This window comes from Enterobacter sp. BIDMC93 (assembly GCF_001037805.1).
GTDB lineage: Bacteria > Pseudomonadota > Gammaproteobacteria > Enterobacterales > Enterobacteriaceae > Enterobacter > Enterobacter hormaechei_C.
Genome location: NZ_KQ089962.1, coordinates 224,852 through 455,028 on the forward strand (window position 1 = coordinate 224,852; position 230,177 = coordinate 455,028).

The window sequence follows — 230,177 nt, forward strand, 5'->3', positions numbered from 1 at the left end:
AGCGCCACCCGGCAACAGCGGCTCAAACCGTAGGCCGGATAAGCGTTAGCGCCACCCGGCAACAGCGGCTCGGACCGTAGGCCGGGTAAGCGATAGCGCCACCCGGCGAAAAGCCTCAGGAAAAATACTGCTGCAACAGCGGCGCAGTTTCCTGGTTAGCGGGCGCCGCCGGGGTAATCGCCTGCGTACGGAACGGGATCACCTGCGCTCGCCCATCCACATTCACAATCTGGTAGAACTGCGGCAGGTTGAAGTTGATAAAGCTTGAGCCGTAGGTAAAGCGATCGTGCGAGGACGAATAGAAGCGGCTGACGTCGCGCACCAGCTCCTCTTTGCTGCCTTCGCAGTGGTGATACACCTCGGCACGGTTGGTTTCATCCAGAATGTAGATGTTAAACCCGGCGTTATCGCCCGACTCTTCGAAGAAGAACTGAATAATCCCTTCACTCGCAAAGCCATCCACCACCTGCGGCAGCTTAACGTGATTGGTTTCCACCTGGACCGACAGGCCATGCAGTTTGTTGTGTGAAATCGCGCCGTAGAATTCAATGGCGTTTTCCAGCTTCTGCACCGACACGTTCAGGCGCTCAAAGAACAGCCCCCAGGTCTGGCCGGAGACGCGCAAGGCTTTAAAGCGCCCGGTTTCCTGTCGGGTGCTGGAGAGACGCAGTTCGATGCACTCAGACACCAGCTGCTGAACGCGGGTACGAATCAGGCCGCGCAGGTGCTGGCTGTAGCAGAACACCTCCACGCTGTCCGGCGGCGCGGCGTCCTGGTGCATCTTGCCGAGGATCGTTTTCAGCGCCTCGATCATCGCCTGCTCGCCGTTAAAGTGCAGGGTACGCACTTCGTTCCACGAGTTGCGGTACAGCAGATCCACGCTGCCCACCAGGCAGTTTTGCTGCTCGCCAAAGCTAAAGACGTCCAGCTTGCGGAAGTCAAAGTGAACCACCTGATTGCGGAAGGCCGCCGTCGGGTCGTATTCCAGGTTGACGATGATCGCCAGATGGCGAATCTCACACGGGCTGTAGAGCGCTTTTGGCGTCGGCGCAGGCAGACGCAGCGGGAAGTGGTGCGAGACATCCGCCACCATCTCCTGCAACTTGGCTAAATCGACCACCTCGTTGCCTTTGATAAACAACCGGGTACGTGAAGTGAGAAGGCCGTTAAACCAGGCCCAGGCCACCAGCTTGTTCAGGTAGCGGTTATACTCCAGCGGCTGATGGCTGATGATCGAATCCATGCTTGGCGCACGGTTGTACAGATACCACCCGGTGCGGTTCGCGCGGCCCGGCGGTACGTAGATAAAGGTCAGATTCGGTTCAGACAGGTCAGGCGAAATCTGTGGGTTAACCAGCGTTACCTTGCCCGGCAACGCTTCAAACGCGGCGTACAGTTTGCGGGTCAGCACCCCGATATCCTGTGGGCTGGCAGAAACGCTAAGGTTGTTACGGCGGGCAAAGCGGATCAGGTTGCGGTAGCTCTGCATCATCGCATCAAGCAGTTCGTTGTGCGCCTCACGCACCTGATCGATCTTCCAGTTGGCGCGGTTGTCGAGCATGGCGAGACGCTCTTCGTCCCATCCCCACTCTTTGACTAACTGGCTGACGACTTCACGACGCCAGCCCACGCAGGCGCGTTCGCGGCTCAGTTTTTCACAGACTTTGAGATAGAAACATCGACGCACCAGGTCAAGACGCGTGGCGTCCTCAATGGCTGTCAGGTATTCGGTGACGCGTTCCAGCATCATGCAGTAGGCATCAAGCCCGTAGGAGACGATCTCCCCGTCGTGCAGACGCTGTTTAATATCTTTCGCCAGCAGGCGCGGCGTGGGGTATTCCCAGGAGTAGGCTTCCAGCAGCAGGGTTTTCAGCACCGCTTTGTACGGTGAATCAATGCTCTTATAAAGCTGCCAGAGGCTTGCGCCAAAGTACTCTTCGGCGGACAGGGAGCTCAGGCCGCCCAGATCCAGCCACTCGTTTGGCGTCAGAACGCCCTGCGAGTAAAGCGACATGACGTAGTCGTCATAATTCTCTTCTTCATCGCACGGCACCATATTCCACAGAATACGTTTCCCGGCCAGGCGAACGGCAGTACGGTAAAACTCATCCAGCAACAGGATGTGCTGAGTCGAGCCGCAGTCTTCACCACCCAGACTGCCGCTTTCGTTATGGCGGAAACGATTTTCATCAATCAGGAAGAAGCTCACTTCCACGCCGAGCGACGCCGCCCAGCTCTCCAGCAGGCTGCATTTACGCTGCAACAGCTGGCGCTCTTCATTGTCGAGCCAGGACTGATGGCAGACCCAGATATCCAGGTCAGAAGAGCAACTTTGCCCAACCGATGACGTGCTGCCCATGGAGTAAACCCCGGTAATCGGCAGCTCGCCTTTCGGCGAATCCTGCGGCGGCATACCACGGTAGAGTTCAAGTTCAGTCAGGTAATGCTGTTGGGTTTCATCAGGCGTGAAGAGGCAAATGCCCTGGGGAACGTTACCATCAAGGTAACCCGGCATCAGCGGATGGTGATAGTGCAACAATGTTGGCAGTAGACTGTATACCTGCTGGAAAGCAGGGCCCATGGCAGCAAGCGCGCGATCCACACGCAATTGATTGATGGCATCCAGTCTCTGTTTCAGAGTCTCAATATAGAGGTACAAGACGTATCGCCTGATGTTTCCGGGTGTCGCACGCCAGTCAGAACACAAAAAGCAGCGGACCCGCAGTATTTCAAAAAATAACCGTTACCCTTTTTTCGCCTTTTGCTTTTCTGGTGGTACAGACGAAAAAATGGTCTAAAACGTGATCAATTTAACACCTTGCCGGTTGACCGTAAAGAAAGATGCGCTACATACAAGTGTAGCACCGTTCTTGACGTGTAAATTCCTGAATACGGCGATGGCTGACGAGTACGCCGCCCTGTCCCTCTCACTCTTCATCAACCGTAAAACTGCCATCCGAGTGTCAACAATGTTAGGATGGTTAGCGATTGATAATGACGGTAACAAGCATGTTAGACAATGTTTTGAGAATTGCCACACGCCAAAGTCCTCTTGCACTCTGGCAGGCACATTATGTTAAGCAGCGCCTGGAAGCCTGCCACACCGGATTACGCGTTGAGCTGGTGCCAATGGTCACGCGTGGCGATGTCATTCTGGATACGCCGCTGGCCAAAGTGGGCGGAAAGGGTCTGTTTGTCAAAGAGCTGGAGCTGGCATTGCTTGAGAACCGCGCCGATATCGCCGTGCATTCGATGAAGGATGTGCCCGTTGAGTTCCCGGAAGGGCTGGGGCTGGTGACCATCTGCGAGCGCGAGGATCCGCGCGATGCGTTTGTCTCTAATCGCTATGACTCGCTCGATGCGTTGCCGGCAGGCAGCGTGGTCGGCACGTCAAGTTTACGCCGCCAGTGTCAGCTGGCTGAACGTCGCCCGGATCTGGTGATCCGTTCGCTGCGCGGGAACGTCGGCACACGCCTTGGCAAGCTGGATAACGGCGACTACGATGCCATTATTCTTGCGGTTGCGGGCCTGAAACGCCTGGGGCTGGAAGAACGCATTCGCGTCGCGTTGCCGCCGGAGCTGTCGCTGCCCGCCGTCGGCCAGGGTGCCGTCGGCATTGAGTGTCGTCTGGTTGATGCGCGCACTCAGGCACTGCTCGCGCCGCTGAATCATGACGATACCGCAGTTCGCGTAAAAGCCGAGCGCGCGATGAATACTCGCCTCGAAGGAGGCTGTCAGGTGCCAATTGGCAGCTATGCTGAATTAACTGACGGTGAGCTGTGGTTGCGTGCGCTGGTTGGCGCGCCGGACGGCTCACAGATGGTTCGCGGTGAACGTCGCGGCAAGCCGCAAGATGCCGAGGCGCTTGGCGTATCGCTGGCGGAAGAGCTGCTGAATAACGGCGCGCGTGAAATTCTGGCTGAGGTCTATAACGGAGAGCCCCCTGCATGAGCATACTTGTCACCCGCCCTTCTCCCGCAGGAGAGCAGTTAGTGAGCCGTCTGCGCGCACTGGGGCAGGTGGCCTGGAGTTTTCCGCTGATTGAGTTCTCCCCCGGTCGCGAGCTGCCTGAGCTCGCTGACCAGATGCGTCTCTTGCAGGAAGGCGATCTGCTCTTTGCGCTGTCGCAGCATGCCGTGGAGTTTGCCCATGCGCAGCTGCAACAGCATGCCGTTTGCTGGCCTCACGCCCCCCGCTATTTCGCCATCGGGCGCACCACGGCGCTGGCCTTACATACCGCGAGCGGAATCGATGTTCGTTACCCGTTAGATCGGGAAATCAGCGAAGTCTTGCTACAATTACCTGAATTACAAACCATTGCCGGAAAGCGCGCGCTCATTTTGCGCGGCAACGGTGGCCGCGAACTGCTGGGCGAAACGCTGCGCGAACGCGGCGCAGACGTGACGTTTGTGGAGTGCTATCAGCGCTGTGCGAAACACTATGATGGCGCGGAAGAAGCAATGCGCTGGCACGCCCGCGGTATTAATACGCTGGTGGTCACCAGCGGTGAAATGTTACAACAGCTTTGGTCGCTGATTCCGCTTTGGTATCGCGAAAACTGGTTACTCCGCTGTCGGCTTCTGGTCGTCAGTGAGCGTCTGGCGAACCACGCCCGGGAACTGGGCTGGCAGGATATTCGGATCGCTGAAAACGCCGACAACGATGCGCTGCTGCGCGCATTACAATAACTCTCAAATGGGAAGCCATAATGACGGAACACGAAAAATCCTCCGCCGTGGTTGAAGAGACCAGGGAGACTGTGGACACCACGTCACAGCCAGAGACGACAGACACAACCGTTGAGAAGAAAAACGGCAGCAACAAAACCAGCCTCACGCTGAGCGTGATTGCCATCGCGATTGCGCTGGCCGCAGGCGTGGGACTCTACGGACTGGTGAAGAAACAAGGCACCAACCAGACGGCCACCAGCGACGCGCTGGTTAACCAAATCACTGCCCTACAGAAAGCGCAGGAGACGCAAAAAGCTGAGCTGGAAGGTGTGATCAAACAGCAGGCTGCCGCCCTCGCCGACGCGAACAGCAAACGTGAAGAGTTGACCAAACAGCTGAGCGAAGTGCAGGAAAAAGTCGCCACAATTTCGGGAACCGATGCCAAAACCTGGCTACTTTCACAGGCCGATTTTCTGGTGAAACTGGCCGGGCGCAAGCTCTGGAGCGATCAGGATGTCACCACCGCCGCCGCGCTGCTGAAAAGCGCCGACGCAAGCCTGGCGGACATGAACGATCCGAGCCTCATCAACGCTCGCCGCGCTATTACGGAAGATATCGCCAGCCTGTCCGCGGTTTCTCAGGTCGATTACGATGGTATCATCCTTAAGGTAAATCAGCTCTCCAACCAGATTGATAACCTTCAGCTGGCCGATAACAACGACGATGACTCCCCGATGGATTCTGACGGCACCGAGCTGTCCAGCTCCCTGAGCGAATGGCGTATCAACCTGCAAAAGAGCTGGCAGAACTTTATGGACAGCTTTATTACCATTCGCCGCCGTGATGAAACTGCCGTGCCGCTGCTGGCGCCGAACCAGGACGTCTATCTGCGTGAAAACATCCGCTCCCGCCTGCTGGTGGCTGCCCAGGCCGTACCGCGTCACCAGGAAGAGACCTACAAACAGGCGCTGGATAACGTTTCAACCTGGGTACGTGCTTACTACGATACCAATGACGCAACCACGACCGCGTTCCTTGAGGATATCGACAAGCTGAGCCAGCAAAACATCACCATGAACGTGCCGGACAAGCTGGAAAGCCAGCCGATTCTGGAGAAGCTCATGCAGACGCGCGTGCGTAACCTGCTGGCCCAGCCGGGCGTTCCGGCAGAGCGTCCGGCTGAAGCACCTGCCGCCGCGCCAGCGCCTGAAAGCGCGCCGCAAGGAGAGTAATGATGCTAAAAGTCTTCTTACTCTTCATCCTGCTGATCGCCGGGATTGTACTGGGGCCGATGCTCGCGGGTCACCAGGGTTATGTATTGATCCAGACCGATAACTACAATATCGAAACCAGCGTAACAGGGCTGGTAATTATTCTGATCCTGGGTGTGGTCGTTCTGCTGGCAGTGGAGTGGCTCCTGCGTCGTATTTTCCGTACCGGCGTACATACGCGCGGCTGGTTCGTTGGCCGTAAGCGCCGTCGCGCCCGCAAGCAGACCGAGCAAGCGTTGCTGAAGCTGGCCGAAGGCGACTATCAGCAGGTTGAAAAGCTGATGTCGAAAAATGCCGACCATGCAGAACAGCCGGTTGTTAACTATCTGCTGGCCGCTGAGGCGGCGCAACAGCGAGGCGATGAGGCCCGCGCCAATCAGCATCTTGAACGCGCGTCTGAGCTCTCTACTAAAGATCCGATTCCGGTTGAGATCACCCGCGTTCGTCTGCAACTGGCGCGCAATGAAAACCATGCCGCCCGTCACGGCGTTGACCGTCTGCTGGAAATTACCCCTCGTCACCCGGAAGTGCTGCGTCTGGCTGAGCAGGCATATATTCGGACCGGTGCCTGGGGCTCGCTGCTGGACATTATCCCTTCCATGGCGAAAGCCGACGTGGGCGATGATGAACATCGTGATGAACTTCAGCGTCTGGCCTGGATTGGCCTGATGGATCAGGCGCGCGCCGATCTCGGCAGCGACGGCCTGAAAACCTGGTGGAAAAACCAGAGCCGCAAAACGCGCCAGCAGGTTCCTCTTCAGGTGGCGATGGCAGAACATCTGATTGAGTGTGACGACCATGACACCGCGCAGGAGATCCTCCTCGACGGTCTCAAGCGACAGTATGATGACCGCCTGGTGATGGTCATCCCGCGTCTGAAAACCAACAATCCGGAACAAATTGAAAAAGCACTGCGCCAGCAGATCAAAACCGTGGGCGATCGTCCGCTGCTGTGGAGTACGCTGGGCCAGTCTCTGATGAAACACGGCGAGTGGCAGGAGGCGAGCCTCGCCTTCCGCGCCGCGCTGAAGCAACGTCCGGACGCATTTGATTACGCCTGGCTTGCTGATTCGCTGGACAAGCAGCATAAGCCGGAAGAGGCCGCAGCTATGCGCCGTGATGGGCTGTTATTGACGTTGCAAAATAACGGAACGCAGCAGTAATTAACAGGAGGCCAGATGGCCTCCTTTTTTACGCCCATAAAAAAACGCCTGCTATAAAAGCAGGCGTTAAAACAGGTCTGTAAGACAACATATTTGGTGCTTCACTCAACGTTGTGTCCATGGTGTCTGATGAGGCCGAAGCGACATCTGTCAGTGGACGATAAGCACCGTAAACGGCTCTGCGTCATTCCTGAGTTTATGAGGCCTTAAGGCGAACATAAGAGATGGAATGAGCATCTACACGCATATTATTGCATGTAATGTGCCAGGTTTACACGCAGAACTTTTACATCGCGCAACATTTTAAGATAAAAGGAAATTATGCTGTTAAGAACCGCCTGAAGCCATACAACATCGCGCTGAAGGCGGCGATATGTCGTCACCAGGAGACAGGTTAAGAAGTAAAATAATAAATTCTTTAATATTAACGGGTTATATGTCGTTGAATCGCGACAAGGATATAGAGTGTTGTCGGGGAAAGGCTACAGGATAAAAAACGCAGAAAACAAAAAACCCCGCCGAAGCGGGGTTCAAAATTGGTCGGCGAGAGAGGATTCGAACCTCCGACCCACTGGTCCCAAACCAGTTGCGCTACCAAGCTGCGCTACTCGCCGATGTACTGCTTTTTTGAATTTTTAGTTCAACTCATTAAAAGTCGTGGTGCGAGGGGGGGGACTTGAACCCCCACGTCCGTAAGAACACTAACACCTGAAGCTAGCGCGTCTACCAATTCCGCCACCTTCGCAATTCACAACTCTTTCAATAATGGGGTGGCTAATGGGATTCGAACCCACGACAACTGGAATCACAATCCAGGGCTCTACCAACTGAGCTATAGCCACCACTGTATTCTTTCACGCGGTTCTGACTACTTCTCAGACCACCGCAGCTCTAGCGCCGGGACTAAAATGGCGCGCCCGACAGGATTCGAACCTGAGACCTCTGCCTCCGGAGGGCAGCGCTCTATCCAGCTGAGCTACGGGCGCTTAGCGCCGTTGCGGGGCTGGATATTACGTACCTCCGTCCCCGCTGTCTAGTGCTTTTTTGAAAAAAATGCGCGTTTGGTTATGGTTTGCACATTTTGCCGCTTATTCCTCCACTTTATGGGCGGAGCCACTGCGGCCTAGGCCAAAAAGTTTATATGCAGCTGTGACGGCAGCCAGGAAGATCATCCCGACAAACAGCGACATGCGGGTATCTTCATTAAAGTACATTCCAATTAATACGCAAATCAGGAACGCCATCGTCAAATAGTTCGCATACGGGAACAGAATGGAGCGGAACGGATGGCTGGCGATCGCTTTTTTGTGCGCCTGTCGGAAACGCAGCTGGCTAATCAAAATGACAAACCACGGTACCATTCCCGGCAGCACGCTGGCGCTATAGACATAAACAAACACGCGCTGCGGATTCGGGATGATGTAGTTCAGGCAAGAGCCAATCAGCAGAATCACAATCGACACCGCTACGCCCGCCACCGGTACACCCACGCGGGAGACTTTACCCATCACCGCCGGCAGCTGTTTGTTTTGCGAGAGCGCGTAAAGCATACGCCCGCAGCTGTACATCCCGCTGTTACAGCCGGAGAGCGCCGCCGTCAGCACCACAAAGTTGATAATGGCGGCCGCCGCCGTGATGCCAATCTTAGCGAAGGTTAAGACAAACGGGCTGCCGGTGGTGCCGATCTCGTTCCATGGGAAAATGGTCACGATAACGAAGATCGCGCCCACATAGAAAATCAGGATACGCCACAGCACCTTGCCTACCGCGCTACGCAGCGTGACCTGCGGGTTTTTCGCCTCACCTGCGGTAATGCCGATCAGCTCAACGCCCTGATAAGAGGCGACAACGATACAGAGTGCGGTCAGGAAGCCTTTCCAGCCGCCGGCAAAGAAGCCGCCGTGTCCGGTCAGGTTACCGAAACCAATCGCGTGCCCGCCGTTACCGAAACCAAAGAAGATGACACCCAGACCCACAACAATCATCACGATAATGGTGGTGACTTTGATCATCGCAAACCAGAACTCGATTTCACCGTAAAGGCGAACGGCGGCAAGGTTCGCCAGCGCCACAAGCCCTACGGCGATGAGCGCGGGTATCCACTGGGCCATCTCCGGGAACCAGAACTGCACGTAGACCCCGATGGCGGTGATCTCCGAAATCCCGACGGCCATCCACATAAACCAGTACGACCAGGCCGTGAGATAGCCAAAGAACGGGCTCATATAACGGTGGGCGTAAACGGCGAAAGAGCCCGTTACCGGCTCCAGAAACAACATTTCGCCCATTGAGCGCATGATGAAGAAGACGAACAGCCCGGCAATAATATACGCCAGCAGGACGGAAGGCCCCGCCCATTTCAGCGTGCTTGCCGAGCCCATAAACAGGCCAACGCCGATAGTCCCGCCCAGCGCGATCAATTCAATATGTCGAGCTTCCAGCCCACGCTGAAGCTCCGGTTTTTTCTCTGCCATAAATCCTCGGTTGTGTTTGCTGTTTCCCGACTTATTGCCGGGTATTGTTTTGAGGGGTACTGAAATACGGAGCGAATGGTTTCTTAAATTCTGGCAAATGGCAAACAATGCATTAAAAAAATGAATGCATTGTACAGAAATCCAGCAGTTTTACAGGGGGGGTTGCAGCGCGAACAGCAGATCGCGCTGCATATTGATTACATTTTCCCGGTGTAGTGCCAGGCGAGGTAGCGCAGCAGACGAATCTGTCGTTTGATACGCGTCGGTTGAGAGAGCAGGCGGTAGAGCCACTCCAGCCCCAGGTTTTGCCAGACTTTGGGCGCCCGCTTAACGTGGCCGGTAAAGACGTCGTAGGTGCCGCCAACGCCCATATAGAGCACATCCGGGCTGACCAGACGGCAATCGCGCATCAGAATTTCCTGCCGCGGCGACCCCATGGCGACAGTGACAATTTTCGCCCCGCTGTCGCGCACGCGCTCATATAACGCCTGGCGATCTTCCGGCCTGAAATAGCCATCCTGGCTGCCCACGATGTTAACATTCCACTGGCTACGCAGCTTTTGTTCGGTCTGCGCCAGCACCTCTGGTTTGCCGCCAATCAAAAATACCGGCGTGCCTTCAGCGCCTGCGCGTTCCATAAGTCGCTCCCAAAGGTCAGCACCCGCCACGCGAGACACATTAGCGTCAGGAAACTTTTTACGAATTGAACGCACCACGCTAATACCGTCCGCGTATTTAAACTCCGCGGCTTCAATCAGGCTTTTCACTTCCGCATTATCTTCAACCGCCAGCATCTTTTCTGCGTTGATGGCCACCAGCGTGCCCGATTTCATCTGCCCGTCCGCGAACAGGAAATCCAGCGCGTGTTGCATGTCACGCCAGCCAATAAGCTGTAGCCCACGCAGCGCATAACGCGGGGCTGAAGTTGTATCCGTCATGATAATCCCTACTCAGACTTGCGACAGCGTTGTGCTGCCCTGTGGCTCACGTCTGTGCACAAGCCCTGCACTGTCAAACAACCAGTACAGCAGTTTTGCCAGCAGCAGACAGAGACCGAAAACGACCATAAAAAACACCACGCGTGAGACGAACGAATCCAGCCCCTCGCGCGCCAGAACGATCATATTGAAAATGGCACCGAAACAGAAACTGTGCAAAACAGCGGCTTTGTAGCGGTTGGTCTCTTCATTACCCAGCGTATATAGCCAGTCGAACCATTTTATTATCAGCCCGACCGCGATCGCGCCCGGCAGGATAAACCACGTTCCGCCCATCACTACCAGCGAGCCAATCAGGGTTGGGGAAATCGCCAGGCCCGAATGGTTGTTCAGCACTTCCCAGGTAAAGTAGTTCGCCGTGTTCAGGACAATACCGGGACGGTCAGGCCACAGCCACGTCGGTATAAAGACATAGAAATCGCGAACAATCGGCGCCAGCCCCTGGAATTCGATTTTGTCGTAGTTTTGCAGCAGTAAAGCCAGGTTTTCCCACGGCGAGAAGGTGTCGCGCGTCAGATACAGGAAGGTATAAAACGCTTCGTCGCCCGCCACGTTCAGTCCGTAGCGCTTCAGCGCCAGCCAGAACATCCCCACAATGCCAAAGACGCCTGCCGCCGCCAGCATCCACAGCGAGATCCAGCCGCGAATAATGCCGATAAACAGGAAAATCGCGAAGGCGATAATGATGTTGGCGCGGGTGCCGCCGACGATCATGTAGGTCAGAATGCCAAATGCGACGGTGCTGACCAGGAAGAACAGCCAGGCTTTACTGTCCTGACGCAGGAAAAAGACCACCAGCATCGCCGGAATGAAGAAATAGAAGAAACGCTTGAGCGCGACGCCGGAGACTTCGGCGGAGAAAATCTGGCTATAGGACTGCAACTTAAACAGTAAAAAGCCGTTATGCATGAAGAAAATCGCCACGCTGACGAGGGCGATGGTCATCAGCATAACCCACGTCAGATGGGTTTCTACCCGGTTCATGGTAAACAGCGGACGACGGGGTGTGGTGTCTTTCGCCGCGCGCAGCCGCGTTTTATAGGTGACGTAATACACCGCGTAGAAGCAGGTCGCAGAGAGCAGCGCCTGCAACAAGATTTCCGGCGGAGCGACGCCAACATCAAAGCGGAACACGAGGATGCTGGTCAGCGGGAAGCCAAAGAAAAAGGTCAGCAAAAACAGCAGCGAGAAGAATACGTTGAAGTTAAAACGTACGCGCCGGAACTCAAACCAGGTGAGCGTGGCGATAAACAGCGTGCTCAGCAGCCAGACCACCAGCAAGCCGCTAAATTGCAACTGGCTCATGCGTTGTCTCCTGAAGCAATACGCAGCGCGCGGTGCCACGGCGTGAGATAGTTCGGGCTGAAAAAGTCGATGCTATTTTTATCCACCAGCGTGAGCTGACGCTGCGCTTCCCGTACCACCTCGACATTAAGCGTGTCAGAGGTAAACAGCACCGGAATATGCTGTTCGGCCATGTCCTGCCAGAACGGGTTTTCGCGGTTGAGCACGCACGGTACGCCCGCCTGAATCAGCAGACACAGCGTACCAATCCCCTGCTGACGGGCAAAGATGAAATAGCCCAGATCGCATTTTCGCAGCAGCGCGAGATAGTCATCAAATTCCAGCTTATCGCTGAGAATGTGCAGATTTTCCGCGCTAAACAGCGCAAGCCCCTGCTGGCGAACTTCATCGATGTAGGCGTCGTTATTGGCGGGATAGCCCATCGGCACCACCACGTTCACCGTATCGCCAAACTGCTGATGCACCGCCCGCAGCGCCGCGACATGCTCGTTACTGCGATCGCCGGAATTTCCCACCAGGATAGTCAGTTTACCCTCACGAACCGCGTCATTCGCCATGGTATTCAGTGCCGGATCCATACGGGTCGGAAAATAGAGCAGTTCCCCGCGAACCTTCGGGTGCTGTTTAGCAAAATAGTTGAGGTCGCCACGGGTAGCAAAAACGCAGCCCACGCGCGCCTGCGCCAGACGACGCAGCGGATAGAAAAGACGGAACTTCCAGCCGTGGGAGACTTCGTAGAGATCCGCTCCCCAGATATGCCAGCTGAACTGGGAAGGTTTTATCCCGCCGCTTAACAGCGCCAGCCACAGCCCGGTATTGAATTGTCCGTGGAAGAAGAAACGCTGGCTTCGGTCCGCTTTGGCTTTCGCGACAACGGCTTTGGTCAGGGCCGCTTTGTCTGGCCAGAAGGTGATGTGCAATGCCGGACACGCCGCGCTCAGGCCGTTATCGCGTCCAACGACCATAAACTCGCGCGCATCGGGCGTGCCGGATGCCAGTTCATCGTTGAAGAACCGCAGAACGGTCTGGTTATGATGCGGGATATCCGATCCCAGTATGTGTATCAGTGCAGTCATGCGCGTTTACGCCAAAGTAAAAATACGCCGCAACAGGCAGCGAAATAAACGATATAAGTTGCCATATAGGCCTGAGCCGCCCCCAGCGCACCGTGGGTGGGGATCAGCCAGTGAGAAAATGCCGTCAGCAGCGCAAACTGGCCGATCTCTGCCAGGATATACAACCGCAGCGAAGCCTTCGCAATCACCAGATAGCCGAAAACGTATGCCCCCACTTTCAGCACATCGCCGACCAGTTGCCAGGCAAACAGATCGCGCATGGCGGTAAACTTCGCCGAAAACAGCAGCCAGATGGCGAAATCACGCAGTAACCAGACGGTAAAGCTGGCGATCGCAACCGCCGGCAATACAAAACGCAGGGAGCGAAAAATCTCGCGGGTAATATCCTGCCTGGAAGTCAGGCGCGATAAGGTTGGCAGTAAATAGACGCTAAAGGAAGCCGTAATAAATTGGAGGTAAGCATCTGAAATGCTGCTCACGCCCTGCCAGATCCCCACTTCATCCCAGCTGTAATGCGCTGCCAGCAGGTTTCGCATCATCACGTAGGCAACGGGAAGCGTTACCGAAGTGATGAGCGCCATCAGGGTAAACTTTCCTAGCTGCCCCGCCAGCATCTTGTCCCACTGCGGTTTCAGGTAATTCAGCGGGACATTACCTCTGCGCATCAGCATAAACGCTGCCGGAATGACAACGAGCGCAGGCACCAGCGCCAGCCCCAGCAGCGCGCCTTCATAGCCGCCCAGCCGATAGCAAAAGTAGTAGGCGATAACGCCGATGATGCTGCCGAGGATCAGCGCCAGCGCATTCCCGGCGGCATCACGGAAGCCTTTCATCAGCGCCAGCAGCAGGTTTGCCCAGGCGATCCCCATCTGAACGAGCGCCACCAGGCGCACCAGCCCCTGATAGTGTGTGTGTCCGAACAGTCCCTGGCTGATGGGTGCCGCCGCCAGCAAAAAGACGACGGCCAGCAACGTAGAGAAGCCCAGCACCATAGCAGAGGAGGTGCCCACCACCGTGCGGAGCTTTTCGGCATCGTCATGATGCTGCGCGACGTATTTGGTGACGCCATTGAATATCCCGGCACCCGCCAGCACGCCAAGCACCGTGACCAGCTGGCGGAAATTCCCTGCCAGCCCAACGCCTGACGGACCAAATGAGACGGCCAGCAGCTTGACGACCAGTAACCCGGCGCCAATTTTTACAAGCGTGGACGCTGCCGTCCACACCGACGCTTTTGCCAGAGACATATCAGGCGAAATAACTCAGAAGCGAATTGATCACCGTACGCTGGTTCACCGGCGCGAGGTTGTAGAACAGGGGCAGGCGGAGCAGACGTTCGCTCTCTTTGGTGGTGTAGCGGTCTTCACCGGCAAACATCCCGAAGGCTTCGCCAGCCGGGCTGGAGTGCAGCGGAATATAGTGGAATACCGCCATAATTTCCGCCTCTTTCAGCCAGGCAATCAGCTTGCTGCGATCGTCGTTATCGCGCAGCTTGATGTAGAACATGTGAGCGTTGTGGATGCAGTCTGCCGGAATAGTCGGCAGTTCAATACGTCCGGCTTTTGCCAGCGGCTCCAGCGCGTCGTAGTAGGTTTGCCACAGGGAGAGGCGTTGCAGATTGATTCGCTCTGCCGCTTCCAGCTGCGCCCAGAGATACGCGGCCTGCAAATCCGCCATCAGGTAGCTTGAGCCGATATCGCGCCAGGTGTACTTATCCACCTGACCGCGGAAGAACTGGCTGCGGTTGGTCCCTTTTTCACGGATCACTTCCGCACGCTCCACCAGGGCACGATCGTTAATCAGCGTCGCGCCGCCTTCGCCGCCTGCGGTGTAGTTTTTGGTTTCGTGGAAGCTAAAGCAGCCGATATGACCAATGGTGCCCAGCGCGCGCCCTTTGTAGGTGGACATCACGCCCTGCGCGGCGTCTTCCACCACAAACAGGTTGTGCTTTTTAGCGATGGCCATGATGGAGTCCATCTCACAGGCCACGCCTGCGTAATGCACCGGCACAATCGCCCGCGTTTTATCGGTGACCGCCGCTTCAATCAGCGTTTCGTCGATGTTCATAGTATCCGGACGGATATCCACAAACACGATTTTCGCCCCGCGCAGGACAAACGCGTTCGCCGTGGAGACGAAGGTGTAGCTCGGCATGATCACTTCATCGCCGGGCTGGATATCCAGCAACAGCGCCGCCATCTCAAGCGATGCGGTACAGGACGGCGTCAGCAGTACCTTGGCACTGTGAAAACGTTGCTCCATCCACTGCTGGCAGCGGCGGGTAAAACCGCCGTCACCACAGAGCTTGCCGCTGCCCATAGCAGACTGCATGTAATCAAGTTCAGTGCCCACAACGGGAGGCGCGTTAAATGGAATCATCTTGTCACCTGTATAACCAGTAGGCGGTGGCGTCGATGCTGGCACCACTCGCAATATAACGTTTAAGCGCAGCGGTGTTGCCCATCTGGGTTGCGACCCGCAGCGTCGATACCTGTTGTTGCTCCGCCCAGTGCAGCGCCGCCTGCATGAGTTTCTCGCCCATGCCGCGCCCGGCTAACAATCCGATGCGCGCCTCGTGCTCGTTGAGCCTGCGAAGCGAAACAAAACCCTGAATCTGCCCCCCGGCAGTACGGAACACCAGACAGACGTGGTCAAACGTGCCTTTGACCGCATTCTCTATCCACTGGGCATAAAAGCGGCCGCTGTCATCGGGCGCATACCAGGGCGCCCGGAAACGGCTCTGAGCGAAGGCCAGCGCCGCCATCTTGCGCAGCGCGGGGATATCCTGCTCCGTTGCAATTTCCGCGCCCGGTGAGGCGTGGAGAGCCACGGTAACAGAGAGATCAACCTCACCCTCGACCAGCCGGAATCCGTGCTGCTGGAGGGCGTCCAGCAGATCGGCGCGGTCCGCCGGGATCTTAGCCTGTACGCGCTGCCAGGCGCTGAAGTCTGCTTCCTGCAACGCAGGGGCATTGTCGCGCAGACGCACTATCGCTGAGGGACGCGCAAAGAATGCGCTTTCCCACTCAAGGGACTCCAGCACGCCGTTGAGGATACTCAACGCCACACTCCTTTGGTATCAACAACATACTGCTGACGTACGGCATCACCGGAAACCGCTTTGAACGCATTGTGATCCACCAGCAGCACCAGCACATCCGCCGTCGCCAGCGCGTCATCCAGGGCGGTAAGGGTGCAGTGACCGGCAAGTTTTGCCGGCAGCGCATGAATATTCGGCTCAACCACCAGCGTTTCACCGCTGTGCCAGGCAGCGATCATTTCGGCAATTTCCATCGCCGGGCTTTCGCGCAGATCGTCAATATTCGGTTTGAATGCCAGACCAAAGCAGGCAATTTTCAGCTCACTGGCGCGTTTGCCGCTGTCGGTCAGGCAATCCGCGACCGTGGCTTTGACCTGGTTGATGACCCAGTGCGGTTTGTGGTCGTTTACTTCGCGTGCGGTGCGAATCAGGCGTGCCTGTTCCGGGTTCTGCGCCACGATAAACCACGGATCGACCGCGATGCAGTGCCCACCCACGCCCGGCCCCGGCTGAAGGATGTTCACGCGGGGGTGACGGTTGGCAAGGCGAATAAGTTCCCAGACGTTAATCCCCTGATCGGCGCAAATCAACGACAGTTCATTCGCAAACGCGATATTAACGTCGCGGAAGCTGTTTTCGGTCAGTTTGCACATCTCGGCGGTGCGGCAGTTGGTCACCACACATTCGCCTTCAAGGAAAATTTTATACAGCTCGCTGGCGCGCGCGGAGCAGACTGGCGTCATGCCGCCAATCACGCGGTCATTTTTAATCAGTTCCACCATCACCTGGCCGGGCAGTACGCGCTCAGGACAGTAGGCGATATTGATATCGGCCTCGTCGCCCGCCTGCTGCGGGAAGCTGAGATCGGGACGCGCCTCGGCCAGCCACTGCGCCATCTGCTCGGTAGCCCCAACAGGTGAAGTGGACTCAAGAATAACCAGCGCCCCTTTCTTCAGCACAGGCGCAATGGATTTTGCCGCCGCCTCGACGTAAACCATGTCAGGCTCATGATCGCCTTTAAAGGGCGTTGGAACCGCAATCAGGTACGCATCGGCTTCTACCGGCGTGGTGCTGGCGCGCAGGAAGCCACCGTCCACCGCCTTTTTCACCACACGATCGAGATCGGGCTCCACGATATGAATTTCGCCACGGTTGATGGTTTCCACCGCGTGCGCGTTGATATCTACGCCAACGACCTGCTTTTGACGAGAGGCAAAGGCCGCCGCAGTAGGCAGCCCGATATAGCCAAGACCAACAACAGAGATGGTAGAAAAACTCATAGTGTTACCCGATTGTGTTTAAGTGCGTGCAAAATACGACCACAAGCCTGCCCGTCACCGTACGGATTGTGGGCCCGGCTCATCGCCTGATACTCTTCATCGTCATGCAGTAAGCGCGTGACCTCTTCGACAATACGACGCGGATCCGTTCCCACCAGACGCACGGTACCGGCAGTAACCGCTTCCGGGCGTTCGGTGGTTTCACGCATCACCAGTACCGGCTTACCGAGGGAGGGCGCCTCTTCCTGAATGCCGCCAGAATCGGTCAGGATCAGCCAGGCGTGGTTCATCAGCCAGACAAATGGCAAATAGTCCTGCGGCTCGATCAGGAGCACGTTTTCCACGTGGCCCAGGATACGGTTGACCGGTTCGCTGACGTTCGGGTTGAGGTGCACCGGATAGACAATCTGCACATCCTCGTTCTGCGCGGCGATTTCAGCCAGCGCGTGGCAAATTTGCTCAAAGCCACGGCCAAAGCTTTCGCGGCGGTGGCCCGTCACCAGAATCGTTTTCTTGCCGTTGTTCAGGAACGGATAGCGCGCAGCAAGTTCTGCCTGAAGCTCGCTGTTAGCCAGCACGCGGTCACGCACCCAAATCAGCGCATCAATGACCGTATTGCCGGTGACAAAGATCTTGCTGTCGCTGATATTTTCGCGCAGCAGGTTTTGGCGTGAGTTCTCGGTTGGCGCAAAATGGTACATCGCCAGGTGACCGGTGAGCGTACGGTTGGCCTCTTCCGGCCACGGGGAATAGAGATTGCCGGTACGCAGACCCGCTTCAATATGACCAACGGGGATACGCTGATAGAACGCGGCCAGGCTGGTCGCCACGGTGGTGGTGGTGTCGCCGTGCACCAGCACCACATCCGGCTTGAACGACTCCAGAATAGGCTTTAATTCTTGCAGAATACGGCAGGTGATTTCCGTCAGTCCCTGTCCCGGTTTCATTATATTGAGATCGTAATCCGGGACGATAGAAAAGAGGGTTAAGACCTGATCGAGCATCTCACGGTGCTGGGCAGTCACGCACACTTTCGCTTCAATATCAGGATCTCTGGCCAGCGCATGAACCAGAGGCGCCATCTTGATGGCCTCCGGCCTGGTGCCAAATACGGTTAGTACTTTCACATCGATTCTCTTCGATTAGACGATGAAGGACGCAGCCTTCATCGTAGACGGCGTTCTTAGTTTGTGCGGCGACGCAATAACGCTACACCAGCACCAGTCAGTGCGCCCACAATCCCCCACATGATCATCAGGAATGCGCGACGCGGACTATCGCGTTTTACAGGCTCTTCAGGCGTTCTTAAATAACGATAGGTCTGAAAACGCGGGTCCAGCGTTGGACCGACGTTGAGCGTATTGAGCATGGCGCGGTTTTGGTCGTAATCAAGGTCAAAGTCAGGGCCAACGGCCTGGATATTTTCCAGACGTGCCTGAAGCATTGGGCGACCAAGAAGGAACATTTCTGAATCCGGGAGTTCGTCAGCCGGAACATCCGTTTCGCTACGGGAAATATTGTGCTGTTCCGCAATCTTCAGCGCCTGCTCAATATTATGTACGCGACGGGCGAAGATAGCCTTAGCGACCTCTTCCTGACGTTTGACCTGCGCTTTCATCTGAATAGTACGCGCAGCCCAGGCGCCTTTCAGCTCGTCATTCAGATGACTGGCCGCGCGCTGGCTGGCAAAAGCAACGTACTGACGCAACAGGTTATTGGCGTCCGGCGCCGTTTCCGCAATCAGCTTCACGCTGTCGCTAACGTTACGGAGTACATCGCCAGGCATAAACTGAATGTTATTAATCAGGTCATCCAGCAGCGCGGCATCCGCTTTGCTGTTACCGACCATACGCTGCTTGTAGTAGTCCGTCTGGGACCAGAAATCGCGACGTGTATCCCACGACGCCAGCTGCATCACAAACTCTTTGTAGGATTCATCCATCACCGAGGCCTGATCCGGGGTCGCCAGATTGGCCTTGATATCAAGATTACGCAGGAATTGCTGCTGGGAGTAGTAGCCTCCAAGCATATTCACCGTTGGTCGGTCTGTGATCGCCGTGGCGCTCCACTCTTGTTTTGCAAAGAAGGTGTAGGCAAGCGCTAACAGCGCGAACCCCAGGGCAATCCCCACAATCCACAGTTTGCCCTGCCATAACACGCGAAACAAACCACGAATATCCAGCTCGTTCTCAGTGCCCACTGATTTCGCTCCCGCCAACGGTTGAGTCATCATAGTCCCGGTTTTACTTAGTTAATGTTGTGTTTTTGCCACTGTTCCGACGCATCCTGCGTTTTAAACGTTTAATAAAACGCGCGACTTTCCATGCACGCTTGATGCAGTAACCGTACATGAAAAATGCTAGCAAGAATAATACCAACATTACCCATTCAGGAATGAAATGTGCGTATTCCGCGGCAACGCCAATCGCAGCCAGAATAGCAGCCGCAAGCGTAATCAACACAAATGCCTGACGAGACGTGAAGCCGGCGCGCATAATCAGGTGATGAATATGCTGCCGATCGGGAGAAAACGGGCTCATCCCTTTACGCAGACGGCGGTACATAATAGCGACCATGTCCATCAGCGGGATGGCGATAATCCAGAGAGCCGTTACCGGGCTGATAGGGTGCGTTTTACCCTGCGTGGTCTCCAGCAAGACCCAGATAACCGTAAAGCCAATCAGGGTACTGCCCGCATCGCCCATAAAGACTTTATAGCGACGCCCTAACACACCCAGATTCAGGCAGATGTAAGGCAGGATGGCGGCAATCATGGCAAAGCACCACATTGACAGGCTGTACTGGCCGTCAAACCATAAGATGATGCCGATAGCGCCAAACGAAACAGAGGACAGCCCACCGAGCAGACCGTCTATACCGTCAACCATGTTAAAGGCGTTGATAGCCGCCCACACGGCAAACAGCGTCAGGAAGAAGCCGAATGGCCCAAGCACCAGCTCCCAGGGACCAAACACGTAGCCCAGGCTTCTTAGATAGAGGCCGCCTACCACCATCATAATGATGCCAATGGCCGCCTGTACCGTCGCGCGGAACTTCACGCTGATATCAAAACGATCATCAAGGGCGCCGACCAGTACCAGCACACCGGCACATGCCAGGTAGAGTGCGGCATGGGGGATATAGTAATCCGCGATCCCGAATGTGAAACAGATGCCTGCGTATACCGAAATGCCGCCCACCAGTGGAATAAGCCCCTGATGACGTTTACGGAAGTTCGGTTTGTCCACTAACCCAATTCTTTTTGCTACCTTGCGCGCAATGAACAAAAAACAGGTTGTGAATAAAAAAATACTGATCAGCTCAGTTACAGCAGTGAGTAGATTCACAATGGATTGCTCTCAACAAATGTTAGTCCCGGAAGTATAACCATGAAGCCTCTGCCTCAGAAGGATTAAAGATGGCTCATCACAACTCCCTTTGTATGTTTTTCAATCAATTATTTCTTTGACTGTGCAAACCTTCTTATTGTCGCACCGACAGGTCTAAATTGGGAGTGTGTGGTAATAGCGTATAGTCCATAAATAAAAAACGCCACGTAAAAACGTGGCGTTTACTGGGATTATTTGCGTTACGAGCGTTTCATCATGTCGAAGAAATCGTCGTTCGTTTTGGTCATCGCCAGTTTGTTAATGAGGAATTCCATTGCGTCGATTTCGCCCATTGGATGGATGATTTTACGCAGGATCCACATTTTCTGAAGCTCTTCCTGAGTGGTAAGCAGCTCTTCTTTACGGGTACCGGAACGGTTGTAGTCGATCGCCGGGAAGACGCGTTTTTCTGCGATTTTACGAGAAAGGTGCAGTTCCATGTTGCCTGTACCTTTGAACTCTTCGTAGATAACCTCGTCCATTTTGGAGCCGGTATCGATCAGCGCCGTCGCGATAATGGTCAGGCTACCGCCCTCTTCCACGTTACGCGCCGCACCGAAGAAACGCTTCGGACGATGCAGGGCGTTAGCATCCACACCACCGGTCAGTACTTTACCGGAAGCCGGCACCACGGTGTTGTAGGCACGCGCCAGACGGGTAATGGAGTCGAGCAGGATGATCACGTCTTTCTTGTGCTCAACCAGGCGTTTCGCCTTCTCGATAACCATTTCCGCAACCTGAACGTGGCGAGAAGCAGGCTCGTCGAAGGTAGACGCAACCACTTCCCCTTTCACCAGACGCTGCATCTCGGTCACTTCTTCCGGACGTTCGTCAATCAGCAGCACCATCAGCACACAGTCTGGATGGTTGTAAGCAATGCTCTGCGCGATGTTTTGCAGCAGCATGGTTTTACCGGCTTTTGGCGGCGCCACAATCAGACCACGCTGGCCACGACCAATTGGCGATGCCAGATCCAGCACACGAGCGGTTAAGTCTTCAGTAGACCCGTTACCACGCTCCATGCGCAGACGAGAGTTAGCGTGCAGCGGCGTTAAGTTCTCGAACAGGATCTTATTGCGGGAGTTTTCCGGTTTGTCGTAGTTAACTTCGTTAACCTTCAACAGCGCAAAGTAGCGTTCACCCTCTTTTGGAGGACGAATCTTACCTGAAATGGTGTCACCAGTGCGGAGGTTGAAACGGCGGATTTGGCTAGGGGATACGTAGATGTCGTCAGGGCCGGCGAGGTAGGAGCTGTCTGCGGAGCGGAGGAAACCAAATCCGTCTTGCAGTATCTCCAGCACACCGTCGCCAAAGATATCTTCGCCACTCTTAGCGTGCTGCTTCAGGATGGCGAAAATGATGTCCTGCTTGCGCATACGAGCCTGGTTTTCCAGTCCCATATTTTCGCCGAGAGTGATCAGCTCAGAAACCGGCGTATTCTTTAATTCGGTAAGATTCATAATGGTGTGGGTTCTTAAACTCGGGGTGATTCTCGAACTTAATGTTGTGAATGGTATGGCAGGGTCATCCATGCCTGTTTAGCGGCCATCACCTCATGTCTGTTCGCTGTCTGGTCACAGGGAAAGAACGCAGAACTGAAACGACAAGACGGATTGAGTGACAAGCCCGGAATCTAGCAACTTCACGCACTGTTTAAGTTAACAACGGGAAGTATCGGGTAAAACAAGATTCAAACAACAAGATATGTTTAAAACGTAGTCATAGCTAACTTAGCACGACTAAAGCCGGGCGTCCAGAGCTCGCCGTTAATTAGGCGTTCTGGACGCTCAGCTGAGAAACCTTACGCCAGGTTAGCGTCCAGGAACTCTTTCAGTTGACCTTTGGACAGTGCGCCCACTTTGGTCGCCGCCACGTCACCGTTCTTGAACAGCAGCAGGGTCGGGATGCCACGGATACCGTATTTTGGCGCGGTGCCCGGGTTCTGGTCGATGTTCAGCTTGGCAACGGTCAGTTTGCCCTGATATTCGTCAGCGATTTCATCCAGAATCGGAGCGATCATTTTGCAAGGACCACACCATTCAGCCCAGAAATCAACGAGGATCAGCCCGTCAGCTTTAAGTACGTCCGTGTCAAAACTGTCGTCAGTCAGGTGAATAATTTTATCGCTCATATATAACTCCACAGGAATAAGCCTGGTACGTTGGTTTTGTCTCCACCAACGACGTGTTGATGTCGCATTAACCAACTAAAGGTTGACTTTATTTCACCGGATACGCTTTCGTAAAGCAATAGTAAGCTGATATTCTACCACACTATGAGCAAAACACATTTAACAGAACAGAAGTTTTCCGACTTCGCCCTGCACCCAAAGGTGATCGAAGCCCTTGAAACTAAAGGGTTTCATAACTGCACGCCCATTCAGGCTCTCGCCCTGCCGCTGACGCTGGCCGGTCGCGATGTTGCAGGGCAGGCGCAAACCGGTACTGGCAAAACGATGGCGTTTTTAACGTCAACGTTTCATTATTTACTTTCTCACCCGGCGATTGCAGACCGCAAAGTTAACCAGCCGCGCGCGCTAATTATGGCCCCGACGCGAGAACTGGCGGTACAGATCCACGCAGACGCTGAGCCCCTGGCGCAAGCCACCGGCCTGAAACTTGGCCTGGCCTATGGCGGCGACGGCTACGATAAACAGCTGAAAGTGCTGGAAAGCGGCGTCGATATCCTGATTGGGACCACCGGCCGTCTTATCGACTACGCCAAACAGAACCATATCAACCTCGGCGCAATCCAGGTCGTGGTGCTGGATGAAGCAGACCGCATGTACGATCTGGGCTTCATTAAAGACATCCGCTGGCTGTTCCGCCGTATGCCTGCGGCAAACCAGCGTCTGAACATGCTGTTCTCCGCAACCCTGTCATACCGCGTACGTGAACTCGCATTCGAGCAGATGAACAATGCCGAATATGTTGAAGTGGAACCGGAGCAGAAAACCGGGCACCGCATTAAAGAAGAGCTCTTCTATCCTTCTAATGAAGAGAAAATGCGCCTGCTGCAAACCCTGATCGAAGAAGAGTGGCCGGATCGCGCGATTATCTTCGCGAACACCAAACACCGCTGTGAAGATATCTGGGGTCACCTGGCGGCAGATGGGCACCGTGTGGGCCTGCTGACCGGCGACGTGGCGCAGAAAAAACGCCTGCGCATTCTCGACGAATTTACTCGTGGCGACCTTGATATTCTGGTCGCGACCGACGTGGCGGCCCGTGGCCTGCACATTCCAGCCGTGACGCACGTCTTTAACTATGACCTGCCAGATGACTGTGAAGACTATGTACACCGTATCGGTCGTACCGGTCGTGCCGGCGCAAGCGGTCACTCCATCAGCCTTGCGTGTGAAGAGTATGCGCTGAATCTTCCGGCCATTGAGACCTACATCGGTCACTCTATTCCACAGAGCAAATACAATCCGGACGCGCTGTTGAGCGAACTGCCGCCACCTAAGCGCCTTACCCGTCCACGCTCCGGCAATGGTCCGCGTCGTTCCGGCGGTGCACCGCGTAATCGTCGTCGTTCAGGTTAAAAAATATGCTCAGCTCCACCTCGCTTTATGCGGCAATTGATCTCGGTTCGAATAGTTTTCATATGCTGGTTGTGCGCGAGGTGGCGGGAAGCATACAAACGCTGACGCGCATTAAGCGCAAGGTCCGCCTCGCGGCGGGCCTGAGCAGCGATAATCACCTCTCCCCGGAAGCCATGGAACGTGGCTGGCAGTGTCTGCGTCTGTTTGCAGAACGTTTGCAGGATATCCCGCTCAGTCAAATTCGCGTTGTTGCCACGGCGACTCTTCGTCTGGCGGTTAACGCTGGCGATTTCATTGCCAGAGCACAGGAAATTCTGGGCTGCCCGGTGCAGGTCATCAGCGGTGAAGAAGAAGCGCGTCTGATTTATCAGGGTGTGGCGCATACGACCGGCGGCGACGATCGTCGTCTGGTGGTCGATATCGGTGGCGCCAGTACCGAACTGGTCACGGGCACAGGCGCGCAGGCGACGTCACTGTTCAGCCTGTCGATGGGCTGTGTGACCTGGCTGGAACGCTACTTTACCGATCGAAACCTTGCCAAAGAGAATTTTGACGAGGCGGAAAACGCGGCGCGTGCGGTCCTGCGCCCGGTCATGGACGAACTGCGCTATCACGGCTGGAAAGTGTGTGTCGGCGCGTCCGGAACCGTTCAGGCGTTGCAGGAAATCATGATGGCACAGGGAATGGACGAGCGGATCACGCTTGCCAAACTCCAGCAGCTTAAACAGCGCGCCATCCAGTGTGGTCGTCTGGAAGAGCTTGAAATAGAAGGGCTGACGCTCGAACGCGCGCTGGTTTTCCCCAGTGGGCTCGCCATTCTGATCGCCATTTTTACTGAACTCAATATCCAGTGTATGACCCTGGCAGGCGGTGCGCTGCGCGAAGGTCTGGTCTACGGAATGCTGCACCAGTCGGTCGATCAGGACATCCGTAGCCGTACGCTGCGTAACGTTCAGCGCCGCTTTATTGTGGATATCGACCAGGCACACAGAGTGAGTCAACTGGCGTCACTGTTTGCCGATCAGGTGAAAAAAAGCTGGGATATTGAACCGTTAAGCCGCGATCTGCTGCTAAGCGCCTGTGCGCTACATGAAATTGGTCTCAGCGTGGAGTACAAGCAGGCACCGCTGCACGCGGCCTGGCTGGTGCGTAATCTCGATTTACCGGGCTATACGCCCGCCCAGAAGAAGCTGCTGGCCACCCTGCTGCTAAATCAGACTAACGCCGTCGATCTCTCTTCCCTTCACCAGCAGAACGCTGTGCCGCCGCGCGTGGCGGAGCATCTGTGTCGTCTGCTTCGCCTGGCGATCCTGTTTGCCAGCCGGCGTCGTGATGATTTGCTGCCAGCCATTACGCTGGCGGCAGACGATGAGAAACTGACGCTGACGCTACCGGAAAACTGGCTTGAGGATCATCCGCTTGGGGCGGAACTGATTGAGCAGGAGTACCAGTGGCAGAGCTATGTGCACTGGGCGCTTGATGTGAAGTGACCCTTTGAAGCGTGCCGGGTGGCGGCTTCGCCTTACCCGGCCTGCAAATAGTTATCCCTTCTCTTTGGCTTTTGCCAGCATCGCGCGAATGTTTGCCACGTTTGCCTGCCCTTTGTGCATACGCTCTTCAGCGGTAATGACTTTACGCTCCTGCTCCCAGATAAGATCGTCCTGAGGCAACTCCAGCAGAAAACGGCTCGGCTCCGGGCGCACCAGCTCACCATACTGACGGCGCTCTTTGCACAGCGTAAACGTCAGCTCCTTCTGCGCACGAGTGATCCCCACGTAGGCCAGACGGCGCTCTTCGTCGACGTTATCTTCATCAATGCTGCTCTGGTGCGGCAATAAGCCCTCTTCCATCCCCACCAGATAGACATACGGGAACTCCAGCCCTTTCGAGGCATGTAACGTCATTAGCTGAACCTGATCGGCCTCTTCTTCGCTTTCGCCGCGCTCCATCATATCGCGCAGCGTGAAGCGGGTGACCACCTGCGTCAGGGTCATGGGCTCGTCAATCTCAGATCCTTCAAGCATTTCGGTCATCCAGCTGAAGAGCTGGTTAACGTTTTTCATCCGCATCTCGGCTGCTTTCGGGCTGGCGGAGGTTTCATACAACCAGGATTCGTAATCAATGCCGTGGATCAGATCGCGAACTGCCGCCACAGGCTCGCGCTCAGCCAGACGCTGCACCTCACCCAGCCAGTGGGTAAAGCGGGTTAAGGCGTCATAGCCGCGCCCGGTCAGGGTCTGGCTCAACCCCATATCGAAGCTGGCGGTGAACAGACTTTTGTTGCGGGTCATCGCCCATTCACCCAGCTTTTGCAGCGTCGCAGAGCCAATCTCGCGTTTCGGCGTATTCACGATGCGCAGGAAAGCGCTGTCGTCATCCGGGTTGGTCAGCACGCGCAAATAGGCCAGCAGATCCTTGATTTCCGGACGCGAAAAGAACGACGTACCGCCGGAGATTTTGTAGGGAATGCGGTTCTGCATCAGCATCTTTTCAAAGACGCGCGACTGGTGGTTTCCGCGATAGAGGATCGCGTAATCCTTGTATTCCGTTTTGTTGACGAAGTGATGGGCAATCAGCTCGCCCGTTACGCGCTCCGCTTCGTGCTCTTCGTTGTTGGCGCTGAGCACTTTCAGCTCGGTGCCGTAACCCAGTTCGGAGAACAGGCGCTTCTCAAAGACGTGTGGGTTATTGGCAATCAGGATGTTCGCCGCCTTCAGGATACGCCCGGAGGAACGGTAGTTCTGCTCCAGTTTAATCACCTGCAACGCCGGGAAGTCTTTGCTCAGTAGCACCAGGTTTTGCGGACGCGCGCCGCGCCAGGAGTAAATCGACTGATCGTCATCGCCTACGACGGTAAAGCGCGCACGCTGCCCTACCAGCAGCTTCACCAGCTCGTACTGGCTGGTGTTGGTATCCTGGTATTCATCCACCAGCAGGTAACGGATTTTGTTCTGCCAGCGCTCGCGCACCTCTTCATTCCGCTGAAGCAGCAGCGTCGGCAACAGGATCAGATCGTCGAAATCCAGGACGTTACAGGCTTTCATATGCGCGTCGTACAGACCGTAGCAGTGGGCAAAGATGCGGTCGCGCTCGCCTTTGGCGCTTGCCGCTGCCTGGGCCGGCGTCATCAGATCGTTTTTCCAGTTCGAGATCGTCGAGATCAGCTGTTGCAACAGCACTTTGTCATCTTCGATCAGCCCTTCCGTCAGCTCTTTAAGCAGCGCCACCTGGTCGGTGTCATCGAAGAGAGAAAAGTTGGACTTCATGCCCAGCGCCGCGTATTCGCGCTTGATAATATCCAGACCCAGCGTGTGGAAGGTGGAGATCATCAGCCCGCGCGCCTCTTTACGGCCCAGCGTCTGGCCGACGCGCTCTTTCATCTCACGCGCCGCTTTGTTGGTAAAGGTGACCGCCGCGATATGGCGCGCCTGGTATCCACAACCCCGAATTAAGTGGGCGATTTTGTTGGTGATCACGCGTGTTTTACCGGATCCCGCTCCCGCCAGCACCAGGCAGGGTCCGGTGACGAATTCGACAGCTTGTTGTTGTCCGGGGTTTAAACGCATAAATGATCACTCAATGAAAGTCGGGAGAGGAGGAAAAACGCGTGGTAGTATACCGATCGTAAACTAGTCGACTCAAGGCACGATCATGGCAAAAACAGCAGCAGCACTGCATATCCTTGTTAAAGAAGAGAAACTGGCACAGGATCTGCTCGAACAGATTAAAAACGGCGCCGACTTCGGCAAAATGGCGAAGAAACACTCGATTTGCCCGTCAGGCAAACGCGGTGGTGACTTAGGCGAGTTCCGCCAGGGCCAGATGGTTCCGGCGTTTGATAAAGTGGTCTTCTCCTGCCCGGTGCTGGAGCCAACCGGCCCACTGCATACGCAGTTCGGCTATCACATTATCAAAGTGTTATACCGCAACTAATCAAAAGCCCGGTGCATTGACTCACCGGGCTTTTTTATTTGGCTGTTCCGGGGTTCAGATGCCGTCGCCGTATTCGAAGGTGTGATGAATACCGTTGAAGTGCTGATCCATATCCATCGACGGCTTATCGCTGTCTGGCTTACCGACGATGCGCGCCGGGACGCCAGCGGCGGTGGTGTGCGGCGGTACAGGCTGGAGCACAACCGACCCCGCGCCAATCTTCGCGCCGCGTCCGACTTCAATATTGCCGAGGATTTTAGCGCCCGCGCCAATCATCACCCCTTCACGAATTTTCGGATGGCGATCGCCGCTGGTTTTACCGGTACCGCCCAGCGTAACGGATTGCAGGATCGACACGTCATCTTCGATCACCGCCGTTTCACCAACAACAATGCCGGTGGCGTGATCGAGCATGATCCCGCGGCCAATTTTCGCCGCCGGGTGAATATCGACCTGGAAGGTCACGGAAACCTGGTTTTGCAGGAAGATGGCCAGCGCGCGGCGTCCCTCATTCCATAACCAGTGGCCGATGCGGTACGCCTGTAAGGCATGGAAGCCTTTGAGATACAGCAGCGGCGTGGAGTATTTATCCACCGCCGGGTCTCGCGTGCGCACAGCCTGGATGTCGCAGGCGGCAGAAGCAATCATCTCCGGATCTGCGGCGTAGGCCTCTTCCACCACTTCGCGAATCGCGATAGCAGGCATGATAGGGGAAGCCAATTTATTGGCGAGCATATAGCTCAGGGCGCTGCCGAGATTTTCGTGCTTAAGTAGCGTCGCGTGATAGAAACTGGCCAGCATGGGCTCACAGTCGGCCAACGCTCGGGCTTCGGCTTTAATATTATTCCAGACGATATCCAGTTCTTCACACGGCATTGCTTGCTCCAGACGATAGTTAATGACCAGCCAGTTCTGCGCTGGCTGGGTCATTCAGGTGACGATACTTCCCGGCTAATTGCTGCTGCGCTCGTCCTTGCGCGCACGACCTAATAAGGTCAATGCTGCCTCGCGCGCATTTTTTCCGCAATACAATACCTGATAAATTTCCTCGGTTATTGGCATTTCGACACCGAAACGGTGCGCCAGTTCGCGAACTTCTTTGGTATTGCGATAGCCTTCAACCACCTGACCAATCTTCTCCTGCGCGCTTTTTACATCGCTGCCCTGTCCGAGCATCATGCCAAAGCGGCGGTTACGCGACTGGTTATCGGTGCAGGTCAGCACCAGGTCGCCCAGCCCTGCCATTCCCATAAAGGTGGCCGGATCGGCACCCAGCGCTTCGCCCAGGCGGGACATTTCGGTCAGGCCACGGGTGATCAGCGCAGTACGCGCATTCGCGCCGAAACCGATGCCGTCAGACATCCCGGCCCCGATGGCAATGACGTTCTTCACCGCGCCGCCCAGCTGCACGCCGATAAAATCGGGGTTGCTGTACACGCGGAAGCTTTTGCCGCAGTGCAGCAGTTGCTGAAGATCGTCGGAAAATGCCTGGTCGGTGGACGCCAGCGAAATCGCCGTCGGCAAGCCCGCAGCCAGCTCTTTGGCAAACGTCGGCCCGGAGATCACCGCCAGCGGGATCGCTGTTCCCAGCGCTTCGCGGGCAACGTCCTGCAACAGACGTCCGGTTTCCGCTTCCAGCCCCTTCGTCGCCCACACAATACGCGCATCCGCACGCATCAGCGGCTTAATCTGACGCAGGACTTCGCCAAACACATGGCTTGGCACCACAATCAAAATATTGCGGCTGGCCGCCAGCGCGGTCGCGAGGTCGCTTTCCAGATACAGGGAGTCAGGGAACGGAACGTCCGGGAGAAACGCCACATTGCAGCGGTCGTGTTGCAACGTCGCGATATGTTTTGGATCGTGGCCCCACAGGACCACGTCGTGACCATTTCTTGCCAGGGTGATGGCAAGAGCGGTGCCGTAAGAGCCGGCACCGATCACAGTCATTGACGCATTAACAGTGCTCATCAGGCATCCTGATGTTGTTCGGTACCTTCGCCAGCCTGCTGCTGTAGATAGTTCATGAACAGCGCATCAAAGTTTACTGGCGCAAGGTTCAGTTGCGGGAATGTACCGCGAGAAACCAGGCTGGTGATGCATTCACGGGCATACGGGAACAGGATGTTCGGGCAGTATGCACCCAGGCAATGCGCCATCTGGTTGCCTTCGATGCCGCCGATGGAGAAGATACCGCCCTGCTGAACTTCGCACAGGAATGCGGTTTCTTCGCCCAGAGAGGCGGTCACGGTGACACGCAGTACGACTTCATACACATCATCCGCCAGCTGGGTGGATGCGGTATCCAGATCAAGTTTAACCTCTGGCTGCCAGTCTTTCTGGAAAACGTGCGGCGCATTTGGCGCTTCGAAAGAGACATCCTTGGTGTAGATGCGCTGGATCTGGAAAGTCATCTCGGTGTTGTTTTGTTCTGACATGGAAAAACCCTTTTTAATTGTCCTAAAGTCTCTAGCTCAGCAGCGGATCGAGTCCACCACGGGCGTCGAGCGCATACAAGTCATCACAGCCGCCAATGTGCTGCGCATCAATAAAAATCTGTGGAACCGTTGTGCGACCACTGCGTTGGATCATCTCTTCGCGTTTAATCGCGTCACCATCGATCGGCAGTTCCTTGAACGTTACGCCTTTGCTGGACAGCAGCGCTTTCGCTCGGTGGCAGAACGGGCACGTTGCTTTGGTGTAGATCTCAATATTGGCCATCACTTAACTCCTTATTTACCGCGCACTAAAGGAAGATTCTCCCCGCTCCAGCCGGAGATGCCTTCTTTCAGCACCGTTACGTTTTCAAAGCCTGCTTTATGCAGTGCGCTGGCAGATTCCTGCGCCTGCATGCCAGTGCCGTCAACAACAATAATCGGCTGGGCTTTATGCTTCTCCAGCTCACCAATGTTGTTCGCTTTAATTTCCGCGGGCAGCAGGTTGATAGCACCTGCGATGTGGCCCTTGCGGAAATCGTCGCGCTGACGCAGATCGACAACCACGGCGTCCTCTTTGTTGATCAGACGTGTCGCTTCACCGCGGGTGATCACCTTAATTTTAGACGTCAGTCCCTTAAATGTGGTGAACAGTACAGCGACCAGCAGGCCAATCCACGCGATGCTCAGAACCGGGTGGCGGCTAACGAATTGCATAATTTCTTGCATGGGGGGTAACAACTCCCGACTAAGTGATTAAAAAAACCAGGACAGGAGTATACCTGTGCGCTGTGGCAAATACAGCCAGCGACATAAAGCTAATCTATTTTCTGCGGCATGCCACGTAAAAAAAGCCTCAAAATGGCCTGAGAACAGCCTTGCCCCCGCGCTTTCTTTGATCTTCTGCGGCTATTTTATCGATTCAGCTGTAGTAAAATTACGCAAATTTTTTGTCTCTTGAGCATGAGGTTGTCGCAATGTCGGTTTCTAAAAAACCTATGGTACTGGTGATTCTGGATGGCTATGGCTACCGTGAAGATCAACAGGATAACGCCATTTTCAACGCCAAAACCCCGGTTATGGATGCGCTATGGGCAAAACGTCCCCACACCCTGATTGATGCGTCTGGCCTGGAAGTGGGTCTGCCGGATCGTCAGATGGGCAACTCTGAAGTGGGTCACGTTAACCTGGGTGCGGGCCGTATCGTTTATCAGGACCTGACGCGCCTGGACGTTGAAATCAAAGAACGTACATTCTTTGCCAACCCAACGCTCACCGGAGCGGTTGATAAAGCCGTTGCCGCAGGCAAGGCCGTTCACATTATGGGTCTGCTCTCTGCGGGCGGCGTTCACAGCCACGAAGATCACATCATGGCGATGGTAGAACTGGCCGCCGAGCGCGGTGCGGAAAAAATCTATCTGCACGCCTTCCTGGATGGTCGCGATACGCCGCCACGCAGCGCAAAAGGTTCTCTTAAAGCGTTTGAAAATAAATTTGCCGCACTGGGCAAAGGCCGCGTGGCGTCCATCGTTGGCCGTTACTATGCCATGGACCGTGACAACCGCTGGGACCGCGTTGAGCAAGCCTATGATCTGCTGACCCTGGCAAAAGGTGAGTTCCAGTTCCCGACCGCCGTTGAAGGCCTGGAAGCGGCTTACGCGCGTGATGAAAACGACGAATTTGTGAAGGCAACCGTGATCCGCGCTGAAGGCCAGGCCGATGCCGCCATGGAAGATGGCGATGCGCTGATCTTCATGAACTTCCGTGCTGACCGCGCGCGCGAAATCACCCGCGCCTTCGTCAACAGCGATTTCGACGGTTTCGCCCGTAAGAAAGTGGCGAAGATCGATTTCATCCAGTTGACTGAGTATGCAGCGGATATCAAAGCCCCATGCGCGTATCCACCCGCTTCCCTGGAAAATACCTTCGGCGAGTGGATGGCGAAAAACGATAAAACGCAGTTGCGCATCTCCGAAACTGAGAAGTATGCGCACGTGACCTTCTTCTTTAACGGCGGCGTAGAAGAGCCGTTTAAAGGCGAAGACCGCATCCTGATTAACTCGCCGAAAGTCGCCACTTACGATCTCCAGCCAGAAATGAGCTCTGCGGAGCTGACCGAAAAACTGGTGGCCGCGATCGAAAGCGGTAAATACGACACCATCATCTGTAACTATCCGAATGGCGACATGGTGGGCCACACCGGCGTGATGGAAGCAGCCGTTAAAGCTGTTGAAGCGCTGGACCACTGCGTTGAGCAGGTCGCAAAAGCGGTTGAATCCGTGGGCGGCCAGCTGCTGATCACCGCTGACCACGGTAACGCAGAACAGATGCGTGATCCGGCAACCGGTCAGGCGCATACCGCCCATACCAACCTGCCTGTTCCACTGATTTATGTAGGTGATAAATCAGTGAAAGCTGTGGAAGGCGGCAAGCTTTCCGACATCGCGCCAACCATGTTGTCGCTGATGGGTATGGAAATCCCTGAAGAGATGACTGGCAAGCCGCTGTTCATCGTGGAATAATCGCTCCCCATGAGGGGAAAGGCGATTTTTTCAATCACATGGGTCGTGAAGCCGCTTCGGTTATCAGTCAGACCTCTGCTTTGCGCCAGCGCACTCAGCGCTGGCGTATTGCTGTGCGCCGCATCCGCCCACGCGGATGACCGCGATCAGCTTAAATCCATTCAGGCCGATATCGCCGCCAAAGAGCGTGCGGTACGTCAGCAGCAACAGCAGCGCGCCACCCTGCTCGCCCAGCTTAAAAAGCAGGAAGAGGCCATTTCCGCCGCCGCGCGTAAGCTGCGTGAAACACAAAACACCCTTGCCCAGCTCAATAAGCAAATCGATGAAATGAACGCGTCGATTGCGAAACTGGAGCGTCAGCGCGATGCCCAGGAGCGGAACCTTGCTGCACAGCTTGATGCTGCTTTCCGTCAGGGTGAGCACACAGGCCTTCAGCTGATCCTCAGCGGTGAAGAGAGCCAGCGTGGTCAGCGTTTACAGGCCTATTTCGGCTATCTAAACCAGGCGCGTCAGGAGACCATTGCGCAGCTGAAACAGACGCGCGAAGAAGTCACCACGCAAAAAGCCGAGCTGGAAGAGAAGCAGAGCCAGCAGCAAACGCTGCTCTACGATCAGCAGGCGCAGCAGGAGAAGCTTGAGCAGGCGCGCAATGAGCGTAAGAAGACGCTCGCCGGGCTGGAGTCCTCTATCCAGGCAGGACAAAGCCAGCTGAGCGAAATGCGCGCCAACGAATCCAGACTGCGTAACAGCATTGCCCGGGCAGAAGCCGCGGCCAAAGCGCGCGCCGAAAAAGAAGCGCGTGAAGCGCAGGCGGTGCGTAATAAGCAGCAGGAAGCCTCCCGGAAAGGCACCACCTACAAACCGACTGAAAATGAACGTTCCCTGATGTCGCGTACCGGCGGCCTCGGCTCCCCGCGTGGTCAGGCTTACTGGCCCGTTCGCGGTACGATCCTGCATCGCTATGGCGAACAGTTGCAGGGTGAGCTACGTTGGAAGGGGATCGTTATCGGTGCGTCTGAAGGTAGCGAAGTGAAAGCCATCGCCGATGGCCGCGTGATCCTGGCCGACTGGCTACAGGGTTATGGGCTCGTGGTGGTGGTTGAACACGGTAAAGGCGATATGAGTCTTTACGGCTACAACCAGAGCGCGCTGGTCAGCGTTGGCACTCAGGTGCGCGCGGGTCAACCCATTGCCCTTGTGGGCAGCAGTGGCGGTCAGGGCCGCCCGTCACTCTATTTCGAAATTCGTCGTCAGGGTCAGGCGGTCAATCCACAGCCGTGGTTGGGAAGATAGGTTTTGCTTCAATTTCGTCGAATTGTTGTTTCCGTAGTCAGCGCACTGGCGCTGGCTGCACCGGTTTATGCAGGCAAACTCGCGATTGTGATTGATGACTTCGGTTATCGACCACACTATGAAAATCAGGTGCTGGCGATGCCGCCAGCCATCTCTGTCGCCGTCCTGCCTAATGCGCCTCACGCGCATGAAATGGCGACCAAAGCGCACAATGGCGGCCATCAGGTCCTCATCCATCTGCCGATGGCCCCCCTCAGCAAGCAGCCGTTGGAAAAAGATACCCTGCGCCCGGACATGAGCAGCGACGAGATCGATCGCATCATCCGCGATGCGTACAATAAAGTGCCGTATGCCGTGGGTCTGAATAACCATATGGGCAGCGCGATGACCTCCAGCCTGTACGGTATGCTGAAAGTGATGCAGGCGCTGGAGCGTTACAATCTCTATTTCCTCGACAGCATGACCATCGGCAACAGCCAGGCGATGCGTGCCGCTCAGGGGACGGGTGTAAAAGTCATCAAGCGCAAAGTATTCCTGGACGACTCCCAGAACGAAGCGGATATCCGCGTGCAGTTCAACCGCGCGGTACAGCTGGCGCGCCGTAACGGTTCGGCGATTGCCATTGGGCATCCGCATCCGTCTACCGTTCGCGTTTTGCAGCAAATGTTGTCGGGCTTACCCGCCGATATTACGCTGGTGCGTCCGAGCGATCTGCTCAATGAACCTCAGGTGGATACTTCTCGTCCGGGTAGCACGCAACCATCCGCAACGCAGCCGCGTAATCCATTCCGCGGCGTGAAGAACTGCACGCTGAAACAGCCGCCTGAACCGGTCTATGCAACCCGCTTCTTCTCGGTGATTGGCGAAAGCATCAGCAGCAGTACACTGGTTAAATACGTCCAGCAACAGTGGCAGGGTTGGGGAAAAAAAGCCTGATCGGCTAACGCCTATTCTGCCAGATAAGAGTCCGACTGCTCTTTTGCAACGGACTCTCTCTTTTCCCGATCCTGATACCAGGCCTTGAAATACTTCAAAAAACTGTACGCCGTGGCATAAACCCCTGTCACCACACCTACTTTGCCCTGACGCCAGGCACCGCTAAACAGATACCATTTGAAAAATGCGCCGATAGCGCTGATCGCGCCGCGACCAAGAGAGGGACGTATCGTCTGATATTGAACCAGGCGAGTGGTATATCCGTTTAATTTATTAAAAAGTTCATGCAGCGAATGAAACGTCTCATGTCTGACATAACCTGGAATACGTTCAGAACGGAGAAAACCTTCAACCTGATCGTCTACTGGCCGGTTATTAAATCGCGACTGCGTACGGTTAAAAAGACGCACCGGATAATCCGGTGATGAGACGGGATAAATCGTTCGGACATTTTCTCCCAAAACAAACCAGTGACGACATATCCGCCACGCCATATCCAGTTCGGGTTCATCGCCCATTTTTAATTCTAAAATAGCATCAACGGTTTCTTGATCGAGTATTTCGTCACTGTCCATGCACAGCACCCAGTCGTTATGCGCATGGGATACGGCATGGTTCATCTGCTCGCCGTGCCAGCTATATTTTTTGAATATGGGCGACAATCCATAACTCTGGCAAATATATATCGTCGAGTCTGTACTTCCGGAATCCACTATAACGAATTCATCTGCTATTTTTAAAAGAGGAGGAATAACATCGTGCAACGTTCTTTCGGAGTTAAACGTTAATAAGCAGACCGTTATTTTAAACATATTTTCACTCTCTCAATAACGACATAAAATTTTTCACTCATACTATCGAATTGAGAAGAGGCGATTAAAGTCTTAAATCGCACTTTTAAAATAAGCGCGTTTAAAATGTTTTCTTGTAAAAAGACAAAGAAATACAAAAAATCTATTTTATTTCAGTAAATTCTTTATAATGCGGTCAGATGAAGGGTAGCATACGGATTCAGACATGCCGCAAAAACGTAAAATCCTCCTCCTGGACACGGGCAAAGAATGGGGGGGAGGTACCAACAGTATGCTTGAGCTTCTGAAGCGAATCAACCGCGACAAATTCGACATTACTTGTTGTTTTTACAGTGATTATAGTCGTGCTGAAGGTCAAACGATTGGCCAGGTGCTCAATAGCATTGGGATCCCGCTACTCGTTATCCCTCAACGTAAGCAACCGGCATGGGCAAAACTACTGAAAGAAGCGGGACGTGGTCTGCTGTTTTTTTCGCGTTCAGCGCGCAAAGCATTTACGCGGCATATCGATACCCTGTGGCGCATTCGCCCCAACGTCAGCAAGATCGAGACCATTTTCAGGGAAGGTGGATTCGATACGCTGTATATGAACAACCAGCCAGGCTCTAACGAAGAAGGGTATCTGGCGGGCGCAAACCTGCATGCGCGGATAATCCAGCACTGCCGGATTGAACCGGTGCTGACCCCGCCGCTGGTGAAGTTGGTCAATGCCCATGCCACAAAAATCATCGCCGTCTCGCACGGCGTTGAACGCGTGTTGCTTCAGCATGGCGTCCGGCCAGCGCTGTGTACCACGGTCAACAATGCTATCGACATCCACCAGCCTTTGCCCGACCGACGCGCGATGCGCCAGCGCCTGAACATTGATGACGACACGTTTGTGTTCGGCAGCATTGGCTCGCTAATCCCTCGCAAAGCCAACCACCATACGCTGGAGGCGCTGGCACAGTTCAGCCAGAGGCACCCGCAGGCAAAATGGAAGATGGTGCTGGTCGGTGAAGGGGCGGAGCGCGGCGCACTGGCGGCACAGGCTGACGCGCTGGGTATTGCTGAGCACGTCATTTTTACCGGTTTCCAGAACACGCCTTTTGACTATCTCGCCACCTTTGACGCATTTATTCTGGCCTCGAAGAGCGAAGGCCTGCCGCGCGTCGTGCTGGAGGCAATGCTGCTGAATATTCCCGTGATTGGTTCAAAGGTGACCGGCACGGCAGAATTGATCGATCATGAGTCGACCGGCCTGCTGTTTCCCTGGAGCGACGTGTCGCAACTTGCTCAACATCTGGATAATATCTGGCAGGATCCTGCTCTGCGCGCCCGGCTCGCCGCTGCCGCACACCAGAATGTCTGCAACATGTATGCCATTGAAAGCTATGTTAACGGTGTCGAGGCCGTTCTTGGCGCGCAATAACCAAACGAGAAGAACATGTTTAAATTCCTGAATGCTCGCTACCGCCACATTACCGGGCGTCATAACATTCCTTACGCTTCCCTTCCGGTCACGCGCGATCTCGTTGCGGTGGATTCCATTGTGATCCCGTGTACGGGCGCGGATTTCGTCGAAGAGGCGTTATTGTCAGCGACCTTTGCAGAGCGTTATGCCACCGACGTCAGCGAGATTGTTATCGTCAGCGATCAGCCTGAATCCGCTTTCGGCGAGCTGCCGCCAAAAACCCGCGTTGTTACCCTCACGCTTCCAAAACGTGAAGAAGGTTACCGCTATAAGCAGATCTACCTCAGTCGTCTGGTGAAGCTTAACGCTCCGTTGCAGGCGCGCGGTGAAGGTGTGCTGATGATCGACTCCGATCTCAACCTGCTTAAAATGCCAGAGATCAACATGGCGGATATGCACATCTACTCCAGCTTCCGTCAGGGCAAAATGATTGCCAAGCTGGACGGCGCGCCAGCGGAGAAAGTGCCGGCATATTACAAAGAAACGGTGCGTCCGTATCTGGTCGATCACGTTAACGGCGCGTTTCTTGCCGCCACCAAAAAGACCTGGCGCCGTATCTGCCCGCTGTGGCTGACGCTGTTCCAGGATACCTGGGAGCTGATGGACGACACGCAGCCGCCGACCGATCAGCTGCCGCTCGCTGCGCTGCTGGACATGCTGGATGTAAAAACGGTTAACCTCGGTGACTGGATGAACTGGCCGGTCTCCAAGAAGATCGGCGGTCAGGAAGCCGTTGTGCCGAAAGAGGTGATTGGCGCGCACGGTGGTTTCCCGCTTTCCGAATGGCAGAAGTATCTGGAATCGCCGGATAACAAACTGCTGTTCAAAGGCCAGGATTACACCCGCAAAGTGCGTTACCTGACGGACGAAGAGAAAAAGAATCAGTAAAAAAAGGGGCCGCTGGCCCCTTTTTAATTACTTATCCCAGCTCAGGATCACTTTCCCTGACTGGCCGGACCGCATTGCGTCAAAGCCCTGCTGGAACTCATCGATGGAGAAACGGTGAGTGATAATCGGGGACAGATCCAGACCGGACTGGATCAGCGCGGCCATCTTGTACCAGGTTTCGAACATCTCACGGCCATAGATGCCCTTAATGAACAGCCCCTTGAAGATGACTTTGTTCCAGTCAATGGACATATCTGACGGCGGAATACCCAGCATCGCGATACGGCCACCGTGGTTCATGGTGTCGAGCATGGTGCGGAACGCCGGTGGCGCGCCGGACATCTCCAGACCCACGTCAAAGCCTTCGGTCATGCCCAGCTCTTCCATCACATCGGTCAGGCTCTCTTTCGAGACATCCACCGCGCGGGTGACGCCCATTTTGCGCGCCAGCGACAGGCGGTATTCGTTCACGTCGGTGATCACCACGTTGCGCGCACCCACGTGCTTCGCCACGGCTGCCGCCATAATGCCGATGGGGCCCGCGCCGGAAACCAGCACGTCTTCACCCACCAGGTCGAAGGAGAGCGCCGTGTGTACCGCGTTGCCGAACGGATCGAAGATGGAGGCCAGATCGTCAGAGATATTGTCCGGGATTTTGAAGGCGTTAAACGCCGGGATCACCAGGTATTCCGCGAAGCAGCCCGGACGGTTCACGCCCACGCCGACGGTGTTGCGGCACAGGTGGGTACGCCCACCGCGACAGTTACGGCAGTGACCGCAGGTAATGTGGCCTTCACCGGAGACGCGATCGCCAATGTTGAAGCCTTTTACTTCCTGGCCGATACCCACCACTTCGCCGACATATTCGTGACCGACAACCATCGGTACCGGAATGGTTTTCTGTGACCACTGGTCCCAGTTGTAGATGTGAACGTCAGTACCGCAGATGGCGGTTTTACGAATTTTGATCAGCAGATCGTTATGACCGACTTCCGGCTCCGGCACGTCGGTCATCCAAATCCCTTCTTCCGCTTTCAGTTTGGATAACGCTTTCATCATACGTCCTCAGGCAATGACGCCCAGCTGTTTGCCGATGCGGGTAAAGGCTTCCACCGCACGTTCAATTTGTTCAGGCGAGTGCGCCGCAGACATCTGGGTGCGGATACGCGCCTGACCTTTTGGTACCACCGGGAAGAAGAACCCGGTCACGTAAATCCCTTCTTTCTGAAGCTCACGAGCAAATTTCTGCGCGACAACCGCGTCGCCCAGCATCACCGGAATGATCGCGTGATCGGCACCGGCCAGGGTGAATCCTGCGGCACTCATTTTTTCACGGAACAGGCGGGCGTTAGCCCACAGGCGGTCGCGCAGCTCAGCCCCGGATTCCACCATCTCCAGCACTTTAATGGAGGCAGCCACAATCGCCGGCGCCAGGGAGTTGGAGAACAAATACGGGCGGGAGCGCTGGCGCAGCCACTCGACCACCTCTTTACGCGCGGCAGTGTAGCCGCCAGACGCGCCGCCGAGCGCTTTGCCCAGCGTACCGGTGATGATATCCACGCGGCCCATTACGTCGCAGTATTCGTGGGAGCCACGACCGTTTTCGCCGACAAAACCGACCGCGTGAGAGTCATCCACCATCACCAGCGCGTCGTATTTATCCGCCAGATCGCACACGCCCTTCAGGTTGGCGATCACACCGTCCATGGAGAACACGCCGTCGGTGGCGATCAGGACGTGGCGAGCCCCTGCTTCACGAGCCTCTTTCAGGCGCGCTTCCAGCTCCACCATGTCGTTGTTGGCGTAGCGGAAACGCTTCGCTTTGCACAGGCGTACGCCGTCGATGATGGAGGCGTGGTTCAGGGCGTCGGAGATAATCGCGTCTTCTGCGCCGAGCAGGGTCTCAAACAGACCGCCGTTGGCGTCGAAGCAGGAGGAGTACAGAATCGCGTCTTCCATTCCGAGGAAGTTCGCCAGCTTTTGCTCAAGCTGCTTGTGGCTGTCCTGCGTACCGCAGATAAAGCGAACGGAGGCCATACCGAAACCGTGGGTGTCCATGCCGTTTTTCGCCGCGGCAATTAGCTCAGGGTGATTCGCAAGACCTAAGTAGTTGTTCGCGCAAAAGTTGATCACATGGCTGCCGTCGGCAACGGTGATGTCCGCCTGCTGGGCAGACGTGATAATACGCTCTTCTTTGAACAACCCTTCCGCACGTGCGGTGTCGAGGTCGCTGTTTAACTGTTTGTAAAAATCACCACGCATTGCAATTCTCCAGACTCGGCAAATTTTGGCACATATTACCCAAACCAATAGTTCATGACGAGATGACGCAGTATCTCTTCTCGTTTTTGCAGCATAAATCACGCGTACCCCTGCTGCATATCGGTGAATGGCTGAAGCCTGAGCATTGTGATGATATGATAAAGAGATTAGCGTTCGGGATATTCCCCGACTCATACTTTAAAGGTTACAGTTATGATCATCGTTACTGGCGGCGCGGGCTTTATCGGCAGCAATATTGTTAAGGCCCTCAATGACAAAGGCATCACCGACATTCTGGTGGTGGACAACCTGAAAGACGGCACCAAGTTCGTGAACCTGGTGGATCTGAACATCGCTGACTACATGGATAAAGAAGACTTCCTTATCCAGATTATGGCGGGTGAAGAGTTCGGCGAGATCGAAGCCATCTTCCACGAAGGTGCGTGCTCCTCCACCACCGAGTGGGACGGCAAATACATGATGGATAACAACTATCAGTACTCCAAAGAGCTCCTGCACTACTGCCTGGAGCGTGAAATTCCGTTCCTGTACGCCTCTTCCGCGGCAACTTACGGTGGGCGCACTTCAGATTTCATCGAATCCCGCGAATATGAGCAGCCGCTGAACGTTTACGGTTACTCCAAGTTCCTGTTTGATGAGTACGTACGTCAGATCCTGCCAGAAGCGAACTCGCAGATTGTCGGCTTCCGCTACTTCAACGTCTACGGGCCGCGCGAAGGCCACAAAGGCAGCATGGCGAGCGTGGCGTTCCACCTGAACACCCAATTAAATAACGGCGAAAGCCCGAAACTGTTCGAAGGCAGCGACGGCTTCAAGCGTGACTTCGTCTACGTGGGCGATGTGGCGGCAGTAAACCTGTGGTTCCTGGAAAATGGCGTGTCCGGCATTTTCAACCTGGGCACTGGCCGCGCGGAATCCTTCCAGGCGGTGGCAGACGCGACGCTGGCGTACCATAAGAAAGGCAGCATCGAGTACATTCCGTTCCCGGATAAGCTGAAAGGCCGCTACCAGGCATTCACCCAGGCGGACCTGACTAACCTGCGCGCCGCAGGCTACGACAAGCCGTTCAAGACCGTTGCCGAAGGCGTAACGGAATATATGGCCTGGCTGAACCGCGACGCATAAGCATGAAAATTCTGGTGATCGGCCCGTCATGGGTGGGCGACATGATGATGTCGCAAAGTCTCTATCGCACGCTCAAGGCGCGTTATCCCCAGGCGATAATCGACGTGATGGCACCCGCATGGTGCCGTCCGCTGTTATCGCGTATGCCGGAAGTGAACGAGGCGATCCCGATGCCGCTCGGACACGGGGCGCTGGAAATCGGTGAACGCCGCAAACTCGGCCACAGTCTGCGCGAGAAACGCTATGACCGCGCGTACGTGCTGCCTAACTCCTTCAAATCCGCCCTTGTGCCCTTCTTTGCGGGCATCCCGCACCGTACCGGCTGGCGCGGTGAAATGCGCTACGGCCTGCTGAACGACGCCCGGGTGCTGGATAAAGAGGCCTGGCCGCTGATGGTGGAGCGCTACGTGGCGCTGGCCTACGACAAAGGCGTAATGCGCAGCGCGAAAGATCTGCCGCAGCCGCTGCTGTGGCCGCAGCTCCAGGTAAGCGATGGGGAGAAATCCCACACCTGCAACGCATTTGGCATTTCGTCCGAACGCCCGATGATTGGGTTTTGCCCTGGCGCAGAATTCGGTCCGGCAAAACGCTGGCCGCACTATCACTATGCAGAGCTGGCGAAACAGCTTATCGATGAAGGCTATCAGATTGTGCTGTTTGGCTCGGCGAAAGATCATGAGGCGGGCAATGAAATTCTCGCCACGCTGAGCACCGAGCAACAGGCATGGTGCCGCAACCTGGCCGGGGAAACGCAACTCGAGCAGGCGGTTATCCTCATTGCCGCCTGTAAGGCCGTGGTCAGTAACGACTCTGGCCTGATGCACGTCGCCGCCGCGCTGGACCGCCCGCTGGTCGCGCTGTATGGCCCAAGCAGCCCGGACTTCACGCCGCCGCTGTCGCACAAGGCGCGCGTGATCCGTTTGATCACCGGCTACCACAAGGTGCGCAAAGGCGATGCCGCAGAAGGTTACCATCAGAGCCTGATCGACATTACCCCGCAGCGTGTTCTCGAAGAACTCAACGCACTGCTGTTGAGCGAAGAAGGATAACGGATGCGGGTATTGATCGTTAAAACCTCCTCAATGGGTGATGTTCTGCATACGCTGCCGTCGCTGACGGACGCCATGCGGGCCATTCCCGGCATCCGTTTTGACTGGGTGGTGGAAGAAGGCTTCGCGCAGATCCCCACCTGGCATGAAGCGGTTGATCGCGTGATCCCGGTGGCCATTCGCCGCTGGCGCAAAGCGTGGTTCTCCGCACCGATTAAAGCCGAACGCAAAGCCTTCCGCGAAGCGGTGCAGGCCCGGCGTTACGACGCGATCGTCGACGCCCAGGGGCTAGTGAAAAGCGCCGCGCTGGTCACGCGTCTGGCGCACGGCGTAAAGCACGGCATGGACTGGCAAACCGCCCGCGAACCGCTGGCGAGCCTGTTCTATAATCGTCGCCACCATATTGCGAAGCAGCAGCACGCCGTGGAACGTACCCGCGAGCTGTTCGCTAAGAGTCTCGGCTATGCAAAACCCGACCTCCAGGGTGACTACGCCATCGCACAGCATTTTCTGCGCGAAACGGACAAGGATATCGCGCCCTATCTGGTCTTCCTGCATGCCACAACGCGCGACGATAAGCACTGGCCGGAAACGCACTGGAGAAGGCTGATTGAACTAATGCAACCTTGCGGTATCCATATTAAACTCCCGTGGGGCGCTGAACATGAGCGGCAGCGAGCGGAACGTCTGGCAGCAGGTTTTTCCCACGTCGAGGTGTTACCCAAACTCACGCTGGCGCAGGTTGCCGCACAGCTGGCGGGCGCTAACGCCGTCGTTTCTGTGGATACAGGGTTAAGCCATTTAACCGCCGCACTGGATCGTCCTAATATCACGATTTTCGGCCCGACCGATCCGGGGTTGATCGGGGGTTACGGTAAAAACCAGCATCAGATGGTCAGCCCTACGCAACAAACGAAGGATATTAGCGCAGATGCTATTTTTTCATTTTTACAGGGCAGCCATCGGCTTTCCAACAGGGATATTTAACCCATGAGTTATGTATTTCTGCTGATTTTACTCTTTCCGGTGAAACTCATCCGGAAGCTGTTTCGAAAGGACACGGGCAAGAACCTTGTCATTCAGACAGCCAAAATCGGTGACTTTATTAATGCGACGCCTCTTCTGGCATATCTGCAAAAAAGCGATGTGTTGATCAGTCGCAGCGTTGGCGCGCTGGCGAAGCATGATGAGACTATTGAGCAGATCTATTTTATTGAGCAGCATAAGCGCAACCTGTGGCGTAAACTGTGCTTCGCGTGCAGGATCATGAACCGCTACGACAACGTCTACCTGCTACAGCCCAACAGCGTGAACCTCTTTTTTGCCGCCGTCTGCAATGCCAAAAACAAACAATTTTTAAGCATTTACACGCGCAGGTGGTATCACGGGATTTTCTATCTCGCGGCCGACGGTACCGTTGAGCATGGCAAAAAAACGCTTTCGGTGACGAACTACCTGAAACTGGCCGACCGCTCGCTCACGTGGCAAGACTCTCCCAAGCACGCCACAAAGCCACTCTTCAAGCCGACGACCTGGCCGGCCATACTTGATAAACCTGGCGTTATCCGCATCGGCATCAGTATTGCGGCGGGCAATAAAGCCAAAACCGTCCCTCCGGTTATCTGGAAGCGGATTGTTGATCAACTTGCTGATTTACCCTGCGAGTTTTATGTCTTCGGCGCGCCAAACGAACAGTCGTGGATGGACGATATCACCCGTCTTTACGGTGACATCCCCAATTTTATCAATCTTATTGGCAAAATTTCGCTGGAAGAGCTTCCCTGGGCCATTTCTAAGATGGACTGCTATATCGCGTCTGACTCGGGGAATGTCTACATCGCAGACGCCGTCGGCGTGCCGGTGGTCCTGCTGTTTGGACCGTGTTGTCACTATGAACAGCGTCCGCTTGGCAATGTGATGCTGATCGGGAATGACGATAACATTTGTTCTTATGTGTTTGAAACGCGCTATTACTTCCCGCAAGAACGGGAAGCGCTATTCTCTGTCACTGACTCCGCGTTACACGATCTTCAGCAGTTTATCCGTACATTACCAAAAGCCCGCTCACTGGCTAGCGCTACCGACGCTCAAGGAAACTAATTTTTATGGCTTTTTTAAGCGTCATTATTGCTGCGCATAACGCTGAAGCTACGCTGCACGCCACGCTTTCAAGCCTTCTGGCAGCAACCGATCAGGACACTGAAATTATTATTTTCAATGACAGTTCTGAGGATGCCACGCAGGCAATAATTGAAGAGTGGTCGCCGAAATTTCCTCAGATCATAACGCGCACCGTGAACTTTCGTAACGTAGGCCGGGTAAGAAACAGCGCTGTCGCGCTGGCATCGGGTGAGTATATTACGATGCTCGACAGTGATGATTGCTTAAAGCCGGGCAGCCTCAGGGACGCAATAGCCTTCCTGAAAGCGCAACGTCCGGACATGTTACTGACTCGTTTGCTTGAGATTCGCGATCCCCGGAAAATGACTTCAGACTGGCAGGGATTTAATCCTGTGCCATTGTCACAACATGAAGCAATTGCTCGTTTCTTACGTCATAAAGACTTTCAGGCACATCTCATTGGCCAGTTTATTCATCGTAGCCTTTACGAGAAAAATCCCATACCTCCGATGTTATGTTATGAGGATTTCGCTGTCTTCCCGGGAATGTTGATGCAATCGAGCAAAATAGCCTATCAACGCCAGGGGCATTATTATTACATCAAGCGTCGCGACAGTTTGTCGAGCAGTCTGGACGCCAGCAAAATTTCAACGCTTGTCGAATGCACGTTACAGATGGAAAGAACATTTCCGTCACGCTACAAACATCTCGTCAATTGCCACTGGTTTGATATTTACAGCAACCATCGGTCCTGTCTTACAGACCAACAATTGCAGCTCGTGAAACAACGCGTAAAGACCATGTATACATTGTCTTTTTTCCTGTCCACCGATGTTCGTTTTAGCTACAAAAAAAGGGTTATTGAGGCGTTATGGAAAAAATAAAACCACGGCTATATCAACTGACGATCGCTTTAAGCCTCATCTCCTTGATACTGGCTTTAGTCAGTTCTGGGAAGCAAAGAGAGTTTTTCTATATCGCTATTTACGTCAGTATTATTGGCCTGGCTTTCGAATATAAAAAAATCACTTTGCGACCTTTTACTATAGCGCTGCCCATTCTGCTGATTGGGTTACTTAACCTCGGCTGGTACTTACTCTATGAGTATCATAACGAGGGCCTCAACCTTTACAGCGACTACCTCGGTGCCAGCAAAAAGTTAATTTTAGCGAGTGTCCTGATTTTCTATATCGACCGCTTTAAGTTTTATATCGATAAGGATACCTTCAGGAAATTCTTCTTCTTCGCAACGGCCCTGGGGTTTGTGCTCGCCACAGGGTATGGCTTGTGGCAGGCCTCGCAAGGTATGACTCGCGTTGAGATGGCAATTAACCGTGCCACCGTTTCAGCTTATGTTTATTCTGTCCTGTCACTGGCTTTCGTATACAGTCTTTACCTTCAACAGAACGTGAAGCTGTATGTTGTTGCGGGCTTCACTATATTAATCTCTTACTTCGTCATACTGTTGACGGGGACCCGCGCTGCGATGGGTTTATATCTGCTTCTGGCGATTGTGCTCACGCTTTATCATTTCAGAAAGATTCATCTTAAATCAGCCCTCATCTTTTTATGCATTGTTGCAGGCGTTGTAATCGTTAGCTACAAGCCATTGATTTCGCCAAAAATACAACAAACCCAACGTGAGGTTGAACGTTATCAACAAGGTTTTGACCGCACCTCACTCGGCGCACGTTTTTCGATGTGGACTATCGGGATCGAGAATGGTCTTGCCCATCCGTTAGGGCAATCGCTGGAAGAGCGTGAAGCGTGGACCCGACACTACATTAAAGACGGCCATCCTCACCTTGGCAGTGCACTCGAATACATCAAAGTCCACCTGCATAATGAATTTATTGAGAAATACTCTTTGCAGGGGATCCCCGGCGTAGCGGTAATGCTCTTTTTCTTCGTTTCGATGATTGTGTATGCCCTACGAAACAGAAACGCACTGCTGCTGACGTCGATGCTTCTTTTGCTTTTGTATGGACTGACAGATGTCATACTGCTCAGTTCAGAAGCCTTAATCTTCTTTATGATTTTGTTTGCGCTAAGTACACCTTTCTCACAAACAAAACAGCAATAACAAATATGCCCGCCTGGCGGGCATAACTATTTTTTGTACTGGTAAAACTCCGCCAGCGTCATCCCCACGGTCTTATCTGATAACCAAGTAAAGAGCTGCTCCAGATCCTGATACAGCCCCTCAATCGCGGCCTCGTCTTTAAAAGTAGGGCTCCCGCCAGGCATAAATTCCGACGAATGCAGCATGAATTCCACGTAGTCATTCCCCTGAGCCAGGCACTGCTGCGCAACCTTAATCATCTCCGCCGCATTTCCTCCGGACGGACGTAACCAGTTAACTGACGGAGAACGGTATTTACCGCGCAGACGATCATAACCCTGCTTCAGGGAATTCAGCCATGCCGGGTGTTTATACTGGATGCTCATCGGCACTTCGAGGAGAGGGCTGTTTCCCGGCCGGGAAATGTCGTCTACGTCCAAAAAGTAGGCACGATCGGGAAAATGCTGGTAATTCGTTCCGCCATTACCCTGCGGGGCACCTTTCGCGTTGCGCCAGTTCACGCGCGGCGTAACGGAACAATCTACCTGATACCCCAGCTCAATCAGCAACTGGGCGTAACGGCTGTCGAATGCCCAGCGCCCGGCGCGATGGCTGAGCATTTTTGTCTGGAAAGTCTCTTCCAGTAAGCGGGTCATGAAGAGCACTTTCTCACGCATGACCTCGTCTGAAAACTCAATCAGATAAGGCTGCCAGCGCCAGTCATCACCGGTCAGATCGTGTTCCGGAGGGCTATTCCAGGCATGGAGATGCATTCCCACCTCACCCTGGCCGCGGGCTATGACCTCTTTCGCGAACTCAATGAATACCGGTTCGACTGCCATCTCGTAGTTGGTCAGCCAGACGGGCTTAAAGCCGAAACGTTCACAAAGCGCCTGAAACCGCGCCAGGTAGCGCGCGTTTTCCGTTTTGATCACCCGGTGGTTCTGCCAGAGATTATCCCCTTCGGTATCGATCGTGATGATAAACGCTGGTTTTTTCATAATGAGCCCGCAAGACAAAGTAGTTAGCGCTATGTTACGCACGCCCGAAAGCAGGAGTAAACCCTTCCAGGGAAATTCCTGACATTATGGAGAAAGAGTGCAAGTCGTTACCAGGTCTATTAGAATTGCCAATAGTACAACGCCGATAAGATGATGATGAATAACTTACCTGACACGCCTGATTTGCGCATTTTACTGATCAAACTTCGCCATCATGGTGACATGTTACTCACCACCCCCGTCATCAATTCATTACGCCAGAAATGGCCTGACGCCCAAATCGACGTGCTTCTCTATGAAGAGACGCGAGACATGCTCGCCGCGCATCCGGCAATCGGGACGATCTATGGTATCGATCGTAAATGGAAGCAGCTGGGGACGCTGAAGCACCTGCAAAAAGAGTGGCAGTTGCTTCGTGCTTTACGCGCTCAGCATTATCATCTGGTGATCAATCTTGCCGATCAGTGGCGCAGCGCGATTGTTACCCGCTTCACCGGTGCACCGGTTCGGCTCGGGTTCGCTTTTAACAAGCGCAATAATGCCTTCTGGCGTTTTTGTCACAGTGAACTGGTCTCGGTCGCCAGCCATCAGTCGTTGCACACCGTTGAACAAAATCTCTCCATACTGTCAGCGCTGCCGGTAATGGCCAACCCTACCGTGACCATGGCTTACAGCGCGGATGACTGGCGCCATGCTCACCAAAAGCTGTCGCAAAAGGGCGTGGGAGACCGCTACATCGTTATTCAACCCACTTCACGCTGGTTCTTTAAGTGCTGGGACGAAGGCAAAATGGCGCAAACTATCGCCGCGTTGCAGCAGGACGGCCACACTATCGTCCTTACGGCGGGACCGGACAAGAAAGAGCTGGCGATGATTGACCGCATTCTTGCAGCCTCCCCGCAGACGGGTGTTGTATCGCTGGCAGGGCAGTTAACCCTGCGCCAGCTGGCCTCGCTAATCGATCACGCGATCCTGTTCATTGGCGTTGACTCCGTACCCATGCACATGGCCGCCGCCCTTCAGACGCCCTGCGTGGCGCTGTTTGGCCCGTCAAAATTGACGTTCTGGTCGCCATGGCAGGTTAACGGAGAGGTCATCTGGGCAGGTAACTACGGCCCGCTTCCCAACCCTGACGCCATTGATACAAAAACGACGGAACGTTATCTCGACGCCATCCCCGTTGATGCTGTCGTCTCCGCCGCAAGGAGATACCTGCAATGAAGCTTCATCGTCTGGCCATTGCGCGCCAAAAATATCGTCCGGATGGAGGAGCAGAACGTTTTGTCTCCAGGGCACTTACCGCGCTGAGCAATCAAAATCTTGAGCTCAACGTCATCACCCGCGAGTGGCAGGGCGAAAAGCAGGACGACTGGCATATTCATATTTGCGATCCACGAAAGTGGGGCCGCATCAGCCGTGAGCGCGGCTTTGCACACGCCGCGCGCGCGCTGTGGCAGCAACAGCAGTTTGATATTGTCCAGAGCCACGAACGTATTCCGGGCTGCGATATTTACCGCGCCGGGGATGGTGTACATCGACGCTGGCTGCTACAGCGTACGCGTATTCTCCCCGCCTGGCGCGCGAAGCTGCTTATGCACGATCGCTATCACCGCTACGTGATGCACGCAGAACGTGAAATGTACCAGGCTCCCGAGTTGAAAGCCGTTATCTGTAATGCGGAGATGATCAAGCGCGAAATCGTCGAAGACTTTGATATTGACGCAAAAAAGATACATGTGATTTATAATTCAATAGATTCCAGCCGCTTCGTTCCGGCAGAAGAGAGGCAACGCGCTGTACTGCGTCAGCAATTTGGCTTACCCGCTGATGCCGTCATTTTCTGCTTCGTGGGTTCAGGGTTTGAACGCAAGGGGCTGGCAAGCGCTATTCGGGCTATAGCAGGAACCTCGGCGTGGCTGGTTGTGGTCGGTCAGGATAAAGCGGAAAGCCGTTATCGCGACCTCGCCCGTTCATTAGGCTGTGAGGGGCAAATCCGTTTCCTGGGGATGCAAAAAGAGACGCTGCCGTTTTATCAGCTTTCTGATGGTTTACTGCTGCCGACGCTGTATGATCCTTTCCCTAACGTCATACTTGAAGCAATGGCCTGTGGATTGCCCGTCATTACGTCAGAGAGTTGCGGTGGTTCAGAATTTATTGAGCAAGGCCAGAACGGGTTTTACTGTGATGCACTTGATATCCACACATTGAAGGAGGCCGTCATGTCCATCCCTTCACTGGAAAAAAATAACAATATGGGGCTTGCGGCGCGTGAACGCGTCAGAGAAGCAACCCCTGAAAAACTATCAAGTCAGCTTATTTCGCTTTATCAAAAATTACTGGATTAATAATGCGCATCCTAATGATTATTGATGGTTTACCCGGTGGAGGAGCCGAAAAAACGGTTCTCACCCTCTCCAGCGGACTGACAGAACTGGGGCATCAGGTCACCCTTTTCTCCTTACGGAAGGTGTGCGACTACGCCATTCCGGAAGGCATCGATTTTCAGGTTGTGCAGGATACCTGTAAAAAACCCTGGCGGAAGCTGACCGAGATCCCGCGTCGCGCCCGTTTGCTGGATCGCGCCATCGAGCAGGCAGAACGCAGCGGTAAATTTGACGTCGTGTTCTCACATCTGCATAAAACCGACCGTATCGTGGCGCACAGCCGCGTGCTGGATCGGGATAAGGTCTGGTTCTGCGTACACGGGATGTTCTCCTTCTCCTATTTGCGCCATCGCAGCGGGCTTTCTCGCTGGTTTAAGCATTATAAAATCCGTCATACCTATGAAAACCGCAACGTGGTGGCGGTATCCGGCGCCGTGCTGCACGATCTGTCTGAAGTACTCGCGATCCCCCTGCGGCGCAAAGCAGTTATCCATAACCCCTTTGATATCCCTGAAATTCAGCGTCTGGCGGAAGCGTCCTTTGAGATGCAGGGGCAGGATTACATTATCCACGTTGGCCGTTTTCATGAACACAAACGTCACGACAGGCTGCTGCGGGCGTTCGCGCTGAGCAAGATCGACGCATCGCTGGTGTTGATGGGCAAAGGTTCTGACGCGAAAATAAATCAGCTCAAACAGCTTGCCGCTAAGCTGGGAATTGAAAACAAGATCGTCTTCCGCCCGTTCGAAACCAACCCCTACCCGTGGATCAAAGGGGCACGCCTTTTAGTGTTAAGTTCCGACTGCGAAGGTTTTGGTAATGTACTGGTAGAGTCCATTATCTGTCAGACCCCACCGGTGAGTACAAACTGCCCTGGCGGCCCTGCTGAGATCCTTACTGGCCCCCTGGCGCGTGGTCTGACAGCGTTAACCGACGAATCACTGGCGAAAACACTGGCAGAACTGTATGCCTCTCCGCCGGTTGTTGATCGCGAAACGATCGCATCGTTCGGTATCAACGCCATTTGCCAGCAATACATTGCTTTGGTCGACAACCAAAAATAATCAGGTTTCATATGCAAAATTCAGCGCCTTTATTAAGCGTGGTGGTGGCCGTTTATAACGGTGAAGCTTTTCTCGATCAGTTCTTTACCTGCCTTGTAAATCAACACATCGACAGTATGGAAGTCATCATCGTGAATGACGGTTCCACTGACCGCTCGATGCAGATTGTCGAAAAATGGCGCGAAAAGCTGCCACAGATGCAGGTTATTGAACAACCTAATCAGGGCGTGTCCATCGCGCGTAATACTGGCCTGGCCGTTGCGACCGGGCAGTATCTCTCTTTCCCGGATATTGATGATGTCTTCAAACCCGGCATGTACCAGCGTCTGCTGGATATGGCCGTCACGCAGAACCTGGATGTCGCCACCTGCAATGGCAACTACGTCTGGGAAAATAACAAAAAACCGTCTCGCCCTATCTTCCCTGAAGATAAGCTCGCCTCAACGGGCGTCATGAATGGCGCGGCATGGTTAAAAAAGGCGCTGGATTCACGTAAGTTCCTGCATGTGACCTGGCTGAATATCTATCGTCACGATTTTATTCGTCAGCACGGCTTTCGTTTCGAGCCAGGCCTGCGCCATCAGGATATCCCGTGGACGACTGAGGTACTGCTTGCCGCGGAACGCGTTCAGTACACCAGCGAACGCTTTTACGACTACTACATTCACTCCGCCTCGGTATCGCACACCCCGGATAATGACGACACGCTGATTCGCTCTGCGCGCCATTATATGAAGATCCTGAAGATGCTTGATGCCATTAACCAGCGCTACCCGGATAAAGTGAAAAATATCCCGGCCTGTTACTGGCAAATCGCTAAAGAGGGTCTGGGAATTATTCATACCTTCGACAACATGAAGGATGAGGCGAAGAAATCAATGATAATCAAAGAGTTCTTCGACACCGGTGTCTGGAAGCTCATCTGGAAAAGTGCCAAAAGCCCGCGTTTGCGCTGGCGCCTGGGCCGGCGCTACTTCCGTTTAAAACGGTATCTGGCATAAGAGATAGCTTTAGCACGCTTAAATGCTTAGAATTTCCCGGCCGAAACTAAAAAAACGGATAATCGCTTGGAATTGTTGTATACCGCCCTGCTCTACATCATTCAGCCACTGGTGTGGCTGCGACTGTTGCTTCGTAGCCGTAAAGCGCCTGCGTACCGTAAACGCTGGGCCGAACGTTATGGCTACTGCCGCAATAAAGTGGCGCCGGACGGTATTCTGCTGCATTCCGTGTCAGTCGGGGAAACGCTGGCCGCCATTCCACTGGTGCGTGCCCTGCGCCACCGTTATCCGTCACTGCCCATCACCGTCACCACGATGACGCCAACCGGCTCAGAGCGCGTGATGTCTGCCTTCGGTAAAGACGTGCATCACGTCTACCTGCCGTACGATCTCCCCTGCGCCATGAACCGTTTCCTGAATACCGTGCGCCCTAAACTGGTGATCGTCATGGAAACCGAACTCTGGCCGAATATGATTTCCGCCCTGCATGCCCGTAAAATTCCTTTGGTTATCGCCAACGCGCGTCTGTCGGAACGCTCGGCGAAAGGGTACGGCAAGCTGGGTAAATTTATGCGTCGCCTGCTCAGCAAAATCACGCTGATCGCCGCGCAGAACGAAGAAGATGCCGCGCGCTTTATCGCCCTCGGCCTGAAGCGCAACCAGCTTGCGGTCACGGGTAGCCTGAAGTTCGATATTTCCGTCACCCCTGAACTCGCCGCCCGTGCGGTAACACTGCGTCGTCAGTGGGCGCCGCGTCGCCAGGTCTGGATTGCCACCAGCACCCATGATGGCGAAGAAGCCATTATTCTTCAGGCTCACCGCCAGCTGCTGGAAAAATTCCCTGATTTACTGCTGATTCTGGTTCCTCGCCATCCTGAGCGTTTTAAAGATGCCCGCGAGATGGTGCAAAAAGGCGGTTTCAGCTTCACCCTGCGCAGCAGCGGCGAAATCCCCTCTGGCAGCACGCAGGTGGTGATTGGCGATACGATGGGCGAACTGATGCTGCTGTACGGGATCGCCGATCTTGCTTTCGTTGGCGGAAGCCTGGTGGAGCGCGGTGGTCATAACCCGCTGGAGCCAGCAGCCCACGCCATCCCCGTACTGATGGGGCCACACACGTTTAACTTCAAAGATATCTGCGCGAAATTGCAGCAAGCCGATGGCTTAATCACCGTGACCGACGCGGATTCGGTGGTCAAAGAGGTCTCAACCCTTCTGACTGACGAAGATTACCGCCTGTGGTACGGTCGTCACGCCGTTGAAGTCCTGCATCAGAACCAGGGCGCACTGACCCGTCTGCTGCAACTTCTGCAACCTTACCTGCCGCAGCGGAGCCACTAATGTCAACGCGTCTGTCGGTCGTGATGATCGCCAAAAACGCCGCCGACCTGCTTCCGGATTGCCTGGCCTCTGTTGCCTGGGCTGACGAAATCGTCATTCTCGACTCCGGAAGTACGGACAATACGGCGGACGTTGCCCGTGCAGCCGAGGCAAAAGTCTTTACCGACACCGACTGGCAGGGCTACGGTATTCAGCGCCAGCGTGCGCAGGGTTACGCCACGGGTGATTACGTGTTGATGATCGATACCGATGAGCGCGTCACCCCGGAACTCCGACAGGCCATTCAAACGGTGCTTGCCGCGCCACAGCCCGGCGCGGTCTACAGTATCGCGCGTCGTAACTATTTCCTGGGCCGCTTTATGCGCCACAGCGGCTGGTACCCCGACCGCGTGATGCGCCTCTATGCGCGCGAGCGTTATCAGTACAACGACAACCTGGTCCATGAATCTCTGGCCTGCGATAGCGCTCAGGTCATCCCTCTGACGGGCGATCTGCTTCATCTGACCTGCCGCGATTTCGCCAGCTTCCAGCGGAAACAGCTGAACTATGCCACCGCCTGGGCACAGGAGCGGCATACGCGCGGCAAGAAGGCCACGCTGACCGGCATCTTCACCCACACGCTGGGCGCGTTTCTGAAAACGCTGCTGCTGCGTGGCGGCGTGCTGGACGGCAAACAGGGCTGGTTACTGGCCGTAGTGAATGCCCAGTATACTTTCAACAAATACACCGAGCTGTGGGCGCTGAACCGCGGCTACTCAGAGAAAACGTGAGCCATGAGCACAAAAGCGATTTATCCGGGTACCTTCGATCCGATCACTAACGGTCATCTTGATATCATCACCCGTGCGGCGTGTATGTTCGACAAGGTGATTCTGGCCATTGCCGCCAGCCCGAGCAAAAAGCCGATGTTCGACCTGAACGAACGCGTGCAGCTTGCCACCGATGCGATTTCGCATCTGTCGAATGTTGAGGTCGTCGGATTCAGCGACTTGATGGCAAACTTTGCCCGTGACCGGCAGGCCAATATCCTGATCCGCGGTCTTCGCGCGGTAGCAGACTTCGAATATGAGATGCAGCTGGCACACATGAACCGCCATCTGATGCCGGAGCTGGAGAGCGTATTCCTGATGCCCTCCAAAGAGTGGTCCTTCATCTCTTCCTCACTGGTGAAAGAGGTGGCGCGCCATCACGGGGACGTTACCCACTTCCTGCCGGTTAACGTCCACCAGGCGTTGATGGAAAAGCTAAAGTAACCCTACTTCTGGCACTGACGGCAGTAAAACGTGGCGCGCTGAGCGTGCTTCGTGGCAATAATCGGCGTCCCGCAGGCTCTGCACGGCTCACCCTTACGGCCATAAACCTGCAACTCCTGCGCAAAATAGCCCGGCTTCCCGTCGCTTTGCAGGAAATCCTTCAGCGTCGTCCCGCCCTGCTCAATTGAGCGCAGCAGTACCGCTTTAATTACTCTGACCAGCAGCTCGCACTCCTGCGCCGACAGCGAGGAGGCCAGCCGATCGGGATGGATCCCGGCGGCAAACAACGATTCGCTGGCATAGATATTTCCCACGCCCACCACCAGCTTGTTATCCATCAGCCAGGGTTTAATCGGGGTTTTCTTTTTCGCGCACTTCTCTTTGAGATAATCCGCGTTAAACGCCTCTGACAGCGGCTCAGGTCCGAGATGCGCCAGCACGTTGTGTCCTTCCAGCTCTTTGGTCCACAGCCATGCGCCAAAGCGACGCGGGTCGGTGTAACGCAGTACTTTGCCGTTACTCATCACCAGATCAACGTGGTCGTGCTTTTCCGCAGGCAACTCTTCGGTGAGGATGCGCAGGCTTCCCGACATGCCCAGATGGATAATGATCCAGCCGTCAGGCAGCTCCAGCAGCAGGTATTTCGCGCGGCGCTGCACGCTCAGGACGGGTTTGTCGCTTAACGCGTGGATCTCATCGGACACCGGCCAGCGCAGACGCCCGTTGCGAACGACAGCATGAAGAATAGTCGCGCCAACCAGATGGGGCTCAATGCCGCGGCGGCTGGTCTCTACCTCTGGTAATTCAGGCATGGTTCCTCCGTTGAGATGCAGAATGCAAAAAACCCCGCAGTTGCGGGGTTTTTCAATACAAGGAGACTAAAATTATTTGATTTTAGCTTCTTTGTACAGTACGTGCTGGCGTACAACTGGATCGAATTTTTTCAGTTCCAGTTTTTCCGGCTTAGTACGTTTGTTCTTCGTGGTGGTGTAGAAGTGACCTGTACCAGCAGAAGAAACCAGCTTGATTTTCTCGCGAATACCTTTAGCCATGATTTATTTCCTCTTTAAGTACTTAGTACTTTTCGCCACGGGCACGCAGTTCGGACAGAACTGTATCGATGCCTTTCTTATCGATTACACGCATACCTTTAGCAGATACGCGCAGGGTGACAAAACGCTTCTCGCTCTCAACCCAGAAACGGTGAGAGTGCAGGTTCGGCAGGAAACGGCGTTTAGTCGCGTTCAGTGCGTGGGAACGGTTGTTACCGGTCACCGGACGCTTGCCAGTAACTTGGCAGACTCGGGACATGTCTATTCTCCAAAAATCAAATTAGCTCGAGCTTCGTATGGGGTATCGGCGCCTCGTCAGGCTTTACAGCCCGGTCATCGCATAGTTCTATTGAACTCTCGATTGCCAGGCCCAAATGCCAAACCCGAGATTCTCAAAGGTGGCGTAGTATACGCTGACTCGGCGGTGTGCTCAAGTCCCGAACAGACAAAGATCCCGATGGATCGCGAGAAAAGGCCTAAATCCAGCCACGTTCGGCAAAAGAAATGTACTCTCCGCGGCCAATTATCAGATGGTCCAGCACACGAATGTCCATGAATTGACAGCATTTGATAATACGTTCGGTAATTGCTTTGTCAGCTCTGCTTGGTTCTGCACAGCCAGAGGGGTGATTATGCGCGAGGATCACGCCGGCTGCATTCACTTTTATCGCTTCCCGCACAATTTCACGCGGATGCACCTCAACATGGCTCAATGTTCCCGAAAAAAGGCGGGTATGTTTCAGTACCCGGTTTTTGTTATCGAGAAAGATCACCATAAAGATCTCCCGCTCCAGATCGGAGAGCTGGCTTTGCAGAAATTCGCGGGTCATATCGGGGGTGAGGATCGGGTCTTCTTCCTCCATACGCACGTTGTAAAATCGCCGGGCCAGCTCGGCAATGCCCCGTAACTGGGCATATTTCGCCACGCCAATGCCCTCAACGTGCGTAAACGCCTCCAGCTCAGCGGTCAGCAATCCATACAGTGAACCGAAATGGTCTATCAGTTCTTTCGCCAGCGTAAATACCGTTTTCCCCGGCGTGCCTGTGCGTAAAAAGAGCGCCAGCAGCTCGTCGTCCTTTAACAACGTGACGCCATGACGCAGCATTTTTTCACGCGGTAGCAGCAGTTCAGTCTCTTCCATGCCCGGCCTCCTTCTGTTTGCCATTATGCTGCCACAGGCAAATTCGGGGTTCGACGCTGGCATTTCGTTCTTGCGTAACGCCTCGCAAAGTGAATTAAGGACATCATCACCCCGTTTTAGGGATTGTGATAAAATGCCCGCTCTCTGGTGAAACCCAACAGGAAAGAATCATGATGAGCCTGGCCGGTAAAAAAATCGTTCTTGGCGTCAGCGGCGGTATTGCTGCCTATAAAACGCCAGACCTGGTGCGCCGTTTGCGCGAGCGCGGGGCCGACGTACGGGTCGCGATCACCGAAGGCGGCAAAGCCTTTATCACCCCCCTGAGCCTGCAAGCCGTCTCGGGATACCCGGTATCCGACAGCCTGCTCGACCCGGCGGCCGAAGCCGCAATGGGCCACATTGAGCTGGGGAAATGGGCCGATCTGGTTATCCTTGCCCCCGCCACGGCAGATTTAATTGCCCGCGTGGCAGCCGGTATGGCGAACGATCTGGTAACGACCATTTGCCTCGCCACGCCTGCGCCCGTCGCGGTTGTGCCCGCAATGAACCAGCAGATGTACCGCAACGCCGCTACCCAGCATAATCTGGACACGCTGGCCTCGCGCGGCCTGCTGATTTGGGGACCGGACAGTGGCAGCCAGGCCTGCGGCGACGTTGGGCCAGGGCGTATGCTCGACCCATTGACGATTGTTGATATGGCCGCCGCCCATTTCTCGCCTGTCAACGATCTGCAACATCTCAACATCATGATTACCGCGGGCCCCACGCGCGAGCCGCTGGATCCGGTGCGTTACATCACCAACCACAGCTCCGGCAAAATGGGCTTTGCGATTGCTGCCGCGGCAGCCAAACGCGGCGCGAACGTCACGCTAGTGAGCGGCCCGGTGTCGCTTACCACCCCTGCGTTTGTGCAGCGTATTGATGTAACGACCGCGCTGGAAATGGAAGCCGCCGTACAGGCACATGCTCAACAGCAGCATATTTTTATCGGCTGTGCGGCCGTCGCTGATTACCGCGCCGAAACCATTGCCGACGCTAAAATTAAAAAGCAAGGTGATGAATTAACAATAAAAATGGTGAAGAACCCGGATATCGTTGCCGGTGTCGCCGCATTGAAAACTCATCGACCTTACGTTGTTGGGTTTGCCGCAGAAACGAATAATGTGGAAGAATATGCCCGGCAAAAACGTACCCGCAAAAACCTCGATTTGATTTGCGCGAACGACGTATCGCTGTCCACGCAAGGATTTAACAGCGACAGCAACGCATTGCACCTTTTCTGGCAGGATGGAGATAAAGTCTTACCGCTTGAGCGCAAAGAACTCCTGGGCCAACACTTACTGGACGAGATCGTTACCCGTTATGATGAAAAAAATCGACGTTAAGATTCTGGACCCGCGCGTTGGCGAGCAATTTCCGCTGCCAACGTATGCCACCTCCGGCTCTGCCGGTCTTGACCTGCGCGCCTGTCTTGATGACGCCGTAGAACTGGCGCCAGGTGCAACGACCCTTATCCCGACCGGGCTGGCGATTCACATTGCTGACCCGTCACTGGCAGCGGTGATCCTGCCGCGCTCTGGCCTGGGCCACAAGCATGGCGTCGTGCTGGGTAATCTGGTCGGCCTGATCGATTCTGACTATCAGGGTCAGCTGATGGTATCCGTCTGGAACCGTGGCCAGGACAGCTTCACCATTGAGCCGGGCGAGCGTATCGCGCAGATGGTGTTTGTACCGGTGGTGCAGGCAGAATTTAACCTGGTGGCAGACTTCGACGCTACCGACCGTGGCGAAGGCGGCTTCGGCCATTCCGGGCGCAAATAACCGCCCGACAAACACGCATCTCACAGCGCCATAATGCAATAACAAACCGCAAACGTCAGTTTGCGGGTCGCTGTGTGGTTGCCAGCCTGACAAGTGCTTATTTTCAGGGGTATTTTGTAACATGGCAGAAAAACAAACCGCGAAAAGGAATCGTCGCGAAGAAATACTTCAATCTCTGGCTCTGATGCTTGAATCCAGCGACGGCAGTCAACGCATCACCACCGCAAAACTGGCGGCCTCTGTGGGCGTGTCAGAGGCGGCGCTGTATCGTCATTTCCCGAGCAAAACCCGGATGTTTGACAGCCTGATCGAGTTTATCGAAGACAGCCTGATCACGCGCATCAACCTGATTCTGAAGGATGAAAAAGACACCAGCACGCGTCTGCGTCTGATTGTGCTGCTGATTCTGGGCTTTGGTGAACGTAACCCGGGTCTGACCCGTATTCTGACCGGCCACGCGCTGATGTTTGAACAGGATCGTCTGCAAGGCCGTATAAACCAGCTTTTTGAGCGTATCGAAGCCCAGCTTCGTCAGGTTCTGCGCGAGAAGAAAATGCGGGAGGGCGAGGGATATAATACGGATGAAACCCTGCTGGCAAGCCAGATCCTGGCATTTTGCGAAGGGATGCTCTCCCGGTTTGTGCGCAGCGAGTTTAAATATCGACCAACGGACGATTTTGACGCCCGCTGGCCGTTAGTGGCTGCTCAGTTACAGTAACGCCATCGCCGGATGGCGGCTTTGCCTTATCCGGCCTACGAACGGGTAGGCCCGGTAAGCGTAGCGCCACCGGGCAATTGAATTATACGCCAAACTCTTCGCGGTATTGACGCACCGCCGCCAGATGATCAGCCATCTCAGGCTTCTCTTCCAGATACGCAATCAGGTCTTTCAGAGTGATAATCGACGTGACCTTGCAGCCATAATCGCGCTCCACTTCCTGAATAGCAGAGATGTCGCCGCGCCCGCGCTCCTGACGATCGAGCGAAATCAGCACACCCGCAAGCGTTGCGCCGTTAGCCTGGATAATCTCCATCGATTCACGGATCGCGGTACCTGCGGTGATCACGTCATCCACCAGCATCACACGCCCCTGCAACGCACTGCCTACCAGATTGCCGCCTTCACCGTGGGTTTTGGCCTCTTTACGGTTAAAGCAGTACGGTACGTCGCGGTCATGGTGTTCCGCCAGCGCCACCGCCGTGGTGGTTGCGATTGGAATGCCTTTGTACGCGGGGCCAAACAGCAGGTCAAAATCAATCCCGGAATCCACCAGCGCTTCGGCATAGAAGCGGCCTAACAGTGCCAGGTCGCGCCCGGTATTAAACAGCCCGGCGTTGAAGAAATACGGGCTTTTACGCCCGGATTTCAGCGTGAACTCGCCAAACTTAAGTACCTGCTTGTTAAGCGCAAACTCAATAAACTGGCGCTGATACGATTTCATGGATTTGCTCCTTTGTCTTTTCAGTCTTACAGGCAAAAAAAAGGCGACTCATTGGTCGCCTTAAAATCAATTTTCTAACGCCGCTTTCTGCGTCGCTACAATAGATTCGATTCCCCCTCGGGCCAACGCCAGCAAGGTGAGCAGTTCTTCGTGAGTGAATGGCTCGCCTTCTGCCGTACCCTGCACTTCAATGATGCGACCATCTTCGGTCATCACCACGTTCATGTCGGTTTCTGCGGCAGAATCTTCAACGTATTCCAGATCGCAAAGCGCCTCGCCGTTAACGATACCAACGGAGACAGCAGCAACCATCCCTTTCATTGGGTTGGTTTTCAGCTTACCGGCGGCAACCAGCTTGTTCAGGGCATCTGCCAGCGCCACACAGGCACCGGTAATAGAGGCCGTACGCGTGCCACCATCGGCCTGGATCACGTCGCAGTCCAGCGTGATGGTGAACTCACCCAGCGTTTTCAGGTCAACCGCGGCGCGGAGCGCACGCGCGATCAGGCGCTGGATCTCCATAGTACGACCGCCCTGCTTACCTTTTGCCGCTTCACGGGCATTACGGGTATGGGTTGCGCGCGGCAACATACCGTATTCGGCGGTGATCCACCCCTGGCCCTGACCTTTCAGGAAGCGAGGCACGCCCTCTTCAATGGACGCGGTGCAAAGCACCTTGGTGTCACCAAACTCAACCAGCACGGAGCCTTCAGCGTGTTTTGTATAGTTACGGGTCAGGGTGACGGGACGCACCTGGTTGGCGCTACGACCTGCTGGACGCATGATGGATTCTCCGGCTTGAAACGAATGTGGCTGCGCATTATACGGATAAAGGACGCTTATTCCTATCCTGAGAAGCCCCTGAAAGCTATAATCCCCCCATCTCTCCTTTAAAAACGGGAATGTCTATGATCCGCAGTATGACCGCCTACGCCCGGCGTGAAATCAAGGGTAGCTGGGGTAGCGCTACCTGGGAAATGCGCTCGGTAAACCAGCGCTATCTGGAAACGTATTTCCGTATGCCGGAACAGTTCCGCAACCTGGAGCCTGTGGTGCGTGAGCGTATCCGTACGCGTCTGACCCGCGGGAAAGTGGAATGTAATTTGCGTTTTGAGCCCGATGCCAGTGCACAGGGCGAACTGATCCTGAACGAAAAGCTGGCAAAACAGCTGGTTAATGCGGCGAACTGGGTCAAAATGCAGAGCGATGAAGGCGAGATCAACCCGGTTGATATTCTGCGCTGGCCTGGCGTGATGGCCGCCGGAGAGCAGGATCTGGACGCGATTACCGCTGAAATCCTGGCTGCACTCGACGGCACGCTGGACGACTTTATCGTTGCCCGCGAAACCGAAGGCCAGGCGCTGAAAGCGATGATTGAGCAACGCCTTGAAGGCGTGAGCGCCGAAGTCGCTAAAGTGCGCGCTCATATGCCAGAAGTGCTGCAATGGCAGCGTGAGCGTCTTGTCGCCAAACTGGAAGAGGCGGAAGTTCAGCTGGAAAACAACCGTCTGGAACAAGAGCTGGTGCTGATGGCGCAGCGTGTGGACGTGGCTGAAGAGCTGGATCGTCTGGAAGCGCACGTTAAAGAGACCTACAACATTCTGAAGAAGAAAGAAGCGGTAGGCCGCCGTCTCGACTTTATGATGCAGGAGTTCAACCGCGAGTCGAACACGCTGGCGTCTAAGTCTATCAATGCAGAGGTAACCAATTCAGCGATTGAGCTGAAGGTCCTGATTGAGCAGATGCGCGAGCAGATCCAGAATATCGAGTAATTCCTTTCAGGGTGGTGTTGCCTCGCACACCACCCATTACTTTTTCTAATCCTTATTTAGCCTTACTTTCTTTTCCTCCCGCCTTATCACAAGCCCGCCAGGCATGCGTTGATAAATTTCTGTAGGGCAAACCCCCTCGCCTTAGAAAATCTCAATCGTGATCTTCCGCACAAATCGCTAATCTCCTCCTCTTCATTCCGGAGGGTTTATGCTGCTTCACATTCTCTATCTTATTGGCATTACCGCAGAAGCCATGACCGGCGCGCTCGCTGCCGGACGTCGCCGTATGGACACCTTCGGCGTGATTATTATTGCCACGGCCACCGCGCTCGGCGGCGGGTCCGTGCGCGATATCCTGCTTGGCCATTATCCGCTCGGCTGGGTCAAAAACCCTGAGTACGTCATTATCGTGGCAACGGCAGCCGTGCTAACCACGATTGTGGCCCCGGTGATGCCTCATCTGCGCCGCGTGTTCCTGGTGCTGGATGCGCTTGGGCTGATTGTTTTTTCCATCATTGGCGCACAAATCGCTCTCGATATGGGTGAAGGCCCGGTTATCGCCACCATTGCTGCCGTGATCACGGGCGTGTTTGGCGGGGTGCTGCGGGATATGTTCTGCAAGCGTATCCCGCTGGTTTTCCAGAAGGAACTGTATGCCGGCATCTCCTTTGCCGCGGCAGTGCTTTATGTCGCCTTGCAGCACTATGTCACCAGCCACGATGTGGTGGTTATCTCCACCCTGCTGTTTGGCTTCACCGCGCGTATGCTGGCATTGCGCCTTAAGCTGGGCCTGCCCGTTTTTCATTACAAACACAATGCGCATTAATGTCAGAACGGGCAGGCGCCGGATAATCAATTACTCGAATAGTTGTAACCGTAGTGATGATAGCCGTAGCCGTAAGCGTTGCTTGCCCGCTTAACGACGCCGTTGAGAATCACCCCTTTGGTATTGACGCCACTCTGCTCCAGACGCTGTACACAGACCAGCATCTCCTTCACGCTGTTCATCCCGAAGCGGGCGACCAGCAGCGTGGTGCCTGCGCGACGGCCGACAACAGCCGCGTCGGTGACCGCCAGGATCGGTGGCGTATCGATAATCACCAGATCGTAGCGTTCATTCGCCCAGTCCAGCAGCTGCTGGAAACGCGTATGCATCAGAAGCTCCGCCGGATTAGGGGGGATCTGCCCGCGCACGATGGTATCGAACCCGCCTTTATCGAAGGTCTGAACGCCCTGGGTATACTCCGCCTTACCGGACAACATCTCCGATAAGCCGCAGGTATTGTCGAGCTTAAACAGATCATGGGCATACCCGCGACGCATATCCGCATCAATATAGAGCACTTTCTGGCCCGCCTGCGCCACGACGGCCGCCAGGGTACTGCTGACAAAGGTTTTACCGCTGTCAGGCGTGGCGCCAGAGATCATCAGTATATTGTTCGCTGACTCCATCATCGCGAAATGCAGACTGGTGCGCAGGCCGCGAATCGCCTCCACGGAGAGATCGACCGGGTTATCCGCCGCCAGGAAGGGGATATGTTTGGTCTTATGGCGCAGCCCTGAGGACATAAAGTCTTTTTTGCGCAAACGCATCTTTTTAGCCAGCCATTCCGACAGCGGTACGGTGGCATAGACGTTAATCCCGTGCTCCTCCAGCTGCTCCGGCGTTTCAATGCCCATACGCAGCATACTGCGCGCCAGGATCCAGCCCGCAGAGACGAACAGACCCAGGAGAACCCCCAGAACGACAACCAGCGCTTTTTTCGGCTTGACTGGCTGCGGCCGGGTCACGGCCGGATCGATAATGCGGACGTTACCAATTGCGCTCGACCGGGCGATGCTCAACTCCTGTTCGCGGTTAAGCAGCTGCTGGTAGATAACGCGTCCCGACTCCACATCACGGCTCAGGCGCAACACCTCCTGCTGGGTTGACGGCATGGACGATACCCGTTTATTCAGGCGGTTTTTTTCCTGCTCCAGCGTCTGGCGTTTCTCAATCAGCGCCCGGTAGGTGGGGTGATCTTTTTTGTAGAGCTGCGAAATTTCCGCTTCCCGGAAGGTCAGTTCATTGAGCTGATTGTCCGCATTTACAATCTGCTCCAGCACCGCTTTTGCCTCCAGGTTCAGGTCAACGGAGTCATTTTGCTGGCGATAGCGGTTGAGCTTCTCCTCGGCCTGGTCCAGCTCGCTGCGCACCTGCGGAAGCTGCTGCTTCAAAAATTGCAGGCTTTTCGCATCCTGCGCCGCCTGGCGAGCCACGTTCTGTTGTAAATAGTTATCGGCGATGCAGTTAAGCACGCGCGCCATCTCATCGGGATCTTCCCCCGTGATGGTCAGGCCAAGCATCCCACTGTCCTTGCTGCGCTCGCTCACGGAAAAACGCAGCTGTAGCGCGTCAATGGCCTCCAGCTCGCTCAGCTGTGTAATCGTAAATTGCGTACCCGGCTTCGCCTGGATAGCGGCAATGGTAATGGCGATATTCGCCGCGCTCAGTGGCTGTCCCACGACGCCCTGTAACGTCACGTTATCGCCTTCCAGCTGATAGTGGCCCTTCTCGCCGACGGTCAGCGTCAGCTTTTGCGCCCGACCCGCGACAGGGGGAAGATTGAGCATACGGATATCGACGATGCCAGGCTGTTGCCCGGTGAGTCGCGCCCAGCCGCGTCCGACAAGGGGAAAATAGTTTTCACTTACCTGCGTGCGCAGGTTCAGGTCATCAATCGTTTTACCGAGGATCATGCGCGACTGGAGAAGCTGAAGCTCCGGCGCCGACTCTGGCGAGGAGTCAGGGATGAACTCGCTAAGGTTACTGAGTAGCGCGTTGCCCTGCTTCTGTTCCACCTGTATCAGCGCATCGGCCTGATAAACTGGTGTGGCAAAGAGCGCATAAAGCAGTGCCGCCAGCGTGAACAGCGCGGTAAGGATGAGAATAAATTTTCGGTGGTCGAGCAACTCACCCAACAGGCGCACAAGATCGATCTCGTTATTCGCGGCAGACGCATCATGGGCGTGAAGGTTATTTGTTGACATAAAACGTAACTATCCCGTGTGATTAACTGAGCCGTTTCGCCCATTCCAGACTGGCCTGCTCCAGCAGCCCATAAACATATTCAAATGCGTCCCGGTTTTTACGGTAGGGGTCCGGGATCTCTTTTCTGCCCGTCCAGTGACCAAAGAGCATCATTTTGCCGCGCGCCTCCGGTGCAATAGCCGTGACCTGCTCGATATGTTCCAGCTCCATCGCCAGAATCAGATCGTAGTCGCGCACCATGGCGGGGGTGAGCCTGCGCGCCACGTGGCCCTCAAGCAGAGTGCCGCGTTCGGCGGCGATCTCTGTCGCCTGTGAATCGGCGGCGCGCCCTTCCAGGCCACACGTTCCCGCTGAATCGACCCGGGCGGCGGGAAGCAGCCGGCGCAGCAGCCGTTCCCCAATGGGAGAGCGGCAGATATTGCCGGTACAGATCACCAGGATGGCGTTAAACGTTAGTTTGGCCATGTTCTGATATATCTCCCTGTTTCAGTCAGGTCATGTACGCCGGTAATGGTCGGCACAAGCTGAGAGATCACGCGGTTCCAGCGCACCAGCGGCGCGGTGGTGACATAGACGATGTCGTAAGGCTCAAGCTGAAATTCGGTGCTCAACACCATCGCGGTGGCATCCCGGGCGTTAAGCTGGTAGACGTTGGCGATTTTGCCGTTCTGCTTGCCCTGCAACGGACGAATCACAAAGATCCCCGTGGCGTCGGCCATATCCTGATTTACGCCCTGCGCATTACCCAGCGCTTCCGCCAGCGTCATGCCGCTACGGTCCATCTTCAGGGTGCTCTGTTTACCCACCTCGCCCATGACAAACACTTTCAGGTCGTCATTACGGGGAATGAAGAGAATATCGCCCGGATAGAGGAGTTTATTCTGGGTGAGATCGCCGCGCTGCATCAGCGCGTAGAGCGAAATGTGCGTGTCCTGGCCGTTATGGGTCAGCACCACGTGGCGCCAGTCCGCCTCCGACGTCAGGCCGCCTGCCGCATTGATCGCATCCATTATGGTCAGCGGAATGTTGGTGATGGGCTGCTGGCCAGACTTGGCCACTTCGCCCGTCACGTAGGCTTTTTGCGAGCGGAACGCCGCGACGCTGACATCCACCTGCGGGCTCTCAATCACCGAGTCCAGCCGGGCGGCGATCTCATCGCGCACCTGGGCCAGCGTTTTGCCGACGACGCGGATTTTGCCGATATAGGGGTAGAAGATCGTGCCATCGGCATTCACCCAGTTGCCCGTATCGCTGGCGCTACGGTACTGACCTGCGGGGGTGGTCAGCTCCGGGTGGTCCCAGACGGTAACCATCAGCACGTCGCCGACGCCGATGCGATATTGGTAGTTCTGGAGCTGGCGATCCAGTTCAGGATTCGCGCGGGAGTCGACTTTGCCAGGCAGCAACTGCTCCACCAGCCCCGGCGTGAGCGGATAGACGTTGACCATCTTATTCAGATCGTAATTGCTGTCAGGCAGATCGATAATATCTTTGCCCTGGGTGCTAAGTCCCTGGCCCGGTACGATAGTACAACCGCTTAACGCCATCATAGCCAACGCAAGCACGGAAAATTTAACGTTTTTCATTCAGGAAAATCATCTGGTTAAGTAATGCCTGTTTCATCCGGTACTACTGCCCTACCGGGGTTTCGCGTTCTGACGTCATGTCATAGAGCTGATATTTACGGCCTAACATCTGGCCGCCATCACGGGTGAGAGGCGTCCACGAGACCACCGCCCGGTTGCGATTTGGGCCGATCGTCATCAGATCAAGCGGGATCGAGATGTAGAAGCCTTTGCTAAAGCCACCTTCGCCATAATCCTCTTTCGAGACGTTGGTCAGCGCCGCCCAGGCGCCTACCGTCACGCCGCTGTCGAATCGCTTCGCGACGTCGAGGGTGGCGCCTTTATCCTTCGCCAGGTACTGCCCGACGCTCAGCTTCATCAGCACGCTGTTGAGCTTCGCCGGGTTCCAGTAGGCGGTGATAAATCCGGTTGGCGCGCTGTAGTCGGTGAAGCGCATCATGTCGTCCCAGTCGCGCTGCTTGACGTAGTTCGCATCCACGCCCAGCGCCCAGTCGCTATCAAGCGGGCGCCAGAGCGCCTCTGCTCCCACACCGCCGTACATGGTTTCGAGGTAGCCGCCATAAATCTGGGCATAGAAGCCGTGCCCCAGCGCATCGACATAGTTGGCCTGTAAGTTGTTGATGTAGACGTCATTGCTGACATAATCGCGAATATGGGTTCTGACGCGCGGCAGGCTGGAGTCAGCGGGAAGCAGCGAGGATTTGAACTTGTCGTAGTTGTTATAGAGGTTGGCGAACACGCCGCCGTCGAGCAGCAGACGATCGGTCAGCCAGTAGCTGGCGCTGGCCATCACCCCCACCTGGAACATATAGAAATCTTCCGGACCGCCCAGCGACTGCGCCAGCGTCGGTTTGACGCTGTAGCTGAAGCGATCGGCGCGAATACGGTAGCCGCGCCCGAACGCTGTGGTATCCACAGGCTCGACGCGCTGCTGCCTGAGCGCCTCCTCCTGGCCGAGCGGCTGTCCCGCCAGCTGTTTGCGCAGGCTGGTGACATCGGTTTGCGTCGTGACCAGCGGCAGATGGTCACGCCGCTGGGTGATAGCGATCGTGTCGACCCCGTCGGGCAGGTTATTGATCAGAATACGGTTGGCGCGATCCACCGCTTCGCGCGGATCGCGATAGCGATACTGTTCGCCGGTCATGTATAAGGTATTGCCGTGCTGAAGGATCTCCGGCGCATCGAAGCCTGCGTTGTACTTAAGCGCGGTGAGCTGGTTTGCCGCCGAGGTATAGTCCAGCGTCTCGCCTGCCGGTGCCGGTTGCCAGGCCGGTTTCGGGTTATCACGCAGCGCGGGGCGCAGATCGTTAAAGTTGGTCCGCAGGGTGAAGCCAAACATCAGCGTATTGCCGCGCTCGTAGCTGAGGTTGAGATCGGCCCAGTCGGCAACGCGATAGACTGCCCCCACGTTGATATGGCTCGACTGCTTAATGGAGCCGGCAAAATCATCGGCATAATTGTTGCCGTCATACTCGAGCTTCAGGCGCAGGGGCTGCCAGGGCGTCTGATACTGGAGGCCGCCAAACAGCGACGCCGGACCACGAAACATATCGCTAAAGCTGATATCCCCGGCATCATGTGATTCGCCGCGGGTGCAATACTTATTGTTGTCGTGGCACAGCGGGTTACCCACGTTGTCGCTATTACCGGGATATCCCCAGGCTATTCCAAAGGTAAAATCGACCGGTCCGGCCATTTTACTGGCAACCAGATATTCACCGTCGAACAGGCCGGTGCCCGCAATATCGCGCTTGCCGAGCGCCACCTGCGGCAGGCTATAGTCCTCTTCCCACAGACGAACCTTAAAATCGAATGACTTATCCTTGTAGCTTTGATCGCCGCTGAAATCCTCGTCGCTGCTGTATTTGCGGGTGCGGACGTCGGTATAACGAATCGTCCCTTCCAGCCACGGAAAGAGCACGACCGAAGAGGAGTAAAAACGATACTGGTTGTTATCGCGGTAGTTGACGCTGAATTCCCCTTCCCGGCCAAAGCGCGCGTCGGGCATTTGCATCAGGCCGGTGCCGCCAAAGTCGGACTGTGAAGGTCCGGTCGGATCGGGCCAGGTACGCAGCTCCGCGTGGCAGGCAGAAGAGATCGCCAGAGCAAGGCCGCTCAGTAAAAAAAGTTTGTTCATCAGTCAGGTATCCGCCGCGTCAGGAGCGCAACGATTTGCTCATTCAGACCGGTAAAATCGTCCGGCACCGCCCGGGGATCAAACCCCACCCACAGAACAGCGCCCGGCTCTGCTTCAATATGGCGTGCGTTCCAGTACGCCACCGGCGCAACAACCGTACTGCCGTCAGGATCGATAACGGTCACGTTATTCCTGTCGGCGCCAGCCAGCCGCAGCTGCCCCTGTAAGTAATCCCTGATGCTTGCGCCCGGACGCCAGGCCAGTTTCCCCGGTGTGGCGACCGCCCCCATCAGCGTGACGGTGCGGGGCGCAGGCGAGACCCACAGATCGTAACGGCCCTCAAGGGAACGATCGCCGCGGGCGTCGGTACGCACGGCGTCTGGATCGAGGCTGATAAACTGCCGCCCGACGATCCGCAGGGAGCGGGTCTGTGTAGCGACAGCGCGAATGGTCGCGATCCGCTCGTCATCGGCGCGATTCTGCCAGGCTGAAAGCGACGCCAGCACCTGCTGTTGCGTCTGTTGCGCTCGCCGCGTGGCGGAAGGGGTTGCGATGACAGCGCCCTGCCACCAGACGTTGTTCAGCTGCGGCTGGGTGACCAGCCGGGAGAGCGTATCGGCCTGTCCAGCAGACCACGTTTTGCCCGGCTGATGCACGGTAACGACGCTTGCGCATAAGGCGGGCAGGCTGAAGAGAGATAGCCCTACGCCAGGTAACCATTTTCTGAGTCTGTTCATGGGGCGGGCTTCAACATCGTCATGGCGACAGGGAATACGCCCGCGCCGAGCATCTGTTCGCTCTGGCGTACCTGGCCGGTGGCGGAATCAATCCAGAAGGTGTTATGCCAGCGACGATCGAGGCCGTCGGCCTGCACCGTCTCCTGCCAGACCTGACAACGTAGCGTGTTTCCGGCAAGGGTCAGGTTTTCCGTCCCGCTCAGGGAGAAGCGCGAGGTCAGGTGTGCGGAGCGATACCGCCCCTCTTCCTGCCAGCGCACATCACGCGACCACTGGCTGCCGTCGCGGAGCTGCGGCGTGTGGCGCAGCGGATCGTGCTCAAGATTGGTTACCTCAAGCAGGTTATAAGGAAGCTTGAGCGTGTGGATAAGGCGACCGTTATGCGTGACGATCATCGCATTATCCTGCGATAACCACTTACTGTTTCTCTGTTCGATGTATCCGAGAACCACCAGGATCCTCGGGCCATTATCCAGACGCAGGTACATGGTTGAGTATGGGAGCACCTGAATCTGCCCGTCCGTTACCGTCACATCCTGGCGCCCGTCCAGGCTGGCGTTAAAGGTCTCAATAATGCTCTGCTGGCTCGGCGTACATCCCTGGATCAGCAGAGTCATGATGAGCAGAATAAACAGTCTCACCAGAAATCCTTGATTAAATAACATTGAAATCAATTAAATACCCGGCTTTGATATCGCCACCGGGTCAAGTCGTTGCGCTGTTCAGCGCAAGGCTATATCGCCTTGCGCACCAGCCTTAGCGGGTAACTGTCGTCGTGGAAGTACCATTGCCTGAGTCATCGCCACTGTCGCTTGCCGCGACAACGGCTAACGTCGCTACGCCGGCAATCGCAGCGGTGGTGACAACAGCGGTTGTCCCAATCGCGCCTGCCGCCAGTCCCCCCGTAGTGCCAGCGGTAGTTCCCACCGTTGCTCCGGTTGTTGTACCGGTTGTTGCTGCGCTGGTGCTACCTGCTTCGGTGGTAGCGCCTATAGCAGGCAGGGCAGTCGCCAGCGTGAGTGCCGTCAGCACTGTACAAAGCGTCCTTTTCATTTTTGGTCCTCATTCAAATGAAGGAAAATATGAGCACCTGGAAACCAGGTCCCGGTTAACGGGCATAAAGCCCGGGGCTGAATTCCGGCCCGACAGGGACGGAAAATCATCCATGTAAAAGCCCTGGGCTCTGAACACCAGCGCATATAAACCGCCAGGATATATTTCGGTACCCTTAATTGCTTCAATTGGAGTTCAGATAGTTAACCCCCTCACGGGGCGCAAAAAGAAAGGAAAACGCAGAAGTGATGCGAAATGCACCCCAGCGGTAGCTACCTTAAAAATTTTGGATAAGATAATTCTTATAATAATTTGACGCAATGATTTCCGGCAGAATAAATATGACTAATTGTTAACCAGAAAACACTCAACATATTATTAATAAAATAGTTAACCTACTGAAATTAAAAGCAACAAAACGATCAACACTCAGGCTGCATCACCTATAACTCCTTCATTCCCGGCTATTGCTCTCGATTAATAGTGATTGAGATCAATTAAGGCGTTCTCTCAAAGAAAATAAAAACGCAAGCAGAGCAAATTCTGAAACTGGGTTCAGGGATAACATTTCCTCAAAATATATTTACCATGAATAATTCATTTATATTCATAATTATTGCGTATATAAACCGCGTCTCATAAATACGCTATTCACGGCAGCGGAAGTGTGCCCCTTCGCCAGTCTGTTCAGGAGCGCACGCAGATTAAAATCCACCGATGTGCTCTGCGGCCAGCCATTTTGCCAGGGCATCAATCTGAGGCTGATGCAGCCAGTTTACGATCTGGCGGGCCTTCTCCTGCCCGACACCCGGCAGCATCCGCCACTCCGCTTCGCTTCGCTGAATCAGCTCCTGCCAGGTGCGATCCCCTGCCGCCTTGAGCGTCGACCGGGCCAGCGGTATTCCCATCGCGGTGATCCAGCGGATAAAAGGTCGCTCCCGCGCCAGGTTAAACTGATGCCACAGCGCAGCGCCATGCGATGCCGATATCCCCGCCGTCGCGGTGAGCTGCGCCTGCGTGAGCTGTAGCCAGGAGAAGAGGTGCTCAAACCGATGCGCCTGATAGAGGGTCCGCCATCCTGATTCGCCCATTCCTTCGATATCTAACGCCTGCCTGGAACTTAGCCACGTCAGCCGGGCAAAAAATTGCTCCATGCACTCCGGGGAGGCATAGAAACAGGTTAAGCCGTTATAGCGCGATGAGGGCGGCTGCGTTTTACGGCGATCCACATTGCGCCACACCACGTTATCCAGCCGGGGAATACCTTGTCCCGCCAGGCTTACCAGCACCTGATCGCCGGGGGCAATATCCAGCCTCTGCCAGCGGTTAACCGACCCTAAGCTGACGCGCTGTACGCGTTTATCGTCGAGCATCAGCGGCTCAAGCTGCGCAATCGCGGTGATCCGCCCGGTACGGCCAACGGTAAAGTGAATCGCTTTGACTTCCGTCACCTGGGCCACAGGAAGGTATTTCCATGCGACGATCCAACTCCCTTCCCCCGGCAGCCACTCCTCGCCCGGCGGCTCTGCCGAGGCGCGAACCACAATGCCATCCGTGGCGAAGGGCAACGAAGCCTTAAACCAGGCCGTCCGTTGCGCTTCCACATCAGCCGCGTTTTTAACCGGCAGGGTATAGCGGGCCGTCAGGGTAAAACCTGCCTCCGCCAGCGCGGAAAGGCGTGCTTTCATCGCTTTTGGGCCGTCCGGCCAGGCCCAGATAAAAATGCCTGTCTGCTTCAGCGCTGCGCGATCGGTCGCGCGCATCATTGCCCCCGCTACCTTCGCACGCGCGTTCATCCCCCCCATCCGCTGCTGGATATGCCCGTCGCGCAGCAGAAAAAGTTCACCCTGCAACACGCTGTTGGCAAGCGGCCCGGCCAGCGTTTGCGGAATAGCGGGGATCATTCGCGCCTGTGCCGTCCACTCTTCCCCCTGTAAGCCGTCGCCCCGGCTAATCGCCTGCACCAGCTTGCCGTTTTTGTAGACCAGGGTGACCGCAACACCATCCACCTTTGGCTGTACCCAGAGATCCTGCTGCGTCGCCATCCAGCGGCTAAGCGCCTGCTTGCTTTCTACCTTATGCACGCCGGTATGGGCGAAGGGATGTTTCACCGTCCCACTGGCGGCTGGAAGATCGTCGTGCAGCGGTTCATCGTGAAAACAGCGCTGCCACTGTTTTAAGCGGGCGTTAAGCCTGTCGTAAACGTCGTCGCTCACCTCGCTGCGGCCCTGCTTCCAGTAATCTTCATTCCAGCGGGTCAGCTGCGCCTTCAGGGCCGCGATCTCCTGCCCGGCTTTAGCCGGTGACCAGACCGGGCAAATAGCCATCGCCCCGCTGCTTAAGAAGATCATCAGTATGCTTATCCATTTCACCATTATTACCCCTCCCTGTTTTGCGAAGGGTATACCCTGCCCGTGAGCCGCAGACCAGCTACAAAATTGCATTTTACGAGCGCGCTTCAGCGCATTGTTTTTATTGCAGCAAAAAGAAGGTAAAAGCTGAAAACGGCACGCAAAATTTAATCATCCAGGGGAAAAAGTGTGACAAAGGCTACGTCACACAGCGGCGACGTGTATAATAAGCCCGTATGTAGGACTTCTTCGTTAACACATACAAAAGACTCTCATGGCTCAAGGCACGCTTTATATTGTTTCTGCCCCTAGTGGCGCGGGTAAATCCAGCCTTATTCAGGCACTGTTAAAAACCCAACCGTTGTACGATACGCAGGTTTCTGTTTCTCACACCACGCGAGCACCGCGTCCGGGTGAAGTGCACGGTGAACACTATTTCTTTGTGAATCACGACGAATTCAGAGCGATGATTGGCAGAGACGCGTTTCTTGAACACGCAGAAGTTTTCGGTAACTACTACGGTACTTCGCGTGAAACCATTGAGCAGGTACTGGCGACCGGCGTGAACGTGTTCCTGGATATCGACTGGCAGGGCGCGCAGCAAATTCGTAAGAAAATGCCTGATTCGCGCAGTATCTTTATTTTACCGCCATCGAAAGATGAACTGGATCGCCGCCTGCGTGGTCGCGGCCAGGACAGCGAAGAAGTTATCGCGAAGCGTATGGCGCAGGCAGTTGCAGAAATGAGCCATTACGCGGAATATGATTACCTTATTGTGAATGATGATTTTGATGCCGCGCTGAGCGATCTCAAAACTATCCTTCGCGCAGAACGTCTGCGTATGAGCCGCCAGAAGCAGCGACATGACGCATTAATCACCAAACTGTTGGCAGACTGAACCCACTTTCAGTATCATGCCCAGTCATTTCTTCACCTGTGGAGCATTTTAAGTATGGCACGCGTAACTGTTCAGGACGCTGTAGAGAAAATTGGTAACCGTTTTGACCTGGTGCTGGTCGCCGCGCGTCGCGCTCGTCAGATGCAGGTAGGCGGTAAAGATCCGCTGGTACCGGAAGAAAACGATAAAACCACCGTTATTGCACTTCGCGAAATCGAAGAAGGTCTGATCAACAACCAGATCCTCGACGTGCGTGAGCGCCAGGAGCAGCAAGAGCAGGAAGCCGCTGAATTACAAGCTGTTACCGCTATTGCTGAAGGTCGTCGTTAATTAAACCTGCGGGTCGCCCTTGTATCTGTTTGAAAGCCTGAATCAACTGATTCAAACCTACCTGCCTGAAGACCAGATTAAGCGTCTTCAGCAGGCGTATCTCGTTGCACGTGACGCTCACGAGGGCCAGACACGTTCAAGCGGTGAACCCTATATCACGCACCCGGTAGCGGTGGCCTGTATTCTGGCCGAGATGAAACTCGACTACGAAACGCTGATGGCCGCCCTGCTGCACGACGTGATCGAAGATACCCCTGCCACCTACCAGGACATGGAACAGCTGTTTGGCAAAAGCGTTGCCGAGCTGGTGGAAGGGGTCTCTAAGCTTGATAAGCTGAAATTCCGCGACAAGAAAGAGGCGCAGGCCGAAAACTTCCGCAAGATGATCATGGCGATGGTGCAGGATATCCGCGTCATTCTCATCAAACTGGCTGACCGCACCCACAATATGCGCACACTGGGCTCACTTCGCCCGGATAAACGTCGCCGCATCGCCCGTGAAACCCTCGAAATTTACAGTCCGCTGGCGCACCGTTTAGGTATTCATCACATTAAAACCGAGCTGGAAGAGCTGGGTTTTGAGGCGTTGTACCCGAACCGCTATCGCGTGATTAAAGAGGTGGTGAAAGCCGCTCGCGGTAACCGTAAAGAGATGATTCAAAAGATCCTCTCTGAAATCGAAGGGCGTTTGCAGGAAGCGGGCATTCCGTGCCGCGTGAGCGGTCGCGAAAAGCATTTGTACTCTATCTACTGCAAAATGGTGCTCAAAGAGCAGCGTTTTCACTCGATTATGGATATCTACGCGTTCCGCGTCATCGTCCACGATTCAGACACCTGTTATCGCGTGCTGGGGCAGATGCACAGCCTGTACAAGCCGCGTCCGGGGCGCGTCAAAGATTACATCGCCATTCCAAAAGCGAACGGATACCAGTCTTTGCACACCTCCATGATTGGCCCGCACGGTGTCCCTGTTGAGGTGCAGATTCGTACCGAAGATATGGATCAAATGGCTGAGATGGGTGTCGCGGCGCACTGGGCTTACAAAGAGCACGGCGGCGAAAGCAGCACCACCGCGCAAATCCGCGCCCAGCGCTGGATGCAGAGCCTGCTGGAGCTGCAACAGAGCGCAGGTAGCTCGTTTGAATTTATCGAGAGCGTTAAATCCGATCTCTTCCCGGATGAGATTTACGTTTTCACGCCGGAAGGGCGCATTGTCGAACTGCCTGCGGGCGCGACACCGGTCGACTTCGCTTACGCCGTGCATACCGATATCGGCCATGCCTGCGTAGGTGCCCGCGTCGACAGGCAGCCTTATCCGCTGTCGCAGCCGCTCTTCAGCGGACAGACGGTGGAGATCATTACCGCGCCGGGGGCACGTCCTAACGCCGCCTGGCTGAACTTTGTCGTGAGCTCAAAAGCGCGCGCAAAAATCCGCCAGCTGCTGAAAAACCTCAAGCGCGACGACTCCGTTAGCCTGGGGCGTCGTCTGCTCAATCACGCGCTGGGTGGCAGCCGCAAACTGGCAGAGATCCCGCCAGAAAACATTCAGCATGAGCTGGAGCGTATGAAGCTCGCCTCGCTGGATGACCTGCTGGCAGAGATTGGTCTCGGCAACGCCATGAGCGTGGTCGTGGCGAAGAACCTGCAACAAGGCGAAACGACAGCCGTTCCTGCCACCACGCAAAATCATGGTCACCTGCCGATCAAAGGCGCTGACGGGGTGCTCATCACCTTCGCCAAATGCTGCCGTCCTATCCCGGGCGACCCGATTATTGCGCACGTCAGCCCGGGTAAAGGGCTGGTGATCCACCATGAATCCTGCCGTAACATCCGTGGCTATCAGAAAGAGCCTGAGAAGTTCATGGCGGTCGAGTGGGATAAAGAGACGGCGCAGGAATTTATCACTGAAATCAAGGTGGATATGTTCAACCACCAGGGTGCCCTGGCGAACCTGACGGCAGCGATCAACACCGCCTCATCCAACATTCAAAGCCTGAATACGGAAGAAAAAGATGGCCGCGTTTATAGCGCCTTTATTCGCCTGACCGCCCGTGACCGTGTGCATCTGGCCAATATTATGCGCAAGATCCGCGTGATGCCGGACGTCATTAAAGTCACCCGTAACCGAAACTAGCATTATGAATTCAAAACGTTACGAGCGAATCTGCGAAATGCTCGCCAGGCGTCAGCCTGATCTGACGGTCTGCATGGAGCAGGTCCATAAACCTCATAACGTCTCTGCTATCGTCCGCACCGCAGATGCCGTCGGCGTGCATGAAGTCCACGCCGTCTGGCCTGGCGCACGTATGCGTACCATGGCCTCCACCGCCGCAGGCAGCAACAGCTGGGTATCCGTGAAAACTCACCAGACTATTGGTGAAGCGGTCTCGCACCTGAAAGGGCGTGGCATGCAGGTTCTGGCAACCAACCTCTCTGCTAAAGCCGTGGATTTCCGTGAGATCGACTACACCCGTCCGACCTGTATTTTAATGGGCCAGGAGAAAACGGGGATCACGCAGGAAGCACTGGATTTGGCCGATCGGGACATCATCATTCCAATGATCGGCATGGTCCAGTCACTCAACGTGTCGGTCGCCTCAGCGCTGATCCTGTATGAAGCGCAGCGCCAGCGTCAGAATGCCGGAATGTACGAGCGCAGCAACAGCATGCTGCCTGAAGAGGAGCAGCAGCGCCTGCTGTTTGAAGGTGGCTATCCGGTGCTGGCTCGCGTTGCGAAGCAGAAGAAATTGCCTTACCCCCACGTCAACGCGCAGGGCGAAATTGAAGCCGATGCCGAGTGGTGGTCCACCATGCAGTACGCGGGGTAAATCATGAAAGGCCGCCTGCTGGACGCCATACCGCTCAACAGCCTGACGGGCGTGGGCGCGGCTCAAAGCAGTAAACTGGCGAAGATTGGCCTGCACACCGTGCAGGATCTCCTGCTCCACCTCCCCCTGCGTTACGAAGACCGTACCCAGCTTTATAAAATTGGCGATCTGCTGCCCGCTATTTACGCCACCGTTGAAGGGGAAGTGCTGAACTGCAACATCACCTTTGGCGGACGCAGAATGATGACCTGCCAGATCAGCGACGGCACCGGCATTCTCACCATGCGCTTTTTCAACTTCAATGCGGCAATGAAAAACAGCCTTGCCACTGGACGACGCGTACTTGCGTACGGTGAAGCCAAACGGGGCAAATACGGCGCGGAGATGATCCACCCGGAATACCGCGTGCAGGGCGATCTCAGCTCACCTGAGCTACAGGAGACGCTCACGCCGGTCTATCCAACCACTGAAGGCATTAAGCAGGCTACGCTGCGCAAGCTCACCGACCAGGCGCTGGAGCTGCTCGATACCTGCGCCATTAACGAGCTGCTGCCGCCGGAGCTGGCACAGGGCATGATGAGCCTGCCGGAGGCGTTGCGCACCCTGCACCGTCCACCGCCAACGCTTCAGCTTGTTGATTTAGAAAGCGGTAAACACCCCGCCCAACGGCGTCTTATCCTTGAGGAATTACTGGCTCACAACCTGAGCATGCTGGCCCTGCGCGCAGGTGCGCAGCGTTTCCACGCGCAGCCATTAAGCCAGCGTGATGAGCTCAAAGATAAGCTGCTGGCCTCACTGCCGTTTAAACCCACCGGCGCCCAGGCGCGGGTGACTGCCGAGATCGAACGCGATATGGCGCTGGATGTGCCAATGATGCGCCTGGTGCAGGGCGACGTGGGTTCCGGGAAAACGCTGGTCGCCGCGCTGGCCGCTTTGCGCGCCATCGCCCACGGTAAGCAGGTGGCGCTGATGGCGCCGACGGAACTGCTGGCCGAGCAGCACGCCAACAATTTCCGGAACTGGTTTGCCCCGCTGGGAATTGAAGTGGGCTGGCTGGCCGGGAAGCAGAAGGGCAAAGCGCGCCTTGCGCAGCAGGAAGCCATTGCCAGCGGGCAGGTGCAGATGATTGTCGGCACGCACGCCATTTTCCAGGAACAGGTGCAGTTTAACGGCCTGGCGCTGGTCATTATCGACGAACAGCACCGCTTTGGTGTTCATCAGCGTCTGGCGCTGTGGGAGAAAGGTCTGCAACAGGGCTTCCACCCGCATCAGCTGATCATGACCGCCACGCCGATTCCGCGCACCCTGGCGATGACGGCCTATGCCGATCTGGATACCTCCACCATCGACGAGCTGCCGCCGGGCCGTACGCCGGTGACGACGGTCGCCATTCCGGACACGCGCCGCAGCGACATCATTGACCGCGTGCGCAACGCCTGCACCCACGAAGGACGTCAGGCTTACTGGGTCTGTACCCTGATTGAAGAGTCTGAGCTGCTGGAAGCGCAGGCTGCCGAAGCCACGTGGGAAGAGTTAAAGCTCGCCTTGCCGGAGCTGAACGTCGGTCTGGTTCACGGGCGCATGAAGCCTGCCGAGAAGCAGGCGGTGATGCAGTCGTTTAAACAGGGCGAACTGCATTTACTCGTTGCGACCACGGTCATCGAAGTGGGCGTGGACGTGCCGAACTCCAGCCTGATGATTATTGAGAATCCGGAGCGTCTCGGCCTGGCGCAGCTCCACCAGCTTCGCGGGCGCGTGGGCCGTGGCGCGATCGCCTCTCACTGCGTGCTGCTCTACAAAGCCCCGCTGTCGAAAACCGCGCAGATGCGTTTGCAGGTATTACGCGACAGCAATGACGGCTTCGTGATTGCGCAAAAAGATCTGGAGATCCGCGGCCCGGGTGAACTGCTGGGCACACGTCAGACGGGTAACGCCGAATTTAAAGTGGCGGATTTGTTGCGCGATCAGGCCATGATCCCCGAAGTACAACGCCTTGCGCGTCATATTCATGAACGCTACCCCGAACAGGCGGCAGCGTTAATTGAACGCTGGATGCCGGAAACCGAGCGGTATTCCAACGCCTGACGATCAGCCAAACATCGGCAGCATCAGGTAGAGCTTAATGACCAGCGCGTTGACGATATCAATGAAGAATGCGCCCACCATCGGCACCACCAGAAACGCCATGTGCGACGGGCCGAACCGTTCGGTGATCGCCTGCATATTCGCGATGGCCGTTGGCGTCGCTCCCAGACCAAATCCACAGTGACCCGCAGCCAGTACCGCCGCATCATAGTTTTTGCCCATCATGCGCCAGGTAACAAAGATGGCATACAGCGCCATGAACACGGCCTGCACCGCCAGGATCGCCACCATCGGCAGCGCCAGCGAGGCCAGTTCCCACAGCTTGAGGCTCATCAGCGCCATCGCCAGGAACAGCGACAGGCTGACGTTCCCCAGCACGGACACTGCGCGCTCAAAGACGCGGTAGAAGCCCATCTGCGCCAGACCGTTGCTCAGGATCACCCCGATAAACAGCACGCAGACAAAGGTTGGCAGTTCGAAAGCCGTTCCCGCCAGCCATTGCGCAACGATTTTGCCCACGGTTAGGCAGATGGCAATCATGGCGATGGTTTCAATCATCACCAGCGAGGTGATGCTGCGGCCAACGTCCGGTTTTTCAAATGCTGTCGGCACCATTTCATCGTCTGGCCTGCCTTCCGGCGTGGTGGAGTGTTTCACCAGATAGCGCGCTACCGGGCCGCCAATCAGCCCGCCAAGCACCAGGCCAAAGGTCGCGCAGGCCATTGCCACTTCCGTTGCGTTTTCAAAGCCATAGCGTTCGATGAACAGCTTGCTCCACGCCGCGCCCGTTCCGTGGCCACCTGACAGGGTAATCGACCCCGCCAGCAGACCCATCAGCGGATCCAGCCCCAGCAATGACGCCATACCGATGCCGATGGCGTTTTGCATCAGCAGCAGGCCCACCACAACAATCAGAAACACGCCCAGTACCTTGCCGCCCGAACGCAGGCTTGCGAGGTTAGCGTTCAGGCCGATAGTGGCAAAGAAGGCCAGCATCAACGGATCTTTCAGGGACATATCAAAATCGATTTCCCAGCCCATGCTTTTTTTCAGCACCAGCAGGGCCAGCGCCACCAGCAATCCACCGGCGACAGGTTCAGGAATGGTGTACTTTTTCAGAAAGGAAACACTGTGTACCAGCTTGCGACCAAGCAGAAGAACCAGCGTTGCGGCAACAAGGGTCGACAACGTATCGAGATGAATCATAAAAGGCTCCTGTTATGCGCGTGTTCCATACACACGCGGCGTTATCCTGGGCCGGGTGATGCTCGTCATGAGCCGCCGGCGCGAAAAGTGTAATTTTTTTTTCCTGTTCGTTGTAGAAAACCTGCTCACACCGGCAGATTTTCTCTCTTTTTTTTGCTGGCAATCGTTTGCTTTTACCAGGTGGTCAGCTAAAATGCCCGCTTTTCCACCGTGGGATTGCCGCCGATGTCTGTTAACACTCTGGAGTCTGCTGATGCGCAACCGATTGCGCAGAAGCAAAACAGCGAACTGATTTACCGCCTTGAAGATCGTCCCCCGCTGCCTCAAACCCTGTTTGCCGCCTGCCAGCACCTGCTGGCGATGTTCGTTGCGGTCATCACGCCGGCTCTGCTGATTTGCCAGGCGCTGGGGTTACCGGCACAGGATACGCAACACATCATCAGTATGTCTCTGTTCGCTTCCGGCGTGGCCTCCATCATTCAAATTAAAGCCTGGGGTCCGGTGGGCTCGGGTTTGCTGTCGATTCAGGGCACCAGCTTTAACTTTGTGGCGCCGCTGATCATGGGCGGTACGGCACTGAAAACCGGCGGCGCAGATGTCCCGACGATGATGGCGGCGCTTTTCGGCACCCTGATGCTGGCAAGCTGCACAGAGATGATCATTTCCCGCGTTCTGCACCTGGCGCGCCGGGTGATCACCCCGCTGGTCTCCGGCGTGGTGGTGATGATTATCGGCCTGTCACTGATCCAGGTGGGTCTGACCTCCATCGGGGGCGGCTACGCGGCAATGAGCGACCATACCTTCGGCGCGCCGAAAAACCTGCTGCTGGCAGGCGTCGTGCTGGCGATCATTATTCTGCTTAACCGCCAGCGTAACCCGTACCTGCGCGTGGCATCGCTGGTGATCGCCATGGCGGCCGGTTACCTGCTGGCGTGGGCGCTGGGCATGCTGCCGGAAAACACCACCCCAACCAACAGCGCGTTGATTACCGTGCCAACGCCGCTCTACTACGGCCTGGGCATTGACTGGAGTCTGCTCCTGCCGCTGATGCTGGTCTTTATGATCACTTCGCTGGAAACCATTGGCGATATCACCGCCACCTCCGACGTGTCCGAGCAGCCGGTCTCCGGCCCACTGTACATGAAACGTCTGAAAGGCGGCGTGCTGGCGAACGGACTGAACTCGTTTGTCTCGGCGGTGTTCAACACCTTCCCGAACTCCTGCTTTGGCCAGAACAACGGCGTGATCCAGCTGACCGGTGTGGCCAGCCGCTACGTGGGCTTCGTGGTAGCGCTGATGCTGGTGGTCCTCGGCCTGTTCCCGGCGGTGAGCGGGTTTGTGCAGCACATCCCTGAGCCGGTGCTGGGCGGCGCGACGCTGGTCATGTTCGGTACCATCGCGGCCTCTGGCGTGCGTATCGTCTCCCGCGAGCCGCTGAACCGCCGCGCAATCATGATTATTGCGCTGTCTCTCGCCGTAGGGCTTGGCGTCTCCCAGCAGCCGATGATTTTGCAGTTTGCCCCGGACTGGGTGAAAAACCTGCTCTCTTCCGGCATCGCCGCGGGCGGTATTACCGCTATTGTGCTGAATCTCATTTTCCCGCCTGAAAAGAACTGATCCCCACACGGCAGGCTGTCAATGCCTGCCGTGACATCTCTTTACACCATTCCCGCCTTGAGCATTGCGCATAAATCGTGCATAACACCCTTATGTGCGTTTCGCGGGAAGGAAGACCATGAAATTTATTGGAAAGCTGCTTATCTATCTTCTGGTAGCCCTGCTCATTGTAGTGCTCGCCTTTTATTTTCTGCTCCAGACCCGCTGGGGCGCATCGCAGGTCAGCAGCTGGATCACGGTGAATACCGATTACGAGCTCAACTTTGACCTGATGGATCACCGCTTTTCATCCCCTTCTCACATCCTTCTGGAAAACGTTACCTTCGGACGAGATGGCAAACCGGCCACGCTGGTCGCTAAAAAAGTGGATATTGGCTTAAGCAGCCGCCAGATCACCGACCCGCTGCATATGGATGCCATCACCCTGTTCGATGGCACGCTGAATTTATCGCCGCAGACGGCGCCGCTGCCGTTCCAGGCCGACCGTCTGCAACTGAATAACATGGCCTTTAACAGCCCGAATACGGAGTGGGATCTCAGTGCGCAAAAGGTGACCGGCGGCGTCAGCCCGTGGCAGCCCGAGGCGGGGAACGTACTCGGGAAAAATGCGCAAATCCAGATGAGCGCCGGGTCGCTCACGCTCAACGGCATACCGGCCAACAACGTGCTGATTCAGGGACAACTCAACGGCAAAGAGGTGGTGCTGAATACCATCGGTGCCGATATGGCGCGCGGCTCGCTGACGGGCTCGGCTCTGCGTAATGCCGACGGTGGCTGGGTTATCAACACCCTGCGTCTGAATGAGATCCGCCTGCAAAGCGACAAATCGCTGCTGGATTTCTTCGCCCCTCTCTCCACCCTGCCTTCGTTACAGATTGGGCGGCTGGAAGTGACCGATGCCCGTCTACAGGGGCCAGACTGGGCGGTAACCGACCTCGATCTCAGCCTGCGTAACCTCACCCTGAGTAAAGGTGACTGGCAAAGCCAGAAGGGACGGTTATCCATGAACGCCAGCGAATTTATCTACGGCTCGCTGCATCTGTTTGACCCTATCCTGAATGCGGAATTCTCCCCGCAGGGCATTGCGCTGCGTCAGTTCACCTCCCGCTGGGAAGGGGGCATGGTGCGCACCTCCGGCAACTGGCTGCGCGAGGGTCAGGCGCTGGTGCTGGACGACGTTGCCATTGCCGGGCTGGAATATACGCTTCCGGAAAACTGGAAAACGCTGTGGATGGACCCGCTTCCGGCATGGCTGAACAGCGTGACGCTGAAAAAATTTGGCCTGAGCCGCAACCTGGTGATCGACATCGATCCGGCGTTCCCGTGGCAGATCACCTCCCTCGACGGTTATGGCGCTAATCTGCGGCTGGCGCAGGATCACAAGTGGGGCGTGTGGGGCGGTAACGCAATCCTCAACGGGGCGGCAGCAACCTTTAACCGCGTCGACGTGCGTCGCCCGTCGCTGGCGCTGAATGCCAACGCCGCAACGGTAAATATTACCGATCTGAGCGCCTTTACCGAGAAAGGGATCCTGGAAGCAACCGCCACCGTGTCACAGCTGCCACAGCGACAAACCACCGTGAGCCTGAACGGGCGCGGTGTACCACTCAACGTTATGCAGCAGTGGGGCTGGCCAGCGCTGCCGATTGCGGGCGACGGCAATATTCAGCTCACCGCCAGCGGAAGCGTGCAGGCCAATGCGCCGCTGAAGCCGACGGTGAACGGGAAGCTGAGCGCGGTGAATATGGATAAACAGCAGGTGCAACAGACCATGACGGGTGGTGTGGTGTCGACGGTGGCTCCGGCACAGTAAAAAGCCGGGTGGCGGCTTCGCCTTACCCGGCCTACGAGGTTTTGGTTCCTTCTACCGTGGGTGAGGGCATCAGACCGCATAATTACCGTAGGCCCGGTAAGCGAAGCGCCACCGGGCATTTTTCCAGCTCAGAGGTGAACCACCACCTCATCCCCCTCGGCTTTCACCACCACACCCCATTCGCTGCCCGCATGTGAACCGCCTTTTACGCCGCCGACCTTCTGCACGTTGCGCAAGCACACCGACCAGTTTTGCGCATCTCCCGCGCCGGTAAAGGTCACGACGTCGCCCTGACGTGACGCCTTCAGCGTAAACACCACAGAGCCGTCCGCCGCAGGCACTTCACTTACCGCCGTTGCGCCATCGCTCAGGTTGAAGAGCTGGAAGGCCGTCCCCTCGTGCCACGCATAGTCCGGCTTCTGGTTATTGTTACCCAGCGCCAGCAGCGTGTTGTCGCGCACATAGACCGGCAGGCTCTGGAAATCGTGCTGCTGCTTATGCCAGCGGCTACCCTCGATTTCATCGTTGTGCCACAGGTGCGTCCAGCGCCCTTCCGGCAGGTAGAACTGCACGTCGCCCGCCTCGGAGAACACCGGCGCCACCATCATTGAATCCCCCAACATGTACTGGCGGTCGAGGTAATCGCACGCCGGATCGTCCGGGAACTCCAGCATCATCGCCCGCAGCATCGGCGTGCCGAACTCGCGGGCCAGCGCCGCCTGACGATACAGGTACGGCATCAGCTGGCATTTCAGCTGCGTGAAGTGGCGCACCACATCGCAGGACTCGTCATCGTACGCCCACGGCACGCGATAGGATTTGCTGCCGTGCAGGCGGCTGTGGCTGGAGAACAGCCCGAACGCGCACCAGCGTTTGTAGACGTGCGCCGGAGCGGTGTTTTCGAACCCGCCGATATCGTGGCTCCAGAACCCGAAGCCGGACAGCCCAATCGACAGCCCGCCGCGCAGGCTTTCGGCCATCGACTCATAGTTGGCGTAGCAGTCGCCGCCCCAGTGTACCGGGAACTGTTGCGCACCCACGGAGGCAGAACGGGCAAACAGCACCGCCTCTTCTTCTCCCACCGTCTCTTTCAGCACGTTCCACACCAGCTCGTTATAAATGTAGGCGTAGTGGTTGTGCATCTTCTGCGGATCGGAACCGTCAAACCACTGGACGTCCGTCGGGATACGCTCGCCGAAGTCGGTCTTGAAGCAGTCGACGCCGATCGCCACCAGGCCTTTCAGCTTGTCGGCATACCACCGGCACGCGTCCGGGTTGGTGAAGTCGTAGATTGCCAGCCCCGGCTGCCATTTGTCCCACTGCCACAGGGAGCCGTCCGGGCGCTTGAGCAGGTAGCCCTTCTCTTTCAACTCCCGGAAGATCGGCGATTTCTGGCCGATGTACGGGTTGATCCACACGCAGACCTTCAGCCCTTTCTCTTTCAGGCGGCGGATCATGCCTTCCGGATCGGGGAAGGTCACCGGGTCCCACTCGAAGTCGCACCACTGGAAGGCCTTCATCCAGAAGCAGTCGAAGTGGAACACGTGCAGCGGCAGGTCGCGCTCGGCCATGCCGTCGATAAAGCTGTTCACCGTCGCTTCGTCATAGTTAGTGGTGAAGGAGGTGGTCAGCCACAGGCCGAACGACCAGGCAGGCGGCAGCGCCGGACGCCCGGTGAACTGCGTATAGCGGTTCAGCACCTCTTTCGGCGTCGGGCCGTCGATCACAAAGTACTCGAGATACTCCCCTTCCACGCTGAACTGCACTTTGGAGACCTTCTCGGAGCCGACTTCAAACGAGACATTTTCCGGATGATTCACCAGCACGCCGTAGCCGCGGTTGGTCAGGTAGAACGGAATGTTTTTGTAGGACTGTTCGGTGCTGGTGCCGCCGTCGCGGTTCCAGGTTTCGACCGTCTGGCCGTTGCGCACCAGCGCGGTAAAGCGCTCGCCCAGGCCGTAGACCGTTTCGCCCACGCCCAGATCCAGACGTTCGAACACGTAATTGCGGTCGGTATTGCTGTCCTGCACGTAGCCGTTGTTTTTCAGCTGGCTGCCGGTAATGCGCTGGCCGTTACGCAGGAAATCCAGCGCCCAGAACTCGCCTTTGGCGACGCGCACGCTGACGCTGCCGCTTTTCAGCTCGGCAAATTCGGCGTTGTTTTCAATCTCAACTTTTACATCCTTCAGAACGTTCAGCGGATAGTGCGGGCCGTTGTTCAGCGCACCCTGGAAGTGCTCAATGCGCACCCCGACAATCCCTTCCTGCGGGGCAAACAGGCGCACCGTGAACATCAACGTGTCGAGCTGCCAGGTGCGTTCGCGCACGTCACGCGGCGCCACATACACCACCAGGTCATTGTCCTGCTGCTCCACGTCGAACACCTGCACCGGATAGGTCACATTCAGGCCCGGTTGAATAAGCCAGTTTCCATCACTGATTTTCATGCTTACGTCCTCTTAGTTCTGCAATTCTTTGCTGACCGGCAGGTTTTCAAACTCCTGCTGATTGCGGCGCGCGCCCTGCGCCAGCTCGCGCAGAATTTTGGTCAGGAAAGGGGTTTTCAGCGTGTAGTAGCGCCTGGCGATAATGGCGCTCAGCACGTAGCAGACCGCCGGGGCCAGGGTAAACAGGCCGATAATGATGCTGATGGTCACGCTGTTCTGGGTTTTGGCTGCCGCGTCGTAGCCGCCGCCTGCCAGCATCCAGCCGATCATCGCCCCGCCCAGCGCCAGGCCGAGCTTCAGCACGAACAGCGTGCCCGCAAAGCTGATGCCGGTCAGTCGTTTGCCGTTGGTCCATTCGCCGTAGTCGACGGTATCGGACATCATAACCCACTGAATCGGCGTCACCAGCTGGTGCAGCACGCCGATAACGAAGATGAAGCCGAACATCAGGACGGTGGCATGCATCGGCACGAAGAACATCGCCACGCTGACCACCGCCAGCGCGGCGTTGGTCCACCAGAAGATGCTGACCTTGCACTTCCAGTCGGTGAGCGGTTTCGCCAGCGCGGAGCCAATCAGGTTGCCGACGCAGTAGGTGGTGAGGAACGCGACGAACATCTCCTGCGAGCCCATGATCCAGGTGCAGTAGTACATCATCGCGCCGCCGCGCACGCATACGGCGAGAATGTTGAGGATGGTGAGCACGCCGACGATGCGCCACTGGTCGTTGTGCCAGATGTCGCGCAGGTCTTCCCGCATGGAGGTGGTGCTCGGCGGCACCTGGATGCGCTCTTTGGTGGTGAAGAAGCAGAACGCCAGCATCAGGAACGCGACCACCGACAGCACGGCGATCCCGCCCTGGAAGCCGAACGCTTTGTCATCACCGCCAATCAGGTTCACCAGCGGCATCATCAGCACCGTGGAGAGCATGCCGCCCGCCGTCGCCAGCACGAAGCGCCAGGACTGGAGGGAGATACGCTGCGTCGGGTCGTTGGTGATCACGCCGCCCAGCGCGCAGTACGGGATGTTGACCACGGTATAGAGCAGGGTCAGCAGGGTGTAGGTGATGGCGGCGTAAACCATTTTACCGTTGAGGCTGAGGTCCGGCGTGGTATACGCCAGCACGCAGACGATGCCGAACGGGATCGCGCCGAACAAAATCCACGGGCGGAACTTGCCCCAGCGGCTGCGGGTGCGGTCGGCAATCAGCCCCATGCACGGGTCGGAGATCGCATCCAGCGCGCGGGCCAGCAGGAACATGGTGCCGACAAACCCGGCGGGAATACCAAAAATATCGGTGTAGAAAAACATCATATAAAGCATGACGTTATCAAAAATGATATGGCTGGCGGCGTCTCCCATGCCGTAGCCAATCTTCTCTTTTACTGACAGTACTTCGCTCATATTTTTATCCTTCACGCTGTAGGGGGCGCTGAGACCGGTTACCGTTTTTTAAACCATTGTTTCAGGGGCGGGTATTGCGTTTTCTGGTTAAGAGATTACGTTTCTTGTTTTTTGTGATCGGGATAAAAGTTGATGAGCACGAAATGCTAACCTGAGGATTTTCTTAAGAATTAGCTGAAACAGGGGGGTTAAGGTCAAAAGAGAGGTGAAAAAAGTGGTGTGGGGTATGTGGTAAATGCCTGAAAGTAGCTATAATGCGCCCCGCCTCCATGTAGCAATGCAGGCGCGGAAGATCGTCATCTCCGGTGAGGTGGCTGGACTTCAAATCCAGTTGGGGACGCCAGCGTTCCCGGGCAGGTTCGACTCCTGTGATCTTCCGCCAAAATTTTAAATTCCCCCCATAAAATTCATTAGAAATTTAACTATCCTTCCTAAATATATTATTATAACACCCACTATCATTGAAATTAAGAATTAATAAAATGAGAATTACTAAAGCCAGAATTAACACAATTCGTTTTATTATCTCTGAATCCATGAGAATTGACGATGAGATTTTAAAAGCATTGAAAAATAAAAATTACAATGAATTTCATCAAAAAGAGTATGGGGAAGGGTTGGCTGGATTAGGCATGTCTATAAGCTCACCGAATGATTTCACAGAAGAATATAAACATGACCCAAGAAGAGAAATAAAACTTTCTAACAAATCTAAATCTGCCATACTTCATATGCTAAATGAACTCATTAAAGAAGTAAACTTAGAGATGAACTCAACAACCAATGAGTTTTATATTGAATTTAAAAAGATATTTTATAATCATTTCTTTCTTGGTGATGGAAATATAGATCATGATGGTTGTCTTAAAATACTTAATGAAGTGGTCAATAGAATAAAAGACAGTCTACTCGACGAAGATTTTTATTTCCCGATACTAGCCAACGGTCTAGAAAAAGATGAGATAAATTTAGGTATCGCTTCGATCATTCCCAAAGAAAACATCTTCTCGGATATCCAACCCAATTTTACAACCGACGTAATTGAACTAGCCGAAGAGTTTTGTAATTCACAATTACATCCTTATAAACACTTCCTTAAAATAACCATAAAAAACTGCTCTAAAGAGAGAAGGAAGTATTTATCTAAGCAAATCGCCAACTTTATCGTTGGAATAATACAATTATTTAGTGAACATTTTCACATAGATTCAGACGTGGTTGCTTTATCATTAAACCCGTATCCTAACTACGAGTCCTTTTACATTACAAATAATGATGATGGATACAATTATTGTTTTTCGAGCAAAGGAACAATTGTTCATAGCGCAGTGTTTTGGCAAAAATTCAAACAAGAGAATGCATCAGAACTTGGTAGCATAATAAAACAGATTATAATTCATGCAACAACCCCAAAATCGAATCCCATTTTAGTGGATAGGCTTATAGATGCAATATTTATTTTTAGAAGTGCAATGCAAGATAATGATGACTCATCAAAAATCGTAAAACTAACTACAGCACTTGAACGCCTTGTAAACACACAAAAAGATAACATCACTTCCACATTTATAAATAGAGTTACACTTCTGCTGAATATGTACCATAAAGACAACAGCGACTGGAGTAGCATAGCAAAAGAAATGTATAACTATCGCTCAGAAATCGTACATGGTTCGTGGTCACTTTATCGTCAAACAAAACCGTTATATGCCGGCCGATATAGTGAACTTACCAGCAAAGCTCTTATATCAGCATGTATAGGTTTCTTTCACGTTGGCTTAAAAAGAGAGGATGACATAAAGTTAATTAATTCTTTTTATGATTATCTTTCCAAAAATAACCAATCCTAACTTACATACCTAACCTTCAATCAGTAATTAAATCACATTGGGAAATTAATCACCCTCTTGGTTCTTTTCCTTTCTTCCTTAGCGCTTCCCTCGCTAGTTCTTTCAACCAACTAGCAAGACTCACCCCTTCCTCAGCCGCTACCGCATCCAACTGTTCCTTCAATGCCGGATCAATACGCATCTTAAACTGCGGAGATTGTCCGCCGCCTTTTGGTTTTTTTTCGCGCGATATGATTGACATGAGGCCACCTATCCACCTACTCTGACACACATAGGAGGCCACCTAATCCTCCTGTATTAGCAACGCTCCGAAGTGCGGGAACACAACCGGAGCGTCTAACCTCACCAACTATCAAGGAGTTGATTATGGCTGATTCGCATTCTACCCCAGACACCGACCAATCCGGAACCGAGCGTTCGTTAATTGTGGGTTACCGCCCGAATGTTTACGACAAATCTACCCCAAAAATCATCCTTTCCGGCAAGTGGCTGCGCGTGGCGGGGTTTGATACCGGACAGCAGGTCACGGTAAAGGTCATGAAAGGATGCATCGTTCTGGTGGCGTATAATGAGCAGGAGCAGCGTTTGCAGGATGATTATAAACGGACGAAAGCAAAGCTTATTGAGATAGAGGACGCGCTTGCAGCGATCCAAATTCCACATGCTGGAAAGCGCCTCGCAAAATCAAATACAAACCACCTGGCTTAGCGGCTGTTTCTGGCATACTACCTGCCTGGTGCATTAGATGTGGAGGCGACATGGCAGATAAAGACGTAATCCAATCCCCGGCAGGCGAATTTGTTATGTTTGCCAGTGATGATGGAACGGTTCGCATCACATGTCGCTTTGAACATGAAACACTCTGGCTGTCGCAAGCAGCCATTGCGTCTCTTTACCAGGTCACCCCTCAAGCTATTACTCAGCATATTAAAGCTATTTACGAAGAAGGTGAGCTTGAACAAAAAGCAACTTGTAAGGCTTACTTACAAGTTCAGCAAGAAGGTCAGCGCAAGGTCAATCGCAACACACTTCACTTTAGCCTGCCCGTCATTCTCGCCATCGGCTATCGCGTCCGATCCACGCGAGGTACGCAGTTCCGCCAGTGGGCCACCCAAACGCTCCAGGAATACCTGGTTAAAGGCTTCGTTATGGACGACGAGCGCCTGAAAAATCCGCCTGTGGGATCTTCCGCCGTCCCTGACTATTTCGATGAAATGCTGGAACGCATTCGCGATATACGTGCCAGCGAACGCCGGGTCTATCTTCGCGTGAGGGAGATTTTCGCATTAGCTGCTGACTATCAGCCGTCGCTCAAAGAAACCACGCAATTCTTTCAGACCATCCAGAATAAACTGCATTTTGCCTGCACTGGGCACACCGCTGCTGAGTTGATTCACCCACGTGCGGACGCCACTCAACCGCATATGGGGCTGACCAGCTATAAATGCGAAGAAGTCCGTAAAAGCGATGTCACCACCGCAAAAAATTATCTGTCTCAGGATGAGGTGAGCGAGCTTAATCGCGTCGTTAATATGTGGCTCGATTTTGCCGAAGATCAGGCCAAACGCCGCAAGCAGGTATTTTTACGAGACTGGCAAACCAAGCTCGATCAGTTTCTGCAATTTAATGACCGGGACGTTTTAGAAGGAGCAGGCAAAATCAGCAAGAAAACGGCTGATGAAAAGGCGTGCTCAGAATACCTCGAGTTTGAAAAAAAGCAGCGCCTGCTGAAAGAAGCCGAAGGTAAGAAAGATATCGCCGGCTTATTAAAATGGGATAAGCAGGCTAAGCGCTAATCCCGGCATAGGTTCATTATTTAATGATATTCATCATTTCAATATTTGATGCTTTTTTAGTGACTATTATTCTTGCGATGGAAGAATAGTCATAAATCAACCTTATAAATTTTTAAACGTCAATTGATACCATCCATATCTCGCAACTACAACATTCTATTAAACCAACCAAAATTCTTTAACATTCCTGTTTTGAAATGAAAGTCACAATTTAAATCCATAATGAAGAGTAGTTTCCCTCAGTCTATAAAAGGAGATTGAGATGGCTATACCTGTTTACTTATGGCTCGAGGATGATTCAGGCCGGAGGATTAATGGATCTGTCGATATAAAAGATCGCGAAGGTTCAATAGAAGTGATTGAATTTATGCATTCTATAGAACAACCTATAGATAAATTCTCCGGTAAAATCACTGCAAAACGCATTTGTAGTACCTATGCATTCATGAAAGAGATTGATTCATCATCCTCTTATCTATACAAAGCCTTATGCACTGGGCAAACACTTAAAAAAGCAGAGTTCATATTTTACAGAATCAACTATAACGGACTTGAAGAGGCTTACTTTAAGACAACTTTAGAAAATGCAAGAGTAGTTCAAATTGAACCACTCATGTTTGACATTAAACTACCGCGAAACGAACGCTATACACATTGTGAATATGTAGATCTAACATATGAAAAAATAACATGGCATTACATAGATGGAAACATCATTCATTCTGATACCTGGAAGGAACGCGCTTAAGGAGAAAGTATGTCCTGGGAATATGATGTAAAAGAGCACAAATTTTATCTTGATGGTGTTTATCAGTTCGATGCAGATTATGCAGGAGCAAGTGGTTACAAAAACGATCCATCTCAAGAATGTGTAAAAAACAGTGGGCCTCTACCTCGAGGGAAATACACAATTGGTTCCCCTCATAATTCAGCCCACACCGGGAAATATACTCTCAGCCTCACGCCCTACTCGACAAATGATATGTGTGGTAGAGACTCATTTAAAATACATGGTAAAAGCAGTTTGCACCCTGACGACTCTTCAGAGGGCTGCATCATTGCTCCTCTGAGTGCCAGAAGGAGTATCTGGAAAAGCAACGATACGGTATTGATAGTCAAATGAAGCGTTTATTTTGTTTATTGCCATTACTCGTTGCAGTCAGTTCGCACGTCTCAGCAACGGAAATGACCGGCTTCGCGACCGAGTATTACGATGAAGACGGATCACTGACGGAAATTTCTACAACAGTGCCCCTTTCACCGACCATCGCTATAAGCAAGCAAGCCGTACGAATGGAGGTTACTCACCTGTCAGATATCACCAGCACACCAGTTAACAAAGACAGCTCAGCACGCTGGGTCTGCCTTCATGACGACGATGGCACGAATTACTGGTTCATTTCTGATAACGAAATGGGTGCAGGATTGTTAACTGCGCTAGTTATTGCCAAAGATGGCATACATAAAGAGTGTGCTAAAACAACGGAACCTGTCAGCGTCTCAGTCGCGAATGTTCCATTGTTGAATGCTACTCACAGGAATCTAATTGAAATGTTCGGCAAGAAAGGGATCGCCAAAAAGAAAGCGATACTTTTTTATCAGGAGACGCCAGTACAGAATGGATTCATCCAGAGTAATACGGTCTCGTATTACTTCGATGGCGAAAAAGTGCGTGGTGTAATCATCGGGCAAATTACCAGTAACTAGCTTGCAGACGCCCTCTCCAGAGGGAGAGGGCGTTAAGCCTGTCCACTCAACCGCATATGCAACAATGGAAACGGATTCCCCTGCCCGTCCAGCTCCGAGCGCCCGACCTGCTCAAACCCCATATGACGATAAAACGCCACCCCCTGCGGATTCTGCTCGTTCACATCCACTTCATTTACGCCGAATTCTGCAATGGCATATTGCAGCAGCATTTTCCCGATACCCTTCCCCCGGCTCGCATCATCCACAAACAGCATTTCAATGCGATTTTTATCCACGCCCAAAAAGCCGTGAATAATACCCACGTCATCCCGGGCAATCACAACCCTGAGATTAGGCAAATATGCGTTGAGCAATAACGGACGCAGCGCCGCGATATCGCTTTCCTGCAAAAAGCGGTGCGTGGCGCGAACGGACGACTCCCAGACTGCGACGAGGCGTTCAAATTGTGAGGGGTGTGCGGCTTCTATTTTCATGATGATATTCCGGTTGAGTAAAGTTTCAGGGCAGCAATGTAATGATATTCAGCTCTGCGAAGTGCGCCACACGCCAGGCGTACAACCATACTCCGTCTGAAAATGACGAATAAAGTGCGCGCAGTCGCTGAACCCCATCCGCTGCGCAATATCCGTCACGCTTTGCTGTGAGTTCTTCAGCAGCCAGCAAGCATAGCGCAGTCTGGCGCTGCGGATAAATTCGCGGGCCGTTTTGCCGAATTCTGCGTGGAACAGTCGGTTGAGCTGGCGTTCACTCAATGCCACTTCTCGCGCAAGCCCGGCGGTGGTGAGCGGCCGGGTCAGGAACTGTTCTATCAGCATGACGGCGCGGCGCAACCGCGAGTCAGGGATAAGCGCAAAATTCGCCGGACGCGGGGTGGCAATTTCATGCGGAACGAGCGACAAACGCTGACAGGTGGTGCTGGCGATATCATCCCCGGCATGGGCGCGGATAAGCTCAGTTGCCAGCGTCAGGGTGGAAATACCGCCCGGGCAGGTCAGCACATCGCCATCGTCGATGAAATCATACCCTTGCTCAGCATAAACCAGCGGGAAAGCCTGCCGAAATGCATCAAGGTGGAAAGGATGGATGGACGCTCGTCGTTCATTCAGCAATCCTTCCTGTGCGAGGACAAAACTGCCGGTGCCAATGCCAATGAGCGGAACCCCGGCATGGTGGGCATGTGCCAGATACGCTTTATCCCCCTGATACCCTAAGTCCAGATACTGCAATTCACCGCCGATAACAGCAAGATAGTTAAAACTGTCCGGCGGCGCATGGGGAGAATCTGGTCTCATGATAATCCCCGCATTGCTGATAATCGGGATATCAGGAAATTCACTTATCAGGCTGATTTTAAATGCTAATTTATCCTGAGCTTTCGCTGCATAACGCAGCGCCTCCAGCAACCCGGAGACGGCCAGGAGTGAATAACGGGGCCATAATATCAACCCAATATGCAGACACTTTTCCGGTACTGATTTCCCCCCATCGGAGGAGTCAAATACACTTTTCATTTACTTGCCAAATTTAAAATTAATTACATTATCGCAACATGATCTGTCGCACTTTTTATTTCTAAGGTAATCCTGATATTTTAAATCAAGCATAAATGAGACGGGAGGAAAATATAATGTTTTTCTCGTTTATATCATTCTTTTTTTGAGCCACGACACACATATGTCGGTAATGTTCCTAAGGTAAAGATATAGTTACCATTATGTTGTTCATTGATCCGCATATAAATACTCTTGCCCGGATAGACAAAGAATTGCGGTTCATATTTTTCCAGCCAGCTGTCGTCGACATTATCGTCCGGGAACGTCATATTTTTTTCTGACGTCAGCAAATAGAGATGATCCTGTCTATCCACCCGAAAGGAAATTTTCCTGTCGATGGTTTTACCCGGATCGCTCTTTGCCCGGCCATTCATGCTCAGGGTGCCGAATTTCCCGTCGAAGGTGTAATTCAGCCAGACCGTCAGCGTCTCATCCGGATGGTGCTGGACCAGATTAGCCTGGCATGAAAAAGGCTGAACGTAAGTTCGGTGCCACAGGTAATAGCCCGTCAGCACGCCTGCGGTGACGAGGCCCGCCACGATGATATACAGCATCTGCCGAAAACGAGTCATGCTAGCTATCCTTCAGGAAATAATCAGATATACAGCGGTTCGGCTCTTTCATTGGCCGGTCGCAGCGAATAACCGACGCACGAGGAAGCAGAGCGTACCAGCTGATGTAAACCCAGGGATATTGCGCGCATTCAGCCTTGAATTGTTCCACATAGGTCAGCGCGGAAGCGCGTTCAGCGTGAGTCTGAATGTCGTTCGCAAGATAAACGCGACAGGCTCCGACGGATGCCGCAAAACGGTAATCCTCAACAAAACGGTTTTCTGTGGCGTTCATATATCCCGTCACGCCTGCCCCGGCCAGGACGATCAATAGCCCCATGACGAAAGCCAGCCAGCGCGTGGGCTTCCTGGCAACGGGCGTTGCTGGCTCGGAGGATGCAGAGACCTCCTCGATCGCTGGCGCCTCCACACATTGTCCCTCTGCGGGTTGAGGCGCGACGGGTGAAGACTCTCTGACGGTTATTTGCGTGTCGCTTGCCAGCGTCAACCCAATCCGGGGAATGGTAACGATAGGGTCAGTTTCAAAACCAATCTTTTTGAGCCCTTTGCGCAGGATGGAGATGTTCTGGTAATAGGTATTGGAGGAGACAAGCATGCCGCGGCTTTGCCAGACAATATCAAGGAACTCTTGCTGAGTGACAATCGACCCCGCTCTGTCGATTAATAACAACAGGCATCGGCCTGCTGGCGAATTTAACACAACCACACGGTCAGGATTGTTGATATCACGTAACGTGCTGGCCGCAGGATGAAATTCGACGATATTATTTATAATGTAATGCTTATGCATAGGGGCAGTATGAATTCTCCGGTTAACAGATGTTGAACCTGGGTCACCGCATGTATGGGATGACATTCACGTCGGGATTAATGTGACTGATTAACGTCATGCTGTATATCTTCGCCATTGGCGAAAAATCTTAATTTATATTTCATCCCTTAAGCTTCACTGAACCTGCATAAGAACTCACCCCTTGTAGAATGCGGCGTGCAGAGCCGCTTCATCCGCGATCATCCTCATTATGATGTTTTGTGAAGTGAATTTCCGCTCCACAGAAGTATCTGACTACCGGCAGCATCTCATTTATCAGAGCCTCACCTTTTGGCGCACTCCTCGCCTCTTGACATTGACAAATATCTACGTAAAAAAACATTGTACGCCACGGACATGCGTGTCTGAAATATTCAGCACCCTTAAGCCTTAAGTTTTCTCAACCTGACCAATATCAATAACTTACATGGTTTTTGTATGCTTTTAAGCCACCTTTCTATCAGTTTTTATCGATGATAACATTCGTAAATTGTTATTCCCCGTCAGCAACTTCACACCCGCACTGACACCAGACGACAAACTCCTTACAAAACATTTATCAAAGCTAAATTTTCATTAAAAATAGCGGCTATCATAATTTACAGAAAGCGAAGCGGAATAAGACCAATCAGAGGGAAGCGTCGAAACCGGTCTCGATCTTAGTAATTAATACAATTTTAGATTAATTCAGATTACCTCTTTATTGGCCGACGTATAGTAGGCCTACAGTATGCAATACGTCATTGCTTCGAGAATACTGGCGATAACCTTATAAATAATTCGCCTGATTACTATTATAAATCGAGGAATAACATGACGAACAATAGCCAAATAACACAGCATATAACTGTTGCACTGATGGGCGGCGATCATTATGCAAGAAACGGCATTAAAACGTTATTAAGCAGCATCCGCGACGACCTTCACATCATTATCATCGAAGGAGGTTATCAGGAACTGGATAAGGCGCTGTCGTCGATTCGTATCGATATCTTATTTATATCCGGCGCAGAGAAATACCATACAGGGTATGACTCACTGAAATATTTAAAAAAAATCAAAGTCACGCAGCCTGAAGTGATTATCTGCCTGTACTCAACCTCTGCCCATTCCCTGTTATGGGTCCGGGAAGATATTGATGCCTATATCTCGCTACAGAACACGGTTTATCAGTGGCGGATAAAGCTAGCAAAAATGGTCGATAGCCATTATCGGCCCCAAAAGCAGCCAGCGGCGTTATCGCTGACGCCTGGAGAAAGGAGGGTATTAAAGGAACTCAGGAACGGACTGGATATACGTTACATCGCAGAACTGGAGAAACTTTCTTATCGCCGCGTGAGCGCCTTAAAAAGCTCAGCGATAAGGAAACTCGGGCTCAGGAATAAGACAGATTTGCTGGTCTTTTTAACCAGTTAGACCTGCCGCTTTCAGAGCAAATCTCGTAATAAAAAAATCAAGGAACTATTAAATGAAAGCACGCCTTACTTGCCATTCTCTGCTGGCATTAAGCATTGCCGCCCTGCTGCCAGCGGGCTCAGCACTGGCCGCCACCACCAGCGGCGGCACGGTTAACTTCAGCGGTAAAGTGGTGACCTCCGCCTGTGCCATCAGCGCCGGTAGCGCCAATATCGACGTCGACATGGGTGAAGTGCGTACCGCCACGCTGGCTGCCGCAGGCAGTGAAGCCAGTACCGCAAAAGCCTTCTCCATCACCCTGGAAGATTGCGAAATCGCCGATACCTCCGCGTCCACGGAAGATAACCCTATTGCCGCAACGACCGTGGCTATCACCTTCACCGGTACACCGGACAGTACCGATGTGAATAGCCTGGCCGCTGGAGTAAACGGCGGCGCGGGCTCGGCGCAGCATGTCGCTATCCGTCTTTATGACGAACAGGGCAACGTCGTCAGGCTGGGTGAGCCGGCAGCAGCGATCCCCCTGCGTGCGGGGGCGAACATCCTGAACTTCAGCGCGAAATATTACTCCCCACTGGGCAACGCCACGGCGGGTGATGCCAGCGCGGTCGCCACCTACACCGTGACCTATTCGTAATCTTCAGACCCGGTCTGCTGGCCGGGTCTGACTCAGCTTTCAGGAGACGCACTATGCGCGTAAACACATGGATTTGTCTGGCTGGCACGTTATGTTCATCCGCCGTGTACGCAGGCGGCGTGGGGTTAGGCGCAACGCGGCTGATCTACACCGGCGCGGCTACGCAGACGATGATGCAGGTAAGAAATACCCACCCTGATGCCACGTTTCTGATCCAGTCCTGGATGGAAGACGAGAAAGGGAGTCGTACCAACGACTTCGTCATCACGCCGCCGCTGTACGTCATGAAGCCCGCCAGCGAAAGCGCGGTGAAAATCATGTTCAGCGGCGACGCCCTGCCAGCCGATCGCGAGACGCTGTACTGGATGACGGTCAAAGCTATCCCACAGCAGGTTAAAAACGGTTCCGGCAATTCGCTGCAATTCGCCTCTGCCAACCGCATCAAGGTCTTTTATCGCCCGGAGCGGCTCAGGGAAGGTGCAGGGGAGGCATGGAAAAACCTTGCCGGCGCCTACCGCGCGGGCAAGGTCACGCTGACCAACCCAACGCCGTATTACCTCACCACCATTAACGTGAAAATTGATGGCAGGCCGGTGTCGCCCGTCATGGTGCCGCCGAAATCCAGCGTGACGCTGGCAGACACCTTCAGCCATGCGAGCAGCTTAAGCTACCAGACGATTAACGATTATGGCGCCTGGACGCCCGTTACCCGCACGTCATTGTCCCAATAATAAAAACAGTAAGGCGTGACCACATGAAAATTAAAATCCTGTGCGCCACGGCGATCGCCCTGGTGATTCGGCAAGCCGTGGCTGCCGAAAGCGAGCTGCAATTTAATCCTGCGTTTCTCAACGGCGAGCGCGCCAACAGCGCCGATCTCGCCTGGGTCAACGCCGGGAGCGCGTTGCCGCCGGGCGAGTACAATCTTAACGTGTATATCAACACCCAGTTCGCGTTCACAGGTAACGTCACGTTTCGCGTCGCTGAAAACACCGCCGGTGAAGCCCTGCCGTGCCTTACGCCTGCGCAATTCGCCGCACTTGGCATCGACAGCCGTCAGGCTAAAGGGGGTGAGCTGCCGCCTGCGCAGCGCTGCATTTTTTTAACCCAGTCATTCGCCGATACCCGGTTTGATTTTGACCAGAGGACGCTTACCCTCAACTTCACCGTACCGCAAAGCGCGATGCGCGCTCTGCCGCGCGGGTACGTCAGCCCGGAGAGCTGGGAGTCCGGCATCCCTGCCGCGTGGCTGAACTATGTGGTCAATGGCGCGAATAATGACTACCGGGGCGAGACGCGCACGCGGGAACAACAGCTGTTTGTGAGCCTCAACAGCGGCGCCAACCTGGGCGCATGGCGGCTGCGTGATTTCACCACGTGGACCAAAGAGAGTAACGAGCTCACCCACGTCCAGACCTGGCTACAGCGGGATATCCGCGCCCTGCGTGCCCAGGTTTATGCCGGTGAAACGTTCACCTCATCGCAGGTGTTTGACGCCGTTGGCCTGCGTGGGGTTGCCCTGAAGACCGATGACAATATGTTGCCCGCCAGCCTGAGCGGTTACGCGCCCGAAGTGCGTGGCATCGCGCGCAGCAATGCCACGGTGACGGTTCGCCAGAACGGTAACGTCATCTATCAAACCTCCGTTCCGCCGGGGGCGTTTGTGCTGAAAGATCTCTATCCGACCTCTTCCGGCGGCGATCTCGCGGTCACCATTCAGGAGAGCGACGGTAGCCAGACGCAATACACCCTGCCCTTTGCCAGCGTGCCGAATCTGGTGCGTAACGGTCAGGTCAAATATGCTCTGGGTGCGGGGAAATACCGCCCTGCGGGCAATCAGATCTCGCCCTCCTTCGCGCAGGGCGAGCTGTTCCTGGGCTGGCGATACGGCCTCACGTTTTATGGCGGGGCGCAGTTTTCCGATCGCTACAACGGCCTGGCCTTCGGTATCGGGCAGAATCTCGGCCGCTTTGGCGCCTACTCCCTCGACCTCACCCATGCCCGCAGCCAGCTGGCTGATAATCAGCACTACACCGGTGATTCGGTGCGCCTGCGGTACAGCAAGCTGCTGAACGATATCGGTACGCGAGTCAATTTCTTCTCGCTGCGTTACTCAACGGCAGGGTTTTATACCCTCAGCGATACCACTTACAAAGGCATGGCGGGCGGAGCGCCAAAACAGACCGTGGAAGACGATGGCACCGTCACCACTCACTACGACACGGTTTACAACCTGCATATGTCGCGTAAGGCAAAAAATCAGCTTCTGTTGTCGCAGCCGATGGGCGAATACGGCGCGCTGTCGCTGTCCTGGGATCAACAAACCTACTGGAATACGTCAAAAACCACGCAAAGTTTGCAGTTCGCGTGGAACGCGACGTTTCGTAACCTGTCGCTTGGCATCAGCGCCCAGCGTAGCTCTGGCCTGTACGACAACAAGAAAGACAATATCCTCGCGTTGTCCCTGTCGGTGCCGCTGGGTAACCCGGCGCTGTCGACCCGTCTCCGTTTTACCGCTACCCATGCGGATCCCGCTGGCACCACCGCCAGTACCGGTGTCAGTGGTTATCTGCCGGGGCAGGAGAATCTTTTCTATAGCGTCAACCAGCGCTACAGCGCGCAGCAGCACTACGGCGGCGATGCCGCGCTGCAATACGAGGGCGCGTGGGGAGACTATAACCTGGGCTACAGCTACGCCGGTGACTCCCGCAACCTCAGTTACGGGATGAGCGGCGGTGCGGTGCTGCATGAGGATGGTCTGACGCTGAGCCAGCCGCTCGGGAACACCAATATTCTGGTGAAAGCCCCGGGCGCCAGCCATGTCGCCGTGCTCAACCACAAGGGCATCAAAACCGACAGCCGGGGCTATGCGGTGATCCCGTACGCCACGCCGTATCGCGTTAATCAGGTTGCGCTGGATGTCACCACCGTGGGCAATGACGTGGAACTTGAGAACGCCATCGCCAATAAAATCCCCACCGACGGGGCACTGGTTCGCGCCACCCTCACCACGCGTCAGGGGGCAAAAGCGATGTTTATCGTACGTCACGCTAAAGACGTGCTCCCCTTCGGCACGCTGGTCTCGTCAGAGGATGACAAAGCCAGCGGTATCGTCGGCGACGGCGGCAGCGTGTATCTGACCGGCCTGTCAGCGGAGGGAACCTTGCATGCCGTATGGGGGCGCGACAGCGCCCAGCGCTGCACGATCCGCTATGCGCTGAACCCGCAGAATTATCACGCCCGCACCGGGCTTTATTCCCAGGAGGTCATATGTCAGTAACCATCCGGTTCCTCCCCCTGATCCTGCTGATGTTCATCACCGTTCCCGCGCGCGGCTATGACGTGCTGGTTTCCGTGACCGGCAACGTGATCGGCAATACCTGCATTGTCTCGGAAGATTCGAAGGAGCAAAACGTGCCGCTGGGCACCCTCGGCGTGAAGCAATTTAGCGAGGCGGGCGCGGTCAGCAATATCAAAACGCCCTTCACGCTCACCCTTGAAGCGTGCGGCCCCACCTTTGCTGGCGTGAAAATCCGCTTCAGCGGTACGCCGGATGACGAGAACCCGCAGCTTCTCAAAGTCGCTGACGGCGGCGCGACCGGCGTGGCGGTGCAGATTCTGGATAAAGACAGCGTACTTATCCCGCTGGACACCCAAACCGCTGCTTACGGCGCGGCGGGGGATGACAGCGTAAAAATGACCTTCTATGCGCGACTGGCCGCCACGGGTGCGCCGGTCAATGCCGGAGACGTTTCGGCAGTGGCAACCTGGACGACGGAGTATCAATAATGCGTTTACTGTTTTTAGCCCTGTTTTTCATGTCCTCTCAGGCACTTGCCCTCTCCTGGACATCGGATATCACCCTTTCGCCAACGCCCATGTCGTGGTCCGGCCCGGCAGACTCTATCGTGCCTGGAAAGACAATTGGCTCTGAATGGAGCGCCTCTGCGAGCGTCTCGGAAGTGTTCTGGTGCGGCCTGGTATTTACCTGCTCCAAAGGGACGCTGGAGCCGAGCAGCAGTATAACCGCCACCGGCATCACGGTTATTCTTGATGGCGCAAATTACATGGTATTTGAAACGGGCGTGCCCGGCATCGGCTTCATTCTTGGGCTTAAAGATTATAACGGCACCACCTATGTCCCGATGCAGACGGGCATTACGCAGAGCTATCCGGCCGATGGGACTAACGGTTACGCCACCGCACTGGGCTGGTCGGCAAAAGTGACGTTTATCAAGACCGGCGTTCCGCTGAAATCCGGCGTATACCAGACCCCGACCATTAACGCGGCGATCCTGACGGCCTATAACAACGAAGTGAAAACCGCGCAGGTGATCATCAACCCCACCACCATCACGGTGACGGCAAGCGGCTGCACGGTAGGCACGAAAAGCGCCAACGTCGACCTGGGCACCATTGATATTCACACGCTGCCCAGCGTAGGCAGCACCTCGCCGTCGGGGGAGTTTAACGTCAGCCTGACCTGCGATGAGAACGTGGCGGTTAACGCAGTGATGACCGATCAGACCACACCGTCAAATACCTCGTCGGTCGTGACGCTGACCGGGGACTCCACGGCCTCCGGCATTGGCGTACAGTTTTTCTATAACGGTACCGGGCCGCTTATGATGGGGCCGGACAGCTCGTCCGCAGGTACGACGGGACAGTTTTTCATCCAGACCACCAGCTCGGCACAAACGCTGTCCCTGCCGTTCCAGGCGCAGTACATCCGAACCGGTGAACTGGTCCCCGGCTCGGCCAACGCCCTGGCAAGCATCACCTTTTCGTATCAGTAGGTTAGTGCTTCACCCACACCAGCTGATCGACCCGGAAGCCCAGCTCGCGTGCGGTGTTCAGGTAGTCCTGTTTTACCGCATCCGGAATGGTCGGGGTGCGCGATAAAATCCACAGATAGTCGCGGTTCGGGCCGCTGACCAGCGCGTACTGGTACTTATCATCCAGCTTGATCACGTTATAGCCGCCGTAAAACGGGCCGAAGAACGATACCTTCAGCGCAGCCGTGGTCGGTTCGCCGGTAAAGTACGCCTTTCCTTCGCTCTCATTCCATTTTTTCTTCACCGGATCGTAGCCGCGGTTCAGTACGCTGATACCGCCATCGCTACGCTTGCCGTACGTCGCGGTGACCTGTTCCAGACCGCGCTCGAAGCGATTTTCCAGTCGGGCGACTTCATACCATTTGCCGAGATAGCGGCTGGCATCAAAGCCGGTAATGGGCTGCACGCCTTTCGGCGGCGTGGGAGATTTACAGGCAACCAGCGTCAGCGCAATGGCGACACCGGTAACGACAGGCCATAGCCTCATGAGAACTCCTTTCATTTACGCGGTTGGACGTTAAGTGTAGCGCACCCGTGCGGCGCTTCATCCCGTCGTGGAATATTCGTAGTATATTGAGACAACTCCTTCTCTTCGGATGCAGACATGGCTTACTCCATCGGCGAATTCGCCAGACTCAGCGGCATCACCGCCACCACGCTGCGGGCGTGGCAGCGACGCTATGGCTTGCTCAAACCCGAGCGTACGGACGGCGGTCACCGCCTGTACAGCGATGAGGACGTTCAGCAGGCGCTGAAAATCCTCGACTGGGTAAAAAAAGGCGTACCCATCGGTCAGGTAAAATCACTGCTGGAACGCCCTGCGCCGCGCCGCGCCAATAACTGGCAAACCCTGCAACAGGCCATGCTGCAAAAGTTGCAGGAGGGGAAAATTGAGTCCCTGCGTCAGATGATTTACGACGCCGGACGCGAATACCCAAGGCCAGAGCTGGTCACTAACGTGCTGCGTCCGTTGCGCAGCCAGATATCGGCCAACGTCGCCGCCGCCATGACGCTGCGTGAGATCCTCGACGGCATCCTCATCGCCTATACCTCGTTTTGCCTTGAGGGCGATAAAAAAGCGCCGGGCGATAACATCCTCATCAGCGGCTGGCATCTGAACGACCCCTGTGAGATCTGGCTTGAAGCTCTGACGCGCACCGGCCAGGGCCACCGCATCGACATACTGCCGGTTCCCCCTGCCGCGCTGGCCCCGGAAATTTTCCCGGACCGCAAATGGCTGCTGGTCACCAGCGGTAAACTTACCGCCGTGCGGAAAAAGCAGGTTGCGCAGTGGCAGCAGCAGGTTTCCCTTGAGGTGATTATCCTCTGATTATTTTCTGCTGAGGCAATCTTCACGAAAAGTTGAATATTTTTTCGCACAGCGAGTGCTAACGTTTTCCTGTCACCGACAACTCAACAGGAAAACACGATGAAAAAGACACTCCCTCTGATGATGCTGGCTACAATGGCTTTCGCGCCTGCCGCGTTCAGCGCCCCGGCAGGCACCCTGAGCGTCCACGTTCTGGACCAGCAAACCGGTATGCCGCCAGCGGATGTGGCCGTCACGCTGGAGAAGCAGGAGCAGGACAAGTGGACCCCGATTGCCAGCGGTAAAACCGACCACGACGGGCGCATCAAATCGCTCTATCCGCAGGATCAGGATATGGCGCCTGGCGTGTATAAAGTGACCTTCAAAACCGCCGATTACTTCCACGGTAAAAAGCTGGACTCCTTCTTCCCGGAAGTGCCGGTGCTGTTCACCGTCACCCGCACCAATGAAAAACTGCACATCCCGCTTCTGCTCAGCCAGTACGGTTACTCAACCTACAAGGGCAGCTGATTGCTCTTGATTTTAAAGACGATTTAAAAATAATCCCGCCAATACTTGGACAAATACGCATTGTTGTGTAACTTTTAGGTATGAGATCGGGAGGTGCACACCATGACAACAAAACCTGTGCTGGGTATTAGCGGATGTTTGACCGGTTCCGCCGTTCGCTTTGACGGCGGGCATAAGCGTATGGGCTTTGTGATGGATGAGCTGGCGCAGTGGGTCGCTTTCCGTCCGGTATGCCCTGAAATGGCTATCGGCCTGCCCACGCCTCGTCCGGCGCTGCGTCTGGTGATGACCACCGGCGGCGAGACAGAAATGCGGTTCAGCAAAGCGCCGCACGATGACGTCACGCAGAAGATGGCCGCATTTACGGCAGGTTATCTGCCGAAAATCGGCGATCTGGCGGGTTTTATCGTCTGTGCAAAATCCCCCAGCTGCGGCATGGAGCGCGTGCGGCTGTACGACGAAAACGGCAACCGGGGCCGCAAGGAGGGTGTCGGGCTGTTCACCGCCGCCCTCCTTGAAACTTTCCCCTGGCTGCCCGTCGAAGAAGACGGTCGCCTGCACGATCCGGTACTACGGGAAAACTTTGTTGAGCGCGTTTTCGCTCTCCACGAACTGAACGTAATGCGTAAAAATGGCCTGACGCGCCGTGCCCTGCTGGACTTTCACAGCCGCTATAAGCTTCAGCTTCTGGCGCACCATCAGGCAGGCTACCGTGAAATTGGCCCGTTCGTGGCATCACTGCACGAGTGGGACGATCTGGACGCGTTTTTCGTGGCCTATCGCGACAAGCTGATGACCATTCTGAAAAAACCCGCTTCGCGGAAGAATCACACTAACGTGCTGATGCACATTCAGGGCTATTTCCGTAACCAGCTGAACAGCCGCCAGCGTGGAGAACTGCGGGATGTGATCCTGCATTACCGGGACGGGCTGCTGCCGATCCTCGCGCCGCTGACGCTGCTGAAGCATTATCTGGCTGAATACCCTGACCGGTATCTGATGACGCAAAACTACTTTGATCCCTATCCTGATGATTTGGGTCTGCGTCTGGCCGTTACCTGATAAGAAAGAAGCGAAGGCCCTGTTGACCCACAGAGGCCCAAAGCAGTACCCCGTTTAGACGACACCCTCACTGTCGTCTTTTTTTTGCGCTCAGCGTAAAATACTGTAATTCTGTACAGGTTAAGCGTGCGCAGCGGAGTACCCCGATGATCAAAAATTTGCATATTCAGAACTACCGCTCAATTCGCGATATGTCGCTTGAGCTGGAACAGCTCAATATCGTGTTCGGCCCCAACGGCACCGGAAAATCCAATATTTATAAAGCGATTTATCTGATGCACAGCGCGGCGCAGGGGCAATTCTCCCAGGCGCTGGCGAACGAGGGGGGAATTTTGAAAGTGTTCTGGGCGGGCAAAACCCGCAGCGACCAGCTGCGACGCATGAACCTGGCGGTGGAAACGGAAACCTATGAATATGAGCTTCAGGTCGGGTTCGTGGAAAAGCTGCCCTACCCCTCACAGTTTCAGCTCGATCCGGTGATCAAAGAGGAATCTATCTGGCTCGGCGGACAGCACCGTCGCCCGTCGTCACAGCTGATGAAGCGTAAGAATCAGGCGGTATTCCTGAACAACGTGCATCACGAAAAAGTGACCCACAGCGGTACGCTGTATGAGAACGAGTCGGTGTTCGGTCAGCTCGGTGAACCGCACCTCTACCCCGAAGTGTCGCAGATGCGCGAGTCCCTGCGTAACTGGCGATTTTATCACGAGTTTTCCGTCTCATCCGGCTCGGCGATCCGTGCCCCGCAGGTGGGCTTTCGTTCCCCGGTGCTGGCCAGCGACGGCGCGAACCTGACCGCCGCGTTTCAGACCATTGTCGAAATTGGCGACGAGCTGCTGCTGATGCGCATTCTCGACCAGGCCTTCCCCGGCTGCGTGTTTTACAGCGACAACACCGGCGGGCGCTTCCGCATGATGATGCAGCGCGAGGGGCTGAGCAGACCGCTGGAACCGGCAGAGTTCTCCGACGGCACGCTGCGTTTTTTGTGCCTGGCGGTGGCGCTGTTAAGCCCGCGCCCTCCCGCATTCATCGCCCTCAACGAACCGGAAAACAGCCTGCATCCGCAGATGCTGCCCGCCCTGGCAAGCCTCATTGCCGAGGCCAGCCGCTATTCGCAGATCTGGCTCACCAGCCACTCGCCGGAGCTGGCGCATTTGATTGAGAAGCACCGATCGTTTTCGCTGTATCAGCTGTCGATGGCGGAGGGGGAGACGAGGATGGAGAGGCTGGGGTAATTGCCATCCTCACCGGTAGTGCTGAGAGAACCGCTTTTTATCTTTTCTGGAAGCGTAATAAGTTAACTCCTTATTTTGGTTAAAATTTGCCTGGTCAATGTCTTAAAAGGACATCGATTGGGTGTAAACATGATCTGGTTTCACCTTTCCATGCGTATAGCGGACATACGCTGGAGCGTATTGACATACTTGATGGAAAGGATAGGTATGGGGTTTTAAAGCACAATAATGACGTTATTCAACAAAATAAGGAAATAGAGAAATGTCTATACCAGCATACTTATGGCTTAAGGACGACGGCGGAGCATTAATCAAAGGCGGAGTTGATGTTCAGCACAGAGAGTGCAGCATTGAGGTAAAAGGGTTCCACCACAACCTCATGATCCCAACAGATAACGCAACCGGCAAAATAACCGGTACACGTATGCATTCCCCTATGCTGATCATTAAAGAATTCGACTGCTCTAGCCCATATCTTTATAAAGCAGTTGCGACAGGTCAAAGCCTGGTGTCAGCAGAAATAAAATGGTATCGGATCAACTACTCTGGACAGGAAGAGGAATACTTCAACATGCTGCTTGAAGGCGTGCGAATAGTTTCGATTTCACCAGCAATGGCACCAGGGGATAACCCTAACGAAAACCATATGGAAACGGTCGAACTGCGTTACGAGAAGATTACCTGGAAGCATAACGACGGGAACATTATCTTCAGCGATGCATGGAACGAACGCCAGTCAGCATAGAACGCACAAGGGGCGCTTAGCCCCTTAATCATACAACCAGCGCCCCGCTTTGGCAGACTCAATAATCATTTCGAGCGTTAGCGGCTTGTACTGACGATCTCGAAACTTCTTTCTAAGCCCAAACTGGTACCAAAAAAGCTCGGGCTCAAAGTAGTTATCCATGACAAAGTTGCTGTGCTCAATTTCATACCGGTTGAATAGGTCGAGCAGCATCTCCTCCAGATCTTCAGGGAAGAGGTTAAAATGCTCCTGGAAGGTCCATTCCTTAAGGGCAGGACGCTTACGTTCACTGTAATTTTCAGTGATGTAATCTAAAAACTCTTGCTCATCCGGCAACAACATTAGAAATAAGTCCAGGCAATCCGATCTTTCGGTCGGGCAATGAGGTTGTACTTGTTTCTGGTTTCTCTGGCAACTAGGGCAAAGATAATTACCGCCTGGGCATAGCCAACAAAGGGAACTGCTCTTCCCACGACGGCCCCAACCTTATTTGTCTGTCTGGTTTTACCCATACCGATGATCGTCTCCACTCTCATGCCTTCAGGAAAGTGGACCCCCTTTAAAATGCGACGCGCTACCTTAGACGCGATACTTGTACGCGAACCGGACGCACCCAATACCTTACGCTTGGGTAATATAGGCTGCCCCGCCAGGATTGTTGCAGCAGTCTCCACAGTTACGCCCAGATGGTTCGCCAGACCCTCAGCGAATATCAGCAAAAATAGCTCCTGTGGGGTTACGTTCGCATTCCCGTGATAGAAATACGTCCCGCCAGATTCCTCTACTGTGTCCATAGCATAATCCATTAATTAAAGAGATAAAGGTTAAACCCTTATCTTTATTAAGGATAACAAGGCAATACCACTTTGATTAAATTCAGAAAAGTGCCTGCATAAATGCTTTAAAATGAAATCGGGTCAATCGATAAACCGCTTGCGCACCCTTTCCAGCGGCGCAATCAGCAGATTGATAAGCGGCTTACGATCGATAACGATATCGGCGTTCACCGTCATTCCGCCCATCAGCATGCGCTTTTTCTTGTCCGGGTCGGTAAACCAGGAGGGGACGCGCACTTTAGCCAGGTAGTAGTTCTGCCCCTCCTGGAGCGGGATCAGCGCCGAATGGGCATCAATGTTTACCTCATAGAAATCGGACAACGTCGCCTCCACGGAACCGTATTTGTCTACGGGCCAGGAGTCGAAGCGCAGCTTGACCTTATCGCCTTTCGCCACGCGCCCCACCCCCGTTGCCGGAACATACAGGTACCCCTCCATCGTCGCCGCGGTATTTTTACGGATCACCACCACCACCTCGCTATTTTGCGTAATGGCCCGGCCAGGCGGGAAGTTAATCGCCACCACGTAACCGTCGGAAGGTGCCAGCATCGCCATGGTGGAACTTCCCCGGCTGGACAGGTTGCGGTCAATTTCGCTGATACGGTTTTTCACATACAGCTGCTCTTCGCTCAGAGAGTCAATTTGCGACTGGGTGCTGTCGGTCAGGCTGGTTTTTCGTGCCTCAAGCTCAAGAATAGTGCTCTCCTCCAGCGTCAGGTTGAGCTGCGCATTGAGCACATCGTTGTGGCTTTTATCGAGATCCACTTTGGAGACATAGCCCTTCCCGGAGACGGATTTCCACGCCTCGTAGGTGTCGGTGCTGTTTTTTAACAACGCGCGCAGCTTCTTCACCTTATCGCGGGAAACGGCGATCTGCTTGTCGGTGAGAGCCAGCTGCTGCGCCAGATTTTTGCGATACGACGCAATCGAGTCCTCAATGGCCTGGATGCGCTGCTCGCTGCGCTTCTTCTCCGCTTCCATCTGCTGGCGGTCAAACTGCACCACCGAGCCCTGCTTGCCGCCATAGTCCTGTGACACGGTGAACAGCGGATCGTTTTCCTTCACGTACTGGCCCGGCCGTACGGCAAAATCCACAAGCGTACCGGACTCTCTGGCGCGGACTTCCACATCGCCCTGCGCCGGGATCAGCACCCCGCGTGCCAGCGTGGTTTCCGAAAAGTTAAAGACAATCGCAAAGACCAGCAGGCAGAGAAAAAAGGTGATGAACAAGGTCAGCACGGCTTTCAGCCGTGGCGCGTTGATGTGATAGCTTTTTGAGAAATGATGCGGGATCAGCGCCCGCCGCTGTCGGCTTCGGTTTTTTAATTTCACGATATGTCATCCATGATAAATCACTGAAAGATCGTCCCATGCACTCCAGAGCGTGGGGGTTTTGCGCAGCGCGTTCAGCGTGTCGGCGGCGGCCTGACGATAATCCTCTGGCGCATACGCCTGACTCTCCAGCCCAAACTCCACCGCATGCAGCGAACAGATCGGCAGCAGCGTTCGGACGCTGTAGCCATAGCGGGATAAAAACCGCGTTGAGACGTCCGTTAACCACGCCTTTTGATCCCCAGCCTGGGTGGAGAACAGCGGCGCATCCGGCAGGCGTTCGTCCACCAGCAGCACCGTCACCAGGCGGTGAGGGGCAAAAAACGAGCTGGCGCGTCGGCCTTCGTGCGCGGCCATCAGCTTATGCAGCGCAGGGTGACGGGTAATAAACTGAAAGCGCACATCGGCTGGCGCGGTGGCGAGCAGCGCATCCACGATCAGACCAAAGCCCGCCCAGCGCATTCCCAGAAGCAGGGTGCGAGATGAACTGTAAAACGCCTGCTCCTGCGTCCACTGCGCCACGTACGCGTGCAGATCGAAGCGGACGTTGCGCGCCCAAAGCGCGGGCGGGAAGATCTGCTCCACGAAGTTAAACCCGCTCAGCTCATGGGCGTTCTGATGCAGAAAATCAGCCGGGACATCGGCCTCCGGGCAGCGCATAAACTGGCTGTAGTTTTGCGTGATCCGGTTTGCCAGCAGCGTGCGCCCGGCCTGGCGCGCGCAGAGTCGCGCATAGAGACGCGGCAGAAACATCATTGCTCACTCTCCCGCAGGGTGCCGTTTTCCATGGTATAGAGACGCCCCTGACAGCCCACCACGTCCGGCGAGTGGGTAACAAACACCAGGCCAATCCCCAGGCTACGCAGGTTCGCCAGCACTTTCTGCGCGGTCGTTTTATCCAGGTTCGCCGTCACTTCGTCACAGAGCAGAAGCTTAGGCTGGCTGTACAGGGCGCGCGCCAGAACCAGACGCTGCATCTCCCCGGCAGAGAAAAAGGTGTTCCCCGGCAGCATCTCCGTTTCGTAGCCGTGCGGCAGCCTGGCGACGACGTGGTCCACCTCCGCCAGCCGACACGCGGCAATGACCTGCTCTTTATCCGGTGCGCTGTCAAAGCAGGCGATGTTGTCCAGAATCGAGCCGGTGAAGAGAATATCGTCCGCATGGACGATGCGGATGTGCTGACGCAGCGAGGAAAGATCGCACTCCTCAATGGGGATCTTATTGATCCGCAGCGTGCCAGACGATGCCAGCAGCATGCCGGAGATCAGACGCAGCAGCGTGGTTTTTCCCGACCCGCTCTGGCCCACAATCACCGCTTCTTCGCCCTGCTTCAGGGTCATATTGATATGCTGTAGCGTGGCCTCCCGGCCAGGATAGGCAAATGAGACATCCTCAAATTGCAGACAGACCGGCGAGGTGACAATCCGCTTCCCAAACTGGCTGGTTTCAGAGGGGGCAAACAGCAGGTCGCCCACGCGATCCAGCGGCCCCTTGAGGGCATTTTTGTCCAGCAGCTTCTGCGCCACCTGCACCATGGCATCGGAAAAATAGCGCTTATAGCTGATATAGGCGTAAAGCATCCCGATGCTCATCTGCCCTTCCAGGATCAGCCACGCGCCAAAGCAGACCACCAGCAGCTGCTCGGCATTGATCACCAGCAGCGAAGCCACGTCAAAGCGGGCCAGCAGCCGCTCTTTACGCATCAGCCCGGCGATGTGCTCACGCTGTGATTTGTCCATCACCGCATCCCGGGCCTGCTCCATATTGTTCGCTTTGAGCGTAATGATCCCTTTCTGCGTCTCCACCAGCAGGGATTCATACTGGGCGGTGCGCTCGATGGAGTCATCCACCGCGCGTTGATAGGGGCCGATCAGCGAAAAGCGGATCAGGAAAAACACGCCCATCAGCAGCATCGTCAGCAGCGCAATTTTGACGTTATACAGCAGCATAAACAGCAGGCTGGTGACGGCGATCAGGCTGGAAAAGAGAATTTGCACGTAACCATTGCTGATGAACTCCGCGCAGGCGTGGAGCGATTTTTCAATGGCCAGCACGATGCCCGGCGGGCGCGAGCGGAACCAGCTGGTCTGGGTGCGCAGCATGTAGTGGCGCACGGACTGGCTTAAATCGTCATAGGCAATGTTACGCATCAGGATCTCAAGCAGCTGCTTGAGGAATTTACCGATGACTTCAAAGATAAAGACAATAGCGAAGATCGCGGTGAGCAGGATCACCAGATCGCTGTCGCTGCGGGAAATGGCCTCATCCATAATCAGCTGCACGTAGGTGGGGCTTGCCAGCATGGTGATGAGGGTAAAAATACAGAGCACAAACAGCAGCAGCTGGCGCTGGAACAGGCTCGGGGATTTATTGGCTAACCGGCCAAGCGTGAGCTTTTCATCCGGGGATTTCTTTTTGAAGCACGGCGTGGGCTTAAGCTCAAGAACATAGCCGGAAAAGAGTTTTTCCGCCTCTTTCAGACGGTAACGACGCACGCCGCTGGCGGGGTCGTGAACGGTCACGCTGCGGCTGTCGATCTTCACGATGACCACGAAATGGTTGCCGCGCCAGAAGGCGATGAGCGGCAGCTCAGACGTTTCTATTTCAGTGATTTCGCCTTTAAGCACCCGGCCAGACATATTTTTATCGCTGGCAAGGGTCATCAATTCCGCCATTGAGGTTCCCGCATCGGCGGAAACGGAAATCTCCCGGCGCAGCTGGCTGACGGAGACATGGTGGTCGTAGTGCCCCAACACCATCGCCAGGCAGGCCAGTCCACATTCGGTAAATTCATGCTGGCGAATAACAGGGGTCTTACCCTGTTTTTTATACTGAAAGAGCGAAAACATAATGATCCGTGGCTGAAATAAAAAAATGGCCCGGCAATGCGGGCCATGCGTACAACGTGCTTCTCGCTTAGGCGCTGAAGAAACCGCCGATGAAGCCGCCCACCAGGCCGAACACGCCGCCGATGGTGCCGCCCAGCGCGCCTAACATCTGGCTGCCCGCGTTATAGCCCGCGCTTGCGCCCTGAATAGCGGCAGCAAACGGATCCCAACCACCGATGATGGCCTGTGCTTTTTTGAAATCGATAACTTGCATGAGTCTTTTCCTGTTAACGTGAATTAGTTGTAGCTACCAACCAGCGCACCCAGGAAGCCCATTGCGCCACCCAGAATTCCGCCAACCACACCGCCAACCATGCCCATGATGCTTGCGCCGGTGTCGTAACCCAGCTGTGCACCTTTAACCAGACCAGCGAACGGGTTTAACGCGCCACCGATAATGTCTTTCGCTTCTACGAATGAAATCGCTTTCATTTTTATCTCCTGTAGTGATGGATCTTTAGCATGATGCTAAAGGCTAATTTCCTTTTATGAAGGAAAGCGGTTGCTACGGGCAGGTGGTAAGCGGAATGATTTTATTGCCATAAATAATCATCCGCCTTGCAGCCTGCCCGGCATTATCTATTTCCAGCCGTTGCCCCGGCGGAATATATTTTGAATTGTTGTATTGCGTACTGCACCCGACCGAGGAAACATATTTAAAATAGGTATTCCCGGTATTACTCACCACCCCGTTGCTAAACGCATAATCAAAATGTCGTGTCCATGGACGGACAATCAAAATAGCCTCAAGCGAGACCACCACATCCGACTGGATGCGCTGGCCTTTGCGCGTGATAACCTTTGCCTGGAGCGGCGTCTCGGTGAATTTTACGCGATAGTATCGCTCTTTGTTGTCATGCGGGCCGGTATAATAAAATTTAAAACCCGCGCGTTCACCGCTCCCCAGCGTTAATTGCTTAGGCGAATACATGACTTCGCCGTCTTTTATTTCGGTTTCTTTTCCCTTCTCTTTAGGAACGTCTACCTGAATAAGCGAAACGGTATAATTCTGACGCTCGCTGGTATCGTTTTTTATCGGCTGAAAAACAACTTCTCTTTCGGGAAGAAAATCAATATTCAGACTTTCGATAATTAAAGCATTTGCCCCTGTGGAAATGAAGCAATTTATTGCAAAAATAGCCAGGAATTTTCCAGTCATGGTTGATTAATTCCAGGATGCGCTAACATCTATTCTTCCCTGCGCGGTCACTTCGCCAAACCAGCTATTTCCGTCATAGGTGGTTTTCGATACCGGATTATCCATAACGAACTGGAGGATCAGCGGTGTTTTCCAGAGCCACATATCGGTCACGCCGGAACTCATTTTGTCCCACTCTTCCGCATGGGTGGCCGGCGCCGGGATCGACAGTACTTCGCCTTTACAGTTGTGCGCCATCAGCGTCTGGCTTTTCCCCACCAGCACGTTGCCCGGAATGGGAACCGTGAAACCGTTGCCGCTAAAGGCGCAGTAGTCCACCCCATTCAGGCTTTGGGTAGGCCCGGTGACTTTTACCGTGACCGCAATCGCCGCATCTTTTTGCGCCCCGCTGTAGGTGATGGTGTAGGGGATCTCAATGGGCGCTTCGCCGATAATGCCTTTCCCGGAGCCGCCCAGACCGTCAGGATCGAGGGTGTAATCCGGGTTGTCTGGCACAATCTCCAGCCCGGGCTCGATAGGGTTAATCACCAGGCCGCCCCCCGGCTGGAAGCAGAAATCCGCCGCCAGCGAGCTGTTGCCGGGCGTCAGACACAGGCTGACGATATTGCCAATGTTGCTGCCGTCCCCCGCCTGCGCCACGCTCAGAATTAACGCTTTCGGCAAAAAGATTTTAAGGGACGCTTTGCCGCCGTTTTTCTGCGGCGCTGCAAGGAAGGTGTTCGCCAGGACACGCGTATCGCTCAGGATACCGCCGGAGATACTGTACCAGGTGTTTTCATCGAAGGTCAGCTCGGCGGCAAGCCCGGTGCCGCCGCTCATGTGCGATTGCAGCACGCTGTTGACGCGGGAAGAGGTGAGCGCCAGCCCCCCGTTGTAACCGGAGATATCCTCCCCAACAAACGTGTATTCGAGCAGGTCGCACAGGACGCCAGAGACCGTGTTGCGGGTGTATTTGGTGCAGGTGGCCCCCGTTGATCCATCGACAATCGTCACCTCACCGCTGATCGGGTCAATCCCCAGGTTAAGCGCCCTGGCGTTGGTCATGGTCAGCGTGCCCACCTTGTGAAGCGTATTGGTGGTGGTCACTTTGTTGATGGAGCTGATTTGCGGCGTGGAGGTGATGGTCACTTCATCCCCTGGCGCGGCGTTGAGCAGATAGTTAAAGAACGGATCGCCCAGTACCCAGCGCCCGTATGACGTGCCGGGCTCCATCACCGGCGGCTTAACCACCATCGACGTGTCGGTATAGCTGGTCGTCGGGGTGTACCCCGTGTTGCCGCAGGACGAGGAACACGCCGTCCCTTTGAAGAACGGAGAGGCGCTGGAACCAGTCACCGAAAAGTCGATGGTCAGCGCGCTGCCTGCCGGACCGCTGTAGCTGTTGTCCGGGATGTAAGTGGCGATACCGTTATTCGTTTTCGCACTCAGGGTCGGCCACTCGCGCGAACCGTGTAAAAACGCGGTCGACGTGCTGTTCAGACTAAACAGCCCCGCGCTGTTTCCCGTACCGTTATTGTCCGGGTTATTAATGGCGAAATAGGGCAGCTCCTGCGCCTGGGCCGCCGCGCTCATCAGCAGTAAATTAAGAGCGAATATCTTTTTCATCGTCACGTTCCTGCGTTCCTTTTGCTTCCTGCCAGACAAAATCGCCTTTGTCGCAGGAGATGTCCCCGAGCCACAGCGCACCGCGGTTAGACTCGATGTCCAGGCGCACTTCGCAGACGCTGTCGTCCGGCGTGGCGATACTCAGGACAGGGTTGTTCTTATCAACGTCGATCACGAAGCGTCCGTCGTTTTCCGTCCGGGTCAGCCCGACATGGTTTTTGATCTGCATGGCGCCAACCGGGGCCCCGTTTGCATCCACAAGACGACCAAACAGGGTGACGATTTTCTTCACCTGCGGCTTCATCACCACGGTATTACCCGGATAAACCGTGATATGGCGAAGCGCATTCGCGCCAATCTCATAGCTTTCCGTACCGGTTTCACTGTTCATCACTTCCAGGTCATAAGCCTGGTATGCCGGCAGCGACAGCCAGGTTTTATCCCCTTTGATGCGTTCCGCCCGGCCGTTAAGCTTCAGGGTCAGGGCTTCATCAGATTTGAGACCGGTACTGACAATCACCCCTGCGCTTTCGGTACCTTTCCCGGCGGCGATGGCCTCTTTGGACCAGCCCACGCTGCCGTCACTGGTCAGCGTGGAGTTCCAGCCTTTACTCATGCCGCTCTGGACGCTGAGGATGTTGCTGTTCCACGGCGTGTCGAAGTTCACGCTGCCGCCGCCGCTTACGCTGCGATCCTGGCGGCTGTTAAACGCTTTCGAGACGTTGGCGGTAGCCGATTTCAGGTAATCGCCCTCAAACTGGCGGCTGGCGCTGACGTTCAGCGCCGTGCCGGTATCGCGATTGTGGGAAACGCCAACCGACACGGTATTGCCGAGCGGTATGGCGAAATCGAGCATTACGTAACGATCTTTCTCTTCGTAATACCCGTCGTATTTGTTGCGCGACATCCCCACCCGCAGGCGCGCCGTACCGTAGCGACCGGCGTATAACCCCTGGGAGTAGTCCAGCTGATAGCGTTTATAGCGATAGAGGTCGTCTTCCTGACGCATCAGGCTCAGGTTGCCTGCCGAGGGCAGGCCGAATGACGGCAGGCTAAAGGAGGCGCCCCAGGTGTTGCCCTTGCTCTCATAGATATCCAGGAACTTGCCGCTGGAGAGCTGTTCATGGGAGTACCACACCGAGCCGATCTGCCACGGCAGGCTGAGATTCGCCCCATAGTTGGCGCGATACGTTCCGTCGGAGGCGGCCATGGTCTGGGTATTCACCGAGAAATAGCCCGTCAGGTTCAGGGAGGCCCACAGCTCGCTGACGATGTGTTCCCGCATCATGTAGGTAGAGGCGTTCCAGTCGACCATCCCGCTGCGCTTGCTGAACGAGGCTCCCACCAGCGACATGGTGTCTTTATGTTTGGTGTCGTAATCGTAGTAGTAGGTGTTATCCTGCTCGTTTTTGCGTTTCGCGTATTTTTTATAATTGACGACGGATTTATCGCGGCTATACATCCCGCCCCACATCTGCCAGCGTAGCGTTTCCGACACGTTGCTGGAGAACGGTTTATTTACGGTGTACATGCTGCGCGACACGGTGCGGCTTCCGCTCACCACTTCAACTTCGACGCTGTAGATCCCGTAGGGCAGGCTGCTGGTGTCAATTTCATGGTTGCCGACGTCAAAGCGCTGAATGCCGATAAGCTGCCCGTCACGACGAATACGGGCCTCGCCCGCCGTGGGAAAATAGACCACCACCGGCGTCAGAGAGAGCGTGTTATCGCGCTTGCGGGAGTTGGCCTGGTTGCCCATGGAAACGCCGTAGACTTCACCGCCGGAAATCCCGCTGACGCTCGCCAGAGACTGCATCGCCCAGCCGTTCAGCATGCCCGCGGCGTAGCGCATCCCCTGATAGTCGCGCTCCCACATAACCGCGTTCATCTGGGTATCGCTGCTGTTCTCGTTGACGTAGCCAGAGCCGTCGATCAGCACATGATCGACGCCCATTGAGATCCAGTTTCTCGCGTTCAGATAGCCCGACGACCAGCTGTCACCGTAGCCGCTCTCGGTGTGATACGCTCCGAGGTTGTAGGAGAACGTGCCGCTCAGGTCGTCAGACTCCGGCGCATCAATGTCCACCTCACGCGGGCGAATATTCACCCCGTAGTCGCTCTGCGACAGATTCAGCAACAGGCGCATTTTTTTCTGATCCAGTTCGAACGCCGAACCCGCGCTAACCGGAATACGCATCTGGTCATCAAACTGCTTATCGTTAATGCTTTGCAGTAACGCCCGCATCTCTTTTGACAGACGAATGCCGTTATCAGACTCCTGGACCTGAACATCCCTCAGCCCCAGCTTCAGATCTTTTGCAAAGAGCGTCACGTCACCGATACGAACATATTCGCTCGCCGTGCCTTCGTGGTTCCCTTGTTGTGCTGAGTGTGGACGCGTATTCACCAGATAGACGGGAATTTTGATCCCCTGCTCCAGCAGTGCATAAAGCGAGTCGGGAAAACGGTAATTAGCGATAACCACGGAGCTTGAGGCTGCATGCGCAAGCGCGGGCAGCGTGCCGGATGCGCAAGCCATCATCACCGGCAACACTAATTTATTTTTCACCATGCATCCTTACTTAACAGGAATGAACTGTTTCAGGTCCCATATTCCGAGATGAAAATGGTTATCCGTAACGTTGATATCCTCGATAGCGCGCGAGGTCTCTGGCATCAGGTAGAAGTTTTTGCTACACGGCGTGCCGGGGGATTCCGGATTCGGCTTCAGGCAGGTCCCGGTCGCATTGACGCGAAACGAGGTGTTCCCTTTATTGGTTATTTTTCCCGCCACATAGACGAAATCAATCTTCTTATCCCGGGGCTGAACCACCAGAATGGTGCTCACCACCGCACGCGTCATCCCGGTGCCGTTTTTTGGCGAACCGCTGTCCACCTCTTCGCTTACCCCTTCATCCGTGAAGGTAATGCGGTAGTAACGCTCTTTGTTATCGGCGTTCCCGTGATAGTAAAATTTGACGATATTGCTGGTACCGGCGGGCATCACCATGCGCGTGGGCGTCAGCAACAGTTCGTCCACTTTCTCCGGATTAATGACGATCCCTTCATCCATTGGGCTGCTGATCCGCTGTGCGCGAACAGAAACAATACGCACGCTGTCTGCTTCGTTTTTTATTTCCTTGGCGGTGGAGTCAGCATCCGCAGAAATAATGGTGGTGACTTTTCCCACATTAATGGCCAGCGCGGAGGAAGAGATAAATAATAAAAATAAGAAGGTGGATTTGAGGTTAAACATGCTATTTCCCTAAACAGGGGCTTGCGCCCCTGGATCGATCAGGCCTTAGCCCCAGGTTGCGCGGAACGCAACAGACACGGTCCCTTCCCACAGGCTGTTGGTCAGGTCTTTGAACTCTTTCGCAGTACCCGCGTTGTCCTGAGCGGAGTCAACGTAGAAGACGAATTTGTCCTGGCCGGTAATTTCGGTATCTGCCGCCGCGCCTGCGCTGGTGGTCAGGTTCCACAGGCCAGAAGAGACGCCGGTGTTAGAAGAAGAATCAACCAGCGTGGTCCATGCGGTCGATTTCGCCCCCACGGTGCCACCGATAGAGCCCAGGTCGTTACCGCCCCAACGCGCACCCACTTTCAGCTTGGTCGCTTCACCACCCACGCTGAACAGCGTGTTGTTTGAATCGTCGAGGATAGCTTCGAGTTTGAAGCTGGTCGCCGTAGAGTGATCGCCACGGATAGCCACATCAAACAGACCGGTATCGGTGTTGAAAGATTTGGTATTGGCGCTGTAAACGAAGTTCAAAGCACGCGTTGGCGTAACAACCAGATCGGATTCGCTGTCTTTGGTCGCGGTTGCCTGCCAGGTGGCAGAAGCCGTCGTTTCAGCTGCATTAACTGCGCTCAGGGCAGAAACAGACAGCAGGGAGCCCAGAACGATAGCGTTCAGTTTGTTCATTTATTTAGTCCTTCAAAAAAGAATCCACGTGTATAAAAAGGGGAGCCCCTTTTTCGAGGCGGAGTATAGACAGCCGCAAAATAACGAGGCAATACAGAAAAATTCACTCGACGGAGAGCAACAATAAAAATATAAATAAATTTCTCGTATCTTATTGTTACGTATTGAGTAAATTACTCAATTTCCCGAGTAATAGATAAATATCGATTTTTCAATAAAGAGAAATATCAGGACGTCGGGACAGCCACACACATCATTACAGGCAACACCAGCCCCTTAATTAACCACGCATGTTTTTTTACGCTGGTAATATAGAAGAAGTTGATATTATCAAGTAACATTTCGTTTACAACGCCATCCGGCGCCGCATCATCTTCAGATTTATTCAGCTTTTTATCCTTAATATAAAAGATATTGCTGCCGTCGACTTTTTCCACGCTGAGCGTGTAATTTCTGTCAATCAGGTAGCTTTTGCCCTCTTTCTTGAGTACGCCTTTATGAATAACCGTCACAACATCTTTGTTGTTAAACAGGAAAAGCGTGGTTAGCGACATATCGGTTGACTCACCCGTGGAATAGGTTTTCCAGGAAATGGTATCTGACTGGCAGCCAAACCCCTCATCCTGCGTTCTGGTAAAATAGACCCATAACAACGCGATGACAGACAGCGCCAGTACGATACTGAACAGTACACTCATTTTAGTCCGTGACATATTTTAACTCCCGGTCAGGCTTCTGTAAGAAATGCAGTTCTTATAATCGTCGATACTGTCCTGCTGATAACAGATGGCCAGGAAATAATTTTCTATCTGCGACTTTTTAAACCTGGAATAGTAAGCATCTGCAACCTGATGTTGACAGTCGATATGTTGACTGGCGATGACCTCTTTTACGTGATTAAAGTAGTGCTGTCGCGGCTGATACATATTCTTATCGATCAGGTATATCGTACACCTGTCCACTTTACCGAGCAGATGCATATCAGAATCTTTCAGGCTCTCGGCATAGGAATCCCGCTGGTGCAATAGTAAAACAGCGGTGCCGGTAACAATAATTAGTAATAACGTGCAGAGAGAAATAAAGAGTCTGTGCAGCGATATTATTTGTTTAGGCGGATCGGCATCTTTCTTATGCGCTAGCGTATCGAATGCTTCAGAGGCAGATTCTTCGCTAAGCGTTGAAATAACCGGCGGCCTGACCGTGTGGTGTTCAATATGCGCGGCAAGGCTAAATCCCTTGCCACGTATCGTTTTTATCAGTAAAGGGTCGCATCCTAATGTACGAAATGCTTTTCTGATTTCACTTATGGCAACATTCAGACTCACCGAAGAACCAGAGAAACCATGATCCTCCCAGACCTTCTTTATCAGGTCGTCTCTGTCGAGTGTTTTACCATTATTGATGATAAGTTCATAAAGCAGACGACCCGCCTGGTTAGATAACTTAATGGATGACTCTTCCTCTCCATTAATCATGATCATACCGGTGTCGACTTCATAAAGCATTGTAAGATCAATGAGATACTTCATATTATTATTACGCCATTGTTAAATTTTTGTGCATTTGCCAGGCAATAATAAGTCTAAAGTTTGTGTGGTCAAGTCGCGTGATATTAATTGAGAGATGAATTCATAAAGCTTCATTAATTAACGATTATTAAAGCATTAATAAAAATCTTCGAACTAACGCATTTAGGTTAAAACATTAAAAAAAACATACTGACAAGATTATAATCTTAAACTTTAGAAGTTGTTGGAATAATGTTTTGTTATGTACTTTTTTAGTGCAACATAATATCGTCAAAGCATTCTCCCGAGTCGCCATGCGTCTAGCCGGTACATCAGGGACATGTGTAGCCGATTAACATTCATTTTAAATAACACAAATCTTCATGGAGTTTATCATGTTCAAATCGATCATGACCGTATCACTGCTGGCCGCCGCTATTGCCTCTACCAGCGCAGTGGCCGCAGACAATTCGGCGGGTGGTATCATTAACTTTACCGGCGCTATTACCGATACAACCTGTACCATTAACGGCGGTAAAAGCGCGGACTTTACCGTTGCGCTTTCCCCTATTTCGGTAAAAGATGCGGGCACCACGGTTGGCCTGATCACCCGAAATAAAAAATCTATTGCGCTGACATTCTCTGGTTGCTCACCAGCAGCCGGAACGACCGGTACCCCGCTGAAAGTTTATTTCTCCAGCGCGGATAATATTTCCACTGACGGTAAATACCTGCTGAATAACAGCGTGAACGAAAGCGATGCCAGCGTGGCACGTAATGTCGGCTTTGCGTTAGTGGAGCCAGGTTCGTCTACGCCTATTACCCTGAACCAGCCTTACACGACAAATATTATGGGTACAGCGACCGCGCCAGATTCCGAAACGCTGACGCTGGACGTTTATTACTATAAAACAAACGCCGCTGCCGCCACCGTGGGCGAGTTAAGCTCCAACGTAACGTATACCATTTCCTACCTGTAATAGTGATTATTCAGGCTCTGTTTTCGCAGAGCCTGTATTTAAGGTTGCAATCATGCGCAAGGCAATTTTGCTGGCAGGCTTACTGCTAAGCACGGGTCACTCATGGGCCAATATTGTCATTAATGGCACCCGTGTCCTTTATCCTGAAAATAACAAAGAGGTGATCGTCCAGTTAATGAATACGGGCGATGCGCCGGCTCTGGTACAATCCTGGATAGATGACGGTGATATTAATTCCACGCCGGAAACAGCCAATGTGCCGTTTCTGTTGTCGCCGCCGGTGATAAAGGTTAACGAACATAATGGTCAACAGCTTCGTATTAAAAAGCTGCCGTCCAGCTTGCCTGCGGATCGCGAATCCGTCTTTTTCCTGAATGTCCTCGACATTCCGCCCAGACCTGAAAATCTGCAAAACCAGAATACTGTTCAGCTGGCGATTAAATCCCGTATCAAACTTTTTTATCGGCCCGCTGCGCTGAAAGGCACGCTGGATGACGCGGTGGCGAAACTGACGCTCGCCGCCGACGGCGATCGCTTTCGCATTACAAATAACAGTCCGTTCCATATTACGGTCGCCAATATTTCGCTGGGTAAAACGAAATTGCTCCAGGAGTCCCCGATGGTTTCCCCGTTTGGGCAGCTGACGGTCGCCGCCAAAAATACGGTTAAGCGCGGACAGACCTTCCAGCTGATGTATGTGGACGATCTTGGCGCGTATAAAACCCGGACTTTCACCAGTCAGTGATCGGAAAGACTCACCATGAAAATGAAACAAAACAGACTCTGTCTGCTGGCAGTCTGCACGCTTCTGCTTTCGCATAAATCAGGGGCCGTCTCGTTTGATCCCTCCCTGCTTGCTGGCGCATCCGGTGAGTCCGATTTGTCTCGCTTTTCCGAAAACAACGCCATGCCTGCCGGCAGTCAGGAGATGGATATCTACGTAAACGGCAGCTGGAAGGGACGTTATACCGTCATCTACGGCGAACAGCGTGACGACATCCGCCTTGCCTGGAAAGATGCCCGGTCGCTGGGCATCAACACCACGTCCGTGCCTGCGCCCGCCATTGCGCACGGGCAGGTCCAGCTGCGCGATCTGGTTCAGGGCGGTGAAGTCAAAACCGATACCAGCACCCTGAGTCTGGCGCTTACCGTTCCGCAGGCGGCCGTGCAGCGTACTGAAGAAGGTTACATTGCCCCCCAGTTCTGGGACGAGGGGATACCGGCGCTGATGCTCTCGTGGAACACGACCTGGTACAACACCCGCGCGAAAGGCACTGCGAAAGACACAAATGATGATTTTTATGCCGGGCTGGATTCCGGCGCCAACCTGTTCGGCTGGCAGTTTCGCGACAGCAGCGCCTGGCGGAAAACCGCCAGCGGAGAGAGTAGCTGGCAGAATAATACCCGCTACCTGCGCCGTCCCCTGGCCTCGCTGAAATCCAACCTGACGCTGGGTGACTTTTATATTCCTGGCGATCTGTTTGATTCCCTGCGCGTGCGCGGCGTGTCGCTGGCGTCGGATATGAAGATGCGCCCAAATTCACAGCAGGGTTTTTCACCGGTGGTTCACGGCGTGGCACGGACGAACGCCCTGGTGAAAGTTATCCAGAATGGCAACGTGATCTATCAGGAGAACGTGCCGCCGGGCCAGTTTACCCTCGACAGCATTCAACCTACCGGGTCCGCGGGCGATTTGCTGGTGGTGGTGCGTGAAGCGGACGGTTCACAGCAGTCCTTCACGGTGCCGTTTTCCGCCGTGCCCGGGATGCTAAAAGAAGGGGTGAGCCAGTACAGCGTAGTGGCGGGTAAAGTGCATCAGAACACGCTCGATGCCGAACCCGCATTCATGCAGGCCACGCTGCGCTACGGGTTTAATAACCTCATCACCGGGTATACCGGGACGATTATTAGCGATAACTACCAGGCCGGGCTTGTCGGTACCGGGTGGAACCTTCCGTTTGGCGCGGTTTCGTTTGATGTCACCCACGCCAAAACCACCCTACAGGATCGCACCAGCAGCGGTCAGAGTTATCGCGTGTCGTACAGCAAATTTATCGATACCACCGCCACCAACTTCACCCTGGCGGCCTATCGCTATTCCACTAAAGGCTATTACAGCTTCAGCGACGCGCTCTATTCGCGCGAAGGGTATCAGCGCCTGAGAGCGCAGTACGACGACTATGAAGATCGGTTTGGCGTTGCGCCCGACATGTCGCTAAGCACCTGGGACGCCCTGCGCGCGGCGCAGCCCAAAAATACCTTTACGCTTAACCTTAATCAGCGCCTGCTCAATAACTGGGGCACGGTGTTTGTCTCCGGCACACAGCGCGATTACTGGAACTCACAGCAAACCACGCGCGAATATCAGATGGGCTATTCCAACGCCATCGGCCGCGCCAGCTATACCCTGTCGGCCAGCCGGGTACGGAACAGGGACAGTGAAGAAGAGACGCGCCTTTACCTCTCCCTCAGCCTGCCGTTCTCGCTGTTTGATAACAATGCGTGGATCACCTCCAGCCTGACGGCCAGCGATTCGCATTACGAGCAGAGCAATATCAGCATGAGCGGGAACGCGCTGGCGTCGAACCGCCTGAGCTATACCCTCTCCGGCAGTAATGCGCGTGGGGGTAAAAATGCGGCAAGCGTTAACGCCGCGTACCGTTCGAACTTCGCGACACTCGGTGGCTCTTACAGCGAATCCTCCGACTACCGCCAGACCGGGCTCAGCGGACGCGGAAGCCTGGTGGCCTACCCGTGGCACGTTCTCGCCTCAAACGAAACCGGCACAACCATGACTATCGTCGATGCGCCAAAGGCGGAGGGGCTGATGGTGAACGGCGATGAAAGCATTATGACGAACCGCGATGGCGTAGCGCTGGTGCCTTACGCCACCCCGTATCGCAAAAACGCCATTACGTTAACCGAAACGGAAAATAGCGCTGGCGCGGAGGTGATCGGCAATATGGCTAACGTGGCTCCTTACGACGGGGCGGTGAGTTATATCCGCTTCGAAACCGATAAGCGCCAGTCATGGGTACTTCATGCGACGCGCACCGACGGCAAACCGCTGCCGTTTGGCACCGAAGTGCTGGATGAACACGGTGGATCTGTCGGGTATGTCGGCCAGGCCAGCGTACTGTATATCCGTGCTGAACAGCCGCCACGCGCGCTCAACGTGCATCTCCGCGGCGGAAAGTGCGAAATCTCCTCCCCGGCCTGGGGGCTGAACAGCTCCTCATCGGTTTGCCATTAATTACGGATTATCAAAATGTTACGATCATTCATGTTCCTGCTCCTCACCAGCATTAGCGGGATGAGCTATGCCACCTGCTCCGGCAGCAGCATCGTTTATGGCACACCGATTACCATTGATTTATCGGATAAGCTGAGCCCGGCCACGCCCACATGGACCGGCAGCTTCAGCACCCAGTACAGCGGCTCGTTCAACTGTACGACGGGTAACAGTGAATTTTCTTACACGCCGATCCTCTCGACCGACAGCAAATACGCGACCATCCTCGGGTTCAGCAATAACAAGTATATGGTGCGGGCGGAGATCACCAATCCCCCGGCCAATAAAACCCTGTCAGCCAGCGGTAGCCATACGGCGTCTGAGCTGAACACACCGTTTACGGTTCGCTTCACCCTCGTTAACCAGAGCGGTACCACCCTGACGGGGGATACGGCGAACATGAGCGACGTTCTGTTCGTCAGCGACATGAGCGGGTTATCCATCTGGGAAATCATCACCTGGCCAATCAATCAGGTCATCAAGATAGCGCAGTGGTTATTCAGCGGGTTCAAGTGGCCTTACGACAACCGAGATATGTTTGGTCAACCGATGATCATCAAATACGCGCCGAAACTGACTACCTGTTCCTTTGATAATGCGGGGCTGACCGTGGCGCTGCCGACGCTCGGCATTCCCCAGCTCAGTGCATCCTCACAGCCGGGGCTGACGCCTTTTTCACTGAACATGAGCTGTCAGAACGTCGGGGTTAATGGCAATTCCGATCGGGCAATTGAGATGTTTCTGTCCAGCACGCAGCTGCTCTCAACCGACAGCTCGGTGCTGATCGACAGCAGCAGTAGCGCGGCGCAGGGCGTGGGGCTCCGCCTGATAAAACGTGACGCCCCGCAAACGCCGGTGACCTTCTCTACCTCAACCACCAGCCGTGGCAACGCCACGATGATTTTCAGCGTGGCGGCTGGCGCGGCGCTGGACGAACATTTCACCCTTCCGATGGCGGCGTACTATTACGTGTGGGCGCCCGCCCAGGTGAGCCAGGGTAAGATCAATACATCGGCTACGCTGAATATTATCTATCCCTGATGTGAACTATTCCTCCATCTTTCCAACCGCTTGCACATACTTAATCAGTTCGCTGTGGTTGGAAAGATTCAGCTTTTTCATTGCATTGTGTTTCTGTGTCGCAATGGTACTGACCGAACGGTTTCGATGACGGGCAATCTCCGTCGTTGAAAATCCTTCCACGATAAGATGAAGCACCTCCCACTCTCTGGCCGAGAGGATGGAACGCGCCCGGGAGCCGGAACGCATTACCCGCCTGAGCCACGAAGAGATCGACGGTTTTTGCCCGTCCGCCATGAGCAACGCGGGTAATTCCTTTTTCAGTTCAGTCAATTCATCCTGCTGACTGATGGTTAATTCAAATTTCATCTCCAGAACTTTTTTTAACAGCCCGTAAGGCAGCTCGGGCACCAACAGAACACGCCTGACGTGATGGGTTTTACATAAAGATGTAAAACGGCTGCTGACCTCCGCACTCCACTCTTTATGATTAAGCAGATAATTAAATTCAGTGAAGAAAACATCCACGTTATTATCCGCCACCGCCGCCAGCGCCTGTTCTGTGGAATCGACCTGAGTAATGTTCAGTACGTAATCGGGTAAAAGATCCTGGAGCGCCCGGAATATTATCTCTTTAAATATATTTATTTTGTAAAACACCATTACCCTTACGATACGTTCAGTATTATTCATGTCTTTTCTAAATTCTCGTGACCGGAGGAAAATGATAATAGTTTATGTACTCACCACTCACAACCTCTTCGCGCCAGGATTTTATCCTTCTCAGGATTAAAAATCTGAACAAGGACATTAAATTCATAGAAAAAATTCTATTTTATTCTGCACGCCGTTTCCCCTCGCAGATAAAGCCCTGTCGATAATCCTGCCACGATCACAATTTTTCTTACAGGAACAGCAGTAAATCACTGAAAAGGCGGTGGATTAACCCCATTAATCAACCTTCTGATGCTTATTATCCGCTCATTTACAGAATAAAAATCTGGCATGAATATTATTAGAAGATTAAAACAATTGCATATACCATTAAAACCATTTTTCAATTTTATCTTCCGCTAATAATTGGCTTCAGCTTTACTCGACGGTTTGTATTGGCTTACATTGATGCCATCGCATCGCGTTATTTAAAAAGTGCTCGCTATTCTTTTAATAAGAGAGTGCGAACCGCCATTTTCTCTTATATGGACTGTTTACTCAGCGAAAGGAGAATGCCAATGCAAAATAAAAAAACAATTCACGTTGCCGTTGTTGACAGCTGCGAATTCACGATGATTGGCCTGCAATCGCTTGGAAAGCGTGAGCCTGATGAAAAACACGACGTTATTTTCCATGGATTTACCCATATCGAAGAACTTGCTATGAGTGAACAACTCTTTGATATCATCATTTATGATCCGTTGAATACGCGTCATTTCCGGGTGACGACGAATGACGACATTCTCTGTATTAAACAGAAACAAGTGACAGCGAAGATCTATATCTATTCGTTATCCGCCGGCTATTTGAAATTCAAACATGTTGATGGAGTCATCAGCAAAAGAGTCTCCCTGGGGGATATCAAAGCGCTGTGGCAAATACTGATGAGCCAGACGCCGCAAGAGTCTGGCCGTTACAACGTAGGCATGACGACCCGCTTACGCACCCCGGCGAGGCTGTCCAGCGAGGAGGCCAGCGTATTGCGCGGCTATTCCTGCAATCTCAAAACCAAGCAAATCGCCCGTCAGCTGGGGTGTAACGTCAGGCTGGTTTACTTTTATAAGAACAACGCCATGAACAAGCTTAAGGCCGTGCGTGGCCCCTCGTTTTACCAGAGCATTCGCTGGATCCTGAATTAAGAATTTGACCGTGTGTCGTTTGCCTTTTGTTCCCGTGTCCGCGGGAACCTTTTTTCATTTCCTGAAGGCTGTTCCATGTATACCGTTCTTCCCTCTCCCTTGTTGCAACGTATCTCAGGGCTGCGATTCCAGCCGCTTGTCGATCTTCATTCGGGCCAGGTGTTCGCGCATGAAGTTCTCGTGGAGATCCATAACGTCAATCTTGAGGTGCTGTTTGCCTCGCTGCCCTCGCGCAGCGCGCTGCAAATCTTCTTCTGGCAGGCCAACACCCTGTTACAGATACCCGCCCGGGACGCTTACTGGCTAAACCTTCCGGCAGAACACCTTCTCAACGAACGCGCTATCCGGTTGTTGCTGGCGTTACGCCATCAGCAGCGGTTAACGATTGAAATTCAGGATCCCCTCACCATCACACGGCTGAGCGAGGATGAGCAACGTCGCCTTCATGCCACGCTTGTTCGGTTAAAAGAGGCGGGATGGCAAATCTGGCTGGACGATTTAACCCGGGAGTTGGCGGAGGCGTTCGCGCGGCTTGCGCTGCCGCTGGATGGGGTGAAAATTGACCGCTCAGCGCTGCGCGAGCGCGCGCCGCTTGCCCCGTTTGTACAGGAGGTCAGGGCAGGTATCGCGCAATCAATTCTTATAGAAGGCATCGAAAACTCGCGGGATCTGGCGCGCGCCCGCGCGTCCGGCGCACAGTCTGGTCAGGGTTTTCTGTGGCCCGAAAGCCGAACCGATGCCCGCGTAACGCTTTGACGGCCAGCGGAGCGCTGGCCTTTTTATCGGGGCTTACCAGCCCGGCACCGCGCCACCGTTAAAAATGGTCTCCGCCGCTTTCGCCACTTCCGGCGACTGATAGGACTGGATAAATTCCTTCACGTTTTCGGCGTCTTTGTTCTCTTCACGCGTGACCACAATATTCACGTAGGGTGAGTTTTTGTCTTCGATAAAGATGCTGTCGTGTACCGGAGACAGCCCGGTTTGCTGGAGATAGGTGGTGCTGATGATGGCGACATCCACTTTCGGGTCGTCCAGCACGCGCGGCAGCTGCGCGCCTTCAAGCTCCATAATCTTCAGGTTCTTCGGGTTTGCCGTGATATCCAGCGCCGTTGGCAGCAGGCCAACGTCTGGCTTGAGGGTAACCAGCTTCTCTTTTTGCAGCAGCAGCAGCGCGCGGCCGAGGTTGGTGGGATCGTTTGGAATCGCAATGGTTGCGCCGTCCTTCAGCTCAGACACCGCTTTAATCTTGCGGGAGTAGCCGGCCATAGGGAAAACGAAGGTGTTGGCAACTGCAACCAGCCTGTAGCCGTGCGCCTTGTTATCTTCTGCGAGGAACGGGCGATGCTGGAAGACGTTGGCGTCCAGTTCGCCCTGGTTGGTGGCATCGTTGGGTAGCAGCGAGCCGCTAAAGCCCACCAGCTCAACATCCAGACCGTATTTCTCCTTTGCCACCTTTTTGGCGACTTCCGCCACGTCCTGCTCAGCGCCATTAATCACGCCGACTTTAAGGTGTCTGGCATCATTGCCGCCCTGGTCACAGCCCGCGAGCAGCAGGCCAGTCAGGAGAAGCGCACCCAATCGAAGTTTCACGAGACAGTTCCTTTTGATAGACGTTTTCAAGACTATATCGACAACGAGACGGCAGGCTAAAAAACGAAAAGGAATCAGTAAGACGGTTAAGTTATATGCGGCCTGTTGCCGGGTGGCGCTGCGCTCACCCGGCCTACGTGACGGGCGAAGTGTAGGCCCGGTAAGCGTAGCGCCACCGGGCGATGGGCATCAGGCTACGGTAGTCCAGGCGCAAGCAGAACCGCTTCCCTCACGCCTGCCGACGCAGCGGCGCTTCGCGCAAAAACCACGACAGCACAAACGCCAGCACCATAATCCCCGCCGCCAGCATGAATACCGCATGGATCGCCGAGCCGAACGCATCCAGATAGTCCAGACGCAGGGCATCAGGCAGATGGTGTATGGCAACGGGATTAAGTTCGCGCGGCAGTTCCGCCCCTTCCGGCAGCCTGTCGATCAGGCCTGATTGCAGAATATGGGTGAACACCGCGCCAAACAGCGCAACGCCAATCGCCCCGCCAATGGAACGGAACAGCGTCACCCCAGACGTCGCGACGCCGTATTGATCGGCTGACACGCTGTTCTGCACCGCCAGCACCAGCACCTGCATCACCAGTCCCAGCCCCATGCCCAGCACGCCGGTAAACAGGTACAGCTGCCAGGTTGGGGAGGTGATTGAAATGCGCGTCAGTAATACCATCCCCACCACGCCGAGCAGCGTGCCGAGGATCGGGAACAGACGATATTTCCCGGTACGGCTGATGATGCGCCCGCTGATAATGGAGGTGAGCAACAGCCCCCCCATCAGGGGGATCAGTTGCAAACCGGCCTGCGTCGGCGTGGCGTCTTTTACCACCTGTAAATAGAGCGGCAGGAAAGTGACGGAGCCAAACAGCGACATGCCGATAATAAAACCGATCAGGCTACAGAGCAGGAAGCTGCGGTCGCGGAAGAGCGACAGCGGGATAATCGGCTCCCACGCCAGCCGCTCTTCGTAGATAAACCCGGCGATCCCCGTCAGGCCGAAGGCCAGAATGCACCACAGCTGCGGGTCGCTCCATTGGCGGATCGTCCCGCCCTCGGTGGTAAACAGAATGATGCACAGCAACGCCATGCTGAGGTAAATCGCCCCCAGGTAGTCAATCTCATGCTTGCTGCGCCGCGCGCTGCCGTGGAAAACCGCGCCAATCACCAGCAGGGCAAACAGCCCCAGCGGCAGGTTGATGTAGAAAATCCAGCGCCAGGATGCGTGCTGAACGATAAACCCGCCGATCAGCGGCCCTATCACCGTCGCCAGGCCAAACACGCCGCCAAACAACCCCTGATAGCGACCCCGATCGGCAGGCGGGATCACGTCCGCCACGGCAGCCATGCTGATCACCATCAGACCGCCGCCCCCCAGCCCTTGCAGGGCGCGCATCAGCACCAGCTGGGTCATGTTCTGCGCCAGACCGCACAGCGCGGACCCTACAAGAAACAGCACAATCGCGATTTGCAGAACGATTTTTCGGCCAAACAGATCGCCGAATTTGCCATACAGCGGCACCACGATGGTCGAACTGAGGATATAGGCCGTTACCACCCACGAGAGCTTATCCAGCCCGCCCAGCTCACCGACGATGGTCGGCAGCGCGGTGGAGACAATGGTCTGATCCAGCGCCGAGAGCAGCATCACCAGCAGGAGTGCGCTGAACAGCAGCTTAATCGACGGCGCCTTTTTCGCAGGTTGAGTCATTACGTCGGACTCCATAAGACATCACTTGAAATTAATTAATCGTATAATTAATATTTGTGGAAGTGATGAATAAGATCAAGAGATACGGTGACCATGCCAGCACAAAAGGACAATTCTGAACCCCGCCGCCCCGGTCGGCCACGCGGCGGCAAGCGCGTTACCGCCAGCCGTGAACAGCTGCTGGACATCGCCCTGAACCTCTTTTCCCGCCAGGGGATCGCCAATACGTCGTTGAACGCTATTGCCCGCGAAGCAGGCGTGACGCCCGCCATGCTGCACTACTACTTCAACTCCAGAGAACAGTTACTGGATGCGATGATTGAGGAGCGCTTCCTGCCGTTACGCGAGCGGATCGGGGCGATTTTCGCCGACAACCGGGATTCGCCGGTGGATGCCCTGACGGAAATGGTCAGGGTGCTGGCCGAACTGGCGGAAAAGTATCGCTGGTTTGCCCCGCTGTGGATGCAGGAGGTGATTGGCGAGATGCCGGTACTGCGCACCCATTTGCAGGCACGCTTTGGCGATGAGAAATATCACACCACGCTGGCAACCATCAAAGGCTGGCAGCAGGAAGGAAAGCTGAATCCGGCGCTGGCCCCCGAACTGCTGTTCACTACGCTGCTGAGCCTGGTGCTGGTGCCGTTCTCCCGCATGCGCAATGACGAGAGGCTTAGCGCCCTCTCGCCGGAGATCGTGGTGCGCCACGTGTTAGCCGTGATTGGCACCGGGATCGGCGGTTAAAGATGTTTGGTCAGATAGTGTCTCTGCATTCCCTGATAAGGGTAATCCTGCAAGGACATCTGCACCTGATAACCCTGTTTTTCATAGAACGGACGCGCCTGGAAGCTGACCGTATCCACCAGCGCGTGACGACAGCCTTTGCGACGGGCCTCCTCTTCAGCCGTTTTGATAAGCTGGCTTCCCACGCCCGTTCCCCGCACGCTGTCGCTGACCCACAGATAGTCGATGTTCAGCCAGTCGCCTTTCCGTACGCCGATTAACCCGCCCAGCATGACGCCATTGTCGTCTCGCATATATACGCCAATATCGCCGCCAAACGTCGCCAGATCTAAAAACTGCGCGTTATAGGCTCTTAGCCCCGTTAATAATTCTTCTTTTTCTTCGGCTGTGACATTATCTGTAATGCTCAGATGCATAATTCTCTCCTTATTTTCAGCGCAATCTGAATATCTCACAGCTTAACCTTCATAAAAACTCCTTATTTTCTCCATTGTTTATACCTGGAAATATTCATTCAATATGTAAATAAAAAAAGCCTTTCCAATAGTCTCCGAAAACGTATAATGAGAACGATCATTCTCACTTTTCACGATAGCCGACAATGAGTACAAAGCTGGAAGAACGACAAAAACTGCGGCAGGACGAAATCATTACCGCCGCGCGCCGCTGCTTTCGCGCCAGTGGATTTCACGCTGCCAGCATGTCGCAGATCGCCAGCGAAGCCAGGCTCAGCGTCGGACAAATCTATCGCTATTTCAGTAACAAAGACGCGATTATTGAAGAGATGATCCGGCGAATTATCGACTCACGTATTGAAGAGATGCAGGGCAAAACCCTGGTTGAAGGGATGCCGCAGGCGCTTGCCTGGCGCCAGACGCTTAACGAAGACGATGACGCGCTGATGCTCGAAATGTCCGCAGAGGCCACGCGCAATCCGCTGGTGGCAAACATGCTGATCGAAGCCGAAGCTCGCATGTTCGCCAACGCCTGTGAGCACCTGAAAAAGCAGTTCCCTCACCTGAGCGATGAGCATATTCGCTGCTGCGTGGAGATTACCGCCGTGATGATCGAAGGCACGATTTACCGTCGACTCACGCCTTTAAAAGTACCATCAGAACAATTAGAGCCTATATACCAGAATATTTTAAATATGATTTTCTCTGCGAAGTAATCGCATGTGAATAATTAGCGGAAATAAGTAATTTCCCTTTTTTCATTTCTGGCTCAGCCAGAGATGCGGGATCGCTGTGCTTTTAATTAGCCCTCCTCCCTGTTAAGCGATTAACAGGGCAGGCTTCGTTCACCCTGGAAAAAGATTATGAAAACCATAACAACCTCCATTGCGGCATTACTCCTCCTGACAGGGTGCGATAATGCGCAAACATCTGCTCCTCAACGTCCTCTTCCGGAAGTGGGGATTGTCACCCTCATGAGCCAGCCGGTGTCCGTCGTCAGCGAGCTGACCGGCCGCACCGCCGCCGCAATGAGCGCCGAAGTGCGCCCCCAGGTAGGTGGCATTATCCAGAAACGCCTGTTCACCGAAGGCGATACGGTCAAGGCCGGGCAGGCGCTGTATCAGATCGATCCTTCCAGCTACCGCGCCGCGTATGATGAAGCCGCCGCCGCACTGAAACAGGCACAGGCGCTGGTGCAGGCCGACTGCCAGAAAGCCCGGCGTTATGCGCAGCTGGTGAAGGACGACGGCGTATCACGTCAGGATGCGGAAGACGCGAAGTCCACCTGCGCGCAGGACAAGGCCAGCGTCGAGTCAAAGAAAGCCGCGCTGGAAAGCGCCCGCATTAACCTCAACTGGACCACCGTCACCGCGCCGATTGCCGGACGTATCGGCATCTCCTCTGTGACCCCCGGCGCGCTGGTGACCGCCCAGCAGGATACCGCGCTGGCCACCATTCGCGGGCTGGACAGTATGTACGTCGATTTAACCCGTTCCAGCGCCGATCTGCTGCGTTTACGCAAGCAAACCCTCGCCAGCAACAGCGATACGCTGAACGTGTCGTTGATTCTCGAAGACGGCAGCAGCTACAGCGAAAAAGGCCGCCTGGCGCTGACCGAAGTGGCGGTGGATGAGTCTACCGGCTCAGTTACCCTGCGCGCCGTCTTCCCGAATCCGCAGCATCAGCTTCTGCCGGGCATGTTCGTCCGCGCCAGAGTGGATGAAGGCATCATGAATGACGCGATCCTCGCCCCGCAGCAGGGCATCACTCGCGACGCCAAAGGCACCGCCACCGCGCTGGTGGTGAACGCCAGCAACAAGGTCGAACAGCGTCAGCTGGAGACGGGTGACACCTACGGCGACAAATGGCTGGTGCTGAGCGGTTTGAAGGCGGGCGATAAGCTGATTGTGGAAGGCACCGATAAAGTCACCGCCGGGCAGGAAGTGAAAGCTGAAGAGATGAAAACCAACGGAGGAAACGCCTGATGTTTTCCCGTTTCTTCGTGCGTCGCCCGGTCTTTGCCTGGGTTATCGCCATTCTCATCATGCTCGCCGGAATGCTGGCGATCCGCACGCTGCCCGTTGCGCAGTACCCGGACGTGGCTCCGCCGTCGATCAAAATCTCCGCCACCTATACCGGTGCCTCCGCACAGACGCTGGAAAACAGCGTGACGCAGGTGATCGAGCAGCAGCTCACCGGGCTGGATAACCTGCTCTACTTCACCTCCACCAGCAGCTCGGACGGGTCGGTGAGTATTAACGTCACGTTTGAACAGGGAACCGATCCGGACACCGCTCAGGTACAGGTGCAGAACAAAGTCCAGCAGGCGGAATCGCGCCTGCCGACCGAGGTGCAGCAGTCCGGGATCACCGTCGAAAAATCCCAGAGCAACTTCCTGCTGATCATGGGCGTATATGACAAAACCGACACCGCCAGCAGCTCGGATATCGCCGACTGGCTGGTGAGTAATATGCAGGATCCGCTGGCGCGCGTGGATGGCGTCGGTAGCCTACAGGTGTTCGGTGCAGAATACGCGATGCGCATCTGGCTCGACCCGGCGAAGCTGGCGTCGTACTCGCTGATGCCCTCCGACGTGCAGAGCGCGATTGAAGCGCAGAACGTGCAGGTCTCCGCCGGTAAAATCGGCGCACTGCCCTCGTCGAACGCCCAACAGCTGACCGCCACCGTCCGCGCTCAGTCGCGTCTGCAAACGGTCGATGAGTTCAAAAAGATCATCGTCAAGAGCCAGTCCAACGGTGCGGTGGTGCGCATCAGCGATGTCGCGCGCGTGGAGATGGGCAGCGAAGATTACACCGCCACCGCGAAGCTGAACGGCCACCCGGCGGCGGGTATGGCGGTGATGCTCTCGCCGGGCGCCAACGCGCTTAACACCGCCACGGCGGTAAAAGACAAGATTGCCGAGTTCAAAAAGTCGATGCCGGAAGGCTACGACGTGGCCTATCCGAAAGACAGCACCGAGTTCATCAAAATCTCCGTTGAGGACGTGATTCAGACCCTGTTCGAAGCCATTATCCTCGTGGTGGTGGTGATGTACCTGTTCCTGCAAAACATCCGTGCGACGCTGATCCCGGCGCTGGCGGTGCCGGTGGTGCTGCTGGGCACCTTCGGCGTGCTGGCGCTGTTCGGTTACTCCATCAACACCCTGACGCTGTTTGCGATGGTGCTGGCGATAGGGCTTTTGGTGGATGACGCCATCGTGGTGGTGGAAAACGTCGAGCGTATTATGCGCGACGAAGGGCTGCCCGCCCGGGAAGCGACCGAAAAATCGATGGGCGAAATTTCCGGCGCGCTGATCGCCATTGCGCTGGTGCTCTCTGCGGTATTCCTGCCGATGGCCTTCTTCGGCGGCTCTACCGGGGTCATTTACCGCCAGTTCTCGGTCACCATTATTTCGGCGATGTTCCTCTCCGTGGTGGTGGCGCTGACCCTGACGCCCGCGCTGTGCGGCTCGATCCTGAATCACACCGCTCCGCACAAAAAGGGCTTCTTCGGCGCGTTTAACCGCTTCTACAGTAAGACCGAGCACGGCTATCAGAACAAGGTGCTGCGCGCCCTGCGCCGTTCCGGTGGCATGCTGGTGATCTACGCCCTGCTCTGCGGCGCGATGGGGTTCGCCATGCTAAAACTGCCGGGCAGCTTCCTGCCAACCGAAGACCAGGGTGAAATCATGGTGCAGTACACCCTGCCCGCCGGCGCAACCGCGGTGCGTACCGCCGAGGTAAGCCGCCAGGTACGCGAGTGGTTCCTCACCAAAGAGAAAGCCAATACCGACGTGATCTTCACCATTGAAGGCTTCAGCTTCAGCGGCAGTGGCCAGAACGCCGGGATGGCGTTCGTCTCCCTGAAAAACTGGTCAGAGCGCAAAGGCGATGAGAATACCGCCCAGGCCATTGCCCTGCGCGCCACGCAGGAGCTGAGCACCATTCGGGATGCCACAATTTTCGCCATGACGCCCCCGGCGGTGGATGGTTTAGGCCAGAGCAACGGCTTTACCTTTGAGCTGATGGCCAGCGGCGGCACCGACCGCGACGCGCTGCTGAAACTGCGTAACCAGCTGATTGGCGAAGCCAACCAGGACAACTCGCTGCACGCCGTGCGCGCCAACGATCTGCCGCAGATGCCGCAGCTTCAGGTGGATATCGATAACAACAAAGCCGTGTCGCTGGGGCTCTCCCTGAGCGATGTTACCGACACCCTCTCCAGCGCCTGGGGCGGCACCTACGTGAACGACTTCATTGACCGTGGCCGCGTGAAAAAGGTCTACATCCAGGGCGACAGCGACTATCGCGCGGTGCCATCGGATCTTAACAAATGGTATGTGCGCGGCAGCGACAGCACCATGACCCCGTTCTCCGCCTTCGCCACCACCCGCTGGGAGTATGGCCCGGAAAGCCTGGTGCGCTACAACGGCTCGGCGGCGTATGAGATTCAGGGCGAAAACGCCAGCGGCGCCAGCTCCGGTACGGCGATGAGCAAAATGGAGCAGCTGGCGAATAACCTGCCGTCCGGCAGCACCTGGGCATGGAGCGGTTTGTCGTTGCAGGAAAAACTGGCGAGCGGTCAGGCGATGAGCCTCTATGCCCTCTCGATCCTGGTGGTGTTCCTGTGCCTGGCGGCGCTGTATGAGAGCTGGTCGGTGCCGATTTCGGTCATCATGGTGATCCCGCTAGGGGTGCTGGGTGCGGCGGTTGCCGCCTCCCTGCGCGGCCTGAACAACGACGTCTATTTCCAGGTGGCGCTGCTGACCACCATCGGTCTGTCGTCGAAGAACGCCATTCTGATTGTCGAGTTTGCCGAAGCCAAAGTGGCCGAAGGCTACTCCCTGACGCGCGCCGCCCTGCGGGCCGCCCAGACGCGTCTGCGTCCGATCATCATGACCTCGCTGGCTTTTATCGCAGGCGTGACGCCGCTGGCGATTGCCACCGGCGCCGGGGCCAACAGCCGCGTGGCGATCGGTACCGGCATTATCGGCGGGACGCTGGCCGCGACGCTGCTGGCCATCTTCTTTGTTCCTTTATTCTTTGTACTGGTGAAACGTCTGTTCTCCGGTAAGCACGCAAACCGGAGGTCATAATGTTTCGTGTAACCGTATTAACGTTAGCGCTGCTGAGCGCGGGCTGTGTGTCATTAGATCCCACGTATCAGCGCCCGGACGCCCCCGTCCCGGCGACGTTGCCGGGCGCCCATGGCGAAGCCAACGCCGTGGTGAGCCAGTGGCAGCAGGTGATGAATGATGCGCGGTTGAAAAGCGTGGTGACGATGGCGCTCAACAGCAACCGCGACGTGCAAAAAGCGATTGCGGATATCGACGCCGCCCGTGCCCAGTATGGCGAAACGCGCTCGTCCCTGTTCCCGACGGTGGACGCGGAACTGAGCCACACCCGCAGCCGCACGCTGGCTAGCGGCGGCGCGACAAGTGACGAAGCCAACGGCGCGGTCTCCAGCTTCGAACTGGATCTGTTTGGCCGCAACCAGAGCCTGTCGCGTGCCGCGCGTGAAACCTGGCTTGCCAGCGAATTCACCGCGCAGAACACGCGCCTGACGATGGTCAGCGAGCTGACCACGGCCTGGGTGACGCTGGCGGCGGATAACAGCAATCTGGCGCTGGCGAAGTCCACCCTGGAGAGCGCCGCAAACTCGCTCAAGATTGTGAAGCGCCAGCAGGAAGTGGGCGTGGCAGCGGCAACGGACGTCAGTGAAGCGATGGCGGTTTACCAGCAGGCGCGCGCCAGCGTGGCGAGCTACCAGACGCTGGTGATGCAGGACAAAAACGCTCTCAACCTGCTGGCGGGCGATACGGTGCCCGAGAACCTGCTGCCCGGCACGCTGGAGAGCCTGAGCGACAACGCCATCACGCTGATCCCGGCGGGCGTCAGCTCCAGCGCGCTGCTGCGTCGTCCGGACATTCAGGAGGCGGAACATAACCTGCTGAGCGCTAACGCCAACATCGGCGCGGCGCGCGCCAACTTCTTCCCGACCATCTCGCTCACCGCCAGCGCGGGCGTCGGCAGCGATTCGCTGTCGTCCTTGTTCAGCCACGGGATGAAGGTCTGGTCGTTTGCGCCGTCCATCACCCTGCCGCTGTTCAGCGGCGGCAACAATATGGCGCAGCTGCGCTATGCGGAAGCCGAGAAAAAAGGGTTAATTGCGACCTATGAGAAAACCATCCAGAGCGCGTTTAAGGACGTGGCCGACGCGCTGGCCCGGCGCGAAACGTTGAGTGAACAGCTTGATGCCCAGCGTGAATACGTGGCGGCGGAGCAAAAAACGCTGGATGTGGCGACGCGCAGTTACAAGGCTGGCGCAGGCGATTATCTGACGGTGCTCACCGCGCAGCGGTCGCTGTGGTCGGCGCAGGAATCACTGATTGCCTTGCAGCAAACCGACCTGGAAAACCGCATCACGCTGTGGCAGTCGCTGGGCGGCGGGATTCAGTAACATCACTGCCGGGCGGCGCAACGTTGCCCGGCCATCAGAGTAAATACCTATGGCAAAACTCTCTTTTTCTTTCGCGGCCATCCTTGGCCTGCTGACGGCGATCGGGCCGCTGTGTTCCGATTTTTATCTTCCGGCGCTGCCGGAGATCGCCACCCAGCTCAACACCTCCACAACGCTGACGCAGCTTTCTCTTACCTCGGCGCTGATTGGCCTGGGGCTGGGACAACTTTTTTTCGGCCCGCTAAGCGATCGCATCGGACGTAAAACGCCGCTGCTGTTCTCACTTTTGCTGTTTGTACTGGCTTCAGTGCTTTGTGCCAGCACGCAGAATATTTACGCCCTGATCGGCTGGCGATTTGTGCAGGGCGTTGCCGGGGCGGGCGGCTCCGTACTTGCCCGCTCCATCGCCCGTGATAACTATCATGGCACGATGCTAACGCAGTTTTTTGCCCTACTGATGACGGTCAACGGCATCGCGCCCGTGGTGTCCCCGGTACTCGGTGGCTATATCGCGTCGCATTTCGACTGGCGGATGCTGTTCTGGGTAATGGCAGGGGCGGGTCTGGCGCTGCTGATCGCCAGCCAGCTTTTTATCCGCGAGTCCCTCACAGAGAAACAGGGCGGGGGATCGCTGACGCAAACCGCCAGGACGGTACTTAAAAATCGTCGCTTTATGCGCTACTGCCTGATCCAGGCCTTCATGCTGGCGGGGCTGTTCGCCTATATCGGGGCATCCTCCTTTGTGATGCAAAACGAATATGGCCTGAGCGCCATGCAGTTCAGCCTGCTGTTCGGTGTGAACGGTATCGGCCTGATCGTCTCAGCGCTGATTTTCTCCCGTCTGGCACGCCGACACCCGGCGGAAGGGTTAATGCAAATAGGCCTGGTGTTGGCCGTAACCTGCGCGGGGCTGACGTTGCTCTTTGCGTGGATGCAGCTTTCCGTTCCGGCACTGATTGCACTCTTTTTCACCGTCGCATTTAACAGCGGGATCAGCACCATTGCGGGTTCAGAAGCGATGAGCGCAGTCGACGCGAAGGAGTCCGGCACAGCGTCAGCCATTCTGGGCATGCTGATGTTTTTATTCGGCGGGATCGCAGCGCCTCTTGCCGGTATCGGCGGAGAAACGATGCTGAAAATGAGTCTCGCGGTGTTAGTAAGCTATGGCATTGCACTGGCGTTCGGATCCCGCACGCAGAATGCGTAAATTCATACTTTTGGCTTGAATCGCGTTGATGAATGTAACGATATATTTCAGGGGAAGCATGTGACTTTCAAAGGAGGTTTCGATGAAATCTGCACACCTGGTTTGCCTGCTCGTTTGCCTGATTTTCGCTGCGTTTGTTCACGCGCAGGAGAAGAGCGCTCCGGAGAAAGAGGCCCAGATAAAACAGCAGGTCCTGAAAGATGTGAAGAAAACCTGTACCCCGCAGAAAAAGCAGAGCGATAAGGCCTGGCAGGCGATGATTTTGTCGTCTGAGGCCAATCAGCTGCTGATCAAAAACGCCATCACCGCCGTGAAGCGTGACAACCTGGACGCCTACTGGGATGCAGTAAGTCAGGTGGATTGTATGGAAGATTACTGAGGGTTGAGCGCCGGGTGGCGCTGCGCTTACCCGGCCTACATCACACGTTTAACGCTTCCGCACATCCGGAATAATCAAATCCCCGCGCAGAACGTAGGACCCGAGCATTTGTGTTTTCTCCGTCAGCCAGCTCACGATGCGCGCCGCCATGGCATCCATGGAATACTCAATGGCCGGGATCACCGGAACACCCGGCAGATGCAGCGAACCGCCGAGGCTAAAGACCATGATGTCTTCCGGTACCGATTTATTAAACGCCTGTAACTGCGGGATCACCCGCTGGGCTTCCTGCTCATCCGCCACCAGCAGCGCGTTAAAGTTCAGCGTGGACGCGTTGTTGAGTAATTCCTGAAGCGCAACGGACGATGAAGTCGCGTCCATAAACACGAGGTTGCGATTAAAGGGCAGGAAGTTTTTCTCCAGCGCGTGTTTGTAGCCCAGCAGCACCTGATCGGCAAAGCCGCTGCCGTGCGGGTGGATCAGCGCTATCTGGCGACGTCCCTGGCTGGTGAGGTAGTTACAGGCCGTTTCAGCCGCGAAGGCGTGGTCGAACTGAATGCTGTTGGCGTTATCGGCTTCCATACAGTCGACCAGAATCACGTTGTCCATGTCCACGTCCAGCGGGAAACGCGCGCCAATCACCAGAATGTCATCACATAAGCCGCAGGAGAGTTCTTCAAGGGCGTTCATCACTTCTGTTTTTGTGTGTGCAAAACGCAGCAGCAGATGTTTTTGATGCTGGCTGAGGTGTTTTTCCAGCGCGTACAGGTAACCGGTGGTCTGGTTAATGTTTTCCTGCGCGCAAATCACCCCAATGCAGCCCGTCGACTGGCTGAGCAGCGACTGGGCGATCACGTTGGGACGATAGTTCAGCTCGTCCACCGCTTTCAGAACAGCCTGGCGGCTGGCTTCTTTAACGCCACGCGACCCGCTCAACACCCGTGATACCGTGGCTTTGGACACCCCGGCCAGACGCGATACATCGTTGATTGTAGACATCTCTCTCCCCTGTCAGACGCAACTGGCGTCTGTAATTTCCATCACCGCTACGGCTCACATTATAGCCAGAACGGAGTATATCCGTTTCCGTTTTCCATGGAAACCGATTTTCCGTTTCCACTCAATTTGATGACAAAACAGCCAAATTATGTGACCCACATCCGGTTAATTAGCCTCATAAGTATTGGATCTTGATGGTTATCACACTTCTGTCTTTTATAAATGGAAACCGGTTTCCGTATCATGTCCAATCATCCTCGCAATAACTTTTTACATTTTGAGGATGGTTGTCGATGTTCAAGATTATGCTGTGCTGCTCTGCCGGGATGTCCACCAGCCTGCTGGTCAGCAAAATGATCGATGTTGCAAAAGAACGGGGCTTGCCCGTGAAGATAGATGCGTATGGCGTATCCGAATTTGATACGCAGTTTCCGCACTATCAGGTGGTGCTTCTCGGACCGCAAGTGAAATACATGTTAAAGACGCTCTCAGACAAGGCAGCGACGCAAGGCATTCCGGTGCAGCCCATCGACATGATGGATTACGGCATGCAGCGTGGCGATAAAGTACTGGACTATGCTCTGTCGCTCATCGAAGCGGCACACTAAAAGGTGTTCACATGAGTTCGTTATATCAATCCATGGTCGCGGTGATTGAGCAGTCAATTACGCCGCTGGCCGCGAAGCTCGGTCAGCAAAAGTATGTGATTGCCATCCGCGACGGCTTTACCGCTGCGCTGCCGTTTATGATCATCGGCTCGTTTATGCTGGTGTTTATCTTCCCGCCGTTTTCGGCGGATACCACCAACAGCTTCGCCCGCGGCTGGCTGGATTTCTCCGAGACCTACCGCGAACAGCTGATGCTGCCGTTTAACCTCAGCATGGGCGTGATGACCTTCTTCATCTCGGTGGGGATTGGGGCGAGCCTGGGGCGTCAGTTTAACCTCGATCCGGTGATGTCCGGCCTGCTGGCCTTTATGGCCTTCCTGCTGGTCGCCGCGCCCTATGCCGATGGCAAAATTTCGACCCAGTATCTCTCCGGTCAGGGGATCTTCACTGCGCTTATCACCGCGATCTACTCCACTCGCGTCTATGCGTGGCTGAAACAGAACAACGTCACCATCCGCCTGCCGAAGGAAGTGCCGACCGGCGTGGCGCGTTCGTTTGAGATCCTGATCCCGGTGATGGTGGTGATCGGAACGCTGCACCCGCTGAACCTGTTCATTGAAGCGCAGACCGGGATGATCATCCCGCAGGCGATTATGCACCTGCTGGAGCCGCTGGTGTCGGCGTCTGACTCGCTGCCCGCCATTCTGCTCTCCGTGCTGCTGTGCCAGATCTTCTGGTTCGCTGGTATCCACGGGTCGCTGATTGTCACCGGCATCATGAACCCGTTCTGGATGGCGAACCTCTCTGCAAACCAGGCGGCGCTGGCGGCGGGCGCGGCGCTGCCGCACGTTTATCTGCAAGGTTTCTGGGATCACTACCTGCTGATTGGCGGCGTAGGCTCCACCCTGCCGCTGGCGTTCCTGCTGCTGCGTAGCCGCGTTACCCACCTGCGCACCATCGGCAAAATGGGCGTGGTGCCAAGCTTCTTTAACATCAACGAACCGATTCTGTTCGGCGCACCGATCATCATGAACCCGATGCTGTTTATCCCGTTCGTGTTTGTTCCGCTGGTCAACGCCTGCCTGGCGTACGGCGCAACCAAACTCGGCTGGCTGGCTCAGGTGGTTTCGTTAACCCCGTGGACCACCCCCGCGCCGATTGGCGCCTCGTGGGCGGCGAACTGGGCGCTCAGCCCGGTGGTGATGTGCCTGGTCTGCATGGTGATGTCCGCCCTGATGTACCTGCCGTTCCTGCGCGCCTATGAGCGTACGCTCATCAAAAATGAAGAGCAGAAAGCCCAGGCGACCGTCGGTAACGCTGAAGCCGCCAGCAATTAAGTCAAAGAGGAAGAGTCATGAAATACGCATTTCCCGATAACTTCTGGTGGGGCAGCGCAAGCTCCGCTCTCCAGACGGAAGGGACACGAGAGGGTGAAACCACGTGGGATTACTGGTTTGCCCGCGAGCCGAACCGTTTTCACAACGGCGTGGGGCCGCAGCACACCTCCACGTTTTATCAGCACTGGAAAACGGACATTCAGCTGTTAAAGCAGCTGAACCACAACAGCTTTCGCACCTCGATTAGCTGGGCGCGCCTGATCCCCGACGGTATCGGTGAAGTGAGCCCGGACGCGGTCGATTTTTACAATCAGGTCATTGATGAGCTAAACGAGCAGGGCATCACGCCGTTTATCACCCTGTTCCATTTCGACATGCCGATGGCGATGCAGGAGATTGGCGGCTGGGAAAACCGTGACGTGGTGGACGCGTACGCCCGCTATGCGCAGATTTGCTTCGAGCTGTTCGGCGATCGCGTGCTGCACTGGTTTACCTTCAATGAGCCGATTGTTCCGGTGGAAGGCGGTTATCTGTACGACTTCCACTACCCGAACGTGGTGGATTTTCGTCGGGCAGCCACCGTGGCGTATCACACCGTGCTGGCCCATGCGAAGGCCGTTCAGGCTTACCGCGCCGGACACTACGCGGGTGAGATCGGCATCGTGCTCAACCTGACGCCGTCGTACCCGCGCTCCCGGAACCCGGCGGACGTGAAGGCGGCGCACATAGCGGACCTGATGTTTAACCGCAGCTTCCTCGACCCGGTGCTGCGCGGGGAGTATCCGGCGGACCTGGTGGCATTGCTGAAATCTTACGATCAGCTGCCCGCCTGCAAGCCGGAAGACGGTTTCCTGATTGCGGAAGGGAAAATCGACCTGCTCGGCGTTAACTACTATCAGCCGCGTCGCGTGAAGTGTCGCGACAGCGCGGTGAACCCGCAGGCGCCGTTTATGCCGGAGTGGTTCTTTGATAATTACGAGATGCCGGGCCGTAAGATGAACCCGTACCGCGGCTGGGAAATCTACGCGCCGGGTATTTACGATATTCTGGTTAACCTGCGCGATAATTACGGCAACCCTCGCTGCTTTATTTCGGAAAACGGCATGGGCGTCGAAAACGAGCAGCGCTTTATTGAAAATGGCCAGATTAACGATCAATACCGCATTGATTTTATTTCTGAGCATTTATCGTGGCTGCACAAAGGTATTAGCGAAGGCTGCAATTGTCTTGGCTACCATATGTGGACATTTATTGATAACTGGTCGTGGTGTAATGCGTATAAAAACCGCTACGGTTTTATTCAACTCGATGTAGAGACGCAGCAGCGCACCATTAAAAAAAGCGGAGAGTGGTTTGCCGCCACCGCCTTAAATAATAGTTTTGATAAAGAGTAATGATGATGATCGCACTAGAAGAAGCCGTAATGGAAATTATCGTCAACGCCGGCCAGTCCCGCAGCTTGTGCTTTGAAGCCCTGCACGCGGCGCGTCAGGGCAACCTTGACGAGGCCAAAAGCCTGCTGCGCGAAGCCGACGGCTACGCACGCCAGGCGCACAAGATGCAGACCAAACTGATCGAGCAGGATGCGGGCGAAGCCCGCCAGCCGATGACCTTAATTATGGTGCACGCCCAGGATCATTTAATGAATTCCTTATTAGCGCGCGAGTTATCCGAAGAAATTATTCATTTATATCAGAGATAGTCTATGGCGAAATAATTACTGTAATACCTCTGTACCCTAAATAGAGATCCACTTGTTCTGATGATAGCGACATACTCTGTCAGATCGGAGCGGGATGGTTATTGTCTGAATAAAATTAAACTATATTGAGATAACCATGAATACGATTAAAAAACTTCCATTAACCATGGCGGTTATCGCCGCGCTTTGCCCAATTTCCGTTCTCGCTCAGGAATTCACTCAGGAGCAAATCGACGCCATTGTGGCAAAAGCGGTGGATAAAGCCCTGGCCGAGCGTCAGGCCAAAATGGACGCGGCGGTCGCGAAAAAAGCGGACGTGGTGACCGAGCCGCAGAGCGCGGCGCAATCTCCGGATATGGCGATCCCGTTTGGCATCAAATTCACCGGCTACGCCCGCTACGGCGCGCACTTCCAGGCCGCCGATCAGAAATACGTGGCGGTGGACGGCTCCTACAACGGCGCGTCCGCCATTGGTCGTCTGGGTAACGAAGGCAACGGCGGCGAGTTCCAGCTCTCTAAAGCCTTCAAGGGCGAAAACGGCGCCATCTGGGACATCAACGTGATGATCGACCACTGGGGCGACGAAGTTAACCTCAAGAAAGCCTACGCGGGCGTGACCAACATTATGGCCTCCAACCCGAACGCCTACTTCTGAGCGGGTCGCGACTTCCACCAGCGTCCGCAGCAGGGCATCAACGATTACTTCTGGATGAACCACGACGGTCAGGGCGCCGGGGTGAAGAACTTCGATATCGGCGGCGTGCAGTTTGACGTGGCCGCCGTGGCAGCGGTGGAATCCTGTAGCCCAGAAGTGATGGAAGACGAAGCCAACCCGTCGCGCATCACCTGTACCGGCGGGTCCGGCACGGGCGACAAAGGCAACTACGCCGCGACGTCTAAAATCCACGGTATGAAGCTCGGTCCGCTGGATCTGGAGCTGTACGCCAACTACGGCTTTGACTCCAAAGCCGTTGAGAGCGACGAACGTCTGAACGCCTGGCAGGGCGGCGTGGTGCTGAGCCACACCAACGACAGCGGCGTGAACAAGGTGATTGCCCGCTACTCCGATAACGCGGACAACAGCGTGTTCAACAAAACCGAGGATCTGACCACGGTCTACGCCAGCTTCGAAGGGCTGTACAAATTCACCCAGGCGACGCAGGTGGAGTACCTCCTCGCCTTCCATGACTACGACAACAGCCGCGATAAGACCGACAACCGCAAGAACTACAACGCCATCGTGCGCCCGATGCACTGGTGGAACGACGTTCACTCCACCTGGCTGGAAGCGGGCTGGCAGCACGTGGATTACGACAACGGCGGCGACAACAAGGGCTGGAAGCTGACCCTGTCGCAGAACATGTCTATCGCCATGGGGCCGGAGTTCCGTCCGATGCTGCGCTTCTACGTGACCGGCGGCAAGGTGGATAACGAACGTACCGCGCGCGTGAACAACACCAAAGATGAAACGCTGGACGACTTCAACGTCGGCGCGATGTGGGAGGCGTGGTTCTAGTACAGCGTCGTTTGTTTCGCCCGGCGGCGCTGCGCTTGCACGGGCCTACAAGGTTTTGTAGGCCGGGTAAGCGTAGCGCCACCCGGCAAGATCCCATGTTATGCTACAAAAAAACCAACATAACAGGGGAGAACATGGGTTCCACACGCAAAGGGATGCTCAACGTCCTGATCGCCGCCGTTTTATGGGGCAGTTCCGGGGTTTGCGCGCAGTACATTATGGAGAAAAGCCACATCTCTTCGCCTTACCTGACCATGGTTCGTCTGCTGTTTACCGGCGTGATCCTGCTGACGCTCTCCTTCGTTCACGGCGACAAGATTTTCTCGGTCGTCAAAAACCGCAAAGACGCCCTCAGCCTGCTGTTTTTCTCGCTGGCTGGCGCGCTTACCGTGCAGCTCACCTTCCTGCTGACAATTGAAAAATCCAACGCCGCGACGGCCACCGTGCTCCAGTTTCTGTCGCCGACCATTATCGTGGCATGGTTTGCGCTGGCGCGGAAAACGCGTCCCGGCATATTTGTCTTATCCGCGATTTTCACGTCGCTTGTGGGTACCTTCCTGCTGGTAACCCACGGCGACCCGACGTCGCTCTCCATCTCGCCGGCCGCGCTGTTCTTCGGTATCGCCTCGGCGTTTGCCGCGGCGTTTTATACGACGTACCCGTCGACGCTTATCGCCCGCTACGGCACGCTGCCGATTGTCGGCTGGAGTATGTTGATTGCGGGATTAATGCTGACGCCGTTCTACGCCGGACGCGGCACCACCTTCGTGATCGACGGCGGCCTGCTGCTGGCGTTTTTCTACCTGGTGGTGATAGGCACCGCGCTGACGTTCAGCCTGTATCTGAAAGGCGCACAGATGATCGGCGGGCCGAAGGCGAGCATTCTGAGCTGCGCCGAGCCGCTGAGCAGCGCGCTGCTGTCGGTGGTGTTGCTGGGGGTGGCATTCACCCTGCCGGACTGGCTGGGGACGCTGCTGATTGTGTCGTCGGTGGTGTTGATTTCGATGGATTCGAGAAGACGGGTTCAGACATCGGCGTAGCCTGATGCCCTCACCCCAACCCTCTCCCACGGGAGAGGGAGAAAAGCACTACTTCGCCTTAACCTTCCCCGCCACCAGCAGCGCGGTCAGCAGCATCAGCGTGCCGGAAATTACCAGCGGGGAGGTCAGCCCCAGGTGGTCGAGCGCTACGCCGCCCACCGCCGCGCCGCAGGTATTCGCCAGCTGGATCACCGCCACCTGAATCGACCCGGCTTTTTCCGCCTGATCGGCAAGCGAGCGGGTGATCCACGTCGACCAGCCCACCGGCACCAGCGCAAAGGCAAAGCCCCAGATAATCGCGATCGCCGAAGCCACCCACTTATCGCTGCCCCACAACACCAGCACCGCGGCGCTGATCGCCAGCACCAGCGGGGCACCCGCCAGCGCTACCTTCAGGGAGCGCTTCAGGAACTGAGACGACAGCGAGGTGCCGACGAAGCTGGCGATACCAAAGCTCAGCAGGACCAGCGTCAGGCCATCCACGTCAAAGCCCGCCATGGTCATATACACCGGGCGGATATAGGTGAAGAAGGCAAACTGCCCGGCAAAGGCCATGAAGATGGCGGTCATCCCCGCCAGCACGCCCGGGCGCTTCAGCAGCGCGAACATGTTCTGTTTATGGTGCGCCGCTTCCCCCGGAAGGGACGGCAGCGCCTTCCACACCCAGATTATGCACAGCACGCCCATCACCGCCGCCGCGTTAAAGACGTTGCGCCAGCCGATAATTCCACCGAGGAAACTGCCCAGCGGCGCGGCGATCACCAGCGCGATCGAGACCGCACCGAAGATAACGGACAAGGCTTTTGGCACCGTACGCGCGGGCACCAGGCGCATGGTCAGCGAGGCGGACATCGCCCAGAAGCCGCCTAATCCCAGCCCCAGACAGGCACGGCCGAGCAGCAGCAGGGTGAAGCTTTCAGCGAAAGAGACCAGCAGGCAGGAGAGCGTCAGCAGCACGCTGAACAGAATGACCACCTTGCGGCGGTCGATGGTGCCGATCGCCTGGGTGATAAACAGGCTGGCGAACATCGCCACAAACGCGGTGACGGTCACGGACTGCCCCGCCACGCCCTCGGAAATGCCCAGATCCTGCGCCATCGGCGTCAGCAGGCTGACCGGCAGGAACTCGACGGTGATCAGGCAGGCGACGCAAAATGCCACGGAGAAAACCGCCGACCAGTTGGGGCGTGAAACCTCTTTGGCCTGCGGTGTAGTCGTGGGCTGGGTATGTTCTGTCATGGCATCACCTGAAGATAAAAACGTGCGGAAAAGTCGCGCAGTTTATCATCAAAAGTGTGACGAATTTAACGTTTCGACAACTTTTGTCGTTTTTTAATGCCGGGCGGCGCTGCGCTTGCGCCGGCCTACGGGCTTGTAGGCCCGGTAAGCAAAGCGCCACCGGGCAAAATTACCCGCGAGCCTTAAGAGCGGCATTCGCCAACCCGACAATCCACTCCTGATGCCCGTTAATCATTTGGTTCGGCACCGTGCGCGCTAATTCCTGCGCCGGCACGCCTTTCTGCGACTCCTGAGTCAGAATGCGCACGCGGTTTCCCGGCAGGTCTTCAAACAGCCAGGCGTGGATCACGTCCAGACGCGAATTTGCATCCCCTTCTACCCAGCCGTGCCACGCGATACGCGCGGCTTCGCCTTCCACGGGCGGAACATACTCCGTCACCTGCGCCTCAACCGGAAAGCCAAAGGTGGTGAAGCGGAAGCGGGCGTTGGCGCTCAGCGCCGGGCCGCTGCCGTCGTGAAAACGGATATCTTCGGCGTTGCTGTAGTAGTTCGGCCACAGGGTGGTGTCGTTGAGCTGCGCCCAAATCTCTTTTGCGCTCAGCCCGGCGACGATGATTTCGTTGGAGGCAAAGTTATCGGTGGTGCCGGGCAGGTAGTCGTTCGGCCAGATAATGGCGGATTGTTTCATGGTTCACCTCATCGGTTAGTTGATAAGGTGATGGTGCGCCTGCGGGTGATATAAATCTAATGACGATGCTTTATACTCTTCATCACGTTTTGTGATATCAGTGCAGGTAAAACACGCCCTCTTCCGGCAGGAAAAGCTGGTTGTAGCGCAGCTGGAAGGCGTTGAACTCCTGCGGGTCTGGCTCTATCTCGCGCATAAAGCCGAGCGCGAGGCGGATTTGCGCGTCGGTGATCGGCGCGGCCAGACGGGCTTTACGCAGCATGCGGTGCCAGGTATGCAGATTCTCTTCGCTGGCGTCGACGATGCAGACCTGCCAGATCAGCAGCACCTGGGCGGCATTTTGCAGATGCGCCTCGTCGGGGCGTTCAAGATAGTGGATAAACTCATTGCCCGGCGTTTTACCGAACTGGTCAATCATCGACTCGACCGGCATCGGGGTGATCCCCAGCCGCTCGCTTAAACGTTTGATGGCGCGGCGGGAGTCTGAGGTCAGGACACGAAATCCAACCACAAACACCACGGCAAGCGTTGCCAGCATTATCCAGACCATGCGTTCTCCTTAGACTAGCCGCCCATCATAGCGGGAAACGCAGCGCGTCAACAGCGGGCAGCGCCATAATAGTAAACGGAAAAGAGGTGGAAAAACGTCATGAAAGCGGATCTGCGCACGCTGGATCTTAACCTGCTGAAAACGCTGGATGCCCTGCTGGACGAACGCAGCGTCACCCGCGCGGCGGCGCGTCTTGCCCTGACCCAGCCAGCGGTAAGCGGCATGCTTAACCGCCTGCGGGATTACTTTGAAGACCCGCTGTTTATCCGCGCGCCGCACGGCATCGTGCCTACCACCCGGGCGGAAGCAATGGCGGCTCCCGTCAAACGCATTCTGGCAGATATCGACGAGCTGCTTCAGCCGATCGCCTTTGATCCGCTCACCGCAACGTTCACCTTCACGCTTGCCGCGACCGACTACGCCCTGCGCGCGGTCGTCGTGCCGTTTATCGCTGCGCTTAAGGTACAGGCGCCGGGTATTCGCGTGCGCGTGGTGCCTGTGGAATCTGACCGTCTGGTCAGCCAGCTCGAACAAGGCTCTGTCGACGTGGCGCTGATCACCCCGCACACCACGCCAGATGAGCTTCACAGCCGGGCGCTTTATGATGAACGGTACGTTTGCATGATGCGTGCCGACCATCCGGATGCCGGACAGCCCATGACGTTAGACCGGTTTTGCGCCCTGGAGCATGTGCTGGTCTCTTACGAGGGCGACGGTTTTCGCGGCGTAACGGATGGCGCGCTGGAGAAAACTGGCCGAACGCGGCATGTTGGCTTATCGGTGAGTAACTTTTTAGTCCTGCCGGACGTGCTGGCCCTCAGCGATATGATTGCCGTTGTGCCATCACGCATAGCGGAAAAGCAGACGGGGATGTTCGTCTGCGAGACGCCGGTTCCCGTGCCCGGTTTTACCAAAAGCATGGCCTGGCACGGCAGAACGCACCGCAACCTCGCGCAGGCGTGGCTGCGCGGGCTGTTGCTGGAGACCAGTCAGCGCGCCTGAAGCCCTTTCAGCAGCGCCTCGTGGAAGCGTGCAGGATCCTGCATCTGCGGCGCGTGGCCCATGTCGTTAAATTCAATCAGCGTCGCGTGCGGGATGCGCTTCGCCGTCTCTTTGCCCAGCACCGTGTAGTTACCGAGCGTCTTGCGGATCTCCGGTGGGGCGAGATCTTTCCCGATGGCGGTGTTGTCCTTCGTGCCGATCATCAATAATACCGGCATCTTCAGCTCGCTAAATTCATAGACGACCGGCTGGGTATAAATCATGTCGTAGAGCAGCGCCGAGTTCCACGCCACGCGCGCTTTGCCCGGCCCGTTGTTTAACCCGGCAAGCATGGTGACCCAGCGCTCGTACTCCGGCTTCCACTCCCCGGCGTAGTAGGTGTTTTTCTCGTACTGACGAATACCGTCGGCGCTGACTTTCAGCTCGCGCTGGTACCACTGGTCGACCGTAATATGCGGCACGCCGCGCGCTTTCCAGTCTTCAAGCCCTATTGGGTTCACCATCACCAGTTGCTCCACCTGCTGCGGCCACATCAGCGCGTAGCGGGTCGCCAGCATGCCGCCGGTCGAATGGCCGATAACCGTCACGCGATCAACGCCGAGCGTTTTCAGCAGCGCGTGGGTGTTATCCGCCAGCTGCTGGAAGGTGTACTGATAATGCTCCGGCTTGGTGGATTTGCAGAAGCCGATCTGGTCGGGTGCGATCACGCGATACCCGCTGGCTGAAAGCGCGCGGATCGTGCCGTCCCAGGTGCCAGCGCAGAAGTTTTTGCCGTGCATCAGCACCACGGTGCGGCCGTTGGGTTTTTCCGGCTTCACGTCCAGGTAAGCCATATCCAGAGGCTGGTTCTGCGAGGTAAAGGTAAAGTGTTTTACCGGCCAGCCGTAGTCAAAACCTTCCAGCTTCTCGCCGTAGGTGGGGGCATCCGCGGCCATTGCGGGGGAGGCCAGCGCCATCAACAGCGCCAGGCAGGACAATCGTCGGGTCAACATGCAAGCTCTCCGTTAGCAAAAGGGGCTAAGGCTGCACGAAAGGCGGCAGCAAAAAAACTGTAGAGCATGGAGAGGGGCGGGTGTGTAAAGCGGGGTAAAGGTAAAAGGCAGGCCGTGAAAAATAAAAAAGCCCGGCATCACACACCGGGCAAAGAAGTTACCTGCACACTCAGGCTACTTTTAATTTCTGCGCACGATTCTCACGGCGGATCTTACGCTCTTCCAGCACCGCAACCATCGCCATCAGGACGATACAGCCAATCGCTGCCGCATCCAGCGCGGCGAAGGTGCCCGCCCAGCCGGTAAGGCCGAAAATCGGCGTACCGTCGGCGATCATGCCCAGACCGAGCTTGGCGAAGCTGTCGCCGATCAGGTAGGCGAAGGTGCCCTTAATCCCATCGGCTGCGCCGATCGCTTTTTTCGGCACAAAGCCAACCGCCGCCACGCCGATCAGCAGTTGCGGACCGAACACCAGGAAGCCGAGCGCAAACAGCGACGCCAGGTAAACGTACTGGTTGCTGGCGTGCTGGTAAACGCCGAGCGTGGCGATAATCAGCGCCAGCGCGACGCAGGCCACCAGCGCGCGACGGCCGTTGGCGAGGTCCGAGAGCCAGCCCCACAGCAGGGTGCCGACCAGCGCGCCCACCTCGAACAGAGTGAAGCCCTGAATCGCCACCTCTTTCGAGAGCTTCAGCTCCTGGAAGGCATACACGGTGGACCACTGGTCGATACCGATACGCACCACGTACAGGAAGATGTTCGAGAAGCAGAGCAGCCAGATCACTTTGTTTTTCAGCACGTACTCAACAAAGATCTGCCATTTGGACATCTCGTTTTCTTCGGTCTCTTTGTCCTCCTCGCTGATCTCCTCCCCGAACAGCTCTTCAGCTTTGCCGAGGCCGTAGGATTCCGGGGAATCGCTGCCGTAGCGCAGGCCGATAAAGCCGACAATCAGGGCGATAATCGACGGGAAGATAAACATGCCAATCACGTGGCCGTCGAACAGGTAGTTCGCACCGAACAGCGCCACGCCGGCCGCGCCCGCTCCGCCGAGGTTGTGGGAGATGTTCCACATGCCGAGGTACGAACCCCGCTTGCGGCGCGGGGTCCATTTGGTGATGGTGGAGTAGCTGCACGACCCGCCGGTACTCTGGAAGAATCCGCTCAGGGCGTAGAAGGCGATCATCAGGAACAGGCTGACGGAGCCCGCGCCCATGCTGGCGCTGAAGCCGAGCATACAGATGGCGGAGAGGATCAGCATAAACGGCAGGAACTGCTTGGTGTTTTTGCCGTCCGCGTAGTAGGACACAACCGTTTTCCCCACGCCGTAGGTGATGGAGAAGCCCAGGCCAATCATCCCCAGCTGCGTCATGCTCAGCCCGTAGGTCGAGATCATGTCGTTCTGCGCGATGTTAAAGTTTTTGCGGATCAGGTACATGGTCAGGTAGCCGATGAAGACCACCAGATAGGACTGCATGAACGGTTTGAACCACATCTTGCGCCGCACGTCGAGCGGCAGATCCAGGGTCGGCTTGCGCACCTGATTTAAGAAGGCCAGCATGACTGAGTTACTCCTGAGCTGATTTTTGCAGCATTGTAAAAACCAGCCAGGAGAGATGCCTGAGACAGCGTCCAGGTGAAACCGGGAAAATTTCTTAGTTTTGCGCGTCTCGGCAGCAAAAGGTGAGGCGCGTCACGCTTCGCGCGGTGCCTGCGCGTGCAAAAACGGCAGCAACAGCAGGGCGGAGATGCCCGCCGCGATGGCGATCACCGCGAAGAACCCGCTCCAGTGCCAGACGTCGATCACCCGCGCCAGCGGCCAGCCGGAGAGCGATGCGCCAAGGTAGGCAAACAGCCCGACAAAGCCCGTCGCCGCGCCTGCCGCCTCTTTGTGGGAACACTCCGCCGCCGCCATGCCGATCAGCATCTGCGGGCCAAAGACGAAAAAACCGATGGTGAAGAAGCACGCCGCCTGCATCACGTAGCTGGCGAACGGCATCAACCACAGCGACCCGACGGAGAGCAAAATCCCGGCGGCAAAAATCAGGTTCATCGGACCGCGGTTGCCGTTGAACAGCTTGTCCGAGCCCCAGCCCGCCACCAGCGCGCCGATAAACCCGCCCAATTCAAACATGGTCACCGCCGAGTTGGCGGTCACCAGGTCCACGCCGAGAGTTTCGGACATGTACAGGTTGCCCCAGTCGTTGATGGCCGCGCGCACCACGTAGACCAGCACGTAGCAGAGCGACAGCAGCCAGATGTAGGGGTTTTTCAGCACGTATTTGGTGAGGATCTCCTGACGGGACAGCCCGGCCCCTTCCTGCTGCTGGGCGATCTCCATCTCGTCGTGCCGCCAGTCTCCCACCGGCGGCAGGCCGACGGTTTGCGGCCTGTCGCGCAGGCGCCAGCAGAGGAACAGCCCGGCGACAATCGCGAGGCCACCGGCAATCATCATCCCCGCGCGCCAGCCGTAGTGCAGCGCTGCGGCACCCACCACCATCGGGATCAGCGCCCCGCCGACGTTATGCGCGGTATTCCATATCGCCCACCAGCCGCCGCGCTCGTTGCGCGAGTACCAGGCGGTGAGCAGGCGGGCGCAGACCGGCGCGCCCCAGCCCTGGAAAAAGGCGTTCAGCGCCCACAGCAGGGCAAAGGCCCACAGCGAGGTGGAGAAACCAAACAGGATGTTCACCACGCCGGTGGCGATCAGCCCAACGCCCATAAAATAGCGCGCGTTGGAGCGGTCGCTGACGATGCCGGAGAAGAACTTCGACAGGCCGTAGGTGATGTAAAACAGCGTCGCCAGCAGGCCGATATCGGTGCGCGTCATCACGCCGCTGGCGAGGATTTCCGGCGCGGCGGCGTTGAAGCTTTTGCGGGTGAAGTAGAACAGCGCGTAGCCGAGCCAGATGGTAATCAGGATATGGCGACGCCAGTAGCGGTAGCGGGAGTCGATTTCCGCTTTGTTGCTTAATGGGGCTGCGCTGGCGGGGGTTTTAAACATGGTGCGTCCTTAACGGCAAACTGACGCTGACGCGCGTCCCGTGGGTGCAGGAGATGTTCAGCGTGCCGCCCAGCGCCTTTACGCGCTCGCGCATGCCCGCAAGACCAAACCCCTGCTGGCCGGAGCCCGGCGGCAGGCCGCAGCCGTCGTCTTCAATCACCAGCATCAGGCGCTCGTCCTGCTGCCAGCCCTGGATCGTTACCGCGCTGGCGCTGGCGTGTTTGACGATGTTGTTCAGCCCTTCCTGGCAGACGCGGAAAAGGGTCACGCGCTGGCCTTCGCTCAGGGTAGCTTCATTGATGCGCCAGTCGAGATGGCTGACAATCCCGCGGCTCTCCAGCTCCATCTCGCGCATCAGAGAGCGTATTGCCTGCTCGAGCGAGAGATCGTCAAGCTGGCGCGGGCGCAGCCGCCCTAACAGGCGACGAACGGAATCATAGACGCCCAGCGAAAGCTGTTCGATATGCGCCCCGCCCTGCTTCACGCCCGCGTTTTCTGCCGCCAGGCGCTGAACAATGCCCGCCTGGGTGCGGATGGCGGTGATGGTCTGGCCGATGTCATCGTGCAGCTCGCGAGCAACCTCCTGGCGCACGCTCTCTTCCGTCTCCAGCAGACGCTCCGCCAGACGGCGGTTGCGCGCCAGCTCGGCTTGCAGAGACTGGTTCAGCTCGCGCAGGCGCTGTATGCCCGCGCCGAGCAGCAGCCCGGTCAGGCTCTGGGCCAGCAGCGAGAGCAGCAGATCTACCGGGTGATCGTGCCAGGTCTGGCTGGCAATCAGCGCGATGGCGTTCATCAGCGTGGCGATCAATGCGCCCTGCCAGCCGTAATGCCAGGCAAGGGCGATGATCGGCAGCGCCAGACAAAACGGCGTGAAGCGTGATAATTCAGCGGGCAGACCAAGCTGCAACCACAGGCTCACCACAAACAGCAGCAGATACCAGATCAGGTGCCGGGCGCGCCAGTTCACCGGCTGGGAGACCAGCGCCGGGCCGAGCGGCTGCCAGACGGTGCTGGTAAGGTAATGCCAGAAAACCAGGCAGGTCGGGGCCAGCGTCAGGCCGCCGGTGAGGGTCAGCAGCAGGGCGTTGAGCCCCTCCTTTTCACCCACCCACGGCAGGGACTGCAACAGCGCGGCGGCAATCAGCGCCGCACCCTGACGCAGCAGCGTGCGCCAGTCGCGCTGGTGACGGTAGCGGGAAATCAGGGCGACCGGGATAAGCGTGAGCAGGCTTCCGGTCATCAATAAAGGCAGGTGCGCGAGGGCCACTTCCTGCGCCAGCCAGATCAGCATCAGCCACTCTGCGCCCAGCAGCACCGGCCAGTAGCCGCGCGGGCATTGCAGCATTAGCCCCAGCCGCAGGCCAAAGGGGAACAGCAGCACCGCCAGCTCCGGGCGCTCGACAAGATGCAGGCTGATACTCCACAGACAGAACCACGCGGCGGAGAAGATAAAAAAGCTGGCGACGACGGCGATCAGCCGTGAAAACAGGGAGTTCATTGCCAGCTGTCAAACATACGGCGCGCCAGCTCGACATCGTTACTGACGTTGAGTTTTTCCATCAGGTTGGCGCGATGAACGTGAACGGTCTTTGGCGACAGCCCCAGCTCTACGGCAATCTCTTTCACCGACATGCCCTGGGCAAGTTTCTCTGCCACCTGGCGCTCGCGTCTGGTGAGCGGATCCTGCCGTCCCGCCGCCAGCTTGATGGCAATATCCGGCGTCAGGTAGCAGCCGCCGGTGGAGACGGTACGCACGGCGGCAATCAGCTCGTCCGGGCTACAGCGTTTAGAGAGAAACCCGCGCGCCCCCGCGTTGAGCGCCTGCTCGACCAGCGCCGGGCTGTCGTGGACCGAGAGCATAATCGTCGCCATCCCTTTCGGCAGCTGGCTTAACAGCTCCAGCCCGGAGAGGTCCGGCATTGAGATATCGCAGATACAGACCTGCACCCCGCGTCCCGGCAGACCCGCCAGCGCCTCGCGTCCTGAGCCAAACTCGGCCACGACCTGAAAATCCGGTTCGAGGTTTAAAAGCTGGGCAAAGCCGGAGCGAACGATAAGGTGGTCGTCGATAAGGGCGATGGTGGTCATGGTTTGATCCTGATGCGTGAACGCGCCGGATGGCGGCGCAAACGCCTTATCCGGCCTACGTGTAACGTCCTTGCAGGCCGGATAAGCGCAGCGCCATCCGGCAAAAGCCTCTTACCTTAAGTGATTTACTCAAAAAACACCGCAATTTTGTTAAACATGGTGGGATCGGACTGGTTGCGTGCCACTTTGGTGACGTCCTCCAGCTTGTCGATCTGCGCCATCATCTGCTCCAGACGCTGGTCGTCGTTCACCAGTAGCCAGATGCGGCTGTGCTCGCTGCCCTGAATCGGCAGGCACAGAATGCCTTCCACGTTAAACGCCCGACGGGCAAAGAGCCCACAGACGTGGGTCATGACGCCTGGGTGGTTGCGGACGGTGAGTTCCAGAATGACGTTATCACATTGTTTCTGCATGGCTTATTCCCCCACCATCTCAGTATTTGCCGCACCCGGCGGCACCATCGGATACACTTTTTGTTCAGGGTCGATACGCACGTGGATCAGCGCCGGGCCAGGGCGAGAAATCGCATCCTGCAACGCCGCGTGGGCATCTTCTTCGGCGTTCAGATCGCAGGTGTGCAGGCCAAAACCAGCGGCAATCTGCATAAAGTTGATCATCCCCGGATAGGTCGCCGCAAACACGCCCTGCTTATAGAACAAGCTCTGCTGCTGGTGCACCAGACCCAGCGCCTCGTTGTTCATCAGAATGATTTTAACGTCTAACTGGTTTTCGGCCGCCGTCGCCATCTCCTGAATATTCATCATCAGGCTGCCGTCACCGGAGAAGCAGATCACCTTGCGGTCCGGGTTGGCGAGCGCCGCGCCAACCGCTGCTGGCAGGCCGAAGCCCATGGTGCCAAGGCCGCCGGAGGTCAGCCACTGGCGCGGACGGTTCAGCGGATACGCCTGAGCGGTCCACATCTGATGCTGGCCGACGTCGGTGGTGATAATCGCGCTGTCATCCACGCAGGCGGCGACGGCGTTGATAAGACCATAGTGGCTCAGCGGGTCGCCCTCGATTGGGATAGCGCCCGGGAACTCCCGTTGCAGATCGGCCACCAGCTGGCGCCAGTCGGCGCGGTCGGTTGCCTCCGTCTGCGGGATCAGCTGCGCCAGCACCTCGGCCACGTCGCCCTGGATCGCCACGTGCGGCTGCTTGATTTTACCCAGCTCGGCGCGGTCGATATCCACGTGAATGATTTTGGCGTTCGGGCAGAACTGCTCGGTTTTGCCAATCGCCCGGTCATCAAAACGCGCCCCCATAACTATCAGCAAATCCGCCTCTTGCAGGATGTAGTTGGTGCTGCGCGCGCCGTGCATGCCCAGCATGCCGAGAGAGAGCGGGTGCGCTTTTGGCAGCATACCCAGCGCCATCAGGGTCATGGTGGTGGGCAAATTAGCTTTTTCAGCGAACTGGCGGATTTCATCCGCGGCGTTGATCGTCCCGCCGCCCAGATAGAGCACCGGGCGTTTGGCGGCGTTGATCATCGCCGCCGCATCGCGCACGCTCTCAGCGCTGAATTCTGGCGCGGGGGCACGGTCACCCGGCTCCGGCAGAACGTCGATTTCAATTTCTGCGGTCTGGACATCCTTAGGAATGTCTATCCACACCGGGCCCGGGCGGCCAGACTGCGCAATGCGGAACGCATCGCTGATAACCTGAGGCAGCTCGCTGATATCGCGAACTAAATAGTTATGTTTGGTGATGGGGATAGAGATGCCGTAGGTGTCGACTTCCTGGAACGCATCGGTGCCGATCATCGAGGACGGCACCTGGCCGGTAATGCAGATCAGCGGAATGGAGTCGAGACGCGCGTCGGCGATGGCGGTCACCAGGTTAGTGGCGCCCGGCCCGCTACAGGCCATACAGACCGCCGGTTTACCCTGGGTACGCGCCATGCCCTGGGCGATAAAGCCTGCGCCCTGCTCGTGGCGCGCCAGCACGTGGCGGATCTGTGTGCTTTGGCTTAACGCATCATACAGCGGCAGTACGGTCCCACCCGGGATGCCCGCAACGGTGGTGATGCCCTGTCGTTCCAGTAAATGAACAATCAGCTGCGCGCCTGTAAAACGCGTCTTGGTGGATGTTGTGCCCGAACTTGCCATGCTCCAGTCCTTTTCTTCTGAGCCAGCCTTCCGGGGAGGGTCCTAAACGAAAAACCCCGCCCGGTTTGCGCCGGCGGGGTTTTGGATTCGTGTGTTGATCCAGTCCCTACGGCGCATTGCCGACGACCACCACCACACGCACGACGACCACTGCGGCAGGTTGCGCAGTTTTTAGTAGGGTCGAAGTGAAGATGGATGAAGTCATTGGGGACCTGTGTTTGGAATCATTGATTGAATTTATACAAACACAGGTTTTCGGATGTGACAATGGAAATATTTTCATCTGCGCAAAAATGCGTCAGGGATCACGTTTCAGTACGTTGCTCGCTCATTCCAGGTGTCACTATAGATGACATTGCCGTCGCAATGCTTCCAGGTGATTTTCTCGTAGCGTATGAGAACCGTTTCAAGGTGGGTTCCGGTGTTTGCGCCGGGATACAGGTCTGGTGTGATTGAGGTTATTTTCACATTCTCCAGGAAGATATTAAAATACTCCTGTTCAAAACCCGCCTCATTAATCTGATACATCTTAATAGTGGCTGACTTGAGCATTCTTCCCGTACTCAATGCGCGAAAGAGAAGCGGGGTTACACGATCAAATTCTTTTTGAAACATGATGGGCATGTGTATACGCGTACCCGTCAATTTCCCGGTATTCCCGTCGACCGGGACGTTGACATTATGAGTGAACGTTTTAAGTTCAATTGCACCTTCACGCCCTGACACAAGGCAAGGGCCAACCATGGGAGAACCATTTTCATCTGTTAAAAACAAATAAGCTGGGTTTGACATAAAAATCCTTTTAATAACATTTAATCGTATTTATCAAAGTGGCCAAAAATCATCGGGTGAACAATAATAAACACAACGATAGCAATGAATGTTAGTAAGACCCAGTGGTCAGGTACCAACCACAGGAACAAAGAGGCGCACGCAAAAATATAAACAGGGAATAATATATCCGTTAATAGAATTGATAACAGACTTTTAAACATGCTCCTTGCCCTTTAAGTCTTTATAAATTGCATCGAAATCCTTATAGAATCCCAACTGCACCTTCTTAATGAGTTCAGACAGGAAAGGCTCAAAAAAGTAGTAAAGCATCTCCAGTTGTGCGGCATAGAGGGTGGCGTAATACTTAGGGTCCAATGTTTTCAGGCGACGAGCAGCAAGAGCGCACTTCTGTTCCGTTCCAATCAATTGAAGCGCCATGACTACGTTAGGTACGCGGCGTGCAAGCCGTTCGACGACGATTTCAGACAGCAGGCCAGATTCGGAAAGGGATTTGGCCAGACCCCATGCTATCGCTAAACGCGCGGCCTTGCTGGTCGGTATGTTATTAACAAGCCCGGTTACTTTTGAATCCATCTTACGAACGCGATTGTTTTCATTTCCATTTTCAGAATCGGAAATAACACTTTCAAAATAAAGATATAGCATGTGAGCTATTACATCGCGATAACGGTAAAGCGAGAGAATTGAGAGGTACATTCTCTTTTCTTCTGAGAGAAGCTCGTCACACACATCGTGATAGCTGGGGATTAAGCATGATGAGTACCAACTTACACGCTCAATTCCTGAGTAAATATCAGAGCCGATCCCCTGTAATGCTTTCCATGTCCCTGCTACGCCCTGCTGTCCATAAATAGCCAACTGCCTGTCGCTTTGGAACTTCATCTTTAAATAATCAGATGCCTGCATAATGTATCCATACTATGCGCGTGGTTATAGATAGTACAATGAAAAATCGAATAATTCAAATTAAGGAGGGTTAACCCCGCAAATATTTAAGGAAAATATAAATTAGTTCATTATTATTTACTGCAATTATAGTCGATACCATTTTTTCACTTTCAGAAGAGTATTGATGTCTGGAATGAGTTTATGTATTGAGAGACGTAAACTTGTATAAGTGGCCTAGAACCAGAACCACTGCTTATTAGAACTTATTAAATTAATCATTGAATCATACTGCATGCCAGCCGCACCCATTGCCAATAAGTCAACAAGCACCTTTTCTGGGCTGCCCTGAAAACAAAAAACCCCGCCTAAGCGAGGTTTTTATCAGGGTTTTGCGGTTGGTTGCCGCAGAACACACTGTGTTACGTCAACGCGAAAAGTATACGCGATCGAAGACGAACGCGCAATTCCGGCACGGATTTTGACGTTTTTAAGTATGGATCGCCTTCCAAATTTTGTCCATAAAATACTGTTCATACATACAGTATTTATCTATACTGAGGGTGTTCGCAGTGAGCGAGGGGGCCGCAGTTTACCGGCGCAACGAAGTCCTGGCTGAAACGGGTGGTGCCGTCAGTGCCTTAACCCCTGAAGTGAGCACACTGTGTTACGTCAATCCAGGTGCTGGCCACAGGCGGCGGAAAGGTACGCCAGCATCGTGCTCCTTTTAACCAAAAGGAGACGCGTATGAGCGTCGTGGATATGGTCATACTTGTCCTCAAACTCATTGTTGCTGTATTGCAACTGCTTGATGCTGTCCTGAAATACGTTCGGTGATTCAGGTTCAAGTCGCACCTGAGAGGGGCGGGCAACCGCCCCTCTTTAATAACGAGGGAATGCTATGTCGCGTCTGTTAATTGAGCCCGTCACGCCCGATGAACCCGGGTATATCGCCCTGAAGGCGGAGAGTATCGCGTTGAATTTCAATATGCTGCGCAGGCTGGAAGAGAACTGGCAGCGGGGTGAAAACCGCTTTAACGCGCCGGGTGAAAAACTGCTGGGGGCGTTTCTTAACGGCAGGCTGGTGGGCGTGTGCGGCCTTAATCGCGATCCGTTCAGCCAGCAGCCGCGCGCCGGACGTATTCGTCATCTCTACGTCAGCGAGAAGTGCCGTGGGCAGGGTATAGGCAAACAGCTTTTGACCGTGGTGATGGCGGATGCCAGCATCTGGTTTGATTTTCTTAATACCCATGCGCCGGAAACCGCGTACGGATTTTACCATCGGGCGGGCTTCAGGCTGGTGTCAGACGAACCCCGGGTGACGCACCGCCTTTTTTGCGCAGTGTAAGCGGCTGGCAGCATCGACGGGTGAATGTTACAGTTGGATGACATTTCACCAACCGATACGCCATGACCATCACCGTTTTCTGCATTTTACTGTTCGCCGCACTGCTGCATGCCAGCTGGAACGCCATCGTTAAAGCCGGAACGGATAAACTCTACTCGGCGATCGGAGTCAGCGGTTCAGCCGCGCTTATTGCCCTGATTTTACTGCCCTTCTCTCCTCAGCCAACTGCCGCAAGCTGGCCATATTTGTTCGTCTCCTGTGCGTTACAGGTGGTGTACACCGTGCTGGTAGCGAAGACCTATCAGGTCTCCGACATGAGCCAGACCTACCCCCTTATGCGCGGGACGGCCCCTCTGCTGGTGGCGCTGATCAGCGTATTGGTGCTCGGGGATCATCTCTCCTGGCTTGCCTGGTCCGGCATTGGGGTCATTTGTCTGTCGATTCTGGCCATGGCGATGAACGGCCGCATGCAGTCACGCAAGGGGATCTGGCTGGCGCTGCTGAACGCCTGTTTTATCGCCGGGTATACCCTGGTGGACGGCACCGGTGTGCGACTCTCGGACACTGCGCTGGGCTATACGCTCTGGACCTTCTTCATGAACGGTTTCTGCCTGCTGAGCTGGGCAATGGTGGCGCGGCGTCGCGAAGCGTCCAGCTACCTGCGCCTGCACTGGAAAAAAGGGCTGCTCGGCGGTGTCGGGACGATGGGATCTTACGGTCTGGCACTCTGGGCGATGACCCAGGCACCGCTGGCTGTGGTCGCGGCACTGCGTGAAACCTCTATCCTCTTCGGCGCATTAATCGCATTTGTGCTTTTAAAAGAGAAGGTTGCCGGCCTGCGCATCGCGGCGGCACTGGGTATTGCTGCCGGTGCGGTCCTGCTGCGCCTGGCGTAATTCGCTGGCAACATTAGTTGCCGATCTTGTTTACAAATCCTGCCTTCACGCCTTCTGTCATTCATCACAGTAATGCTTAAATTGTCATCTCTCTGTGGTAGATTCCTCGCGCATTTATGGGAATGCGTAGTCACTTATTCTTTATTTATCTCTTTTGGCAAAAGTATTCAGCGACATGAAAAAGCAACGGAACGTGAACTTATTGTTGATGCTGGTGTTACTGGTGGCCGTCGGGCAGATGGCACAAACCATCTACATTCCGGCGATTGCCGATATGGCAAGAGATCTGAGCGTCCGCGAAGGTGCAGTCCAGAGCGTGATGGCAGCCTATCTGCTGACCTATGGCGTTTCACAGCTGGTTTATGGTCCCCTGTCCGATCGCGTCGGGCGTCGTCCGGTTATTCTGGTGGGCATGAGCATTTTCATGGTAGCGACGGTGATTGCCATTACCACTCACAGCCTGACCGTCCTGATTGCCGCCAGCGCCCTCCAGGGCGTGGGCACCGGCGTCGGCGGGGTTATGGCGCGTACCCTGCCGCGTGATATGTACCAGGGCACACAGCTTCGTCACGCCAACAGTCTGTTAAATATGGGTATTCTGGTCAGCCCGCTGCTGGCCCCGCTGATTGGGGGTCTGCTGGACACCGTCTGGTCCTGGCGCGCCTGTTACGCCTTCCTGCTGGTGCTGTGCATTATTGTCACCTTCAGCATGGCGCGCTGGATGCCGGAAACCCGCCCAAAAGACGCGCCGCGCACGAAGCTCATCGCCAGCTACAAAACGCTGTTCGGTAATGGGTCCTTTACCTGTTATCTGTTGATGCTAATCGGCGGCCTGGCGGGCATTGCGGTGTTTGAAGCCTGTTCCGGCGTGCTGCTGGGCGCAGGCCTTGGCCTGAGCAGTATGGTGGTGAGTATTCTGTTTATACTGCCGATCCCGGCGGCGTTCTTCGGCGCATGGTTCGCCGGACGTCCGAACAAGCGTTTCTCCACGCTGATGTGGCAGTCGGTGATCAGCTGTCTGCTGGCCGGGCTGATGATGTGGATCCCGGGGCTGTTTGACGTGATGTCGGTCTGGACGTTGCTCATCCCGGCGGCGCTGTTCTTCTTCGGCGCGGGCATGCTGTTTCCCCTCGCCACCAGCGGCGCGATGGAGCCGTTCCCGTTCCTCGCAGGCACAGCAGGCGCGCTGGTGGGCGGTTTGCAGAACATCGGTTCCGGCGCGCTGGCCTGGCTTTCGGCTATGATGCCGCAGACCGGGCAGGCGAGTTTAGGCTTGCTGATGACCCTGATGGGGCTGCTGATTTTGCTGTGCTGGCTGCCGCTGGCGTCGCGTGTCTCGCATCACGAACAGCCGGTTTAACCGCATGATGGCCCGGCTTCTCGCCGGGCTTTTCACAGACGGGCGCAATCATCGCCTGCAATAGCCGCTCTGGGGCAGGCCGCCACGCCCCCTCTTCCCCGTCATAAAACTGAACATCGGCGTTTATCGCATACGGGATGTTGGCCTGTTGCAGCTCGCACGCCATAAACGTGGCAAACGCCATCTGCGAGGCGGTTGGCGTCAGGCTTTTCGATTCGCCCACGCCCCAGCCGCCAACCCAGCTCACGTGCCCGGTTTTTTGCTGCCAGTGCAGCGCGGCGTTGATTCGGTTACGTATAGCCGCTTTCTCAGCCGCGGTTCCGGACGTCCACGGGTATTTGCCGTTCGTTTTCAGCGGACCCCAGGGGAAAATATGCCACTCCGCCAGCAGGTAATTCTGGCTGTGCGCGGGCAGCTTCAGGCTGGATAAATCCTCCGGCGCGGCGCGCAGACGAGGGGCGATAAAAATCATGCGGCTGGCATCAATGGCGTGAATGTCTTTGATCGCTTTCTCATACACCCGGTTGAGCGAAGCAACGTTGTGGTTGAGCTTGTCCGCCGGTTCGTAGATCAGGTCAAAGCCCAGCAACGGCGAGCGCTGACCAAAATAGTGCGCCACGGCAATCCACCAGTTAATCACCTCTTTTTCGGTATCCGCTTTCGGGTCGTTTTTATATTCATCGGCCTGATAAGCGATGATGGGGATGACGCCGTATTGCTCGCAGGCCTCCACCAGCTTACGCAGGTGAATCAGCCGCGCTTCCGTCGGTTCGCCCGCCACCCGAATACGGACATGGTGTATGCCTTTCGCCTGAAAATCACGGACCACCAGCGGGTCGAACTCGCGGATACCGCGCTCGGTGCGTGCCCAGTCGACATCCATTCCGACGCCCAGCATCTGCGCGTAACGGGCAGCCGTCAGCGGCGGCTCAGCGGCAATCGCCCAGCCGGAAGAGAGTAAGATCGCAGTGGCAATAAAAGGCTTTAACACGGTTTACCCTGGATAAATCAAAAGCATTACCTGTATTTAGCACGCTTTTTCACATTTGGTGTAGAGCGAAAGCGTAATAATTCTTCAACCCGCCAGTTCTCTTAGCCAGCCGATAAAGGCGTCAATTTTCGGCCACTGACGGCCGGGAAGCGTTGAGACGTAATAATGCTGATGGCACTTGAGAGTTTTCCCATCAAAGGGTGCGATCAACTCCCCTCGTTCGAGACGTTTTTGCACCAGCCGCTTTCTCCCCATCGCCACCCCCACATTATTCATGGCCGCGATAATGGCTAAATCAGAGCGATCGAAGCCAATACCCGATGATAACGGCATATTCGCCGCGTAATGCTGCGCCCAGCTCAGCCACTCATCCGTACCGGAATCATTGCTCCAGGCCTGACGGTCGTGCAGTAACGTGCAGTGGCTGAGGTTATGGGGGTTTTTCAGCAGTTCATGCTCCCGGGCATACGCCGGCGAGCAGACGGGCAAAATCTCTTCATCCATCAAAAAGTGATGAGAAAGGTGGTTTGGCGGCGTATCGTCGAAATAGAGCGCCAGATCGATGCCGGTTCGCTGCATGTTGACGTAATCATTACCAGTCAGAATAGTAAGTGAAATCGACGGGTAGCGGCGGGTAAAATCCCCCAGCATCGGCACCAGCCAGCACTGGGCGATCGACGGCCGGGAGTACACCGTTAGCGTACCTGACAGCGCCTGGTTTTTAATATCCAGGATCTCCTGATTCAGGGTGTCGAGGGACGATTTCAGCGTCCAGTAAACGCGCTTGCCTTCCTGCGTCAGCTCCACTTTACGGTGTGAGCGGACAAACAGCTGAATGCCCAGCTCCTCTTCCAGCAGGTTTATGCGGTGGCTCACCGCGCTGGGGCTGAGCGACAGTTCCGCCGCCGCCAGCGCGAAGGACTCATGCCGGGCGGCCACTTCAAAGGTGTACATTTTCGACAGTTGCCAGCCGTTTAACAGCCGGTTTCTGCCTTCATTCGCATCGGTCATCACAATTCCCACACGTAATTTCTGCGTTCAGCATACCGCTCAAGAATGAATTTATGTGAACCTAATACGAGTTAAGTGCGCTTTTTAGAGTCCAGTCACTCAGTTGATCCAATCTGGCTCATCTGAACGCCAATTTATATCGTTTGTCAGCCCACGCCGTTTTTTCGTCCAATACCCCCAGATGGCATAAGGGTGAGGTGAGATATGGGATCTCAGGTCTGGGTTGTGGCAACGCTGCTTGTCAGCATCGTATTGATTGTTTTAACCATCGTAAAACTGAAGTTTCACCCGTTCCTCGCGCTGCTGCTGGCAAGCTTTTTCGTCGGCGCGATGATGGGGATGAGCCCGCTGGATATGGTGAACGCCATTGAGAGCGGGATTGGCGGTACGCTGGGCTTCCTGGCGGCGGTTATCGGTCTTGGCACTATTCTCGGCAAAATGATGGAAGTCTCCGGCGCGGCAGAGCGCATCGGGATTACGTTGCAGCGCTGCCGCTGGTTGTCGGCGGACGTGATTATGGTCCTGGTCGGCCTGATCTGCGGCATTACGCTGTTTGTGGAAGTGGGCGTGGTACTGCTGATCCCGCTGGCGTTTTCCATCGCCAAAAAGACCAACGCGTCGCTGCTCAAGCTGGCCATTCCGCTCTGTACCGCACTAATGGCAGTGCACTGCGTGGTGCCTCCGCATCCGGCCGCGCTGTTTGTCACCAATAAATTAGGGGCGGACGTCGGGACGGTGATTGTCTACGGTCTGATGGTGGGCCTGATGGCGTCTCTGGTTGGCGGCCCGCTGTTCCTGAAGCTGCTCGGCGATCGTCTGCCCTATAAGCCGGTTCCGGCGGAATTTTCAGACCTGAAGGTGCGGGAAGAACACACGCTGCCGTCGCTGGGCGCCACGCTGTTCACGGTGCTGCTGCCGATTGCCCTGATGCTGGTGAAAACCATTGCCGAGCTGAACATGGCAAAAGAAGGCTCGCTGTATACCCTGCTGGAGTTTATCGGCAACCCTATCACCGCGATGTTTATCGCCGTGTTTTTTGCCTACTACCTGCTGGGGATCCGCCAGCACATGGGCATGGGCGCAATGCTGACCCATACGGAGCACGGCTTTGGCTCTATCGCCAACATTTTGCTGATTATCGGTGCGGGCGGCGCGTTCAACGCCATCCTTAAAACCAGCGGTCTGGCGGAGACGCTGGCGCATATTCTCTCGAACCTGCATATGCACCCTATCCTTCTCGCCTGGCTGGTGGCACTGGTGCTGCACGCCGCCGTGGGTTCGGCAACGGTAGCGATGATGGGTGCCACGGCGATAGTGGCGCCGATCCTGCCGCTCTACCCGAACGTAAGCCCGGAGATCATCACCATTGCCATCGGGTCCGGCGCTATTGGCTGCACGATCGTGACCGATTCTCTCTTCTGGCTGGTGAAGCAATACTGCGGCGCGACCCTGAACCAGACCTTCAAATACTATACGACGGCGACGTTTATCGCCTCGGTGCTTGCACTTGGCGGCACATTCCTGCTTTCTTTCATTATCTGAGCGCGAAGAGACGTATTATGGAAAACGCAACTATCACTACTTTAACCGCACAGTTTCCTCTGGTTGAGGATCTGATTGCCCTGAAAGAAACCACCTGGCTTAACCCGCGCACCACGACGCTGGCGGAAGGATTGCCGTATGTCGGGCTGACCAAAGCCGACGTGGACGACGCGCACGCGCGCCTGAAACGCTTCGCGCCGTATCTGGAGAAAGCGTTCCCGGAAACGGCGGCAACGGGCGGGATTATCGAATCCGACCTGGTCGCGATCCCGGCGATGCAGGCGCGGCTGGAGAAAGAGTCCGGTAAGGCCATTCCAGGCACGCTGCTGCTAAAAAAAGACAGCCATCTGCCGATCTCCGGCTCGATCAAAGCGCGCGGCGGCATCTATGAGGTGCTGACCCACGCGGAGAAACTGGCGCTGGACGCCGGACTGCTGAGCGTCGAAGACGACTACAGCATCCTGCTGGAGCCGCGCTTTAAGGATTTCTTCAGCCAGTACAGCATCGCGGTGGGCTCAACCGGCAACCTCGGGATGTCCATCGGCATTATGAGCGCCCGCATTGGCTTTAAGGTGACGGTGCATATGTCCGCCGACGCCCGCGAGTGGAAGAAAGCCAAACTGCGCAGCCACGGCGTGATCGTCGTGGAATATGAGCAGGATTACGGCGTGGCGGTGGAGCAGGGACGCAAAGCGGCGGAAAGCGATCCGAACTGCTTCTTCATTGACGATGAAAACTCCCGTACGCTGTTCCTGGGCTATGCGGTGGCGGGCGAGCGCCTGAAGGCGCAGTTTGCCGAGCAGGGCCGCGTGGTGGATGCCGATCATCCCCTGTACGTCTACCTGCCGTGCGGCGTCGGCGGTGGCCCCGGCGGCGTGGCATTTGGCCTGAAGCTGGCCTTTGGCGATAACGTCCACTGCTTCTTCGCGGAGCCAACGCACTCCCCGTGCATGCTGCTGGGCGTTTACACCGGCCTGCACGATGAGATTGCCGTGCAGGATCTGGGCATTGATAACGTGACGGCGGCGGACGGGCTGGCGGTAGGGCGTGCCTCCGGCTTCGTGGGCCGCGCGATGGAACGCCTGCTTGACGGGTTCTACACCCTTTCCGACCAGAGCATGTACGACATGCTCGGCTGGCTGGCTCAGGAGGAAGGGATTCGCCTGGAGCCGTCGGCGCTGGCGGGGATGGCCGGGCCGCTGCGCGTGCAGGCGGATGCCAACCCCACGCACCTGGTCTGGGCGACCGGCGGCGGCATGGTGCCGGAGGATGAGATGGCGAAGTATTTAGCTAAAGGGAAGTAATTATGCCGGGTGGCGGCTACGCCTTACCCGGCCTACAGTTCGCGGCAGTTGTAGGCCCGGTAAGGCGCAGCCGCCACCGGGCTTATAAGCTCATAATTTGCTGAATGTGAGTAACTGCAAAGAGTAAAGACAGAGATAGCACAGCCAACGCAATCAGGAACTTATCCCGCACCGCTTTCGGCTGCGCAAAGTCGTTCTGCGCCACGTCCATCAGGTTACGGCTGCGGGTGTAGCGCCATAAAATGACGGCTACCAGCGCCAGCACAACAATTGAGATCCAGAATGGCGCCCCCGTGCGGTGCCAGTTGTGCTTAATGGCAAGAGCGATCAGCGCGCCATACCCCAGCAGCGTGCGCAGCCAGGCCAGCGAGGTTCGCTCCGGCTGAAGCCCGGAGTCCGCTTCCCGCCGTGCTTTGCGGCTATCCGGCATACAACACCAGTAACATCACTACGCCCGCAACCATCAGCAAAATCGTACTAATGATGAGCAAGCCGCGCGTGTAGGGGAGATCCTGCTTCAGACGCATCGCCTTTTCATTTCTAAGCCAGCGCAGATAGCCATAAATCGCCAGCACACCGGCAATCAGGCACAGCAGCAGGGCCAGCACTTCGCGAATCAACGGGGTGGCAAAATCGGGGGCGAGCTGATCAAGACCGACACCTGCGGCCAGAAAGCCCAGGGCGGTGCGGATCCACGCTAAGAACGTGCGTTCGTTAGCCAGTGAGAAGCGGTAGTCCGGTGCTTCACCGAGGCGGGAAATGTTCATGAAGGTTCCTTGTCGTGCTGCATGCAGGCTTCAGCATAGCGTAATTCAGCCAGGACAAGGAGACCGGCATCTGGCGATGCCGGTCAGGAAAATTAATGCAGTTCCGGCCAGTACTCTTTGTTGGCTTCAATCAGATCGTCCAGAATCGCCTTCGCCACCGACGCGCTCGGTACGGTTTTCGACAGGGTAATCGCCTGCCAGAGTTTCTGATACGAGCGCTGCTCCCAGGCGTCCACCACCAGTTTTTCCACTGCCACCTGCTGGCTCATGAGCCCTTTCTGGAAGTGCGGAATATCACCCACGGTCAGCGGCTCCGGTCCGTTGTGGCCGACCAGACACGGAATTTCTACCATCGCGTCGGCGTCAAAATTATGGATAGCCCCATTGTTAGGCACAATCAGCAGCATGCGTTCCTGGGTATTAAAGGCGATCGCGGTCGCCAGATCGACGATGTACGACGCATGTTCGTCGATTTCCAGTTCACCGGCAGAAGAATGACCGGCTTCGATAATCGCCCGGCATGAACTGAATACATGCTTCTCACGGTGATCCATCACTTCATTGGCGCGGGTACGCTCCGGGTTGGAATGGGCGACCACATAGTCCGGGAACAGGTAATACTTCAGGTAGGTGTTCGGCATGGTGTCCGGATCCAGCGCCTGTACGTCTTTAGCCTTGGCGAAAGTATCATTCCAGCTCGCTTCAGTATGCGCATCTTCCGAAGGCGGAACATAACCGTTTTTCGCCACGTATTCGCGCAGTTTCGGCATCAGATCGTTGCCGTTCAGATCTTCAATCGACGTCCACCAGCCGAAGTGGTTCAGACCGTAGTAACGCACGCGCATCTCTTTGCGATCTTTCAGGCCGACGATTTGCGCCATACGTCCTTCAATGCCGATCGGCATGTCGCAGATGTTGAGAATTTTCGCGTTCGGACGCAGGCGGCGCGTGGCTTCCGCAACAATCGCCGCCGGGTTGGAGTAGTTCAGCATCCACGCGTTCGGGGAGTACTGCTCCATGTAATCCACCAGCTCCAGCACGCCGCCGATGGAGCGCATGCCGTAGGAGATGCCGCCCGGCCCGCACGTTTCCTGGCCCAGCACGCCGTGGCGCAGCGGGATTTTTTCATCTTTTTCACGCATGGGGTATTTGCCCACGCGAATATGCGCCATCACGAAATCCACATCGGTAAAGGCCGCTTCAGGATCGGTGGTGTAACTAAATTCAATCTCCGGCGCCTGCTCCTTAAGGATGATTTTGCACGCCTCGGCGATGATCTCCTGACGTGCTCCGTCATTGTCATAGAACTTCAGCGCACGCAGCGGGAAACGGTCACGGTTGGCTAACAGCATCAGGACGATACCAGGCGTGAATGTACTGCCGCCGCCTGCAATAACAACTGAGAATTTTTTCATGATATAGCCTCTGTCAGAGTGGTTTGTTCGTTTGTTAAAGGGGTTTTCATCAGCGATTCCAGCTGGTCGCGCACCTGAGGAACGTGCAGACCGACAATCACCTGTATGCCGTTGCCGCGCCGCACCACACCGTGTGCGCCCAGGGCTTTGAAGACGTCGTCGCTTTGGGTTTTCGTCATATCCACCAGGGCGATACGCAAGCGGGTGGCGCAGTTATTGATACTTTCGATGTTTGCTGCACCGCCGAGCGCCTGTAAGAACCCAGCAGCCTGCCCGACCTGCTGGCTGGCTGCCGCCGGGGCGGTGGTTTGCCCGCGCGCGGCCTTATAGTCGGCTTTGTTGTAGAGTTTGATTTCGCTCTCTTCCCGGCCCGGCGTTTTGAGATTCAGACGTTCGATAAGCGTCCTGAAAACCACGAAATAGAGAGCGGTGAAGCAGAGGCCGATGCCAATCTGGGTGAATACCGTCGAGGCGTGGTTATGGAACATCGGGATCCAGTTTTGCGGCAGGAACTGGTCCAGCAGACCGCCCCCCATGTTCCCCACCACCCCGAAGGTATACATCACCGTCGCCATCGTTGCGGCCAGCACGGCGTGGATGGCAAACAGCAACGGCGAGATAAACAGGAAGGTGAACTCCAGCGGTTCGGTAATGCCCACCAGCACGGCGGTAAGCGTGGCCGGGATCAGCAGACCTGCCACTTTGACGCGGTTCTCCGGCGACGCGGTATACCAGATAGCCAGCGCAATACCGACTGAGCCAAACACCTTAGAGTTGCCGTGCAGCGCGAATCCGCCCTCCGGGAACAGCGTTTTCAGCGGCACAGTGCTCTGGCTGAATTCCTGAAGGTGCTGTGCCCAGTAGACCTGAATGCCGCCTTCTACCGCAGCCGGGCCGAAGATAAACGGGCCGTAGACAAAGTGGTGTAATCCGGTTGGGATCAGAATGCGTTCCAGGAAGGTATAAACCCATACGCCCAGCGCGCCAGCGGTACGTAGAAAGGCCTGCAACGACTCAATGCCCATCTGCACTTTCGGCCATCCCAGCAGCGTCAGCCAGGCGCAAGGGATCATGACGAAGAACGCGAGGATAACGACAAACGAGGTGCCCTGGAAAATCCCCAGAAAGACCGGCAACGGCTTGTCGAAAAATCGGTTGTGGATGGCGGTGACGAGCCCGGAAATGATAATCGCCCCGATGATGCTGGTATCAAGCGTTTTGATTCCGGCAATCATCGCCAGCCCGCTGCCGGCAGTGGGTTCAGCAGAGAAGTCGACGCCAAAGAAGTGACCCCAGGTCATCCCCATCGCGTTGATAAAGTAGTTCCAGGTCAGGAAGCTAATCAGCACCGCCAGACAGGCGCGGCCCTGCGCCTGCTTTGCCAGGCCAATCGGTAAGCCGACAGCAAAAATCAGCGGCATATTTCGGAACACCGCCCAGCCGCCCTCTTCGATGATGTGAACAATTTGCGCGAACAGATTATCCGGCGCGGTTAAGGCCTCACCGACAAACAGCGGATTGCGAAGCATGATGGCGATCCCAACCACGATCCCGGCAAAGGGAAACAGCAAAACCGGGGTGAACATGGCGCCGCCAAAACGTTGTATTTGACTGAGCATTTTTAAATCCTCATGAAACAACCTGTAGGGGATAGAGGCCTTTATGGTTTTTTACTGGCCTGAGGTGAGCATAAGAACTTACTGATGCAGCAACATGGTATGCCGCTGCGATTCGTGATCGCATTCATGGTTTTAATTTGACCAATCAGGTCTACTTTTTAAAATAAAAATAGACAAGTTAAGACGTAATCCACGCCATGATGTGCGCAGAGAGGTCTACTGGTGATCTACAAATCAATTGCCGATCGGCTGCGGCTGCGGCTGAATTCCTCGGACTACAACATTGGCAGTCCGTTACCCGGAGAAAAAGCGCTGGCAAAGGAGTTTGGCGTAGCCCGGATGACCATCCGCAAGGCGCTGGATCTGCTGGTAAGCTGGGGGCTGGTTGAACGTCGACACGGCAGCGGGACGTTCGTGGCGCGCAAAGACGTTCATCATGAAACGACTAACCTGACCGGGCTGGTGGAGGTGCTGCGCCAGCAGGGGAAAGAAGTGCAGAGCAAGGTGTTGCAGTTTGAAGTGATGCCCGCGCCGCCCGCCATCGCCAGCCAGCTGCGGATTCAGGTTGATGAGCGGATCTATTTTTCAAGGCGGGTGCGTTACGTGGACGGAAAACCGCTGATGCTGGAGGACAGCTTTATGCCGGTGAAGCTGTTCCGCAATCTTTCCCTGGCGCATCTCGAAGGATCTAAGTTTGATTACATCGAGAAGGAATGCGGGATCACCATCAGCGGCAACTACGAGAGCCTGACGCCGGTGCTGGCAGATAAACAGCTGGCCGGTTATATGAATGTGCCGGAACAGACGCCGCTGCTGCGCATCACCTCCCTTTCCTACAGCGACAGCGGCGAGTTCCTCAATTATTCCGTGATGTTCCGGAACACCAGCGATTACCAGGTGGACTACCATCTGCGGCGCATCCACCCGGAAGACTTGTTAGCCCATCCCCCAGAACAGCACCGCCAGTAGCTGCGGGGTGATGATGCGCAGAAACATCACCAGCGGATAAACCGTGGCGTAGGACAACGCCGCCGCGCCGCTGGTGGCGTGCAGGTTGTTGGCGAACGCCAGCGCGGGCGGATCGGTCATGGAACCGGCCAGCATGCCGCACAGCGTGAGATAGTTCATTTTAGCGAAGATACGTGCCAGTAATCCGACCGTTATCAGTGGGATAGCGGTAATAAATATGCCGTATCCTACCCAGCTCATCCCTTCGCCGTTGACCAGAGTATCGACAAAATCGCCGCCGGATTTCAGCCCCACCACCGCCAGAAACAGCACGATGCCTAACTCCCGCAGCGCCAGGTTAGCACTCGGCGGCATAAACCAGTAGAGCTTACCGATGGAGCCGATACGCCCGAGGATCAGCGCCATAATGAGCGGCCCGCCTGCCAGACCCAGCTTCAGTGCTACCGGGAAGCCGGGCACGTACAGGGGGATGGAGCCAAGCATGACGCCAAGCCCGACGCCGATAAAGACCGGCAGCATCTGCACCTGCTGGAGTTTTTGCTGGGCGTTGCCTACCATGTCCGCTACGGCATCAATGGATGAGGGACGCCCGACGAGGTTGAGAATATCACCGAATTGCAGGCTGGCATCCTGGCTGGCCACCAGCTCGACACCGGCGCGGTTAAGCCGGGAGATCACCACGTCATAACGCTCTTTAACCTGCAAATCGCGTATTTTCTTGCCCAAAACCTTCTCATTGGTCACTACCACGCGCTCCACGCGCATGTCCGTTCCACGGGTTGAGAGTGAGGTATCCACCTCCTGACCGATCACCAGCCGGGCATTGTTTAAATCCGCCGGTTGCCCTACCAGATGCAGGAGATCGCCGTGCTGAATGAGGGTATCCGGTGAAGGCACCATCAGCGTTTCATCACGTTTCAGGCGGGAACAGATAATGGTCGCGCTGTTCAGAATGGGAACATCCTGTATCGCCATATTGTTCAGGTTGGGGTTTTCGACGCGAATGTTGATGGTTTTAATGAGCGCATGGCCGTTGGTCAGCGTGCTTTCATGCTCTTTTGCCTCCTGCTCGACGTTAACGCGGAACAGCACGCGCACCAGCCACATCGAGAGCAAAATACCGCAAATGCCAAACGGATAGGCCATGGCGTAGCTCATCCCCATCTGATCGACGACATCAGCAGGGATACCCAGATCGCGCAGAATTTGCTGGCCCGCCCCGAGCGCGGGCGTATTCGTGACGGCGCCGGAGAAGATGCCCAGCACAACGGGCAGCGGAATCGCGAAGAGTTTATGCAGAATGGCGGTAACCAGCCCACCCATCACGACGATGCCGAAGGCAAAGAGATTAAGGCGTAAACCGGAGACGCGCAGGGAAGCGAAGAAGCCCGGCCCCACCTGAATACCGATGGTATACACAAAGAGGATCAGGCCGAACTCCTGGATGAAATGCAGCATATCGGCGCTGAGCACCCACCCAAGCTGGTCGGCAAAATGGCCGACAAAAATCCCGCCGAACAGCACCCCACCGATGCCAAATCCGACGCCGCGGATTTTGATATTCCCCAGCCATAGCCCCACTACCGCGACAAGGGCCAACACGCTAACGGTTAACGCGATATCACTCATGATCCACATCCTGTGTATAACCATAGTTATGCTAAGGATTCTCTCAGAGCTGACGGCGGTTGTATGGGCGATGGCGCACAAAAAAGCCCTGCCGGGGCAGGGCTTCATGGCATCTGTGAGCGAGTCGGGTGGCGGCTGCGCCTTACCCGACCTACAGGATCGGCAGGTTTGCCACCCGGCAAAAACGTGGTTTAGCTGTTCAACGCCGGGCGTTCGCTAATGGCGATGCGCTGAGGCGCAATGGCTTCCGGCACGTTACGGGTGAGGTCAATGTTCAGCAGCCCGTTAGTGAACGTCGCGCCAGAAACTTCCATATGGTCTGCCAGGGTAAAGCTCAGGCTAAACGGCTGAGTGACAAGCCCCTGATGCAGCCATTTGGTCTCGGTGTCTGGTTTTTCCGGTGACCCTTTCACGGTCAGGCGCGTACCCTCAAGCTGGATGTCGAGATCTTCCTGGCGGAACCCGGCCAGCGCAAGCGTGATGCGGTAGTGGTTATCATCGCTTTTTTCGATGTTGTACGGCGGAAAGGTCTGCTGTTCGGTTGCGCTTTGCAGCGCGTTAGCCAGTTTGTCAAAACCGATCCACTGACGCAGCAGGGGGGATAAATCGTAGTTACGCATACTAAATCTCCTTCTGAGAAGCGAGTTCGGCACAGTTTAATTTTGTGCACAGTTGTACCTGCAAACCCTTGCGGATTCGCATATGCTCCCGTTACGGCAAGCAAGTTCGGGTGGGCCGCTCACGCGACCCGCGTAATTAGTTGATTTCGATACGACGCGGTTTTTTCTCTTCCGGAATCACACGTTCCAGTTCGATAAACAGCAGGCCGTTCACCAGGTTCGCGCCCTTGACGTGGATGTTCTCAGCCAGCTGGAACTTGCGCTCAAAGTTGCGCTCTGCGATGCCCTGGTAGAGGTAGGTTCGTTCTTTCTGCTCGGCCGTATGGGAGCCTTTCACCACCAGCAGATTGTCCTGCGCGGTGATCTCCAGTTCGCTCTCTGCGAAACCGGCAACAGCAATCGCAATGCGATAGTGGTTTTCGTCAACCAGTTCAACGTTGTAAGGAGGATAGCCGTTGCTCTGGCTCTGGTTGTTTTCTAAGTGGTTGAACAGACGATCGAAACCAATGGCAGAACGGTATAGCGGAGAGAGATCGAAATTACGCATGGATAAATGCTCCTGAAATCAGCGAGAAAATGTAGCCTTCCACCATGGACAGGCTTCTGCTTCCCCGAACACCCATCAGGCGTGTCCGTTATCGGGTTACATTCTTAAAATGGGTCTGGATACGGCCTTTTCAAGACTGTTGATGTGAGATTTTTTTGCACTTTGCTGGTTGTCGCATAGACTCAGGGGCACAGCACAAAGGGTTAAATTGCGATGACGACCACAGTGCGGGAGTTTTGAGCTATCCATTTTGGACGCGCCTCGCTATAACCCTGAGTTGCAGGTCAATGCCGTGCTACTAAAGATGACTGAGTGATGATGAGAAATGTTCTGATTAAGCTGGCGTCGTTCAGCGGGGTTGTTTTACTTTGCGGGTGTTCGAGCGTGATGTCGCACACCGGCGGTAAAGAAGGAACATATCCGGGGACGCGCGCCAGTGCCGCAATGATCTCTGATGATGAGACAAACTGGGGTACCAAATCTCTGGCGATTCTTGATATGCCGTTTACGGCGGTTGCCGATACGCTTCTGCTGCCGTGGGATATGTTCCGCACCGACAGCTCAGTGCGTTCGCGCGTTGAGAAAAGCGAGCAGGAAAAGCTGGCGACCAATTCCGTCATCCCGCCCGCAGAGATGCCTCCACGCTAATTCTGTGCGGTTTCCGTTAGCCACAGCTGGCGGAAACCGTCCTTCTCTTCCATCCATGCAATAAATCGTCCGTCCGGGGAAAACACCACAGCGTCAGCAGACGGCGGATTGCCGTGATCGGACGTCAAAAACGTCACCTCTCCGGTCTGCGCATCGCAGCAGGCAATACGGCCTGCAAGCACAAATCCCAGCCCGTTGCCGGAAGGATGCCAGTTAAAGGCCGACTGAATATCACGCTCAGTGTGGGTCAGCTGACGCGGCTCGCCGCCCTCAGGGGAGATAAGCCACAGCTGCACAACGCCGTTATCGTCCCGCATTAAAAACGCAATCTGCGTCCCCTGCGGATTGCTGCGCACCCAGTGGCGCGGTACGTTCACCAGCCCCGGATACGCCTTCTGATGGGTGAAGGTTAAGCGACGTTGCGTTACGCCCGCAGGCGGCGCGGGCATTGTATCAGGCGTTCCCTGCAACGGCGCATCGCCCGCCCGTTTCCAGCCCTGCTCGTCTTTGGGGAGATCGACAATAAACAGTTCGGGCACTTTCTCGCCTTTCGCAGACACCGTATCGCCGATAAACGCCAGCCTGTCGTTGCCCACCCAGCCCTCTTCATAGGCGCGGTTTACCTCATCGCTGCCCGGTTTCGGGTTCGGCGTTGTACGGCTTACCAGTACGCTCCAGAAGGTGCCGGCATATTCCCGCGGATGGTTCCCCTGTGGGTTTACTGGGCCAAAAGGCGCCGCCACCCCGACGTTACGCAAATCCAGCTGCGGATCGCGCGCGTGCAGCACATGGTCGTTGTAGGTAAAGCTGACGAACTGCCCGTTCGGGCTAAAAACGTGGACGTGGCTGCCACCACGCAGCGCGCCTGCGGTGTAAGGCGCGGTGATATCCATCGCATCAAGATTGCTCACCTGACCATTGTGCGCAATCACCCCCTGACGATGGTGAAAATCATACTGCCAGTCTGCATCCGGGTTTTTCGGGCCGTGGATAAAAACATATTTTTCCTGCGCCGGATGAACGGTTACCACGCCGACATGCGCGCCGTCAGTCGCACGGTAGATCGCCTCAACCTCGCCCGTACTAACATTGACCCGCTCAATGGTTTCACCGGTAAACGACGCGCCGGACGGGCGGACATCATAGACAAGCCACTGGCTGTCTGGCGTCCAGGTGTTGATGTTGGTGAGCTGGTGGTTGCGGGAAGCGAAGGTGATTTGTTTCATGAAAATACCCTGATGCGCGGTTATCGCATCAGGGTAAAACATCCGAAGGGATTAGCCTACTCGTTTAACGTCGCCGACCAGCAGGATGTAGGAGAGCGCCCCGATCAGCGCCACGGCAGAGATATACACCAGAGCCGGACCAAAGCCGTAGTCCTGCGCCAGGTAACCGATGACCAGCGGTACGGTGATCCCGCCCAGGCCGCCAACGAAGTTAAACACACCACCAGTCAGGCCGATCAGACGCATCGGCGCCAGGGACGACACCAGCGACCAGGTGATGGAGGCAAAACCATTTCCGAAGAACGCTACCGCCATCATGGTCATGATCCACACCGGATCGTTGGTGTAGTTCGCTCCCATGATGCAGGTAGAGATCAGCAGTCCGCAGATAATCGGCGTTTTACGCGCAACGCCCAGCGAGAAGCCTTTTTTCACCAGCTTATCCGCCAGCCAGCCCGAGAGCAGGACGCCGAAAAACGCCGCAAGGAAGGGTACGGTGGTCATAAAGCCTGCCTTCAGCGCGGTAATACCTTTTTCCTGGGTCAGATAGTTCGGGAACCAGGTGAGGAAGAACCACAGCGTGGAGGTCACCGCGAACTGTCCCAGATACACGCCCACCAGCTTACGGTGGAAGACCAGCTTCCAGTCCGCTCTGGTCAGCGGCTGGCGCGCCTCTTTTTTCACCGGCGCATCGCCGTCCACCAGGCCACCGCCGTCGCGGATGTAGTCCAGTTCGGCTTTGGTGATGCTTTTGGTCAGGCGCGGCGGCTGATAAACCTTAAACCAGATGAGCGACCAGATAATGCCGATCCCGCCGGTGACGATAAACACCCAGTGCCAGCTCAGCAGCTCCTGGATCCAGATTAACAGCGGCGTCAGAAACGCCAGACCAACAAACTGCCCGGAGGTGTAAAAACCAACAGCGGAAGCGCGTTCGTGTTCAGGGAACCAGCTGGTCACCATGCGGTTGTTGGTCGGAAACGCCGGCGCTTCAAACACCCCGGTGATGGCGCGCAGGCCAATCAGCGACATCAGCCCGGTCGCGAAGCCCTGGAACAGGGTCGCCACGGACCAGCCGAAAATAGCGATAAAGTAGGTCAGACGTGAACCCACGCGGTCAAGGAACCAGCCACCAGGGATCTGACAGAGCGTATACAGCCAGGCAAACGCCGAGAAGACGTAGCCCATTTCCGCTTTGGTGATGCCAAACTCTTCCTGAATATGAGCCGATGCCACGGCAAGGTTGGCGCGGTCGACATAACAGATGACCACGGTAATAAAGATCATGATCAGCGTCAGGTAACGACGACGCCCGGTTTTTGCAGCAGTAACTGGAATATCCATCGCAATCTGTCTCCAGATTTTGGGCATAGCGAAGCCGCTCACCATGCCCTGTAATTTACAGAGGGTTATATTTTTTCTATGTACGTTTTTTTTGCCCGGTGGCGCTTCGCTTACCGGGCCTACGAGAGAGTAGGCCGGATAAGCGTAGCGCCATCCGGCGATTTACCACTCGGCTACGGAACCGTCTTCATGACGCCACAGTGGGTTACGCCAGTCCGGCGCACTTTTACTCAGCTCAATGACTTTGGCTTCGTCGATCTCCACGCCAAGGCCCGGCTTCGTTAACGGTTTAAAGAAACCACCTTCCATGCTGAAGTCTTCTTTGTTTTTCACAAAGTCGAGCAGCTCCGCGCCCTTGTTATAGTGAATGCCCATGCTTTGTTCCTGGAACACCGCATTGCGGGAGACGAAGTCGACGTGCAGGCAGGCCGCCAGCGCAATCGGCCCAAGCGGACAGTGCGGCGCCAGCGCCACATCGTAGGCTTCTGCCATTCCGGCAATTTTGTAGCATTCGGTGATGCCGCCCGCGTGGGAGAGGTCCGGTTGCAGGATCGCAATGCCGCCCGCTTCCAGCACGCGTTTAAACTCGAAGCGCGAGAACATGCGTTCCCCCGCCGCGATGGGAATGTGCGTCTGTTCAGCCAGTTTCGGATAGTATTCCGCCTGCTCGGCCAGCACCGGCTCTTCGATAAACAGCGGGCGATACGGCTCCAGCTCTTTAATCAGCACTTTGGCCATTGGCGCGCTGACGCGGCCGTGGAAATCCAGACCAAACTCAATCTCGTTGCCGAAGGCTTCACGGATTTGCGCCACGGTATTCACCGCCCGGTCTACCGCGCGCGAGTTGTCGATAACGCCCATCTCTTCGCAGCCGTTGAGTTTGAAGGTGTCAAAACCGATGTTGCGCAGTTGCCGGATACCGTCGATCACTTCCGCAGGGCGGTCACCGCCCACCCAGCTGTAGGCTTTGATTTTGTCGCGCACCAGGCCGCCCATTAATTGCCAGACCGGGGCATTGAGCACTTTGCCTTTGATATCCCACAGCGCCTGATCAATACCGGCGATGGCGCTCATCAGAATCGGCCCCCCGCGGTAGAAGCCCGCCCGGTACATGACCTGCCACAGGTCGTTGATGCGCGCCGGATCCTGGCCAATCAGGTATTCGCCCAGCTCGTGAACCGCGGCTTCAACGGTTCGCGCACGGCCTTCAATCACCGGCTCGCCCCAGCCAACCACGCCTTCGTCGGTTTCGATTTTCAGGAACATCCAACGCGGGGGTAAACGGTACGTGGTGAGTTTGGTTATTTTCATTGCACTGCCTCTCGATACGCTTTCACAAATGCTGCCGCCTGCTGTGAGGTACGCTCAACGGGCTGACCTGCACGATAGAGATCGCTGCCCAACCCCGCGCCCACACAGCCCGCGCTCATCCACTGGCCCAGGTTTTCCGGCGTGACGCCGCCCACGGCAAAGACCGGCACGCTGACGGGTAAGACCGCTTTCAGCGCTTTGATGTAATCCGGACCAAAGGCCGACGACGGGAAAATTTTGAGAGACTGTGCGCCCGCATCGAGGGCGGCAAAGGCTTCTGTGGCCGTGGCGCAACCCGGGCAGACGGTCATGCCGTAATCCACCGCCCGGCGGATCACCTCGGGGTTGATATTCGGTGTGACGATAAGCTTGCAGCCCATTTTCGCCAGTTCATCCACCTGCTCCGGTTGCAGCACGGTGCCTGCGCCAATCAGCGCCTTATCACCAAACGCCTTCACAATTGCCGGAATGCTTTTTTCCCACTCCGGGGAGTTGAGCGGGATTTCCACCGCGTCGAACCCGGCGTCGATCACCGCGCCAACGTGCGCTAAGGCCTCACCGGGCGTGATACCGCGCAAAATCGCGATCAGGGGAAGTTCAGTTTGCCACTGCATGAGCGATGCTCCTTATGCCTGCCTGAAATGCCGTGTCGCCTTCCACCGCAGCAACATCCCGTCCGATAGCGTGGAACGCCTGGCGGTAACGAGACGTCAGCGATGAACCCGCGACGAGCGTGATGGCCTGCTGCCCGGCGAACGCGTCGCTCAGAGTGGCGACTTCTGCGCCAATCAGCAGGCCGGACAGAAATTCGCTGACCTGTTCGCGCGGAAGATTTCCCAGCACGTGCGAGGCGCGAACCTCAAAAAGTTGCGGCAAAACGGCAGGGGATGCGATCCCGCGCTCAAGCCCGGCGGCAAAAGCTTCCGGCGAAGGGGTCTGCTCCGGCAAACCGGCCCCCACCAGCGAATGCTTAAGCAGCAAGTGGTGCAGTTCGCCGGTCATCACGGTGCGGAAATCATGAATTTGCTCAGCATCCGCCTGGACCCATTTGCAGTGCGTCCCGGGCATGACGTAGACAGAAGAAGGAGAAAGGGTGCGCGCTCCGAGCAGCTGCGTCTCTTCGCCGCGCATCACGTTATGGTTATCGTCGCGAGAGACACATAAACCGGGAATAATCCAGACATTGTCGCCAACGGACGTTAACTGCTCGCCAACGGCGGTGAAATGCACCGGAACCGACAGGTAAGGCGCGACCTTCCAGCCCACGTTACTGCCGACCATTCCGGCCATCACCACTGGCGTAGTACCGTCGCGCCAGTTTTGTGTCACTTCTGCTAACACCGCTGCGGGGGATTTACCGTTCAGGCGCGTCACACCTGCTTCTGATTGCCTGCTTTCCAGGCACTGCTCACCCTGGTAGAGCCAGGCGCGCAGATTGGTCGATCCCCAGTCAATTGCGATGTAGCGTGATGTCATGTGATTTCCTTCAACCTTCGTGTCGAGCTGGCGATCATGGTCAGCGCCGCCTGCTCTGCCGCATCGCCGTCCTGATGCCGTATCGCATCGAACAGCGCTTTATGTTCCTGAAGCGTTTTCGGCATGTTGGCCTCATCGCCCATCCAGGTACGTTCAAATACTGCTCGCTGTAGCGAGCTGATCGCCACGCTAAGCTGCTGTAAAACCGGGTTATGCACCGACTGCAATACCGCTTCGTGGTAACGAATGTCCGCTTCGTTGAACGCCTCCCGATTCTGGTTATTGGCGATCATGTCGTTTAAAGCCGACTCAATCTGTGCCAGGTCACCTGACGTTGCGCGCTCTGCCGCCCAGCGGGCGATGGCCGGTTCCACCAGATTTCGGACTTCGCTCATCGCGCCGATGAGCCGTGGGTCGTAGTCGTTTTCCAGCACCCATTGCAGAACATCGGTATCGAGGTAGTTCCACTGGTTACGCGGCGCCACAAACGCGCCGCGATAGCGCTTCATTTCAATCAGCCGCTTCGCCATCAGCGAGCGGAACACTTCCCGAATGATGTTGCGCGAGGTTTCAAACTCCTCGCACAGTTCCGCCTCTGCTGGCAGCGGCGAACCGGGAACGTATTTGCCACCCACAATCTGAGTGCCCAGCGTGATGACAATGCGATCGGTTTTATTGAGTGTCATGGAGAGTCCTTGTGCTCTGTAAGTCCATCACTACTTTACCGCGACCGCTGAATTTCGCCTCACTTTTGCAGTACAAACGTGAGGCCTTTCGTCTTTGCCGTGGTGACAATGTAGTACAATCAATTAATGTTGTACTACAATCCAGATCACAAAAAGAACAATTTGATAAATTCAGGGCCAAAAAAAGCCCCGGTTAATAACCGGGGCTAATCTTTCAAAGCACTTGTTACGACAGAACGAATTTCTCGATCGCCCAGGCAACGCCGTCTTCCAGGTTAGATTTAGTCACGAAGTTCGCCACTTCTTTTACCGACGGGATGGCGTTATCCATCGCCACGCCCATGCCCGCATATTCGATCATCGCAATATCGTTTTCCTGGTCGCCCAGCGCCATGATCTCCTCAGGCTTGATGCCCAGCGCATCGGCAAGCGATTTGACGCCCGTGCCTTTATTGACGCGTTTATCGAGAATTTCGAGGAAGTACGGCGCACTTTTCAGCACGGTGTATTTCTCTTTTACCTCAGCCGGAATGCGTGAGATGGCTTTGTCGAGGATCGCGGGTTCGTCGATCATCATTACTTTCAGGAACTGGGTTGCCGGGTCCATGTTTTCCGCTTCGCAGAACACCAGTGGAATGGTTGCAACGTAGGACTCGTGCACCGTGTAGTAGCTGATATCGCGGTTGGCGGTGTAAAGCGTATTGCGATCGAGCGCGTGGAAGTGAGAGCCCACGTCGCGGGAGAGTTTTTCCAGGAAACGGTAGTCATCATAGCTCAGTGCAGTTTGCGCCACCGTGCTGCCATCGGCTGCCTTTTGCACCAGCGCGCCGTTATAGGTGATGCAGTAATCGCCAGGCTGGTTCATGTGCAGCTCTTTCAGGTAACTGTGCACCCCGGCATACGGGCGTCCGGTGGTGAGCACCACGTTCACGCCTTTTTCGCGTGCGGCGGCGATCGCATTTTTAACGGCAGGAGAGATAGTGTGGTCTGGCAGCAGCAGCGTGCCGTCCATATCGATTGCAATGAGTTTGATAGCCATGAGGTCCCCGGGATAAATGAGTGCTACCTCATGCTAACGCGATTAAGCACACAAAAATAGAGCTACCTTGCGCAACAAAAAGCCCCTTTTACGTTTATCCCGGGAACGGGAACTCACTCGCGGGTGAGAACGATTTTGCCAAACGCACCGCGATCCAGATGTTCAAGCGCCTGTTCCAGCTCGTCAAAGCGGTAGCGATGCTCAATCACCGGTTTTAACTCCGTGACATCAACAGCACGGACAAAATCTTCCAGCGCCCGGCGGTGTCCAACCCCAATCCCCTGAATGACGGGAGATTTCAGCAACAGCTCGCTTGCAGGCAGAGAAATTTCTGTCCCGGCCAGCACGCCAATGACCGATATCCGCCCATGAACGGCAACGGCGCGCAGGGAATGTCTCAGGTTCTCCCCACCCACCGTTTCGATAATATGGTCGATGCCGCGATCCTGCGTCAGTGCCAGCGTATTTTCAGCCCAGTCGCCTTTCAGTCGGTTGATGCCCTGGCTGGCCCCCAGCTTTTTGGCCCGCGCCAGTTTTTCATCACTCCCCGACGTAACAATAACTTCTGCGCCGTGCGCTTTTGCTATCTGCAAAGCGTATAGCGCCACACCGCCCGTCCCTTGTACCAGCACCGATTGCCCGGCGCGCAGCTGACCACGTTCCACCAGCGCAAACCAGGCGGTGAGCCCCGCGCAAGGAAGCGTGCTGGCCTCAGCGTCATCCAGGCTTTCCGGGGACGCCACCAGCGCGTTTTCACTCACAATCACATATTCGGCCAGCATGCCCTGGAAGTATCCACCGGACGTTTTATAGGGCAAATCGCGCGCGTCTGCCTGCGGCTTGCCGTCGATCCATTCCGGGAAGAAGGTTGAGATGACGCGTGCGCCGGGCTTGAAACGCGTAACGCCTTCGCCGATGCTGTCCACTACGCCTGCCATGTCAGATGCTGGGGTAAACGGGAAGGAAAGCGGAATCGGCATCGTGCCTTCAATCACCATTTTATCCCGGTAGTTGAGCGCAACGGCTTTAACCCTTACGCGAACCTCCCCCGGGCCTGGCTGTGGAACAGGCTCCTGAACGAGCCTGAGGCTTTCACGACCAAGGGCATCCATTGACCAGCGTTGCATTGTTTCAGTCATTTTTTTCTCCTGTCATCAGATGATTTTCAGTTCTGACAGTCTACCGTTGACTCAGCGTCGCCAGTGGCGATAAGTTTTCCCTTCATTGATGACCAAATTGACACAATCCGTCCATGACCGATACGCTGAAAGATATTCCCGTTTTCGTTGCCTCCGTTGAGGCAGGAAGTTTTGCCCAGGCCGCCGTCCGTCTGCATTTGTCGCGCTCGGCGGTAGGAAAAAGCATTGCTCGTCTTGAAGAGAGGCTGGGGGTTCGTCTGTTTCATCGGACCACCCGCAGTCAGAGGCTGACCGATAACGGCGCGCTTTTTTATGAACGCTGCCTGCGCGCGCTGGAGGAGATCCGTGGCGCTGAATCGCAGCTTGAAACCGGAAAACATCAGGTCAGCGGTCGGCTGCGTGTTGCCGTGCCGGTGCTGTTTGGTCGCCAGTGTATCGCCCCGCTGCTAATAGAGCTGGCGCAGGAGCATCCCGGGCTTGAGCTTGAAATGTCCTTCAGCGACCGCGTCGTGGATCTCGTGGAAGAAGGGTTTGATATGGCGGTGCGCAATGGCGCTCTGGCTGACAGCAGCGTGCTGGTCGCCAGAAGGCTGGGGGAGCACCGGATGGTGCTGTGCGCCGCGCCGGATTACCTGTTTAAGAATGGCCAGCCGCAAACCGTTGATGATCTACGCCAGCATACGGCCATTAACTACACGCGTGCGGGCAGAGTCCTACCCTGGCAGCTGATGGATTACGATGGCACGTCGCGCACGTTTATTCCCCGCTCATCGCTCAATATGGATGATTTGCAGGCGATCTGCGACGCGGCGCTGGCCGGCCACGGCCTTGCATGGTTACCCTGCTGGATGGTCATTAAAGAAATTCAGCAGGGAGATCTTGTCCCGCTCTTAAAGCAGGCCCCGGATGTACGCTTCGACGTTCATGCCGTCTGGCAGCAGACGCCACACCTGCCGCTAAGGGTAAGAATTGCCATAGATATGCTGGTCAAACGTTTACCGGCAGTGATGTCGCTGGAGTTTCCTGCGTCCATAAAAAAGCCGCGCTGAAGCGCGGCCAGTTATGCTGTCGTAAAGCGACGATTAAATATCGATATTCGCCGCCTTCAGGGCGTTCTCTTCGATGAAGGCGCGACGTGGTTCAACCGCATCGCCCATCAGGGTCGTGAACAGCTGATCCGCTGCGATTGCGTCTTTAACGGTGACGCGCAACATGCGACGGCTTTCCGGATCCATGGTGGTTTCCCACAGCTGATCCGGGTTCATTTCGCCCAGGCCTTTATAACGCTGAATAGAGAGACCACGACGGGACTCTTTTACCAGCCACTCCAGCGCCTGTTCGAAGCTGGCTACCGGCTGACGACGTTCGCCACGTTCGATAAACGCATCGTCTTCGATCAGACCGCGCAGCTTCTCGCCGAGGGTGCAGATACGGCGGTATTCCGGACCGGTCACAAATTCGTGCTCCAGCGGGTAGTCGGTATCGACGCCGTGGGTACGCACGCGGACGATCGGCTCGAACTGCTGCTCAGCGTTCTGCTGGACGTCGAACTTCCACTGGCTGCCATGCTGCTCTTTCTCGTTCAGCTCGCTCACCAGGGTGTTCACCCAGCGGGTGACGGTCTGCTCGTTGCTCAGATCGGCTTCGGTCAGGGTCGGCTGGTAAATCAGCTCTTTCAGCAGCGCTTTCGGATAGCGACGCTCCATACGGCCAATCATTTTCTGCGTGGCGTTGAACTCGGAGACCAGACGCTCCAGCGGCTCACCGGCCAGCGCTGGCGCGCTGGAGTTTGCGTGCAGGGTCGCACCATCAAGGGCGATCGCGATTTGGTACTGATCCATCGCGTCGTCATCTTTAATGTACTGTTCCTGCTTGCCTTTCTTCACTTTGTACAGCGGCGGCTGGGCAATGTAAACGTGGCCGCGCTCAACGATTTCCGGCATCTGACGATAGAAGAAGGTCAACAGCAGCGTACGAATGTGCGAGCCGTCGACGTCCGCATCGGTCATGATGATGATGCTGTGATAGCGCAGTTTGTCCGGGTTGTACTCGTCGCGACCAATGCCGCAGCCGAGCGCGGTGATGAGCGTCGCCACTTCCTGAGAAGAGAGCATCTTGTCGAAGCGCGCTTTCTCAACGTTAAGGATTTTACCCTTCAGCGGCAGAATCGCCTGGTTCTTGCGGTTACGGCCCTGCTTCGCAGAACCGCCCGCGGAGTCCCCTTCCACAAGGTACAGTTCAGACAGCGCCGGGTCGCGTTCCTGACAGTCAGCCAGTTTGCCCGGCAGGCCTGCCAGGTCCAGCGCGCCTTTACGACGGGTCATTTCACGCGCTTTACGCGCCGCTTCACGGGCACGCGCCGCATCGATAATTTTACCCACCACGATTTTCGCGTCGGACGGGTTTTCCAGCAGGTATTCGCTCAGCAGTTCGTTCATCTGCTGTTCAACCGCCGATTTCACCTCAGAAGAGACCAGCTTGTCTTTGGTCTGTGAGGAGAACTTCGGATCCGGCACCTTCACGGAGACCACGGCAATCAGGCCTTCACGGGCATCGTCACCGGTGGCGCTGACTTTCGCTTTTTTGCTGTAGCCTTCTTTGTCCATGTAGGCGTTCAGGGTTCGGGTCATCGCCGCGCGGAAGCCCGCCAGGTGCGTACCGCCATCGCGTTGTGGAATGTTGTTGGTGAAGCAGTAGATGTTTTCCTGGAAACCGTCGTTCCACTGCAAGGCCACTTCCACACCGATACCGTCTTTTTCAGTAGAGAAGTAGAAGATATTCGGGTGAATTGGCGTTTTGTTCTTGTTCAGATACTCAACGAACGCCTTGATACCACCTTCGTAATGGAAGTGGTCTTCTTTGTTGTCGCGTTTGTCGCGCAGACGAATCGACACACCGGAGTTCAGGAACGACAGTTCACGCAGGCGTTTCGCCAGAATGTCGTACTCGAATTCGGTGACGTTGGTGAAGGTTTCGAGGCTCGGCCAGAAACGCACCATGGTACCGGTTTTATCGGTATCACCCGTGACGGCCAGCGGAGCGTCAGGCACGCCGTGCTGGTAGATCTGACGGTGAATTTTGCCTTCGCGCTGGATAACCAGCTCCAGCTTCTGCGACAGGGCATTTACTACGGATACGCCTACGCCGTGCAGACCGCCGGAAACTTTATAGGAGTTATCATCGAACTTACCGCCTGCGTGCAGAACGGTCATGATGACTTCCGCAGCAGATACGCCCTCTTCCGGGTGAATACCGGTTGGGATACCACGACCGTCATCGGTAACGGACACGGAGTTGTCCGCATGGATCGTGACCACGATGTCTTTACAGTGACCCGCGAGCGCTTCGTCGATAGCGTTATCTACCACCTCGAATACCATGTGGTGCAGACCGGTGCCGTCATCCGTGTCGCCGATATACATACCCGGGCGCTTACGCACCGCATCCAGCCCTTTCAGGACTTTGATACTGGAGGAGTCATAAGAATTCGACATCAACGTTTCTCGCTCATTTCAACTTGGGTTAATCCGTTATTTTACCCTTTTCCACGGTAAACATCTTCGAATTTTCGTCCGACATGTCTATAACGTGTTCAGCGCTAATGGCGCTGACGAAAACCTGCGACTGCGTGGCTTTTAAGCGGCTGGCAAGCAGCCCGCGCCGCGCGTCGTCAAGTTCCGAGGCAAAATCATCTATCAGGTACAGGCAGCGTCGCCCGCTCTCTCGAGTGAGGAACTCCCCCTGCGCCAGGCGCAGCGCGCACATCAGGAGCTTCAGCTGCCCGCGCGACAGCGTGTCTTCCACCGGCGCACCGTCGGCACGAATGCGGAAATCCGCCTTGTGCGGGCCGTGCGCGGTGTAGGTCAACATGCGATCGCGCTCGAAGCTTCTCTCTAACACCTCGGCATAATCCGTCTCTTTTTCCCAGCCACGCTGGAAAGAGAAGGTGAGAGAGAACTCGGGTAAAAACTGTTTGCAGGTGTCGGCCATGTCTTCGGCGATACCTGCGCTGTATTCGGCACGCCAGCGGCTGATTTGTTCCGCAAGAGGGATGAGTTCCATGTCCCACGGACGCAGCTGAGCGTAGCGCGTGACCTGGCGCAATGCGGCGTTACGCTGTTTAAGCAGACGCTTCAGGTTGCTCCAGGCGTTAAAGAAACCGGCTTCATTGTGAAAGCATCCCCAGTCGAGGAACGCTCTTCTGTATTTGGGGCCGCCGTTGAGTAAAGTAAACCCCTCGGGCGTAATCAGCTGCATCGGCATCAGCAGCGCCAGCTCCGCCACCTTGTGGCCATCGGTGCCGTCAATGCGCACCTTGCTGTCGCCCTGCTTGTCTTTGGTCAGGCCGATGGCGGTTTCCCGCTCTGCGCCCTGCAAACGCCCGTGCAGAACAAAAGATTCCTGCTCGTGGCGAATCACGCGACCAATCTGCAAACTGCGAAACGCCCGGCCGTGGCCGAGCGTATAGATGGCTTCCAGCACGCTGGTTTTGCCGCTGCCGTTCGCGCCAACCAGGAAGTTAAAGCCAGGGGATAAAGCGAGATCCGCGCTTTCGATATTGCGAAAGTCGCGGATCAACAGACGGGTGAGCGACATTACAGTCTCATTGGCATGACAACATAAGCAGCCGACTGTGATGCGGCATCTTCAATCTGTACGCTCGAAACGGAGTCAGTCAGCAGGATGCGAACGTTCTCGCATTTCAGTGCATTCAGCACATCCAGCACATAGCTGACGTTGAAGCCGATTTCCATCTCAGCCCCGGCGTAGGTGACGTCCAGAATCTCTTCTGCCTCTTCCTGCTCCGGGTTGTTGGCGGTGATTTTGATCTGGTTTTCACTCACGTAAAGACGTACGCCGCGGAATTTCTCGTTGGAGAGAATAGCGGCACGCGCGAACGCCTGCTTGAGGATGTCGCAACCCGCCTCCAGCGTTTTATCCGGGTTCTTCGGCAATACGCGGCGATAATCCGGGAAACGACCGTCTACCAGCTTCGATGTGAAGACAAAATCGCCCACGTGGGCACGAATATTGTTGCTGCCAATCTGCACGCGCAGCGGCGTTTCACCGCCGTCGAGCATACGCATCAGTTCAATTACGCCTTTACGCGGTACGATCACCGAATGGTTTGGCAGTGAATCGCCAATCGGCATGGAACAAACCGCCAGACGGTGACCGTCGGTCGCCACGGTACGCAGCTCTTCACCTTCGGTTTCGAACAGCATGCCGTTTAAGTAGTAACGAACGTCCTGATGCGCCATGGAGAACTGCGTGGCTTCAATCAGACGCTTCATCGTCGCCTGCGGCAGGGTAAATTCAACTTCGCTCTGCCAGTCATCCAGGTTCGGGAAGTCCGCAGCGGGCAGCGTGGAGAGGGAGAAACGGCTGCGGCCAGAGCGCACCAGCATGCGGTCGCCCTCCAGCTGCACGGCGATTTCAGCGCCTTCCGGCAGCCCACGGCAAATATCAAAGAATTTACGTGCCGGAACCGTGGTCGCGCCCGCGTCGTGCGGCTGAGTCAGCGTAACGCGCGCGATCATTTCCATTTCCAGATCTGTGCCGGTCAGCGACAGCGTACCGTCCGCGACCTGAAGCAGCAGGTTTCCAAGAATAGGCAGCGTAGGGCGGCCGCCTAATGGGCCACTCACCTGTTGTAGCGGTTTTAATAAATGTTCACGTTCAACGGTAAATTTCATAGCGTCACGATGATAATGTTCTGATTAAATTGGAAAAATCTTCTTTTATGTCGTGGCTTTCTTCGCGTAACTGCTCGATCTTGCGACAGGCGTGCAGCACGGTCGTATGGTCACGGCCACCAAACGCATCACCGATTTCCGGCAGGCTGTGGTTGGTTAGCTCTTTTGCCAGCGCCATCGCCATCTGACGCGGACGCGCCACCGAGCGGGAACGACGTTTAGACAGTAAATCTGCCACTTTGATCTTGTAGTACTCAGCCACCGTCTTCTGAATATTGTCGATAGTGACCAGTTTTTCCTGCAAAGCCAATAAATCGCGCAGCGCTTCACGCACAAAATCGATGGTGATCGCCCGACCGGTGAAGTTGGCGTTGGCGATAACGCGGTTCAGCGCCCCTTCCAGCTCACGCACGTTGGAACGCAGGCGCTTGGCAATGAAGAACGCCACTTCACCCGGCAGGCGAATGTCGTTCTCGTCGGCTTTTTTCATCAGGATCGCGACGCGGGTTTCCAGCTCCGGCGGCTCGATCGCCACGGTCAGGCCCCAGCCGAAGCGGGATTTGAGACGATCTTCAACGCCGTTGATCTCTTTTGGATAACGATCCGAGGTCAGAATGATCTGCTGATTGCCTTCCAGCAGGGCGTTAAAGGTATGGAAAAACTCTTCCTGCGATCGTTCTTTATTGGCAAAGAACTGAATGTCATCGATCAGCAGCGCATCAACGGAACGGTAGTAGCGTTTAAACTCTTCGATCGCATTGTTTTGCAGGGCTTTTACCATGTCCTGAACGAAGCGTTCGGAGTGCATATACACCACTTTGGCATTGGGCTTACGCGCCATAATGCCGTTGCCCACCGCATGCAGCAGGTGCGTTTTACCGAGACCCGTGCCGCCATACAGGAACAGCGGGTTGTAAGCGCCACCGGGGTTATCGGCAACCTGACGAGCCGCCGCGCGTGCCAGCTGGTTCGACTTACCTTCAACGAAGTTATCGAACGTGTGTTTCACGTTAACGTTAGAGCGGTAGGTAGGCTCAGCGGGGGCCGGAACGTTATCCCAGCCCTGACGAACCGGTGCAACGCGAGGCGCTGGAGCGGGCGCCGCCTGTGCAGGGGCTGCCACATTGACAACTTCACGAACGGTTTGGGTGACCGGCTTTGTGCCCACTTCAAAACGCAGCTGTGGGGCATCTGACCCGCAGAAATCGTTCAGCAGTCCATTGATGTTATTAAGGTATTTATCCCTTACCCAATCGAGCACGAAACGGTTTGGCGCATACAAAGCCAGCGTGTTATCGCTCAGTTCCGCCTGCAACGGGCGGATCCACATACTGAATTCTGTGGCTGGTAACTCATCCTGCAATCGGGCAAGACACTGCTGCCAAAGCGAAAGTGACACGGCGGACTCCACTCGAACAATAAAAGAAAACTATTGAATATTCATGATTGTTGGCGCACATCGACATGACCCCATCAGGGTGATGTGCGAACCGCTATCTGCGGTTATACACGCTATCGTTGATACAACCTGAACGATGTTGTGTTTATGCCCGACCAGGATCGCTGGATCCCGATCGGGACCGCGGATCATAGCCTAAACTGAGCCAGAGATCTTCTGTTTCTCACAGATTCTTCCCGATTTATCCACAGGAAGATCCGGAATCGGGTAAGTGTAAACGATCCTGACGCGAGTGCCTCGCGATTTAGGCCGCATATTGGAAAATTTAATGAGCACAGACAATTTTTGGCTTAAATGATCTAACGAAGATCCGGGACGATCCTTGCGCTTTATCGTTGAGCCCGTATAATCCTCGACCCGGCGCGTGATGCTCATCTTCCTGCGTCGTCCGCTGCTCATTTTCCACGCGAAAACGTGCGGAAATACACAGGGATTTAAGGAAAGAGAATTGACTCCGGAGTGTACAATTATTACAATCCGGCCTCTTTAATCACCCACGGCTTCGGCGTCCGTCATTCGAAACTCGGTCGGGCATCCGCAAAAGTCATGAATTTTTTCAAGTTTAGGTAGAAATCGCCATGAAACGCACTTTTCAACCGTCTGTACTGAAGCGCAACCGTTCTCACGGCTTCCGTGCTCGTATGGCTACTAAAAATGGTCGTCAGGTTCTGGCACGTCGTCGTGCTAAAGGCCGCGCTCGTCTGACCGTTTCCAAGTAATAAAGCTAACCCCTGAGTGGTTAAGCTCGCATTTCCCAGGGAGTTACGTTTGTTAACTCCCACTCATTTCACTTTCGTCTTCCAGCAGCCATTACGGGCTGGCACGCCGCAAATCACCATCCTCGGCCGCCAAAATTCGCTGGGGCATCCCCGCATCGGTCTCACAGTCGCCAAGAAAAACGTTAAGCGTGCGCATGAACGCAACCGGATTAAACGTCTGACGCGTGAAAGCTTCCGTTTACGTCAGCACGAACTGCCTTCAATGGATTTCGTGGTGGTGGCTAAAAAAGGGGTTGCCGACCTCGATAACCGTGCTCTCTCGGAAGCGTTGGAAAAATTATGGCGCCGCCACTGTCGCCTGGCTCGCGGGTCCTGATAGCCCTCATTCGGGTCTATCAACGCCTGATTAGTCCGCTACTCGGGCCACACTGCCGTTTCACGCCAACATGCTCAAGCTACGGAATTGAGGCATTGCGCAGGTTTGGAGTGATAAAAGGCAGTTGGTTGACGGTGAAACGCGTATTAAAATGCCACCCTTTACACCCAGGTGGAGACGACCCCGTCCCTCCAGGACCTTTTGATACCAGAGAACACTAACGATGGATTCGCAACGCAATCTTCTTATCATCGCTTTGTTGTTCGTGTCTTTCATGATCTGGCAGGCATGGGAGCAGGATAAAAATCCTCAACCCCAGCAGCAGACCACGCAGACCACGACCACCGCAGCGGGTAGCGCCGCCGACCAGGGCGTACCGGCCAGTGGCCAGGGGAAACAGATTACGGTTAAGACCGATGTGCTTGAGCTGACTATCAACACCCGTGGTGGTGATGTTGAGCAGGCGCTGCTGTTGACCTACCCGAAAGAGCTGAAGTCTACCGAACCGTTCCAGTTACTGGAAACTACGCCTGAATTTATCTACCAGGCGCAGAGCGGCCTGACCGGTCGTGATGGCCCGGATAACCCGGCTAACGGTGCGCGTCCACTGTATAACGTCGAGAATGACACGTTTGTGCTGGCTGATGGTCAGAACGAACTGGTTATCCCGATGACCTACACCGACGCGGCAGGCAACACCTTCACCAAAACCTTCACCCTGAAACGCGGTGAGTATGCGGTGAACGTGGGCTACAGCGTACAGAACGCCGGTGCGAAACCACTGGAAATCTCTACCTTTGGTCAGTTGAAGCAGTCCATCAATCTGCCGTCTCACCGTGACACCGGAAGCAGCAACTTTGCGCTGCATACCTTCCGTGGCGCGGCTTACTCCACGCCAGATACCAAGTACGAGAAATACAAATTCGACACCATTGCCGATAACGAAAACCTGAACGTCAGCTCTAAAGGCGGTTGGGTCGCAATGCTGCAACAGTATTTCGCGACGGCGTGGGTACCGAATAACGACGGTACGAACAACTTCTACACCGCGAACCTCGGCAACGGTATTGCAGCCATCGGCTACAAATCTCAGCCGGTTCTGGTGCAGCCGGGTCAAACCGGTAAACTGGCAAGCACCCTGTGGGTCGGCCCGGAAATCCAGGACAAAATGGCTGCCGTTGCGCCGCACCTGGATCTGACCGTCGATTACGGTTGGTTGTGGTTCATCTCTCAGCCGCTGTTTAAGCTGCTGAAGTTCATCCACAGCTTCCTGGGTAACTGGGGCTTCTCCATCATCGTTATCACCTTTATCGTTCGTGGCATCATGTACCCGCTGACTAAAGCGCAGTACACCTCCATGGCGAAGATGCGTATGCTACAGCCGAAGATTCAGGCTATGCGTGAGCGTCTGGGCGATGACAAACAGCGTCAGAGCCAGGAGATGATGGCCCTGTATAAAGCAGAGAAAGTGAACCCACTGGGTGGTTGCTTCCCGCTGCTGATTCAGATGCCAATCTTCCTTGCGCTGTACTACATGCTGATGGGTTCCGTTGAGCTGCGCCACGCGCCGTTCGCTCTGTGGATCCATGACCTGTCCGCACAGGACCCGTACTACATCCTGCCGATCCTGATGGGCGTGACGATGTTCTTCATTCAGAAGATGTCTCCGACCACCGTGACCGACCCGATGCAGCAGAAGATCATGACCTTTATGCCGGTCATCTTCACCGTGTTCTTCCTGTGGTTCCCGTCAGGTCTGGTGCTGTACTATATCGTCAGCAACCTGGTGACCATCATCCAGCAGCAGCTGATTTACCGTGGTCTGGAAAAACGTGGCCTGCATAGCCGCGAAAAGAAAAAGTCCTGATTCGGTAACTTAACGCTAAAATAAGGGCGGTCGATTGACCGCCTTTTTTATTTGTATTGAACGAGAGCAACCATGAGCCATAACGACACTATCGTCGCCCAGGCAACCCCACCGGGACGCGGTGGTGTAGGCATTCTGCGCATCTCCGGCCTGAAGGCGCGTGAGGTGGCCGAAGCGGTGCTGGGTAAACTGCCAAAGCCGCGCTACGCTGATTATCTGCCGTTTAAGGATGCCGACGGCACACCGCTGGACCAGGGCATCGCGCTGTGGTTCCCCGGCCCAAACTCCTTCACCGGCGAAGACGTGCTGGAGCTTCAGGGTCACGGCGGCCCGGTGATCCTCGACCTGCTGTTAAAACGTATTCTGACCCTGCCTGGCCTGCGCATTGCAAAGCCGGGTGAGTTCTCCGAGCGTGCTTTCCTCAACGATAAGCTCGACCTGGCGCAGGCCGAGGCGATTGCCGACCTGATCGACGCCAGTTCCGAACAGGCAGCCCGCTCCGCGCTGAACTCGTTGCAGGGGGCATTTTCCGCACGCGTGAATCACCTTGTGGAAGCACTTACTCACCTGCGAATCTATGTCGAAGCGGCTATCGACTTCCCGGACGAGGAGATCGACTTCCTCTCAGACGGTAAAATTGAAGCTCAGCTCAACCAGGTGATGAACGATCTCGATGCCGTTCGCGCCGAAGCGCGCCAGGGCAGCCTGCTACGTGAAGGAATGAAGGTGGTGATTGCTGGTCGCCCCAATGCCGGAAAATCGAGCCTGCTGAACGCCCTGGCGGGCCGTGAAGCGGCGATCGTGACCGACATAGCCGGCACCACCCGCGATGTCCTGCGCGAGCATATCCATATCGACGGCATGCCGCTGCACATCATCGACACCGCTGGCCTGCGCGATGCGAGCGATGAAGTCGAGCGTATCGGTATCGAACGCGCCTGGCAGGAGATCGAGCAGGCCGACCGCGTGCTGTTTATGGTGGACGGCACCACAACCGACGCCGTTGACCCGGCTGAAATCTGGCCAGACTTTATCGCCCGTCTCCCGGCTAAACTGCCGATCACCGTGGTGCGCAACAAGGCCGACGTTACCGGCGAAACGCTGGGCATCAGCGATGTGAATGGTCACTCACTTATTCGCCTGTCGGCCCGTACCGGTGAAGGCGTGGAAGCCCTGCGTAGCCATCTCAAACAGAGCATGGGCTTCGACACCAGTATGGAGGGCGGCTTCCTGGCACGTCGTCGTCACTTGCAGGCGCTGGAAGAGGCGGCTCGCCACCTTGAGCAGGGTAAAGCCCAGCTGATCGGCGCGTGGGCCGGTGAACTGCTGGCGGAAGAGCTGCGTCTGGCGCAGCAGAACCTGAGCGAGATCACCGGGGAGTTTACGTCGGACGATCTGCTGGGACGGATTTTCTCGAGCTTCTGCATTGGTAAGTAATTCCCGTTAATACAGGGTGATTTCCTCCAGGGAAATCACCATTGTCCAAATGGCAACTCGCTTAATCCCTCCACGCCCCCTATCCTGCTTGCCTGCATCTATGGGGGATTTATGGCTCGTTTTCTGTTCTGTAGTTTTGCGCTGGTTCTGCTGTATCCGTCCGGCATTGATATGTATCTGGTGGGGCTACCGCATATTGCCCGCGATCTGGGTGCCAGCGAGGCGCAACTGCACATCGCGTTTTCGGCCTACCTCGCGGGAATGGCGTCGTCGATGGTATTTGCCGGGAAAATCGCGGATAAAGCAGGCCGTCAGCCCGTCGCCATTACGGGTGCAGTTATCTTTGCGCTGGCATCAGTACTGTCTTCAGTGGCTCAGGAAAGCACAATGTTCCTGTCAGGCCGTTTTATCCAGGGCATTGGCGCAGGCGGCTGTTACGTGGTGGCCTTTGCCATTCTGCGCGATACCTTGAGCGCCCAGCGCCGCGCTAAAGTGCTGTCGATGCTGAACGGCATTACCTGCATCATCCCGGTGCTGGCACCGGTTGTTGGCTACCTGATTATGCTTAAATTTCCGTGGCAGAGTCTTTTCTGGACCATGGCCGCAATGGGCGCCATCGTCTTTATCCTGTCCGTGACGGTGCTGAAAGAGACCCATCCCGGTTCGCAACAGCCATATCACACCGCAACCCTCCATCCGGCTGAAAAGCTGATGAATCGCTTTTTCCTGAGTCGGCTGGCAATCACCACGCTTAGCGTGGCGGTGATCCTCACCTATGTAAACGTTTCCCCGGTGTTGCTGATGGAGACGATGGGCTTCGATCGCGGTGAATATTCGACGGTGATGGCGCTAACCGCGATGGTGAGCATGGCGGTTTCATTCTCCACGCCCTTTGCGCTCAACATCTTCCGCCAGCGCACGCTGATGCTCACCTCACAGACGCTGTTCCTCGCCGCAGGCGTGATCCTGGCGACCGCCACCTCACACGCTGTAATGCTGGTGGGCATTACTCTGATCTGCGCCGGATTCTCCGTCGGCTTTGGTGTGGCGATGAGTCAGGCACTTGGCCCGTTTTCATTGCGGGCAGGCGTGGCAAGCTCGGTGCTGGGCATTGCGCAGGTCTGCGGTTCGTCACTGTGGATTTGGCTGGCGGCGGTGATCGGCCTTAACGCGCTGAATATGCTGATCGGGGTTCTGATTGGCTGTAGCATACTCTGCATTACCTTACTTATGGTCATCCAGCCCGCGGCGCACTATGAAGAAGCCCATCAGCAGTCTCGATCTTAATCTTTTACTTTGCCTGCAACTTTTGTTGCAGGAGCGCAGCGTCACCAAAGCCGCGAAGCGGATGAACGTGACGCCGTCCGCGGTGAGTAAATCGCTGGCGAAGCTGCGCGACTGGTTCGACGATCCGCTGTTTGTGAAAACGCCTTTAGGGCTATTGCCCACGCCGCTGACGGTGAGTCTGGAACAGGATTTGGCCGACTGGATGCAGATTGGCAACCAGATCCTCGATAAATTCCACCATAGCTCTCCTGGCGGGCTCAAGTTTGTGCTCGCCGCCGAAACACCGCTGATGCTGATCCGCTTTAATACCCTGCTGGAGCAGGTGAATGAACGCTACCCACAGGCGACGGTGAAGCTGCGCCAATGGGATTACGATTCGCTGGACGCCATTACGCGCGGAGAAGTGGATCTGGGCTTCACCGGGCGTGAAACGCACCCTCGCTCGCGCGAACTGCTAAAGCTGATGCCGTGGTTTATCGACTACGAAATCCTGTTCAGTGACCGTCCGTGCGTGTATTTGCGCGAGGATCATCCCGCGCTCCAGGAAGCGTGGGATCTGGAGACGTTTCTGCGCTACCCGCATATCAGCATCTTCTGGGAACGCAGCGACACCTGGGCGCTCGACGAGGTGCTAAGAGAGATGGGTCGGGAGCGTAACATCGCCATGAGTTTGCCCGGTTTTGAACAGTCGATGTTTATGGCGGCTCAGCCGGATCACAACTACATTGCCACTGCGCCGCACTACTGCCATCACTACAATCAACTCCACCAGCGTAATCTGGTCTGTCTGCCCATTCCCATCGATGAGGCGCAGGCAGAAAAGCTCACCGTCCCCTTCACGCTGATCTGGCATAAACGGAACAGCCATAATCCGAAAATCCTCTGGCTGCGCGAGACGATCAAAGCGCTGTATACCGCACCAGGTCAGGTTTTTGCCTAAGATAATGTAAAGTTCGGTGCTCAGGCTTCTCTTATTTCCATTTACTGATTAAAACAGAAGCTGAGTTAAGCGATAATCATGTAACCGTTTAACCGACTACGACCATTATCAAGGAGCGAAAAATGGCTACGCACTTTGCACGAGGAACATTAACGGAAGGGCATCTCGTATCGGCCAGACTTTCTTCAGCCTGTCACAGTGAGGCGCTCAAACTACCTGAACACCGCAGGACGCGGTTTTTAGCTTCCAGAGCGCTCCTCGCAGAACTGCTTTTTATGCTCTACGGCACGAGCGAATTACCGGACATACTCACCCAGCCAGAAGGTCGCCCGGTTTTTGCGGACCCGGCACTCCCCCATTTTTCCATTGCGTACACCGGCAACATTGTTGGCGTCGCGCTGACGACGGAAGGTGATTGCGGCCTGGATATGGAGCTACAACGCGTCACGCGCAGCTTCCATGGTGCTAACGCGCTCGATGAATACCCGCTCTCCAGCAATGAAAAGCTGTGGATACGTAACCAGAACGACCCCGTTGAAGCCAGAGCGCAGCTCATTACCCTTCGCCAGAGCATCCGCAAACTGAGCGGCGCGGCGTCAGACGACGCCAGCCTGTTGCAGCTGCTCCCCGGCTCCGGACGCCTGCGCGCGACAAAAGCCTCGCTGGTAGAGGCACTCTGCGACGCTGAGGACGTACTGATCTGGTCCGTTGCGGTGACCCCCGCCATCGAACGGCTGAAAATCTGGGAGTTTGACAGCACTCGCGGTTGGCGTAGTCTTCCGGATGTACCTGAGCGCGCCAACGAGCCCGCCGCGCGCCTGATGCGATTAACCAGTTTACCGGCAGAAAAAGCATACACCCATAGCTGATCCGTCCAGGATCATCATGATGAAACAGGAGTAATCATGTCTGATACGTTGAAAGTTGTTACGTTACTGGGAAGCCTGCGCAAAGGTTCTTTTAACGGGATGGTTGCCCGTACGCTGCCGCAGCTGGCGCCTGCGGGAATGGAGATCAGTGCCCTGCCGTCCATTGGCGACATCCCGCTTTATGATGCTGACGTTCAGCAGGAAGAAGGGTTCCCGCAGAGTGTGGAAGCGATAGCCGAGCAAATCCGTCAGGCTGACGGCGTGGTGATTGTGACGCCTGAGTATAACTACTCGGTGCCGGGTGGTTTGAAGAACGCCATTGACTGGCTGTCCCGTTTACCGGAGCAGCCGCTGTCTGGTAAACCTGTGCTGATCCAGACCAGCTCAATGGGCGCCATCGGCGGCGCGCGCTGCCAGTATCACCTGCGTCAGATCCTGGTGTTCCTGGATGCGATGGTGATGAACAAGCCGGAATTTATGGGCGGCGTGATTCAGAACAAGGTCGACCCGCAGACGGGTGAAGTGGTGGATCAGAGTACGCGTGACCATCTCTCTGGCCAACTGACCGCGTTTGGGGATTATATTAAGCGGGTGAAGGCCTGATAAAAAAGCCCGGTGGCGCTAGCGCTTACCGGGCCTACACTCGTCAGTAGGTCAGGTAAGCGAAGCGCCACCTGACACCACCAGCATCTTAGTGTGCATCAATAAACACAATCTTCAGCACAAACAGCAGCGCCACAATAATCACGCACGGGCTAAGTTCGCGGAAGCGGCCGGTACCGATCTTCATCACGCAGTAAGAGATAAAGCCCAGCGCGATACCTTCGGTGATCGAGAAGCTGAACGGCATCATCACCGCGGTAATAAATGCCGGAACGGCTTCCGTCAGATCTTCCCACTTCACGCGCGCCAGGCTTGAGGTCATCAGCACGCCGACGTAGATCAGCGCGCCGGCTGCCGCGTATGGTGGCACCATCCCCGCCAGCGGAGAGAGGAAGATCACCAGCAGGAACAGCAGACCCACAACTACCGCCGTCAGGCCGGTACGGCCGCCCACGGACACACCGGAAGAGGATTCAATGTAAGCGGTAACAGACGAGGTACCGATGAAAGAGCCAGCAACGGAAGAGATGCTATCCACATACAGCGCCTGCTTCATGCGCGGGAATTTGCCTTTTTCATCTGCCAGACCCGCTTTGTCGGTCACGCCAATCAGCGTACCGGAGGAGTCAAACAGGTTGACCAGCATGAAGGAGAAAATCACCCCGGCCAGTCCCAGGTTCAGCGAGCCCGCCAGATCAACGTGGCCAATCACGGTAGAGACGCTCGGTGGCGCAGAGACGATACCGTTGTAATGCACGTCACCCAGCATCCAGCCCAGCAGCGTGGTCACAATGATAGAGACCAGCACCGCAGCATGGATGTTGCGCGATGCCAGGATCGCGATGATAAAGAAGCCCAGCACGCCCAGCAGCACGCTGTGAGAGGTCAGGTTACCAATGCTCACCAGCGTTTCCGGGTTCGCCACGATAACGCCAGCGTTTTTCAGCCCCATCATGCCGATGAACAGACCGATACCGCTGGTGATGCCCACGCGCAGGCTCACGGGAATGTTCGCAATCATCCAGTAGCGCACGCGGAAGATGGTCAGCAGCAGCAGGCCGACCGCGCCCCAGAAAATAGCGCCCATCCCAACCTGCCACGGCAGGCCCATCGCCTGAACCACCACGAACGCAAAGAACGCATTCAGACCCATTGCCGGGGCCAGCGCCACGGGCAGATTAGCGAAAACGCCCATCAGGATGCTGCCAAGGGCCGCGATCAGACAGGTGGTTACAAAGACGGCGCTGGTGTCCATGCCAGCTACGCCCAGTATTTGCGGGTTAACGAAAACGATATAGACCATCGTCAGGAAGGTAGTAAAACCGGCGATTACTTCGGTGCGTGCCGTTGTGCCGTGCTCGCGCAGTTTGAACACGCGCTCAAGCAGCCCCTGACCAGATGTCTGGGTAGTGTGTTGTTGACTCATCATCAATTTCCGAACAAGGAGGGAAAATTCGTCGCTATCCTATACCAAAATGCGACAATAGTGGCGGTTACGGGATACTTTTTTCATTGATTTTGCTTATACGGCAACGATTGCGTCCCGGTGAACTGCCGTACGAAAACGTTAAACTTGTTAAAAGGGAAAGGCATGTCCGGAATTGAAGCGGTATTTTTCGACTGTGACGGTACGCTGGTCGACAGTGAGGTCATTTGTTCCCGCGCGTATGTCGCCATGTTCCAGGAATTTGGTATTACGCTCGATCTCGAAGAGGTGTTTAAACGCTTTAAGGGCGTGAAGCTGTACGAGATCATCGACATCATTAACGAAGAGCACGGGGTGGATCTGGTGAAAGCGGATCTGGAACCGGTGTACCGCGCCGAGGTCGCACGCCTCTTCGACGCCGAGCTGGAAGTTATCGCCGGCGCTAACGCGCTGCTGGATGCGATGACGGTGCCGATCTGCGTAGTCTCTAACGGACCGGTCAGCAAAATGCAGCACTCGCTCGGCAAGCTGGAGATGTTGCACCACTTCCCGGAAAAACTGTTCAGCGGCTACGATATCCAGCGCTGGAAGCCCGATCCGGCGCTGATGTTCCACGCGGCGAAGGCGATGAACGTCAACGTGGAGAACTGCATTCTGGTGGATGACTCATCTGCCGGCGCGCAGTCAGGGATTGATGCGGGGATGGAGGTGTTTTACTTCTGCGCCGATCCGCACAACAAGCCGATCGACCATCCAAAAGTGACAACCTTTACCGATCTGGCGCAACTGCCAGCGTTGTGGAAGGCGCGCGGGTGGGATATTACGCGTTGAATTAACGTAGGGCGGGTAAGCGTTAGCGCCACCCGCCACACATATCACTCTTTCGGATCTTTACCCGCCAGCAGCTTGTCCAGCTCGTCGCCGCCCACGTGTCGGAAATCCTGCCCCTTCACGAAATAGAAAATGTATTCGCAAATGTTCTGGCAACGGTCACCGATACGCTCGATGGAGCGCGCACAGAACAGCGCGGTCAGTACGCTTGGAATGGTACGAGAATCTTCCATCATGTAGGTCATCAGCTGACGCACAATGCCTTCGTATTCCTGGTCAACTTTCTTGTCTTCACGGTAGATACGGACCGCTTCGTCCAGATCCATGCGCGCGAAAGCGTCCAGCACGTCGTGCAGCATCTGCACGGTGTGGCGCCCGAGAGACTCCAGGCTCACCAGCAGCGGCTGGTGCTGCTGGGAGAATTTCTCCAGCGCGGTACGGCAGATTTTATCCGCCACGTCACCGATACGCTCCAGCTCGGCGATGGTTTTGATGATCGCCATCACCAGACGCAGGTCGCTCGCCGTCGGCTGACGCTTCGCAATGATGCGCACGCAGGCTTCGTCGATGGCGACTTCCATCATATTGACGTTGTGGTCGCCTTCAATAACGCGCTTCGCCAGCTCGCTGTCCTGGTTGTGCATCGCCGTGATCGCGTCAGAAAGCTGCTGCTCGACCATGCCGCCCATGGTCATCACCTGGGTGCGAATGCTTTCCAGCTCTGCGTTAAACTGGCCGGAAATGTGTTTATTAAGATTGAGGTTGTCCATGGTTTCTCCACATGCACTAAGGCAAATCAACCGTAGCGGCCAGTAATATAATCTTCGGTTTGTTTCTTCGCCGGACGAGTGAACAGCGCGTCCGTATCGCTGAACTCAATCAACTCGCCCAGATACATAAACGCCGTGTGGTCAGAACAACGTGCAGCCTGCTGCATGTTGTGGGTCACGATCACCACGGTGTAATCCTGCTTCAGCTCGGTGATCAGCTCTTCGATACGCCCGGTTGAGATCGGGTCCAGGGCTGAGCACGGCTCATCCAGCAGCAAGACTTCCGGGCGAATGGCGATACCGCGCGCAATGCACAGACGCTGCTGCTGACCACCGGAGAGAGAGTACCCACTCTGGTGAAGTTTATCTTTGGTTTCGTTCCATAATGCGGCCTTGGTCAATGCCCACTGCACGCGCTCGTCCATATCCGCACGGGAGAGCTTCTCAAACAGACGCACACCAAAGGCGATGTTGTCATAGATCGACATCGGGAACGGCGTGGGTTTCTGGAATACCATCCCCACTTTCGCACGCAGCAGGGCGATATCCTGGGTATTGGTCAGGATGTTGTCACCGTCCAGCAGAATTTCACCTTCTGCGCGCTGCTCCGGATAGAGCGAATACATTTTGTTAAAGGTGCGCAGCAGCGTGGATTTGCCACAGCCGGACGGACCGATGAATGCCGTTACCTGGTTCTTTGCGATATCCAGGTTGATATTCTTCAGGGCATGGAATTTGCCGTAGTAGAAGTTCAAATCACGAACCTGAATCTTACCCGGGGCAGTATCAACCATACTCATTGACTCATTTCCTCATTCGGCGCCGCGATGTGCCGCGCCGTAAAAATTTAACCGTGTTTCTTCTTCGCGAAAATGACGCGCGCCAGAATGTTCAGCAACAGTACGCAAAGGGTGATGATCAGCACCCCGGCCCAGGCCAGCTGCTGCCATTCCGCGAATGGGCTCATCGCAAATTTAAAGATCGTCACCGGCAGGTTGGCGATCGGCTGCATCATGTCCGTGCTCCAGAACTGATTGGAGAGGGCGGTAAACAGCAGCGGTGCGGTTTCACCGGCAATACGGGCGATAGCCAGCAGGATACCGGTCATGATCCCCGAGACGGACGCTTTCAGGGTGATAGCCGAAATCATCTTCCATTTAGGCGTACCCAGCGCGTAAGCCGCTTCACGCAGGCTGTCCGGCACCAGTTTCAGCATGTTTTCAGTGGTACGAATAACGATAGGCACCTGCAACAGCGCCAGCGCAATCACACCCGCCCAGCCGGAGAAGTGTTCCATTTGCGCCACCACGATGGTGTAAACAAACAGACCCACGACAATCGACGGGGCAGAAAGCAGAATGTCGTTAATGAAGCGGATGACTTCAGCGATCCAGGACTTGCGGCCATATTCCGCCAGATAGATACCCGCCATGATGCCCAACGGCGTACCGAAAACGGTCGCCCACAGGATCAACAGGCCGCTGCCCGCCAGAGCGTTTGCCAGACCACCACCCGCCGTGTTCGGCGGCGGCGTCATCTCGGTGAACAGCGCCAGGGACATTCCATCAATACCCCGGGTGATGGTGGACATCAGGATCCAGATCAGCCAGAACAGGCCGAACGCCATCGTCGCCATGGAAAGCGTCAACGCAATGCGGTTTTTAATCCGGCGCTTTGACTGCATTTTGCGACGGGATTCCGCAAGCTGAGCGGTGTTTTGCATGTCGAGAGTCGCCATTAGCGTGCCCCCTCGTTTTTAGCCAGACGCATAATCATCAGCTTGGAGATAGCCAGCACAATAAAGGTGATAACAAACAGGATCAGGCCCAGTTCCATCAGCGCCGCGACGTGCAGCCCGGATTCCGCTTCGGCAAATTCGTTCGCCAGCGCGGAGGTAATACTGTTCCCCGGCATATAAAGCGAGGCGCTGTCGAGCTGGTAGGTGTTGCCGATGATAAAGGTGACCGCCATGGTTTCACCCAGCGCGCGGCCTAAGCCCAGCATAATGCCGCCAATCACCCCGTTTTTGGTGAACGGAAGGACGATGCGCCAGATAACTTCCCAAGTGGTGCAGCCGATGCCGTAGGCAGACTCTTTCATCATCACCGGGGTTTGTTCGAAGACATCACGCATGACCGCCGCAATGTACGGAATAATCATGATGGCGAGGATCACACCTGCCGCCAGAATGCCGATACCGAATGCCGGGCCGGAGAACAGCGCCCCCACAAACGGAATGGCAGAGAGAACGTTACCGACCGGCTCCTGGAAGTACGTTGCAAACAGCGGCGCGAAGATAAACAGGCCCCACATGCCGTAAACGATACTTGGGATGGCCGCCAGCAGTTCAATGGCGATACCCAGCGGACGTCGCAGCCAGCCTGGCGCCAGTTCCGTCAGGAACAGGGCAATACCAAAGCTCACCGGAACCGCAATCAGCAGGGCGATAAAAGAGGTCACCAGCGTGCCGTAAATCGGCACCAGCGCACCGTAAATATCGTTCGGCGCATCCCACTCTTTGGTCCACAGGAAGGCGAAACCAAATTTTTGAATGCTCGGCCAGGAGGAGAAAATCAGGGACACGATAATGCCGCCCAGCAGCAATAGCACAATCAGCGCAGCCAGTTTCACCAGCGCGCTGAAAATCATGTCACCTTTTTTACCCGGAGGGTTAAATGCAGGCTTGGTTGCAGCCATAAATTACTCTTCTTTTTGAGACGTTTTTACGAATATGCCCGGTGGCGCTGACGCTTACCGGGCCTACAGAGTAAACCGTAGGGCGGGATCGCTGCGCGCCACCCGCCATCTTCGTTAAATATATCCTGTTAGTACAGCGCTTTACCGCTGCTGTCTTTCACGTTGGTTTTCCATGCAGCACGGATCTGCTCAACCACGCTGTCTGGCAGGCTGGCGTAATCCAGATCGTTAGCCTGTTTGCCGCCATTTTTATATGCCCAGTCGAAGAACTTCAGCACTTCAGCACCCTGCTCAGGCTTCTTCTGCTCTTTGTGGACCAGAATGAAGGTGGTAGACGTGATAGGCCATGCATCGTCGCCTTTCTGGTTGGTCAGGTCCTGCGCGAAGGATTTGCTCCAGTCAGCGCCTTTCGCGGCGTTGGCGAAGTTCTCTTCGGTCGGGCTAACCGGTTTGCCGTCGGCAGAAACCAGTTTGGTGTAAGCCAGGTTGTTCTGCTTAGCGTAAGCGTATTCTACGTAACCGATGGAGCCTGGCAGACGCTGTACGAAGGCTGCGATACCGTCGTTGCCTTTACCGCCCAGACCGGTTGGCCAGTTAACGGTAGAGCCGGAACCGACTTTAGATTTCCACTCTTCGTTCACTTTCGCCAGGTAGCTGGTGAACACGAAAGAGGTACCAGAGCCGTCAGCACGACGAACCACCGCGATATTCTGCGAAGGCAGCTTAACGCCCGGGTTCAGCTTAGTGATGGCTTCGTCATCCCATTTTTTGATTTTACCCAGGTAGATGTCACCCAGGGTTTTGCCGTCCAGCACCAGCTCGCCTGATTTCAGGCCAGGGATGTTAACAGCCAGCACAACGCCGCCGATCACGGTCGGGAACTGGAACAGGCCTTCCTGATTCAGTTTCTCATCAGACAGCGGAGCGTCGGATGCGCCGAAATCAACGGTATTCGCGGTAATTTGTTTTACGCCACCGGAGGAGCCGATACCCTGATAGTTGACCTTGTTACCGGTCTCTTTCTGGTAGGTATCCGCCCATTTGGCATACACCGGCGCAGGGAAGGTTGCACCAGCGCCAGTCAGGCTTGCTGCTGCAAAGGCAGAGAAAGCGCTCATTGATAAGGTCGCGGCGACAACAGTTGCGACAGTGGTACGCATAACTTTCATAATGTCTCCTGCAAGGATTTCGTAAATCATTGTTTAAGTGGCTACGATGAGCAAAATAGGACAAACAGGTGACAGATAAATGTACGAAATATGACAGTTTTATGACAAAGAAAGTTTCACTTAAAGAAAACCAAAAAGATCTTTAATTCTCATCCACTTAAATGGGAACGTGACGGCAGGATTTCAGTAATATTTTCTTTATGTGACACTGAAAAAATAGCTGAAAATGACAGGTTGTCATAAAAAAAACTCCACCCGAAGGTGGAGTCTGAAGGAGTTATTCTACGGTAACAGACTTCGCCAGATTTCGCGGCTGGTCAACGTCGGTGCCTTTGATCAGCGCGACGTGATAAGCCAGCAGTTGCAGCGGAACGGTATAGAAGATCGGCGCAATCACCTCTTCCACATGCGGCATCTCAATGATGTGCATGTTATCGCTGCTGGCGAAACCGGCATCTTTATCCGCAAAGACGTACAGAACACCACCACGGGCGCGCACTTCTTCGATGTTAGATTTCAGTTTTTCCAGCAGTTCGTTGTTCGGTGCCACCACAATAACCGGCATATCCGCGTCGATCAGCGCCAGCGGGCCATGTTTCAGTTCACCTGCCGCGTAAGCTTCAGCATGAATGTAAGAGATCTCTTTCAGTTTCAGTGCGCCTTCCAGCGCAATCGGATACTGATCGCCACGCCCCAGGAACAGGGAGTGATGTTTGTCAGAGAAATCTTCCGCCAGCGCCTCAATGCGTTTGTCCTGAGACAGCATCTGCTCGATACGGCTCGGCAGCGCCTGAAGGCCATGCACAATGTCGTGTTCAACGGAGGCATCCAGACCTTTCAGACGCGCCAGTTTCGCCACCAGCATCAGCAGAACGGTTAACTGAGTGGTAAACGCCTTGGTGGAAGCCACGCCAATTTCAGTACCGGCTTTGGTCATCAGCGCCAGATCGGATTCACGTACCAGCGAAGAGCCCGGCACGTTACAGATGGCCAGCGAGCCCAGGTAACCCAACTCTTTAGACAGACGCAGCGCCGCCAGGGTATCAGCCGTTTCGCCAGACTGAGAAAGGGTGATCATCAGGCTGTTACGACGCACCGCAGATTTGCGGTAGCGGAACTCAGACGCGATTTCCACATCACACGGCACGCCCGCCAGGGATTCAAACCAGTAGCGCGAGACCATACCGGAGTTATAAGAGGTACCGCAGGCCACGATCTGAATGTGCTCGACTTTGCCCAGTAGTTCGTTGGCATTGGCGCCCAGCTCACTTAGATCCACTTCGCCGTGGCTGATGCGCCCGGTCAGGGTGTTTTTAATGGCGTTTGGCTGTTCGTAGATCTCTTTCTGCATGTAGTGACGGTAAGCACCTTTGTCGCCCGCGTCGTATTGCAGGTTTGATTCGATCTCCTGACGCTTAACCTGCTCGCCTTTCGTGTCGAATACGGTCACGCTGCGACGTGTCACCTCGGCAATGTCTCCCTCTTCCAGGAAGATAAAGCGACGGGTAACCGGCAGCAGCGCCAGCTGGTCGGAAGCGATAAAGTTTTCACCCATGCCCAGACCAATCACCATCGGACTACCGGAACGCGCGGCCAGCAGCGTGGACGGGTCGCGGGAATCCATGATCACCGTACCGTAAGCACCACGCAGCTGAGGGATAGCGCGCAGCACCGCATCACGCAGTGTACCGCCCTTTGCCAGCTCCCAGTGCACCAGGTGAGCAATCACTTCGGTGTCGGTTTCAGAGACGAAGGTATAGCCGCGCGCTTTCAGTTCTTCACGCAGCGGTTCGTGGTTTTCGATAATGCCGTTATGCACCACCACAATGTGTTCAGACACATGCGGGTGTGCGTTGCCTTCAGATGGCTCACCGTGGGTCGCCCAGCGGGTATGTGCAATACCGGTGCCACCGTGCAGCGGATGTTCTTCCGCAGCCTGGGCCAGCATCTGCACTTTACCGAGACGACGCAGACGGGTCATATGACCTTCTGCATCGACCACAGCCAGACCGGCTGAGTCGTAACCACGGTATTCCAGACGACGTAAACCTTCGAGAAGGATTTCAGCAATATCACGCTGCGCAACTGCGCCAACAATTCCACACATAGTTAGATTTCCTGATTATGGCGTTATGCCATGCGTTGTCGCTGACCTGTATTTGCCCTTTCCGGGCGCCCCGAGCCTTGTAGAGAGTGGGGTTATTTTTATGGGTACTGCTTGTGGGGGGAGATATATATTTATCTCCTCTCCCGGGTTTGCCTGATGTCGGCTACGCCTTATCAGGCCTACTCAATCGTAGGGCGGGTTAGCATAGCGCCACCCGCCTTGTTGTTACTTCTTCTTCACCGGGCGTTTCCAGCCCTGCTTGCTGACCTGCGGCACACGGCTTAACACCAGCTCGTTCTCGGCCACATCGCGCGTAACGGTTGTCCCGGCGGCAATGGTCACGCCTTTGCCCACGGTGACGGGCGCCACCAGCTGGGTATCGGAGCCTACAAACACATCATCACCGATGATGGTTTTAAACTTATTGGCACCGTCATAGTTACAGGTGATGGTTCCAGCACCGATGTTTACGTTGTCGCCAATTTCCGCATCGCCCAGATAGGTCAGATGACCGGCTTTCGAGCCCTTACCCAGACGCGCTTTTTTCATTTCCACAAAGTTACCTACGTGAGCGCCTTCCAGCAGCTCAGCGCCCGGGCGCAGACGCGCAAACGGGCCGATGGTACATGCCGCCTCAAGATGGGCATCTTCCACCACGCTGTACGGGCTGATTTCGCAGTCGTCACCGATCACGCTGTTTTTAATCACGCAGCCAGTGCCGATTTTGACGCGGTTGCCCAACGTGACGTTACCTTCCAGGATAACGTTAGTATCTATTTCAACGTCGCGCCCGTGGGTCAGCGTGCCACGCAGATCGAAACGCGCCGGATCGCGCAGCATAACGCCCGCGAGCAACAGCTTTTCTGCCTGCTCGGACTGGTAAATACGCTCCAGGCGAGAAAGCTGGAGACGGTTGTTTACCCCGTCCGTTTCGCTGATGCGAGCCGGGTGAACGGCGGCAATTTCACGCCCTTCGTGGTACGCCATCGCAATAATATCGGTGATGTAGTATTCACCCTGCGCGTTGTTATTGTTGAGTCTGGACAGCCAGCGCTTCATATCCGCACCGTTCGCAATCAGGATGCCGGTGTTGATCTCCTGAATCTGGCGCTGTTCGTCAGTGGCATCTTTATGCTCAACAATCCCGGTTACCTTGCCGTTTTCACGCGTAATGCGGCCATAGCCGGTTGGATCGTCCAGCACGACGGTCAACAAACCGATGCCGCCCTGCGGTTTGGCTTCACGCAGGCGAGTGAGGGTTTCAACGGAGATCAGCGGGACGTCGCCGTAGAGCATCAGGATATCTTCATCATCAGCGAAGAAGGGTGCAGCCTGCTGCATCGCATGGCCTGTACCCAACTGTTCTGCCTGTAGCACCCAGTTGAGATTGTCATCACGCAGCGTTTTTTTCAGCAGGTCGCCGCCATGTCCATAAACCAGATGCACCTGGCTGGCGCCTAATTCATTCGCTGCATCAATAACATGCTGAACCATTGGCTTTCCTGCCAGCGTGTGGAGCACCTTAGGCAGATCGGAATACATGCGGGTACCTTTGCCTGCGGCAAGGATCACCACGCTCATCGCACTGTTTAACATACGCATCCTGACGGTAGTTTGTGTGAGAAGTAAAAACGTTTGATGCTTAAAATTCTACATCTTTTTCATCATGAATTAAGGCCGAAAAAAAAAGCCAGTCTGGGATCCAGACTGGCTTTTGTGCTTTTCAAGCCGGTGTTACATCGCTTTTTTGGTCAACTCGATAACGCGCAGTTTCGCGATCGCTTTGGCCAGCTCCGCAGACGCCTGAGCGTAATCCACGTCACCATGAGAGCTGTTAATGTGCTCTTCAGCCTTACGCTTCGATTCCAGGGCTCGCGCTTCGTCGAGATCCTGGCCACGAATAGCGGTATCGGCCAGAACGGTCACACTGCCTGGCTGCACTTCAAGAATGCCGCCGGACAGATAGATAAACTCTTCATGACCGAACTGTTTAACGATGCGGATCATACCAGGCTTAATGGCGGTGAGCAGCGGTGCGTGACCCGGGAAAATACCCAGTTCACCTTCACTACCCGTTACCTGGATTTTCTCGACCAGACCAGAGAACATTTGTTGCTCTGCGCTGACGACGTCCAGGTGGTAAGTCATTGCCATATCACCCTCCGATTAAGGCGTTAAAGTTTTTTGGCTTTTTCCACGGCTTCTTCGATGGAACCAACCATGTAGAACGCCTGCTCTGGCAGGTGATCGTATTCGCCTTCCATGATGCCTTTAAAGCCACGGATGGTGTCTTTCAGGGAAACGTATTTACCAGGTGCACCGGTGAATACTTCCGCAACGAAGAACGGCTGGGACAGGAAGCGCTGGATCTTACGCGCACGTGCTACCACCAGTTTGTCTTCTTCAGACAGTTCATCCATACCCAGGATGGCGATGATGTCTTTCAGTTCCTGATAACGTTGCAGCAGGGACTGTACGCCACGCGCGGTGTCGTAGTGCTCCTGGCCAACAACCAGTGGATCCAGCTGACGGCTGGTGGAGTCCAGCGGGTCAACGGCCGGGTAGATACCCAGAGACGCGATCTGACGGCTCAGTACCACGGTTGCATCTAAGTGAGCAAAGGTGGTGGCTGGGGATGGGTCAGTCAAGTCATCCGCAGGTACGTATACCGCCTGAACGGAGGTGATAGAACCGGTTTTGGTAGAGGTGATACGTTCCTGAAGAACACCCATCTCTTCCGCAAGCGTAGGCTGATAACCTACCGCTGAAGGCATACGACCCAGCAGTGCAGATACTTCAGTACCGGCCAGGGTGTAACGGTAGATGTTATCAACGAACAGCAGAACGTCACGACCTTCGTCACGGAACTTCTCAGCCATGGTCAGGCCGGTCAGCGCAACGCGCAGACGGTTTCCTGGTGGCTCGTTCATCTGGCCGTAAACCAGGGATACTTTATCCAGAACGTTGGAGTCGGTCATTTCGTGGTAGAAGTCGTTACCCTCACGAGTACGTTCACCCACGCCCGCAAACACGGAGTAACCGGAGTGCTCGATCGCGATGTTACGGATCAGCTCCATCATGTTTACGGTTTTACCTACACCCGCACCACCGAACAGACCGACTTTACCGCCCTTCGCGAACGGACACATCAGGTCGATAACTTTGATGCCGGTTTCCAGCAGTTCCTGAGAGCTGGACAGCTCTTCGTAGGAAGGTGCCGCGCGGTGGATAGCCCAACGCTCTTCTTCACCGATGTCGCCTTTCATGTCGATTGGCTGACCCAATACGTTCATGATACGACCCAGTGTTGCTTTACCTACCGGGACTTCGATCGGGTGCTCAAGGTCTTTTACTTCCAGACCACGACGCAGACCGTCGGAAGAACCCATGGCGATGGTACGCACGATACCGCCGCCGAGCTGCTGCTGAACTTCCAGCACCAGGCTCTCGTTACCATTCTGTACCTCAAGCGCGTCGTACACGCGTGGTACGGCGTCCTGAGGGAACTCGACGTCCACCACGGCGCCGATTACCTGGACAATCTTTCCAGTAGCCATCTTGAATCCTCTACGTAATTCGTAAACCTGGTTAAACCGCGGCGGCCCCCGAGACGATCTCGGTGAGTTCCTGAGTAATGCTGGCCTGACGAGCTTTGTTGTAAACCAACTGCAGCTCTTTAATCAGGCTGCCGCCATTATCGGTCGCGGCTTTCATCGCCACCATTCGTGCGGCCTGCTCGCTGGCCAGGTTTTCTACAACGCCCTGATAAACCTGAGATTCAACGTAACGACGCAGCAGGGTATCCAGCAGCGGTTTCGGATCGGGTTCATACAGGTAATCCCAGGCTTTCTGTTTCAGCTCGTCATCTTCTGATGCCGGTAACGGCAGCATCTGAGTGAGCGTAGGCACCTGAGACATGGTGTTAATAAATTTGTTGCTGACAACGTACAGTCTGTCCAGACGGCCTTCATCGTAGGCCTGCAACATCACTTTAACCGGGCCGATCAGTTCGGACAGGGACGGGTTATCACCCATACCGGTCACCTGAGCGACAATGTTGCCGCCAACGGAGTTAAAGAAAGAGACGCCTTTAGAGCCAATCAGTGCCAGATCGCACTGAACGCCTTTATCGGACCAGCCTTTCATATCCGCCAGCAGTTTTTTGAACAGGTTAATGTTCAAGCCGCCACACAGACCACGGTCAGTCGACACCACCAGGTAGCCCACGCGCTTAACGTCGCGTTCTTCCAGGTAAGGGTGCTTATATTCCAGATTACCGTTCGCAAGGTGACCAATCACTTTGCGCATGGTCTCTGCATAAGGACGGCTGGCCGCCATGCGATCCTGCGATTTACGCATTTTGGAAGCGGCGACCATCTCCATCGCTTTAGTGATCTTTTGCGTGTTCTGGACGCTTGCGATCTTACTACGTATCTCTTTTGCGCCGGCCATGAGCTTCTCCTCAATGCCAGACGGCTTGTCCTGAGACAAGCCGCCGGACGATTACCAGGATTGGGTTGCTTTGAAGGAATCGAGGATAGCTTTCAGCTTGCCTTCGATTTCGTCGTTATAGCCACCGGTCTGGTTGATCTCTTGCATCAGCGGAGCGTGATCACGGTCGACGTAAGCCAGCAGAGCGGCTTCGAAGCTACCGATTTTCGCCAGTTCCACATCTTCGAGGTAACCGCGTTCAGCCGCGAACAGTACCAGGCCCTGCTGAGCAACAGACATTGGCGCGTACTGTTTCTGCTTCAGCAGCTCGGTCACTTTCTGACCGTGGCTCAGCTGTTTACGGGTTGCTTCGTCCAGATCGGATGCGAACTGAGAGAACGCAGCCAGTTCACGATACTGTGCCAGCGCGGTACGGATACCACCGGACAGTTTCTTGATGATCTTGGTCTGAGCAGCACCACCCACACGGGATACGGAGATACCCGGGTTAACCGCCGGACGAATACCGGAGTTAAACAGGTTGGTTTCCAGGAAGATCTGACCATCGGTAATGGAGATTACGTTGGTCGGAACGAACGCAGAAACGTCACCCGCCTGGGTTTCAATGATCGGCAGAGCGGTCAGAGAACCTGTTTTACCCTTCACTTCACCTTTGGTGAAGTTCTCGACGTATTCCGCGTTAACGCGGGAAGCACGCTCCAGCAGACGAGAGTGGAGGTAGAATACGTCGCCCGGGAATGCTTCACGTCCTGGTGGACGACGGAGCAGCAGGGAAACCTGACGATAAGCAACGGCCTGTTTAGACAGGTCATCGTATACGATCAGCGCATCTTCACCGCGGTCACGGAAGTATTCGCCCATTGCGCAACCGGCGTATGGCGCCAGGTATTGCAGTGCAGCAGATTCAGACGCGGTTGCTACCACAACGATGGTGTTAGACAGTGCGCCGTGCTCTTCCAGTTTACGAACCACGTTGGAAATGGTGGACGCTTTCTGGCCGATAGCCACGTACACACATTTGATGCCGGAATCACGCTGGTTGATGATGGCGTCGATTGCCATCGCGGTTTTACCGGTCTGACGGTCACCGATGATCAGTTCACGCTGACCACGACCGATTGGGATCATGGCGTCAACGGACTTATAACCCGTCTGCACTGGCTGATCAACGGACTGACGGTCGATAACGCCTGGTGCGATAACTTCGATTGGGGAGAAGCCATCGTGCTCAACCGGACCTTTACCGTCGATTGGCGCACCCAGGGTGTTAACAACGCGCCCCAGCAGGCCACGGCCAACCGGTACTTCCAGAATACGGCCAGTACACTTAACCTTCATGCCTTCGGCAAGGTCAGCGTATGGACCCATCACAACGGCACCTACGGAGTCGCGCTCCAGGTTCAGTGCGATAGCGTAACGGTTACCCGGCAGGGAAATCATCTCACCCTGCATACAATCGGCCAGGCCGTGGATGCGGATAACACCGTCACTTACAGAAACAATAGTACCTTCGTTGTGAGCTTCACTCACAACATTGAACTGAGCAATGCGCTGCTTGATCAGTTCGCTGATTTCGGTGGAATTCAGTTGCATGCTCCAGTCCCCTTAAGACTGCAAGACGTCTGCAAGGCGCTCAAGACGGCCGCGTACGCTGCCATCAATGACCATATCACCCGAGCGGATGATTACGCCTGCCATTACAGACTTATCGATTTTGCAATTCAGCTTAACTTTGCGTGACAGACGTTTTTCCATCGCGGCGGTGATTTTCGCAAGCTGTTCGTTACTCAGTTCAGTCGCAGAAGTTACTTCAACTTCAGCGGTAGCTTCACTAAGGGCACGTAAGTGCTCAAACTGCTCGAGAACATCCGGGAGCACACGGAGACGACCATTTTCCGCCATCACCTTAATCAGGTTCTGGCCGTTGGCATCCAGTTGCTCTCCGCACACGGCGATAAACGACGCGGCGAGAGTTTCAGGCGCTAACGCACCAGAAAGCAACTCGGCCATTTGTTCGTTTTTCGTCACCTCAGCGGCAAACGCCAGCATATTCTGCCAGCGATCGACATTTTGGTGTTCGACAGCAAAGTCAAAAGCTGCTTTGGCGTAGGGGCGAGCTACCGTAACAAATTCAGACATCAGCCCCTCCCTCCTTACAGTTCAGCGACAAGTTTGTCCACGATGTCGCTGTTAGCAGCTTCATCCACGGAACGTTCGATGATCTTCTCGGCGCCAGCAACAGCCAGAATCGCAACCTGCTTACGCAGTTCTTCACGAGCACGTTTACGCTCAGCTTCAATTTCAGCCTGAGCCTGTGTCACGATCTTAGTACGTTCCTGTTCTGCTTCAGCTTTGGCTTCGTCCAGGATCTGAGAACGGCGTTTGTTAGCCTGTTCAATGATTACCTGAGCTTCAGCTTTCGCTTTTTTCAGCTGGTCTGTCGCGTTGGCCTGTGCAAGGTCCAAATCTTTCTTAGCGCGTTCTGCGGAAGCCAGACCGTCAGCAATTTCTTTCTGACGTTTTTCAATGGCAGCCATTAAAGGCGGCCATACATACTTCATGCAGAACCAGACAAAGAGAATAAACGCGATGGCCTGGCCGAGGATTGTTGCGTTCATGTTCACAGCACAATACCTCTTAAATTTCTGTGGCTTGGGGTTTTAAAACAACTACTACGCGACAGCAAACATCACGTACAGACCCAGACCTACAGCGATCATTGGGATTGCATCCACCAGACCCATAACGATAAAGAACTGAGTACGCAGCAGAGGAATCAGATCAGGTTGACGCGCTGCGCCTTCCAGGAATTTGCCCCCGAGGATGCCGATACCGATCGCAGCACCGATAGCCGCCAGACCCATCATCACAGCGGCAGCCATGTACAGCAGATCCATATTCAGGTTTTCCATGACAGTCTCCAGTTTGTTTCAATTAAAACGTAGTAGTGTTGGTAAAAAATCAGTGCTCTTCAGACGCCATCGACAGATAGACGATCGTCAGAACCATGAAGATAAAGGCTTGCAGCGTAATGATCAGGATGTGGAAAATGGCCCATGGCACATTCAGAATCCACTGTGACCACCACGGCAGAAGACCCGCGATCAGAATGAAAATCAGCTCACCCGCATACATGTTGCCGAACAGTCGCAGACCCAGTGAAACAGGTTTGGACAGCAGGCTAACGCCTTCCAGGATCAGGTTGACCGGAATAAACGCCCAGTGGTTGAACGGCTGCAAGGTAAGCTCTTTCACAAAGCCGCTTACGCCTTTCATTTTGATGCTGTAGAACAGAATGAGGATAAATACGCCCAGCGCCATCGACAGGGTGATGTTCACGTCGGCAGACGGAACCACGCGCAGTGCAGGCAGGCCGAGTACGTGCTCACCGATCCAAGGTAAGAAATCGATAGGCAGGAGGTCCATCAGGTTCATCAGGAAGACCCAAACGAACACGGTCAGGGCCAGCGGAGCAATCAGTTTGCTCTTACCATGGTACATGTCTTTCACGCTGCCATGGACGAAGCCGATGATCATCTCGATGAACGTCTGGAATTTCCCTGGAACACCGCTGGTCGCCTTTTTAGCAACGCTGCGGAACATGGCCAGGAACAGAAGACCCAAAACCACCGAGAAGAACATGGAGTCGATGTTGATCGTCCAGAAGGTGGCCGGGGGGTTATGTGGATCCACCAGCGAGAATGTACGCAGGTCCAGCTGAAGGTTATTCAGATGGTGACCTATGTAATCCTGCGGCGTCATATTTTCTGAAGCCATGATGCCTTTTACCCTTTGTTATTGATTACAGCTGGAGCCAGAACTTGTACCACCAGCACCAAAACCCACGTTGCTATCAGCGGCATGAATACCACTTTCAAAACCGCCAGCGCCATCACCAGTAGAGCAAAGGTCAGCAACACCTTACACACTTCGCCGAGAGCGAAGGACCAGGCCACGCGGCCTTTGGCGGGTGTATGCGCCTGATGACGCCAGGCAAAAATCATAAACAACACGTTTGGCAGAACCACCGCCAAACCTCCGCACGCGGCGGAGATGCCCCAGAAGGGGTCTTTGAGGCTAAACAGCAGTCCACTTGCTATCACAGCCAGAAACTGAATGAACAGAAGCTTACGAGCAACGTTTCTACTCAAGAGCGACACAGACATCACGTTTTTACTCCTGCTCCCTTCGAGGTATGCCGCGTGTCGTATAAAACGTCCTTTAAGGCTCAGAGTCAAGCATCAAAAAGCGGTCAAATTATACGGTGCGTACCCGTGATTTCAAACATTAAGTAGCGCAAAGGTGAATAAATGTTTAAATATTTTTCCCCAGTCCTATTTTTCAACTTTTGACCTAAGTGCCGACCTTCAGGCAAAACTGCAAACAGCGCGGAAACGTTGGTGATAAAGCGTGCACGAGATCACAAAATACACATTTGCGATAAAGTGGTATTTATCAAAGACGTAAAACGATTTATTTCATCTGTATGAAATTAAAGCAAAAAAATCGCAACTATTTTTAAAACAGAGCCGTATACAACAAAAACCTTTTATTGACATTCTTAATAAATATTTAACATTCCATTCTTGTTGCCTTTACCCACTTTTAGCAGGCTGATATTTTCATGGTTGATTATCCTCAGAGTGAACAACTCACTTCAGGTTAACCATAAGAAAACCCATGGTAACAACAAGGTTAAATTAACAACGGCCAAAACAGACGGGATGTGCTGCTTTTTAACACGATCAGAACAGCACAAATTCCACATTTTTTATTAATTTTTAAAAAGTGTTTGGCTTAATTATCACCAGATGACGCTCACCTTCGAGCTGAGGGATCTGAAGTTTCTCAATGGATTCGACAGCAAAACCGTCCGGAAGCTGCTCGATTTCGTCCCCCGGAAGTTGCCCTTTCAGCGCATAAAAACGCCCCTTCTCCGCCGGCAGGTGTTTGCACCAGCTCACCATGTCATTGAGTGACGCAAATGCGCGGCTGATAACGCCGTCAAACGGTGGCTCAGCCGGGAACTCCTCTACCCTGCTCTGCACGGGCGTGATGTTTTCCAGCTTCAGCTCATGCTGGACCTGGCGTAAAAAGCGTACGCGCTTACCCAGGCTGTCCAGCAGCGTGAATTGACTCTCCGGTCGAACAATAGACAACGGAACGCCCGGCAAGCCCGGGCCGGTGCCCACGTCGATAAAACGTTCCCCGTTCAGATATGGCGCCACGACGATGCTATCGAGAATATGACGAATCAGCATCTCGTTGGGATCGCGTACGGAGGTGAGGTTGTACGCTTTATTCCATTTGTTCAGCATATCGACATAGGCCACCAGCTGATTTTTCTGGTGATCGGTGAGCGAAATACCTGCCTGTTCCAGCAGACGAGAGAGTTTATTGAGCACGGTGGATACCTGTTGAGAAACTTAAGTGGCGGGTGGCGCTTCGCTAACCCGCCCTACGGGTTCAGTAGGCCCGGTAAGCGCAGCGCCACCGGGCAATTTTCAGAGCATTACGCGCTGCGGCGCAGCATACCCTGCTTTTTCAGCCACACCAGCAGAATCGAAATCGCGGCAGGTGTGACGCCGGAGATACGTGAGGCCTGGCCAATCGACACAGGTTTGTGATCGTTCAGCTTAGCGATCACTTCGTTGGAAAGGCCCGTCACCTGACGATAGTCCAGCATTTCCGGCAGCTGCGTGTTTTCGTTGCGCTGCTGTTTTTCGATCTCATCCTGCTGACGCGCGATGTAGCCTTCGTATTTCACCTGGATTTCGACCTGCTCGGCCGCTTCCGCGTCTTCAAGGCCCGGCGCGAACGCGGTCAGTTTGACCAGATTCTCGTAGGTGACTTCAGGACGGCGCAGCAGATCTTCCCCGCTGGCTTCGCGCGACAGCGGTGCTGTTAAGTGAGCGTTTACTTCGGCAGCGGTTTCCGCCTGCGGATTCACCCAGGTGGTTTTCAGGCGCTGACGTTCCTGTTCGATACGCTCCAGCTTCTCGTTGAAGCGCGCCCAGCGTTCGTCATCCACCAGACCCAATTCACGGCCCACCTCAGTCAGACGCAGATCGGCATTGTCTTCGCGCAGCATCAGGCGATATTCCGCACGAGAAGTAAACATGCGGTACGGTTCTTTGGTCCCCAGCGTGCAGAGATCGTCGACCAGAACGCCCAGGTAAGCCTGAGAACGCGCCGGTGCCCAGCCCTCTTTCTCGGCAGAGAAGCGAGCGGCGTTCAGACCGGCCAGCAGACCTTGCGCTGCGGCTTCTTCGTAGCCGGTAGTACCGTTAATCTGGCCCGCGAAGAACAGACCCTGGATGAATTTGCTTTCCAGGGTTGGCTTCAGGTCACGCGGATCGAAGAAATCGTACTCAATAGCGTAGCCAGGACGAACGATCTTCGCGTTTTCCATGCCCTGCATTGAACGCACAATCTGCATCTGCACGTCGAACGGCAGGCTGGTGGAGATGCCGTTCGGGTAAATTTCATTTGAGGTCAGCCCTTCAGGTTCGAGGAAGATCTGGTGCTGGTTACGATCGGCAAAGCGCATCACCTTGTCTTCGATCGACGGGCAGTAGCGCGGGCCGATCCCTTCGATCACGCCAGCATACATTGGGCTGCGATCGAGGTTATTGCGGATCACGTCATGGGTTTTCTCGTTGGTATGCGTGATGTAGCACGGTACCTGCTGCGGATGCTGAGCCGCATTGCCCATGAACGAGAACACCGGCATCGGATTATCACCGTGCTGTTGCGCCAGCACGCTGAAATCAATGGTGCGCGCGTCAATACGCGGCGGTGTACCGGTTTTCAGGCGGCTGACGCGCAGCGGCAGTTCACGCAGACGACGAGATAACGGAATCGACGGCGGATCGCCAGCACGGCCACCGCTGTAGTTGTCCAGACCAATATGGATTTTACCGTCCAGGAATGTCCCGACGGTCAGCACCACCGCTTTTGCGCGGAACTTGAGCCCCATCTGGGTTACGGCACCCACGACGCGATCGTTCTCGACGATAAGATCTTCAACTGCCTGCTGGAAGATCATCAGGTTCGGCTGGTTCTCCAGCGCGGTGCGCACAGCCTGACGGTAAAGCACGCGGTCTGCCTGTGCGCGGGTCGCACGAACAGCAGGCCCTTTACTCGCGTTTAGTATCCTAAACTGGATGCCTGCACGATCGATCGCTTTCGCCATCAGGCCGCCAAGTGCATCCACTTCTTTTACCAGGTGTCCTTTCCCAATGCCGCCAATCGCCGGATTACAGGACATTTGTCCCAGCGTGTCGATATTGTGTGTCAAAAGCAGGGTCTGCTGACCCATTCGCGCTGCGGCCATTGCGGCCTCAGTGCCTGCGTGACCCCCGCCAATGATGATGACGTCAAAAGGATCCTGATAAAACATGGTGGTCTGCCTCGCGTAAAGCGGTATGAAAATGGATTGAAGCCCGGGCCGTGGATTCTACTCAACTTTAGTCTTTCGAGAAAGCATTGGGATCCTGGGCTATTAAAAAGAAGATCTTTTTATTTAGAGATCTGTTCTATTGTGATCTCTTATTAGGATCACAGACCTTTGTGGATAAGTCCGATCCCATAAATAAGATCATGCAGTTAGGAAGGATCGTTTGCTGTGAATGATCGGTGATCCTGGACCGTATAAGCTGGGATCAGATCGCCACTTTATACACAGGTCAAAAACTAAACCAACGTTGTTCTTTGGATAACTACGGCTTAATACGAGCTTTTAACCAGAGTTATCCACATCTGATCGCACGATCTTTAATCGTTTTTGAGTAAATTTTTCCATTCCGCGAGCCAGATCTCGGCTGGATCTTCGGGAATGTCATGATCGAGGATGTTGATCTTCAGCGTTTCACCCAGCTGTTTTGCTCCGCAGGCGGTCACCGCAGCTTCTACTTTCTCTATGGCGCCACAGAAAGTGTCATATTCACGGCTGCCGATCCCCACAGCGCCAAACCGGACGTTTGACAGATCGGGCTGTTGTTCCAGCAGTTCGTCATATAAAGGTTGCAGGTTATCCGGCAGATCGCCCGCGCCGTGCGTGGAGGTGATCAGCAGCCAGACCCCGTCAGTCGGGAGATCTTCCAGCAGCGGTCCGTGCAGCGTTTGTGTAGAAAAGCCCGCATCTTCCAGCTTCTCAGCCAGATGTTCCGCTACATATTCCGCACCGCCCAGGGTGCTGCCGCTGATAAGAGTAATGTCCGCCATTGATCGCTCGCTCAGATAAAGAGGCGGCCATTGTACGCTGTGAACGAGCTGGGATCTACCTGTGGAAAATGTGGGAATGAAATTGCCCGATCACGGGCGGATAGTACGCATGATCGGGTTTTGCAGGGAGATCAGGGTTTCAGTGGACTGAATTTCATCGATTGTTTGGATCTTGTTGATAAGTACCTGCTGGAGGGCGTCAATGGATCGGCACATCACCTTTATAAAGATGCTGTAGTGCCCGGTGGTGTAGTACGCCTCGGTGACTTCATCCAGCGCGTTCAGTTTCTCCAGCGCGGAGGGGTAATCTTTGGCGCTTTTCAGAATAATGCCAATGAAGCAGCAGACGTCGTAGCCAAGTTGCTTCGGGCTGACATCAATGCGTGCGCCGGTGATGATCCCGGCCTGCTTCATTTTCTCGACGCGAACGTGAATGGTCCCCGGGCTGACGCCAAATTGTTTCGCCAGTTCGGCATACGCGGTGCGTGCGTTGGCCATTAGCGCTTCCAGAATGCCGCGGTCCAGATTGTCGATCTGATAATTTTCCATAGGTTTTTCTTATGAAGATTAATGATTCCCTCTATTCTAGCGTCTTATTTTAACGAATCAAAAGTGAAGGCGGCTTTTTGTTGATGGGTTATTGAATTAAGCGCCTGTTCTGTTGCTTAATCAGTATCAACAGGACGCAGGAGTATAAATAATGAAAACCGCTTACATCGCAAAACAACGCCAGATCAGTTTCGTAAAATCCCATTTTTCCCGCCAGCTGGAAGAGAAGCTTGGCCTTATTGAAGTTCAGGCGCCGATTCTGAGCCGCGTGGGTGACGGGACGCAGGATAACTTGTCTGGTTGCGAAAAAGCGGTACAGGTAAAAGTGAAAACACTGCCAGACGCCCAGTTCGAAGTGGTTCATTCCCTGGCGAAGTGGAAGCGTCAAACCCTGGGACAACACGACTTCAGCGCGGGCGAAGGGCTTTACACGCACATGAAAGCCCTTCGCCCCGATGAAGACCGCCTTTCCCCGATTCACTCTGTCTACGTTGACCAGTGGGACTGGGAGCGCGTAATGGGAGATGGCGAGCGTCACGTCGGTACGCTGAAATCCACCGTTGAGGCGATCTACGCCGGGATCAAAGCAACCGAAGCGGCCGTGAGCAAAGAGTTTGGTCTGGCACCGTTCCTGCCGGAAACGATCCACTTTGTTCACAGTCAGGAATTGCTGAGCCGTTTCCCGGATCTGGATGCCAAAGGCCGTGAACGCGCGATCGCCAAAGAGCTGGGCGCGGTATTCCTTATCGGCATTGGCGGGAAATTGTCTGATGGTAAACGTCACGACGTCCGTGCGCCGGATTACGATGACTGGAGCACCGTGGGCGAAAGCGAATATGCCGGTCTGAACGGCGATATTCTGGTCTGGAACCCGGTTCTGGAAGATGCGTTTGAACTCTCTTCGATGGGGATCCGCGTGGATGCTGAAGCACTGAAGCGTCAGCTGGCCGTGACCGGTGATGAAGATCGTCTGCAACTGGAGTGGCACCAGGCACTGCTGCGCGGTGAAATGCCGCAGACCATCGGCGGTGGGATTGGCCAGTCTCGTCTGACCATGCTGCTGCTGCAACTCTCTCACATTGGTCAGGTACAGTGTGGGGTCTGGCCGCAGCAGGTACGTGAGAGCGTCGGTTCTCTTCTTTAATTAACGTCGCCAGCGTCTGAGCAGGCGGCTACGCAACCCGGTATCAAAGCGCCAGATGTGATCGAAGATGCGCATGATGCCGGGTTTTCCATGTGCAGACATCGCCACGGCATGGAAACGGTGCTGGTGCACGCGCTGCATCTCCTTCACTTTATTCACGACGTCGTCCGGCAGCCGCTGGGCGATAAAATCGGAAATCACCACCGCATCCGCGTCGTACCAGTCTCCGCCCTGCATGCGCTCAATGATGCTGCGAAAACAGCTGGCCAGATCGGTGCCGCCGCGAAAGCGCTGGCTTAAAAAGCGGATCGCCTGCTCCAGCCCCTGTGGGCTGGTCAGTTCATACCCAACAACTTCGCTGGAAAAGAGCATGATGTAGCAGCGACGACGATCGGCAAGCGCCACGCGCATCAGAGCCAGGCAGAACGCTTTTGCACACTGTTCATTAAAGCCCCCCATCGATCCAGACGTATCGACGCAAACAATGAATGGGCCGCGCGGTTGCTCATCAAAATCCTGGTGTACCACCGGACGCTGGCTGATCTTCTCGCGCCAGGCTTCGCCATGCAGTCGATAGGTAATGAGCTGTTTTTCCACCAGCCGACGATAAAACTCATACTCCAGTTCGGTCATGCCCAGCGTGCTGAGTTCCGTAGGCAGCAGGCGCAGGATGTCATCGCTTTGCTGTAGCCCGTCCACCTGCTCCGGTACGGTGGAGGGTTCACGTACCAGCGTACGGAAGGTTTCCATCGGCGCATCTTTCTTTGGGACCGACCGGGCCTCCCGGGAACGGCCGAGCTGTTCTGCGAGCTTCATCAGCTCCGGCTGTTGTGCCAGAAAGTCGCCGTACTTCACGATCAGCTGATAATCGCCCCGTTTTAACTGGCCGGCACTCATATCCCAGAGTCGACCGGCGGCGTTTTCATTCTCCACCAGCACCTGTTCTAACTGGCCGCTCAGGGTCATTCGCTCCTGGACTTCACTGAGCAACTGTTCGCGCTCTTCGTCCAGCAACTGCTGATTAAGGGCCGTGGCCTGGACCACAAGGCTCAGACGCCAGCGCTGTAAAAACAGCGTATGCAGGGCGGGAGTAAAGCTGGGGTTGTCCGTGACCAGCGCTCTGGCCTGGCTGGCAAACGGGGAGTGAACGTTATCAAGCAGCGTCAGGGTTTGCTGTAGCTGGGCAATAAACTGCGGCGTTGAAAGCCGCTGGCACTGCTGGTAACCAGCCACTTCCTCTGTCAGTTCCGGCGGGACTTCCGTCTCCTTAAACCGCTGGCGCAGGTTATCGCGCCAGCGGGGCAGATCGTCCGTCATTGCCTTTCGGAGCTTCGGGAATTTTTCAAAGAAGGCCGCCAGCTGCGGTGAAGCGAGCAGGGTAATGACGACCTCTTCGATCAACCCTTCCTCGCTAACCGCCAGCATGACGTTAAGCGTGTCCAGCGTTAGCATTGACGCGCCTGTTTGATCTGCGCGCTGACATCCTGCAAGCTGGCTTCAATGCGACCTAACCAGTCGCTATGGATAAAGAGGCATTTCTGCTGCTCGCTGAAGCGCGTGTGCTGCTGATGCCATTCGTTATCCAGCGCGTCGAGCTGTTGTTTGATCTCCTCCGGAACAGTATCGGAGGCCGTGCCCGGCAGCGCCAGGCGCGATCCCTGAAGGCTGACGTCGCGGATCACAAGGTGCTGGCTGCTGTCGACTTCCATTGACAGCGGCTGTGCAAAGCCGATACCGTTGAGTTTACCGCGGATCTCACCGCCTTTATCCAGCCACTGAGCCAGCGCAACGCGTTCGATCGTCACGTGCACAACCTGCATATCATGCAGCTTCAGCGGTTGCTGAAGAAGAAGCGTGAGCGAGGCGTCAGTCAGCCCGGCGGGCAGTTCGTAGTGCGGTTTACGGGCAAACATCCCGCCAAGACGGTTCACCTTCAGCGCGGTTTTGTCACTTTGCTGCTGCTGGAGCTGAAGGCGACGTTGGGCAATCGCGCCCAGCTGATTGAGCATCGACTGCTGACCCCACGCGTGTCCGGTCATCAAAACGTCCAACTGCTGTTGCATCAGGTTCATCCCTTCTGCGTCATGCCACAGGCAGTCTTTCAGCAGGATCAGATCGATTGGGGCGACAGCATCGCGGCCGCTAAACAGCGCGCTTGCCTGGAGCAGGCGAATGGCTTTTTTCCAGCGACGATCGGAGACGTACGGCGCGGAAGGCAGCAAATCAAGCTGCTGGCGCAGCATGAAGATCAGCTCAAAAACGGGATCGGGCAGTTTTATCTTGCCGATCTCCTCCTGCCACTGGTGGTATTCCTCGTCCGTGACCTGCAATGACGCTGCCACCGGGTTTTCGTTTTCATCCTGCTGGCTTACCAGCATAGAACGGAAGTTTGATTTATCCTGGACTTTATCCAGCCACAGGCGGATCAGCATACGGTCATACAGCGCTTCCAGGCTGCTGTCGGCTTCGGGCAATTCGTTAGACGCGGCCACCAGCAGGCGCATGGGGATCTTCTCTTCGCTGGCGCCGTTGCGGAAGCGGCGTTCGTTAATTGCCGTCAACAGGGTATTCAGTATGGCCGGGCCGGCTTTCCAGATCTCATCAAGAAAGACGATTTCCGCTTCCGGAAGATAGCCCGCCGTCAGACGTTCATAGCGTCCCTCATCTTTTAACGCCTGAATGGAGAGTGGGCCGAAAACTTCTTCCGGCGTGGAGAAGCGCGTCATCAAATACTCGAATGCGCGCGCGTTCTGGAAAGCGAATTTGAGGCGGCGTGCGATCAGACTTTTGGCAATGCCCGGCGGGCCCAGCAGAAATACGCTTTCCCCACTCAGCGCCGCCAGTAAACAGAGGCGAATGGCGTGGCTACGCTCGTAAAGGCCTTTCTCCAGCGCACTGCTGAGGCGGGAAATTCTTTCTGCTAATAAATGTGAGTGAGCCATAATAGTTTTGCATCCTTTCGCCGTCGTGGCGGCTAATTGAAGCGAGTATAGACGTTTCGGTCTGGCCTGGTAATAGGCTGAAGTGCGGCGCTATTTTCTTTGCGCTACATTAATGCGGCTGCATTTAGGGGTACGATTTTGCATTGAATCGTGCATACTGTGCGCTTTTTGTGGGCCAAGGGACTAAGCACACATTTGTTATTCAAACGAAAAGACTAGTCTATGAGCACTGATAATAAGCAATCATTACCCGCTGTAACGCTTGCGGCGATCGGGGTTGTCTACGGTGATATCGGCACCAGCCCGCTTTATACGCTTCGTGAATGTCTGTCCGGTCAGTTTGGTTTTGGTGTAGAGCGTGACGCCGTATTTGGTTTCCTCTCGCTCATCTTCTGGCTGCTGATCCTGGTGGTCTCCCTTAAGTATCTCTCTTTCGTAATGCGGGCTGATAACGCGGGCGAGGGCGGTATTCTGACCCTGATGTCCCTTGCCGGGCGCAATACGTCTGCAAGAATGACCTCCGTGCTGGTCATCATCGGCCTGATTGGCGGCAGCTTCTTCTATGGAGAAGTCGTGATTACGCCGGCGATTTCTGTAATGTCGGCCATAGAGGGGCTGGAGATTGTCGCGCCACAGCTTGATACGTGGGTGGTGCCACTCGCTATTATCGTGCTGACGTTGCTGTTTGCCATACAAAAACACGGTACCGGGCTGGTGGGTAAGCTGTTCGCGCCTATTATGCTGGCCTGGTTCCTGATCCTGGCGGCGCTGGGCTTACGCAGTATTATCGCCAACCCGGATGTCCTGCACGCGCTGAACCCAATGTGGGCGGTGCATTTCTTCCTTGAATATAAAGTGGTGTCGTTTGTGGCGCTGGGCGCGGTGGTGCTGTCCATTACCGGTGTTGAAGCGCTGTATGCGGATATGGGCCACTTCGGGAAACTCCCTATTCGCGTCGCCTGGTTTAGCGTGGTCTTGCCTTCACTGGTGCTGAATTACTTCGGTCAGGGCGCTCTGCTGCTTGCACACCCTGAAGCGATTAAAAACCCGTTCTTCCTGCTGGCGCCGGACTGGGCGCTGGTTCCGATGCTGATCCTGGCGACGCTGGCGACGGTCATTGCCTCTCAGGCTGTCATTTCCGGCGTATTCTCCCTGACGCGTCAGGCCGTGCGTTTGGGTTATCTCTCCCCAATGCGCATTATCCATACCTCGGAGATGGAGTCTGGCCAGATCTACATTCCGTTCGTCAACTGGCTGCTCTATTTCGCGGTGGTGATTGTTATCGTCAGCTTTGAGCACTCCAGTAATCTGGCGGCGGCGTACGGTATCGCGGTAACCGGAACGATGGTGTTGACCTCTATTCTCTCCACCACCGTGGCGTACCGTAACTGGCACTGGAATAAGTTCCTCGTGGGGCTGATCCTGGTTGGCTTCCTCTGCATCGACGTGCCGCTGTTCTCTGCGAACCTCGACAAGATTGTCTCCGGCGGCTGGCTGCCGCTGACGCTGGGTCTGGTGATGTTTATTGTGATGACGACGTGGAAGAGCGAACGTTTCCGCCTGCTGCGTCGTATGCACGAGCACGGTAACTCTCTTGAGGCGATGATCGCCTCGCTGGAGAAGTCCCCACCGGTGCGCGTGCCGGGCACGGCGGTGTATATGTCTCGCGCGCTGAACGTGATCCCGTTTGCGCTGATGCATAACCTCAAGCACAACAAAGTGCTGCACGAGCGCGTGATCCTGCTGACGCTGCGTACCGAAGATGCGCCGTACGTTCACAACGTGCGTCGCGTACAGATTGAACAGCTGTCGCCAACCTTCTGGCGCGTGGTGGCAAGCTACGGCTGGCGCGAAACGCCGAACGTGGAAGAGGTGTTCCACCGCTGCGGTCTGGAAGGCCTGAGTTGCCGCATGATGGAGACGTCGTTCTTTATGTCCCACGAGTCGCTGATCATCGGCAAGCGCCCATGGTATCTGCGCCTGCGCGGCAAGCTGTATCTCATTCTGCAACGTAACGCCCTGCGTGCGCCTGACCAGTTTGAGATCCCGCCTAACCGCGTGATTGAGCTGGGGACGCAGGTCGAGATTTAACCCTTCTGAATATGCCGGGTGGCGCTGCGCTTACCCGGCCTACCAGACCCGTAGGCCCGTGCAAGCGTAGCGCCGCCGGGCAATTTTCCTCTATTGCATTTCACTTAGCGAAACGTTTCGACGTTGATCACAAATCCGTTACGTCATGATGGTTTTCTGA

217 protein-coding genes, 5 tRNA genes, 2 pseudogenes and 1 other annotated feature are annotated in these 230,177 nt (G+C 55.4%); of the genes and pseudogenes, 97 read left to right on the top strand and 127 right to left on the bottom strand.

Annotated features, from left to right (window positions below; translation table 11 throughout):
- Positions 1-115: 115 nt before the first annotated feature.
- Entirely contained in the window at positions 116-2,659 is a 2,544-nt protein-coding gene (cyaA, locus tag SK58_RS01030) for a class I adenylate cyclase (protein ID WP_017383591.1), read from the bottom strand.
- Positions 2,660-3,009: 350 nt separating this feature from the next.
- On the opposite strand from cyaA, the gene hemC reads away from it, so the two are divergent.
- From hemC to hemY, 4 genes are read left to right on the top strand one after another with little or no spacing between them, the layout of a single operon-like run.
- Positions 3,010-3,951, top strand: coding sequence for a hydroxymethylbilane synthase (hemC, locus tag SK58_RS01035; protein ID WP_017383592.1), 942 nt, complete (start codon positions 3,010-3,012; stop codon positions 3,949-3,951).
- Positions 3,948-4,688: a uroporphyrinogen-III synthase gene (hemD, locus tag SK58_RS01040; RefSeq protein ID WP_032620662.1), complete on the top strand. Its 741-nt coding sequence runs from the start codon at positions 3,948-3,950 to the stop codon at positions 4,686-4,688. The genes hemC and hemD overlap by 4 nt, the downstream gene beginning before the upstream one ends.
- Positions 4,689-4,708: 20 nt before the next feature.
- Complete coding sequence (hemX, locus tag SK58_RS01045) at positions 4,709-5,902, top strand: uroporphyrinogen-III C-methyltransferase (protein ID WP_015570012.1); 1,194 nt, start codon at positions 4,709-4,711, stop codon at positions 5,900-5,902.
- A gap of 2 nt (positions 5,903-5,904) precedes the next feature.
- Positions 5,905-7,104, top strand: a complete 1,200-nt coding sequence (hemY, locus tag SK58_RS01050) for a protoheme IX biogenesis protein HemY (protein ID WP_026080629.1) — start codon at positions 5,905-5,907, stop codon at positions 7,102-7,104.
- A 537-nt stretch (positions 7,105-7,641) separates the two neighbouring features.
- On the opposite strand, the gene SK58_RS01055 is transcribed toward hemY, so the two are convergent.
- The 17 genes from SK58_RS01055 to trxA all read right to left on the bottom strand — a co-directional run bounded on the left by SK58_RS01055 (position 7,642) and on the right by trxA (position 22,797).
- A tRNA-Pro gene (locus SK58_RS01055) sits at positions 7,642-7,718 on the bottom strand.
- 44 nt (positions 7,719-7,762) lie between these two features.
- Positions 7,763-7,849 (bottom strand) — tRNA-Leu (locus SK58_RS01060).
- Between the two features lie 21 nt (positions 7,850-7,870).
- Positions 7,871-7,946, bottom strand: a tRNA-His gene (locus SK58_RS01065).
- A gap of 67 nt (positions 7,947-8,013) precedes the next feature.
- A tRNA-Arg gene (locus SK58_RS01070) sits at positions 8,014-8,090 on the bottom strand.
- Between the two features lie 102 nt (positions 8,091-8,192).
- A complete protein-coding gene (locus tag SK58_RS01075) occupies positions 8,193-9,578 on the bottom strand; it encodes a bifunctional threonine/serine APC transporter ThrP (RefSeq protein ID WP_017383594.1) in 1,386 nt (461 codons plus the stop codon).
- A gap of 197 nt (positions 9,579-9,775) precedes the next feature.
- The gene (wecG, locus tag SK58_RS01080) at positions 9,776-10,516 is read right to left on the bottom strand and encodes a lipopolysaccharide N-acetylmannosaminouronosyltransferase (RefSeq protein WP_048219226.1); all 741 of its coding nucleotides are present in this window, start codon (positions 10,514-10,516) and stop codon (positions 9,776-9,778) included.
- 12 nt (positions 10,517-10,528) lie between these two features.
- A complete protein-coding gene (gene wzyE / locus SK58_RS01085) occupies positions 10,529-11,881 on the bottom strand; it encodes an ECA oligosaccharide polymerase (protein ID WP_017693948.1) in 1,353 nt (450 codons plus the stop codon).
- A complete protein-coding gene (locus SK58_RS01090; RefSeq protein ID WP_017383596.1) occupies positions 11,878-12,957 on the bottom strand; it encodes a TDP-N-acetylfucosamine:lipid II N-acetylfucosaminyltransferase in 1,080 nt (359 codons plus the stop codon). The genes wzyE and SK58_RS01090 overlap by 4 nt, the downstream gene beginning before the upstream one ends.
- Positions 12,954-14,204 (bottom strand): lipid III flippase WzxE, encoded by a 1,251-nt coding sequence (gene wzxE / locus SK58_RS01095; RefSeq protein ID WP_017383597.1) that lies wholly within the window; start codon positions 14,202-14,204, stop codon positions 12,954-12,956. The genes SK58_RS01090 and wzxE overlap by 4 nt, the downstream gene beginning before the upstream one ends.
- Before the next feature lies 1 nt (position 14,205).
- Positions 14,206-15,336 carry a dTDP-4-amino-4,6-dideoxygalactose transaminase gene (gene rffA, locus SK58_RS01100; RefSeq protein WP_047718499.1) on the bottom strand — a complete coding sequence of 377 codons (1,131 nt, stop codon included), beginning with the start codon at positions 15,334-15,336 and terminating at the stop codon, positions 14,206-14,208.
- A 4-nt stretch (positions 15,337-15,340) separates the two neighbouring features.
- Positions 15,341-16,018, bottom strand: a complete 678-nt coding sequence (rffC, locus tag SK58_RS01105; RefSeq protein WP_032646798.1) for a dTDP-4-amino-4,6-dideoxy-D-galactose acyltransferase — start codon at positions 16,016-16,018, stop codon at positions 15,341-15,343.
- Entirely contained in the window at positions 16,015-17,277 is a 1,263-nt protein-coding gene (wecC, locus tag SK58_RS01110) for a UDP-N-acetyl-D-mannosamine dehydrogenase (protein WP_048219231.1), read from the bottom strand. Before wecC ends, rffC begins: the two co-directional genes overlap by 4 nt.
- Entirely contained in the window at positions 17,274-18,404 is a 1,131-nt protein-coding gene (wecB, locus tag SK58_RS01115; RefSeq protein WP_006812390.1) for a non-hydrolyzing UDP-N-acetylglucosamine 2-epimerase, read from the bottom strand. Before wecB ends, wecC begins: the two co-directional genes overlap by 4 nt.
- 56 nt (positions 18,405-18,460) lie before the next feature.
- The gene (gene wzzE / locus SK58_RS01120) at positions 18,461-19,507 is read right to left on the bottom strand and encodes an ECA polysaccharide chain length modulation protein (RefSeq protein WP_017693953.1); all 1,047 of its coding nucleotides are present in this window, start codon (positions 19,505-19,507) and stop codon (positions 18,461-18,463) included.
- Between the two features lie 13 nt (positions 19,508-19,520).
- Positions 19,521-20,624 (bottom strand): UDP-N-acetylglucosamine--undecaprenyl-phosphate N-acetylglucosaminephosphotransferase, encoded by a 1,104-nt coding sequence (gene wecA / locus SK58_RS01125; RefSeq protein ID WP_001050933.1) that lies wholly within the window; start codon positions 20,622-20,624, stop codon positions 19,521-19,523.
- 242 nt (positions 20,625-20,866) lie between these two features.
- Complete coding sequence (rho, locus tag SK58_RS01130) at positions 20,867-22,126, bottom strand: transcription termination factor Rho (protein ID WP_001054528.1); 1,260 nt, start codon at positions 22,124-22,126, stop codon at positions 20,867-20,869.
- Positions 22,127-22,467: 341 nt separating this feature from the next.
- Entirely contained in the window at positions 22,468-22,797 is a 330-nt protein-coding gene (trxA, locus tag SK58_RS01135; protein ID WP_006812392.1) for a thioredoxin TrxA, read from the bottom strand.
- A gap of 144 nt (positions 22,798-22,941) precedes the next feature.
- On the opposite strand from trxA, the gene rhlB reads away from it, so the two are divergent.
- Positions 22,942-24,210 carry an ATP-dependent RNA helicase RhlB gene (gene rhlB / locus SK58_RS01140; protein ID WP_006812393.1) on the top strand — a complete coding sequence of 423 codons (1,269 nt, stop codon included), beginning with the start codon at positions 22,942-22,944 and terminating at the stop codon, positions 24,208-24,210.
- A 5-nt stretch (positions 24,211-24,215) separates the two neighbouring features.
- Positions 24,216-25,700: a guanosine-5'-triphosphate,3'-diphosphate diphosphatase gene (gene gppA, locus SK58_RS01145; protein WP_017383602.1), complete on the top strand. Its 1,485-nt coding sequence runs from the start codon at positions 24,216-24,218 to the stop codon at positions 25,698-25,700.
- Between the two features lie 51 nt (positions 25,701-25,751).
- Here the strand turns inward: gppA and rep are convergent, their stop codons facing one another.
- A complete protein-coding gene (rep, locus tag SK58_RS01150) occupies positions 25,752-27,776 on the bottom strand; it encodes a DNA helicase Rep (RefSeq protein ID WP_015570023.1) in 2,025 nt (674 codons plus the stop codon).
- Between the two features lie 85 nt (positions 27,777-27,861).
- Here rep and ppiC point away from each other — a divergent pair, with 85 nt between their 5' ends.
- A complete protein-coding gene (gene ppiC, locus SK58_RS01155; RefSeq protein WP_048219235.1) occupies positions 27,862-28,143 on the top strand; it encodes a peptidylprolyl isomerase PpiC in 282 nt (93 codons plus the stop codon).
- Positions 28,144-28,197: 54 nt separating this feature from the next.
- Here ppiC and cysE read toward each other — a convergent pair whose 3' ends face one another.
- From cysE to SK58_RS01180, 5 genes are all read right to left on the bottom strand, one after another.
- Positions 28,198-29,019, bottom strand: a complete 822-nt coding sequence (gene cysE, locus SK58_RS01160; protein WP_022646641.1) for a serine O-acetyltransferase — start codon at positions 29,017-29,019, stop codon at positions 28,198-28,200.
- A gap of 75 nt (positions 29,020-29,094) precedes the next feature.
- The gene (gene gpsA, locus SK58_RS01165; protein WP_006812398.1) at positions 29,095-30,114 is read right to left on the bottom strand and encodes an NAD(P)H-dependent glycerol-3-phosphate dehydrogenase; all 1,020 of its coding nucleotides are present in this window, start codon (positions 30,112-30,114) and stop codon (positions 29,095-29,097) included.
- On the bottom strand, positions 30,114-30,581 hold the full coding sequence (gene secB / locus SK58_RS01170; protein ID WP_014168079.1) for a protein-export chaperone SecB: 468 nt from the start codon (positions 30,579-30,581) through the stop codon (positions 30,114-30,116). The genes gpsA and secB overlap by 1 nt, the downstream gene beginning before the upstream one ends.
- A gap of 31 nt (positions 30,582-30,612) precedes the next feature.
- Positions 30,613-30,864 (bottom strand): glutaredoxin 3, encoded by a 252-nt coding sequence (grxC, locus tag SK58_RS01175; protein WP_003860837.1) that lies wholly within the window; start codon positions 30,862-30,864, stop codon positions 30,613-30,615.
- A gap of 11 nt (positions 30,865-30,875) precedes the next feature.
- Complete coding sequence (locus SK58_RS01180) at positions 30,876-31,307, bottom strand: rhodanese-like domain-containing protein (RefSeq protein WP_017383604.1); 432 nt, start codon at positions 31,305-31,307, stop codon at positions 30,876-30,878.
- A gap of 248 nt (positions 31,308-31,555) precedes the next feature.
- Here SK58_RS01180 and gpmM point away from each other — a divergent pair, with 248 nt between their 5' ends.
- Genes gpmM through SK58_RS01195 form a run of 3 tightly spaced genes read left to right on the top strand, consistent with a single transcriptional unit; the run spans position 31,556 to position 35,329 of the window.
- On the top strand, positions 31,556-33,100 hold the full coding sequence (gene gpmM / locus SK58_RS01185; RefSeq protein WP_040117060.1) for a 2,3-bisphosphoglycerate-independent phosphoglycerate mutase: 1,545 nt from the start codon (positions 31,556-31,558) through the stop codon (positions 33,098-33,100).
- A gap of 33 nt (positions 33,101-33,133) precedes the next feature.
- The gene (gene envC / locus SK58_RS01190) at positions 33,134-34,393 is read left to right on the top strand and encodes a murein hydrolase activator EnvC (protein ID WP_026094345.1); all 1,260 of its coding nucleotides are present in this window, start codon (positions 33,134-33,136) and stop codon (positions 34,391-34,393) included.
- Positions 34,394-34,396: 3 nt separating this feature from the next.
- A complete protein-coding gene (locus SK58_RS01195; RefSeq protein ID WP_032620676.1) occupies positions 34,397-35,329 on the top strand; it encodes a divergent polysaccharide deacetylase family protein in 933 nt (310 codons plus the stop codon).
- 11 nt (positions 35,330-35,340) lie between these two features.
- Here the strand turns inward: SK58_RS01195 and SK58_RS01200 are convergent, their stop codons facing one another.
- Positions 35,341-36,141, bottom strand: a complete 801-nt coding sequence (locus SK58_RS01200) for a glycosyltransferase family 2 protein (protein WP_048219238.1) — start codon at positions 36,139-36,141, stop codon at positions 35,341-35,343.
- A gap of 205 nt (positions 36,142-36,346) precedes the next feature.
- On the opposite strand from SK58_RS01200, the gene SK58_RS01205 reads away from it, so the two are divergent.
- Together SK58_RS01205 and SK58_RS01210 are read left to right on the top strand one after the other, a co-directional pair.
- Positions 36,347-37,552, top strand: coding sequence for a glycosyltransferase (locus SK58_RS01205; protein ID WP_017693957.1), 1,206 nt, complete (start codon positions 36,347-36,349; stop codon positions 37,550-37,552).
- 15 nt (positions 37,553-37,567) lie between these two features.
- Complete coding sequence (locus SK58_RS01210; RefSeq protein WP_015570028.1) at positions 37,568-38,482, top strand: hypothetical protein; 915 nt, start codon at positions 37,568-37,570, stop codon at positions 38,480-38,482.
- 27 nt (positions 38,483-38,509) lie between these two features.
- On the opposite strand, the gene tdh is transcribed toward SK58_RS01210, so the two are convergent.
- Positions 38,510-39,538, bottom strand: a complete 1,029-nt coding sequence (gene tdh / locus SK58_RS01215) for an L-threonine 3-dehydrogenase (RefSeq protein ID WP_017383610.1) — start codon at positions 39,536-39,538, stop codon at positions 38,510-38,512.
- A gap of 9 nt (positions 39,539-39,547) precedes the next feature.
- The gene (kbl, locus tag SK58_RS01220; protein ID WP_015570030.1) at positions 39,548-40,744 is read right to left on the bottom strand and encodes a glycine C-acetyltransferase; all 1,197 of its coding nucleotides are present in this window, start codon (positions 40,742-40,744) and stop codon (positions 39,548-39,550) included.
- A gap of 213 nt (positions 40,745-40,957) precedes the next feature.
- Between kbl and rfaD the strand changes: the two genes are divergently transcribed.
- From rfaD to SK58_RS01250, 6 genes are read left to right on the top strand one after another with little or no spacing between them, the layout of a single operon-like run.
- A complete protein-coding gene (rfaD, locus tag SK58_RS01225) occupies positions 40,958-41,890 on the top strand; it encodes an ADP-glyceromanno-heptose 6-epimerase (protein WP_003860858.1) in 933 nt (310 codons plus the stop codon).
- 2 nt (positions 41,891-41,892) lie between these two features.
- Positions 41,893-42,939 carry an ADP-heptose--LPS heptosyltransferase RfaF gene (gene rfaF, locus SK58_RS01230; protein WP_015570031.1) on the top strand — a complete coding sequence of 349 codons (1,047 nt, stop codon included), beginning with the start codon at positions 41,893-41,895 and terminating at the stop codon, positions 42,937-42,939.
- A gap of 3 nt (positions 42,940-42,942) precedes the next feature.
- On the top strand, positions 42,943-43,926 hold the full coding sequence (gene rfaC / locus SK58_RS01235) for a lipopolysaccharide heptosyltransferase RfaC (RefSeq protein ID WP_023302889.1): 984 nt from the start codon (positions 42,943-42,945) through the stop codon (positions 43,924-43,926).
- A gap of 3 nt (positions 43,927-43,929) precedes the next feature.
- The gene (locus SK58_RS01240; RefSeq protein ID WP_017693958.1) at positions 43,930-45,039 is read left to right on the top strand and encodes a glycosyltransferase family 9 protein; all 1,110 of its coding nucleotides are present in this window, start codon (positions 43,930-43,932) and stop codon (positions 45,037-45,039) included.
- A 5-nt stretch (positions 45,040-45,044) separates the two neighbouring features.
- Complete coding sequence (locus SK58_RS01245; protein WP_048219241.1) at positions 45,045-45,944, top strand: glycosyltransferase family 2 protein; 900 nt, start codon at positions 45,045-45,047, stop codon at positions 45,942-45,944.
- Complete coding sequence (locus SK58_RS01250; protein ID WP_015570034.1) at positions 45,932-47,143, top strand: O-antigen ligase family protein; 1,212 nt, start codon at positions 45,932-45,934, stop codon at positions 47,141-47,143. Before SK58_RS01245 ends, SK58_RS01250 begins: the two co-directional genes overlap by 13 nt.
- 26 nt (positions 47,144-47,169) lie before the next feature.
- Here the strand turns inward: SK58_RS01250 and SK58_RS01255 are convergent, their stop codons facing one another.
- The gene (locus SK58_RS01255) at positions 47,170-48,123 is read right to left on the bottom strand and encodes a polysaccharide deacetylase family protein (protein ID WP_023302886.1); all 954 of its coding nucleotides are present in this window, start codon (positions 48,121-48,123) and stop codon (positions 47,170-47,172) included.
- A gap of 150 nt (positions 48,124-48,273) precedes the next feature.
- Here SK58_RS01255 and rfaQ point away from each other — a divergent pair, with 150 nt between their 5' ends.
- From rfaQ to coaD, 7 genes are all read left to right on the top strand, one after another.
- Positions 48,274-49,344: a putative lipopolysaccharide heptosyltransferase III gene (gene rfaQ / locus SK58_RS01260; RefSeq protein ID WP_017383615.1), complete on the top strand. Its 1,071-nt coding sequence runs from the start codon at positions 48,274-48,276 to the stop codon at positions 49,342-49,344.
- Complete coding sequence (locus SK58_RS01265) at positions 49,341-50,468, top strand: glycosyltransferase family 4 protein (protein ID WP_048219243.1); 1,128 nt, start codon at positions 49,341-49,343, stop codon at positions 50,466-50,468. Before rfaQ ends, SK58_RS01265 begins: the two co-directional genes overlap by 4 nt.
- A 2-nt stretch (positions 50,469-50,470) precedes the next feature.
- Complete coding sequence (locus SK58_RS01270; protein ID WP_023295713.1) at positions 50,471-51,571, top strand: glycosyltransferase; 1,101 nt, start codon at positions 50,471-50,473, stop codon at positions 51,569-51,571.
- Between the two features lie 11 nt (positions 51,572-51,582).
- A complete protein-coding gene (locus tag SK58_RS01275; RefSeq protein ID WP_039269346.1) occupies positions 51,583-52,572 on the top strand; it encodes a glycosyltransferase in 990 nt (329 codons plus the stop codon).
- 66 nt (positions 52,573-52,638) lie between these two features.
- A complete protein-coding gene (gene waaA / locus SK58_RS01280) occupies positions 52,639-53,913 on the top strand; it encodes a lipid IV(A) 3-deoxy-D-manno-octulosonic acid transferase (protein ID WP_003860874.1) in 1,275 nt (424 codons plus the stop codon).
- Complete coding sequence (locus SK58_RS01285) at positions 53,913-54,683, top strand: glycosyltransferase family 2 protein (protein WP_048219246.1); 771 nt, start codon at positions 53,913-53,915, stop codon at positions 54,681-54,683. The genes waaA and SK58_RS01285 overlap by 1 nt, the downstream gene beginning before the upstream one ends.
- 3 nt (positions 54,684-54,686) lie before the next feature.
- A complete protein-coding gene (gene coaD, locus SK58_RS01290; protein WP_015570040.1) occupies positions 54,687-55,166 on the top strand; it encodes a pantetheine-phosphate adenylyltransferase in 480 nt (159 codons plus the stop codon).
- A 2-nt stretch (positions 55,167-55,168) separates the two neighbouring features.
- On the opposite strand, the gene mutM is transcribed toward coaD, so the two are convergent.
- The 4 genes from mutM to radC form a co-directional block, all read right to left on the bottom strand.
- Complete coding sequence (mutM, locus tag SK58_RS01295; protein ID WP_003860879.1) at positions 55,169-55,978, bottom strand: bifunctional DNA-formamidopyrimidine glycosylase/DNA-(apurinic or apyrimidinic site) lyase; 810 nt, start codon at positions 55,976-55,978, stop codon at positions 55,169-55,171.
- A 72-nt stretch (positions 55,979-56,050) separates the two neighbouring features.
- Positions 56,051-56,218 (bottom strand): 50S ribosomal protein L33, encoded by a 168-nt coding sequence (rpmG, locus tag SK58_RS01300; protein ID WP_003024094.1) that lies wholly within the window; start codon positions 56,216-56,218, stop codon positions 56,051-56,053.
- Positions 56,219-56,240: 22 nt separating this feature from the next.
- Positions 56,241-56,477: a 50S ribosomal protein L28 gene (rpmB, locus tag SK58_RS01305; protein WP_002436699.1), complete on the bottom strand. Its 237-nt coding sequence runs from the start codon at positions 56,475-56,477 to the stop codon at positions 56,241-56,243.
- A gap of 217 nt (positions 56,478-56,694) precedes the next feature.
- Positions 56,695-57,360 carry a RadC family protein gene (gene radC, locus SK58_RS01310; protein ID WP_006812419.1) on the bottom strand — a complete coding sequence of 222 codons (666 nt, stop codon included), beginning with the start codon at positions 57,358-57,360 and terminating at the stop codon, positions 56,695-56,697.
- A 173-nt stretch (positions 57,361-57,533) separates the two neighbouring features.
- Between radC and coaBC the strand changes: the two genes are divergently transcribed.
- The 3 genes from coaBC to slmA all read left to right on the top strand — a co-directional run bounded on the left by coaBC (position 57,534) and on the right by slmA (position 59,899).
- The gene (coaBC, locus tag SK58_RS01315; protein WP_168728665.1) at positions 57,534-58,745 is read left to right on the top strand and encodes a bifunctional phosphopantothenoylcysteine decarboxylase/phosphopantothenate--cysteine ligase CoaBC; all 1,212 of its coding nucleotides are present in this window, start codon (positions 57,534-57,536) and stop codon (positions 58,743-58,745) included.
- Positions 58,723-59,181, top strand: coding sequence for a dUTP diphosphatase (gene dut / locus SK58_RS01320; RefSeq protein WP_015570042.1), 459 nt, complete (start codon positions 58,723-58,725; stop codon positions 59,179-59,181). The genes coaBC and dut overlap by 23 nt, the downstream gene beginning before the upstream one ends.
- A 121-nt stretch (positions 59,182-59,302) precedes the next feature.
- Positions 59,303-59,899, top strand: a complete 597-nt coding sequence (gene slmA / locus SK58_RS01325) for a nucleoid occlusion factor SlmA (RefSeq protein ID WP_003860901.1) — start codon at positions 59,303-59,305, stop codon at positions 59,897-59,899.
- An 82-nt stretch (positions 59,900-59,981) separates the two neighbouring features.
- On the opposite strand, the gene pyrE is transcribed toward slmA, so the two are convergent.
- Together pyrE and rph are read right to left on the bottom strand one after the other, a co-directional pair.
- The gene (gene pyrE / locus SK58_RS01330) at positions 59,982-60,623 is read right to left on the bottom strand and encodes an orotate phosphoribosyltransferase (protein WP_015570043.1); all 642 of its coding nucleotides are present in this window, start codon (positions 60,621-60,623) and stop codon (positions 59,982-59,984) included.
- A 66-nt stretch (positions 60,624-60,689) separates the two neighbouring features.
- Complete coding sequence (gene rph, locus SK58_RS01335; RefSeq protein WP_015570044.1) at positions 60,690-61,406, bottom strand: ribonuclease PH; 717 nt, start codon at positions 61,404-61,406, stop codon at positions 60,690-60,692.
- 125 nt (positions 61,407-61,531) lie between these two features.
- Between rph and SK58_RS01340 the strand changes: the two genes are divergently transcribed.
- Together SK58_RS01340 and SK58_RS01345 are read left to right on the top strand one after the other, a co-directional pair.
- Positions 61,532-62,395: a YicC/YloC family endoribonuclease gene (locus tag SK58_RS01340; protein ID WP_048219248.1), complete on the top strand. Its 864-nt coding sequence runs from the start codon at positions 61,532-61,534 to the stop codon at positions 62,393-62,395.
- Positions 62,396-62,603: 208 nt separating this feature from the next.
- On the top strand, positions 62,604-63,221 hold the full coding sequence (locus SK58_RS01345; protein WP_015570045.1) for a trimeric intracellular cation channel family protein: 618 nt from the start codon (positions 62,604-62,606) through the stop codon (positions 63,219-63,221).
- A 26-nt stretch (positions 63,222-63,247) separates the two neighbouring features.
- Here the strand turns inward: SK58_RS01345 and etk are convergent, their stop codons facing one another.
- From etk to ligB, 8 genes are all read right to left on the bottom strand, one after another.
- On the bottom strand, positions 63,248-65,425 hold the full coding sequence (gene etk, locus SK58_RS01350; RefSeq protein WP_048219251.1) for a tyrosine-protein kinase: 2,178 nt from the start codon (positions 65,423-65,425) through the stop codon (positions 63,248-63,250).
- A gap of 22 nt (positions 65,426-65,447) precedes the next feature.
- Complete coding sequence (locus tag SK58_RS01355; protein WP_033486987.1) at positions 65,448-65,891, bottom strand: arsenate reductase/protein-tyrosine-phosphatase family protein; 444 nt, start codon at positions 65,889-65,891, stop codon at positions 65,448-65,450.
- Positions 65,879-67,012 carry a polysaccharide export protein gene (locus SK58_RS01360; RefSeq protein WP_032646765.1) on the bottom strand — a complete coding sequence of 378 codons (1,134 nt, stop codon included), beginning with the start codon at positions 67,010-67,012 and terminating at the stop codon, positions 65,879-65,881. Before SK58_RS01360 ends, SK58_RS01355 begins: the two co-directional genes overlap by 13 nt.
- Before the next feature lie 43 nt (positions 67,013-67,055).
- Positions 67,056-69,149, bottom strand: coding sequence for a YjbH domain-containing protein (locus SK58_RS01365; RefSeq protein WP_075262134.1), 2,094 nt, complete (start codon positions 69,147-69,149; stop codon positions 67,056-67,058).
- Positions 69,149-69,886 (bottom strand): capsule biosynthesis GfcC family protein, encoded by a 738-nt coding sequence (locus SK58_RS01370; RefSeq protein WP_023302877.1) that lies wholly within the window; start codon positions 69,884-69,886, stop codon positions 69,149-69,151. Before SK58_RS01370 ends, SK58_RS01365 begins: the two co-directional genes overlap by 1 nt.
- Positions 69,883-70,527, bottom strand: coding sequence for a YjbF family lipoprotein (locus tag SK58_RS01375; RefSeq protein ID WP_032620684.1), 645 nt, complete (start codon positions 70,525-70,527; stop codon positions 69,883-69,885). The genes SK58_RS01370 and SK58_RS01375 overlap by 4 nt, the downstream gene beginning before the upstream one ends.
- 115 nt (positions 70,528-70,642) lie before the next feature.
- Positions 70,643-70,939 carry a hypothetical protein gene (locus SK58_RS01380; RefSeq protein WP_017383628.1) on the bottom strand — a complete coding sequence of 99 codons (297 nt, stop codon included), beginning with the start codon at positions 70,937-70,939 and terminating at the stop codon, positions 70,643-70,645.
- Between the two features lie 704 nt (positions 70,940-71,643).
- Positions 71,644-73,314: an NAD-dependent DNA ligase LigB gene (ligB, locus tag SK58_RS01385; protein ID WP_048219254.1), complete on the bottom strand. Its 1,671-nt coding sequence runs from the start codon at positions 73,312-73,314 to the stop codon at positions 71,644-71,646.
- A gap of 250 nt (positions 73,315-73,564) precedes the next feature.
- Between ligB and gmk the strand changes: the two genes are divergently transcribed.
- From gmk to recG, 5 genes are read left to right on the top strand one after another with little or no spacing between them, the layout of a single operon-like run.
- On the top strand, positions 73,565-74,188 hold the full coding sequence (gmk, locus tag SK58_RS01390) for a guanylate kinase (protein ID WP_006177710.1): 624 nt from the start codon (positions 73,565-73,567) through the stop codon (positions 74,186-74,188).
- A gap of 54 nt (positions 74,189-74,242) precedes the next feature.
- A complete protein-coding gene (gene rpoZ / locus SK58_RS01395) occupies positions 74,243-74,518 on the top strand; it encodes a DNA-directed RNA polymerase subunit omega (RefSeq protein WP_000135058.1) in 276 nt (91 codons plus the stop codon).
- Between the two features lie 19 nt (positions 74,519-74,537).
- Positions 74,538-76,652, top strand: coding sequence for a bifunctional GTP diphosphokinase/guanosine-3',5'-bis pyrophosphate 3'-pyrophosphohydrolase (gene spoT, locus SK58_RS01400; protein ID WP_003860921.1), 2,115 nt, complete (start codon positions 74,538-74,540; stop codon positions 76,650-76,652).
- A 4-nt stretch (positions 76,653-76,656) separates the two neighbouring features.
- A complete protein-coding gene (gene trmH, locus SK58_RS01405) occupies positions 76,657-77,346 on the top strand; it encodes a tRNA (guanosine(18)-2'-O)-methyltransferase TrmH (protein WP_003860922.1) in 690 nt (229 codons plus the stop codon).
- Between the two features lie 3 nt (positions 77,347-77,349).
- On the top strand, positions 77,350-79,431 hold the full coding sequence (recG, locus tag SK58_RS01410) for an ATP-dependent DNA helicase RecG (protein ID WP_015570052.1): 2,082 nt from the start codon (positions 77,350-77,352) through the stop codon (positions 79,429-79,431).
- A gap of 3 nt (positions 79,432-79,434) precedes the next feature.
- Here the strand turns inward: recG and gltS are convergent, their stop codons facing one another.
- Positions 79,435-80,637 carry a sodium/glutamate symporter gene (gltS, locus tag SK58_RS01415; protein ID WP_006812438.1) on the bottom strand — a complete coding sequence of 401 codons (1,203 nt, stop codon included), beginning with the start codon at positions 80,635-80,637 and terminating at the stop codon, positions 79,435-79,437.
- A gap of 225 nt (positions 80,638-80,862) precedes the next feature.
- Between gltS and xanP the strand changes: the two genes are divergently transcribed.
- Both xanP and SK58_RS01425 read left to right on the top strand, forming a co-directional pair.
- Positions 80,863-82,254 carry a xanthine/proton symporter XanP gene (gene xanP, locus SK58_RS01420; RefSeq protein WP_015570053.1) on the top strand — a complete coding sequence of 464 codons (1,392 nt, stop codon included), beginning with the start codon at positions 80,863-80,865 and terminating at the stop codon, positions 82,252-82,254.
- Positions 82,255-82,372: 118 nt separating this feature from the next.
- Entirely contained in the window at positions 82,373-84,067 is a 1,695-nt protein-coding gene (locus SK58_RS01425; RefSeq protein WP_048219257.1) for an AsmA family protein, read from the top strand.
- A 128-nt stretch (positions 84,068-84,195) separates the two neighbouring features.
- Here SK58_RS01425 and yicI read toward each other — a convergent pair whose 3' ends face one another.
- Positions 84,196-86,514 (bottom strand): alpha-xylosidase, encoded by a 2,319-nt coding sequence (gene yicI, locus SK58_RS01430; protein ID WP_048219259.1) that lies wholly within the window; start codon positions 86,512-86,514, stop codon positions 84,196-84,198.
- Between the two features lie 12 nt (positions 86,515-86,526).
- Positions 86,527-87,918, bottom strand: a complete 1,392-nt coding sequence (locus SK58_RS01435) for a glycoside-pentoside-hexuronide family transporter (RefSeq protein ID WP_048219261.1) — start codon at positions 87,916-87,918, stop codon at positions 86,527-86,529.
- A gap of 287 nt (positions 87,919-88,205) precedes the next feature.
- Between SK58_RS01435 and SK58_RS01440 the strand changes: the two genes are divergently transcribed.
- Positions 88,206-88,300, top strand: a tRNA-Sec gene (locus SK58_RS01440).
- 100 nt (positions 88,301-88,400) lie between these two features.
- Complete coding sequence (locus SK58_RS01445; protein ID WP_045343880.1) at positions 88,401-89,768, top strand: HEPN domain-containing protein; 1,368 nt, start codon at positions 88,401-88,403, stop codon at positions 89,766-89,768.
- A 49-nt stretch (positions 89,769-89,817) separates the two neighbouring features.
- Here the strand turns inward: SK58_RS01445 and SK58_RS01450 are convergent, their stop codons facing one another.
- Complete coding sequence (locus SK58_RS01450) at positions 89,818-90,009, bottom strand: toxin-antitoxin system HicB family antitoxin (protein ID WP_032610148.1); 192 nt, start codon at positions 90,007-90,009, stop codon at positions 89,818-89,820.
- 125 nt (positions 90,010-90,134) lie between these two features.
- Here SK58_RS01450 and SK58_RS01455 point away from each other — a divergent pair, with 125 nt between their 5' ends.
- The 5 genes from SK58_RS01455 (at position 90,135) to SK58_RS01470 (ending at position 93,271) form a co-directional block, all read left to right on the top strand.
- A complete protein-coding gene (locus SK58_RS01455; protein ID WP_048219263.1) occupies positions 90,135-90,476 on the top strand; it encodes a SymE family type I addiction module toxin in 342 nt (113 codons plus the stop codon).
- Positions 90,477-90,526: 50 nt separating this feature from the next.
- Complete coding sequence (locus SK58_RS01460) at positions 90,527-91,564, top strand: virulence RhuM family protein (protein ID WP_048219265.1); 1,038 nt, start codon at positions 90,527-90,529, stop codon at positions 91,562-91,564.
- 262 nt (positions 91,565-91,826) lie between these two features.
- The gene (gene tssD / locus SK58_RS01465; protein WP_017383637.1) at positions 91,827-92,312 is read left to right on the top strand and encodes a type VI secretion system tube protein TssD; all 486 of its coding nucleotides are present in this window, start codon (positions 91,827-91,829) and stop codon (positions 92,310-92,312) included.
- A gap of 9 nt (positions 92,313-92,321) precedes the next feature.
- Positions 92,322-92,687: a tlde1 domain-containing protein gene (locus tag SK58_RS22015; protein ID WP_075262135.1), complete on the top strand. Its 366-nt coding sequence runs from the start codon at positions 92,322-92,324 to the stop codon at positions 92,685-92,687.
- Positions 92,684-93,271: a hypothetical protein gene (locus tag SK58_RS01470; RefSeq protein WP_223826496.1), complete on the top strand. Its 588-nt coding sequence runs from the start codon at positions 92,684-92,686 to the stop codon at positions 93,269-93,271. The genes SK58_RS22015 and SK58_RS01470 overlap by 4 nt, the downstream gene beginning before the upstream one ends.
- A 32-nt stretch (positions 93,272-93,303) precedes the next feature.
- Here SK58_RS01470 and SK58_RS01475 read toward each other — a convergent pair whose 3' ends face one another.
- The 4 genes from SK58_RS01475 to SK58_RS01490 form a co-directional block, all read right to left on the bottom strand.
- The gene (locus tag SK58_RS01475) at positions 93,304-93,747 is read right to left on the bottom strand and encodes a GNAT family N-acetyltransferase (protein ID WP_017383639.1); all 444 of its coding nucleotides are present in this window, start codon (positions 93,745-93,747) and stop codon (positions 93,304-93,306) included.
- Between the two features lie 48 nt (positions 93,748-93,795).
- Complete coding sequence (locus SK58_RS01480) at positions 93,796-94,566, bottom strand: GlxA family transcriptional regulator (protein ID WP_223230145.1); 771 nt, start codon at positions 94,564-94,566, stop codon at positions 93,796-93,798.
- Between the two features lie 353 nt (positions 94,567-94,919).
- Positions 94,920-95,399, bottom strand: coding sequence for a hypothetical protein (locus SK58_RS01485; protein WP_045356861.1), 480 nt, complete (start codon positions 95,397-95,399; stop codon positions 94,920-94,922).
- Between the two features lies 1 nt (position 95,400).
- On the bottom strand, positions 95,401-96,189 hold the full coding sequence (locus tag SK58_RS01490) for a winged helix-turn-helix domain-containing protein (protein WP_047638011.1): 789 nt from the start codon (positions 96,187-96,189) through the stop codon (positions 95,401-95,403).
- An 834-nt stretch (positions 96,190-97,023) separates the two neighbouring features.
- Between SK58_RS01490 and SK58_RS01495 the strand changes: the two genes are divergently transcribed.
- From SK58_RS01495 to SK58_RS01520, 6 genes are read left to right on the top strand one after another with little or no spacing between them, the layout of a single operon-like run.
- The gene (locus tag SK58_RS01495; RefSeq protein WP_015570068.1) at positions 97,024-97,626 is read left to right on the top strand and encodes a helix-turn-helix domain-containing protein; all 603 of its coding nucleotides are present in this window, start codon (positions 97,024-97,026) and stop codon (positions 97,624-97,626) included.
- Between the two features lie 52 nt (positions 97,627-97,678).
- A complete protein-coding gene (locus tag SK58_RS01500) occupies positions 97,679-98,263 on the top strand; it encodes a fimbrial protein (protein WP_015570069.1) in 585 nt (194 codons plus the stop codon).
- Positions 98,264-98,316: 53 nt separating this feature from the next.
- Positions 98,317-98,994, top strand: coding sequence for a fimbrial biogenesis chaperone (locus SK58_RS01505; protein ID WP_032104018.1), 678 nt, complete (start codon positions 98,317-98,319; stop codon positions 98,992-98,994).
- Positions 98,995-99,017: 23 nt separating this feature from the next.
- The gene (locus tag SK58_RS01510) at positions 99,018-101,543 is read left to right on the top strand and encodes a fimbria/pilus outer membrane usher protein (protein ID WP_048219269.1); all 2,526 of its coding nucleotides are present in this window, start codon (positions 99,018-99,020) and stop codon (positions 101,541-101,543) included.
- A complete protein-coding gene (locus tag SK58_RS01515; protein WP_015570071.1) occupies positions 101,534-102,052 on the top strand; it encodes a fimbrial protein in 519 nt (172 codons plus the stop codon). The genes SK58_RS01510 and SK58_RS01515 overlap by 10 nt, the downstream gene beginning before the upstream one ends.
- Positions 102,052-103,059: a fimbrial protein gene (locus SK58_RS01520; protein WP_017383645.1), complete on the top strand. Its 1,008-nt coding sequence runs from the start codon at positions 102,052-102,054 to the stop codon at positions 103,057-103,059. Before SK58_RS01515 ends, SK58_RS01520 begins: the two co-directional genes overlap by 1 nt.
- A 1-nt stretch (position 103,060) precedes the next feature.
- Here SK58_RS01520 and SK58_RS01525 read toward each other — a convergent pair whose 3' ends face one another.
- A complete protein-coding gene (locus SK58_RS01525) occupies positions 103,061-103,585 on the bottom strand; it encodes a lipocalin family protein (protein ID WP_015570073.1) in 525 nt (174 codons plus the stop codon).
- A gap of 117 nt (positions 103,586-103,702) precedes the next feature.
- Here SK58_RS01525 and SK58_RS01530 point away from each other — a divergent pair, with 117 nt between their 5' ends.
- From SK58_RS01530 to SK58_RS01550, 5 genes are all read left to right on the top strand, one after another.
- Positions 103,703-104,428, top strand: coding sequence for a MerR family transcriptional regulator (locus SK58_RS01530; protein WP_032103799.1), 726 nt, complete (start codon positions 103,703-103,705; stop codon positions 104,426-104,428).
- Positions 104,429-104,527: 99 nt separating this feature from the next.
- Positions 104,528-104,938 carry a hydroxyisourate hydrolase gene (gene uraH / locus SK58_RS01535; RefSeq protein WP_017383647.1) on the top strand — a complete coding sequence of 137 codons (411 nt, stop codon included), beginning with the start codon at positions 104,528-104,530 and terminating at the stop codon, positions 104,936-104,938.
- A 102-nt stretch (positions 104,939-105,040) separates the two neighbouring features.
- Positions 105,041-106,000 carry a YbgA family protein gene (locus SK58_RS01540; protein ID WP_048219272.1) on the top strand — a complete coding sequence of 320 codons (960 nt, stop codon included), beginning with the start codon at positions 105,041-105,043 and terminating at the stop codon, positions 105,998-106,000.
- Positions 106,001-106,146: 146 nt separating this feature from the next.
- Positions 106,147-107,235, top strand: coding sequence for an AAA family ATPase (locus tag SK58_RS01545; protein ID WP_023302851.1), 1,089 nt, complete (start codon positions 106,147-106,149; stop codon positions 107,233-107,235).
- A 262-nt stretch (positions 107,236-107,497) separates the two neighbouring features.
- Positions 107,498-107,980 carry an Hcp family type VI secretion system effector gene (locus SK58_RS01550; RefSeq protein WP_023298995.1) on the top strand — a complete coding sequence of 161 codons (483 nt, stop codon included), beginning with the start codon at positions 107,498-107,500 and terminating at the stop codon, positions 107,978-107,980.
- Between the two features lie 24 nt (positions 107,981-108,004).
- Here SK58_RS01550 and SK58_RS01555 read toward each other — a convergent pair whose 3' ends face one another.
- The 14 genes from SK58_RS01555 to SK58_RS01620 all read right to left on the bottom strand — a co-directional run bounded on the left by SK58_RS01555 (position 108,005) and on the right by SK58_RS01620 (position 121,254).
- Positions 108,005-108,322 (bottom strand): DUF1493 family protein, encoded by a 318-nt coding sequence (locus SK58_RS01555; RefSeq protein ID WP_048219274.1) that lies wholly within the window; start codon positions 108,320-108,322, stop codon positions 108,005-108,007.
- Complete coding sequence (locus SK58_RS01560; protein ID WP_032646726.1) at positions 108,322-108,774, bottom strand: STM2901 family protein; 453 nt, start codon at positions 108,772-108,774, stop codon at positions 108,322-108,324. The genes SK58_RS01555 and SK58_RS01560 overlap by 1 nt, the downstream gene beginning before the upstream one ends.
- Before the next feature lie 123 nt (positions 108,775-108,897).
- The gene (locus SK58_RS01565) at positions 108,898-110,148 is read right to left on the bottom strand and encodes an HlyD family secretion protein (RefSeq protein WP_017693988.1); all 1,251 of its coding nucleotides are present in this window, start codon (positions 110,146-110,148) and stop codon (positions 108,898-108,900) included.
- Between the two features lie 6 nt (positions 110,149-110,154).
- The gene (locus SK58_RS01570; protein WP_048219278.1) at positions 110,155-110,904 is read right to left on the bottom strand and encodes a hypothetical protein; all 750 of its coding nucleotides are present in this window, start codon (positions 110,902-110,904) and stop codon (positions 110,155-110,157) included.
- Positions 110,901-112,997 carry a peptidase domain-containing ABC transporter gene (locus tag SK58_RS01575; RefSeq protein WP_045339833.1) on the bottom strand — a complete coding sequence of 699 codons (2,097 nt, stop codon included), beginning with the start codon at positions 112,995-112,997 and terminating at the stop codon, positions 110,901-110,903. Before SK58_RS01575 ends, SK58_RS01570 begins: the two co-directional genes overlap by 4 nt.
- A gap of 67 nt (positions 112,998-113,064) precedes the next feature.
- Positions 113,065-113,250: a hypothetical protein gene (locus SK58_RS01580; RefSeq protein WP_001196016.1), complete on the bottom strand. Its 186-nt coding sequence runs from the start codon at positions 113,248-113,250 to the stop codon at positions 113,065-113,067.
- A 23-nt stretch (positions 113,251-113,273) separates the two neighbouring features.
- Positions 113,274-113,468: a hypothetical protein gene (locus tag SK58_RS01585; protein ID WP_013094846.1), complete on the bottom strand. Its 195-nt coding sequence runs from the start codon at positions 113,466-113,468 to the stop codon at positions 113,274-113,276.
- Between the two features lie 73 nt (positions 113,469-113,541).
- Positions 113,542-114,195, bottom strand: coding sequence for a hypothetical protein (locus SK58_RS01590; protein ID WP_006812468.1), 654 nt, complete (start codon positions 114,193-114,195; stop codon positions 113,542-113,544).
- 6 nt (positions 114,196-114,201) lie between these two features.
- Positions 114,202-115,800: a hypothetical protein gene (locus SK58_RS01595; RefSeq protein ID WP_023302845.1), complete on the bottom strand. Its 1,599-nt coding sequence runs from the start codon at positions 115,798-115,800 to the stop codon at positions 114,202-114,204.
- Entirely contained in the window at positions 115,778-118,372 is a 2,595-nt protein-coding gene (locus SK58_RS01600) for a CS1-pili formation C-terminal domain-containing protein (protein WP_048219280.1), read from the bottom strand. The genes SK58_RS01595 and SK58_RS01600 overlap by 23 nt, the downstream gene beginning before the upstream one ends.
- A gap of 6 nt (positions 118,373-118,378) precedes the next feature.
- On the bottom strand, positions 118,379-119,056 hold the full coding sequence (locus tag SK58_RS01605; RefSeq protein WP_015570085.1) for an EcpB family pilus assembly chaperone: 678 nt from the start codon (positions 119,054-119,056) through the stop codon (positions 118,379-118,381).
- 45 nt (positions 119,057-119,101) lie between these two features.
- On the bottom strand, positions 119,102-119,725 hold the full coding sequence (locus tag SK58_RS01610; protein ID WP_003860995.1) for a common pilus major fimbrillin subunit EcpA: 624 nt from the start codon (positions 119,723-119,725) through the stop codon (positions 119,102-119,104).
- Positions 119,726-119,952: 227 nt separating this feature from the next.
- Positions 119,953-120,423 carry a hypothetical protein gene (locus SK58_RS01615; RefSeq protein ID WP_017383656.1) on the bottom strand — a complete coding sequence of 157 codons (471 nt, stop codon included), beginning with the start codon at positions 120,421-120,423 and terminating at the stop codon, positions 119,953-119,955.
- Between the two features lie 18 nt (positions 120,424-120,441).
- Positions 120,442-121,254: a winged helix-turn-helix domain-containing protein gene (locus SK58_RS01620; protein WP_015570087.1), complete on the bottom strand. Its 813-nt coding sequence runs from the start codon at positions 121,252-121,254 to the stop codon at positions 120,442-120,444.
- Positions 121,255-121,628: 374 nt separating this feature from the next.
- Between SK58_RS01620 and SK58_RS01625 the strand changes: the two genes are divergently transcribed.
- Genes SK58_RS01625 through SK58_RS01640 form a run of 4 tightly spaced genes read left to right on the top strand, consistent with a single transcriptional unit; the run spans position 121,629 to position 126,546 of the window.
- Positions 121,629-122,213, top strand: coding sequence for a fimbrial protein (locus SK58_RS01625; RefSeq protein WP_017383657.1), 585 nt, complete (start codon positions 121,629-121,631; stop codon positions 122,211-122,213).
- Between the two features lie 52 nt (positions 122,214-122,265).
- Complete coding sequence (locus SK58_RS01630) at positions 122,266-122,958, top strand: fimbrial biogenesis chaperone (RefSeq protein WP_015570089.1); 693 nt, start codon at positions 122,266-122,268, stop codon at positions 122,956-122,958.
- A 15-nt stretch (positions 122,959-122,973) separates the two neighbouring features.
- Positions 122,974-125,466 (top strand): fimbria/pilus outer membrane usher protein, encoded by a 2,493-nt coding sequence (locus SK58_RS01635; RefSeq protein WP_047638023.1) that lies wholly within the window; start codon positions 122,974-122,976, stop codon positions 125,464-125,466.
- Between the two features lie 15 nt (positions 125,467-125,481).
- On the top strand, positions 125,482-126,546 hold the full coding sequence (locus SK58_RS01640; protein ID WP_032668888.1) for a fimbrial protein: 1,065 nt from the start codon (positions 125,482-125,484) through the stop codon (positions 126,544-126,546).
- A gap of 6 nt (positions 126,547-126,552) precedes the next feature.
- Here SK58_RS01640 and SK58_RS01645 read toward each other — a convergent pair whose 3' ends face one another.
- Complete coding sequence (locus SK58_RS01645; protein ID WP_015570092.1) at positions 126,553-127,188, bottom strand: LuxR C-terminal-related transcriptional regulator; 636 nt, start codon at positions 127,186-127,188, stop codon at positions 126,553-126,555.
- 569 nt (positions 127,189-127,757) lie between these two features.
- Between SK58_RS01645 and SK58_RS01650 the strand changes: the two genes are divergently transcribed.
- The gene (locus SK58_RS01650) at positions 127,758-128,378 is read left to right on the top strand and encodes a LuxR C-terminal-related transcriptional regulator (protein WP_015570093.1); all 621 of its coding nucleotides are present in this window, start codon (positions 127,758-127,760) and stop codon (positions 128,376-128,378) included.
- 75 nt (positions 128,379-128,453) lie between these two features.
- Positions 128,454-129,134: an EAL domain-containing protein gene (locus SK58_RS01655; protein WP_015570094.1), complete on the top strand. Its 681-nt coding sequence runs from the start codon at positions 128,454-128,456 to the stop codon at positions 129,132-129,134.
- Between the two features lie 33 nt (positions 129,135-129,167).
- Here SK58_RS01655 and nlpA read toward each other — a convergent pair whose 3' ends face one another.
- Entirely contained in the window at positions 129,168-129,968 is an 801-nt protein-coding gene (gene nlpA, locus SK58_RS01660; RefSeq protein ID WP_048219283.1) for a lipoprotein NlpA, read from the bottom strand.
- Between the two features lie 229 nt (positions 129,969-130,197).
- The gene (locus SK58_RS01665) at positions 130,198-131,697 is read right to left on the bottom strand and encodes an MDR family MFS transporter (protein ID WP_015570095.1); all 1,500 of its coding nucleotides are present in this window, start codon (positions 131,695-131,697) and stop codon (positions 130,198-130,200) included.
- A gap of 78 nt (positions 131,698-131,775) precedes the next feature.
- Here SK58_RS01665 and SK58_RS01670 point away from each other — a divergent pair, with 78 nt between their 5' ends.
- Positions 131,776-132,423 carry a TetR/AcrR family transcriptional regulator gene (locus SK58_RS01670; protein ID WP_017383663.1) on the top strand — a complete coding sequence of 216 codons (648 nt, stop codon included), beginning with the start codon at positions 131,776-131,778 and terminating at the stop codon, positions 132,421-132,423.
- Here SK58_RS01670 and SK58_RS01675 read toward each other — a convergent pair.
- Positions 132,420-132,839, bottom strand: a complete 420-nt coding sequence (locus SK58_RS01675) for a GNAT family N-acetyltransferase (RefSeq protein WP_015570097.1) — start codon at positions 132,837-132,839, stop codon at positions 132,420-132,422. The genes SK58_RS01670 and SK58_RS01675 overlap by 4 nt on opposite strands.
- A gap of 185 nt (positions 132,840-133,024) precedes the next feature.
- On the opposite strand from SK58_RS01675, the gene SK58_RS01680 reads away from it, so the two are divergent.
- The 6 genes from SK58_RS01680 to SK58_RS01705 all read left to right on the top strand — a co-directional run bounded on the left by SK58_RS01680 (position 133,025) and on the right by SK58_RS01705 (position 140,923).
- The gene (locus SK58_RS01680) at positions 133,025-133,594 is read left to right on the top strand and encodes a TetR/AcrR family transcriptional regulator (protein ID WP_000104919.1); all 570 of its coding nucleotides are present in this window, start codon (positions 133,025-133,027) and stop codon (positions 133,592-133,594) included.
- 147 nt (positions 133,595-133,741) lie between these two features.
- Complete coding sequence (locus tag SK58_RS01685) at positions 133,742-134,863, top strand: efflux RND transporter periplasmic adaptor subunit (protein WP_017383665.1); 1,122 nt, start codon at positions 133,742-133,744, stop codon at positions 134,861-134,863.
- A complete protein-coding gene (locus SK58_RS01690; RefSeq protein WP_017383666.1) occupies positions 134,863-137,973 on the top strand; it encodes an efflux RND transporter permease subunit in 3,111 nt (1,036 codons plus the stop codon). The genes SK58_RS01685 and SK58_RS01690 overlap by 1 nt, the downstream gene beginning before the upstream one ends.
- Complete coding sequence (locus SK58_RS01695) at positions 137,973-139,337, top strand: efflux transporter outer membrane subunit (RefSeq protein WP_048219285.1); 1,365 nt, start codon at positions 137,973-137,975, stop codon at positions 139,335-139,337. Before SK58_RS01690 ends, SK58_RS01695 begins: the two co-directional genes overlap by 1 nt.
- Positions 139,338-139,386: 49 nt before the next feature.
- A complete protein-coding gene (locus tag SK58_RS01700; RefSeq protein WP_023302834.1) occupies positions 139,387-140,544 on the top strand; it encodes a multidrug effflux MFS transporter in 1,158 nt (385 codons plus the stop codon).
- An 82-nt stretch (positions 140,545-140,626) separates the two neighbouring features.
- The gene (locus SK58_RS01705) at positions 140,627-140,923 is read left to right on the top strand and encodes a YicS family protein (RefSeq protein ID WP_003861030.1); all 297 of its coding nucleotides are present in this window, start codon (positions 140,627-140,629) and stop codon (positions 140,921-140,923) included.
- Between the two features lie 48 nt (positions 140,924-140,971).
- Here the strand turns inward: SK58_RS01705 and SK58_RS01710 are convergent, their stop codons facing one another.
- On the bottom strand, positions 140,972-141,922 hold the full coding sequence (locus SK58_RS01710) for a LacI family DNA-binding transcriptional regulator (protein WP_023302833.1): 951 nt from the start codon (positions 141,920-141,922) through the stop codon (positions 140,972-140,974).
- Positions 141,923-142,215: 293 nt separating this feature from the next.
- On the opposite strand from SK58_RS01710, the gene SK58_RS01715 reads away from it, so the two are divergent.
- The 6 genes and pseudogenes from SK58_RS01715 to SK58_RS01740 all read left to right on the top strand — a co-directional run bounded on the left by SK58_RS01715 (position 142,216) and on the right by SK58_RS01740 (position 148,125).
- Entirely contained in the window at positions 142,216-142,530 is a 315-nt protein-coding gene (locus tag SK58_RS01715) for a PTS sugar transporter subunit IIB (protein ID WP_003861034.1), read from the top strand.
- A gap of 11 nt (positions 142,531-142,541) precedes the next feature.
- Complete coding sequence (locus tag SK58_RS01720; RefSeq protein WP_023302832.1) at positions 142,542-143,867, top strand: PTS sugar transporter subunit IIC; 1,326 nt, start codon at positions 142,542-142,544, stop codon at positions 143,865-143,867.
- Positions 143,868-143,884: 17 nt separating this feature from the next.
- The gene (locus SK58_RS01725) at positions 143,885-145,261 is read left to right on the top strand and encodes a glycoside hydrolase family 1 protein (RefSeq protein WP_023302831.1); all 1,377 of its coding nucleotides are present in this window, start codon (positions 143,885-143,887) and stop codon (positions 145,259-145,261) included.
- A 5-nt stretch (positions 145,262-145,266) separates the two neighbouring features.
- On the top strand, positions 145,267-145,569 hold the full coding sequence (locus SK58_RS01730) for a PTS lactose/cellobiose transporter subunit IIA (RefSeq protein WP_014168006.1): 303 nt from the start codon (positions 145,267-145,269) through the stop codon (positions 145,567-145,569).
- A 136-nt stretch (positions 145,570-145,705) separates the two neighbouring features.
- Positions 145,706-147,085: pseudogene (locus SK58_RS01735) on the top strand (carbohydrate porin).
- A 134-nt stretch (positions 147,086-147,219) separates the two neighbouring features.
- Complete coding sequence (locus SK58_RS01740) at positions 147,220-148,125, top strand: EamA family transporter (protein ID WP_017383673.1); 906 nt, start codon at positions 147,220-147,222, stop codon at positions 148,123-148,125.
- Positions 148,126-148,173: 48 nt separating this feature from the next.
- Here SK58_RS01740 and nepI read toward each other — a convergent pair whose 3' ends face one another.
- The 3 genes from nepI to SK58_RS01755 form a co-directional block, all read right to left on the bottom strand.
- On the bottom strand, positions 148,174-149,364 hold the full coding sequence (nepI, locus tag SK58_RS01745) for a purine ribonucleoside efflux pump NepI (RefSeq protein ID WP_015570108.1): 1,191 nt from the start codon (positions 149,362-149,364) through the stop codon (positions 148,174-148,176).
- 169 nt (positions 149,365-149,533) lie between these two features.
- Positions 149,534-150,052: an SRPBCC domain-containing protein gene (locus SK58_RS01750; RefSeq protein ID WP_048219287.1), complete on the bottom strand. Its 519-nt coding sequence runs from the start codon at positions 150,050-150,052 to the stop codon at positions 149,534-149,536.
- Positions 150,053-150,149: 97 nt separating this feature from the next.
- A complete protein-coding gene (locus SK58_RS01755; protein ID WP_045339531.1) occupies positions 150,150-150,602 on the bottom strand; it encodes a DUF1198 domain-containing protein in 453 nt (150 codons plus the stop codon).
- A 99-nt stretch (positions 150,603-150,701) separates the two neighbouring features.
- On the opposite strand from SK58_RS01755, the gene SK58_RS01760 reads away from it, so the two are divergent.
- Positions 150,702-151,604: a LysR family transcriptional regulator gene (locus SK58_RS01760; protein ID WP_015570111.1), complete on the top strand. Its 903-nt coding sequence runs from the start codon at positions 150,702-150,704 to the stop codon at positions 151,602-151,604.
- Here SK58_RS01760 and SK58_RS01765 read toward each other — a convergent pair.
- The 10 genes from SK58_RS01765 to SK58_RS01810 all read right to left on the bottom strand — a co-directional run bounded on the left by SK58_RS01765 (position 151,592) and on the right by SK58_RS01810 (position 161,494).
- Positions 151,592-152,596 (bottom strand): alpha/beta fold hydrolase, encoded by a 1,005-nt coding sequence (locus SK58_RS01765; RefSeq protein ID WP_032646693.1) that lies wholly within the window; start codon positions 152,594-152,596, stop codon positions 151,592-151,594. The genes SK58_RS01760 and SK58_RS01765 overlap by 13 nt on opposite strands.
- A 169-nt stretch (positions 152,597-152,765) precedes the next feature.
- Positions 152,766-154,157: a hexose-6-phosphate:phosphate antiporter gene (uhpT, locus tag SK58_RS01770; RefSeq protein ID WP_006808805.1), complete on the bottom strand. Its 1,392-nt coding sequence runs from the start codon at positions 154,155-154,157 to the stop codon at positions 152,766-152,768.
- A 132-nt stretch (positions 154,158-154,289) separates the two neighbouring features.
- On the bottom strand, positions 154,290-155,600 hold the full coding sequence (locus tag SK58_RS01775; RefSeq protein WP_039269389.1) for an MFS transporter: 1,311 nt from the start codon (positions 155,598-155,600) through the stop codon (positions 154,290-154,292).
- Positions 155,593-157,098 (bottom strand): signal transduction histidine-protein kinase/phosphatase UhpB, encoded by a 1,506-nt coding sequence (uhpB, locus tag SK58_RS01780; RefSeq protein ID WP_015570112.1) that lies wholly within the window; start codon positions 157,096-157,098, stop codon positions 155,593-155,595. The genes SK58_RS01775 and uhpB overlap by 8 nt, the downstream gene beginning before the upstream one ends.
- Complete coding sequence (gene uhpA, locus SK58_RS01785) at positions 157,095-157,688, bottom strand: transcriptional regulator UhpA (RefSeq protein ID WP_003861054.1); 594 nt, start codon at positions 157,686-157,688, stop codon at positions 157,095-157,097. The genes uhpB and uhpA overlap by 4 nt, the downstream gene beginning before the upstream one ends.
- A 125-nt stretch (positions 157,689-157,813) precedes the next feature.
- Positions 157,814-158,101 (bottom strand): acetolactate synthase small subunit, encoded by a 288-nt coding sequence (gene ilvN, locus SK58_RS01790; RefSeq protein WP_015570113.1) that lies wholly within the window; start codon positions 158,099-158,101, stop codon positions 157,814-157,816.
- Positions 158,102-158,104: 3 nt separating this feature from the next.
- On the bottom strand, positions 158,105-159,793 hold the full coding sequence (gene ilvB, locus SK58_RS01795) for an acetolactate synthase large subunit (RefSeq protein WP_048219288.1): 1,689 nt from the start codon (positions 159,791-159,793) through the stop codon (positions 158,105-158,107).
- A gap of 106 nt (positions 159,794-159,899) precedes the next feature.
- On the bottom strand, positions 159,900-159,998 hold the full coding sequence (ivbL, locus tag SK58_RS22795) for an ilvB operon leader peptide IvbL (protein ID WP_057979964.1): 99 nt from the start codon (positions 159,996-159,998) through the stop codon (positions 159,900-159,902).
- Positions 159,999-160,105: 107 nt separating this feature from the next.
- A complete protein-coding gene (locus SK58_RS01800; RefSeq protein WP_047734912.1) occupies positions 160,106-160,585 on the bottom strand; it encodes an Hcp family type VI secretion system effector in 480 nt (159 codons plus the stop codon).
- A gap of 195 nt (positions 160,586-160,780) precedes the next feature.
- Positions 160,781-161,494 (bottom strand): hypothetical protein, encoded by a 714-nt coding sequence (locus SK58_RS01810; protein WP_033487021.1) that lies wholly within the window; start codon positions 161,492-161,494, stop codon positions 160,781-160,783.
- Positions 161,495-162,220: 726 nt separating this feature from the next.
- On the opposite strand from SK58_RS01810, the gene tisB reads away from it, so the two are divergent.
- The 4 genes from tisB (at position 162,221) to emrD (ending at position 165,077) form a co-directional block, all read left to right on the top strand.
- Positions 162,221-162,310 carry a type I toxin-antitoxin system toxin TisB gene (gene tisB / locus SK58_RS22025; RefSeq protein WP_017383683.1) on the top strand — a complete coding sequence of 30 codons (90 nt, stop codon included), beginning with the start codon at positions 162,221-162,223 and terminating at the stop codon, positions 162,308-162,310.
- Between the two features lie 64 nt (positions 162,311-162,374).
- Positions 162,375-162,821, top strand: coding sequence for a GNAT family N-acetyltransferase (locus SK58_RS01820; RefSeq protein WP_003861064.1), 447 nt, complete (start codon positions 162,375-162,377; stop codon positions 162,819-162,821).
- A gap of 62 nt (positions 162,822-162,883) precedes the next feature.
- Positions 162,884-163,717 (top strand): DMT family transporter, encoded by an 834-nt coding sequence (locus SK58_RS01825; protein WP_015570117.1) that lies wholly within the window; start codon positions 162,884-162,886, stop codon positions 163,715-163,717.
- Positions 163,718-163,892: 175 nt separating this feature from the next.
- The gene (gene emrD / locus SK58_RS01830; RefSeq protein ID WP_047737387.1) at positions 163,893-165,077 is read left to right on the top strand and encodes a multidrug efflux MFS transporter EmrD; all 1,185 of its coding nucleotides are present in this window, start codon (positions 163,893-163,895) and stop codon (positions 165,075-165,077) included.
- Here emrD and SK58_RS22030 read toward each other — a convergent pair.
- Both SK58_RS22030 and dsdC read right to left on the bottom strand, forming a co-directional pair.
- Positions 164,983-166,068: pseudogene (locus SK58_RS22030) on the bottom strand (cellulase family glycosylhydrolase); the annotation flags it as partial. The gene emrD and the pseudogene SK58_RS22030 sit on opposite strands and share 95 nt — an antisense overlap.
- Before the next feature lie 84 nt (positions 166,069-166,152).
- On the bottom strand, positions 166,153-167,079 hold the full coding sequence (gene dsdC / locus SK58_RS01835) for a DNA-binding transcriptional regulator DsdC (protein WP_023302824.1): 927 nt from the start codon (positions 167,077-167,079) through the stop codon (positions 166,153-166,155).
- Between the two features lie 204 nt (positions 167,080-167,283).
- On the opposite strand from dsdC, the gene dsdX reads away from it, so the two are divergent.
- Positions 167,284-168,621 carry a D-serine transporter DsdX gene (gene dsdX / locus SK58_RS01840; protein WP_048219291.1) on the top strand — a complete coding sequence of 446 codons (1,338 nt, stop codon included), beginning with the start codon at positions 167,284-167,286 and terminating at the stop codon, positions 168,619-168,621.
- Positions 168,622-168,638: 17 nt separating this feature from the next.
- On the top strand, positions 168,639-169,925 hold the full coding sequence (gene dsdA, locus SK58_RS01845) for a D-serine ammonia-lyase (RefSeq protein WP_048219293.1): 1,287 nt from the start codon (positions 168,639-168,641) through the stop codon (positions 169,923-169,925).
- Between the two features lie 82 nt (positions 169,926-170,007).
- Here the strand turns inward: dsdA and SK58_RS01850 are convergent, their stop codons facing one another.
- From SK58_RS01850 to SK58_RS01865, 4 genes are all read right to left on the bottom strand, one after another.
- Positions 170,008-170,355, bottom strand: coding sequence for a DUF202 domain-containing protein (locus tag SK58_RS01850; protein WP_015570122.1), 348 nt, complete (start codon positions 170,353-170,355; stop codon positions 170,008-170,010).
- Positions 170,345-170,692 carry a YidH family protein gene (locus SK58_RS01855; protein ID WP_003861080.1) on the bottom strand — a complete coding sequence of 116 codons (348 nt, stop codon included), beginning with the start codon at positions 170,690-170,692 and terminating at the stop codon, positions 170,345-170,347. Before SK58_RS01855 ends, SK58_RS01850 begins: the two co-directional genes overlap by 11 nt.
- 92 nt (positions 170,693-170,784) lie before the next feature.
- The gene (locus SK58_RS01860) at positions 170,785-172,107 is read right to left on the bottom strand and encodes a 6-phospho-alpha-glucosidase (protein WP_015570123.1); all 1,323 of its coding nucleotides are present in this window, start codon (positions 172,105-172,107) and stop codon (positions 170,785-170,787) included.
- The gene (locus SK58_RS01865) at positions 172,104-173,726 is read right to left on the bottom strand and encodes an alpha-glucoside-specific PTS transporter subunit IIBC (protein WP_015570124.1); all 1,623 of its coding nucleotides are present in this window, start codon (positions 173,724-173,726) and stop codon (positions 172,104-172,106) included. The genes SK58_RS01860 and SK58_RS01865 overlap by 4 nt, the downstream gene beginning before the upstream one ends.
- Before the next feature lie 222 nt (positions 173,727-173,948).
- Between SK58_RS01865 and SK58_RS01870 the strand changes: the two genes are divergently transcribed.
- The gene (locus SK58_RS01870) at positions 173,949-174,695 is read left to right on the top strand and encodes a GntR family transcriptional regulator (protein ID WP_017383690.1); all 747 of its coding nucleotides are present in this window, start codon (positions 173,949-173,951) and stop codon (positions 174,693-174,695) included.
- Here the strand turns inward: SK58_RS01870 and SK58_RS01875 are convergent.
- Positions 174,663-176,324, bottom strand: a complete 1,662-nt coding sequence (locus SK58_RS01875) for a putative transporter (protein WP_017694020.1) — start codon at positions 176,322-176,324, stop codon at positions 174,663-174,665. The two genes, SK58_RS01870 and SK58_RS01875, sit on opposite strands and share 33 nt — an antisense overlap.
- 28 nt (positions 176,325-176,352) lie before the next feature.
- On the opposite strand from SK58_RS01875, the gene SK58_RS23035 reads away from it, so the two are divergent.
- Complete coding sequence (locus tag SK58_RS23035) at positions 176,353-176,544, top strand: hypothetical protein (protein WP_126313403.1); 192 nt, start codon at positions 176,353-176,355, stop codon at positions 176,542-176,544.
- Here SK58_RS23035 and ibpB read toward each other — a convergent pair.
- The gene (gene ibpB, locus SK58_RS01880; RefSeq protein ID WP_015570126.1) at positions 176,516-176,944 is read right to left on the bottom strand and encodes a small heat shock chaperone IbpB; all 429 of its coding nucleotides are present in this window, start codon (positions 176,942-176,944) and stop codon (positions 176,516-176,518) included. The two genes, SK58_RS23035 and ibpB, sit on opposite strands and share 29 nt — an antisense overlap.
- A 136-nt stretch (positions 176,945-177,080) precedes the next feature.
- Positions 177,081-177,491, bottom strand: a complete 411-nt coding sequence (ibpA, locus tag SK58_RS01885; RefSeq protein ID WP_006177605.1) for a small heat shock chaperone IbpA — start codon at positions 177,489-177,491, stop codon at positions 177,081-177,083.
- Positions 177,485-177,559: a sequence feature (ROSE (Repression Of Heat Shock gene Expression) occurs in the 5'-region of heat shock genes and acts as an RNA thermometer to modulate expression.), on the bottom strand. Its footprint overlaps the gene before it by 7 nt.
- A 247-nt stretch (positions 177,560-177,806) precedes the next feature.
- On the opposite strand from ibpA, the gene SK58_RS01890 reads away from it, so the two are divergent.
- Complete coding sequence (locus tag SK58_RS01890; protein ID WP_017383693.1) at positions 177,807-178,139, top strand: YceK/YidQ family lipoprotein; 333 nt, start codon at positions 177,807-177,809, stop codon at positions 178,137-178,139.
- Here SK58_RS01890 and SK58_RS01895 read toward each other — a convergent pair.
- The 8 genes from SK58_RS01895 to SK58_RS01930 form a co-directional block, all read right to left on the bottom strand.
- Entirely contained in the window at positions 178,136-179,365 is a 1,230-nt protein-coding gene (locus SK58_RS01895) for a DUF3748 domain-containing protein (RefSeq protein ID WP_072134586.1), read from the bottom strand. The two genes, SK58_RS01890 and SK58_RS01895, sit on opposite strands and share 4 nt — an antisense overlap.
- A 51-nt stretch (positions 179,366-179,416) precedes the next feature.
- Positions 179,417-180,754, bottom strand: coding sequence for an MFS transporter (locus SK58_RS01900; protein WP_181011578.1), 1,338 nt, complete (start codon positions 180,752-180,754; stop codon positions 179,417-179,419).
- A gap of 117 nt (positions 180,755-180,871) precedes the next feature.
- On the bottom strand, positions 180,872-182,020 hold the full coding sequence (gene dgoD, locus SK58_RS01905) for a galactonate dehydratase (RefSeq protein WP_003861103.1): 1,149 nt from the start codon (positions 182,018-182,020) through the stop codon (positions 180,872-180,874).
- Positions 182,017-182,634, bottom strand: coding sequence for a 2-dehydro-3-deoxy-6-phosphogalactonate aldolase (locus SK58_RS01910; RefSeq protein ID WP_047726306.1), 618 nt, complete (start codon positions 182,632-182,634; stop codon positions 182,017-182,019). Before SK58_RS01910 ends, dgoD begins: the two co-directional genes overlap by 4 nt.
- On the bottom strand, positions 182,618-183,496 hold the full coding sequence (locus tag SK58_RS01915; RefSeq protein WP_003861107.1) for a 2-dehydro-3-deoxygalactonokinase: 879 nt from the start codon (positions 183,494-183,496) through the stop codon (positions 182,618-182,620). Before SK58_RS01915 ends, SK58_RS01910 begins: the two co-directional genes overlap by 17 nt.
- Positions 183,493-184,182: a D-galactonate utilization transcriptional regulator DgoR gene (dgoR, locus tag SK58_RS01920; RefSeq protein ID WP_003861109.1), complete on the bottom strand. Its 690-nt coding sequence runs from the start codon at positions 184,180-184,182 to the stop codon at positions 183,493-183,495. Before dgoR ends, SK58_RS01915 begins: the two co-directional genes overlap by 4 nt.
- A gap of 226 nt (positions 184,183-184,408) precedes the next feature.
- Positions 184,409-185,221: a sugar-phosphatase gene (gene yidA, locus SK58_RS01925; protein ID WP_017383697.1), complete on the bottom strand. Its 813-nt coding sequence runs from the start codon at positions 185,219-185,221 to the stop codon at positions 184,409-184,411.
- A gap of 113 nt (positions 185,222-185,334) precedes the next feature.
- Positions 185,335-186,360: a zinc-dependent alcohol dehydrogenase family protein gene (locus SK58_RS01930; protein WP_017383698.1), complete on the bottom strand. Its 1,026-nt coding sequence runs from the start codon at positions 186,358-186,360 to the stop codon at positions 185,335-185,337.
- Between the two features lie 113 nt (positions 186,361-186,473).
- Here SK58_RS01930 and SK58_RS01935 point away from each other — a divergent pair, with 113 nt between their 5' ends.
- Complete coding sequence (locus SK58_RS01935; RefSeq protein WP_017383699.1) at positions 186,474-187,409, top strand: LysR family transcriptional regulator; 936 nt, start codon at positions 186,474-186,476, stop codon at positions 187,407-187,409.
- A 33-nt stretch (positions 187,410-187,442) separates the two neighbouring features.
- Here the strand turns inward: SK58_RS01935 and gyrB are convergent, their stop codons facing one another.
- The 4 genes from gyrB to dnaA are packed head-to-tail and all read right to left on the bottom strand — an operon-like array spanning position 187,443 to position 193,455.
- Complete coding sequence (gyrB, locus tag SK58_RS01940) at positions 187,443-189,854, bottom strand: DNA topoisomerase (ATP-hydrolyzing) subunit B (protein WP_006808766.1); 2,412 nt, start codon at positions 189,852-189,854, stop codon at positions 187,443-187,445.
- 28 nt (positions 189,855-189,882) lie between these two features.
- Positions 189,883-190,956, bottom strand: coding sequence for a DNA replication/repair protein RecF (gene recF / locus SK58_RS01945; protein WP_000060091.1), 1,074 nt, complete (start codon positions 190,954-190,956; stop codon positions 189,883-189,885).
- The gene (gene dnaN, locus SK58_RS01950) at positions 190,956-192,056 is read right to left on the bottom strand and encodes a DNA polymerase III subunit beta (RefSeq protein ID WP_015570134.1); all 1,101 of its coding nucleotides are present in this window, start codon (positions 192,054-192,056) and stop codon (positions 190,956-190,958) included. Before dnaN ends, recF begins: the two co-directional genes overlap by 1 nt.
- A gap of 4 nt (positions 192,057-192,060) precedes the next feature.
- Complete coding sequence (gene dnaA / locus SK58_RS01955) at positions 192,061-193,455, bottom strand: chromosomal replication initiator protein DnaA (RefSeq protein WP_017383700.1); 1,395 nt, start codon at positions 193,453-193,455, stop codon at positions 192,061-192,063.
- Between the two features lie 638 nt (positions 193,456-194,093).
- Here dnaA and rpmH point away from each other — a divergent pair.
- From rpmH to SK58_RS01995, 9 genes are all read left to right on the top strand, one after another.
- Positions 194,094-194,234 (top strand): 50S ribosomal protein L34, encoded by a 141-nt coding sequence (gene rpmH / locus SK58_RS01960; RefSeq protein ID WP_000831330.1) that lies wholly within the window; start codon positions 194,094-194,096, stop codon positions 194,232-194,234.
- 16 nt (positions 194,235-194,250) lie between these two features.
- Entirely contained in the window at positions 194,251-194,610 is a 360-nt protein-coding gene (rnpA, locus tag SK58_RS01965; RefSeq protein ID WP_006808764.1) for a ribonuclease P protein component, read from the top strand.
- Positions 194,574-194,831 carry a membrane protein insertion efficiency factor YidD gene (yidD, locus tag SK58_RS22040; protein WP_001307474.1) on the top strand — a complete coding sequence of 86 codons (258 nt, stop codon included), beginning with the start codon at positions 194,574-194,576 and terminating at the stop codon, positions 194,829-194,831. The genes rnpA and yidD overlap by 37 nt, the downstream gene beginning before the upstream one ends.
- A 2-nt stretch (positions 194,832-194,833) precedes the next feature.
- Positions 194,834-196,477 (top strand): membrane protein insertase YidC, encoded by a 1,644-nt coding sequence (yidC, locus tag SK58_RS01970; RefSeq protein ID WP_003861138.1) that lies wholly within the window; start codon positions 194,834-194,836, stop codon positions 196,475-196,477.
- Positions 196,478-196,549: 72 nt separating this feature from the next.
- Positions 196,550-197,914, top strand: coding sequence for a tRNA uridine-5-carboxymethylaminomethyl(34) synthesis GTPase MnmE (gene mnmE / locus SK58_RS01975; protein WP_015570136.1), 1,365 nt, complete (start codon positions 196,550-196,552; stop codon positions 197,912-197,914).
- Positions 197,915-198,025: 111 nt separating this feature from the next.
- A complete protein-coding gene (locus SK58_RS01980; protein WP_023302811.1) occupies positions 198,026-199,201 on the top strand; it encodes an MFS transporter in 1,176 nt (391 codons plus the stop codon).
- Positions 199,170-200,141: an HTH-type transcriptional regulator YidZ gene (gene yidZ / locus SK58_RS01985; RefSeq protein WP_017383702.1), complete on the top strand. Its 972-nt coding sequence runs from the start codon at positions 199,170-199,172 to the stop codon at positions 200,139-200,141. The genes SK58_RS01980 and yidZ overlap by 32 nt, the downstream gene beginning before the upstream one ends.
- A 122-nt stretch (positions 200,142-200,263) precedes the next feature.
- The gene (locus SK58_RS01990) at positions 200,264-201,010 is read left to right on the top strand and encodes a 4'-phosphopantetheinyl transferase family protein (RefSeq protein WP_017694032.1); all 747 of its coding nucleotides are present in this window, start codon (positions 200,264-200,266) and stop codon (positions 201,008-201,010) included.
- A 36-nt stretch (positions 201,011-201,046) separates the two neighbouring features.
- Positions 201,047-201,613 carry an NADPH-dependent FMN reductase gene (locus SK58_RS01995; protein ID WP_003861147.1) on the top strand — a complete coding sequence of 189 codons (567 nt, stop codon included), beginning with the start codon at positions 201,047-201,049 and terminating at the stop codon, positions 201,611-201,613.
- Between the two features lie 88 nt (positions 201,614-201,701).
- Here SK58_RS01995 and adeP read toward each other — a convergent pair whose 3' ends face one another.
- Positions 201,702-203,039, bottom strand: a complete 1,338-nt coding sequence (gene adeP / locus SK58_RS02000; RefSeq protein ID WP_017383704.1) for an adenine permease AdeP — start codon at positions 203,037-203,039, stop codon at positions 201,702-201,704.
- Positions 203,040-203,204: 165 nt separating this feature from the next.
- Between adeP and yieH the strand changes: the two genes are divergently transcribed.
- Positions 203,205-203,870 (top strand): 6-phosphogluconate phosphatase, encoded by a 666-nt coding sequence (gene yieH / locus SK58_RS02005; protein ID WP_017383705.1) that lies wholly within the window; start codon positions 203,205-203,207, stop codon positions 203,868-203,870.
- Between the two features lie 44 nt (positions 203,871-203,914).
- Here the strand turns inward: yieH and phoU are convergent, their stop codons facing one another.
- From phoU to asnC, 20 genes are all read right to left on the bottom strand, one after another.
- Positions 203,915-204,640: a phosphate signaling complex protein PhoU gene (gene phoU, locus SK58_RS02010; protein ID WP_003861153.1), complete on the bottom strand. Its 726-nt coding sequence runs from the start codon at positions 204,638-204,640 to the stop codon at positions 203,915-203,917.
- A 26-nt stretch (positions 204,641-204,666) separates the two neighbouring features.
- Positions 204,667-205,440 (bottom strand): phosphate ABC transporter ATP-binding protein PstB, encoded by a 774-nt coding sequence (pstB, locus tag SK58_RS02015; RefSeq protein WP_003861154.1) that lies wholly within the window; start codon positions 205,438-205,440, stop codon positions 204,667-204,669.
- Between the two features lie 47 nt (positions 205,441-205,487).
- Positions 205,488-206,378, bottom strand: a complete 891-nt coding sequence (gene pstA, locus SK58_RS02020; RefSeq protein ID WP_003861156.1) for a phosphate ABC transporter permease PstA — start codon at positions 206,376-206,378, stop codon at positions 205,488-205,490.
- On the bottom strand, positions 206,378-207,337 hold the full coding sequence (gene pstC, locus SK58_RS02025) for a phosphate ABC transporter permease PstC (protein WP_015570141.1): 960 nt from the start codon (positions 207,335-207,337) through the stop codon (positions 206,378-206,380). The genes pstA and pstC overlap by 1 nt, the downstream gene beginning before the upstream one ends.
- Before the next feature lie 128 nt (positions 207,338-207,465).
- The gene (pstS, locus tag SK58_RS02030; RefSeq protein ID WP_017383706.1) at positions 207,466-208,506 is read right to left on the bottom strand and encodes a phosphate ABC transporter substrate-binding protein PstS; all 1,041 of its coding nucleotides are present in this window, start codon (positions 208,504-208,506) and stop codon (positions 207,466-207,468) included.
- A 277-nt stretch (positions 208,507-208,783) separates the two neighbouring features.
- Positions 208,784-210,613, bottom strand: a complete 1,830-nt coding sequence (gene glmS / locus SK58_RS02035) for a glutamine--fructose-6-phosphate transaminase (isomerizing) (RefSeq protein ID WP_015570148.1) — start codon at positions 210,611-210,613, stop codon at positions 208,784-208,786.
- Between the two features lie 225 nt (positions 210,614-210,838).
- Positions 210,839-212,209 (bottom strand): bifunctional UDP-N-acetylglucosamine diphosphorylase/glucosamine-1-phosphate N-acetyltransferase GlmU, encoded by a 1,371-nt coding sequence (gene glmU, locus SK58_RS02040; RefSeq protein ID WP_023302808.1) that lies wholly within the window; start codon positions 212,207-212,209, stop codon positions 210,839-210,841.
- Between the two features lie 138 nt (positions 212,210-212,347).
- Positions 212,348-212,767 carry a F0F1 ATP synthase subunit epsilon gene (locus SK58_RS02045; protein WP_003862360.1) on the bottom strand — a complete coding sequence of 140 codons (420 nt, stop codon included), beginning with the start codon at positions 212,765-212,767 and terminating at the stop codon, positions 212,348-212,350.
- A 20-nt stretch (positions 212,768-212,787) separates the two neighbouring features.
- On the bottom strand, positions 212,788-214,170 hold the full coding sequence (gene atpD / locus SK58_RS02050) for a F0F1 ATP synthase subunit beta (protein ID WP_015570150.1): 1,383 nt from the start codon (positions 214,168-214,170) through the stop codon (positions 212,788-212,790).
- A gap of 31 nt (positions 214,171-214,201) precedes the next feature.
- A complete protein-coding gene (gene atpG, locus SK58_RS02055; protein WP_003862364.1) occupies positions 214,202-215,065 on the bottom strand; it encodes a F0F1 ATP synthase subunit gamma in 864 nt (287 codons plus the stop codon).
- 51 nt (positions 215,066-215,116) lie between these two features.
- Entirely contained in the window at positions 215,117-216,658 is a 1,542-nt protein-coding gene (gene atpA / locus SK58_RS02060) for a F0F1 ATP synthase subunit alpha (RefSeq protein ID WP_003862367.1), read from the bottom strand.
- A gap of 12 nt (positions 216,659-216,670) precedes the next feature.
- Positions 216,671-217,204 carry a F0F1 ATP synthase subunit delta gene (gene atpH, locus SK58_RS02065; RefSeq protein WP_015570151.1) on the bottom strand — a complete coding sequence of 178 codons (534 nt, stop codon included), beginning with the start codon at positions 217,202-217,204 and terminating at the stop codon, positions 216,671-216,673.
- A gap of 14 nt (positions 217,205-217,218) precedes the next feature.
- Positions 217,219-217,689, bottom strand: a complete 471-nt coding sequence (gene atpF / locus SK58_RS02070; RefSeq protein WP_003862370.1) for a F0F1 ATP synthase subunit B — start codon at positions 217,687-217,689, stop codon at positions 217,219-217,221.
- 48 nt (positions 217,690-217,737) lie between these two features.
- Positions 217,738-217,977 carry a F0F1 ATP synthase subunit C gene (atpE, locus tag SK58_RS02075; protein WP_000429386.1) on the bottom strand — a complete coding sequence of 80 codons (240 nt, stop codon included), beginning with the start codon at positions 217,975-217,977 and terminating at the stop codon, positions 217,738-217,740.
- Between the two features lie 49 nt (positions 217,978-218,026).
- Positions 218,027-218,842 (bottom strand): F0F1 ATP synthase subunit A, encoded by an 816-nt coding sequence (gene atpB / locus SK58_RS02080; protein WP_003862373.1) that lies wholly within the window; start codon positions 218,840-218,842, stop codon positions 218,027-218,029.
- A gap of 8 nt (positions 218,843-218,850) precedes the next feature.
- Positions 218,851-219,231, bottom strand: a complete 381-nt coding sequence (gene atpI, locus SK58_RS02085) for a F0F1 ATP synthase subunit I (protein ID WP_003862375.1) — start codon at positions 219,229-219,231, stop codon at positions 218,851-218,853.
- A 615-nt stretch (positions 219,232-219,846) separates the two neighbouring features.
- Positions 219,847-220,470, bottom strand: a complete 624-nt coding sequence (rsmG, locus tag SK58_RS02090) for a 16S rRNA (guanine(527)-N(7))-methyltransferase RsmG (RefSeq protein ID WP_017694037.1) — start codon at positions 220,468-220,470, stop codon at positions 219,847-219,849.
- Positions 220,471-220,577: 107 nt separating this feature from the next.
- Positions 220,578-222,467, bottom strand: coding sequence for a tRNA uridine-5-carboxymethylaminomethyl(34) synthesis enzyme MnmG (gene mnmG / locus SK58_RS02095; RefSeq protein ID WP_048219297.1), 1,890 nt, complete (start codon positions 222,465-222,467; stop codon positions 220,578-220,580).
- A 374-nt stretch (positions 222,468-222,841) separates the two neighbouring features.
- Positions 222,842-223,291: an FMN-binding protein MioC gene (gene mioC, locus SK58_RS02100; protein WP_003862381.1), complete on the bottom strand. Its 450-nt coding sequence runs from the start codon at positions 223,289-223,291 to the stop codon at positions 222,842-222,844.
- 90 nt (positions 223,292-223,381) lie between these two features.
- Entirely contained in the window at positions 223,382-223,840 is a 459-nt protein-coding gene (gene asnC / locus SK58_RS02105) for a transcriptional regulator AsnC (protein WP_003862383.1), read from the bottom strand.
- Between the two features lie 151 nt (positions 223,841-223,991).
- Between asnC and asnA the strand changes: the two genes are divergently transcribed.
- Positions 223,992-224,984 (top strand): aspartate--ammonia ligase, encoded by a 993-nt coding sequence (gene asnA, locus SK58_RS02110; protein ID WP_003862385.1) that lies wholly within the window; start codon positions 223,992-223,994, stop codon positions 224,982-224,984.
- Here asnA and viaA read toward each other — a convergent pair whose 3' ends face one another.
- Positions 224,985-226,436 carry an ATPase RavA stimulator ViaA gene (viaA, locus tag SK58_RS02115; protein WP_015570153.1) on the bottom strand — a complete coding sequence of 484 codons (1,452 nt, stop codon included), beginning with the start codon at positions 226,434-226,436 and terminating at the stop codon, positions 224,985-224,987.
- A complete protein-coding gene (gene ravA, locus SK58_RS02120; protein ID WP_032646645.1) occupies positions 226,430-227,926 on the bottom strand; it encodes an ATPase RavA in 1,497 nt (498 codons plus the stop codon). The genes viaA and ravA overlap by 7 nt, the downstream gene beginning before the upstream one ends.
- Positions 227,927-228,148: 222 nt before the next feature.
- Here ravA and kup point away from each other — a divergent pair, with 222 nt between their 5' ends.
- The gene (kup, locus tag SK58_RS02125) at positions 228,149-230,017 is read left to right on the top strand and encodes a low affinity potassium transporter Kup (protein ID WP_006808744.1); all 1,869 of its coding nucleotides are present in this window, start codon (positions 228,149-228,151) and stop codon (positions 230,015-230,017) included.
- Positions 230,018-230,177 lie beyond the last annotated feature (160 nt).

Excerpts from the sequence above, each read along its gene's own strand:
- hemC (WP_017383592.1), top strand. The coding sequence starts at position 3,010 with ATGTTAGACAATGTTTTGAGAATTGCCACACGCCAAAGTCCTCTTGCA.
- hemD (WP_032620662.1), top strand. The coding sequence starts at position 3,948 with ATGAGCATACTTGTCACCCGCCCTTCTCCCGCAGGAGAGCAGTTAGTG.
- hemX (WP_015570012.1), top strand. The coding sequence starts at position 4,709 with ATGACGGAACACGAAAAATCCTCCGCCGTGGTTGAAGAGACCAGGGAG.
- hemY (WP_026080629.1), top strand. The coding sequence starts at position 5,905 with ATGCTAAAAGTCTTCTTACTCTTCATCCTGCTGATCGCCGGGATTGTA.
- SK58_RS01075 (WP_017383594.1), bottom strand. The coding sequence starts at position 9,578 with ATGGCAGAGAAAAAACCGGAGCTTCAGCGTGGGCTGGAAGCTCGACAT.
- wecG (WP_048219226.1), bottom strand. The coding sequence starts at position 10,516 with ATGACGGATACAACTTCAGCCCCGCGTTATGCGCTGCGTGGGCTACAG.
- wzyE (WP_017693948.1), bottom strand. The coding sequence starts at position 11,881 with ATGAGCCAGTTGCAATTTAGCGGCTTGCTGGTGGTCTGGCTGCTGAGC.
- SK58_RS01090 (WP_017383596.1), bottom strand. The coding sequence starts at position 12,957 with ATGACTGCACTGATACACATACTGGGATCGGATATCCCGCATCATAAC.
- wzxE (WP_017383597.1), bottom strand. The coding sequence starts at position 14,204 with ATGTCTCTGGCAAAAGCGTCGGTGTGGACGGCAGCGTCCACGCTTGTA.
- rffA (WP_047718499.1), bottom strand. The coding sequence starts at position 15,336 with ATGATTCCATTTAACGCGCCTCCCGTTGTGGGCACTGAACTTGATTAC.
- wecC (WP_048219231.1), bottom strand. The coding sequence starts at position 17,277 with ATGAGTTTTTCTACCATCTCTGTTGTTGGTCTTGGCTATATCGGGCTG.
- wzzE (WP_017693953.1), bottom strand. The coding sequence starts at position 19,507 with ATGACTCAACCGTTGGCGGGAGCGAAATCAGTGGGCACTGAGAACGAG.
- rho (WP_001054528.1), bottom strand. The coding sequence starts at position 22,126 with ATGAATCTTACCGAATTAAAGAATACGCCGGTTTCTGAGCTGATCACT.
- trxA (WP_006812392.1), bottom strand. The coding sequence starts at position 22,797 with ATGAGCGATAAAATTATTCACCTGACTGACGACAGTTTTGACACGGAC.
- rhlB (WP_006812393.1), top strand. The coding sequence starts at position 22,942 with ATGAGCAAAACACATTTAACAGAACAGAAGTTTTCCGACTTCGCCCTG.
- gppA (WP_017383602.1), top strand. The coding sequence starts at position 24,216 with ATGCTCAGCTCCACCTCGCTTTATGCGGCAATTGATCTCGGTTCGAAT.
- rep (WP_015570023.1), bottom strand. The coding sequence starts at position 27,776 with ATGCGTTTAAACCCCGGACAACAACAAGCTGTCGAATTCGTCACCGGA.
- ppiC (WP_048219235.1), top strand. The coding sequence starts at position 27,862 with ATGGCAAAAACAGCAGCAGCACTGCATATCCTTGTTAAAGAAGAGAAA.
- cysE (WP_022646641.1), bottom strand. The coding sequence starts at position 29,019 with ATGCCGTGTGAAGAACTGGATATCGTCTGGAATAATATTAAAGCCGAA.
- gpsA (WP_006812398.1), bottom strand. The coding sequence starts at position 30,114 with ATGAGCACTGTTAATGCGTCAATGACTGTGATCGGTGCCGGCTCTTAC.
- secB (WP_014168079.1), bottom strand. The coding sequence starts at position 30,581 with ATGTCAGAACAAAACAACACCGAGATGACTTTCCAGATCCAGCGCATC.
- grxC (WP_003860837.1), bottom strand. The coding sequence starts at position 30,864 with ATGGCCAATATTGAGATCTACACCAAAGCAACGTGCCCGTTCTGCCAC.
- SK58_RS01180 (WP_017383604.1), bottom strand. The coding sequence starts at position 31,307 with ATGCAAGAAATTATGCAATTCGTTAGCCGCCACCCGGTTCTGAGCATC.
- gpmM (WP_040117060.1), top strand. The coding sequence starts at position 31,556 with ATGTCGGTTTCTAAAAAACCTATGGTACTGGTGATTCTGGATGGCTAT.
- SK58_RS01200 (WP_048219238.1), bottom strand. The coding sequence starts at position 36,141 with ATGTTTAAAATAACGGTCTGCTTATTAACGTTTAACTCCGAAAGAACG.
- SK58_RS01205 (WP_017693957.1), top strand. The coding sequence starts at position 36,347 with ATGCCGCAAAAACGTAAAATCCTCCTCCTGGACACGGGCAAAGAATGG.
- SK58_RS01210 (WP_015570028.1), top strand. The coding sequence starts at position 37,568 with ATGTTTAAATTCCTGAATGCTCGCTACCGCCACATTACCGGGCGTCAT.
- tdh (WP_017383610.1), bottom strand. The coding sequence starts at position 39,538 with ATGAAAGCGTTATCCAAACTGAAAGCGGAAGAAGGGATTTGGATGACC.
- kbl (WP_015570030.1), bottom strand. The coding sequence starts at position 40,744 with ATGCGTGGTGATTTTTACAAACAGTTAAACAGCGACCTCGACACCGCA.
- rfaD (WP_003860858.1), top strand. The coding sequence starts at position 40,958 with ATGATCATCGTTACTGGCGGCGCGGGCTTTATCGGCAGCAATATTGTT.
- rfaF (WP_015570031.1), top strand. The coding sequence starts at position 41,893 with ATGAAAATTCTGGTGATCGGCCCGTCATGGGTGGGCGACATGATGATG.
- rfaC (WP_023302889.1), top strand. The coding sequence starts at position 42,943 with ATGCGGGTATTGATCGTTAAAACCTCCTCAATGGGTGATGTTCTGCAT.
- SK58_RS01240 (WP_017693958.1), top strand. The coding sequence starts at position 43,930 with ATGAGTTATGTATTTCTGCTGATTTTACTCTTTCCGGTGAAACTCATC.
- SK58_RS01245 (WP_048219241.1), top strand. The coding sequence starts at position 45,045 with ATGGCTTTTTTAAGCGTCATTATTGCTGCGCATAACGCTGAAGCTACG.
- SK58_RS01250 (WP_015570034.1), top strand. The coding sequence starts at position 45,932 with ATGGAAAAAATAAAACCACGGCTATATCAACTGACGATCGCTTTAAGC.
- SK58_RS01255 (WP_023302886.1), bottom strand. The coding sequence starts at position 48,123 with ATGAAAAAACCAGCGTTTATCATCACGATCGATACCGAAGGGGATAAT.
- rfaQ (WP_017383615.1), top strand. The coding sequence starts at position 48,274 with ATGATGATGAATAACTTACCTGACACGCCTGATTTGCGCATTTTACTG.
- SK58_RS01265 (WP_048219243.1), top strand. The coding sequence starts at position 49,341 with ATGAAGCTTCATCGTCTGGCCATTGCGCGCCAAAAATATCGTCCGGAT.
- SK58_RS01270 (WP_023295713.1), top strand. The coding sequence starts at position 50,471 with ATGCGCATCCTAATGATTATTGATGGTTTACCCGGTGGAGGAGCCGAA.
- SK58_RS01275 (WP_039269346.1), top strand. The coding sequence starts at position 51,583 with ATGCAAAATTCAGCGCCTTTATTAAGCGTGGTGGTGGCCGTTTATAAC.
- SK58_RS01285 (WP_048219246.1), top strand. The coding sequence starts at position 53,913 with ATGTCAACGCGTCTGTCGGTCGTGATGATCGCCAAAAACGCCGCCGAC.
- coaD (WP_015570040.1), top strand. The coding sequence starts at position 54,687 with ATGAGCACAAAAGCGATTTATCCGGGTACCTTCGATCCGATCACTAAC.
- mutM (WP_003860879.1), bottom strand. The coding sequence starts at position 55,978 with ATGCCTGAATTACCAGAGGTAGAGACCAGCCGCCGCGGCATTGAGCCC.
- rpmG (WP_003024094.1), bottom strand. The coding sequence starts at position 56,218 with ATGGCTAAAGGTATTCGCGAGAAAATCAAGCTGGTTTCTTCTGCTGGT.
- rpmB (WP_002436699.1), bottom strand. The coding sequence starts at position 56,477 with ATGTCCCGAGTCTGCCAAGTTACTGGCAAGCGTCCGGTGACCGGTAAC.
- radC (WP_006812419.1), bottom strand. The coding sequence starts at position 57,360 with ATGGAAGAGACTGAACTGCTGCTACCGCGTGAAAAAATGCTGCGTCAT.
- coaBC (WP_168728665.1), top strand. The coding sequence starts at position 57,534 with ATGAGCCTGGCCGGTAAAAAAATCGTTCTTGGCGTCAGCGGCGGTATT.
- dut (WP_015570042.1), top strand. The coding sequence starts at position 58,723 with ATGATGAAAAAAATCGACGTTAAGATTCTGGACCCGCGCGTTGGCGAG.
- slmA (WP_003860901.1), top strand. The coding sequence starts at position 59,303 with ATGGCAGAAAAACAAACCGCGAAAAGGAATCGTCGCGAAGAAATACTT.
- pyrE (WP_015570043.1), bottom strand. The coding sequence starts at position 60,623 with ATGAAATCGTATCAGCGCCAGTTTATTGAGTTTGCGCTTAACAAGCAG.
- rph (WP_015570044.1), bottom strand. The coding sequence starts at position 61,406 with ATGCGTCCAGCAGGTCGTAGCGCCAACCAGGTGCGTCCCGTCACCCTG.
- SK58_RS01340 (WP_048219248.1), top strand. The coding sequence starts at position 61,532 with ATGATCCGCAGTATGACCGCCTACGCCCGGCGTGAAATCAAGGGTAGC.
- SK58_RS01345 (WP_015570045.1), top strand. The coding sequence starts at position 62,604 with ATGCTGCTTCACATTCTCTATCTTATTGGCATTACCGCAGAAGCCATG.
- etk (WP_048219251.1), bottom strand. The coding sequence starts at position 65,425 with ATGTCAACAAATAACCTTCACGCCCATGATGCGTCTGCCGCGAATAAC.
- SK58_RS01355 (WP_033486987.1), bottom strand. The coding sequence starts at position 65,891 with ATGGCCAAACTAACGTTTAACGCCATCCTGGTGATCTGTACCGGCAAT.
- SK58_RS01360 (WP_032646765.1), bottom strand. The coding sequence starts at position 67,012 with ATGAAAAACGTTAAATTTTCCGTGCTTGCGTTGGCTATGATGGCGTTA.
- SK58_RS01365 (WP_075262134.1), bottom strand. The coding sequence starts at position 69,149 with ATGAACAAACTTTTTTTACTGAGCGGCCTTGCTCTGGCGATCTCTTCT.
- SK58_RS01370 (WP_023302877.1), bottom strand. The coding sequence starts at position 69,886 with ATGAACAGACTCAGAAAATGGTTACCTGGCGTAGGGCTATCTCTCTTC.
- SK58_RS01380 (WP_017383628.1), bottom strand. The coding sequence starts at position 70,939 with ATGAAAAGGACGCTTTGTACAGTGCTGACGGCACTCACGCTGGCGACT.
- ligB (WP_048219254.1), bottom strand. The coding sequence starts at position 73,314 with ATGGTGAAATGGATAAGCATACTGATGATCTTCTTAAGCAGCGGGGCG.
- gmk (WP_006177710.1), top strand. The coding sequence starts at position 73,565 with ATGGCTCAAGGCACGCTTTATATTGTTTCTGCCCCTAGTGGCGCGGGT.
- rpoZ (WP_000135058.1), top strand. The coding sequence starts at position 74,243 with ATGGCACGCGTAACTGTTCAGGACGCTGTAGAGAAAATTGGTAACCGT.
- trmH (WP_003860922.1), top strand. The coding sequence starts at position 76,657 with ATGAATTCAAAACGTTACGAGCGAATCTGCGAAATGCTCGCCAGGCGT.
- recG (WP_015570052.1), top strand. The coding sequence starts at position 77,350 with ATGAAAGGCCGCCTGCTGGACGCCATACCGCTCAACAGCCTGACGGGC.
- gltS (WP_006812438.1), bottom strand. The coding sequence starts at position 80,637 with ATGATTCATCTCGATACGTTGTCGACCCTTGTTGCCGCAACGCTGGTT.
- xanP (WP_015570053.1), top strand. The coding sequence starts at position 80,863 with ATGTCTGTTAACACTCTGGAGTCTGCTGATGCGCAACCGATTGCGCAG.
- SK58_RS01425 (WP_048219257.1), top strand. The coding sequence starts at position 82,373 with ATGAAATTTATTGGAAAGCTGCTTATCTATCTTCTGGTAGCCCTGCTC.
- yicI (WP_048219259.1), bottom strand. The coding sequence starts at position 86,514 with ATGAAAATCAGTGATGGAAACTGGCTTATTCAACCGGGCCTGAATGTG.
- SK58_RS01435 (WP_048219261.1), bottom strand. The coding sequence starts at position 87,918 with ATGAGCGAAGTACTGTCAGTAAAAGAGAAGATTGGCTACGGCATGGGA.
- SK58_RS01445 (WP_045343880.1), top strand. The coding sequence starts at position 88,401 with ATGAGAATTACTAAAGCCAGAATTAACACAATTCGTTTTATTATCTCT.
- SK58_RS01450 (WP_032610148.1), bottom strand. The coding sequence starts at position 90,009 with ATGTCAATCATATCGCGCGAAAAAAAACCAAAAGGCGGCGGACAATCT.
- SK58_RS01455 (WP_048219263.1), top strand. The coding sequence starts at position 90,135 with ATGGCTGATTCGCATTCTACCCCAGACACCGACCAATCCGGAACCGAG.
- SK58_RS01460 (WP_048219265.1), top strand. The coding sequence starts at position 90,527 with ATGGCAGATAAAGACGTAATCCAATCCCCGGCAGGCGAATTTGTTATG.
- tssD (WP_017383637.1), top strand. The coding sequence starts at position 91,827 with ATGGCTATACCTGTTTACTTATGGCTCGAGGATGATTCAGGCCGGAGG.
- SK58_RS22015 (WP_075262135.1), top strand. The coding sequence starts at position 92,322 with ATGTCCTGGGAATATGATGTAAAAGAGCACAAATTTTATCTTGATGGT.
- SK58_RS01470 (WP_223826496.1), top strand. The coding sequence starts at position 92,684 with ATGAAGCGTTTATTTTGTTTATTGCCATTACTCGTTGCAGTCAGTTCG.
- SK58_RS01475 (WP_017383639.1), bottom strand. The coding sequence starts at position 93,747 with ATGAAAATAGAAGCCGCACACCCCTCACAATTTGAACGCCTCGTCGCA.
- SK58_RS01480 (WP_223230145.1), bottom strand. The coding sequence starts at position 94,566 with ATGAGACCAGATTCTCCCCATGCGCCGCCGGACAGTTTTAACTATCTT.
- SK58_RS01485 (WP_045356861.1), bottom strand. The coding sequence starts at position 95,399 with ATGACTCGTTTTCGGCAGATGCTGTATATCATCGTGGCGGGCCTCGTC.
- SK58_RS01490 (WP_047638011.1), bottom strand. The coding sequence starts at position 96,189 with ATGCATAAGCATTACATTATAAATAATATCGTCGAATTTCATCCTGCG.
- SK58_RS01495 (WP_015570068.1), top strand. The coding sequence starts at position 97,024 with ATGACGAACAATAGCCAAATAACACAGCATATAACTGTTGCACTGATG.
- SK58_RS01500 (WP_015570069.1), top strand. The coding sequence starts at position 97,679 with ATGAAAGCACGCCTTACTTGCCATTCTCTGCTGGCATTAAGCATTGCC.
- SK58_RS01505 (WP_032104018.1), top strand. The coding sequence starts at position 98,317 with ATGCGCGTAAACACATGGATTTGTCTGGCTGGCACGTTATGTTCATCC.
- SK58_RS01510 (WP_048219269.1), top strand. The coding sequence starts at position 99,018 with ATGAAAATTAAAATCCTGTGCGCCACGGCGATCGCCCTGGTGATTCGG.
- SK58_RS01515 (WP_015570071.1), top strand. The coding sequence starts at position 101,534 with ATGTCAGTAACCATCCGGTTCCTCCCCCTGATCCTGCTGATGTTCATC.
- SK58_RS01520 (WP_017383645.1), top strand. The coding sequence starts at position 102,052 with ATGCGTTTACTGTTTTTAGCCCTGTTTTTCATGTCCTCTCAGGCACTT.
- SK58_RS01525 (WP_015570073.1), bottom strand. The coding sequence starts at position 103,585 with ATGAGGCTATGGCCTGTCGTTACCGGTGTCGCCATTGCGCTGACGCTG.
- SK58_RS01530 (WP_032103799.1), top strand. The coding sequence starts at position 103,703 with ATGGCTTACTCCATCGGCGAATTCGCCAGACTCAGCGGCATCACCGCC.
- uraH (WP_017383647.1), top strand. The coding sequence starts at position 104,528 with ATGAAAAAGACACTCCCTCTGATGATGCTGGCTACAATGGCTTTCGCG.
- SK58_RS01540 (WP_048219272.1), top strand. The coding sequence starts at position 105,041 with ATGACAACAAAACCTGTGCTGGGTATTAGCGGATGTTTGACCGGTTCC.
- SK58_RS01545 (WP_023302851.1), top strand. The coding sequence starts at position 106,147 with ATGATCAAAAATTTGCATATTCAGAACTACCGCTCAATTCGCGATATG.
- SK58_RS01550 (WP_023298995.1), top strand. The coding sequence starts at position 107,498 with ATGTCTATACCAGCATACTTATGGCTTAAGGACGACGGCGGAGCATTA.
- SK58_RS01555 (WP_048219274.1), bottom strand. The coding sequence starts at position 108,322 with ATGTTGTTGCCGGATGAGCAAGAGTTTTTAGATTACATCACTGAAAAT.
- SK58_RS01560 (WP_032646726.1), bottom strand. The coding sequence starts at position 108,774 with ATGGACACAGTAGAGGAATCTGGCGGGACGTATTTCTATCACGGGAAT.
- SK58_RS01570 (WP_048219278.1), bottom strand. The coding sequence starts at position 110,904 with ATGATGTTTCTGCCGCGTCTCTATGCGCGACTCTGCGCGCGCCAGGCC.
- SK58_RS01575 (WP_045339833.1), bottom strand. The coding sequence starts at position 112,997 with ATGTTTTCGCTCTTTCAGTATAAAAAACAGGGTAAGACCCCTGTTATT.
- SK58_RS01580 (WP_001196016.1), bottom strand. The coding sequence starts at position 113,250 with ATGCAAGTTATCGATTTCAAAAAAGCACAGGCCATCATCGGTGGTTGG.
- SK58_RS01585 (WP_013094846.1), bottom strand. The coding sequence starts at position 113,468 with ATGAAAGCGATTTCATTCGTAGAAGCGAAAGACATTATCGGTGGCGCG.
- SK58_RS01590 (WP_006812468.1), bottom strand. The coding sequence starts at position 114,195 with ATGACTGGAAAATTCCTGGCTATTTTTGCAATAAATTGCTTCATTTCC.
- SK58_RS01595 (WP_023302845.1), bottom strand. The coding sequence starts at position 115,800 with ATGAAAAAGATATTCGCTCTTAATTTACTGCTGATGAGCGCGGCGGCC.
- SK58_RS01600 (WP_048219280.1), bottom strand. The coding sequence starts at position 118,372 with ATGGTGAAAAATAAATTAGTGTTGCCGGTGATGATGGCTTGCGCATCC.
- SK58_RS01605 (WP_015570085.1), bottom strand. The coding sequence starts at position 119,056 with ATGTTTAACCTCAAATCCACCTTCTTATTTTTATTATTTATCTCTTCC.
- SK58_RS01610 (WP_003860995.1), bottom strand. The coding sequence starts at position 119,725 with ATGAACAAACTGAACGCTATCGTTCTGGGCTCCCTGCTGTCTGTTTCT.
- SK58_RS01615 (WP_017383656.1), bottom strand. The coding sequence starts at position 120,423 with ATGAGTGTACTGTTCAGTATCGTACTGGCGCTGTCTGTCATCGCGTTG.
- SK58_RS01620 (WP_015570087.1), bottom strand. The coding sequence starts at position 121,254 with ATGAAGTATCTCATTGATCTTACAATGCTTTATGAAGTCGACACCGGT.
- SK58_RS01625 (WP_017383657.1), top strand. The coding sequence starts at position 121,629 with ATGTTCAAATCGATCATGACCGTATCACTGCTGGCCGCCGCTATTGCC.
- SK58_RS01630 (WP_015570089.1), top strand. The coding sequence starts at position 122,266 with ATGCGCAAGGCAATTTTGCTGGCAGGCTTACTGCTAAGCACGGGTCAC.
- SK58_RS01635 (WP_047638023.1), top strand. The coding sequence starts at position 122,974 with ATGAAAATGAAACAAAACAGACTCTGTCTGCTGGCAGTCTGCACGCTT.
- SK58_RS01640 (WP_032668888.1), top strand. The coding sequence starts at position 125,482 with ATGTTACGATCATTCATGTTCCTGCTCCTCACCAGCATTAGCGGGATG.
- SK58_RS01645 (WP_015570092.1), bottom strand. The coding sequence starts at position 127,188 with ATGGTGTTTTACAAAATAAATATATTTAAAGAGATAATATTCCGGGCG.
- SK58_RS01650 (WP_015570093.1), top strand. The coding sequence starts at position 127,758 with ATGCAAAATAAAAAAACAATTCACGTTGCCGTTGTTGACAGCTGCGAA.
- SK58_RS01655 (WP_015570094.1), top strand. The coding sequence starts at position 128,454 with ATGTATACCGTTCTTCCCTCTCCCTTGTTGCAACGTATCTCAGGGCTG.
- SK58_RS01665 (WP_015570095.1), bottom strand. The coding sequence starts at position 131,697 with ATGGAGTCCGACGTAATGACTCAACCTGCGAAAAAGGCGCCGTCGATT.
- SK58_RS01670 (WP_017383663.1), top strand. The coding sequence starts at position 131,776 with ATGCCAGCACAAAAGGACAATTCTGAACCCCGCCGCCCCGGTCGGCCA.
- SK58_RS01675 (WP_015570097.1), bottom strand. The coding sequence starts at position 132,839 with ATGCATCTGAGCATTACAGATAATGTCACAGCCGAAGAAAAAGAAGAA.
- SK58_RS01680 (WP_000104919.1), top strand. The coding sequence starts at position 133,025 with ATGAGTACAAAGCTGGAAGAACGACAAAAACTGCGGCAGGACGAAATC.
- SK58_RS01685 (WP_017383665.1), top strand. The coding sequence starts at position 133,742 with ATGAAAACCATAACAACCTCCATTGCGGCATTACTCCTCCTGACAGGG.
- SK58_RS01690 (WP_017383666.1), top strand. The coding sequence starts at position 134,863 with ATGTTTTCCCGTTTCTTCGTGCGTCGCCCGGTCTTTGCCTGGGTTATC.
- SK58_RS01695 (WP_048219285.1), top strand. The coding sequence starts at position 137,973 with ATGTTTCGTGTAACCGTATTAACGTTAGCGCTGCTGAGCGCGGGCTGT.
- SK58_RS01700 (WP_023302834.1), top strand. The coding sequence starts at position 139,387 with ATGGCAAAACTCTCTTTTTCTTTCGCGGCCATCCTTGGCCTGCTGACG.
- SK58_RS01705 (WP_003861030.1), top strand. The coding sequence starts at position 140,627 with ATGAAATCTGCACACCTGGTTTGCCTGCTCGTTTGCCTGATTTTCGCT.
- SK58_RS01710 (WP_023302833.1), bottom strand. The coding sequence starts at position 141,922 with ATGTCTACAATCAACGATGTATCGCGTCTGGCCGGGGTGTCCAAAGCC.
- SK58_RS01715 (WP_003861034.1), top strand. The coding sequence starts at position 142,216 with ATGTTCAAGATTATGCTGTGCTGCTCTGCCGGGATGTCCACCAGCCTG.
- SK58_RS01720 (WP_023302832.1), top strand. The coding sequence starts at position 142,542 with ATGAGTTCGTTATATCAATCCATGGTCGCGGTGATTGAGCAGTCAATT.
- SK58_RS01725 (WP_023302831.1), top strand. The coding sequence starts at position 143,885 with ATGAAATACGCATTTCCCGATAACTTCTGGTGGGGCAGCGCAAGCTCC.
- SK58_RS01730 (WP_014168006.1), top strand. The coding sequence starts at position 145,267 with ATGATCGCACTAGAAGAAGCCGTAATGGAAATTATCGTCAACGCCGGC.
- SK58_RS01740 (WP_017383673.1), top strand. The coding sequence starts at position 147,220 with ATGGGTTCCACACGCAAAGGGATGCTCAACGTCCTGATCGCCGCCGTT.
- nepI (WP_015570108.1), bottom strand. The coding sequence starts at position 149,364 with ATGACAGAACATACCCAGCCCACGACTACACCGCAGGCCAAAGAGGTT.
- SK58_RS01750 (WP_048219287.1), bottom strand. The coding sequence starts at position 150,052 with ATGAAACAATCCGCCATTATCTGGCCGAACGACTACCTGCCCGGCACC.
- SK58_RS01755 (WP_045339531.1), bottom strand. The coding sequence starts at position 150,602 with ATGGTCTGGATAATGCTGGCAACGCTTGCCGTGGTGTTTGTGGTTGGA.
- SK58_RS01760 (WP_015570111.1), top strand. The coding sequence starts at position 150,702 with ATGAAAGCGGATCTGCGCACGCTGGATCTTAACCTGCTGAAAACGCTG.
- SK58_RS01765 (WP_032646693.1), bottom strand. The coding sequence starts at position 152,596 with ATGTTGACCCGACGATTGTCCTGCCTGGCGCTGTTGATGGCGCTGGCC.
- uhpT (WP_006808805.1), bottom strand. The coding sequence starts at position 154,157 with ATGCTGGCCTTCTTAAATCAGGTGCGCAAGCCGACCCTGGATCTGCCG.
- SK58_RS01775 (WP_039269389.1), bottom strand. The coding sequence starts at position 155,600 with ATGTTTAAAACCCCCGCCAGCGCAGCCCCATTAAGCAACAAAGCGGAA.
- uhpB (WP_015570112.1), bottom strand. The coding sequence starts at position 157,098 with ATGAACTCCCTGTTTTCACGGCTGATCGCCGTCGTCGCCAGCTTTTTT.
- uhpA (WP_003861054.1), bottom strand. The coding sequence starts at position 157,688 with ATGACCACCATCGCCCTTATCGACGACCACCTTATCGTTCGCTCCGGC.
- ilvN (WP_015570113.1), bottom strand. The coding sequence starts at position 158,101 with ATGCAGAAACAATGTGATAACGTCATTCTGGAACTCACCGTCCGCAAC.
- ilvB (WP_048219288.1), bottom strand. The coding sequence starts at position 159,793 with ATGGCAAGTTCGGGCACAACATCCACCAAGACGCGTTTTACAGGCGCG.
- ivbL (WP_057979964.1), bottom strand. The coding sequence starts at position 159,998 with ATGACTTCATCCATCTTCACTTCGACCCTACTAAAAACTGCGCAACCT.
- SK58_RS01800 (WP_047734912.1), bottom strand. The coding sequence starts at position 160,585 with ATGTCAAACCCAGCTTATTTGTTTTTAACAGATGAAAATGGTTCTCCC.
- SK58_RS01810 (WP_033487021.1), bottom strand. The coding sequence starts at position 161,494 with ATGCAGGCATCTGATTATTTAAAGATGAAGTTCCAAAGCGACAGGCAG.
- tisB (WP_017383683.1), top strand. The coding sequence starts at position 162,221 with ATGAGCGTCGTGGATATGGTCATACTTGTCCTCAAACTCATTGTTGCT.
- SK58_RS01820 (WP_003861064.1), top strand. The coding sequence starts at position 162,375 with ATGTCGCGTCTGTTAATTGAGCCCGTCACGCCCGATGAACCCGGGTAT.
- SK58_RS01825 (WP_015570117.1), top strand. The coding sequence starts at position 162,884 with ATGACCATCACCGTTTTCTGCATTTTACTGTTCGCCGCACTGCTGCAT.
- emrD (WP_047737387.1), top strand. The coding sequence starts at position 163,893 with ATGAAAAAGCAACGGAACGTGAACTTATTGTTGATGCTGGTGTTACTG.
- dsdC (WP_023302824.1), bottom strand. The coding sequence starts at position 167,079 with ATGACCGATGCGAATGAAGGCAGAAACCGGCTGTTAAACGGCTGGCAA.
- dsdX (WP_048219291.1), top strand. The coding sequence starts at position 167,284 with ATGGGATCTCAGGTCTGGGTTGTGGCAACGCTGCTTGTCAGCATCGTA.
- dsdA (WP_048219293.1), top strand. The coding sequence starts at position 168,639 with ATGGAAAACGCAACTATCACTACTTTAACCGCACAGTTTCCTCTGGTT.
- SK58_RS01850 (WP_015570122.1), bottom strand. The coding sequence starts at position 170,355 with ATGCCGGATAGCCGCAAAGCACGGCGGGAAGCGGACTCCGGGCTTCAG.
- SK58_RS01855 (WP_003861080.1), bottom strand. The coding sequence starts at position 170,692 with ATGAACATTTCCCGCCTCGGTGAAGCACCGGACTACCGCTTCTCACTG.
- SK58_RS01860 (WP_015570123.1), bottom strand. The coding sequence starts at position 172,107 with ATGAAAAAATTCTCAGTTGTTATTGCAGGCGGCGGCAGTACATTCACG.
- SK58_RS01865 (WP_015570124.1), bottom strand. The coding sequence starts at position 173,726 with ATGCTCAGTCAAATACAACGTTTTGGCGGCGCCATGTTCACCCCGGTT.
- SK58_RS01875 (WP_017694020.1), bottom strand. The coding sequence starts at position 176,324 with ATGAGTGATATCGCGTTAACCGTTAGCGTGTTGGCCCTTGTCGCGGTA.
- SK58_RS23035 (WP_126313403.1), top strand. The coding sequence starts at position 176,353 with ATGCTAAGGATTCTCTCAGAGCTGACGGCGGTTGTATGGGCGATGGCG.
- ibpB (WP_015570126.1), bottom strand. The coding sequence starts at position 176,944 with ATGCGTAACTACGATTTATCCCCCCTGCTGCGTCAGTGGATCGGTTTT.
- ibpA (WP_006177605.1), bottom strand. The coding sequence starts at position 177,491 with ATGCGTAATTTCGATCTCTCTCCGCTATACCGTTCTGCCATTGGTTTC.
- SK58_RS01890 (WP_017383693.1), top strand. The coding sequence starts at position 177,807 with ATGATGAGAAATGTTCTGATTAAGCTGGCGTCGTTCAGCGGGGTTGTT.
- SK58_RS01895 (WP_072134586.1), bottom strand. The coding sequence starts at position 179,365 with ATGAAACAAATCACCTTCGCTTCCCGCAACCACCAGCTCACCAACATC.
- SK58_RS01900 (WP_181011578.1), bottom strand. The coding sequence starts at position 180,754 with ATGGTGAGCGGCTTCGCTATGCCCAAAATCTGGAGACAGATTGCGATG.
- dgoD (WP_003861103.1), bottom strand. The coding sequence starts at position 182,020 with ATGAAAATAACCAAACTCACCACGTACCGTTTACCCCCGCGTTGGATG.
- SK58_RS01910 (WP_047726306.1), bottom strand. The coding sequence starts at position 182,634 with ATGCAGTGGCAAACTGAACTTCCCCTGATCGCGATTTTGCGCGGTATC.
- SK58_RS01915 (WP_003861107.1), bottom strand. The coding sequence starts at position 183,496 with ATGACATCACGCTACATCGCAATTGACTGGGGATCGACCAATCTGCGC.
- dgoR (WP_003861109.1), bottom strand. The coding sequence starts at position 184,182 with ATGACACTCAATAAAACCGATCGCATTGTCATCACGCTGGGCACTCAG.
- yidA (WP_017383697.1), bottom strand. The coding sequence starts at position 185,221 with ATGGCTATCAAACTCATTGCAATCGATATGGACGGCACGCTGCTGCTG.
- SK58_RS01930 (WP_017383698.1), bottom strand. The coding sequence starts at position 186,360 with ATGACTGAAACAATGCAACGCTGGTCAATGGATGCCCTTGGTCGTGAA.
- SK58_RS01935 (WP_017383699.1), top strand. The coding sequence starts at position 186,474 with ATGACCGATACGCTGAAAGATATTCCCGTTTTCGTTGCCTCCGTTGAG.
- gyrB (WP_006808766.1), bottom strand. The coding sequence starts at position 189,854 with ATGTCGAATTCTTATGACTCCTCCAGTATCAAAGTCCTGAAAGGGCTG.
- recF (WP_000060091.1), bottom strand. The coding sequence starts at position 190,956 with ATGTCGCTCACCCGTCTGTTGATCCGCGACTTTCGCAATATCGAAAGC.
- dnaN (WP_015570134.1), bottom strand. The coding sequence starts at position 192,056 with ATGAAATTTACCGTTGAACGTGAACATTTATTAAAACCGCTACAACAG.
- rpmH (WP_000831330.1), top strand. The coding sequence starts at position 194,094 with ATGAAACGCACTTTTCAACCGTCTGTACTGAAGCGCAACCGTTCTCAC.
- yidD (WP_001307474.1), top strand. The coding sequence starts at position 194,574 with ATGGCGCCGCCACTGTCGCCTGGCTCGCGGGTCCTGATAGCCCTCATT.
- yidC (WP_003861138.1), top strand. The coding sequence starts at position 194,834 with ATGGATTCGCAACGCAATCTTCTTATCATCGCTTTGTTGTTCGTGTCT.
- mnmE (WP_015570136.1), top strand. The coding sequence starts at position 196,550 with ATGAGCCATAACGACACTATCGTCGCCCAGGCAACCCCACCGGGACGC.
- SK58_RS01980 (WP_023302811.1), top strand. The coding sequence starts at position 198,026 with ATGGCTCGTTTTCTGTTCTGTAGTTTTGCGCTGGTTCTGCTGTATCCG.
- yidZ (WP_017383702.1), top strand. The coding sequence starts at position 199,170 with ATGAAGAAGCCCATCAGCAGTCTCGATCTTAATCTTTTACTTTGCCTG.
- SK58_RS01990 (WP_017694032.1), top strand. The coding sequence starts at position 200,264 with ATGGCTACGCACTTTGCACGAGGAACATTAACGGAAGGGCATCTCGTA.
- SK58_RS01995 (WP_003861147.1), top strand. The coding sequence starts at position 201,047 with ATGTCTGATACGTTGAAAGTTGTTACGTTACTGGGAAGCCTGCGCAAA.
- adeP (WP_017383704.1), bottom strand. The coding sequence starts at position 203,039 with ATGAGTCAACAACACACTACCCAGACATCTGGTCAGGGGCTGCTTGAG.
- yieH (WP_017383705.1), top strand. The coding sequence starts at position 203,205 with ATGTCCGGAATTGAAGCGGTATTTTTCGACTGTGACGGTACGCTGGTC.
- phoU (WP_003861153.1), bottom strand. The coding sequence starts at position 204,640 with ATGGACAACCTCAATCTTAATAAACACATTTCCGGCCAGTTTAACGCA.
- pstB (WP_003861154.1), bottom strand. The coding sequence starts at position 205,440 with ATGAGTATGGTTGATACTGCCCCGGGTAAGATTCAGGTTCGTGATTTG.
- pstA (WP_003861156.1), bottom strand. The coding sequence starts at position 206,378 with ATGGCGACTCTCGACATGCAAAACACCGCTCAGCTTGCGGAATCCCGT.
- pstC (WP_015570141.1), bottom strand. The coding sequence starts at position 207,337 with ATGGCTGCAACCAAGCCTGCATTTAACCCTCCGGGTAAAAAAGGTGAC.
- pstS (WP_017383706.1), bottom strand. The coding sequence starts at position 208,506 with ATGAAAGTTATGCGTACCACTGTCGCAACTGTTGTCGCCGCGACCTTA.
- glmS (WP_015570148.1), bottom strand. The coding sequence starts at position 210,613 with ATGTGTGGAATTGTTGGCGCAGTTGCGCAGCGTGATATTGCTGAAATC.
- glmU (WP_023302808.1), bottom strand. The coding sequence starts at position 212,209 with ATGTTAAACAGTGCGATGAGCGTGGTGATCCTTGCCGCAGGCAAAGGT.
- SK58_RS02045 (WP_003862360.1), bottom strand. The coding sequence starts at position 212,767 with ATGGCAATGACTTACCACCTGGACGTCGTCAGCGCAGAGCAACAAATG.
- atpD (WP_015570150.1), bottom strand. The coding sequence starts at position 214,170 with ATGGCTACTGGAAAGATTGTCCAGGTAATCGGCGCCGTGGTGGACGTC.
- atpG (WP_003862364.1), bottom strand. The coding sequence starts at position 215,065 with ATGGCCGGCGCAAAAGAGATACGTAGTAAGATCGCAAGCGTCCAGAAC.
- atpA (WP_003862367.1), bottom strand. The coding sequence starts at position 216,658 with ATGCAACTGAATTCCACCGAAATCAGCGAACTGATCAAGCAGCGCATT.
- atpH (WP_015570151.1), bottom strand. The coding sequence starts at position 217,204 with ATGTCTGAATTTGTTACGGTAGCTCGCCCCTACGCCAAAGCAGCTTTT.
- atpE (WP_000429386.1), bottom strand. The coding sequence starts at position 217,977 with ATGGAAAACCTGAATATGGATCTGCTGTACATGGCTGCCGCTGTGATG.
- atpB (WP_003862373.1), bottom strand. The coding sequence starts at position 218,842 with ATGGCTTCAGAAAATATGACGCCGCAGGATTACATAGGTCACCATCTG.
- atpI (WP_003862375.1), bottom strand. The coding sequence starts at position 219,231 with ATGTCTGTGTCGCTCTTGAGTAGAAACGTTGCTCGTAAGCTTCTGTTC.
- mnmG (WP_048219297.1), bottom strand. The coding sequence starts at position 222,467 with ATGTTTTATCAGGATCCTTTTGACGTCATCATCATTGGCGGGGGTCAC.
- mioC (WP_003862381.1), bottom strand. The coding sequence starts at position 223,291 with ATGGCGGACATTACTCTTATCAGCGGCAGCACCCTGGGCGGTGCGGAA.
- asnC (WP_003862383.1), bottom strand. The coding sequence starts at position 223,840 with ATGGAAAATTATCAGATCGACAATCTGGACCGCGGCATTCTGGAAGCG.
- asnA (WP_003862385.1), top strand. The coding sequence starts at position 223,992 with ATGAAAACCGCTTACATCGCAAAACAACGCCAGATCAGTTTCGTAAAA.
- viaA (WP_015570153.1), bottom strand. The coding sequence starts at position 226,436 with ATGCTAACGCTGGACACGCTTAACGTCATGCTGGCGGTTAGCGAGGAA.
- ravA (WP_032646645.1), bottom strand. The coding sequence starts at position 227,926 with ATGGCTCACTCACATTTATTAGCAGAAAGAATTTCCCGCCTCAGCAGT.
- kup (WP_006808744.1), top strand. The coding sequence starts at position 228,149 with ATGAGCACTGATAATAAGCAATCATTACCCGCTGTAACGCTTGCGGCG.